Here is a 208,351-nt window from a genome sequence, read left to right as displayed (position 1 = left end):
CGCCGGGAGCTCGTCGCGTGCCTGCCCGCGCTGCAGGCCGTAGCGGGCCGGTTTGCCAAGCACCTGGCCGGGCTGATCGAAGACGAGATCGTGCCGGGTGGGGTGGTGCCGCAGCGGTGGCGGGCCCAGGCCCGGCCGTTCGTGCATCATCGAGCCGACCGGTTGCTCCTGGTGCCGGTGGGAGAGCGGGTGGTGCTTGTCGCCACCACCTTCAACATGAACTCCAGCATCGGCTGCTGGGACGCGCAGACCGGCGAACAACTCGGGCCATTGCTTGACGGCGTTGCCAGGCACGCCTATCGCGACGGGTCCGATGTGGTCATCGCCGGCATCGACGGCTGGGGCGGCCGGGCGCGGCGGTGGGCCGTGCCGTCTGGCAGGGAGCTGGCGCCGCTTCGCCCGCAACGGCGGCCCTTCGCCTTGCGCCGGCGGGTGATGGAGAAGGTGACGGCGATGACGTCCTACCGCGATGGCGAACACGAGATCGTGGCCGCCGGTGACGAATCGGGTGCCGTGCGCTGCTTCGACTCCGCCAGCGGCGAGCCGGTGGGCGGGCTCGCGCGGCTCAGCGGCCGGGTGACCGCGCTATGGAGCTACCAGCTGGCCGGCCGGGCGCACTTGGCCGCCGGTGACGAGTTCGGCCAGGTGTGGCGCTGGCTGCCCGGCCCCGACCCGCGGCCGCAACAGGTTCACGGCAAGCACCACCAATACGTCCTGCACGGCGCGGCCTACCGCGACGGCGACCGCACTATTCTCGTCACCGGCGCCACAGATCAGGCCGCCTACCGCTGGGACGCCGAAACCGGTGCGTCCCTTGGTGATCGGTGGGTGATGAAGGATGTGATCGGCGGGATCTGCTCCTTCCCCGACGGGGATCGCACCATCCTGGCCATCGGAGGCTTCTGCCAGATCCAGCGTTTCGACACCGTCACCGGCCAACGGCACGGCGACCTGATTCAGGGCCATCAGGAACCGATTTCCGACACCGGCTACGCCGAGGTGGCCGGCCGCCCGATGCTGTTCACCTGTGACCTTGCATCGGTCTGGCGCTGGGACGCCCGCACCGGGGAGCCGCTGCCGGTCATGGACTGATCGGGCCGTGGACCGCTGACACGCCAGGGGAATGGGGCAGGTTCAAAGAGGAGCAGCCCGCCGCATTGCTCATAGAATTGGCGGCAACCGGCCGACGGCACAAGAGGCGCCCGCGGGTCTGGCAACCACGCCACATGCCGGTCAAGATGCGGGGGCGCGGGTATGAAGGTCCGAGGATGGCGAGCGGTATGGGCCGGTGCGACGGTGCTGGCGGTGGGCGTGCTGCCGCCTGTGCCCGCGCAGGCTGACCATCTGTTCGTCAAGGAGCCGACCGCGGTCGGCTTTGGCGGAGCCGTCGCCACGGTTGACGCCGACGCCACGCGGATCGGGTTGGAGGTGCTGCGGCGGGGCGGGAACGCCGTCGACGCCGCGGTCGCCGCGGCCGCTGCGTTGGGCGTCACCGAGCCGTTCTCCGCCGGCATCGGCGGTGGCGGTTTCTTCGTCTTCTATGACGCCCGTCGCGGACGAGTGTCCACAATCGACGGTCGGGAGGCGGCTCCGGCCGCGACGAGCGTCGACGTGTTCGTCGACCCGGCGACCGGGCTGCCTTACGCGTTCCAGGAGGCGCGCGTGTCCGGCCTCTCGGTCGGTGTGCCCGGCACCTTGGCGACCTGGCGGGCTGCGCTGAACCGCTGGGGCAGTCTGTCGCTGGGGCAGGCGCTGCGCCCGGCGGCCCAGCTCGCCGAGACGGGTTTCACCGTCGACGCGACGTTTCAGCAGCAGGTCGCCGACAACGCCGCCGCGTTCGGGCAGTTCGACTCCACCAGCGCGCTCTACCTGCCCGGCGGGCAGCCACCCGCCGTCGGGAGCCGGTTGCGTAACCGTGACCTCGCGGCCACGTACCGTCTCATCGGCAGGCAAGGCCCAGAAGTGTTCTACCGTGGCGACATCGCCAGCGACATCGTCGAGACCGTGCAGAAGCCGCCAATCGCAGCCAACCCGGTCGGGACCTGGCCGTGGCCCATCCGGCCGGGGGAGATGACGCGGCAGGACCTCGCGCGCTACGACGTGAGGTTCCCTGAGCCGACCCACTCGCGCTACCGCGGCCTGGACGTGTACGGCATGGCGACGCCGTCTAGCGGCGGCCAGTCGGTCGGCGAAGCCCTGAACATCCTGGAGCGCTTCGACCTGTCGGGCCTCTCGCGAACCCAAGCGCTGCACCACTATCTCGAGGCCAGTGCGCTCACGTTCGCCGACCGCAACCGCTACGTCGGCGACGACACTCCGCGGGCCCTGCTGCGCGAGCTGCTCAGCGATGGCTTCGCCGCGCAGCGCGCCTGCCAGATCAACCCGGCGGCCGCGCTGACCAAACCCGTCCCACCGGGCGTGCCGCACGGATCGCAGGGTGCCTGCCCGACCGCCGCTGCCGGAGCGCCGTCTACGGCGGGCCAGTCCACCACGAACCTGGCCGTGGCCGACCGCTGGGGCAACGTCGTGGAGTACACGCTCACGATCGAGCAGTCCGGCGGCAACGCGATGGTCGTGCCCGGCCGGGGCTTCCTGCTCAACAACGAGCTGACCGACTTCAGCTTCGTCCCCACCCAGGGCTCCGCGCCCGATCCCAACCTGCCGGCACCGTTCAAACGGCCGCGCAGCTCGATAGCACCGACGGTCGTGCTCCACGACGGTCGCCCGTTCCTGGCCCTTGGCACGCCAGGCGGATCGACGATCATCACCACTGTGCTGCAGATGCTGGTCAACCGCATCGACTTCGGAATGACACTGCCCGAGGCGCTTGCCGCCGCTCGGGCGGCACAGCGCAACACCCCGGACGTGTTGGCCGAGCCCGGCTTCGACCCGCAGCGCCCCGGGCTTGAGGCGCTAGGTCACGAATTCGCGTCCACCCCAGAAATCGGGGCAGCGACAGCCATCGAGTTCCTAGCCTCCGGACAGCTGCTCGCCGCGGCCGAACCGACCCGCCGCGGCGGCGGCTCGGCCGCCACCGTCTGGCCAAGCGCTCCACCGCCTTAGCGCCACCCGTCATTGATATCCCATGGCCGGGATGACTTTGCCAAGTGCCTTTTCGATGTGTTCACGGGTTTCGCTGTCGAATTGGTCGTCGCGGTTCGTCAGCTTGTGCGACTGAAACGTTGAAGGGGTGGCGAAGTCGTTGACGTCTAGCCTTTCGAATAGGGCGCGGCGCTGTCCGGGCCAGTCGGCTGCGAGATCTTCTGCCTTAACCTCGATATATCGCCTGCCCGTCAGGTCGACTGTGTTCTTCCAAGTGAGCCATCGGTGGTAGACCGGTTTGAGGTAGGCGAGCGCCCCGTCGACGGTGGGTGGTGCCCATGGCTGGGCCAGATAGGAAGCAAGCACTGAGACCGGGTGACGTTTGATGTGCACGATGGTCGCTTCGGGGACAAGTTCCCAGAGGAACTCCATGGACAGCAGGTTGAAAGGTGTCTTCTCGCACCAGGTCGGTTTGCCCGCGTCGGCGGCTGCTCCGCCGAACATCGTGTCGACCAGGCCCCGCAAAATCGCGAGCAGTTCCTGCCGGTCGCTGAAATACCTGGGAAGTACCCGCCTTCGGCTGGGCGGCTCGAATGGCCCGGCGGGCCGGTCGGCGTTCCCGAAGCCTTCCGCGGGCGCTGGTTCGTCGTATGTGCACGCGATCAAGTGCGGCCACAGCTGTTGCACCGCGTCCCGGTAGCGCTGCTCGCCGACCAGCTCGGGAACGGTTTTGCCGCGATCGTCGCGCCGGCCGGGCACTCTTACGGTGAGGAAGTCGCTCAACCGGCGCAAGGCGTCCTCACCAACGTCGGGGTCGTACCGATAGGTGAGCGCGTCGGCCAGGTCCCGCAGGCCACCCGGGTCGATGAGAAACTTGGTCTCCATTGGAATCCGATGGATCAGCGGATGTTCACCGATGATGTTGGCGATCCGTGAAGTTCCCGAACGGCCCGTGCCGGCAACGAAGATCGGTGAGGGGGAGAGCATGGCGAGCAGTCAAACCCTCGGCTCGGCGCCTGCGCAAGCCAATTATCCCTGCCTCAGCGTGCATGGCGGTGTCTAATCAATTGCTGCCTTTAGTACCCAGGACGTGACGCGTGGGTGGCCGGGGAGGTCGCCACGCCCGGTGGACCAGAGCAGCACCTCGACGGGATCACCGGCTGGAGCGCCGGGGAAGAGCCGGGCGAGCACGGCCCGGCATAGCCAATCCGGTGGGCTCCAGCCGATCCCGAGCCCTTGGGTGATGTCGTGGGTGTGCATCAGCGTTTCGTTCACGCCGAGGGCGGCGAAGCCGCTCGGGTCGGTCGGTCCCCAGTGCCAGGCGCGTGTCGTGGGAGCCGAAGCGGCCAGCATGGTGCTGAGCAGGCGGCCGCAGCCTGCGACCGTGCGCAGGACATCGCGGGGTGAGGCACTTTCCCGGGCAACGAGGTCGCACGGTAGGTAGGCGTGGTCGGGTCGGGCAGCGAGCTGCCCAGCGTAGGCGAGAAGGTCATGGGCGACATGGGCCGCCGTCGTCCAGCAGCTCCACTCGAGGGTGCCGGCCCGGCGTCCCCAGTCCGCGGACTCGTGCGGGGTGAGGATCCGCATCATCTCGGCTACCGCTTGCTCGACATCGTCGCCGTCCATCGCTCGCATACCGAGCAGCCTTCCAGGTCTGGCGTTGCCTCGTCGCCCCGGCGACTCAGGCGTCGCTGGACTGGTAGGAGGCGAGCAGGCGGGTCTCTTCGGCGTGCGTGGGGTAGGCGAAGTAGACCAGGGCGATGCCGATCAGGTTCGCCGCCACGGCGGCCGCATACGCCCAGCGGTCGCCTTGCAGGAACGCCTCCCGTGCCGCGTGGGTGATCTGGGTGGCGTAGTCGGGATAGCGATGGCCGGTCTGCTCGGCGCCGGCGAAAGACTTCTGCAGCTCGGATTCGGTGGCCTGGCTGACCCGGGCGGCGTCCGGCGACTGGTGGATCTGCCGGGCGAAGGAGGCGGCGTAGCCGGCCGTGAGCAGGGCGCCGAGCATGGACTGGATGACGGCGCCGCCCAGATCGCGTTGCAGGTCGGCGGTGCCGGAGGCCATGCCGGCGCGGCGTACCGGGACCGAGTTGGTCAGCGCCCGCGAGGCGGGGGTGCCGGCGAAGCCGATGCCGGCGCCGACAAGGGCGTAGGCCAGACCGACCCGCCAGTATGGGATGCCTTCGTGCCACAGCAATAACATGGTGAGGAAACCCAGCAGCAGGAACCCGTACCCACATAAAGGGGTGAAGCGGGAACCGTAGCGGTCAACCAGTTTCGCAGAACGCGCGGCGACCAGAGTCATCAGCAGCGGCGAGGGCAGAATCGCGGCGCCGCTTTGCAAAGTCGTGTAGCCAAGCACGTTCTGCATGAACTGCTGCCCGATGAAAAGCGAACCCATCAGCGAGCCGAAGACGATGATCCCGGCCAGCGCCGCCACCCAGAACGTGCGCCGCGAGGCCACCTTCAGGTCGTAGAGCGGATTTGGCGCGCGCCGCTGGCGCAGCACGAACGCGACCGCGGCGGCCAGCGCGACCAGGAACAGCCCGGCGACTGCCGCGCCGGCCCCCGGGCTGGGCGCAAAGTTGACACCCAAGACCAATGCCGCGACGAGCAGCACAGAGAGCACGCCGCCCAGGTTGTCGACCGGCTCAGTGGTCTCGTTGACGTGCGCGGGCACGTTGCGCCACGCGAGGATAAGCGCCACCAGTGCCAGCGGAAGGGTGAGCAGGAAGACCGAACCCCACCAGAACCGTTGCAGCGCAGCGCCTGCCAGCAGCGGCCCGAGCGCCGAGACCGCACCGCCTATGCCCGACCACATGGCAATCGCCTTGGTACGGCGCTTGCCCGACCACAGCGCGGCGATCAGGGCGAGCGTCGTGGGGTATGCCATGCCCGCGGCGACCCCGCCCAGCACCCGGGCGAGAACCAGCATGACGTCGGAGGCGGCATTGGCGGCCAGCAGACAGGCCGGGACCGAAAGGCCGATCCCGAGTACCAGCAACAGCTTGCGGCCGTATCGGTCGCCGACCGCACCGAGGTAGAGCACCGAGGCGGCCAGGCCCAGCGAGTAGCCGACCGCGATCAGGTTGAGCATGGTTTGCGAGGAGTCGAAAGCGCGCCCGATCGAAGGCAGCGCCACGTTGGCGACCGACAGGTTGAGGTTGGCCACCGCGGCGACCAGAATCAGCGTGCCCAGCACCAGAGCCGACCGCGCCGGGGCGGTTCCGGACGCAGCGGGAGTGGCCGTCATTCCCTAACGCTAGGGCAACCAGGGCAACTACGTCTGGCGCACGGTAATGATGTCCACTTCGTTGCCTTCCGGGTCGACGAGGGTTCGGCGATTCGGAGTGATGTCGGCGACGATCCGTCCTCCGGAAGCCAACGCCGCGTCGATGCGGGCTTGGGCATGATCGTGCGGGACGAAGAGGTCGAAGTGGATGCGGTTGCGTTGGCGCCGCCGCTCCGGGTCCGATGCGTCCATCTGCTGGAAGAACAGGACCGGATTGAGGCGGCGCGGATCGTAGATGTCGGTCACGAACGTCCGCGGGTCTCGCTCGTATCCGAGCACCGACACCCAGAAGGCTCGCACCGCAGGAACGTCGACGGCGTCAATGCCGAGCTGGACGAAACGGGGGCGCGTCAGGTCGGCTGAAAGCCCCAGATCGCGGGCTGCGGTCTGGATTCGACCCGCCAGGTCCTCGAACTGGCTCGTAGCGGAGCCTTCCCCGTCGTCCCACTGGTCCTTCCCGCCGTCGATCGTGACGCCATCGGGCCGCAGGTCCACCAGCAACGGCAGCCCCGCGTCGTCTGCCAGACCGGCAACAGCCGACACAAGCGCACACGCCAGCAGCGGCGAATCGACAGGGTAGTAGGCCATCGCGGCGAACAGCACTTGCCAGTCCGCGGTCTCCGGGCCCTTCGAGAGCTGGCCACCGGGGACCAGGTCGACCTCGTTCCCGTCGGCGTCGGCGAGCGCGACCCCGTACGCGCCGAACGGTTCTTGTCCGACTGCGGACCTGACCGCCTCCACCGCTTCCGGCGCACGAACCACATCGATGTGGATCCGATTGCGCAGCGGCCGGGGCTGGCTCTGGTGGAACGACAGCACGGGATCGCGTCGCGACGGATCCCTTAGCCCATCGGCACCGACGGGCTCGTAGGCGAGCACGGTCTGCCAGAACGACATGAGCGACGGCCGGTCCGCGGTATCGATCACGAGCCGCACGGTTTGGAGCACAGCCGGGTCCGCGGCCAAGCCCAGCTCTTGGGCGGCCGCCGAGATCGAACGCGCAACCTCCACGTCGTTGCGGCTGAGGTCTCCCGCCGGGCCGATCCGCACCCGCACCCCGCCGGGGCGCAGGTCTACGTCAGGCAGACCGGTGGCTTCCGTCAGCTCGGCGATGCGGCGGACAAGTGCCGCACCCGCGGCCATCGACGGCGCCTCGAACCAGGCGCTCATGCCTTCGTCCAGGACGCGCCAGTCCCGTACGGGAGTCTCGTTCACGGTGCGGATCATAGATTCCATCCCGGACGATAACCGTCCGGAATCCCGCTGTGTTTAGATCGGCACCGTGACGAAGATCGAGAACTTGCTGCAGACCGTGGCGGCCGACCCACATGCGCCAGCTTGGAGCGACCTCTATCACGAGGTCTGCCATCAGGGCCAGTGCTACCCGGACAGCTTCCCGCTCCTGCCCGACCTTGCCGTCATCGCCGCAGGATTCACACCCGCGGACCGCGATCAGGTGTTGATCTTCGCTGGAAACATCGCCGCGGACCTCGACCAAGCTTCGCGAGCCCGGTACGCCGAAGCGCTAGCAACTCTGCATCAGCTGACCGAAACCTGGCTTCCCACACCTATCGATCCACAGGACTTCATCTACCGCCTGAAGACGGTACTGGCGCTGGAAGGCGATGAGGTGTGGGGCAAAGAACTCGACCGAGTCATCCACGACGAGATCGAAGTCGAGTGTCCGACCTGCGGAACGTATCTGTTCGTGGTGTTCGGCGAGCACGGCCATTTCGCCACCCATGAGGACTACGCGATCAAGCCTGATGTCGAACACACACCACTGCTGCCTGCCCTACCCCACGAGCTGACGGGCGCCGGTCAACGGCTGCACACGTTGAGCCTGCAAGCTCAACAGGCCGGTGTCGCCGAAGCGCTCACGTATGTGTTCGGCTGCGCCACGTGCACGCAATGCAGCACCAGCTTCCGGGTGTCCGACCAAGTCGAGGCTCCGGGGGATTGGGCCTAGCGTTTCTGCCACGGGCTTCTCCTATTATGGCTGCCGTGGACCGTACCAAGTTGATCTCATGGCGTGGGGTCGATGCTGACCGATGGGAAACGGCGCGCCTTGATCCCAGCAAGGAGATCGGTTTTCTAGCAACGGGGTTTCAGGCCGGGATGGATCCTGAGCCATACCAGTTGTCCTACAAGCTCGACGTCCGGCGCGGCTTTGTTCACAGCCATCTCGTCGCGCGAGTCACCGGCAACGGCTGGCACCGCGAACTATTCCTGCGCCGCAACGAATCCGGCGCCTGGACTTGGCGGGCCCTCAGCACTGGGGAATGCCAGCTGCCGGCGCCGGGCGCGCCGCAGGAGCTGGCGGCCGAACTTGAGGGGGCTCTCGACTGCGATCTGGGCTTGGCGCCGTTGACGAATCTGATGCCGGTTCGTCGCGCGAAACTTCACACCGATGCGGGTAGTTGCGACATCCTGGTGGTGTGGGTGGCGGTCCCGGAGTTGTCGCTTCATGCCGCGCCGCAGCGCTATGAGCACCTGGGCAGGCACGACAGTGGGTCTACCGTCCGTTTCAGCGCACTCGATAGCGGCTTCACCGCCGACCTACAGCTGGACCCAGACGGGCTTGTCGTCGCCTATCCCGGGCTCGCGCGCCGAGCACGCTCCAATCAGGAGCGCTGACACCGACCTCGTCAGACCGGGCGGACTTCGGCCAGCCGCTTGACTGAGTAGTCGTCGTCCCAGCAGACGGCGGCTTCCCACGCGGCCGATGCTTGCGCGGCGATGTCGTGCGCGCCGTCGTCGAGGCCGGCGGCGTTGCCGGGAAGCACGAGGTCGAGGTCGGGGACGTCGACGTGCGACTCGTCCCAGTCAATCAACCCGACGTGATTCGCGGTCACACGGATGTTTCTGGGGTTAGGGTCGCCGTGCACGACACAGGTCTGACGTCCGGTCAGCCGCGCCCACGCCGCCCGGCATCGAGCAACACCCTCGGCAGGCATCGCGCCGAGGTCCACCTTCGTCCCGGAATCGGCGTGCAGCAGATCGGTCGACGACCGCCAACCCGGGCGCTGCGGCCAGCCCTGCGTCAACCGATGCACCTCGCGCAGCGTGCCGGCCACGCGACGCCAGTCGGCCGGTGTCTCGGGCGGTCCGCCCTCCACATAGGTCATCACCACCAGACCATCGGCGAACAATCGGCCATCCTTAGCCGGGATCGGCACAGGCACTGTCAGGCCTTCGCGGTCGAGGTACTGAAGCAGCTCGGTCTCCCACGCCAGGTCGGCGTCGCTCCTGGCACCTAGACGACCTACCGCAAGGCGTCCGTTGACCCGCACACTCCACACGTCGTTGGCGACTCCGCCCGCAAGCCGTTCGACACGAGCGGCGTCTTCACCCCAGTGCCCCAGCGCCTCCCACCCCATCGGCCACATGTTACGGGTTTGACGGCAAGGCGGCCGTGCCGTGAGCGGCCTCGAGGTGGGTGCTGGACCGTTGCCGCTCGATGCGTGCACATAGGAAGCCCGCCAACGTGACGATCACCGCGAGGGTGACCCAGCCGACCTTGCCCGCGCCGATGCACAGTGTCATGACGATGACCGGTGCCATCGCTTCCACAAAGCCGTGGCCGAGCCCGATCACGCCCTGATACTGGCCCTGCGCTTCGGGCCGGGCCAGCGCGAAGGACAGTTCGAAGGTCCCTGCCGCCTGCCAGACTTCGGCCAATGAGTGTATGAGCACCGCGGTCAGCAGAATGGCGACCGCGGCCCACACCGACGGGCCGGACGCCATGGCCATCAGGATCCAGGCCACCAGGAAGAGCGGGCCCGAACGGGCCAGCAGCCGAGCCGCCGCCCGGGGGCCGTCGATGGACCGGGTGGCCGGAATCTGGGTGATGGCAACGGTCACCGCGGCGACGAACAGGACGAGCCCCGCCATGGGGCGCGGCGCCGCCGTCCGCAGGACGATCCACACCGGTAGCGCCTGGACAAGTACCCAGTACTGCAGGCTCGCCACCGACGACGCGGCGGTGAACGCCAGGTAGTGCCGGTCGCGAAGGGCCAGCCAGCGACGCTCGTCCGGGGCAGACTTGGCGCTGCGGGTCGGCGGGAGGTGCCGCAGCCGCGCGAGCACAGCAGCGGCGACGAGGAAGGTCGCCGCATCAGTGAGCACCATGGTTACGTAGGCCGGGCGGCTGTCGACGGCTAAAACGATTGCGGCACCGAGCATGCCCACCGCCAGACCGACGTTGGTGACCGCACGCAAGTAAGTACGCAGTGCGGCGCCCTTGCCCTGCTCGGCCAGCACACCAATCATCGCCCCGCGGGCACTTCCCGAGCCTGCCCGGCCCACCGCCGCGACCGTCGCCACCACAATCAACATCCATATGTCGTGTACCAGCAGCAGCCCGACGCTGGCCACGGCCTCCACCAGCATCGAGGCGATGACCACCTCGCGGGCGCCCCGCCGGTCAGCCAGGTCGCCGACGAACACCCCTGCGCCGAAGCCGATCAGTGAGCCGACGGTGAGACCGACGCCCGCGGCGGCCGGGCTCAGCCCCGCCGACCGGATGAGGAAGATGGTGCCCGCGGAGAGGAAAAGTCCCATGCCGACGGTGTTGATCAGAGTGGACAGCGCCATCAACCGCTGCCGCGGATCCTGTGGACCGCGCAGGTCGTCGCGCAGTTTGGTCAGCTGGGTCACCACGACGTTCACGCGGGCACCACCAGCAAGGCGACGGTAGGTTGATCGGGTACAGCTACGCTGACGGGAGCGTGCAGGTCGGTCGGCATGGCTGAACGGTAAGGTTTGACATGGGTGTCAAGGTCAAGAGTGGATGATGCTGATCAACCAGTTGGCTCAGCGCAGCGGCGTCAGCACGCGGGCGCTGCGGCACTACGACCGCCTGGGCCTGTTGTCCTCGCGGCGTCTCCACAACGGGTACCGCGACTTTGAGGAGCACTCCGTCGAGGAGGTGCGCCGGATCCGGCTTCTGCTCGACATCGGCCTCGGCCTGCAAGCCGTTGCGCAGGTGCTGGCATGCTTCGACGCAGGAGGAGCTCTGACGGCCTGTCCGGCTGCCCTGGAACGGCTTCGGGGCCAGATCCGCGATGTGGACCATTCCATCGCTGAACTACAGCGAACCCGTCGGCTGCTGACCGGTACCCTGGAAAATTTGGTGGAAAGCTAGCGACTCGCCTTACGAGCCCTCAGCATCAATATGGTTGCGCCGAACATACCCGCGACCGACACCAGAGACAGCAGGCCCGCCACGGAGCTGGTGGCTTCGACGTGGCGACGGCCGTACATGGCGAGCAGGGCCACCGTAAAGCAGAACATGGTTGCGGCGAACATCCGCGGCGGGTTCTTGCGCCAGATGCCGGGGCGGAAATCAAACGCGAGCCCCGCGACACCGGCGCAGACCGCAGCGGCAATGGCGACGAGCAGCAGCAGATCCATAATCGCGAAGTATATGGATATCTGAACCTCAGTGACATCGGCCTGAGGCTGAGATGGCTGTCGATTGGGCTAAGGCGCCGCCGCCGCCCCGCCGAGTCCCGCGACCGCCTTCGCTCAGCCGCAGTCACCTTCGACTCCCTTGGCGTCACCCCGTGGGCCGACCGCGCCCGCGCCGAGCTCGCCGCCACCGGCGAGACGATCCGCCGCCCCGATGACGGCCGCGACCGCCTCACCCCGCAGGAGCTGCAGATCGCCCAGCTCGCCGCCCAAGGCCTGTCCAACCGCCACATCGCCGAGCGCCTGTTCATCTCGCCCCGTACCGTCAGCACACACCTCTACCGCATCTACCCCAAGCTGGAGATCGGATCCCGCTCCGAGCTGATCCGCGCTCTGCCCCGCCATGAAACACCGGGCGGGTGAAGGTTCTTCAGTCAGCTACACCTGGGCGACCGCGAGGCTCGGCGACCATGCCATCAGCACCCGGCGCAGATAGAACCACCACGTGACGACGAGGAAAACGCCATAGGCGGCGAAGAATGTCCAGAGCGCCGGCGTGATGGATCCGGTGTAGGCAATGGACATGCCGAACCCGCGCGGAATGAGAAAGCCGCCGAACGCGCCGATCGCCGAGGCCAGACCGATGACCGCGGCCGCCTGGACGGGGGCTCGGACCGCCGCTTGGCCAGAGCCGGCCTGATTGGAGGCGAGAGCACGGTAGATGGCCGGGATCATGCGGTAGGTCGAGCCATTGCCCACTCCGCTTGCGATGAATAGCACCAGGAAGGCGGCAAGGAAGCTGCCAAAGTTCCCGACCGTGAGGCTCAGCAGGACTCCGCCGGTGCCTGCGGCCATCACCATGAAGGTCAGCGCGGTCACCCTGGCCCCGCCGACGCGATCGGAAAGCCACCCGCCGATCGGGCGTGACAGCGAGCCCACCAGTGGCCCGAGGAACGCCACATACTGGCCCTGTGCACCGGCGAACTGGGACTTTATCAGAAGCGGGAAAGCCGCCGAGTAGCCGATAAACGAGCCAAAGGTGCCGATATAAAGGACCGACATGACCCAGGCATGTTTGTCGCGCAGCACGGTCAGCTGTTCGCGAACGCTCGCCCGCGCGGCTGTCAGGTTGTCCATGAACAGCCAAGCGCACGCGATCGCGGCGACGATCGGGACGAGGTAGACCAGCGCGACGTGGTAAAGGATCGCGCCCGCGCCAATCACCAGTGGCACCACGATCTGCACGACCGCGACCCCGATGTTGCCGCCGGCCGCGTTGATGCCCAACGCGGAGCCCTTGTCGCGGTCGGGATAGAAGTAGGAAATGTTGGCCATGCTCGAGGCGAAATTGCCGCCGCCGACACCTGCCGCCGCTGCCGCCACCAAAAATATCCAATAGGGGGTACCAGCCGAGCTCAGGCAGTAATACAGCAACGCCACCGGTCCGAGCAACGCCGCCGTCGACACGATCGTCCAATTGCGACCGCCGAAGCGCGCCACCGCCGCCGTGTAAGGGATACGCAGTGTGGATCCCACGAGGTTGGGTAACGCGACGAGCCAGAAAAGCTGATCCGCGCTGAACGAATACCCGGCGCGCGGCAGGAACACCACGACCGCGCTCCACATGAGCCATACCGAAAAGCCGAGGTGTTCGGAGAAGATGGAGAACACCAGGTTGCGCCGTGCGATCCCGCGCCCGGCACGCCGCCAGAAGACCTCGTCCTCCGGGTTCCAATCGTCAATCCAATGCTTGGCCACGGCTGGCCTCCCTGCTGCGGTACACGATGTATGGGCGGGCAAGGTATCCGAGCGGCAGACTGAACGCGTGCACCAGCCGGGTGAACGGCCAAGCAGCGATCAGCGTCCAGGCGATCAGCGCGTGCAACTGGAAAGCCCACGGCGCCTTGGCGATGGCGTCGACCGCCGGCTGGAACGCGAAGACCGACCTGAACCACGGCGCGACGCTCGCGCGATAGTCGTGTCCGTTGCCGGACAGGGTGATAGCTAGTCCAATCAGGATGGTGGAGCCGAGCAGCACGTACATGACCAGGTCACTGGCGAGGCTTGCCCGCAGCACTGCGCGAACGGTGAGCCGGCGAAACACCAGGATCGCGAGCCCGGCGAGCGTCATCAGCCCCGCCAACCCGCCCACCCCCACCGCCATCGCCTTGTATACGCCGTCGCTCATCCCGAGCGCCCTGGTCACCCCGGCCGGGATGAGCAGCCCGGTGGCGTGGCCGAGGGCGGTCAAGAGGATCCCACCGTGAAACAGCGGGCTGCCGAGCCCGAGCAGCCGCCGCTCGTGCAGCTGGCTCGAGCGGGCCGTCCAGCCAAGCTTGTCGTACCGGTAGCGCCACACCAGCCCGCCAGCGAAGGTGGTCAGGGCCAGATAGGGCAGCACGGCCCACAGCGCGGTGTTCATATCCCCACCAGCTCCGTGGGCGGGCCGTCCTGCGCCAGAGTCACGGCCAGCGCGGCGTCGGCCGGGCCGGGCGGGGGCAGGGTCGCCCGCACCGCCGCGACCGCCTCCGCATACGGCGAGCCGAGCTCGTCGAGCGCGTGCCAGAGCAGGTCGAGGCCGGCTCGGTGGGCCAGCATCAGGTCCGTCGCCTCGCGGGAATGGCCAGCGGCCGAGAATTCGAGCACAACGGCGAGATGGTCGGGCAGCTCCTCGTCGGTGAGCGCCAGCCCGGCCCGTTGATAGGCCTGCCTGAACTTCAGCAGCGCCAGCCCGCGCCGGCGGGTGTCGCCGTGCGTGTAGTAGGTCAGGTAGAGGCAGCACCGCTTTCGCAGGTCGAACGTTTCGACATAGCGCGCCTCGAGGGCGGGCAGCGGAGTACCCTCCAAATAGGTCTCAAGGCGGGGGAACAAACCCTGAAACGGCTGCAGCCTCGTGGCCGTCGGATAGCTCAGGGCGATCGACGCCGCCATGTGCACGGCCCGGCTCACGACTGTCTCACCTTGGGGAAAGGCAGCGACACCGGAGTGGGGACAGAACAGCCATCGTTGGGCGCGCCGGCATCCTCGCGGTGGGCATGCGGGATGACGTAGCGGTCCTCGGCCTTCGCGATGGCCAAAAGCCTATACATGTCATACATCTGCGAGCCGGTCATGCCGACCGACGCGGGGATCGACTCATCGGGATCCCGGCCGAGGTTGATGTCACGCATGAACGCGCGCATCGCCACCAGCCGCCGCAACACCTCGCGGACAGGGGCCGGGTCGCCGGCCGTGAAAAGGGATGCCAGATAGCCGATCGGGATCCGCAGCGCCTCCACGGCGGCGAACAGGTTGGCGGCGTCCTCGCCGTCGAAACCGGTGTCCCGCACCGCATCCACCACCGGTGAAAGCGGCGGGATGTACCAGACCATCGGCAGCGTGCGGTATTCAGGATGCAAGGGCAGCGCCAGCTGGTAATCGAAAATGAGCGAGTAGACAGGCGAGCGTTGCGCCGCCACCACCCAGTCCTGCGGGATCCCACTGCGGAGTGCCGCTTCGATGACCGACGGATCGTGCGGATCCAACAGCACTTGCTTCTGCGCGTCAATGAGCGAATGCTCATCGCGCACCGAAGCCGCCTCCAGCACCCTGTCCGGGTCATACAAGACGACACCGATGTAACGCAGCCTCCCCACACACGTCTGCGCGCACACCGTCGGCATCCCGAGCTCGATGCGCGGGAAACAGAAGGTGCATTTCTCCGCCTTGCCGGTCTGGTGATTGAGGAACACCTTCTTGTAAGGGCACCCGGTCACGCAACTGCGCCAGCTACGGCACGTGTCGGAGTCGACAAGCACAATGCCGTCCTCGGTCCGTTTGTAAATCGCGCCCGATGGGCACGACGCCACGCACGACGGGTTCAGGCAATGCTCACAAATACGTGGCAGATAAAACATGAACGCCTGCTCGAACTCCAGCCTGATCCGCTCCGACATCGCCTTGAGGATCGGGTCGTGCTGGGCCAGCTCAGGCCCACCCGCGAGGCTGTCGTCCCAGTTGGCGCTCCAGGTGATCGGAGCGGTCGGTTTCGCGGTCGGCAGGTCGTCTCCGGCCGGGGCCGTGATGAGGTTCTGGTAGTCGTAGGTCCACGGCTCGTAGTAGTCCGACAGCGCGGGCAGGTGCGGGTTGAAGAACAGGGTCGCCAGCTTGCGTAGCCGGCTGCCCGAACGCAGCTTGAGCCGCCCACGCCGGGTCAGCGTCCAGCCGCCGCGCCACCGATCCTGATCCTCATAGGTGCGCGGATATCCCTGTCCCGGCCGGGTTTCCACATTGTTGAACCAGGCGTACTCCACCCCGCCCCGGTTCGTCCACGCCTGTTTGCATGTCACCGAACAGGTATGGCACCCGATGCACTTGTCGAGATTCATCACCATGGCCATCTGCGCGAGCACTCGCATCAGTACTCGACCTCCTGACTACGCCGCCGGATCATAGTGACCTCGTCACGCTGGTTTCCGGTCGGTCCGAGATAGTTGAAGGCAAAGGAGAGCTGGGCATAGCCGCCGACCAGGTGACTGGGTTTGATGAGCACCCGGGTGAGTGAGTTGTGCGCGCCGCCACGTTTGCCTGTCGTCTCACTCTTGGGCACGCCCACCAGCCGATCCTGGGCGTGATAGAGGTAGACGGTGCCCGATGGCATGCGGTGCGAGACCGTCGCCCGGGCGACAAGCACACCATTGCGGTTGACCGCTTCGACCCAGTCGTTGTCGCGCACACCGATTCGTTCGGCGTCGATCGGGCTTATCCAGATCGTCGGCCCGCCACGCGACAGCGTCAGCATGACGAGGTTGTCCTGATACTCGGAGTGAATCGACCATTTTGAGTGCGGCGTGAGATAGCGCACGGTCAGCCCGAGCTCGCCCTGTTCGCCGATCACCGGCTCTTTGAAAAGCTGGTTCATGTCCAGCGGTGGCCGGTAAATCGGCAGCTGCTCGCCCATCTCGGTCATCCAGTCGTGGTCGAGGAAGAAGTGCTGCCGCCCGGTTAGGGTGTGCCACGGCTTGAGCCGCTCGACGTTCATCGTGAATGGGCTGTAGCGGCGTCCGCCCGTCTCGATTCCTGACCATTCCGGCGACGTGCCGACAGGTACCGGGCCTTGCTGCGTGTCGGCAAAGGTCACTCTCCCATGACTTTTCAAGTCCATTAAGGGGGTACCGGTCCTGCGCTCCAACTCCGCAAAGCCCGCAGCGGCAACGTCTCCATTCGTGGTACCCGACAGGGCAAGGATCGCCTCGCACAGGTCGGTGTCGCGCGCGAGCGACGGCCGCCCTGCGGCGGCACCCTCCCGGGCCACACCGTTATGCCTTCCCAAATACTCCACCTCGCGGGACAGCTCGTACCGAACACCCTTCGTTGTCGCGCCGAGGCTTTCCACCAGTGGGCCGAGCGCCGCCATGCGGTCGGCGACGGCCGGGTAGTCGCGTTGCACCACGATCAGCCGCGGCATGGTGAGCCCAGGCACCGGTTCGCATTCGCCGGAGCGCCAATCCTTCACGATCCCGTGGACGGTGGCCAGCTCGTCGGGTGTGTCGTGCATCAGCGGCGCGGCGACGATGTCCCGGCGCACGCCGAGATGTGTTTTGGCCATGGCGCTGAACGACTTCGCGATGGCCGCGAACGCGGCGAAGTCTGTGCGGGTCTGCCACGGTGGCGCGATCGCGGGGTTGAACGCGTGCACATACGGGTGCAAGTCGGTGCTCGACAGGTCGTGTTTCTCATACCACGTCGCGGCGGGCAGGACGACATCGGCGAACATCGTGGTGCTCGTCATGCGAAAATCCAACGCCAGCAACAGATCCAGCTTGCCTTCCGGAGCCTGTCCCACCGGCTCCCCCCGCACCGCGGAGTCGGTGCCGAGTAGGTGGCGCAGGAAGTATTCGTGTCCTTTGCCCGACGATCCGAGCAGGTTGGCCCGCCACACAGTCAACGCGCGCGGCCAATTCTCCGGCGCATCCGGATCGTCGGCGGCAAAGCGCAGAGTCCCGTCCTTTAGCCGCGCGATCACGTGGGCCACCGGATCGTCGGCCTCATCGGCGAGGTCTAGCGGATTGCGGTTGAAGGTGGGGTAAGAGGGCATCCAGCCCAGCCTGGCTGACTGTGCGATCAGATCGGCGACCGTCCGGCCCTCGAACCGCTGCCGCCCAGTGGGTGAGGCGAAGGCGTCGGCCGTGAACGTGTCATAGCGCCACTGATTGGTGTGCATGTACCAGTACGGCGTCGCGGCCTGCTGGCGTGCGGGGCGAGCCCAGTCCAGCCCGAAGGCGAGCTGAGACCAGCCGGTCAGCGGGCGCACCTTCTCCTGCCCCACATAGTGCGCCCAGCCGCCACCGTTGATGCCCTGGCACCCGGTCAGCTTCAGCAGCGCCAGAAACGAGCGGTAAATCGTGTCGGAGTGGAACCAATGATTGCAACCCGATCCCATGATTATCATCGATCGGCCGCCCGATTCTTCGGCATTGCGCGCGAACTCACGGGCTACCCGCGCCGCCGCCTCCGCCGGAACAGACGTGATGGCCTCCTGCCACCCGGGCGTATAGGGCTGATCGGTGTCCGAATACGACAGTGGCCATTGCCCGGCCAGGCCGGGCCGCGCGACCCCATACTGCGCGAGCAGCAGGTCGAACACGGTCGTCACCAGGTGCTCGCCAATCCGGCGCGCCGGCACCCCTCGGGGCAGCACACCCGTGACGTCAAAACGCGGCATGGTGACAGCGACCATTTCGGTCGCGTCGTCGTACAGCGTCAGCAGCGGATCGATGTCGCCCAGATCGAGGTTCCACTTGCCGATGCCCGACTTCGCGAAGCGGAAACCCAACGAGCCGTTTGGCACGACTGGACCCGTTTTCCGGTCGTACATCACCGTCTTGAAGCTCGCCTCGCCGTCGGATCCGTCATCGGTGAGGAACTTGTCCGCGACATACGCCTCACCCTCTTGCCGCAGCGTCACCAGGAACGGAAGGTCGGTAAAGCGTTTGGCGTAGTCAACGAAACGGGGCACTGTCCGGTCGACGAAGAACTCACGAAGAATCACATGACCCATCGACATCGCGAGCGCGCCATCGGTACCAGGCTGAGCGGGAAGCCACTCGTCACCAAGCTTGACGGTGTCGGAGAAGTCGGGCGACACCACGACGACCTTCTGGCCACGGTAACGCGCCTCGACCATCCAATGTGCGTCGGGAGTACGGGTGACCGGCACATTCGAACCCCACACCAGCAGATACGAGGCGTCCCACCAGTCCGCCGACTCCGGCACATCGGTCTGGTCGCCGAACACTTGCGGCGACGCCACCGGCAGGTCGGCGTACCAGTCATAAAATGACAGCATCACGCCACCGATGAGCGAAAAGAAGCGGCTTCCGGCCGCGTACGACGCCATCGACATCGCGGGAATGGGCGAGAATCCCGCTATCCGGTCCGGCCCGTAGCGCTTGATGATGTGAACATGCGCGGCCGCGATCATTTCCACGGCCTCGTCCCAGCCGGCCCGCACAAATCCGCCCCTGCCACGGGCCTTCTGATAGGCACGCCGCTTCATCGGGTCGTCGGTCAAATGCTCCCAAGCCAGCACGGGATCACCGAACTCGGCCTTGGCCGCCCGATACATCTCGAGCAGAACACCCCGCACATACGGATAGCGCACACGGGTCGGCGAGTAGGTGTACCACGAGAACGCCGCGCCGCGTGGGCAACCCCGCGGCTCGTATTCCGGCCGGTCAGGCCCGGTGCTTGGATAATCGGTCTGCTGCTCCTCCCAGGTGATAATCCCGTCCTTGACATACACCTTCCACGAGCACGACCCGGTACAGTTCACGCCGTGCGTGGAACGCACCACGGCGTCGTGGCTCCACTGTGCGCGCTGAAAGGCATCTGACCCGCGGCCACCAACCTTGTATACCGACCGCAGATCGCCCGACGTCTCCACGCGGCGCAGGTAACGCCCCGCGCGTAGCAGCGCCTCGGCAATCGGGCCGTCCATGCCCAGCACATCGCCATTAGGTGATCCGAACATCGGCATCCTCTTGAACTCTCATGTGGATAGTCACGCGTGAGGTAAGGGGCGACGCTGCCCATCTGACTGCATGTCCCATCCGTTCCGCAGGGCGCCAAATGCGGATCGGGGATGACTTTCCAGTCAAGAATGGATTGATTCCAAATTCATGTCAATAGATGTTACGGGGACGGAATTCCCTTAGTGGCATCGATCAAAGGCTATGGATCAGATACTTGCCGAAGCGTCGATGTCTGTCCGAACGCGACACTGGTGCCGCCGGGGATGGACATGCGGCCCATCGCGGGTCTTGTGGCCAGGGGCTAGTGTTCGTGGAACTCCGGGCCTGCCTCCCAATGACAGGCGCACAACCGCCGGCGGACACCTGTGAGAAGGAGCCCTATCTTGTCGCACCTCGGTTTCGCCCGCTCGCTTTCGCTAGTCGCGGTGGCGGCACTCGTGCTTAGCGCTTGCGGCTCGAAGTCCGACGACCCGGTGAAGCAGGGCCCGGTCGTCGTTGACGGTGCCGTGGACATGCCGGCGCTGCAGCGCATGGTCGACACCCAGCGGGCGCGATCGAAGGAGCTGCAGGAGATCGAGCTCGCCAGGCTGGACAACGTCCTGGAGCGAGGGCTGTGGACCGAGTCGGGCCTGGAGTCGGCGCTGGGCGGCGCCGCGGCCGCTGACGCGGCCTTTGACGCCCACGGCAAGGCACTCACCAGCAAGGCACGGGCGATCGGTGACCTGCCAATGGTGATAAAGCCGGTGCTGTACGTGGCCGATCCCACCATCGGTGAAGGCATGTTCGGCGGCGCGATCGTGGCCTTCCTCGGGGCCGACCGCGCGGTGTCCGCCTCCAACGAGTTCACGGACGGCCAAGGTTCTATGGACCTGGGCAAGGAAATGAATATCTCGGGCTCCCGCGGACACGTCGACATGGTGCTGGACGCCACTCACGAATCGCACGGCGTGACTACCAGACTGATCGTGAAAATCGGGATCAGCCCATGTCCCGACGCGAACGGCCGCTTCGAGGCGAGCGCCAAAGTCGATGTCTCGGTGACGAAGTCCGGTGGCAGCACCGGCCAGAAGGGCACCCTGGACCTCGCGATCACCGGCCAGGCCGACGATGACGCCAAGCTGGCGTCGACCGATACCGAATACCGCATGCAGTTTGCCGACTTCGCGAACAGCAAGGGTGGTTTCGTGGAGGTCTCAGGTGCGATGGGCGATACGAAGGTGCGCTCCGCGACGCTCACCCGCAGCGGCGGCAAGGCGAACAGCTCGATGCAGGAATCGGCTGTCGGCTTCGGCTCGCTGTTCAGCATGATCGTGGCGAGCTCGGTCGCCTTGGCGGCCGAGAAGGGCTGGCAGTCAGGCAATTGCGTGAGCCTCAAGCCGACCGTCTCGCCGGGGCCGAAAGGCATGAAACCCGGCGCAACCTCAACGATCAACGCGGCGCCCCGCAGCCGGATCGACGGCGGGCCTGTCGGCGGGTCGGTCAAGGCGACCCTCGCCGGAGGTGGCGCCTCGGTCAAGCCGGACGGCAGCAAGGTGAACGCCGACGCGACCTTCACCTACACCGCGCCGGACGCCCCCGACAAGACCGGGACGGTGGCCCTTGAGGCCAGATCGCGCAGAGGTGTCGCCAAGGCGAGCATCGATTTCGACACCAAACGCGGCGGGTACGTCGCCAGTGGGGGCACCCAGGTGAAGGTCTCCGGCACCGTCAACGACCTCACCGCCCCATTCACCTTGCAAGGCAAGGGAACCGGCTTCGATGTCGTCTACTCCTACACCCCGGCCAGCGGCACCGGTGGCACCTACACCTACACCGGCTCGGGTAGCGGCGTGTCGATGCAGGGATCTGGCACCTACCAGATCGCGGGCAGCGACCCGGTGCTGACTCTGACGCAGACCGGCAACGGCTGCGTCACCATGGGCGGTTGCAGCACGACCACCAACGTCATCACCCTGACCAGAGCCGGAGCCTGAAAGCCACCTCTGGCCAGAAATGCAGCATTGAGGTGTCTTGCCGCCTATCGCGAGATGCGCAGGAGGAGTAGGGCGCTGGTGCCGCAAGCGATTGCGGCGGCGGCCATGAAGGTGTTGGGGGCGACGGCTGCGGCGGCGAGGGGCGCGCCGGCTTTGGCGAGAGTGATGGGCATTGTCATGATGCCGGCGATGGTGGCGTACCGGCTCGTGCCGTAGCGGGCGGCGAGGATGGCGGGTCTGGCGATGGTGGCGACGCCGAAGCCGAGTCCGAAAGCGACGATGCAGGCGCCGGCGCCGGCGATGGTGCCGCCAAGAAATGGCAGCGCTGCCGCGCCGAAAGCTTGAGCGGCGAAGACGGCGGCGGTGACGGCGGTCATGCCGAATCGTTTGGACAGACCGGTGGTGGTGAGCCGGCCGGTGACGGACAGGATGCCGAGCAGGCCGGAAAGTGTGGCGGCGGCGGTCGCGGTGTGCCCGGCGCGCAGGAGGTAAGTGACCAGAAGGACGCCGACGGCGGAGATGGCCGCGCCGTGGACGACGAAGGCGGCGGCCAGGAGCCAGAATGCCTTGTCTCGTAACGCTTCGCGAACACCTGAGCCAGCGCCCGCCGTGCGGGTCTGGTGTTGCCGGCGGCCCGGAACGGCCAGCAGATGGGCGGGAATGGTGATCGCCGCGAGCAAGACGGCGAGGATGACCAGGGTGGTACGCCAGCCGTGGCGCTCAAGCAGCAGCCCGGTCAGCGGGAAGAAGATGCTGGAGGCGAATCCGGCGACGATGGTGACCGCGAGGAGCGCGTTGTCGCGGCGTTCCGGTCGGGTGGCGGCGACGATGACAGGGAAGGCTGCTTCGTAGAGCATGGTGGCCGAGGCGAGCCCGATGAGGACGAAGACGGCGTAGAGCTGCCAGATGGTGGTGACCTGCGACCAGGCGAGGACCAGAGCGGCCGCGGTGGCTGAGCCGAAGGTGAGCAGGGCGCGGCCGCCCTGCTTGTCGAGCCACCGCCCGACCGGGATGGAGGCGGCTGCGGCGGCGACAATCGCCGCGGTGAATGCGCCGGTGACAGTGGCGGTGCTGGCGCCCAGCTCATGTGCGATGGGCGTGAGCAGGACGGGGAAGGCATAGGAGAGCACGCCGTAGCCGACAGTCTGGGTGACCGAAAGGACGGCGATGAGACGGCGTGAATGCGCGGCCGGGCCGCCACCGGGTGTGGTGGCGGCCGGGGTGAGGATCGCTGTCACGTCAGCTGCAGCAGCCGTCGCCGCTGCTGGCCGGTCCACCAATGGTGACCAGCGGCAGGGAAATCAGGCCGCCCTGAACACCGGTGGCCAGGCCGCGCTTGACGTCCGGTGTGGGGCCGCAGCAGGAGGACTCGGCGGTGTCGGCGTTGGTGGAGCAGACGCCGGTTTCGGGTAGTTCCAGCTGGACGTTGCGGGCGGCTTCCCAGTCACCGTCGATGGCGGCCACGACCGAGCGGGTCTGCTCGTAGCCGGTGGCGAGAAGGAAGGTGGGGGCGCGGCCGTAGGACTTCGCGCCGACGATGAAGAACCCGGCTTCGGGGTGGGCGAGTTCGTCGGCGCCGTGGGGTGGGACGGTGCCGCAGGAGTGCTGGTTCGGGTCGATCAGCGGGGCGAGAGCGCGAGTGGAGCCGAGAATCGGGTCCAGGTCCAGGCGTAGCTCGGTGGCCGCGGTGTGGTCCGGGCGCGCGCCGGTGGCATTGACGATGACGTCCGCCGCCACCTTCTCCCCGTCGGTGGACACGACAGCATCGCCGGTGATCTCGTGCGCGAAGAATCCGGTGTGGACGGTCACTTTTCCTTGCTCGACAAGGGCTTTGACCGCGCTTCCGATCGATCCGCGGGCGGGCAGGGCATCGGCTGCGCCGCCGCCGTAGGCCCGGGACGGGTCCGGGGCACGCACGACCCAATGCACGGTCGTGTCCGCGGCGAGCTCGGCCAGGGCCAGCACGGTCCCCGTAGCCGAGTGGCCCGCGCCGATGACGGCAACGTTCTTACCGACGAAGTGGGGACGTAAGACGCCCAATACATCGGGCATGCCGTCGAAGACACGGCCGTTGGCGCGGGCTTCGGCCTCACCGTGGGCGGCAAGGCCGTTGCCGCCGACTGGATTCGGGTGACGCCAGGTTCCCGAGGCGTCGATGACGGCGCGGGCCAGCAGCTCGGTGTCGTCGGCCAGGCGGATCAGGAACGGGGCGTGTTCACGGCCGGTGGTGCGGACCTTGTCGAAGCCCTGCCGGGCGATCGCGGAAACGGTTGCGCCGTAACGGATGTGCGGGGCGATCGCCGGGTGCGCGGCCAGCGGGGCCAGGTATTGGCTGACCAGGTCGCCGCCGGTGGGCAGCTGCTGCGGGTCGGGCGCTGTCCAGCCGGTGGTTTCCAGCAGGGCGCGGGCGGCGGGGTCGGTGTTGTACCGCCACGGGGAGAACAGGCGCACGTGCGCCCATTGCGCCACAGACGCGGCGACGGTGTCGCCGGCTTCCAGAACCACGAAGGGCATGTTGCGGGTGGCGAGCTGGGCGGCGGCGGCCATGCCGACCGGGCCCGCGCCGATGACCGCGACCGGCAACGTGCTGGCATTAGTGCTCATGGCACCCCTTAAAGTCTGTTTAGAAGTTCCTCTAACCAATATCTAGACTGCCGTCTAGTTAGACAATTGTCAAGACAAGCCCGCGATCGTGCTGCGGCGCTCGACGAGCACGACGTCGCGCCACACGCCGTCGAGGCAGCCGACCCGTTCCCGGACGCCGATCTGCCGGAATCCGGCCGCCCGGTGCAGCGCAAGGGAGGCGGTGTTCTCCGGGAAGACGCCAGACTGCAGGGTCCAGATCCCACCCGCCTCGGTGGAGGCGATGAGCTGACGCATCAAGGCAATCCCCACGCCCTGACCGCGGGCCTCCGGGTGGATGTAGACGGCGTGCTCCACCACACCCCGGTAGGCGTGCCGCCAGGAGAACGGGATGCAGGCGACCCAGCCCAGAACTTGCCCGGTGCCGCCTTCGGCGACGAAGCGGTGCTCGCGCATGCGGCGGGTGTCGAACTCCTGCCACGGCGGAGCCGCCGTCTCGAAGGTCGCGTTGCCGGTGTCGATTCCGGCCTGGTAGATGGCGAGCACAGCGTCGCCGTCGGCGTCGGTCATAGGGCGGATCGTCAGCATGATTCCCCCGGTTTGGCTGGTGCTGGTTTGCCCATGACGAGGTCGGCGGCACTGGGGAAACAGCTGATGCAGTTGGTGTTGATGCGATAGCGGCGGGCGTTGCCGTCGGGCTCGGCGAGCACGAACCGCACCTCCGCCAGGATCTTCAAGTGCTGCGACACCGTCGACTGGGCCAATCCCATGACCCCGACGATCTCGCCGACGCTCATCGGCTCACCCGTGCGCGCGAGCAGCTCGACCAGCTGCACCCGCGACGGGTCGGCCAAGGCTTTGAACCATGAGGCGTATTCGGCCGCCGCGGCCCGATCCAGTAGCTCCATCCGGTACCCCAATATCATCGTCAATCGGCGATAGACGATTAGACTTTAACATGCTCACGCAGGATCGTGACCGTGGTGGTAATCAGGGCGGCGGCGGCCAGCAAGGTTGAATCCTCGACGCGGTCGGCGGTTTCGGCGGGTGTCTGGTAGCCGGGCATGCCCATCCCGATCCCCACGGCCGCCAGCCCTGCCGCCGCGTAGCGCCGGTTGTCCGACGGCATGGCCTGGGCTCGCAGCGGCACACCGGCGAGCCGGCCCGCCTGGTCGAGCGCGGCCAGCAGCGCGTGGGCGGGGCCGCCCGCTTCCACTGCTGCGGCCTGGTGCAATTGCGCCGCCCCATCCATGTTGATCACCAATGTGCCTGCGGGCACCTGCGGGGCATGGTGAGCCGAGCCGTGCGCTCCCGCCTCCTCGGCATCCAGCAAGGCCACCGCCAGACCCATCCCGGGTGGCAGCGTGTGGTGAAGCTGTTGCGCCGCTTCAACAATCACGGCCACCCCGGAGGCGTTGTCGGCCGCGGCCGGATGGCGCAGCCCGGCATCATCGCCCACCCCATCGAAATGGGCGGCGAGCAACACTGACAGCGCGCCAGGCTCAGGCTCGCGAAAGACGCCATGAACATTGATCCCATTTACTTCAACACTTTTCACGGGTACGGACGCCGACACCCATGACCCGCTGCCTTCGGCAGACGCGGCCAGCTGCGTGTGCAGGTCGGTGCGCACCGACAGGACGGGTAGCGGTCCAGCGGCCGGCCCGGCGATCATTTTCGGCATCCAGCCCGCGTCGTCGGCGCCCCTGGGCACCAGCAGCCCAGCTGCGCCGGCGGCGAAAAGGTGGGGGAGTGACGCGGTGCCAAGTGTTTCCGCCACTACCCAGGCACCCCGCTCTTTCCCAGACCCGGCCAGAGTCAGCTGTCCTTTCCGGACAGTAGGCAGGTGTGCTGAGGCAAGGTGTTCGGCGAAGTCGCGCCGATGGACAAGGTCGGTGTCACCGAATTCCTGGTGCCAGATGAGCACCGGCGGCGCGGAGAGCTCCTTGACCGCGCCCGTGACGGTGAACTCGTCCAGGCGCACCTGTGCGCCGACGCTCCTGAGCTGCTCAGCCAGCCATCGGGCCGCTGCCCGCCCACCTGCGCTGCCTACCCGGCGTCCGGCGAACTCGTCCGCCGCAAGGCGCACGACCATCTCGCGCATCCGATGCGCGGGGCCGGTGGTTTCCGGCCCCGCGATGGGCAAGCTCATCCGCAGCAGCCCTGACCGGTCGCGACCGCTTCGGCCTTGGCAGCGGCGCCGCAACAGCTTCCCGCCGCCTGCGCGTCGGCGGCCGTGCCGCAGCACGGGCTGGCGGCGCTAGCGTCGGCGGGGGCGGCGGTCGAGGGAGCGCTGCCGCAACAGCCGCCGCCGGACGGCGGGGTGAACGCGTCGGCAAGGTCTCCGGTGAACCCACCCGTTGTTGGTGTAGTGGTCATGGCATTCTCCTCGGTTAACGGATGAACGGAACGTTTGCGGCGGCCTGCTCGCGGATCCGGCTGTAGTGCGCTTCGGCGCGGCAGGCGCTGGTGCACACCTGGGCGCACTCGTCGCAGAACTCGGTCGGCCCGGTAGCGGTGAGCCTGCGCAGCAGTTTGGTGAACACGATCCACTCCTGTCTAGATGAATATCTAATCAGCGGTACGGGGCCAGCTTGCACCCTGTTTAGAAATCTGTCAACCTAGAGGCATGTCGAAACAGCTTGTGGTGCTGGACACCTCCACCGGCGCCTGCTGCGAACCACTCGCCGAGGCCGCGCTTGATGCCGGGCAGGCCGAAACGCTCGCGCCGATGTTCAAAGCGCTCGGTGACCCGATCCGGCTGCGCCTGCTGTCGATGATCACCTCCGCTCAGGGTGGGGAGGCCTGCGTGTGCGATCTGACCCCGCAGTTCGACGTGTCCGGCCCGACCATCTCGCATCACCTGCGGGTGCTGCGGGAAGCCGGGCTGATCGAGGGTGACCGCCGTGGCACGTGGGTCTGGTACCGGCCGATGCCCGCAGCGATGCAAGCGCTGGCTGCGGTGCTGGCTGTCCCGGCCGCCGCCGGCACGTGAGCTGCGGCGCCGGGAAAGCGAACGTTGCGTGAACAGAGCAGTGCCGCTCTTGCCAACCGGGTGAACGCCGCCCATAAAATCACAGCGTGCTGATATCAGCTGAAGATGATGTGACAGTGGTGGCCGGCCTGCTGGCCGATCCTGTCCGGGCGCGGATCGTCCGGGTTCTCGCGCGGGGCCCGGCATGTGTCTGTCATCTGGTGGAGGACCTGGATCTGAAGCAGCCCAACGTATCCAACCATGTGCGGGTGCTGCGCCACGCCGGGCTGATCACCGGCGAGAACCGGGGCAAGTTCACCTTCTACCACCTCAACCACGTCATGCTCGACACCGCCGCCGCGCAGTTGAGCGAGTTGGCCGCCACCGCGCGTGAGCATGCCGAAGCGCGCCGGGATTGCGCATGACAGCCCTGTGGCGTCGCGCCGCCGCCGAGTTCGTCGGCACTGCCGCGCTGGTCACCACCGTTGTCGGCTCCGGCATCATGGCTCAGACGTTGTCCACCGACGGCGCGGTGCGGTTGCTGGCCAACTCCACGGCGACCGTCTTCGGGCTGGCCGTATTGATCGCCGTGTTCGGCCCGATCTCGGGCGCCCACTTCAACCCGGTCGTCTCCCTTGCCGACTGGTGGCTCGGCCGGCGCACCCGCACCGGACTGGCCATCCCCGACGTGGGCGGCTACGTCGCGGCGCAGACCGGCGGGGCGATCGCCGGGGCGATCATCGCCAACCTGATGTTCGACCTGCCCGCGATCGCCTGGTCACAGACCATCCGCAGCGGCGCCCACCTGTGGTTCGCCGAAATCGTTGCCACCACAGGGCTTGTCGTGGTCATCGTCGGCCTGGTCCGCACCGGCAAGGCGGCAATCATCCCCGCGGCGGTGGGCGCCTACATCGGGGCGGCCTACTGGTTCACCTCCAGCACGTCGTTCGCCAATCCGGCGGTGACCATTGGCCGTGCCTTCACCGACACCTACGCCGGGATCGCCCCCGGCAGCGTAGCCGGTTTCGTTGCCGCCCAAGCAATTGGCATGGTGGCAGCGCTAGGTTTGATCGCCGTGTGCTATCCGGTCGGCCCCGCCGAAACCGCAGTCATGACCAACGCCGCACCCGAGGAGAGGCAGGCCCAGCATGCCTGACCCGAGCGAACAACCCACGGTCCTGTTCGTGTGCGTGCACAACGCCGGCCGGTCGCAGATGGCCGCCGGATGGCTCAAACACCTGGCAGGCAACAAGGTCCGGGTGCTCTCAGCCGGGTCCGCGCCCAAGGAGTCCATCAACCCGGTGGCGGTGGCGGCGATGGCCGAGGTGGGAATCGACATCACCGGCAACATCCCGCAGAAACTCGAATACGAGACCGCGCGTGAATCCGACGTCATCGTCACCATGGGCTGTGGCGACGCCTGCCCATACTTCCCCGGAAAGCGTTACGAGGACTGGGTGCTGACCGATCCGGCGGGCCAGTCGATCGAGGTGGTGCGCGAGGTCCGTGATGAGATTCGCGAACGGGTCAAGACGTTGATCCAGGAGATCGCGCCGGCATAGCGCGCGGCGAGCCGTCGCTGGTGCGAAGATGGGCCGGTGATGCCGCAACGGTTTTCTGCGATCATGTCGGGTCGTGGACGCAATGGAGGTTTCATCGCCGTCCCGTTTGACCCTGATGCAGCGTGGGGAGTCAAACCTCGTCATCCCGTCACGGGCACGCTCAACGGCTGCGGATTTCGTGGTGTGATCGAAACCGGCGCTGATGGTGTTCACGGGTTTGCCGTAGGAGCGGCATGGCTGCGTGACAGCCGGGCGACCATCGGCGGGCACGTCGAGGTCGAACTGATTCCCGAAGGGCCGCAACGCGGTGACCTCGGAGCGGATGTCGCCGCGGCGCTGGAGGCTAGCCCGCGGGCCGGTGCCTTCTTCGACGGGCTGGCCCAGTTTTACCGCAAGGCTTACCTGCGCTGGATCGACGGCACCAAACGCCGCCCAGACGAGCGAGCGCGCCGGATCGCCGAAATGGTCACGCTCTTGGAAAATGGGCAAAAGGAACGCGGGGCATCCTGAAAGGTCTTGACGAAATCCATACGCGACCAGTTAGCCGGACGGGCGTACTGTTTGCGGCGTGGAGCTTATTGCCCTCGCGGTAGGAGCAGCCATCGGTGTGCTCCTCGTGTTCTTTCTTATGGTGGCCAAGTCGGTGCACCGGATAGGTCCGACCGAGGTCGGCCTGGTCACCAAGCGTTTTGGCCGCAAGCTGCCCGATGACAATCCAATCGCCTTCAATCGGGAGGCCGGACATCAGGCCGACCTGCTGATGCCGGGGATGCGGATGAAATGGTGGCCAATCTTCACTGTCACCAAGTTTCCTTGGGTACAGATCCAGGCCGGCGAGATCGGTGTGGTGATCTCCCAGGTCGGGCGGTCGTTGCCGATCGGTGCGAAAAGTGCGCGGTACCGCACCGAGTTTGGCACCTTCACCGATCTGCGCGGCTTCATCTCCGGCGGTGGGGAGAAGGGTGTGCAGCGGCCGGTGCTTCCACCGGGATCGCTGGTGCCGATCCATCCCGTGGGATTCCTGGTCATCACCGCCCGGCACGTGCATGGGCTGCCGGTCGCGCCGGAGTTCGCGGCGCTGGCTCGGGGAGGCAAACTTGTCGCCCAGTCTTTCAAGCTTGACCCCAAACAGCTTGAGGTGGCGGTGATCGCACCCCATGGCACGACCGACGTCATCGGGTTGGTGACCACTTTGGAGGGTGAGCCGTTGCCTTCTGGTGATCTAGCCAGCCGGATCGGCGCCTTCGACGACATTGTCGCGCTGGAAACCGATCGGGCGGTCACCGATGCTCAGGTCATTGACATTTTGATGGGTACCAAGAACGGCCTGCACAACAATTACCAGGACTTCCAAGCGTTCCTGGATGCCGGCGGCCGGATCGGGTTGCAACACGATCCGCTGCTGTACGGCGCATACCTGCTCAATCCGTTCCTGGTGCGGGTGGAATTGGTGCCGATGCTGGTGGTCAATCAAGGGCAGGTCGCCGTCATCAAGTCCTTCGTGGGGCTGCCCACATTGGACACTTCGGGCGAGGAGTTCAAGTTCGGCAGCATTGTGGCGCCGGGGCACCGCGGCATCTGGCAGGAGCCGTTGCGGACAGGCAAATACGCCATCAATCCCCGCATCTACGCCGCCGAGCTCGTACCCACCTTCATATTGACGCTCAACTGGGCCAATGCCGCCTCGCAGGCCCATGATCTGGACGCCCGCCTGGAGCCGATTGTGGGTAAGAGCCGGGAGGGTTTCATCTTCACCATCGATCTGCAGGTGCAGATCCACGTGCCGGATGCCCGCGCGCCCAAGGTGATTTCGATGGTGGGCACGATGAAGAATCTCGTCAACGAGGTTCTTCAGTCGGCCGTGGGCAACCATTTCCGCAATACGCTGCAGGCGCTGGAGGCGGTCAAGTTCATCGAGACCCGCGAGCAGGTGCAGCAAAGCGCGCACACCGCGGTCACCCGCTACCTGGCCGGCTACGAGATCGAAACGAAAGGCGTCTACATCCAGGATGTCGTCTTTCCCGACGAGCTGGTCGCCGTGCTGACCCGCCGCGAAATAGCCAACCAGGAACGCGCCACATACAAGGAACAGCAGGCCGCCCAGACCGCGCGAATCGAGATGGAGAAAGCACGCGGCACGGCCGACATGCAAGCGGAACTGGCCGCCGCGCAGGTCTCCGTAGACATCAACGGCAACCGGGCACAAGCCCGCGAAGCGCAGGCCGGCGGGGATGCCGCGTACACGCGGATCACCGGGCAGGCCGAGGCCGACCGGGTGCAGGCCATCGGACTGGCCGAGGCCAAGGCAACCGAGGCCCTCGGCGTCGCCCGCGCGGCCGGATTCGCCGCGCAGCGGGAAGCCATCGGCGAGATGCCCACCGCGTTGGTGGCGGTAGCAGGCGCTGTAGCCGAAGGCAAAATCAACGTGGTCCCCGACATCCTGGTCACCGGCAACGGATCCAGCCTGGACGGCCTGGCCGCCACCCTCATGCGAAAGCTGTCGCCTGCCCAGGATGGTCAGCCGGGCTAAGGCCGGATGAGCGGGAAATCACTGCTCCGTCAAGGCAGCGTCAAAATTCGGCGGCCGCACGTATGGATGCCGTCAAGAGCTCTCCCATCCGCGTGCCACTTCGGGTTTCCTCTGATGCGTGTCAACGAACTGTTTGAATGAAGCTCGTAGAACACGCAAAACGGACGATAACCAGCTAAGGAGGCACGCGGTGGGCGATCTCGTCTACGTGCTGCTCACTATCGGCCTGTTCGCCGTGCTCGCCCTGGCGATCAGGGGAGCCGAGCGACTGTGACCGCAACGAATGTGATCGGCCTGGTGATCGCGGCGGGGCTGGCGGTCTTCCTGGTGGTGGCGCTGCTCTTCCCGGAGAGGTTCTGATGAACACGACATCCGCGGGAGTGATTTTCGTGCTCTCGCTCATCGTCGCGCTGGCGGTCGCGTACCGCTATCTCGGCGACTACCTGTACCGGGTCGTCTCCGGCAGCAAGCACAGCGCTGTTGAGCGCGGCCTGTACCGAGCCATCGGGGTGAACCCGGCCGCAGAGCAGACCTGGGGCACCTACGCGCGCAGCGTGCTGGCGTTCTCGGCCGTCTCGCTGCTGTTCCTGTATGCATTCCTGCGCCTGCAGGATTTCTTGTTCGCCAACCCCAACTTCGAAACCGGCATCAACGAAAGGGTTTTCGACCACCTGGCGTGGAACACCGCGGTCAGTTTCGTGACGAACACCAACTGGCAGGCCTACTCGGGTGAGTCGACGATGACCCATCTGGTGCAGGCGGCCGGGCTAAGCGTGCAGAACTTCGTCTCTGCGGCGGTGGGTATAGCGGTGGCAGTGGCGCTGGTGCGCGGCTTCGCCCGTTCGCGCAACGGGCAGCTGGGCAACTTCTGGGTCGACCTGACCCGGATCACGTTGCGAGTCCTTCTGCCGATCAGTGCGGTGGCGGCGATCCTGCTCATTGCGGGCGGCGCGGTGCAGAACTTCACCGACGGCACGGTGGTGTCGACGCTGACCGGCGGCGAGCAGCACCTCACCGGCGGGCTGGTCGCGTCGCAGGAGGCCATCAAAGAGCTGGGCACCAACGGAGGCGGCTTCTACAACGTCAACTCCGCGCATCCGTTCGAGAACCCCAGCGCGTGGACGAACTGGCTGCAGATCTTCCTCATCTTCTGTATCCCGGTGGCGTTGCCGCGGGTGTTCGGCCGGATGGTCAAGGACAACCGGCAGGGCTACGCCATCATCGCCGTGATGGGCATTCTGGCCATCGCCAGCATCGCGCTGACCAACGTGTTCGAGCTTCATGGCGCGGGCACGGTGCCGATGGCCATCGGTGCGGCCATGGAGGGCAAGGACATCCGCTTCGGTGTGTCCGACTCGGCGACCTTCGCGGCGGCCACGACATTGACGTCCACGGGCGCGGTGAACTCGTTTCACGACTCGTACACGGCGCTGGGCGGGATGATGCCGATGTTCAACATGATGCTTGGTGAGGTGGCTCCCGGTGGTGTGGGCGCGGGGCTCTACGGCATGCTCGTCATCGCTGTCATCACGGTGTTCGTGGCCGGGCTGATGGTCGGGCGCACTCCGGAGTACCTGGGTAAGAAGATCGGCGCCCGGGAAATCAAATTCGCGTCGCTCTACTTCCTGATCACCCCGGCGCTGGTGCTGATCGGCACGGCCGCGGCGCTGGCCTCCGGGAACTGGCGGACGCAGGCCAACGTAGGCCCGCATGGGTTCTCGGAAGTGCTCTACGCGTTCACGTCCGCGTCGAACAACAACGGCTCGGCGTTTGGCGGTATCACTGTCAACACGCCGTGGTGGGACACCGCACTTGGACTGTGCATGCTTTTGGGACGGTTCCTTCCCATCATCATGGTGCTCGGTCTGGCCGGATCCCTTGCGGCACAGAAGCCGACTCCGGCCTCGGCGGGGACCTTGCCGACGCACCAGCCGCTTTTCGTCGCCATGGTGGCCGGTGTCGTCGTGATCCTCGTGGCGTTGACATTCCTGCCCGCGCTGGCGCTGGGCCCCCTGGCTGAAGGTCTGTGATGACAACACTGGCAACAACATCCCCCAAGAAGATCGGGGCCGGCCTGCTGGACCCGAGGATGCTCTGGAAGTCCCTTCCCGATGCTTTGCGCAAACTCAACCCGGCCAGCCTGTGGCGCAACCCGGTCATGTTCATCGTCTGGGTGGGGGCGGTGTTCAGCACGGTCCTGGCGATCACCGACCCGTCGGCTTTCGCCTGGATCATCGTGGTGTGGCTGTGGCTGACCGTCGTGTTCGCCAACCTGGCCGAGGCGGTAGCCGAGGGCCGGGGCAAGGCGCAGGCCGCCACCTTGCGCCAGGCCAAGAAGGACACCATCGCGCGCAAGCTGCCAAGGTGGCCGGCCACCGACGAGGTGGCCATCGAGGCTGTGGCGCTCAAGCAGGGCGATGTGGTGGTCTGCGAGGCAGGCGACACCATCCCCGGTGACGGCGATGTCATCGAAGGCATTGCCAGCGTTGACGAATCGGCCATCACCGGCGAGTCGGCCCCGGTGATCCGCGAGTCCGGCGGAGACCGCAGCGCGGTCACCGGCGGCACCAAGGTGCTCTCGGACAGGATCGTCATCAAGATCACGCAGCGGCCGGGGGAGTCGTTCATCGACAGGATGATCGCGCTTGTGGAGGGGGCCAACCGGCAGAAGACCCCCAACGAGATCGCCCTCAACATTCTGCTGGCGAGCTTGACCATCATTTTCCTGCTGACCGTCGTGACACTGCAGCCGATGGCCATCTACGCCAAGGCATGGCAGGGCGCGGCACCGGACACCATCGCGCTGGGCCAAGACGGTCTGTCCGGCATCGTGCTGGTGTCGTTGTTGGTGGCGTTGATTCCGACCACCATCGGCGCGTTGCTGTCGGCCATCGGCATCGCGGGCATGGACCGGCTCGTGCAACGCAACGTGCTGGCCATGTCCGGGCGTGCTGTCGAGGCTGCCGGTGATGTGAACACGTTGCTGCTGGACAAGACCGGCACCATCACCCTGGGCAACCGGCAGGCAGCCGAATTCCTGCCGGTCGCCGGGACCGACGCGCAGGAGCTGGCCAACGCCGCACAGCTGTCCAGCCTGGCCGACGAAACGCCGGAGGGCCGCTCGATTGTGGTGCTGGCCAAGCAGCAATACAACCTGCGCGAACGGGAGACGGCAGGCCTTCTTTTCGTGCCGTTCACCGCACAGACCCGAATGTCCGGAGTGGACCTGCCCGGACGGCAGGTACGCAAGGGGGCGGCGACCGCGGTCATGAAGTGGGTGCGTGACAACGGCGGTCACCCCACCGACGAGGTCGGTCACGTTGTCGACGCCATCTCGTCCTCGGGCGGCACGCCGCTGGTGGTGGCAGAGGTCGTGTCAGGGCAGCAGGCTCGCGCGCTGGGTGTCATCCACCTCAAGGACGTCGTCAAGCAGGGCATGCGGGAACGGTTCGACGAGATGCGCCGCATGGGCATCCGCACCGTGATGATCACCGGCGACAACCCGTTGACAGCTAAAGCGATCGCCGATGAAGCGGGCGTGGACGACTTCCTCGCCGAGGCGACGCCGGAGGACAAGCTGGCGCTGATCCGCAAGGAGCAGGAGGGCGGGCGGCTGGTCGCCATGACTGGCGACGGCACCAACGATGCGCCCGCACTGGCGCAGGCCGACGTCGGGGTGGCGATGAACACCGGCACCTCGGCGGCCAAAGAGGCCGGGAACATGGTGGACCTCGACTCGGATCCCACCAAGCTCATCGAGATCGTGGAGATCGGCAAGCAGCTGCTCATCACGCGCGGAGCGTTGACGACGTTCTCCATCGCCAACGACATCGCGAAATACTTCGCCATCATCCCGGCGATGTTCGCGGGCGTGTACCCGGCGCTGGAGGGCATGAACATCATGCGCCTGACCTCCCCGACGACGGCGATCATCTCCGCGATCATCTTCAACGCGCTCGTCATCATCGCGCTCATCCCGCTGGCTCTGCGCGGCGTGCGCTACACCCCCAGCAGCGCCAGCAAGCTGTTGACCCGCAACCTGTGGATCTACGGTCTAGGCGGCATCATCGCACCGTTCATCGGCATCAAACTCATCGACATGATCGTGTCGCTCATACCAGGGATATCGTGATGCTGCGCTTTTCAGAATTACGGTCAAGTTGGATGACACAGCATTGGGCCGCGGTGCGCGCGGTCCTGGTTCTCACGGTGATAACCGGGTTGGTCTATCCCTTTGCCATCCTGGCGATCGCCCAGATTCCAGGCCTGCGCGGCAATGCCAACGGCTCCATCGTCGAGGTGAACGGCAAACCGGTCGGCAGCACGCTCATCGGCCAGCTGTTCACCGACGCCGACGGCATGGCCGACCCGCGTTACTTCCAGAGCCGGCCGTCCGCGGCCGGTGATGGATACGACCTCGACGCCACCGCCGCCAGCAATCTCGGCCCGGAGTCCATCGAGGACACGCTCGGGGATCCCGCGCTGGACCCGGACTCCGAGGAAGGCGACGGCAGCAAGCAGGCGCTGCTGAGCCAAGTGTGCGCGCGTAGCAAAGCTGTCGGCGAGCTGGAGGGTGTGGACGGCAGCCGGCCGTTCTGCACTGCAGACGGTGTCGGGGCGGTGCTGCGGGTGTTCCGCGAGAACGGCCTCACCGGCAAGGTGACGCGGGCGGTCAGCGTCAACGAGCGCTGCCCGGCGACCCCGTTCCTCGCCGAGTACGAGGGGGTGAAGGTGGAATGCGCCCAGTTCGGTGAGGACTACTCCGCCGGAGTGCTCACGCCTATCCGGGGTAACGCCCCAGCCGACTCTCCGGTGCCGGCCGATGCCGTGGCGGCGAGCGCCAGCGGACTTGACCCGCACATCAGCGTGGCCTACGCGAAGCTCCAGGCGCCACGGGTGGCCAAGGCGCGCGGCATCTCGCTCGAACAGGTCAACTCGCTGATCGCCGAACACACCAACGGGCGGGTGCTCGGGTTCATGGGCGAGCCGGGAGTCAACGTGTTACAGCTCAACCTGGCACTGGACAACCTGTAGCCAGCGCCCAGGGGCGGTCTTGAGAGGATTAACCCATGTCTCGCGGAGAACTGCGAATCTATCTCGGGGCCGCCCCCGGGGTCGGCAAGACCTACGCCATGCTCGAGGAAGCCCACCGCCGCAAAGGCCGGGGCACCGATGTCGTGGTCGGTTTCGTCGAAACACACGGACGCGAGCACACCGCCGAGATGATCGGCGACCTGGAAGTGGTACCCAGAAAGGAAATGCAGTATCGAGGGACCGCTTTCACCGAGATGGACACTGCCGCCATCATCGCCCGGCATCCCCAGGTGGCTTTGGTCGACGAGCTCGCGCATACCAACGTGCCAGGTTCCCCGCATGTCAAGCGGTGGCAAGACATCGAGGAGCTGCTCGCAGCGGGGATCACCGTTCTGTCCACATTGAACATTCAACACTTGGAGTCGCTGAACGACGTCGTGCAAACCATCACCGGCGTCCCGCAACGCGAAACCGTTCCAGACGCGATCGTGCGCCAGGCCGAGCAGGTCGAGCTGGTCGACATGACGCCGGAAGCGTTGCGGCGACGGATGGTGCACGGCAACGTCTACCGCCCGGAGAAGGTTAATGCGGCGCTGGGCAATTACTTCCGGATCGGCAATCTCACCGCCCTGCGCGAGCTGGCGCTGTTGTGGCTGGCGGACAAGGTGGACGATCAGCTTGACCGGTACCGCGCCGAGCATCATATAGACAAGACCTGGGAAGCGCGGGAACGTGTCGTCGTCGCGGTGACCGGCGGTCCGGAGGGCGAGACCCTGGTGCGCCGGGCGGCGCGCATCGCGGACAGGGCGCGCGGTGCCGATCTGATGGCCGTGCACGTCACCCGAAACGACGGTCTGGCCGGGGCCGACCCGGCGCTGCTGGCGCAGCATCGGGTGTTGCTGGAGAGCATGGGCGGCACCTACCACGAGGTGGTGGGATCGGACGTTCCCAAGGCGCTGCTGGATTTCGCCCGCAGCGTCAACGCCACCCAGCTTGTGCTCGGCGCGAGCAGGCGGGGCAGGTTCGCGCAGATCTTCTCCCGGGGCGTGGGTGTCACCACCACCGCGGAGTCGGGGTCGATCGACGTTCACCTGGTCACGCACGCCGAGGTCAATCGGGGCCGGCGCCTTCCGGCCGGCACCGCCAGCGCCCTGTCGCCTCATCGGCGGCTGGCCGGCTTCGCCTTGGCCCTGCTCGGTCTGCCGCTGCTGACGCTGTTTCTGGCCACCGTCGGGGAACTCAACCTGACCAGCGATGTGCTGCTGTTCCTGCTGGCCGTGGTCATCGTCGCTCTGGTCGGCGGGCTCTGGCCGGCGGTCGTGGCCGCGGTCGGCGGATTTCTGTTGCTGAACTATTTCTTCACCCCACCGATCAAACAATGGACCATCAGCGAACAGGAGAACCTGCTGGCGCTGGTGGTGTTCGCGGGTGTCGGCATCTCGGTGGCAGCGGTGGTGGACCTCGCCGCGCGGCGCACCCGCGACGCCGCCGCGGCCCGGGCGGAGGCGCAAATCCTGGCCACCATCGCCGGAGGAGTGTTGCGCGGGGAAAGGCCTTTGCTGGCGTTGCTGCAGCAGCTGCGGGAAACCTTTCAGCTCACCTCGGTCACTCTTCTTCAGCGGGTACCAGACGCAGCCAAGACCGTGGAGATGCGCCACGATCCCGGTTGCTGGTACATCGCCGAGTCGGTGGGCCAGCCCACCGCCGAAGCGCCCGGGGCCGGTGACGCCGACGTGCCCATCGGTGAGGACCTGTCGCTCGTCCTGAACGGGCCACCGCTGGCCGCATCGGACCGGCGCATCCTGGAAGCCTTTGCCGCTCAAGCGGCCACGGCCTTGCGTCAGCAGCGCCTGGCCCGGGAAGCGGCCGCGGCCAAGCCGCTCGCCGCCGCGGACAAGATGCGCACCGCGCTGCTCGCCGCAGTCAGCCACGATCTGCGAACGCCACTGTCGTCAGCGAAGGCCGCCATCACCAGCATGCGCAGCACCGAAGTGGACTTCGACGAGCACGACCGGGCCGAACTGCTCGCCACCGCAGACGAATCGCTGGACCGGCTTTCCGGGCTGGTGGCCAACCTGCTGGACATGAGCCGGCTGCAAGCCGGTGTCCTCGGGGTGTCACTGCGGCCGATCGGCTTGGAGGAAGCCGTCCCCCACGCGCTTGACGAAATCGGCGAGGACGCCCGCGCTGTACGCATGCAGATCGCGGCGGACCTGTCGGCGGTGCGCGCCGATCCCGGCTTGCTGGAACGGGTTCTGGTCAACCTGATCACCAATGCGCTGCGGTTCAGTCCGCCCGGACAGCCGCCGCTGCTGTCGGCGAGCGAACATGGTGGACGTGTCGAGCTACGTGTCAGCGACCACGGGCCAGGAATCCCCGAGGCCGATTGGGACAAGGTTTTCCTGCCATTCCAACGGCTAGGAGATCGCGACAACACCACCGGCGTGGGCCTGGGTCTGGCGTTGGCCCGGGGCCTGGCCGAGGCGATGGGCGGCACCCTGACCCCGGAGACCACCCCGGGCGGCGGACTGACCATGGTGCTGTCCTTGGAACAGGCGGAAGGAACCGGTACATGACGAAGGTGCTGATCGTCGACGACGAGCCGCAAATCCTGCGCGCGCTTCGCATCAACCTGCGCGCCCGCGACTACGACGTGCAGACGGCCGCCGATGGTGGCTCGGCGCTGGAAAGCGCGGCCGCCTACCTACCCGACCTCATCGTCCTCGACCTCGGCCTGCCCGACATGGACGGCGTCGAGGTCATCCGGCGGGTACGCGGCTGGACCGACGCGCCCATCATCGTGCTCTCCGGGCGGGCCGGAAGCGAAGACAAAGTCAAGGCCCTCGACGCGGGTGCTGACGACTACGTCACCAAACCATTCGGCGTCGACGAACTGCTTGCCCGGATGCGGGCCGTCACCCGCCGCCATGCCGGCCAGGCCGCCACGACTGTGCTCATCGGCCGGCACTCGGTCGACGTCGCCAACCATCTCATCACCAGCACCGAGGGTGGTGAAGGGACGCGCCTGACCCCCACCGAGTGGCACCTGCTGAGTCTTCTGGTGCGCAGCCCCGGCAAGCTCATCAGCCAAAAGCAACTCCTGCACGATGTGTGGGGCCCGCAGTACGCATCGGAAACCAATTACCTGCGCCAGTACATGGCGCAACTGCGCCGGAAACTCGAGCCCGACCCGGCCCACCCCCGCCAGTTGCTGACCGAGCCGGGCATGGGCTACCGCTTCCTGGCCAACCCCTGAATCGGCTATCGGTTTTGCGAGCGACCGGCGGTTGATCATAATGGGCGGCATGATCACCCCCATCCCGGCAGTGAAGAAAGCAGCGTGGATCGAGGTCTACTTCGACCTGGTCTTCGTCCTGGCGATCGCGCAGGTGTCCCATGTGGTGGCCGACCATCCGGGATGGGCCGGGCTGGCGCAGGGTCTGGGCCTGTTCGCGGTGTTGTGGTGGACCTGGATCGGGTTCGTCGTCTTCTACAACCGTTACGGCGACGACCGTTCGGCATGGCAACGCCTTGCGCTGATCGCGGCGACCGTCCCGTGCGGGCTGGCGGCGGTGGCATTGCCCGCCCTCATGGATGGTCACCGGGTGGCGTTCACCCTGAGCCTTGCCGCCGCCCGGGCACTGCTTGCGGTCATGAACGCGGTGCAGGGGCGCGACCTGTCCAGACGCATCGCGTCCGCTTACGGGGCGTCGGCCATCGCGTTGGTGGTGTCGCTGCTGCTGCCCAGCCCGTTGTGGTGGCTGCTGTGGGCGGCCGTGATCGTCAGCGAGTCCCTCGCGGCGTTCGCCGCGGGCAAACCCCGCCGCCTCTCCGCCGAAGAGCAGGCGGACACGGGCAAAGACTGGCGCAAAAGCCTGCGGCTGCTCAAGCCGACCGATCCGGAGTACGCGCTCAACGTGCCGCATCTAGCCGAACGGCTCGGCCTGTTCATCATCATCCTGCTCGGTGAGGTCGTGGTGACGGCCGGGCAGGCGGCAGTGGCGCACGGCGACCTGTCGTGGCCGGATGCCGCCGGTGTGCTCGTTCTGGCCGGCGCTTTGTGGTGGACCTATTTCGACGCCGTGGCGCGCACCTACGAGCGACTGCTGGAAATGTCAGGCGGGGCACCGGAAATTGCGCGATCGGTCTTTGGCGCCGGGCGAATAATTCCCGCGTTCGCCATCGTCATGATCGCCGCAGGGTTGCGGGTGCTGCTGCTGCCCAACCCCGCGGTGGCCGGATACTGGTTGGTCAGCTGCGGCATCGGTACCTATCTGCTGGGGATGCGGATCGACTTCGACAAAGCGACCTGGGCGAGGCTGGCGCTTTTCATGCTCAGTTTCCCGCTTGGGCTGCTCGGCAACGTGGTTAATGTCCACGTGTTCATCTGGCTGATGGGCGCGTGGATGGCGGTGTGCGCGTATGCCGCGAGCACGGGCAGCCGTGCGCTGCAGTCACAAATCGTTGCCAGCCAGCCTTGAGCGTCTCGCGCGAGGCGCGCCCAGCCCGATGCCACCGGCGGCGGGCCGGATAATGTGCCGCTGGAGGACACCGATCATGCGGTGGCCCACCGCTCGGGCGGAGGAATGGTAATGGCCGGCAATCACCCACAGGCCGAGACGAATCACGACCGCGGGGTAAGCGATGTCGTGCGGCTGGCAGTGATCGTCGCCGCCCTGGGCGTGGTGTTCGGCGACATCGGCACCAGCCCGATCTACACCATTCAGACGGTGTTCAACCCGGCCGATCCCCATCCGGTGCCGGTATCGGTCGACAATGTCTTCGGTGTGGTCTCCACCATCTTCTGGTCCGTGATGATCATCGTGACGGTGACCTACGTACTTCTGGCCATGCGGATAGACAACCAGGGTGAAGGCGGCATCATGGCGCTGATCACCCTGCTGCGGCAGTGGGCTTCGGGCACCGGCAAGCGGGCGGCCGTGACCCTGGCCGGACTGGGCATCTTCGGCGCCGCGCTGTTCTTCGGCGACAGCATGATCACCCCGGCGATCTCGGTACTGTCCGCAGTGGAGGGCATCAAGGTCGTCAACCCGGCCTTCGCAGACGCGATCATCCCCATCACAGCGGTGATCATCGTGGCCCTGTTTCTGGTGCAGCGGCGCGGAACTGCGGCCGTGGGCAAGGTCTTCGGGCCGGTGATGATCGTCTGGTTCACCACCATCGGCGTCCTGGGTGTCGTGGGCATCGCCACCCATCCGGACATCCTCAAAGCCCTGTCACCGCTTTACGCGCTGAAGTTCCTGGCCGGCAACTTCGGGGTCGCGTTTTTCGCGCTGGCCGCGATCGTGCTGGCCATCACCGGCGCCGAGGCGCTGTACGCCGACATGGGTCACTTCGGCCGCAAGGCCATCGCACGAGGATGGCTGTTCCTCGTGCTGCCCGCCTGCGCATTGAGCTACATGGGCCAGGGCGCGCTGATCCTCGAAGACCCGGCCAACATCAGCAGCCCCTTCTTCCTGCTCGCCCCGGGCTGGGCGCGGCTGCCGCTGGTACTGCTGGCCACCGCCGCCACGGTGATCGCCTCGCAAGCGGTGATCACCGGCGCGTTCTCGGTCGCGGCGCAGGCCGCACGATTGGGTTATCTGCCCAGACTGCGGATCGCGCACACCTCCGAGTCGACGATTGGCCAGATCTACGTACCGTGGATCAACTGGCTGCTGATGACCTCCGTGCTGATCCTGGTGTTCGCCTTCCGCAGCTCGGCGGCGCTCGCCTTCGCGTTCGGCATGGCGGTCACCGGAACTATCACCATCACCACGACACTGTTCCTCTATGTCGCCCACCTGAAGTGGAAGACACCGGTGTGGCTGCTGGCTATTGGCGCGGTCATCCTGCTCGGCGTCGATCTGCTCTTCCTGGCCGCCAACCTGACCAAGATCCTGCACGGCGCCTGGCTGCCGCTGTTGATCGCCATTGTCGCCTTCACCATCATGATCACATGGCAGCGTGGGCGTGAGCTGGTCACCGCTCGCCGTCAGCAGCGCGAAGGCTCACTGAGCGAGTTCGTCGCCAAACTGCGTGACGGCAAAGCCCTGATCCGCCGCACGCCGGGCACCGCCGTGTTTCTCAACCGGGGCAAGGCAACCGCGCCACTGGCGTTGCGGGCCAACGTGGAACACAACCGGGTCCGCCACCAGCACGTCGTGATCCTGTCGGTGCAAACCGAACCGATGCCGCGAGTGCCGGCCGAGGAAAGGCTTATCGTCGACGACCTCGGCCACGCCGATGACGGCATCATCCATGTGACGGCGCGCTTCGGCTACATGGAAAACCCTGACGTGCCGGCCGCGCTGCGGATGCTGGACCCAGCCCAGACCGAGGGGCGCCTCGACCTCGACGACGCCTCCTATTTCCTTTCCACCATTGAATTGCGCAGCGGCCCCGACGCCTCGATGGTGCCGTGGCGCAAGCGGCTGTTCGTGGCCACCTCACACATCACCGCCGACGCCGCCGAACACTTCGCCCTGCCGCGCGACCGCACCATCATCATGGGCTCTCACATCGAGGTTTAACGACTTCAGCTAACTACCTTGAATAAATTAAGATCATCTAGTTGAGATGTTAAAAAATTCAAGGTAGAAATTAAACCAGTCGCACGCTGGACCCACCATACCCATCGGCCTACCTCGAATACCCTAGTACCTTGACAGTCACAGTAGTGCGAGCTACGGTGTAGCTCAGGAGGTGAGGTATGAGCACGAACAAGGTCACATCTGACCTGCTACGGGGGAACACCGACACGATGATCTTGCGGTTGCTGACGGAGGCAGACCGTTACGGCTACGAGATCGTCAAGCTGATCGGCGAACGATCAAAGGGCGAGTACGAGCTCAAGGAAGCCACGATGTACTCCAGCGTCCGGCGTCTGGAAGCCGATGGCGACATCACGTGGTACTGGGGCGACGAATCCCAGGGCGGAAGACGCAAGTACTTCCGGGTAACCGAAAAAGGCCACGCGACTTACGCGCACAACAAAACCACCTGGGCGTACGCCAAACGCGTACTGGACACGCTGCTGTAAGGGGAAACCACGATGAACAACAGGCTGAACGAATACATCGACGGCATCTTCGCCACCTACGAGGGCACCAAGAGCGTCGGTGAGCTCAAAGCTGATCTGCTCGCCGACCTGCAGGAGCGATATCGCGAGCTGCTGGCCGAAGGCAAGGACGAGGAGACCGCTTTCGAGATGACCGTCGACAGCATCGGCGACATCGAGGAGACGGTGCAGGAGGTGTCGCAACTGTCTCGGGTGCTGGAGCGAAAGGTCGTGACCCGATTCGATTCGACCGACCTGCGGGGAAGCGACTTCGCCGGTGTGGTGGCGCGGGACGGAAAGTTCAGCACCAGCGCGCTGCGTGGCTCCAATTTCGCCAACGCGGATCTGACCGGTGGCAAGTTCAAGAGCAGCGACCTGGCCGAGGCGAACTTCGACGGCGCCAACCTGACCGACGCGGTCATGACCACCTCCGAGCTGAAGGGTTCCAGCTTCCACCGAACCCGGTTGGTGCGCACCGACTTCAGCATCTCCGGTCTCGAAGGAGTCCGCTTCGCCGACGCGGTGTTGATCGATGTCGCGTTCCGCAAGACCGACCTTCGCCACACCATCTTCGAGCGCTGCACCTTCACCGGCGTGGACTTCTCCATCTCCGATCTGAGCGGCCTCAACTTCGACGGGGCGTCCTTCACCGGGGTGAAGTTCGACCGGGCAGGGCTTGAGGGCGTGTCGATGCGAGGGGCGATCCTGCGCGACTGCTCCTTCCGTGGCTGGAGCAAGAAGTACTACCGGGCCTTGGCCACTGTGAACTTCGAAGGGGCGCGCATGGACAAGCTGACCTACGCCGCGCTCAAAGGCTTCGGCGTTGCCCCCGCCAACGTGACTGTCGAATAAGGAGAGAGCGACACATGAAAACCCCACCCCTCGCCATCCAAGTCAGCGGATTGCAAAAGTCTTACGGCAAACTCGAAGTCCTCAAAGGCGTGGACTTCTCGGTGGCCAGCGGGAGCATCTTCGCGCTGCTCGGCTCCAACGGAGCCGGCAAGACCACCGTTGTCCGCATCCTGTCCACTTTGCTCAAACCAGATGGCGGAACGGCAACAGTCAACGGATTCGACGCGGTGGCCAAGCCGGAGCGGGTTCGGGAGTCGATCAGCCTGACCGGGCAGTTCGCCGCGGTCGACGAGATCCTCACCGGCCGGGAGAACCTCATCATGGTCGCCAAGCTGCGGCTGGTACCCAATCCTGGCACCGTCGCCGACGACCTGCTGGCACGGTTCGGCCTGTCCGATGCGGGAGGACGCCGAGTAGCGACCTATTCCGGTGGCATGCGCCGCCGCCTCGACATCGCCATGAGCCTCATCGGCGACCCGCCGGTCATCTTCCTGGACGAGCCGACCACCGGGCTTGACCCGGAAGCCCGCCTCGAAGTGTGGCACGAGATCCAAAGCCTGGCCGGCAAAGGAACGACGATCCTTCTCACCACCCAATACCTGGAAGAGGCCGAAAAACTGGCCGACCGCATAGCCATCCTGCACCAGGGCATCATCATCGTCTCCGGCACTCTGGCAGAGCTACGTCAGCTCCTGCCGCCCGCAAAGGCCGAACTGGTCGAACGTCAGCCCACCCTGGAAGAGATCTTCCTGGCGATCGTCGGAAACAAGGAAGGAGCGCGGCGATGAGCGCACATGTCATCAGCAACACAGGGGTAATGCTCGGCCGGTCCATCCGGCACGTCACCCGCAGCATGGACACCATCATCACCGTCACCATCATGCCGATCGCGTTCATGCTGTTGTTCCGCTACGTGTTCGGCGGTGCCATCCAGACCGGCACCGACAACTACACCAACTATCTGATGCCCGGGATTTTGCTCATCGCCATCGCCAGTGGCATCTCCTACACGGGCTTCCGGTTGTTCAACGACATGCAAAGCGGCATCTTCGAACGGTTCCACTCCATGCCGATCGCACGATCGTCTGTCCTATGGGGACACGTGCTGACCTCGGTGGTGTCCAACGCCATCTCGGTGGTCGTCATCATCGCCGTCGGGCTGGTGATGGGATTCCGTACCTCGGCGGGAATCCTCGACTGGCTCGCCGTCGCCGCGATCCTGGCGATGTTCACCCTCTCCCTGACCTGGGTTGCGATGATCGCGGGGCTGGCGGCCTCCTCCACCGACGGTGCGACCGCCTTCTCCTACCCGCTCATCTTCCTGCCCTTCATCAGCTCGGCCTTCGTCCCCACCGAAACCATGCCCGGACCGGTGAAAGCCTTCGCCGAGAACCAGCCGGTCACCTCCATCGTCAACGCCCTGCGAGCCTTGTTCGAGCAGCAGCCCGTCGGCAATGACATCTGGATCGCCCTGGGCTGGTGCGCCGGCATCCTCATCGTCGCCTACGCGTTCGCCATGAGGGTGTACCACCGCAAAGTCGCCTGAGCCACAAGGGAAGCGGGCCGCCCGAGAGCACTCGGGCGGCCGGCCGTGACAGTGACGAGAGTGTCCGAAACGGACAGTCGACATCGGTGACCCGTGAGCCGTCGCGGCCCGCGGGGACAGTCTGGTTGGAAACGGCAGTGGCGTTCGTGTGCAAGCAAACGCGGCTCGGAGCTGCGTTTCGGTCTCGGCGACCACCGTCGGGAGGTCGGGTTAGCAGGAGCAGTTGCCGCTGCCGCAGCCGGATGCGCCCGCGGCGACGGCTTTTGCGGCTTGGCGGCGGCGGTGCCACCACCACATGCCCAGGGCGGCAGCCGCCAGCAGCGCGGCGACGGCGAGCAGGGTCTTCTCCAGGATCGCGGCTCCTGCGCCGGTCACCAGTCCGGCGGCGATCAGTAGTGGGATGGCGCAGCAGGCCGCGCATGCGAGCGCGGCGAGCCCGCCGGTTATCTTGCTGCGTTTGGGTGGGCTGTTGTCTTGTCCGTGTGCCGTCTGCTGCGTGGCAGGTGTGGTCATTGTGGTGTGGGTCCTTCGGGTTGGGCCAGTCCGGCAAACGGCATCGGGCAATCGGCGCAGGTGCAGTTGGTGAGGCTGTCGCAGCGGGCGGCGATCAGCTGGGTGAGGGCTTGGCGGATGGTGTGCAGGTGGGCGATCTTTTGGTCCACTTCGGTGAGTTTGGCGGCGGCCCGGTGTTGAAGGTCGCGGGTGGGGTGACGGCGGCGGCCGGTGGCGAGCAGCTCGGCGACCTCGTCGAGGGTGAACCCGAGTTTCTGGGCGGCTTTGATGACGGCGAGCAGGGTGACCGTGTCGGCCGGGTAGGTGCGGTGTCCGCCGGGGCTGCGGGCGGGTTCGGCGATCAGGCCCCGGCGTTCGTAGTAGCGCAAGGTTTGGATGTTGACCCCGGCCTGTTCGGCGACCTCACCGGTACGCAGCCCGCCCTCATTGTTCACGGCCGGCCTCCGGCGCTGGCTTGCATCAGCTCGCCTTTCCTGATGCGGCAAGGGTTTCCGCCCGCTCGGCCAGGGCCGCCAGCACCGCGATGTGCGCTGCGGGTACCTCCACGTCCAGGGTCAGCCGGCCGTCGGCTGTGCCCGGAACCGGTGTGGTGGTGAAGGTGAAGAACGAGCAGCACTCGGTCTCCCGGGCGGTGAGATTGCGCACCGTGGCCTCCAGCCCGGCGGCCCCGGCCAGGTGCAGGCGAATCTGGACGGGGCTGATCCGGTCTAGCGACGTCAGGCCGGTGAATAGGTCATCGAACTCGGAGAGCCGCAGCGGCCGGTCTGCGGTCGGCAGGGTGCACGCGTCGGGCGCCCAGGCCGGCGGCAGGTTCGGTGTGGTCATGACCCCACGGTAAACCTGTACCTAGGTACAGGATGCAACCCCGGACGTCAGCGGGTGGTGATGCTGAAGCCGCGATCGGCCAGCCGTTGTCCCATGACCCGCCAGTCTTCACCGGCGCTTGTCATCTCGGGCACCTGGTAGAACTCGTCCAGCGCCGCCCTGGCCAAATCGTCGTCGACGACGGTGATGTCCCAGCGCACCTCTTCGTCGGCGGTGGCGATTTCGAAGTCGGCGAACGGGCAGCACGCCTTCTCCCGCGCGGAAAGGTCCCTCACCCACGCCTCCACACCTTCGGCGGCACGCAGCCGGAAGCGGATCCCTTCGGCCGTGCGCTCTTTGCCCAGCAGGTGCTGCCCGAACAGCCGGCCGTATTCGGCGGTCCGCTCGTCCGGCGTGTCTGGAGCCGTGCTCATGTCACACGCGATGACCGGCCTGTCCGGCATCGAAATGATGTTGTCCTCCACCTGTTGCCACCCTTCGGGATCTGACCGGGGGTGTTGCCCCGGTTGCCCTCCAAACGTAAACTCTGGACTTAGGTCCAGAGTCAAGACGTCGAAGAAATCAGGTCCCATGTGAAGATCGGTCAGCTCGCCGCAGACGCTGGGGTCACCATCGACACGGTGCGCTTCTATGAGCGCCGCGGAGTCCTGCCGCCGGCGCAACGGCGGCCCTCGGGATATCGCGACTACACGCCGGACGCGGTCGAGCGCATCCGCATGGCCCGCATGCTTCAACAGCTCGGCTTCACCCTCGACGAGGTCATCGACGCCTTGCGCGCCCACGACTCCGGCGAGGCAAGTCAAACCAGCCAGCTGTGGCGCATGGAAGCCGTTGTGGACCGCATCGATGCCAAAATCGCCGAGCTGCAGCGGACCCGCCTGAACATCACCAACACCATCGCCGAGTGCCGCGATGGGCGCTGCCGCTTCGCGCCGTCCGGACACTGCCAGGCGCCGTAGGCTAGTGTAGGATACCTACGTATAGGTGCCGCTGGACGGGAGTGCCCACATGGATGCAGCTACCGGGCGTGGGTCGCCGCCATGAGCGATGTGGATGTGCTGGTCGTGGGCGCCGGTCCGACCGGGCTGAGCCTGGCCGCACAGCTGGCGGCCTACGGCACCAATATGCGGATCGTCGACCGCAACCTTGACCGGGCAAGCGAATCGCGGGCGCTGGCGATCCAGCCGCGAACGCTGGAGGTGCTTGCCGGGCTCGGCGTCACCGAGGAGCTGGTCGCCCTGGGCAATCGCGCTGTCCAGCTGAGGATGCACGCGGGGCGGCGCGTGGTGCCGGTCGAGTTGTTCGATATCGGAGTGGAGGATACTGCCTACCCGTTCCTGCTGTTCCTGTCGCAAGCGGAAACGGAACGCATCCTGGGTGAGCATCTTGCTTCTCGCGATGTGGTGGTGGAACGCGGTACCCAGCTTGTCCACATGCGACAAACTGCTGATGCGGTTAAGTGCGTGCTTCGCCACGGCGACGGTAGGCAGGAACAGGTCGACGTGGGATACGTCGTCGGCTGTGATGGCGCGCATTCCACGGTGCGGCAGCAGGCCGGGATAGCTTTCGAGGGCGCCGCGTACCCGCAAACCTTTGTGCTGGCGGATCTGGAGGCTGACGGGATCGAAACCGGTGCGGCCCACGTCTTCCTTTCCCGGCACGGAATGCTGTTCTTCTTCCCGCTGGGCAAACCAGCCACCTGGCGAATGCTCGCCATGCGACCGCGCTCTGATGACACACCCGTTGCGCAGCCCGTCTTTCTGGCCGAGGTTCAGGCGTTGGCCGACGCCTACACCGGGGAAGGTGGGGTGCGGTTGCGCGATCCGGTGTGGATGACGAATTTTCGGCTGCACAACAGGGGAGCGGTGCAATATAGGGCCGGGCGGGTGTTTCTGGCCGGGGATGCCGCGCACATCCACAGCCCCGCCGGAGCGCAGGGAATGAACACCGGCATCCAGGACGCGGTCAATTTGGGCTGGAAACTCGCCCAGGTCACGGCCGGCCTTGCCCCGTTGCGATTGCTGGACACCTACCAGCCGGAACGTGTGCCGATCGGTGCTGAGGTGCTGCGGTTCACCGACCGGGCCTTCACCATCGCCACCTCTACCAACCCGCTGGTGAGCTTCGCCCGCACGCAGGTAGCGCCCCGCCTCATCCCCTTGGTGGTCTGCTCCAAACTGAGCCGCCGGTACGGGTTTCGCACCATTTCGCAGCTGGCCATCAGCTACCGGCGCAGCCCGCTGTCGATCGACGAACCGCATGCTCCTCGCCGCGGGCCGAAGGCAGGCGACCGGATGCCCGACGCACCAGTCATCCACGAAGGACTGCCAACGACTCTGCACACGTTGTTGCGCCAGCCGGGCTGGCATTTGATGCTGTGCGGGCCAGGCTGGCCCGCAGCCGGGGAACTGTTACACCCGCCGCACAGCCGATCGGTAGCGGTCCACCGCCTGTCCGCGACCGGCCGCACCGACGCGACCGGAAAAGCCTTGCAACGTCTAGGTTTCGGCCCCAGCGACGCCGGCCTCATCCTGGTCCGCCCGGACGGATACATCGGCTTGCGCGCTGGCGTCACCGGCCTGCCGAGACTGCACGGCTACCTGAACCGGTGGCTGCAGCCATAGTAAGAGAGGTCTATGGCAGACTCACGTGCCGTGACCTCCAGTCAGCCCGAGCCGGTCGCTGCCGACTCCGACGAGCAGCGCTGGCTCACCGCCGGTGTGACCGGAATCGGCACCGCGAGTTTGCTCGCTGATGTCGGTCATGAGATACCCACAGCGTTGCTGCCCTCGCTGCTGACCTCGACCCTGCAAGCACCCGCGGCCGCGCTCGGGGTGATCGAAGGTGTGGCCGACGGGTTGGCGGGGGTTGCCCGCTTTGCCGGTGGCGCGCTGGCTGACGATCCGCAACGGCGCCGGGCGGTGGCAGTAGGCGGATACACGGCCACCGCGGTGCTTTCGGCGGGCATCGCCGCCGCGCAGAGCGTGTGGCAGGTGGGGCTGCTGCGCAGCGGCGCGTGGCTGGCCCGTGGGCTGCGGGTGCCGGCCCGCAACGCTCTGCTCGCCGATGTCGTACCCGCTTCCGCTTACGGGCGCGCCTACGGTTTCGAACGGGCCATGGACAACCTCGGCGCGATTCTCGGCCCGCTGCTGGCCTTGGGTTTGGTCGCCGTGGTGGGAGTGCGGTGGGCGATCGCGCTATCGGTGATTCCCGGTCTGCTCGCGGCGGGAGCGATCGTCTACGCGATCCGGCATACCCGCCGCGCCGCCGCCCGCCCACGCACCCCGATCCGGTTCATCGTCCGTCCGGTGCTACGCGGGCGGTTGGGCAGGCTGCTGGGTGCGGTGGCCGCGTTCGAAGTGGGCAACATCGCAGCGACATTGCTCATCCTGCGCGCCACCGAGCTGCTCACCCCTCAGCACGGCAGCGCCACCGCGACCACCTATGCGATCGCGCTCTACATCGGCTACAACGTGGCCGCCACGCTGGCCAGCATCCCCGCCGGAAGGCTGGCCGACCGTCTCGGCGCGACCGGCCCGGTCGTCGTGCTGACCGGCGGGGTGGCCTGTTTCACCTTTGCCTACACCGGTTTCGCCCTCGCTCCGGCCTCGGTCGCTGTGCTGGCTTTACCGTTTGTGCTTGCCGGGATCGGCATCGGCGCGGTGGAGACAGCCGAACACGCCGCAGTCGCCGCGATGGCGCCGGGCGACATTCGCGGGTCTGCCTTCGGCATGCTCGCCGCCGTCCAGTCGCTGGGCAACCTTGCCGCCTCGGCGATCGCGGGTCTGTTGTGGACGGTCCTCTCGCCCGCTGTCGCCTTCTGGTATCTGGTCGGATGGATGCTGCTTGCCTTGGCCGGCCTGGCGTTCACCCGCCGCTAGGTTTGCTGCCCACCGTCATGAGTGTAGGATAGCTACCTATGAAGGCGGATTCGCAAGCCCTCAAAGGCCACCTTGATGTGCTGCTGCTGGCCACCCTCGCCGACGGGCCGCAGCACGGTTACGCCGTCAAAGAGGCGCTGCGCGACGGCAGCAACGGCCGTTTCGATCTGCCCACCGGCACCGTTTACCCTGCGCTGCACCGCCTCGAAGCCGCCGGCCTCATCGCCGGAAGCTGGTCGGTGGTGGACGGACGACGCCGCCGCAGCTACCAGCTCACCGCCGCCGGTGAAACCAAGCTGGCCGGCGAGCGCACCAACTGGCGTGAGTTCGCCGCCGCTGTCACCGCGATGCTGGAGGCCAAACCGTGGCCAGCCACCACCTGATCGAGACTTTTCTGGCCGGCCTCGCCCGCTGCCGTCTGCCCGCCGACGCCCTTGACGAGCTCGCCGACGGGCTGGCCGAGACTTACCACCATCACCTCGGCACGGGCCTGTCGCCGCAGGACGCTGCCGCAAGGGCGTTAGCCGAATTCGGTACCACAAAAGAAATCAATGCCGCATTTGCCCGGCACTCACCGGCACGGCGGGCTGCGCGCCTGATGCTTGTCACCGGGCCTGCCGTAGGGATGTGCTGGGGCGCCAGTCTTGTGGCTGCTCGCTTTTGGACCTGGCCCATTCCCAGGCCCGCCGTCATCGCCTTCGTGGCAAGCCTTTTGGCCACTATCGCGGTGCTGGCCGCCGCGGCAACCAGCAACACCTACTCCCGCACGCGTATCGCCGTGATGGGCGCCTGCGCCATGAGCCTGCTCGACCTGATCATGCTCTTTTCCATCGGGTACGCGGCGCCAGGCTTCGTCTGGCCCATGGCGCTGGCCGTCCCAGCCAGCATCGCCCGCGTCGGCCTGACGTTACGCCAGCTGCCCATGCTGGTCGCTCGATAGCCGCAGGTTCAGACCCGCGATAAGTTCGGCGGTCAGGGCACGGAGCTCCGCGAGGACTTGCGGGTCGGGCCATTCGTGGGTGAGCATCCACTGCCGGGCCTCGGGGATATCGCAGTCGATGGCTACGACCATGCCGTTGTGGGTGTCGCCCAATGGGCGAGGGGCGGTGGTGTCGAGCTCCGCTGCCGCGGGGTCGGCAACCAACATTGATGCGGCGGCCGCACTCGGTTGCTCTTGAGGCTCGATACCGGCGGAGGTTGCCCGCCAGCCGGGTGGCGCGGCCGCATTGAACAGGGCCGCGGCGATGCGGCTTTTGCCGGCGCCGTGTTGGCAGACAAAGGTGACCAGACTTTCCATGCGCTAGATGTAACCACGGTTGCATCAGAATTGAAAAGGTGCGATGGTGAACTCCGAGCCGGCGGTCGTCGACCGTCTAGATAGGACATCGCCCACCAAGCCCAGGGGAGGCTGCGACATGATCAGCTGGATGGTCATCGGTTATGGCGCGGCGCTGTCGGCGCTGCTGGCCGCAGCCCTGGTTGCGCTCGCTGCGCGCGGTCACCGGGTCGCCGCTGGAGTGGGAGCTGCCCTGGGCGCCGCAGTGGGGCCGATCGCCTGGAACGCGATTCTGCGGGCGACACACGCCGACAGCTTCTTCACTGACGCGCCGATCGCGGTAATGCCAGCCAGCTGGCAGGACACCGGCTCCGGGGTGTTTGCGATCGCCGCCACAGCGCTTGTGCTCGGCCTGGGCCCGTTGAGCGGCGAGCCCGCCCGCCGCGCGGTCAGCCTTTCGCTGCTGGCAGGTCTAGCGGCGTTTCTCGTCGATGTCTACCTCTACTGACGCCGGCATGAGCACATCGGATGCCGATGACTCTGCGCCTGATATCCGCGCCGTGCCGATGAAGGTGTTCCTGGGCTACTTCCTCGGCCTGGGCGCCTGGGGCTTCGGCGGTCCGATCGCCACTGTCGGCTACATGCAACGCGACCTGGTCGAACGGCGCAAATGGCTGTCACCGCAGGACTTTCTGGATGGGGTGGCGCTGGGGCAGGCGATGCCAGGACCCCTTGCCGCGCAGGTAGTAATGTGGCTCGGATTCCTTCGCGCCCGATCCTGGGGCGCGCTGGCCGCGGCCATCGCGTTCATCGCCCCGTCGTTCGTCGTGGTGCTCGCTGTGGCGGTCGCCTATGGCCGCTATCAGGGGTCGAGCCTGGTGCAGGCGCTGTTTTACGGCATCGCTCCGGCGGTGATGGCCATTATCGCCATCGCCGCTTACAAACTGGCCCGGATGACCAACCGGCGTGACTGGCGATTGTGGACGATCAGCGTCGTGCTGGCGGTGGCGACCGCGTGGACCGGAACGGAGATCGCCCTGCTCTTCCTCGGCTCCGGCTTCGTGATGATTCTCGTAGACGCGCCCCCGCGCTGGTTTCGCCGCCGCGACCGACCGGCGTTGACAATCGCCCCCGTGGCCGCGATCGCCTGGCCGGTCAAAGCACTCGCCGCCGCCACCGGAGCCGGCACATTGCTTACCCTGGCTTGGTTTTTCGCCAAGGCCGGAGCGCTGACCTTCGGATCGGGGCTGGCGATTGTGCCATTTCTGCGCGACGGGGCTGTACACCAATACCATTGGCTGACCGATGCGCAGTTTCTGGACGCGGTCGCGATGGGCCTGATCACCCCGGGGCCGGTGGTCATCACCGCCACCTTTGTCGGCTACCTGGCCGCCGGATGGCAGGGCGCAATCGTGGCCACCGTCGCCATCTTCACCCCGATCTTTCTCGGCGTAGTCCTGCCCGGGCCGTGGTTCCTGCGCCACCGCGACAACGCTCAGATCCAAGCGTTCGTCAAGGGCGCCACAGCGGCTGCGGCGGGCGCGATCGCCGGCGTCGTCGTCGTGTTGTCTCAGCAGATCGTCACAGACTGGGCCACCGCCGGAATCGCCGTAGCGACACTGGCTGTCCTGCTGCGCTGGAAGATTAAGGAACCGTATGTGGTGGCCGCGGGCGCCATCGCCGGGATCATCCTGCACTGGCCTTGGTAACCCGCCGAGAAGGGAGTCGATCGTGGGCCGCGCCGACGTCTATCTGCAACCGCATGCTCCCGATCCGGTGCTGTCCGACGAACTCATCGTGCGCCTGACTCGGCGCCATGTGTCCAATGTGGACCATGTCACCGGTGTGGACGAGTCGGGAGGGGAGGCGCGTGCGTATCTGGTCGATGACACGATCGTGGTCAAAACCCAGCGCCCGCACCGATTGCGCCCACGCACCAGCCTCGCCAAGGAGGCGTATTTGCTTGACGCGCTCGCTGAGCCGTTGAGCGGCTGGATTCCCCGGCTGCTGGGCTACGACCGCACCGACACCGACCAGGGTCCGGTGGAGTACCTGTGTATGACCCGAATCCCGGGCAACGCCTCCCTTGATGCTGCGGCACAGCCGGATCTCCTCGCCGAGCTCGGCGCGCTACTGCGCCGGCTGCACGCCACATCAGTCGACATCAGCCGGCTTCCCACCGACAACGACGCTGCCGCGCTGCGCAACCGATTTGAACACGGATTCGCCGATATTGCCGATGGTTTTTCCTTGGTACCGCTACCGCTGCCACTAAACATGGTGATCAGTCGATCGCTTGCCGCGCTGCCCGAAACCCTGATTCAGGCCCCCGCACTGTTGCACTCCAATCCCGGCCCTACCCACGCGTTCGTCGACCCGGGCACAGGCCAACTCACCGGCCTGATCGACTTCGGTGACTCCTATGCCGGCCATCCCGCGCTCGACCTGCACCGCTGGCCCGACCCCGCCGATCGGATCCTGCTACGTCATGCGTACCTCGATGGGGCCGTCCCTGCGCGTGAGTTCCATCAGATCTGGACCGTGGCGATGATCTGCACCGATCTTGCGGTTATCGCTCGCGGCGCGTCGCACACCGAAGCTGCCACAGCGGATCTGGCACTGCGCCTGGAAGACCTGTGACATCTATTCTTCCGACCGCCGGCGGACGAGGTCTTCAAGCATAGTTTGGATCTGCGCGACATCGGGATGGCTGCCCGGCCCCGCAGGCCACTAGGCGGGCTCGTGCCCCAGCTCATGGGCGCGCGGATCAGCCAGGCACAGGCGCAGCGATCAATGTGAATATGTTCACGGGTCGCCCACTTCATGTGCTTACTATGGCAGCAACCAACTCGTGTGCTTCCTTCCGCTCAGGTGTCGGGAAATAGTCGCGCCTTCCGATGCGATGCAGCCTGTCGAGCAGCCGCCGCTTGACCGCCCGGCGGGCCGAGTCGTCCAGGTCACCAGCTGATCGAGCCTCCTCGATGACCTCCGCGTATTCGTCGATGCGCGCCTGGGTCAGCTCGGCGACCAGATCCCGTCCTACCTGGATCACGCTGGGCCGGGCCAGCCAGGTGGCGGCGACCCCGCCCGCCTCTGCGATCTCGCCCGCCAGCCACTCCAGCTGTTCCCGGGTGCGTGCGTCGTCGGGCAAGGCGACCAGGCCGTCGTTGATTTGCGCCACACCGAGCCGCTTGAGCTTTCGCCAGGTCGCGATCCGCGGCGTGGACGGCTCGCGCGGCAGCCGGTACGACAAAAGCACCCACTCGGTCGGCATGGCCGAATAGTAGCGGTTTATCCACGGCCACCAGGCATCCGAGCCGGTCAGATTCCGCGGACCAACGCCGGGCCCGGCCCGGCGTTGGTCGGTCGAACATCCGCAGATCCATAAAGGTTTTGCGGCTAGAGATAGGTGAGGGCTTCGCGGACGGTCAGGCGCGCGGCGCGTGCCGCGGCGGCCTCGGTGGCCAGCATGGTGCCGAGCACCGCCAGGCCCAGCCAGATGGCCGCGGCCGGTAGGGACACCCGGTAGGGCAGTGGCGCGGCGAAGAACAGGTTGCCCAGGCCGGCGCCGAGGATTGAGGTAAGCGCGAGGGCCGGGCCGATGGCGAGCAGACAGCTGATTATGGCAAGGAAAACACCTTCGGCCACGACGATGCGGCGCACCGCTTTCGGGCGGGCGCCGATGGCGTGCATCACTCCGAACTCGCGGATGCGGTCGAGAACGTTGGCGCTCATGGTGGAGGCCAGACCGATGACGCCGACCACGCCGAGGGGCAGAGCGATGCCGAGCAGGATGAGGATGACCGGGCCGAGGTGGCCTTCGGAGATGTCCTGGCGGCGGCTGACCGACTTGGAGGAGGCGACGCCGACCCCTGCCGCGGTGAGCGCGGTGCCGACCGCGTCGGCGGCGGTGCGGCGCGCCGTCTCATCGTGGTTCGTGGTGACGATGCGGAGCTGATTGACCTGCGTCGGCTGTCCGGTGGCGACAGCCAGCCCTTCGGCGGTGGCATAGACGCCACCGGCTCCGCCCATACGTTCCTCCGCGATGCCGACCACGCGCCAGGTCGTGGCTTGACCGCCGATGATGAGCTGCACGGTGTCGCCTGCTTGTACGCCGGGTGCGGTGCTGGCGCGGGTGATCTGGTTGAGCACCAGCGCGCCGGTCTCGCCGGGGTTGAGCCAGCGGCCTTCGAGCATCCTGGGCCGCGGGAAGGTGATGGCATCGGCCGGTATGGCGGTGACAGCGATCCGGCCGTGCCCCTGGTCGGGGTAGGTGCGGGTGATCGGGATCTTTCCCGGACCGGCGAGCCCGGCCGGTACCACCTGATAGCCCTCGACGGTGTTCACTCCGGACACCTGCTGCGCGGCGGTTTCGATCTGCCGCATCGAGAACTGGCCGGACAATTGAACGTCGAGATCCCAGGTGCGCTGCCGCTCCTGTTCCTCAGAGATGGCTTGGGTACTGGTACTCAGCGACATTCCGGCGACGAACACCATTCCGGCGGTGGCGAGCAGACCTGCCGACAGCCAGAACCGGGCTGGACGGCGGATCGTGTTGCGCAGCGCCATCAGCAGGCCCCGGTCGACAGCGCCAAAGCGGCTGAGCCGGGCCAGCAAAGCCGTTGCCCTGCTTGGCCTGGAGCCGCCGCCGTGGTGGTCGATCGCGGCACGCACGGTGATCCGGCTCACCTTGAACAACGGGACCAGAGCCAAATGCGGTGGCAGAAGCAAACCTGCGGCCAGCACGACAAGAACCGTCCAGCTTGGAGGTGCGAGGCTCGCCGGGGTGATGCCCAGGAAGCCGAGGAAGGTGTCGACGGCGAGCCGGCCGAGCAGGATCGCCGGACCGAAAGCGAGCAGAGTGGCCGTAGCGGCAACCAGCAGCGTCATCGTCAGGTAGAGACCGCCGATGTGGCGGGGGCGGGCGCCGACGGCTTTCATGATGCCGATCTGCGGGATCTGCTGGGTGAACAGGTTGTTGAGCATGTTCGCGACCAGGATCGCCGACAGCAGCAAGGATGCCGCAGCCCCGGCCAGCAGCGAAGCGAGCAGCGCATCGGCCTGCCATTGATGTGGATGGGTGTACGGGCGAGGAACCTGCACCTCACGAACAGCCAAACCGTAGTCGCTCTGCAGCCACCGGCCGACCTCACCAGCGGCGGCCACCAGATAGTCGCGGTCGCGGCTGGGCGTTATCTGCCCTGGCTCAGCCAGCTGGATCTTGAGCTGGTCCAGCTGGGGCTCTTCGCCCGCAGGGGTCAGCGACGCGGCGGACATATAGGCGCGGGCGGTCTGTTCCTGGGGGGAGGGGGACAGGCTTGGGTCATAGACGGTGTCGGCGACCCGCAGGCTCACCTTTGCGCCACCGGGCACGGTGATGGTCACCGTATCGCCCAACGTGATGTCAAGCAGCGCAAGCGAATCTCGGCCCAGGAAGAGCTCGCCCGGCGCCGGCGGCCAGCTGCGTCGGGCCGGGAACATCTTGGCCATCAGCATCGGGTCGTCCGCCGGAGCGACGAAGACCTGGATGGGCAGGTCGCGTGGCTGACCGTTGACCTCCAGCGCGCTGTGCAGCTGGGTACGTCCGGCCGCCTGTATCACGCCCGGTCTGGTCAGCGCCGAGCGGGCGATCTGGGCCATCTGCCCGGCGGCAATGGGCTTGTCCAGCAGGATGGTCGCCGACGCGGGCTCGGTGCTCGCGTAAGCGGCGCCGGTCTCCCGGCCGCTGGCCGCCCAAGCGAAAAGCACCGCCGCGAAAGTGGTCAGGCTCACCGCGATGGCCGCCGCCATCAGCGCCAGCCGTGGCCACACCGCCCGGATGTCACGGCGCAGCTTGATTCTCATCAGCGCAGTCATGCTTTGGTCCCCTGCCGTGGGGATTCGCCTGCCGTGTCGCTGGTGACAATTCGGCCGTCTTGCAGCATCACTTCACGGCCCGCGACGGCTCTGACTTCGCGCTCGTGGGTGACCACGACGATGGTTCTGCCCTCCTTGTTGAGGCTGGCGAACAGCTCGAGCACCGCGGCGGCGGTTGCGGAGTCGAGGTTTCCGGTCGGTTCATCGGCAAGCAGCACCGGCGGGTCGTTGGCCAATGCGCGAGCGATTGCGGCGCGTTGCTGCTGACCACCGGACAGGGTGGCGGGAAGCTTGTCGGCCTGATCGGCCACGCCGACGCGGTCCAGCAGCTGGAGTGCCCGCTCACGACGCCGCCCGGCCGGGATGGTCTTGGCGAAGTCCATGGGCAGCATCACATTTTCGGCCACCGTCAGCGTCGGCAGCAGCTGGAAGAACTGGAACACCAGCCCGATGTTGCGGCCCCGCCAGCCGGCCAGGCCCGACTCGGACAGCGCGCCGAGATCGGCGTCCGCTACCCGGACTGTTCCTGAGGTGGGCCGGTCTATACCGGCCAGCAGATTGAGCAGCGTCGTCTTGCCGCTGCCCGAACGCCCCACCACCGCCACGAAATCACCAGCGCCCACCGTCAAGCTGAGGTGGTCGACAGCGATGAATCGGCCTTGTCCCAACGGATATGCCTTGACAACATCGTCGATTTCTATCGTGTACCGCATCAGAGTTCGCTCTCCGCGGCAATGTTGGCCGGTCCGGCGGAGAAGTGGCGGGCCGGGCCGTGGTCATCACCGAGGACGATCATCACGACGAAGGTGATCAGGACGGCCACGGCCACCACGATCACCGCAATCTTGATCCAGCGCCGAATTCCGCCGGCCGATTCTTGTTCCGTGTCCATGTCCGCCAACCTATGAAGGGATGGCGGGTGGCGAATCGCGCCGCGAGGGGAACTTCGCCGTCCCCATTTAGTCCACGCGGGTCATCCGACGGGGCGACTTGGCGCAGGTCATCGGCCGGTACCCTCAACGGGGTCATGTCTGTTTTCGCCACTGTCCAGCGGCCTGCGTCCGTGCCGCTGCGGCTCAGGCTGTTCGTGGACGCCGTGGTCGCCGCGGTAGCGCTGGCGGTGACCCTCGCCCTGCTGCGCCACGGGGGCATCGTCGCCGCCGACGCGTGGTCGGGCCAGCTCGACCTCTCGGCGGTGACGCTGGCCGCCTGCTCCACGCTGCCGCTGATTGCCTGGCGGCGGCACGCTTTGAGCGTGATGGCCGCCACCACGGCAGCGGGCATCCTGCTGGCCGGTTTGGGTTATCCGGCCGATGTGATCCTCGGTCCCACGATCGCGCTCTACCTGTTGGCGGCCTCCCGGGAGCGACCGGCGCCGTGGACCGGCCGCACCACGGTCATCGTCGCCGTGTTGTTCGTCGCCTATCTGGGCGCGGCTGGGCTTGGGCGGCAAGGCTTTCCGGGCGTGGAGCTGTTGCACACCGGGTTGGCCTGGTCGGGTGCCTGGTTCGCGGGGGAACGCACCCGCCTGCGCCGCGAGCAGATCGCCGAGCTTCAGGCCCGCGCGCTGCGCGCCGAGCGGGACTCCGAACGGGAACGCCAGCTCGCCGTCGCCCAGGAGCGCGCCCGCATCGCGCGCGATCTGCACGACTCGGCGGGCCACGCCATCAATGTCATCGCCGTGCGGGCCGGAGCGGCCCGGCTGCACCATCAGCACAGCCCCCAGCGTTCGCTGGCGGCGATCGAGGCCATCGAACAGCTTGCCCGGCAGACCGCCGAGCAGATCGACCACATTGTCGGCGGTCTGCGGGAAACACCCGCCACCGGCAGTGTCGAGATTCCGGCCGGGCTGGCCTTCCTGCCCACCTTGATTGGCCAGCACTCCGCAGCCGGTCTGGTGGTCACCCTCGATGTCTCCGGCCGGCCGCCCGATTATGGAAGCCCGGCAGATCAGACGGTGTACCGCATCCTGCAGGAAGCGCTCACCAATGCGGCCCGCCACGGTCAAGGCAGCGCCGCAATAGCGCTCAGCTTCGACGACCGCTCGGCCGATCTGACGATCACCAATCCCGTGCCGGCTCAGCAGGAGCCGCGCTCCGGCGGTGGTCATGGCCTGGTGGGGATGCGAGAACGCGTCACCCTGCTCGGGGGCACCCTGCACACGGGCACAGAGCATGGGACGTTTCGCGTCCACGCGCGCATCCCGATCGGCGGGCAACGCTCATGACCCGGGTGCTGATCGCGGACGACGACCACCTGATGCGGGCCGGTCTGGCCGAGCTGCTCTCCTACGACCGCGGTATCGAGATCCTCGGCCAGGCCGGGACCGGGCGCGAAGCTGTCGAGCTGGCGCGCGCCCTGAACCCTGAAGTGATCCTCATGGATGTGCGGATGCCGGACCTGGACGGTATAAGCGCCACACGGCTGCTGGCGCAGACCCTGCCCGAGGTCAAAGTCCTTGTGCTGACGACGTTTGAGCAAGACGACTACATCTTCGGCGCGCTGCGCGCCGGCGCCTCGGGGTTCCTGCTCAAGCGCACACGCCCGGAAGAACTCATCGCCGCCGTGCACACCATCGCCACCGGCGACTGCCTGCTTTCACCCTCGGTCACGCGCCGGGTCATCGCCCGGATGGCCCAGCAGCCGACACCCGAATACACCGCCAACGCCACGCTCGCGCAGCTGACCGCACGGGAACGCCAGGTCCTCGAGCTGATCTGCCGCGGACTGTCCAATCGCGAGATCGCCTCGGCGCTGGTGGTGGAAGAGTCGACAACCAGAACCCATGTCAAGCGGATCCTTATGAAACTCGGCTTACGAGACCGGATCCAAGCGGTCATCTTCGGGTACGAGAACGGACTCGTTCGACCGGCCACATAGGACAGTCCATCGTTACGACGCGACCAGGGCGTCCAACATCCGCCGGAGGGCTTTGCGATCGCCGGTGGTCTCCAGCCGAGCGCCGAGCTCGCTGGTGGAGCGTCCCCCGATCACCAGGGCTTGGAAGGTGGCGGTATCGGTCCGGATGGCCGCGTCCCATCGCGTCGGTTCGCCCCGCTGGATGGTGAGCTCGCCGTCCATGACGCGGACGGTGAAGAGGTCCTCACCGAGGTCGATCATGAAGGTGGCATCGAGGCCTTCCATCCGAGCGGGTTCGAGATGGCTCTTCATGGCGAGCATCAAGGAGTCAGTGCTCAGGGTCTTCGTGGCCGGCTTGGCGGGGGAGCGGCTGCCCCAGCGGCCAAGGTGCACGAGGATCGGCTCGAGCTGGTGGCCCCACTCGGTGAGTTCGTAGACCCAGGCCCGGGTCGGCGGGCCCAGCTTGCGCCGCAGGATCACCTCGCCTTCCTCCAGATCGCGCAGTCGTTGCGACAGCACGGTGGGACTGGCGTTGGGCAGCCCGGCTTGCAGGTCGCTGTATCGCTTGGGGCCGAAGAGGAGCTCCCGGACGATCATCAACGCCCAGCGTTCGCCGATCACGTCGAGGGCACGCGCGGCGGCGCACGGGTCGCCGTAGGAACGGACGGTGGTCATACCTCATCCTACATAGTCCAGATGAGTTACTTGTTTTTATGTAGTAAACGCTACTAAGGTTGCAGTCATGATTCTAGTGACCGGAGCAACGGGCCTCAGCGGATCAATGATCATCCGCGAGTTCGCCCAGCAGAACATGTCTGTCCGAGCGTTGTTCAGGAACCCCGACAAGGCCCAGCAGTTCCACGGGCTGTCTGATGTCGAGCTGGTGCAGGGCGACATGCTGCAGCCGGAATCGCTTACGGCGGCTTTCCGCGATGTGGAGCGGGTGCTCATGATTTCGTCCGCCCGGGAGCGGATGGTGCAGACACAATGCGGGTTCATCGACGCCGCGAAGGCCGCGGGCGTGCCACACATCGTGAAGTACTCGGGCAAGGAGTCCGGCGTCGATTTCGACCCCGACAAGTTCCGGGGGACCCGCGAGCACCTGGAGATCGAGCGATACCTCGAAACATCCGGGCTGGCCTGGACCCACCTGCGCCCGAGCCAGTTCATGCAGTTCTACCTGCCGGGCACCCTCGCCGGCGTGGAAGCGGGCCAGCGGGAGCTGCGCATGCCGATCGGCGACAGCCGGCTGTCGCCCGTCGACATCGAAGACGTCGCCAAGGTCGCTGTCGCGCTGATGCGTTCCGACGGCCACGAGGGCAAGGCTTACGACATGACCGGGCCAGAAGCGTTGTCGATGAAGGAGATTGTCGAGCAGATCTCCGAAGCCACCGGGATCGCGTTCCGGTACACAGAAATATCTCTGGAGGAGAAGCTGCAGGAGTTGCGGGCCAAGGGAATGCCAGAGCCCGCTATCCAGACCCTGAACGAGATATTCGCTGAGCGCAGCCGCCGCCCCGAGTCCCACGTGTGGCTACAGACCCACCGGGCATTCGGCGTGGAGCCCACAAGTTTCCTCGAGTTCGCCCGGCGCAACGCCCAAGCCTTTTTGCGGTAGTGCCGCAGTCACGCCGTCGGCGGCCGGTGTGACTGCGGGCGGCCGAAGTCTGCTACGGCTGGGCGACAAGCCGGAACGACTGAGCCCCGGTGCCATTGCACGTGTATTGCACGAGCTGCACACTGTCGGCGGTAGAGGAGGCCGGCACATCAAGGCATTTTCCACTGTGTACGGCGACGAAGTGGTAATAGCCGTTACCCTCCGACACCGGCGTCCACTGCTGATTGCCACCTCCCACGTATGCCCAAAGGTGCACCACCGCATTGTCCGCAGTGGACACTCCGCTTACATCGAGGACCTGCGCGGAGTTGTTGCGGCTGTTGATGCGCACATTGCTGCCACCGGTGGGCTGGAACTGGTACTGCTGGGCATAGGTGTTGTTGCACGTGTACTGCTGGATCGCCGTGCCGTTGGCTGTTCCCGCGGCGCGGGCGTCGACGCATTTGCCGCTGGTCTTGTTGACGACGCTGTACCAGGTGCTGGGCGAGATCGGCCCGCCGCCTCCCGGATCGGGACAGGTGCCGGCCGTTCCGACAGTGTCCACATGCGACGTTCCAATGCCCCGGTAGGCGTTGACCCGATTGCGGGCCACGTCACCCGAGATCACCTCATTGCCGGCGAAATAGAGCCAGTCCACCTGCTGGATATAGGTGCTTCGGCCGCCTGAATGGCCGGAGCTGTCAATGAACCAGAGGTTGTAGTTGATAGACATTGGTGTCTCGGGATAGAACTTGTCACCGTGATCGGCGACAAGGGTGCCATCGATGAAGTATTTGACTCGGCCGCCACTGACCTGAGCGACCAGATCGTGCCAGCCGTTGTAGCTGCGCCGCTGGACGGCATGAACGTTGTCGGCGACCCACGGGTCCGGCTGATAGGTCTCCCAAGTGGTTTCGAAGAAGGCAGAGCCTGTCTCGCCCCATCCTCCGTTCGCCAGATACTCGAAGTCGATTTCTCCGTAGCTCGGATCCATCGAGTAGGCCAACGGGGTGATCGTGAAGAAGGTCTCCACGATACGGTCGCCGTCGTTTCCGGCTATCGGTGTATCCGCGAAGCGGACGCGACTGGCATAGGTGCCTTCGAAGAACTTCCGCTGGTGGTAGACCTCGGTTTGGGCAGTCCCGGCGCCGGTGCCGTCGGTGTAGGAGGACAGCTGAAGGACCTTCTGTCCATCCACGACGGGGAACGTGACGTTGGATGCCAGCCAGGAGGCGCCGGGTATCCCCGGCCCGCCCCCACCGGTCCGGACTGTCCAATGACGAGCGGCCAGAGCGGGGTCAGCCGACGAGCTGTACTGAAAGTCGTCGAACAGGACGCTGCACGTGGCAGCGGAAGCGGGTTGGGGCTTGGAGACGCTGATCAGCCCGGCGACGATCAGCAGCACAGCCGCGCTCGCCGCGGCCGGTTTTGGGAACATGAGGACCTCCAGGGGGACGGTGAACATAATGTTCATAGAGGCGTTGAGATAGTGAAATTTATGACTGCGATGCCGCTCGAGTCAATAGTTTTACCGCAAGAGAACGCTCTCTGCCGGGTCCAAAGGGTCCCAAGAGGGGCATAAGGGAAGCGTTTCTACGCGTCTATAGTGGTGCCATGTATGAGGTGCTGACGGTGGTCGCCGTGGTGCTCGCTGTCGCGGGCGCCGCTATTGGACTGTTTGTGGCGGCACCAAAGACCGGCGGTCCAGGTGATGATCAAATTGCGGGACGCGGCGCGTCAGCCCCGGTCAAGCTTGCCTTCGCGGCGCCTTTCTTGGGTGGTGGCGCGGTGTTCGCCTTGGTGGCGATAGCGTTGTCAGTCCTGGCTCGAGGGTAGAGCGGCGCACTGTAAGCGCTTTCTTGGCGCCGATGGCGGCTAGCGTGCGTCGTGCGCTGGGCAGTCAGCGTTTGGTGACGGCCCCGGCGTTGAGGGGATGGCGAGTGGAGCGAGGCGAAGTCTGGTGGGCGATGGTCGGCGACCGTTGCCCCGTCGTGCTTCTCTGCGGCACAGAGGAGTCCGAGCTTCGCGCGATGCAGATCGTCGCGCCCGCGACCGCCCAGCAGAAGCAGGGGTTCGTGGTGCTGTCGGCAACCGAGGCGGCTGACCCCGCGGCGAGGCAGCAGGCCATCAGCTTGGCCGGTGCCGACGTCGGCGGTGTCGGCATCGAGGTCGAGATCGGCACCGGTGAGGGGCTTACGTACGACGGTGTGGTGCGGGTGGCGATTCCCCATCAAGGTCGCATCTTCTGCACCTGGCTGGTGACGTTGACACGGGAAAGCTTGGTCAAGCAAGCCGGGGCGTTGTCGACGGTGAAGCTCGAACAGCTTGCCAATGCGTTGCGGCTGGCCGAATTGGAGTAGCCGGGGAGCTAGGAGATGGGCAAGATCTTCAGCGGTGGTCCGGTGGTCGCCCCGCTGGTCGGCACGACCAGGGCGCTGCCGTCGGGCAGGAATGCCAGATCTCCGATGAGGTGATCGGCCCGCAGCCGGATCAGCTCCTGGCCGGTCTCGGTCTCGAACACGATGATGTGCTTGCGGGCCGAGTTCAGCGCCAGGGCGATCAGCGCGAGCCGCCGTCCGTCGGCAGACAGCTCGGCCGTCACCGCCTGATGGTCGGGCAGGAGGAAGGACCTGACCGGGCTCAGGCCGGGCAGCGGGACGACCGACGCTCCGAACTCGACATCCTGGCCGTGGATCTGCGGCCACTGGGACACGGCCAGCATCGTCTCAGAATCGTTGGTGCTGAGCCGGAATGCTCTAAACGGGAAGACCTGGCGCGGCAGGGTGCTGCCGGGATCGAGCTGAAGGACGCCATCGTCGGTCGCGATGAGCAGCTCGCCGCCGCGCAGATATCGCAGCCCGCCTGCCCGCTGCGCGAGCCGGATCGGGTCCATGGCTTGCAGATCGGCGTCGAGCTGGTAGAGAAGACCTTCGAACATTGAGACGGCGATCTCGGAGCCGTCGGCCATGACCGCCATCGACGCCGGTTCACCGGGTAGCTCGCCCTGATCGATGAGCCGGCCGTCGGCCGCGTCGAAGCGCATCACGACCGCACGGGCGCCGCTGTCGAGGTACTGGCACCGCAGGGCGTACACCGTGCCCGCCGAGCCCGAGCAGGCTACCTGCCGAAACGAGTCGCCCCAACCGGGAATCTCATACGCCCAGCGCTTTATCAGGCTCACGCCGTGGAGGTCATAGGCGACGAGTTGCCCGAGGAACTCTTCATGCGAGCCGGACCCCGCCTGTGGGTTGGCGATCGAGCCGGCTGTGTAAATGCGTTTGCCGTCTGCCGCTACGGCCAGCGTGTCGCAGCTGGCGTAGTCGCCCTCGGTACGGATCTGCTCGACGAAACGCTGCGCCACCAAGGGCGGGTTCAGCTCGATCGCCGACCGCTGCGCCAGTTCATCGTCCCCCTCATCGAGGATGACCAGCACCAGCTGATCGCGGACAGCACCCGTGCCGAAGAACTCCCGCCTGTCGAGCTCGCGCAGGGCGGCGATGACCGCGCTCGCGGCGCTATCGGTGTCGGGCTCGTCATCGAGCGAGCCGAGGTAGGCGCTGACCGCACCGGCGGCGGCCAGCTCGTGGAAGTCCGCGGCCAGCGGGGAATCCTCGACCGAGTAGCGCAGGTCTTCGCGGGCCTCTTCAAGCGTGTCATGGTGTCCGCCGTCGACGTAGTCCTGAGCGACCTCGGCCAGGCCCTGCTCGGTGAGGACATGCGGGACGAGATCCGCATCGCCGCAGCCCATCCCGTAGACCACCAGCGCGTAAGGGTTGTGGTCGGGGTAGGTCGCGCGGAACGTCGTCCACGCCCGGGTCAGGTCGTCGACGTACGCCTGGCGCAGCCGCGCGGCAGTCATGCCGAGTGATGATACGGGTTCGTCCACGTCGGAGCGGCCGGCGTCCTAGGGGTAGGGCGAGGTCACGCCGGAGCTGTCGGCTTCGCTGTGGCTGTGCGGGTCTGTTTGCCGCGGGCGAGGAGATATTTGACGGCTTCCATGGTGAGGAACGCGGTGACAACGGCGATCAGGATGGGGGCGGTTTGCAGCGCCCCAACCTGGGTCAGGAAGGCAGCCATCAGCACCATGGAGAATGGCGCGGGCGCGAGTGCCCCCGGGACGGCGGCGAGCAGGCAGGTGAACGCCAGACCCATTGGCACGCCGGGGATGACCTGGTGGACCAGGACTCCGGCGGTTCCGCCGATGAACAGCGAGGGAAAGATCGGCCCGCCGACGAAACCGCTCGCCTGGCTGACCGCGAAGGTGAACATCTTGGCGACCAGGACGGCGGCGATCAAACCCAAGCCAAGGGTGCCCGGGTCTTTGAGCACAGTCTTGAGCTGCTCGCTGCCGGAGAACATCGTCAGCGGCAGTGCCACGCCGACGATTCCGAAGATGAGGCCGCCCAGCGTCGATTTCGCGATCGCCGGGGCCTTGAGCCGGCCGAACAGCCTCGCCGCCGCCCTCATGAGCCCGGCCAGCAGCGTCACCACCAGGGCCGCGAACAGGCCCAGGAGAACTCCGGCGAGCAGTTGCCAGCTCTCGAACTCGTAGGCGGGCACCTGGTAGCTGTCCAGGAAGACAGCACCGGCGATGACGAAGTAGATGCCGAACGAAACGCTTGATGCCACGATCTCGGCGGCGAGGGCCTTGGTGAGCCGCTGCCCGCCCGGGCGGGCAGCCTCCAGGATCAGCAGCACCACGATCACCGTGCTGGAGAAGAGCCCGCCGTAGGCACCGGCGAAGCCGGCCAGCGTGTTGACTTGTGAGTCCTCTTTGCCAAGCGACTTTCGCTGAGCCAGCCAGCTGCCCGCCCCACCGCCCATGGAACCCAGCGCCTTTTCCGGGCCGAGGCTGGCGCCACCGATCAGCGAAACCGTTGAGACAGCAACGATCCCAGGCACGATTTTCCGGTCAACCCGCTCGGTTTGCAGATCAGCGAACAGGCCGGGGACGTCATGAGGCAGGCGGGTCAGACGGCGCAGCAACCCGACCACCGCGCCGGCGACCGCGGCTACAGCCACCCACCACCATTGCCCGCCGAACCAACCCGGATCGGAGTCGTTGTACCACTTGCCCCCGAAGTCGATTACTCCGATGAACACCAGACCGGCGATCGCGCCGAACACCCCCAGGGCGACCGCATAACCCATCAGGGCCCAGAACTCCCGCTTCTGGGTGACCGGTGGCGCCTCGGCCGGCCCGCCGGACAGGCTCACGAGGAGCACCCCGGCAGAGCTGAACTCCCGTGTCGCCGCACGATCCGGCCACCGCCTTTCCCTGCCACACGTTGGCCGGCCCGAGGCCCCGGGTGCGGTCCTCCGCTGACATTCTTCTCCAGACCAGACCTTCTCGCCGACATATGCGCAATCCTGTTCAGCCAAGGAGGTTTACCGCGTTGGCGATGACCAAGGTGAGGATCGCCATGGATATCGTTGCTTGCAGGCCCATCGCGATCTTCGCCCATGGCCGTAACGGCATCACGTCTGTCGGGCTGAACGCGGTCGCGTTGGTAAATCCCAGATACAGGTAGTCGATGAACGTCGGCCGCCATCCAGGCGGGGCCAGTTCCGGGCTCAAATGCTGGGGAAAGGCCAGGTCGGGATAGGGCTGTGGCCGACGGGCGCGATTCAGCGCGCCTCCGCCATCAAGCTCCCAGTAGACAAGGGCGAAGGCGATGTTCGTGTTGAGCCACACCACTGCCCCGGCGACAAGGAGCGCTCGCGCGGTCGGCCACGATTTGCCGCCATCGATGAGGTCAAGCACCAGATGGATCGCCGCATAGCCGGCGCCGGCCGCGAAGATCACCACCATCCCGATCGTCAGCGCGCGTAACAAGAGGTATCGACGGCCGGCCAGTCTCGGGCTGGTCGCCAGAATCACGATCGCGAAAATCCCCAGCATGGCTGGTACCACCCAACCTGGGCCGAGTATCAGCCGCTCTGGCAGCAACACCGATATCGCGAGCGCGAACAGCGCAGTCAGCACTACCGGCCACCGCTGCTGACCGGTAACGGCAGCCTTCGCGTCAGGCTGGGCGTGCTCGCCGCGGTCCATTCGCGTCTCGACCCCGTTTCTCACGGACGGATTGGCGTCACTCCCCAAGTGGCGCGCCAGGTTTCGCCCGGCTGCAGGGTGATGAGGTCGGTGCCGCTGCGGAAGGCGTTTGGCGGGCAGGTCATGGGTTCGACGGCGATGGATCGGCGGCGGCGGGGGTCTGGGACGGTGTCGCCGGTGAACAGCTGCCACCACTTGAAGACCTCGTCGCCCCACACGCGCAGGGCGTGCTCGCCTGTTCGCGACGTCATGGTGACGGCGTTGCCGCCGGATTCGAGGTCGGTGAAGGTGGTGTCGAGCTTCGCCGCGCCGATGGCTCGCGGGCTGCCGAAGTCGTAGTCTGTGCCGGCGACGGGGGCTTGGCCGATGGGCAGGAGCCGGTCGTCGACGAGCAGCCGTGTCCGCGCCCGCAGCGTGATCTGCGTTTCGTCCACAGTGGACTCAGGCAGCCGCAGATATGGGTGGATGCCAAGGCCGAACGGGCAGGGTTGCGCGCTGAGGTTGGTGGCGGCGTGCTCGGCGTGCAGGCCGTCGGGCCGCAGCGACCAGGTGGTGGCTATCCGCAGGTGCCAGGGGTAGCCGGGCTGGGCCGTCAGCAGGCAGACCACCTGGACGCTGTCGGTGGCTGTCGCCTCGGCCCGCCATGGCAGCCAGCGCACGAGTCCGTGGGCGGCGTTGTGGTGCTCGGGTTCGGTCAGCGCGAGTTCGTGCGCCTGCTGCCGATGGGTGTACCGGCCGTCTCGGATGCGGTTTGGCCAAGGAGCCAGGATCTGCCCTGCCGCGCCCGGCGCTACTTCGTCCTGGGCGTACCCGTCCAGGACGTCCCAGCCGCCCACGCTATAGGCGCGAAGCCCACCACCGACCTCTGCCACTACGGCACGCTGGTCGCCGGACGTGATGACCCACTGATCGCCTGACGCCGGCCGGATGCTGGTCACTATCGCACCGTAGCCATGACCGCGAACGATCGTGGATGAAATGCCATTTTCGTGGCAGTAATGCGTCTAAACTGGGCATCGTCAATGGCGATCTATTTGGGCGGCGAATGGTGACCACGTCCTCACTTGGCCGTCCTTCCGTGTTTTCCTGGGCGCGCAGGTTTCAGCTGCGCCAGCGGCTCATCGGCAGCCTGTGGGTCATCCCCCTGCTCGGAGCCGTGCTCGGGGCGGTGTTGGGTTCCGCCGACGCGTGGCATGACCCGGTCGCCCGCCTGCCCACAGCCTGGCAGTACTCGGCCGGCACCGCGAGTGGGGTGCTGACGACGATCATCGCGGCCATGGTGGGGTTGTTCGGCTTCGTGGTGACGATTGGTGTGCTGGTGGTGCAGATGGCCACCGGCACGTTGTCTCCAAGATTTATGCGTCTGTGGTACCGGGATCGGCTGCAAAAGCTTACCCTGGCGTCGTTTGTGGGCACGGTGACCTTCGCCTTCGCCGTGCTGCGTGGGATCACCAACAGTTCCGTGCCGAGTCTGGGCGTGTCGGTGGCGGGTCTGGCGTTCATCGTCAATCTCATTCTGCTGCTTTTGTATCTCGACCGGTTCGTTCACAACCTGCGTCCGGTATCTGTGGGCGACATGGTGGGACGGCGGGGCTTGCAGGAGGGCAGACATGCGATCCGTGGCGCGGCGGCGGCCGGCGTGACCATCGCGCGCGCTCCGAATCCTTTGGCTGCAAGCGATCCGGTGATGGTGGTCGGGCTGGGCGAGGGCGGCGCGCTGCACGCGATCAACCTGCACGGCCTGGTCGGCATGGCCGTAAAGTACGGCTGCGCCATCGAGATGAGATGCTCGGTGGGAGACTTTGTGCCGTCCGGGTTTCCAGTCGTGAACATTCACCCGGCAGAGCAGTTGCCCGACGCGCGGGTTGTGGCCGGAATGATCGCCCTGGGACAGGAACGCTCCATTGAGGACGATCCGGCCTTCGCCCTGCGCATCATGGTGGACATCGCCATCCGGGCGCTGTCGCCCGCGGTCAACGATCCTACCACGGCTGTGCAGCTCATCAACCAGATCGAGGCGCTCATTCGAGGTCTGGCACCTGATCTGGACCAGCAGCAGCATCTGGTGGCGACCGACCCGAACGGGACTGTCCGGCTGGTCGTGCCGGTCCGGACTTTCGAGGACTACCTGAGGCTGGCCGTGACCGAGATCCGGGAGTACGGAGGTGAGTCGATTCAGGTATGCCGGCGTCTCAAAGCCATGCTGGAGGGGCTCAACGATATCGTCGATCCGGCTTGCCGGCCGGCGGTGGAGGCCGAACTGGCCCGCCTGGACCGGACGGTCACCGCCCATTTCCCGGACTCCGAGGAGCGGCAGTTCGCCCGGCAACCCGACCGGCAAGGCATCGGCGGCCCCGACGAGCGCTAGCCCGACCCGCTTACCCCGGGCGCGGCGGGCGTTGGGCTGACCGGCTTACCCCGGGCGCGGCGCGCGTGGGGTAAGCGATTACCCGGGCTTGGCGGGGGCGGGCTGTGGCCGGGTGTGTGAGCCGATCGCTACGGCGACGGCCGGGAAGACCAGCACCGACAGGACGCCTGCCCCGACCAGCGCGGCGGCGTTCTCGGGCAGCATTGTTCCGTTGGCCAGGCCGATGTGGGCCAGCGCGACGAGCATCGGCAGTGTGGTCGCGGTGATGAAGACCATCTGGCGGCGCTGTGTCGTGTTGAGTGTGCGGCGGTAGACCAGCAGCGCGGGCAGGCCGCGGATTACCAGCAGCAGCAGGAAGAAGGCGAGCAGACGCAGCGGCGCGGCGGCGATGGAGTCGATGTCCAGGGCCATGCCGGAGGAGACGAAGAAGATGGGGATGAAGAACCCGTACCCGACCGCGTCGAGCTTTTCCTCGAGCGAGTGCACGTGGCCGGGCGCCCAGCGGCGCAGCACCAGACCGGCGATGAAGGCCCCGAGCACGATGTCGAGACCGAAGCGGGCCGCGAACCCAAGCAGCACAAGCAACAGCAGCACGGTCAGCCGCAGCGTGGTCTGCGAGGTGGCATGTTCTCCGGCGATCAGGATGCGGGTGATCGTGGTGCTGTGAATCAGGCGCGGTGCCAACGCGAAGACAGCGGCCAGGCCGCCGATCATCAGCAGCGATACGATCGCGGCGACACTGCTGGTGGTACCCAGAAAAATGGCCACCGCCACAATGGGCAGGAACTCGCCGGTGGCCCCGGCGGCGACGATGTATTTGCCGAACTCTCCCGAGAGCATGTCGTTGTCCCGCAGGATCGGCAGCAGCGTGCCCAATCCGGTGGTGGTCAACGCGATCGAGACCGGGACGAAGGCGTGGACGAGCCCGGCCGCTTCCAAAATGCCGACCACGGCCAGGGCTAGCACGGCCGCGATGACCCACGCCAGCACGGCATTGCGCCCGTAGCGCGCCCGGAACAGGAGCGGGTCGAGCTCGTACCCGGCGAAAAGAAAAACGAAACCGAGGCCCACATTGGCGAAAAGCTCGACGCTGGCGGTTTCGGCCAGCCCGAGGACCTGCGGCCCGATGATGATTCCGCCGATTATCAGGATGACGACCTGCGGCACCCGCTTTCCGGGCACCGCCGCGGCCAGGAAAGGCGCGAGTGTGGCGACGATCGCGATGGCGATCAGCGTGTCGATGCCGCGGGTGAGGCTGTCCATGTTCAGTCGTCGCCGCGCAGGTCGTGATGGCTGATGCGCTGGCGGAAGACGTGATAGGTCCAGGATTGGTAGATCAGGACGGCGGGAAGGAAGACCACCAGTACCACCGTCATCACCTTCAGGGCGTAGGAGCCCGACGCGGTGTTGGCCACGGTGAGGCTGTAGGCCGCGCTCGTTGAGGACACCATGACGCGGGGGTAGAGGTCGGTGAAGATGGCCAGCACGGTGCTGGCCATGGCGATGGTGGTGATGGTGAAGGCCCAGCCTTCGCGGTTTTCCTTGATGAGCCAGGCCGCGGCGAGCACGGCGAGGACCACCGCGATCTCGATGACGTTGGGGAAGAAGCCTTTGCCCGCGGTGGCGTGGGTCCAGATCGCGAAGATCAGCACGACGACGGCGGCGACCGGGGCGATGCGCCGCGCCAGACGGGCCGCACGTTCGCGTACCTCGCCGGTGGTTTTCAGGGTCAGGAAGGTGGCGCCGTGCATCGCCGCGAGGACCACGAACGTGATACCCACGAACAATGCGTAGGGCTGCAACAGGTCCAGGAAGGTGCCGGTGAACTCCTGATCGGCGCCGATGGGCAGCCCCACCAGCAGATCACCCAGGGCGACGCCGAGCAGGAACGGGGCCACCGCGCTGGCGATCGTCAGCAGGTGCGAGAAAGTGTCGCGCGAGCGCTGGCTGGAAGCTTTGCTGCGGAACTCGAACGAGGTCCCGCGCAGGATAAGCGCGACGAGCAGGAGCACCATGGCCAGGTAGAGACCGGAGAACATGGTGGCGTACCAGCCGGGGAAGGCCGCGAAGATGGCCGCGCCGGCCACGACGAGCCAGACCTCGTTGCCGTCCCAAAGCGGGCCGATCGTGGCGATGGCTGCGCGCCGCCCGGCCTCGTCCTTGCCCACCGGGCCGTGCAGCATGCCCACGCCGAAGTCGAAGCCTTCCAGGATGAAAAAGCCCATCCACAGCACGGTGATGGCGATGAACCAGAAGTCGGCGAGTGTCATTGCTTCCTCAGTAGATCGGGGCGGGATCAGGAGTCCGCGCGTCGTCGTCCGCGGTGGCCGGCGGCAGGGTCTTGCGCGCGTAGCGCATCATCAGCGTCACCGCGACGACCGCAAGCGCCGCGTAGAGCAAAAAGAAGACGATGAGACTGATCGCGACCGTGGTGGCGCTCACCGAGGGGGAGACGCCCTGCTTGGTCAGCATGAGCCCCTGCACGATCCACGGCTGCCGGCCGCTTTCGGTAAGCAACCAGCCGGCGGTGTTCATCACGAACGGCAGGACCGCCGCCCACACCGCCACCCACAGGAATCGCCGCGCCGACTCCAAACGCTTGCGCCACATCAACCACAGCCCCCACAGCGCAACCAGCAGAACGAGCACCGCGGAGTAGGCCATCACCCGCATCGACCAGTATTGGATGAACACGTTGGGCACGTAGTCACCCGGCCCATACTGCTGCTGGTATTGGGCGTTGACCTCGTTGAGGCCCAATACCTGGCCGTTCCAGTGATTGGTGGCCAGCAGGGACAGCAGGTGCGGGATCTCGATGATCTGCGTCGGCGTCTGATCGTTCTTCCCGCCGCCGATCTGGAAGATGGAAAACGAGCACGGCTGGCACGTGGTCCATTGCGCCTCCGCGGCGGCGATTTTCATCGGCTGGTATTTGCCTTCCACGACACCGAGTTCGCTGCCGACGAACATGTTGAACATCATGGCCGGTGCCAGCACGATGAGGGCGAGCTTCGCCGAGCGGGCGAACACTTCCGGGTGCGATTTGCGGCGCAAGTGCCAGGCGGACACGGCCAGCATCACCGCCGACGCGGTCACCAGCGCGGCGAGCAGCACATGCGCGTACCCCCAAAGGAAAACGGGGTTGGTCATCACCGCCCAGATGTTGTTGAGCTGCGGCCGCCCGGTGGTGGGGTTGATCTCATAGCCGACCGGGTGCTGCATCCACGAGTTCGCGGCCATGATGAACGCCGCGGACCCGGCCGCGCCCACCGCCACCGCCCAGATCGTGAGCAGATGCACGCGGCGGGAAAGCTTGTTCCACCCGAAAATCCACAACCCGAGGAAGACCGACTCGAGGAAGAACGCGCCCAGCCCTTCCATGGCAAGCGGGGCACCGAACACATCACCGACCGTGCGCGAATACGCCGACCAGTCCATCCCGAACTGGAACTCCTGCACCAGCCCGGTCACCACGCCGACGGCCACGTTGATGACCAGCAAGGTGCCGAAAAACTTGGTCAGCCTCAGGTACTCGTCGCGGCCGCTGCGATGCCAAACCGTGTGCAACACGGCGGTCAGGAAGGCGAGCCCGATCGTGACGGGCACGAACAGGAAGTGGTAGATCGACGTCATCGCGAACTGCAGGCGCGCGAGATCTAGATTGGACATGTCCGCCTCCGCCTGCTCATGCCTCTCATGGTCTGATCATGCCAATCTTGGAGATGTTTCGACGGGTTTGTAGCTTTCTAGGGTGATCAGGTGGCGGGGTTCATTTGCGGGCGGCGGCTCACCACGAAAGACAGCAGGCCCATCGCGGCGGCCACCGCCGCCGCGGCGGCGTAGACGGCCGGTAGTTTCACCCCGGCATCCAGCAGCGGGCCGACGCCGAACGCGGCGATCCCGTAGCCGAGCTGATAGCAGGCGATGACACCGCCGGCGATGGTGGCGGAGAGCGCGGTGAGTTCTTCCTGGCCGAAGCTGATCGTCAGGGGCAGCAGCGCAGAGCAGCCGAGGCCGGCGAGCCCGAAGGCGGCGATGGCCCACCCCGGCGAACCCTTGGGCAGGATGGCGATCAGCACGAATATCGCGGTGAGCGCGAACGGGAGCAAATGGAAGGTCCGCGCGGGCGGGAAGTGCTTCTGCACCAAGGCGAACAGGACCCGGCCGAGGGTGACCATCGCCCAGAACGCGGTCAGCGCGAGCGATGCCTGCGTCGTGGAGGCGTCGTGGGTGCCGGTCATGTCCAGCTGGGCCCAGTTGCCGTTGACCGTCTCGCAGATGCCGTAGAGCACGGCGAAGACCGCATAGATCCAGAACCGGGCCGGTATCGGGGTGCGCGTGCTGCGCTGGCTTGCGGTGCGGCGGGCGCCGGCGCTCAACTGCAGGCGCGCGCTGACCGCGATGAGTATCGCCAGCATCACCGCCGACGTGATGGGCAGTCCTTGCCAGAAGCCAAGGCCGACAAAGATGGCGACGAACACCGGGGCCAGCACGGTGCCGATGCCGAGCACGGCGTTGAGCACCAGCACCGAGGCGTCGACGCGGGCTGGGTGGAAGGCGGCGGTCAGCAAGTTCAAGGTGGGCACGGTCAGCCCGAATCCGGCACCCACGAACGCCGTGGCGGCAAGCAGCAGCGGGTAGGCGACTGCTTCGTCGGCCATGTAGCGCTGGCTGATAAGCAGAAGCACCATCGCCAGCAGGCCGCAGCCGAGACCGGCGAGATAGATAGGCTTCGTCCCAGCGCGGGAGCTGAGCCATGCGCCCGCCAGCGAGGTCGTGATCGCGAGGATCACCTGTGGCAGGAACAGGAAGCCGTATTTGGTGCTGGACAGCCCGTAGTAGGCGGGCCCGGTGAGGATCGTGCTGGCCGCCGGAAAGGTGACCAGCACGATTCCCTGCACAGCGGCGGCGCCGTAGACCACCGCGTTCTGTGCGCGGGTCGCCATGTCAGCGGCTGCCGTTGGCGGCAGGGCCTGCTTTCTTGGCTCCGGTCGCGGTGGCGGCCAGCCGCTGCAGCAGGTGGTCGCCGACGCGGATGGCGTTGGCCATCGCGGTCAATGCCGGGTTCACCGCGCTGATGCTGGGAAAGAAGCTGGTGTCCACGACATAGAGGTTGTCCAGCTCGTGGGCGCGGCAGTCGGTGTCGAGCACCGAGGTGGCCGGGTCGCGGCCGAAACGGCAGGTGCCCGCCTGATGGGCGACCCCGGCGATCGGGATGTCGCTCTTCATGTACGCGAAGCGGTGCACCAGATGTTCCGGGTGCATGCCCAGGCTGCCCAGCATCGACTTGAGCTGATGGTAAAGCTGCTTGGCGGCGCTGGGGTTGCTGGGCGTGTAGGCGAGGTTGACCCGTCCGTCCTTGTCGACGGTGACCCGGTTTTCGGCCCGGGGCAGGTCCTCGGTCGACAGCCAGAAGTCCACCGCGTGGGTGGCCACATCGCGCAGCGCCCAGGTCGGGGCGAGCTTGGTCTCGATGGGTTTCTCGCCGCGGAACATGGCCGCCTGCGACTTGCCGATCATCTGGATGTTGCCCATGGGATAGTCGAAGTCCGGCCCGCTGAAGTAGAAATCGTTGATGCCCAGCGTCTTCTGGAACACGGTCGGGTTCGGTTCCTTGGACAGGGCGAGCACCGCCTGGCTGTCGTGGAACATGTAGTTTCGCCCGACCTGGTCTGAGCTGTTGGCCAAACCGTTGGGGTGCTTGTCATTGGCGGATCGCAGCAGCAGCTTGGCCGAGTTGGCCGCGCCCGCCGACACCACGATGAGGTGGCCCTCGTAGCGTTCCTCATGCCCGTCGTGCTCCACCACCACCGTGGTGACGGCGGTGCCGGCCGCGTTGGTCTCCAGCTTGACGGCTTCGGCGTTGGTCAGCAGGGTCACATTGCTGTGCTCCAGCGCGGGCCGCACCCCGAGCACCTCGGCATCGGACTTCGCATGCACCAGACACGGGAAGCCGTCACACGTCGGGCAGCGCACACACGCGCTGTAGGGCATGTTCGCCTCGTTGAGCATGATCCCGCATGGCGCATGGAAGGGGTGGTACCCCGCCCTGGCCAGGTCGTCGTGCAGCTGTTGGATGCGCGGCTCGTGCGACACCGCCGGGAACGGGTAAGGCCCGCTGGCCGGCGGCTCGGTCGGGTCCTCGCCCCGGGCGCCGTGCACCTGGTACATCTGCTCGGCCGCGGTGTAATAGGGCTCCATGTCCGCGTAATCGATCGGCCACGCCGGTGAGATCCCGTCCATATGACGCAGCAGGCCGAAGTCTTCGGCGCGCATCCGGTAAAGGGCCGCGCCATACAGTTTGGTGGCGCCACCGACGAAATAGTGAACCTGCGGCTGGAACGTCTTGCCCTTGCCGTCCACCCAGGTGTCCGGCGAGATATAGCGGTTGTCGACGAAAACGTCTGCCGTGGACCAGTTCTGCGGCTCGCGCGGCAGCCAGTCACCGCGTTCCAGCAGCAGGATCCGTTTACCCGAGGACGCCAAGTGCCGGGCCAGGGTGCCGCCCCCGGCACCCGTGCCAACGATGATGACGTCGAATGCCCCGTTCATGACAGCTCCTGAATGCGTTCGGTCAGAATGATTCGTGCTGCTGCTTCGATGAGGGCAAGGTGGGAGAAGGCCTGCGGGAAGTTGCCCAGGTGCCGGCCGGTTTCGGTGTCGAACTCCTCGGCATACAGGCCCAGTGGTGAGGCGACTTTGAGTAGTTTCTCCATCAGGTCCCGGGCGCGTTGTGCTTCGCCGACGATGGCCAGCCCGGAGACGAGCCAGAACGAGCAGATGAGGAACGTGCCCTCCTTGCCGCTCATGCCGTCGTCGGTCTCCTCGGTGCGGTAGCGAAGCACGAACCCGTTCTCGGTGAGGTTGTCGGCGATCGCGTTGACCGTCTTGTGCAGCCGCTCGTCCGTTGCGGGCAGGAAGCCGAACAGTGCGGCGAGAAGTGTTGAGGCGTCAAGGGCATCGGTGTGGTAGTGCTGGCGGAACACCCCAGCCGGGGACACCCCGTGCTCGAGAATGTCGGCGCGGATCTCCTCGGCGGTGGCTTGCCAGGTGACGGCCAGATCCGGGCTGCCGCGCAGAGCGGCGAGTTTGGCCGCGCGATCCATCGCCACCCAGCTCATGAGCTTGGACGAGACATAGTGCTGGGGCTCGCCGCGTGCCTCCCAGATGCCCTGATCCGGCTCCCGCCACACCGCGGTGGCCCGTTCGGCTTGCGACTGCACGACCGGCCACAACCGGCGCGGCAGCCGCTGGCTTCGCTGCGTGTGCAACAGGATCGAGTCGAGGACGGCGCCGAAGACGTCGTTTTGTTTCTGGTCGTAGGCGCCATTTCCGACGCGTACCGGGCGGGCGCCCGCATATCCGGTAAGATCGTCTAATGTGGACTCGCTGAGATCGCGGCGGCCGTCGATGCCGTACATGATTTGCAGCGAACCGTCCTCGGACGGTTCCAGGTCGGCGATGAACTGCATGAACTCGTCGGCTTCCCAGTCCAGATTGAGCCAGTGCAACGCTTGCAGGGTGAAGGTGGAGTCGCGCATCCAGGTGTAGCGGTAGTCCCAGTTGCGTTCTCCGCCAGGCGTTTCCGGCAGCGAGGTGGTCGCGGCGGCGACGGTGGCGCCGGTGGGCATGTAGGTCAGGCCCTTGACCGTGAGCGCGGAGCGTTGCAGCATCTCGCGCCAGCGATGGTCAGGGATACGGGCAACGGCCAGCCAGGTGCGCCACCAGTGCGCGGTGGCATCGAGGCGCGCGGTGGCCTCGGTGACGTCGGCCGGGGTGCGCAGGCCCTTGGCCCAGGACAGGGCACAGAAGGCGCTCTCGCCGATGTTGAGCACGTGCCGGCCGCGCAGCCGCTCGCCCTCGATTCCCAGCGCTATGTCCGAGGCCATCCGGATGGTCACCCCACCACCGGTCGCGTCGGCCAGATGGCTGCCGCCCTCGGCAAACTCCCACTGCGCGGGCGCTCGGCCGTAGTCGAAGATAGGCTCGCAGATCACCTCGACCTCGACCCGGCCCTCGATGCACTCGATGGTGCGCACCAGCATGTGGTCGGCGTCCTCGTCGGTCGGCGGCCGGGTGTGCTTGGTTACCTCGTCGGGCTCGGTTCTCGGATAGACGGTCAGCGCGTCACGTACCACCACCCAGCCGGTCGGGGTGCGATACGTCGTGCGCATCACCAGCGTGCCGGGCTCATAGTGCCGATTGACCGGATGGTCCACGCCGTAGGGACCGAAGCGGAAGTTGCCGGCCTGACGATCCAGCAGGCTGCCAAAGACACTGGGCGAGTCGAACGAGGGAACACACAGCCAGTCGACCGAACCGTCGGTGGCCACCAAAGCGCCGGTGTGGCAGTTGGAAAGGAACGCGTAGTCCTCGATGGGCGGGAACGGCGAGGGCATCGCCGCGCTTTGCGGCATCGTGTCGGGCTGGCGGTTCAGGACGCTGGTCATCAGTTGCTCCAAGGCTTGTGCCAGCCACCGAATTCGGCGATAAGCTGATCGGCCGCGGCCGGGCCCATGCTGCCTTTGGCATAGGGCTGCACCGGCGACGGCGCGTCGAGCAGCGGCTGCATGATGCGCCAGGTTTCCTCCACACCGTCCTGGCGGGTGAACCGGGTGCTGTCGCCCACGAGTGCCGCGTGCAGCAGCACCTCGTAAGGTGCGGGCGCGCTTGCGCCCTCCTTAGCGAATTCGCGGTCCAGGGTGATGGTGTCCGGGTCGGGCGCGTCGGCAGGGCGGGCCTCCAACCGGAACCGCACCCCGGTGCTCGGATCGAGCCTGATGACAATCTGGTTCGCCTCGGGCGCACGGTGGAACGGAAGCTGGGTGCCCAGGCGTGGCGGGCGCCGGAAGACCAGCCGCAGCTCGGTCTGGGTCAGCGGCAGGCACTTGCCGGTGCGGATGAAGAACGGCACCCCGGACCAGCGCCAGTTGTCGATGTCCAAGCGAAGGGCGGCATAGGTTTCCGTCGTCGAACCGGCCGCCACTCCGGCGATCTGCTGGTAGCCGTCGTACTGCCCGCGCACGTAGTGGGCCGGGTCCGCAGTGGCGACCGCCTTCCAGAGCGCCACTTGCGCGTTCTTGACCGTGTCCGGGTCAGGGCCGGCCGGCGCCTCCATCGCCCCGATCGACAGCAGCTGCATCAGATGGTTGACCACCACATCGCGCAGCGCCCCGACCGGATCGTAGAAGTGGCCGCGATCCTCCACGCCGAAGCTCTCGGCCATGGTCAGCTGCACCGACTCGACGAAGCTGCGATTCCAGATCGGTTCCAGGATGGTGTTGGCGAACCTGAGGTACTGCAGCTCGTCTGAGCCGAGCTTGCCGAGGAAGTGGTCTATCCGGAACAGCTGCGGCTCGGGCACGCTGCGGTGCAGCTCGTCCGCGAGTTCCTTGGCCGAGGCCAGGTCGTGGCCGAACGGCTTTTCCACCACTACCCGTCCGCCGCGTACCAGCCCCGCATCGGCGAGGCCTTTGATGACGGTGCCGAATAGGAACGGCGGGATCTCCAGGTAGAACACGGGTGTGGCGACATCGCCGATGGCCGCGCCGACCCTGCGGTAGGTGTCCGCGTCCCCGAAATCGCCTGGGATATAAGACATCCGGCCGGTCAGCCGGTCGAACACCTCGTCGTCTATCTTCTCCCCGCCGCTGAGGATCGCCACCCGCGCATGCTCATGCAGGTCGTCCTGGCTCCACTTGTCCACCGCCACCCCGATGATCGGGCAGTCGAGCAGACCGCGGGCTTCGAGCCGGTACAGCGAGTGGAAGGTCATCACCTTCGCCAGGTCGCCGCTGATCCCGAAGATGACGAACACCTCCGCGGGCTTGGCCGCTACGGATGTGGAATCGGTGACGCTCATCAGCTCTCCTGGTCTTGGTTGAGGCGCGGGGTGTCGATCTGCGATGGATCCAGCAGTGCCGCCGACCTGTGGTGAGGGCGCAGATAGAAGTCCTCCGCCCACGCGACATAGGTTTTGAGCTCGGCACCGATGTTGCCCAGCAGCTCCATGTGCACGCCAAGCCAGGCGGCGAAGGCAAACCGCCCGTGGATCTCGTGCCGGTGCGCGCCGACCTCGGCCACGGCGGCCTTGCGCCCGATCATGGCCATGATCCCTTTGTCGCGGTAGTGGAACGGCTGGCGTACCCCGCTGTCGGCCGCGGAGAGGATGTTCTCCGCGGCCCACTTGCCCGCCTGTTGCGCCACACTGCCCAGCTGCGGCAGGGCCGCCTCATCGCCGAACGGAATATTGGCGACATCGCCGACCGCATAGACAGCCGGAAATCCGGGCACGGTCAGATCGGGCTGCACATCGATACGCCCGCCCCGGCCCTGCGAGAACCCGGCATGACCGGCGACGTCGGCGGCCATCTCGCCACCACCCCACACCACCAGCCCGGTCTTGATCACCGTGCCGTCGCCGAGGGTGACCTGATCCGCGGCCACCTCGCTGACCGGCACGCCCAGGCGCAGCTGCACCCCACGGCGTTGCAGCTGCTTGGCCGCGTAGGCGTGCGCGTGCGAGGAGAACGCGCCCAGCAGCTCGTGGCCGAGATCGACCAGGATGATGGTGGCGCTTGATACCGCGAGATGTTTGTGCACATGCGGCATCACGTCATGGATGAGTTCTGAGAGCGCGCCGGCCGTCTCCACGCCGGTCGGCCCCGCACCCACCACCACGAACGTCAGCGCCCCCTGCTCGATCAGTTTCGGATCGTCAGCGGCCTTCTGGAACAGCTCCATGACGCGTGACCGCACCCGGACCGCGTCTTCGAGGCTGTAGAGCGGGAACGCGTGTTCACTCGCGCCCTTGGTGTGAAAGAAGTTCGCCTGCGCTCCAGCGCCCAGCACCACCACATCGGCGGCCAGGCTGCTGCCGTCGGCCAGCGTGACCGAGGGCGCCGCCGGATCCACCGCCACCGCCTCGGCTTTGCGCACGGTGACGTTGGGGTATTTGCGGAACATGTGCTCGAGGTCGAAACGGATGTCGTCCGGCGCTAGTTCGGCGGTCGCCACTTGGTACAACAAAGGCTGAAACTGGTGATAGCCATGCTTGTCCACGAGCGTGACACTGACCCGTTGCTCCCCGGCGAGGCGCTTCGCGCAAGCCACCCCGGCGAACCCGCCGCCCACCACGACGACATGCGTATCCGGCTCGGTCATCGAGACTCCCCCTGTATCCCCACAGCCATGCCTACCGCACTTCGGAACCCAAATATGGAGAAACAGCGGATTCAGGCACAGCCCCCGGCTTCCGTCTCGAGCCGAAACTGATTCAACTGGGTGATCGTTGGCTGAACGGGCGGAGGAGGGCGGGAAGCGCTCATGCATGGACGCGGCGTCGTGGCGACATTTGTCGATCATGTGCGGGCGGATGGGGTCGTGGTGCGCTGGGAGTCGCGCCGACACCGCAAGCATCTGACCGAAGCGTCATCGGCCGGTTCAACATGGTGGGCGCCAAAGGTCCGCGGCTGGTGGATTGCGGTCTTGTTCGCCGCAGGGTCCCTGCTGTTCGCGCTTGGAGCCCTGCCCTGGTACGTGGAAGCCGCCGGGATTTATTTAGATAACGTCACGTTCTTTGCCGGCTCACTGTTCTTCACCTCCGCCGCGTTCCTCACCTATCGGGAGGCGGTCGACGCCGCTCCCGCGCGGCTGAATCCGTCGCGGCGGCGCTTCTTCGTCTGGCAGCCACGGCGCATCGATTGGTGGGCAACCGCGGTACAGCTCGTCGGAACGGTCTACTTCAACGTCAGCACCGCGAGCGCCACGATGACGAATCTGAGCGCGGACGCCGCACATCGGCATGTCTGGCGGCCAGATGCGCTGGGTTCGATCTGTTTTCTGGTGGCCAGCGGGTTGGCGTGGTTCGAAGTCTGCCACGGCTGGTTCGCGTGGCGTCCCAGATCGTGGTCGTGGTGGACGACGCTGGCCAACCTGGTCGGGTCCATCGCGTTCGGCGTCTCCGCGGTGGCCGCTTACATCGACCCGGTGACCGGCACGCTGCGCAACGCCCAGCGGGCCAACCTGGGCACCCTGGTAGGCGCGGTGTGCTTCTTCATCGGCGCTGTGCTGCTGCTACCGGAACGCACCGCCGATGCCGAACACCCCTGACGCGGCGAGTTCTATTTGCTGGGGCTGCCGGCTTTAGCTCGAAGCGGCTTCACCCGTCGCTGGGCTTCACGTAGGGCGGCAGGTTCAGGCGCTGCCGGATGGCCTGCTGCACCGTCACCTTGTCCGGCCGGGCGTCGATCGTGAAGACGAATTCCTTGCGCCGGAACAGATCCAGCACCGGATTGGTCTTCGCGTAGTAGTCGCGCAGGCGGGTCGCCAGCGCCTCCTCGGTGTCGTCCTCGCGGCTGACCAGCTGGCCGCCGCAGACGTCGCAGCGAGACTCGTTGCCGGGACGGTGCGCGATGAGGTTGTAGTCCAGCCCGCACCGCGAGCACAGGCGGCGGGCCAGGACCCGCCGGCGCACCTCGTCGTCGGGCAGGTCGAGGTGGATCACGCCGTCGATGTCGTAGCTTTCGAGGAAGAATTCGGCCTGCACCGCGTTGCGCGGGAAGCCGTCGATGATGAATCCGTAGTTCCAGTCGTGGTCGTCGAGCCGACGGCGGACCACGGATCCGACCAGCTCGTCGTCGACCAGCTCGCCCAGGCGCATGGTGCGCCGCACCTGCGCGCCGAGCTTGGTGTGGTTCTGCACATGCCAGCGGAAGATGTCGCCGACGCTGATGTGCACCAGATCAAGATCGCGGGCAAGCAGCGTCGCCTGGGTGCCCTTGCCGCTCCCTTGCACGCCCATGATCGCATACTTGCGCATTTGGGCACCTTGTCACCTCGACCCGGTGTCTGTCACGCGCGACTCGGTGTCTGTCACGCGCGACCCGGTGCGAACCGCTGCGAGATTGTCTCAGGCGCAGTCGCGGCAGGTGTCCTGGCCTTTGCGGACAGTGGCGTAGAGGCTGCGGTGCAGAACCAGGAAGCAGCTTCCGCACCGGAATTCGTCGGCGCGCATCGGGATCACCTGTGTCGTGAGCTCCTCATCGAGTATGTCGAAGCCGGGCAGCTCGTACCCGTCGGCGAATTCCGTGCTGGCCAGGTCGTCGGCCGGGGTCGCCCGGCGCTCCTGGAGCAGATCCAAGCTTTCGGTTTCAGGTTCGACGATGACGGTCCGCCGGGCGTCGTAGTCGGTGTTGGCAGCCATGGCCTGGTCCTTTCCTCGTACAACTGCGTCGTTTGTGGATGGGGCGCCAACTGTGCCCCAGATTCCTGAAGATCACCTGGGTGGCAGCGGCGCGTCCAATATCGACACAACGCGGCAGCCGCGGCCTACGTTGCGAGCAAGCGGTGCCCGGTTGCCGCAAGTGGTAGGCGACGAGTTGTTTGTCCGAATATTAGGCACACGGGTACCAGATTTGAGCGAGACGGCCGAGCGGTCCACCGACCGGCGGGATGCGCGTAGTGTTGGGCCAGGAATCAGCGCCCCCGCCAGTGGTGGCTGACGAGCATCGTCGATGTCCTATCCGCCCGGACCCTGCGGCGACGACCAGCGATCCCCGGCGCTTCAGCAGAACCGTGGACCCAGCCGCCAAACGGCTCTGACTCCGGTGTGAGGTTCAAGAAAGGACAACCCTGTCGTGGCGACCTACCTGCCGTCCCGAATCAACGGCGCCGTCCCCGAGCTTCGGGCCATGAACGAGGCGTTGCTCCAGGCCGCGCAAACAGCCGGATATGCGCCGTCGATTCGCAACACGCGGCCCTGGCGGTGGCGCCTCACCGGCAGCACCCTGGATCTCCACCTGGACCGCAGCCGGGTCGTGACCATCTCCGATCCCGACGCCCGGCTGGCGACTCTGAGTTGCGGGGCCGCGCTGCACCACGCACGGGTCGCGCTGGCGGCCAGCGGCTGGAAGGTCAAGGTACTCCAGACCTCCGACCACTCCGATCCCGACCATCTCGTCCAGCTGCGCATCGCACGTGGCACGACCGATTCGTTTGCGGTGCAACGGATGCAAGCCATCCTCGTCCGCCGGACCGATCGCCGCCCGGTCACCGGCGCCCCGGTCGCACCGGCCGACCTCGCCGCGATCACCAAGTCCGTGGAAGCGCAGGGTGCTTGGCTGTACCTGCTGCACCCCGATCAGCGACACGAGCTGTCGGCCGCCGCTGAATACGCTCGGCGCACCCAGCTGCCGGATTCGCCGTGGCGCGACGAGCTTGCCTACTGGGCCGGCGGCAGGCCCGAACGTACCGGTGTCGCGGACTCCGCGATCGCATCACCAATGCCCGGTCGCAATTTCGGCAACTACGGCTCCCCGAAGGTCAGCGCCGAAGACGACCAGACGGCGACCTTCGTCATGCTCTACGGGCCTGGCGACACCAGCGCCGACTGGCTGCGCGCGGGCGAAGGGCTCTCGGCGGGCTGGCTCACCGCGACCGAGCTGGGGATCACCGTGCTGCCGCTCAGCGCCACCATCGAGGTGCCTGCCACCCGCGAAGTCATGAAACGCCTGGTGGCCGGCGTCGGCCACCCATACCTGGTGCTGCGCTTGGGCACGATCGACTCGGCCGACAGCACGCCACCGTCCACCCCGCGGCTACCTACCGACCAGATCATCGATCGGACCTAGCCGGCCGACGCTACTGGGCGCTCAGGTCGGAGACGCTGGCCGGATCACCGATGATGGTCTGGGCGAGGTCGCCAAGGCGCAGGTTGTGACGCCGGGCATGACTGCGGATGAGAATGAACGCCTCATCGACGCTGATTCCCCGCGCCTGCGCGAGTGAGCCTTTGGCCTGCTCGATGATGACTCGGCTATTGAGCGCGCCTTGCAGTTGCTCAGTGAGCAACTCCCCACGGGTGATGGCACGTTCCTGAAGCAGCCCAATGGATGCCACGTCCGCGAGCGCCTGCACGATCTGCACGTCGGTATCGGCAAGGCGCCCCCCGACGTTGGCGCTGAACACATTCATCGCCCCTATCCGCTCGGCCCGCAGTCGCAGTGGAAACGCATGAACCGAACGGAACCCGGCCTCCACTGCCCGTGGGGCGAAGCGTGGCCAGCGGCCACCGGCTTCGGCCAGGTCTGCGTTTACCACGGCAGCTCCCGTGCGAAACGCTTCCAGGCACGGCCCTTCCTGGTTTTGGACCTGGAACAGCTCGAGCAGCTTGACGTTCTCATCCGAGGCCGCCATGAACTCCAGCCGCCCACGCTGGTCGGCTAGAAGCAGCCCGACCGGTGAGGCGTCCAAAAGATCAGCGGTGCGGGTGGCGAGCAGCTGCAAAAATTCGATCAGATCAAATTCGTCGACGAGCGTGTCGGCGACCTCGACGAACACCCGGGCGAGTCGTTCGGCGGAAATGGTGGAAGTCATGGCTGCCTTTGCCTTTCCTGGACTAGTCGGGTCGTTCATGGCCGTTCAATGGGTGCGAAGGTGAGCCGGCGGGCGACGACATCGAGGGCGACGTCACCCAGGCGGCGGTCGTGAGCGTAGGCGTAGGCGCGCATCCGGGCCATCGCCTCGGCCAGGTTGCTCCCGAGCTGGACCATGACCATGCCTTGGGCCTGGAAAAGCTCCGCCCGCGAGCCCAGTGGATCATCCAGCCAGCCGCCGGTGTCGCCGACAGGGGAGTGGTCATGGCCGTCGAGCAGGGTCGCGACGGCGACTTCGGCGAAGGTGAGCGCGAGGGTGAGCTCGTCTGCGGACAGCATGCCGGTTTCGGTGCGGAACAGGTCGAGCATGCCCAGCCGTGCGGCGCCGATCTGCAACGGGAACGCGAACACCGCCCGCACCCCGCTCGCGTACACCGCCGGAACGTAGATCGGCCAGCGTGTTGTCGCGGCGATGAGGTCGGGGATCAGCACGGGTCGCCGCGTCGCGTAAGCATCGATACAGGGCCCTTCGCCCAACGTCAGTTGCAGCTCTTCGAGGCGTTCGGTGGCCGGATCTGTCGCGGCCGTCACCGCGCGCATGCCGTCTTGGACCATCACGGTAAGCCCAGACCCGCTGGCCGATAGCGCTCGCGCGGCGGCACCGCACAACCGCCGCATGTCATCGGCGACACCGGCTGGCTCACCATCGGCCGCAGGTTCTTGACCGATCAGCATTTCCACATGCCGGACGACGTCAGCCACGAGCTCCACCGATGGCCAACGGCCACAACATGTCGCGTGGCCCAGCCGGTGCGGACGTGATCGGACATTGGCACTTCGTGGTGCACATGATTGGGTCCTTCCGCCGGGACCGCGCCACCGGGGCTGAGGTAGCCGGACCGGCAGCAGTCGCCGACCCTACGCCGCACTTTAGCATCGCCCAATCGGGCAGGTGCGGGTCTGCCCAGCGCTGCACCACGTCTCACCCGAGACCGATGGTGACCGCGGAGCCGGCGCGGTCGCAAGGCGGCTTGATAGTCCAAATGGGATGGACAGCTGCACTGCGGCCTCGCGATCTGTTTGAGCGACGGAGACGTTGCCATGGGTTCAGTCTCGCCGCTGTTGCTTGACAGGCCATTGGTCCGGCAAGCCTAGGAAATCCAGTCAGGCTTCCAACGATGTCGAGACGGCGTCGCGACTCTGGCGGATAAGCCAGGACTTGGTGGGGCTTCCTGCGTTTGTACGTCCACCGGCCAATGAACTCCGCCATGGCGGGGACCCGGCCCCGCGCATAGCACCTCGGTGATCATTGCGGCAAACGTGACGGCCACGTCCAGCTCTTCCTCGGCCAGGGCCTGGGGCCAGTACCGGTAAAACTCCAACGTGCCCAACCGGGCCGCCGCGGTGCCCAGCGGGATCACGCTGACCGATCGCACACACCCGATGAGGGCGATGGCCGCATAGTCGGGAAAGCGGGTCATAGGCTCAAGCTCGGCCAGATCGGCAATCAGGACAAGACAATCGTGGGCCGCGGCATAGTGGCCAGGGCCCTGCTCGACGCGATCAAGGCGCTGCTGCAGATCGTCGGTGGGAAGGCCGTCGCTGAAGGTGATCGCTGCCCCGGTGCGAAGACCTAACAGGCTCAACCCAGCCGCATCCGCACGTACCGCGGAAACAGCCGCCTCGCAGATGCGGGTGAAGAACCTGGCAGAACCCTCGACCCGGTCATCTACAAACGTCGGCATGTGAGTCAGTCCTTCGATGGTGCAAGGCAAAACCGGCACGAAGCAACGGTCGAACTCTCAGCCTAGCCTTCGCCACCAGCGGTGGTAATGGCCCACAACTCCAATAACCCGCGCCGACTGGTGCATCTACGCGGACGTGATCATGAGGGCGGGGTGATTGCTGGCGTTTCCCGTGGGCGCAGCCGTTGCGGATCGGACCAGCGCACGTCGGATGCCCAGCCGGCCTTTTCCAGCAGCCAAATGATGCGGGCCGTGGGATCGAGCTGGCCGGGAAGAACACCGTGCCGGGCACAGGTAGGGTCAGCGTGATGGGAGTTGTGCCAGTTCTCGCCGAAAGAGATGACGGCCAGCGGCCAGAAGTTGGTGGCGCGATCGGCGCCGTGGGTCGCGAACGGCCGCTGTCCATAGACGTGGCAGATCGAATTGATTGACCATGTGACGTGATGCAACAGGGCGATGCGCACCAGAGTGGCCCAGAAGAACGCGGTCAACGCGCCCTGCCATGACCATGTCAGCAGCCCACCGAGCAGTGGCGGGGCTAGCACCGAGTAAAGGGCCAGCGGTCCGAAAAGCCGGTCGACGATTCTGATGTCCCGATCGGCGAGCATGTCCGGCGCGAAGCGGGCACGGTTGGACGACTCCAACCGGAACAGCCAGCCGATGTGGGCGAACACCAAACCTTTGGCAATTCCTGCCGCGCTTGCCCCGTAGCGCCACGGGGAATGGGGATCGCCCTCGCGGTCGGCGTAGGCGTGATGGCGGCGATGATCGGCAACCCAGATGATGGGCGCGCCCTCGATTGCCAGCGATCCGGCCGCCGCCAGGGCTATTCGCAGCCACCGCTTGGCCTTGAACGATCCGTGGGTGAAGTGGCGGTGAAAGCCGACCGTCACCCCGAAGCCGGAGACGAAATAGAACACTGCCCCGATGAGGACATCAAGCCACGACAGGCCCCAGCCCCACGCCACCGGCACAGCCGCCAGCAAGGCCAGAAACGGCACGGTCACCCCGATGATGAGAATTGCCATGGCCCAGCGCGGTGGCGGCTGATCGAGCATCGGTTTGGCCGAGGTGGCCGATGCCTGCCTCGGTGCGTCAACGAGAACCATCTAAATAGGACCCTCCGGGTGAGCGGCGCAACGGTATGCGGACGGCCGCCAGGGTCCGGGGCGGGTGATGGTGCAGCTCCACGATAACCCGCGCGACGCGGAAAATGCATTGACCAGGCAAAATTGGCACCTTGGTTGATAAACGCCGGTTCGGGTACCCCACGGCGTGAATGGAGGTACCCGATGTCATCAACCCAATCGGCCGTGTTGGCGATCGTGCTTGTCGCCCTGGCGTTGTGCTCCCTGGGCGTCTGGTGGTGGCGGCGGAGCCGTTTGCCTCGGCCGCGGCCCGGCTCTGAATACGATCGCGTCGTTGCGCAGTCCGAGACCCGCCTGGCCGCCGACCGGGAGCTACGGGATCGGTATCGGCAGCGCGCGACCCAGGGCCTCAGCGAGCTGTCACCGTTGGCCCGGGAGAGGTATGCGGTGAAATGGCAAGAGCTTTACAGCCGTTTGACCACATCTGCGCAACAGGCTGTCAACGATGCCGACGATCTGGTGTCCCAGCTGATCGCCGAGCTCGGCTATCCCGCCAGGGAGTACTACGAGCAACTGGCCCAGACCTCGGTCAACCATGCCGCCACTCTGGATTCCTACCGCGAAGCCCACCAGATCAGCCTGTCCAATCGCCGCGGCGAGGCGACCGCCGAGCAACTGCGGCTTGCCGTCGCGCACTTCCGGATGCTCGTGCCGCAGCTGCTCGGTGAACCGATCGCACCATCATCAGACGTTCAGCCGCATCCGGCTGGGCAACACCAGTAGGCAGGATGGCGGCGAAGATGGCACGAAGCCGTGAGTCTGGAAAAGCCTATCGCGACAGGCTGATCAGGCTGCTCGCGTTGGGTCCCAGCCGGCCCTCCGAGCTGAGCTGGCGGGCCAGGTGGCGTGCCTTGGGGCGCACAGGCGGTGAACTGGTACAAGACAATCTGACCGATAGAGCCGCGGTGCTGACCTACTACGGGATGCTGGCGGTCTTTCCCGGAATGCTGGTTCTGGTGGCCGGACTGAGCCTGTTCGGCGGGTCAGCCACCAGCTCGGTGATCGAGGGCATAGAGAGCATGACGTTCGGCCCCACCCAGCAGATCATTACCGAGGGGATAGCGAGCCTTCAGGCCAGCAGGCGGCAAGCCGGAATCGTCGCCGCCATCAGCTTGGTTATCGCGTTCTATTCGGCAGCCGGATATGTCGGCGCTTTTATGCGCGCCGCCAACGCCATTTACGACGTACCCGAAGGCCGGCCGGCCTGGAAAACACTGCCGCTGCGTTTCCTCATCACCATCGTCACCGGGTTGTTCCTCGCGTTCAGTGCGCTGGTGGTGGTCTTCACGGGTCGGCTTGCCACACAGGTGGGTCAGCTGATGGGCATTGCCCCCGAACGGATCCGGGCGTTCGACATCGCCAAATGGCCGTTGCTGGCGCTCGCCTTTGGGCTCCTTGTCGCCCTGTTGTACTGGGCCGCGCCCAACGCCCGGCAGGGTGGCTTCCGCTGGATCACCCCCGGATCGCTGCTGGCAACCCTGGTGTGGGTGGCGGCTTCGGGTGGTTTCGCCTACTACGTCTCACATTTCGACTCCTACAACCAGACCTACGGCACGCTCGGCGGAGTCGTCATCTTCCTGGTCTGGATGTGGTTGACGAATGTCGCTGTCCTAATTGGAGCCGAGTTCGACGCGGAATTGGCCCGAGAACGAGCCATCGCTTCAGGCCTCCCGCCGCGTTCTGAGCCCTACCTGCCGCTGCGCGACGTGCCCGTGGACGAAGTAGTGCAGCAACACGCCGACATCTAGACCGGGACGCAATCTACCTACGAGCGGAGGACCATTGGCCGAGTCTGAAGCGGAACGTGGAAGGCTGCGCCGTGCGGCAGACGCGGCGCGGGAACGGATCCGCGCTGCGCGCAAGGCCCACCAGGATGAGGTTGACGCCGGCGTTGCCGACGACCTCGTGCAGGAGGAGCCCACCATCGACGCAGATGCCCACGTTCCATACGGCTTGCGAGTCTCCGCGGCGTGGGCTTGGCGCTTTCTTGTGCTGGCCGCTGCGGGCTACGTTGCGCTGTGGATGGTCAGCCGGCTATCTCAAGTCCTCATCCCACTGGCGATTGCCCTGCTGCTGTCCGCGCTGCTGGCACCGGCGGTGGGCTTCCTGCGGACGCGGATGCGAATGCCGGCTTCGCTTGCCGCGGCGATCGTGCTGATCGGCGGTCTCCTTGTGGTCCTCGGCACGCTGACGTTGGTGATCACCCAGTTCATAGACGGCGGCCCGGCGCTGGCGGAGAAGGCGGCTACCGGAGTCGAGGAGATTCAGCGATGGCTGCGCGACGGCCCGATGAACCTGTCGACCACCCAGCTCGATGATGCCCTCGCCGCCGCCCGCGCCTGGCTGGAGGAGAACCGGCAGTCCCTGACCAGCGGCGCCCTGGCCACAGCCACGGCAGGGGTCGAGGCGGTCGCCTCCGGTCTGCTCATCCTGTTCGTCACCTTCTTCTTCCTACGCGACGGCCGGCGCCTGTGGCGGTTCACCACCCTGATCCTGCCGCGGCCGGCTCGCCGGAGGGCCAGCGACGCAGGCCACGCCGCATGGCTCACGCTGGTGGCCTACGTGCGAGCCACCGTCCTGGTGGCCTTCATCGACGCAGTCGGCATAGGCCTGGCGCTGGTGCTGTTGCGGGTCGAGTTCGCCTTCCCGCTCGCGGCACTGGTATTTCTGGCCTCATTCATACCGATCGTGGGGGCAACCCTGTCCGGCGTGGTGGCCGTGCTGGTGGCACTGGTGGACGAGGGCACACTCACAGCGCTGCTAGTGCTGGCCGCGGTCATCGTTGTACAGCAAACCGAATCCCATGTCCTGCAGCCACTTATCATGGGACGCGCGGTGTCCGTCCATCCGCTCGCCGTCATCGTGGCGATCGCCACCGGGATAGTCGTGGCCGGGATCATCGGTGCCCTCATCGCGGTACCCATAGTCGCCGCCCTCAATACCGCTGTCCGCCATCTCGGCCAGCAGCGTCCCCAGCCACCCCCCGACTCGGTCATCATCAGAGCCGACGCCAACCCTTGACATACGACAGCGCCTATACCTCGCGATCAGGCGTACTCTGGACAGGACACGGCAGCCGCTCCGGACCCTGGCGGCACCCTTTGCCCGTGTGCCCCTTGAGGGAGAAGATCGTGGGTCCAACCAGCTCAACCCTGCAACAACGCCGCCCCCTGCCCGGTATCAGGGCGATGTCCCTGCCGTCGGTGGCAACAAGCCCACCGCTGCACTGCGGGCCCGACATGGGCAGCGCTCAGCGACGCCAGGACCTCATCGCCTCGCACATTCCCATGGCTACCCGAGTCGCGCGCAGCTTCGGCGGGCGAGGTGAAGACCTCGACGATCTGATCCAGGTCGCCCTGCTCGAACTGGTCAAAGCAGCGTCCAAATTCGACCCCGCGCGCGGTGTTGCCTTTGCCCAATACGCCTATCCGTGCATCGCCGGCGGTGTCAAAAAACACTTCCGTGACAACGGCTGGAGTCTGCGCGTCGCCAGGCGGACGCAGGAACTGCACCTGCAGACAAGCCACGCCATCCCAGCACTGACCCAGCTGCTGGGCCGGCATCCGACGGTAACCGACCTGGCCGCGCATCTTCACCTGTCGGAAGTGGACGCGCGAGAGGGCGTACAAGGCGGCCTGGCCTACAGCACCAGGTCACTGAACAGCCCTGTCGGCGATTCCGAGAACACCGAGCCGGGACTGCTCATCGGGGGCCTCGACGAGCGCATCGAGTCGGTACCCGACCGGCTCTTGCTCGGCGTGCATATGGCCGTGCTGCCGCGGCGTGAGCAAGACGTTCTGCGCCTTCGCTTCTCCGCAGACCTGAGCCAAAACGAAATCGCCAAAAGACTCGGCATCTCGCAGATGCAGGTCTCCCGGCTGCTGGCCCGATCCATCGACCAGTTGCGCATCGCCATGCTGCCGCACTGATCAGACCACGATGCCCGGCGAGCACAGCCGGCCGGGCATCGTTCGCCTCAACTCAGAGGCGCAAGCGCTGACGACAATGTCAGCGCGGCGGTGGTGGCGGGGTCGAGTCGTCGTAGGTGCGGGAAACTTCGCGCACCTGAGTCTGCCGCGCGAGGGCGGGGGCCCGGCGGCGATTCCAGAAGTAGAAGAACAGGATCAGCCCGCCGACACCGGCAGCCATGAGAACCCAGCCGACAGCCTTGAGGTCCAGCCCACCGACGGTCCAGTCGACAGCGAAAGTCAGAATCGCGCCGAACGCGATCAGGAATATGCCTACACCAATACCCATACCGATGGCGTGCCCCAGGCCACGTGTTTCAGACAGCTTGCAGCATGCCAACCTGTGACGGCGTCCCTGCCGAGGTCGCCCAACCGGCCAATTCAATGACCGCCGTGCCACTTTCACGTCCAGCCGGCCGCTAACCTTAGGGCCTGCGAGCTGCTCTGGCCCCCGGCGGTGCGCCTGGAATCCAAGTGTTTCTAGGGAGTGCACATGCGCAGAACGACCCAGACCGTGCAGAACCTCGCTACCCAGGTGGGTGCCGGCGACCATGCGGCGTTCCGGCGGCTATACGCCGCATATGCACCAGACACGCTGGCCGCCGTACAGGTTGGCCTGCCCGATCCAGTGCAGTCAATGCATGTGGTTCGTGCCACGTTCTGCGAGGTGTGGCGGATGTGCTCCTTCGACTTCCGCTGCGGTACGGCACCGCACGACGTGCCCGAGTGGATCGCGGCGATCGCCAGCCGGCTGGCCGAGGAGCGCCGCGTTGCCTTGGAGCTGATCGAAACCTCGATCCCACCGCCGGGCGGCTCCGCATTCTGGACCGAGCTGCTCGCCGCGCATGACCAATGGACGTGCCTAGAGCTGGCAACGATGCTGGACGGGCATGACAACGTCAGGCTTGTTACGTAAGGGCCGCGTTGGGTACCCAGAAGGAACAAGCACAATTATCGCCCGCTTCGGCGGGTCGGAGGCGAATTGATGATCTTCCTTGGGCTACTTCTGCTCGTTGGCGCGGCTGGACTTTCGCTCGCCATCATCCTGGCGAACGACGGCACCTTCACCGCACCGGCAGGTGCCATCGAATTGTTCGGCAATCAGATCAATGCGACCGTCGGCCAGATGTTCCTCGGCGGTGTCGCGGCAGGTGCCCTGGTCCTGATCGGCATCATGATGGTTTTCAGCGGGCTGGCCCGCAACGCACGCCGTCGGTCGGCCGGGCGTCATAAGCTCAACGACCATCGGCAGGAGATGCGGGACCTGCAGCGCAAGCACGACACGGTGACGTCAGATCTTGCCGCCCATCGGGCAGCCACTGACGAGGCGGCCGACCAGGACAAGGTCAGCGTTCAGCAATAGCGTGCGCTGCGTCCTAAATGGACTGCGTCCGCCTTCCTCCGATACTTGCGCTTTGGGGTAACAAGTGCTGCACTGTGGTTAGCACTCGCCCTATGCGAGTGCCAGCCGAATGGGATGAGACCCCCGAGGGCGCGAGCCCGTGTGCAGCGGTCATCGCAAGTCGGTCCAACCAGTGCCGGTTCCGGCACGACGAACAGAGGACGACGCAGATGGCCAAGTTGATCGTATTTGGGGAAGAGGCTCGCCGCGGCCTGGAACGCGGCATGAACATCCTCGCCGACACGGTGAAGGTGACACTCGGGCCCAAGGGACGCAACGTCGTGCTGGACACGGCCTGGGGCGTACCCACCATCACCAACGACGGTGTCAGCATCGCCAAGCAGATCGAGCTCGACGACCCGTACGAGAAGCTCGGCGCCGAACTGGTCAAAGAGGTCGCCAAAAAGACCGACGATGTGGCCGGCGACGGCACCACCACGGCGACCGTGCTCGCCCAAGCGCTTGTGCGAGAAGGGCTGCGCAACGTGGCGGCCGGCGCGAACCCGATCGAGCTCAAGCGCGGCATAGAGCAGGCCGTGGCGGCAGTGACCGAAGCGCTTGGTATTCAGGCACGGGAGGTGGAAACCAAGGAGCAGATTGCCGCCACCGCATCCATCTCCGCGGGCGATACCTCGATCGGCGAGATGATCGCGGAGGCGATGGACAAGGTCGGCAAGGAAGGCGTAATCACCGTCGAGGAAAACAACACTTTCGGCCTCGAACTTGAACTCACCGAGGGAATGCGCTTTGACAAGGGCTACATCTCGCCCTATTTCGTCACCGACGCCGAACGGATGGAAGCCGTCTTCGACGACCCATACATCCTCATCGTGGAGAACAAGGTATCGAACCTGCCCGACTTGCTCCCGCTTCTGGAGAGGGTGGCCCAGGCGAGTAAGCCGCTGGTGATCATCGCCAGCGACGTGGAGGGCCAGGCGCTGGCCACCCTGATCGTCAACAAACTGCAGGGCACCTTCGCGTCGGTGGCGGTCAAGGCGCCCGGGTTCGGAGACCGCCGCAAGGCCATGCTGGCCGATTTGGCGATTCTGACCGGGACGCAGGTCATCTCCGACGAAGTCGGTCTCAAGCTCGATGCCGTCGATATCGACCTGCTGGGCCGGGCCCGCAAGGTAGTGGTGACAAAGGACGACACCACCATCGTTGAAGGCGCGGGCGATCCCGAACAGATCGCCGGCCGGGTCGCCCAGATCCGCGCGGAGATCGATAAGTCTGACTCCGACTACGACCGGGAGAAGCTGCAGGAGCGCCGGGCGAAGCTGGCCGGGGGCGTCGCGGTAATCAGGATTGGCGCCGCGACAGAGGTAGAGCTCAAGGAGCGCAAGCACCGCGTCGAAGACGCTGTTCGCAATGCGAAGGCCGCCGTCGAAGAAGGGTTGCTTCCTGGTGGCGGTGTGGCGCTGGCCAACGCTGCGGTAAGTGCTTTCGACAAACTGGATCTGGCCGGTGACGAGGCCACGGGCGCGAACATTGTGCGGGTAGCCCTCACCGCGCCGCTGCGGCAGATCGCCATCAACGCCGGCTTGGAAGGCGGAGTGGTAGCCGAGAAGGTCAACTCTCTGCCCCCGGGTTTCGGCCTCAACGCCGCCACTGGCGAATACGTCGACATGATGAAGGCCGGGATCGTGGAACCCGCCAAAGTCACCCGCTGCGCACTGCAGAACGCCGCGTCGATAGCCGCGCTCTTCCTTACCACCGAGGTGCTTGTCGCCGACATGCGGTAAACCCGCGGGCCCGCGCGGAGGTCAGATCGTGATAATGATCTTCCCGCGGGCCTTTCCCTCACCCAGGTACTGGAAGGCAAAGCAAGTCTGATCCAGCGAGTAGATCCGGTCGATGGCCGGGGTGACCTTCCCCGCTTCGATGAGTTCCTTGAGGACCAGCAAATCCTCGTAGTTTTCCCGGCAGATGTAGGTCTTCAGATTCTGGCCAACGAAGCGCGACAGCATTCCCGCGCGCATCTGCCGGTCGTAACCCCCGAGCCAGCGCCCACCGGTCTCGCCTCCGGCGATGACGAGCGTTCCTTCGGCCTTGAGCGCGCGGCGCAGCCGTGACAACGAAGCGTTCCCGCCGATATCGAGGATGAGGTCATAGCGCTGGCTGCCGTCGGAGAAATCCGCACCCTTGTAGTCGATGACGTGGTCTGCGCCCAGGGCGCGCACCATCTCCACCTTCGATGTGCTGCACACCGCGGTGACTTCCGCGCCGAACGCCTTGGCCAATTGCACCGCAAAGGTTCCGACACCGCCTGACGCCCCGATGACCAGAACGTGCTGACCCGGTTTGATCTGGCCGTGGTCACGCAAACCCTGCAGCGCGGTCAGCCCGGAGATGGGGACCCCTGCCGCCTGTTCGAAGCTGAGGTTTGCCGGCTTGTGCGCCAGCTTGTCCTCGCTGGCAAGCGCATACTCGGCATAACTGCCCTTGCCGATGCCAAACACCTCATCGCCGGGTACGAAACGCGTCACCCCGTCGCCCACCGCCTCCACCACGCCGGCGATGTCGCTGCCGAGAACGGGATTCTTAGGCGTCCGTAGCCCATAACCCGCCAGCCGGATGGGGTAGGGCAGGCCCGTCATGATGTGCCAGACGCCTCGATCCACCCCGGCCGCATGCACCCGAACCAGGACCTGTCCCTCGGCGACCTCGGGCTTGCCAACGTCGCGGAACTGCAGAACCTCCGCAGAACCATAGCTGTCGTGAACGATAGCCTTCATGCGCTGTTCTCCTCGCCGGTAACCGGCACCACCCAGACCGATCACCCAGCCGTGGCAAAGCCAAATTCGACCACTGTCCACATGAGACAGCAGCATGGAACGTCAGGGCCACGGCGGCACGCCTCAAGATCCAGTCGGCGTTGGGCAACGGGCTCAGCCGCATCGCGCCCGGCCGGCGATCGCAAGAAACGGATTGGAAAGCACCGCCGGGGGCTGAGGCAACATCTTCACTGTACGCCTGATCGCGGCCAAAATACGGGTTGCTGCCTGGCCGATCACACCGCACGCCCTGTCTTGGGCGCCTATCCGCCGTCGGGCGCCATCCGGTAGCCCGCGCCGCGGATGGTCTGGATGCTTGCCCGGCCGAAGGGCTGGTCGACTTTCTTGCGCAGGTAACGCACATAAACCTCGACGATGTTGTCGTCGCTGTCGAAGTTCATGTCCCACACGTTGTCGATGATCGCGCGTTTGGACATGACGTCTCCGGGGTGGCGCATGAGGAACTCCAGCAAGGCGAATTCCCTTGCGGTCAAAGCGATCTCGTGCCCCGCGCGGGTCACTTTGCGCCGGGCCGGGTCCAGGGAAAGGTCCCCGGCGCTCAGGACGGTGGGACGGGCGCGGGTGCCGCGGCGGGTCAGCGCCCGGATCCGCGCCAGCAGCACCACGAACGAAAACGGTTTGGTCAGATAGTCGTCGGCGCCCAGGTCGAGCGCGTCGGCCTGGTCGTACTCGCCGTCCTTGGCCGTCAGCATCAGGATCGGCGTCCACACCTCGCGTGCCCGCAGCCGGCGGCACACCTCGTAGCCGCTGAGCCCGGGCAGCATGATGTCGAGCACGATGACGTCATAGGGATGCTCGGTCGCCGCCCACAGCCCGTCCGGGCCGCTGTGCATGATGTCGACGGCGAAACCCTGCCCCACCAAGCCTTCGCGGATGGTCTCGGCGAGGCTCACCTCATCTTCCACCATGAGGATGCGCATCTTCGCCTCCTCTGCGGTGCCCGTCGTGGCCGATGGTCGGTAGCCGAAGGTGCAATGCCGCGCCCCCGCCGGGCGAGGTCTCGACTGCGATGGTGCCGTGGTGTCCGCGTGCGATCTCGCGGGTGATGGCCAGGCCGAGGCCGGAGCCGCCGACATTACGGCTGCGGCTGGTATCCAGGCGCACGAACCGGCCGAACACGCGCTCGCGGTCGGCCGGGTCGATTCCGGGGCCGTCGTCGGCCACGATCAGGTGCGCGGTCGACTGTTCCTGCCAGACCTCCACGGTGACCAGGGTTCGGGCATGCTGCGCCGCGTTGTCGCAGAGGTTGCCCACGGCCCGCTCGAGCTGGTGGGCGTCACCGGGCACCCGCACTGCAGCAATGTGCGCTTCTACCAACAGATGTGGGTACTGGCGGTGAAGCCGTTCCCGATGGGAATACGCGATGTCGTCGAGGTCCACGTCGGCGTCGCGCGGCCGCAGCCCATGCTCGTCGGCGCGGGCGAGCAGCAGCAGATCCGCCACGAGCCGGCCGAGGCGGCCGGTTTCGATTCGCAGGCGCTGCACCCCGGGTGGCGGCTCGTCGCCCGCGGCCAGCACGTCCAGCCCGACCTGCAAGGTGGTGAGCGGGCTGCGCAGCTCGTGGCTGGCGTCGGCGACAAAGCGCCGCTGGGTGTCGGAGGCCGCCTGCAGGCGGTCGAGCATCGCGTTCATCGTCTCGGCCAGCGCCGCGACCTCGTCGCGGGCACGCGGCACCGGAACCCGGGCCCGCAGGTCCCGGGCGGTGATGGTGGCGACGCGGCCGCGGATGGCCTCCACCGCACGCAGCGAGCGGCTCACGAACACGAAGGTCGCCAGCCCGACAGCCAAGGCCAGCAACGGAATCCCGGCCAGAAAGGAGTCGGTGACGACCTCCAGGCTCTCCTCGACCGGCTGCAGCGACTGGCCCACCACGACAATGCGGCTGCCCGCGCCGGCCGGCACCGAGGTGGCCACGATCCGGAACGGATCGTCGCCGCTGGGCAGAAGTCCTTGCTGCCAAAGGGTTTGCCCGGCCGCGGGGCGCAGATCGGTGATCGGCGGAAGGCCCGTTATCGCGGGCGAGCAAGCTACCACCTGCCCGGACTGGTCGAGCACTTGCACGATGGTCTGGTCTCCGGCCGCCGGGCGCAACGTCTGCGCCAGGCGCGCCTCGTCGCCCGAGGTGATCGCCGCGGCCACCTGACCCGAGCGCTGAGACGCGGTAGCGTCGATGTTGGCGGTGAGGCTCGACCTGGCGCTGTAGACCATCAGCACGCCTGCCAGCGCGGCAGCGGCGCTCACGACCGCGGCGGCGGCCAGCGCCGACCGCAGCCGGATCCCACCCACACCCCATCGCGACAGCAGGTCGCGGGCACGGCTCATGGCCGAAGCCTAAGTCTCACCACGGGCACCTGGCCACGTTGCCAAGCCGCACCTGAGATTGTGCTGAGAGGACGTCCTTCAGCCTGCGTTCAGCTGGCGCCGTACACAGTGCAGGGCATGGAATTTCGAGGTCCAGCCGTGGAGGCTGTCGGGCTGACCAAGCGCTACGGCGGGCGAACCGCTGTCGACGAGGTGAGCTTCAGCGTGAGCCGCGGTGAGGTGCTGGGTCTGCTGGGGCCTAACGGCGCGGGCAAGACCACGGCCATCCGCCTGCTGACCACGATGCTCACGCCGAGCAGCGGGCAGTTTCGCGTCGCCGGTGTCGACTGCGGCAAGCCCAACGACATCCGTCGCCGGATAGGCGTGCTGCCCGAGAGCGCGGGCTACCCGGAGCATCACAGCGGCAGCGAGTACCTGCTCTATCACGCGCGTCTGTTCGGTCTCAACCGGACGGACGCGGCCGGTACCACTGAAAGATTGCTCGCCGAGGTGGGGCTGGCCGACCGGGCTTCATCGGCGATCGCGACCTACAGCCGAGGGATGCGCCAGCGTCTGGGCATCGCCCGCGCCCTGGTCAACGATCCTGCCGTGGTGTTCTTCGACGAGCCCACGCTGGGACTGGACCCGGCCGGGCAACGCCAGGTCCTTGGCATCATCTGCGACATCGCGCAGCGCAGGGGCGCGGCCGTCGTGCTGTCCACCCATGCCCTGACCGAGGTCGAGGACGTGTGTACCAGCGTGCTGATCCTGCGGCAGGGGACAGTGCTGGCCGCCGGAACGGTTGCCGAGGTCATCGGTACGGTCGCCGCGCAGCCCACGGCACAGCTGCGCGTTCCCTCCGACATGATCGCGCGAGCGGCCGAGTCGCTGGCGTCAGCGCCCGGCCTGCAGCTCGAGACCACCGCCGACACGCTGCGGATAACTCTCGCGCCGGGCGGCGACGGGCATGTTCCGGATACCAACGCCGTTCTGCGCGCGGTGCTCGACGCCGCCATCCCCGTCCTGTCGTTCGACCTCGAAGGCACCCGGCTAAGTGATGCCTTCCTCGCCATGACCAGTCAGGAGCCACGATGAGCTGGTATGTGGTGACCGCCCGGGAATGGCGCGACCTGTGGCTGGGCGGACGAGGGCCGATCCTGATGTTCGCGCTCAGCATCCTGCTCAGCGCGATCACCTATCTAGCCGCCACCAATCAGATCCTGAACTACCTGGAACAGCGGGAGGCCGTCAACCTCACCCTGCAGGTCGCGGTCGCGGTGGGGGCCCTGGTTACGTTGGTGGTCAGCGCCGATGCCATCAGCGGCGAACGTGAACGCGCCACCCTGGAGAGCCTGCTGCTCGCGCCGGTGTCGCGGCGCGCGATCGTGCTGGGCAAGCTGACCGCCGCCGTGTCGCTGTGGCTGGGCGCCTTCGCGGTCGCCGTGCCATACCTGTGGGCGCTGGGCCGTGGCGTCTCGGCGCTCGTCCCGGCCATGGTCACCGGCCTGGTGGTGGGAACGCTGCTGGCGGTGGGACTGAGCGCGGTCGGGCTGCTGATCAGCATCCGGTCCAAGTCCAACAAGGTCAGCGTGTCGGTCAGCCTGTTCCTGCTCCTCGCACTCTTCGCGCCCACGCAACTGCCTACGCCCCATGGCGCTTTCGGCGTTTTCCTCGATCGGCTCAACCCCGTCGCCGCCGCCCTGCACTACCTCACGACAGTCGTCGTGAACGGGCGCGGCTGGACCCACGATCTGTCCTACCTGGCTTCATCACTGGCCGTCGCGCTTGTCGGCGTTCCCACCTTGATGATCCTCGCCCCGCGCATCGTCCACCTCGTCGCAGGAGATCACCGATGAGAGCCCTGGCTTTGCTTGCCGCCCTTGGGATCGTGCTGATCGGTCCCGCCTTGCCGGGAACGGCGGCGCACGCGGCGGACACCGAGCCGATCGAGGTGAGCTTCGACCAGACCGAGGTCGTCGTCGTCATCGGCCAGCAGTTCTCACTGCAGTCGGAGGTCGTCAACACCGGCCCTATCCCGGCCGGTGCGCGACTGGCTCATCTCAACGTCGCCAGCCTCACCGGCGGCGTTTACGTCGATCCCGAGGACTGGTCGGCCAACCGCAGCCTCTCCGTGGAGCCCATGGCACCGGGTGACAGCGTGCCTCTGGACTGGGACCTGCACGCGGTCAACGCCGGCAGTTTCGATGTCTACGTCGTCCTGCTGCCCAACGCCGCCGCCACCGCCGGGACCGGCCCGCTGATCGTCAGCCCGCCGGTCCACGTCACCGTCACCGAACGCCGAACCCTCAACCCCGGTGGCTCATTGCCCACAGTGATCGCCGTCCCGGTGCTGCTCGGGCTGATCGCCGCCACCATCAGGTACCGGGGACGCCGACCGGCTCGGCGGGATGTTTTCTAAGGATTCTCTAAAGCTGGCCGAAAGCCCGGCTGAGGCCGCGATGTTTGGGTGGTCACCACGGCGTCGGGACTCCTCCGGCGCCAGTGGACGAAAGGCATCAGGATGATGAAACGAACACGGCTGGTCGTGGCCACCGCGGCGGCGATCGCCTTGGCCGCGACCGGGACAGCGTCGGCGGCGGGGCCGACCCCGGCGCCCGGTGCGGGCAAGCCAGGTTCCGTGGCGACGGGGTCAAGATCAACGTTGGCGGCGGGGTGCTCGAGGTCGCCGATTGCGGCCCAGGCATTCCCGACAGCGATCTGGCGTTCGTCTTCGACCGTTTCTACCGCTCACCCGCAGCCCGCGCCCATCCCGGCTCGGGGCTCGGTCTGGCCATCGTCCGGCAGGTCGCGCAGGCCCACGGGGGCACCGCCCAGGCCCTGCCGAACGAAGGTGGCGCACTGCTGCGCATGGTCCTGCCATCGATTGAGGTCGTCACCCACGGTCCACATGGAAGGTGAGTGAATTGACACGGCAGCCGGCGCGTGGGAACAATCGGGTCACCAAATTGAATCGATGCGATCGCGTGTGGGGGAAGTCCGGTCAAATTCCGGCGCTGGCCCGCAACGGTAGGCCACCCTTTCGAGAGTGGCGAGTCCGAGTACCTGCTGCGTTCGCTTTGTTCTCCGCCCCCGTCGTGGCTCACGGGAGGAGACCGAGCGCGGGGGCGCTTGGCTTCTGACCTGGGCCGAGAAAGGCCTGAAATGGCTCGGTCCCTGCGGCTCGCGTTGAGCCTTGTTCTTGCTGCCGTTCTTTCCGTCGGTGTCGCGGTCGCCGATCCTTCTCCCAGGGCCGCTTATGCGGCGGGTTGCGTTGGTACGTCCGGTGTGACGGTGGTCGTCGACTTCGCCTCATTGGGCGGCGGGGTGACCCGGGCGTGTGCGCTCGGCGATCCGGCCTCTGGGCTGACCGCGCTTACCGGCGCCGGGTTCACCATTACCGGTACCAAGCGATGGGGTCTGGCATTTGTCTGCCGTATCAACGGTTTGCCCACTGCGGCGACCGAGCCTTGCCTGAACACGCCGTCGGCGTCGGCCTACTGGTCCTACTGGCACGCCACACCGGGCGGCACCTGGTCCTACAGCAGCGCGGGGGCCTCGTCCTACAACCCGGCCCCGGGCACGGTGGAGGGCTGGGCCTTCGGTTCGGGTGCCGCGCCGAGTGTGGCGCCGTGATGCGCAAGCTTTTCAGCATCCTGGCGGCGGCCGGGCTGGCCGTCGCCATCGCCGCTCCGGCTCAGGCGGCGCCCGCGTGGGACAGCGACGGCTCTTGGAGCAAAGGCGTCAAGTGGCTGGAAGGCGAGCTGGTCAACGGTGCATTGCCGGCGCCCGCCTGGGACCCGGCGACGCCCGCCGACCCCGACTGGGGCATGACCATCGACATGCTGATCGCCGTGCGCGCGTCGAAGCTGGAACAGCCGCTGGCACAGGCACTTTCGCAAAACATTGCCGCGAATGTGGATTCCTACACCACCCCGTCGTGGGGAGCGGGATTGATCATCGGTGGTGCCACGGCGAAGGTGCTCTTCGCCTCGGTCATCTCCGGCGGCGATCCGCTCAGCTTTGGTGGCCACAACATGCGCCAGCGAACGCTGGACCGGATAGACGCGGGTGGCTGGATCCACGACTCCGACGGCAACGGCGGCAACATGTTCGACCAGAGCCTTGCGGTGCTTGGCTTGGCCGGTTCGGGTGGGGTGCCTGACAACGTGGTGCAGTATCTGCTGTCCCAGCAGTGCGCGGAGGGCGGCTTCCCCCTGTTCCCAACGGCCGGCCCGATCGGTAACTGCCAGGCGTCAGCGGCCGACGCCAACGACGACGTCAAGAAGCTCTGGCCGGAACCGCACGTCGACGGCACCGCCATGGCGATCCAGGCGTTATATGGGGCTGGCAAGAAGCAGCAGGCCGATAAAGCGGTGGCGTGGCTGGCGGGCATGCAGCAGCCCAACGGCAGCTTCTTCGACCGGTGGGCCAGTCCGGTCCCCAGCACCAACAGCACAGGCCTTGCCGCGCAAGCGCTTTACGCGGGTGGCAAGGTGGACCAGGCGTCCAAGGCGGCGGCGTTCATCCGCACCCTTCAGCTGACCACCGCCAACGCGGGGGCCGCCAGCGCTCATGTGGGAGCGATCGCCAAAGGCACGGCAGACTTCGCAGATGGCACGGCAGACGGAATCTGCGAGGTAAAGCCCGAGTTTGAAAACTGTTTCATCGACGAGATGGATCCCTGGCACCGTGCCACCACCCAGGCCCTGCTGGCCTTCACGTTGGTGCCCATGCATCGCATCGGCGTCGACTCGCCGCCTACGCCATCCTCGCCATCCTCGCCATCGCCTTCGGCATCGGCGCCAGGAAGCGGTGGCGGATTGCCCGTGACGGGGCCGGCGGCGTTCACCATGGCCGGGGTGGGAGCCGCTGTCGTGCTGGCGGGAATGCTGTTGCTGGCATTGGCCCGGCGACGCCGGGTTTCGGTGCGATGATCCGGCGGGTCGCGATCGCGGTGATGCTTGCCGCCGCGGCGACGGTGGCACCCGTTGCCGCGTCGGCGGCCGCGGTCGACGGCCTGCCCGGATATTGTCCCGACACCAACGGTGTCACCGTGGTGGTGGACTTCAACGAGCTCGGCGGAGGGACGGTCGTGCGCTGTGCACCGGGCGCCCAGGCCAATGGGCTGACAGCGCTGGAGAACGCCGGGTTCACGGTGCAGGGAACCCAGCGCTGGGGCAAGGCGTTCATCTGCCGGATCCAAGGCAAGCCGGGCGCGGATACCGAGGCGTGCCTGAACACCCCGCCCGCCTCTGCCTACTGGTCCTACTGGTACGCGCCCAACGACGGCACCTGGAAGTACAGCGACTTCGGTGTGCTCAGCCGGACCCCGCCGGCCGGCAGTTTCGAGGGCTGGTCTTTTGCGAAGGACAAGACCTCTTCCTCGGTACCGCCACCCGGCGTCGCGCCGCACAGACCTCAGCCGCCGCCCCAGCCACCCCCGCCGCCCGCTGCGACGACCAAGCCGCCCATTGGTGGTGGGGGGCAGCCGGCGGCCGTGCCAGCGGCACCGACCGCGACAACTCCAGCAGCGCCAAGCGATACGGCCACACCGGAAGCGACGCAGCCGGGCACGCCAGCTGGTTCCGGCATCGTCACCGCGATCGCCGAGCCAGCGATCCGCCGGACGAGCACGCCATGGGGAGCCATCGCCGCAGCGATCCTGTTGTGCGCGTTGGCGTTGACGGCGCTGGTGATCCGGCGAAGACGGCGAGCGACATCCGACACCTAGCTGTTCAGCGGATGAGTCAAGCCGGTGAGACTCCGGCGCTGGCCCGCAACGGTGACCGCCCCATCGGCGGCAGCCCGACGGCTCACCGCGGTAGTTCCCATCCTGAAGTGGCTCAAGGAATCAGGGAGCCGGAGAAGCGTGCCAGGGCGCGCCGTCACCACCTCCGGCTGTCTGGTTCGGGCCAGAAAGGACAGTCAACGACAATGGTTCGCAGTCTGCGTCATCTCAGCCTGGTCGCGACCGGAGTGCTGCTCACCGTCACGATGGGGGCAGCACCTGCCGCGGCGACCGGGCATCCGACCACTCGGCCCGACGCAGCGGCCGGCTGGCTCGCCCGGCAGATGGTGGACGGGGAGAGATTCGAGGTCGACTTCGGCGGGATGATCTTCCCCGACCAGGGCCTGACCATCGATGCGATTTTCGCTTTCGCGGCGGCCAAAACCGCGAACGACTACGGTTCACGGGCATTGACCTGGCTGGCTCGGCCGGAAATCCTTTCCGGCTACACCGGCGACGGCGTGACCGAGTCGTATTCGGGTTCGACGGCCAAGCTGGCGCTTGCGGTGCAGGTTCGGGGCGGCAACCCGGCGTCTTTCGGGGGGCAGGATCTGCTTGCGCGGCTTCGGGCACTGCTGACACCGTCGGGCCGGTTCTCGGATCGGTCGGAGTTCGGTGACTTCAGCAACATGTTCGGCCAGTCCCTGGCGATCATCGCGTTGGAGCGCACCGCCGCGGGCGCCCCGGAATCGGCGGTGTCCTTCGTGGTGGCAAGTCGTTGCGCCGACGGGGGTTTCCCGGTGTTCCTCGGCGAGGCGACCTGCACCAGCGACACCGATGCCACCGCCCTGGCAGTCCAGGCACTGATCGCCACCGGGAATCGGGCGCAGGCCGCGCCCGCTGTCCAGTGGCTGCTCAGCGTCCAGGGGCCGGACGGCAGCTTCTCGGCCCTGGGCACGCCCAACGCCAACAGCACCGGCGTGGCCGGTCAGGCGTTGCGTGAGGCCCTACGGCTGGCAGCGGCGGCGAAGGCGCGCCAATTCGTCCTGTCGCTGCAGTCGGGCTGCTCCGCACCATCGGCGCAACGTGGGGCAATCGCCTTTGACGCCACCGGTTTCGACCCGGCGACAGCGGCGCGTGCCACCGCACAGGGAATTCTCGGCCTGACCGGGCCGGGCCTGCGTCATCTCACCTCGGCCGGATCTTCCTCGGGTGCACCGAGTCTGACCTGCTGATTGGGGGGTAAGCGCGGCGGGCCGGATTCCGGCCCGCCGCGTCAATGGACCTGGGGAGGCAGCTTTGGCTGGAGCGGAACAGCCGCGCCGGGCCGAGGTCGACGGGCGGGAGTTCATTCTGCTGACGCCGCAAGAACACGCCAAGCTTGACGCCGCGCGCAGACAGGCCGGTGCCGCCAACGCACGATCGTCGCGGTTGCGGGGTGAGCTGACGGCCAGTCTGGCCGTGGTGGCGGCCATCGCGGAACAGGTCGAGGCCAGCCCCTGCACGTGCCAGGTAAGGCAGCCGTGCCTGCGGTGCCGGCTCACCGATCTGCTCGGTCGACCGCGCTCGGGGTAGCTTCCGGCAGGACGGAGCCGTCGGCGCGGCGCAGGCGCTGATCGTCGTGCCCACCCGTGAGCGGCTGGAAAACGGTGCGGGGATTGAAGTTGGCGCGCCGGGATGCTCGGCGCAACGCCCCGAGCACGGCCGGGCCGGCCAGCGCCACGAGGATGGCGGTGGTGACCGCCCGGCCGGTGTCCCAGCCAAGCGAGGTCACCGTGAAGAAGGTCAGGTATCGCTGCAGCTGCTCCAAGGGCGCCAAGCCTGGCTGGTAGGCGATCGAGCTGGCCGGGTCGAGAGCGAACGGCCAGAACGACAGGTTGAGCAGGAACCCGAACAGGTACCCGGCGAAGGCCGCATAGCCGGCGAGCATGGCCAGCTCGGCCTTGCCGGACGCCCTGGGCAGCATCCCGGCGAGCATGCCGACGAAGGCACAGCCGAACATCTGGTACGGCATCCAAGGCCCCACTCCGCCGGTCAGCAGAGCCGAGGCGAAAAGCGAGGTGCAGCCCAGCGTGAACCCGAACCCGGGCCCGAACACGCGACCGGCGAGCACCAGCAGGAAGAACACCGTTTCGATCCCGGCTGTGCCCGCTCCCAGCGGGCGCAGCGCGGCGTTGATGGCCGACAGAACACCAAGCATGGCAAGCGCTTTGGCGTCGATGCGCCCTTCGGCTATCTCCGAGAAGACCACCGCCACGATGATCAGCAGCAGCACACCGAACATCAGCGGCGCGGTCTGCGTCGAGCCGATGGCGCCCGGCGCGGCCAGAAAAGGCCACGCGAAGGCCACCAGACCGATGAACGCGGCCATCGCGATCGACGCGCCCGCGCGAGTGGGAATGCCGATCGCCTGTGGCTTACCAGCCATCATCCTTCTCCTCACGTAGCGCAGCGCTGACCTGAGCCAGGGTCAGATAGGGCAGCGGGGAAAGGATTTTCGCGATCTGCGGCGCGAAAGCCGGGGAAGCGGTGAGCACGGTGGGCGCCGGCCCGTCGGCGATCACCGACCCCTCGGCCATGACGATGACGCGGTCGGCCACGGTCGCCGCGAACTCGACATCATGGGTCGCCACCACGACCGCGCGCCCCGCCTGGGCGAGCTGGTCGAGGGTGGCGGCCAGCCCCGCCTTTGCCTGATAGTCCAGCCCCCTGGTCGGCTCGTCGAGCAGCACCACCCCCGGCGTCACCGCCAGCTGGATGGCCAGCACCAGAGCCAGCTGCTGCCCGGCCGACAGATCGCGCGGGTGATCGCCGCCGGCGATGCCGGGCACCATGCGATCCAGCACAGTCCTTGCCGTGCCAGGGGTTGCTCCATCGCGGTCGGCCTGGGCCAGTTCCGCGTCGACAGTGTCGTGATACAGAAGGTCCGAGGCGGTCTGGGGCACCAGGCCGACCAGCCGGCGGGCCACGGCGGCTTTGACCTTGCCCGGATCCAGGTGCTGACCGTCAGCGGCGACAACAGCAACAGCCCCACCGTCGCGTCTTCCCGAGCCCTGCAATGCCCACAGCAGCGACGACTTTCCGGATCCGTTGCGGCCCATAAGCGCGGTGATCTGGCCCGGCTTGAGCTGGAGGCCGACCCCCGCCACCGCCACCACGGGCCCGTGCCGCACGATGATGTCCTTGGCCGCCAAGGCTTCGCCCGCCTGGGTGCGGTCCTGGCGGTGTGCCGTGATCGCCTGTTCAGGAAGGCGGCGGCGAAGCTCGGGCGCGTGGCGGCGGGCGTCACGTACCGACAGTGGCAAAGGGTTCCATTTGGCCAGCCGTCCAAGGTGGACGATCGGCGGGACCGAGGTCGCCTCCTGCAGCAGAACGGCGGGCTGGCCGATGGTCGCGCTGCCGTCGCCGCGAAGCCAGATGAGCCTGTCGGCGTAAGGGATTACCCGTTCCAGGCGGTGTTCGGCCATCACCACGGTGACACCGAGGTCGTGCACCAGGCGGGTGATCGCCGCCAGCACGTCCTCGGCGCCGACCGGGTCCAGCGCGGAGGTGGGCTCGTCGAGCACCAGCACCCGCGGATGGGCGGTCAGTGCCGCGCCTATCGCGACGCGCTGCTGCTGCCCGCCGGACAGCTCGTGCAGCCCGCGATGCCGCAAATCGGCCAGCCCCAACAGATCCAGGGTTTCTTCCACCCGGGTACGCATCACCGCCGGCCCGAGCGCGAGCTGTTCCATGCCGTAGGCCAGTTCCTCCTCGACCGTGTCGGTGACGAACCCGGCGACCGGGTCCTGCCCGACCACCCCGACCAGGTCGGCGAATTCGCGCGGCGGGTGGGTGGCCGTGTCGCGGCCGTGCACGGTGACCCGGCCGTCGAGGGTGCCGCCGGTGAAGTGGGGCACCAGCCCGTTGATCGCGCCGAGCAGCGTCGACTTGCCCGTGCCGGTATGCCCGACGACCAGGCACAGCTCGCCCTCACCGAGGTCCAGGTCGACCTCGCGCAACACCGGTTCCGGCGCGCCTTCGTAGGTGATGCTCACCCGGTCGAAACGGATCACTTCGACGCTCCTTGAACGGTGGCGGCGGGCGGGCTGCGGCGCTGTGCGGGTGGCGTGGAGCGTGGCGGCGCGGGAGGCGGCGGCGAGGCGAACGCCGCTGTCGCCGAGACGAGAATCGCGGCGGCCGGTATCAGCGGCAGGGTGGGCCACTGCAGCGGATAGAGGCCGGGGTTGAGGGTGGCCGGGTCGTAACCTGTACCCAGATAGAAAACAAAGGCGGTCAGCAGACCGCAACCGGCGACCGTCCACTCCGGCCACCGCCACGGATCGGGCCGGTAACGGCTTCGGGACACCCGGCGGCCACCGACATACAGGCCCGCGACGGACAAGGCCGTGCCCGCGGCGAATCCGGCCAGGCCCATCGCCCGGGGCGTCCCCGGGTCGAGCAGGCCGTAGACGCCCACGCACAGACCGGCCATCCCGGCGAGCATCAGCGTCCCGGTCAGCCGCCGTGACCTTGCGCTTGCCGTGCCGGTGCGGCCGTAGCCGCGCGAGTCCATGGCGGCCGCCAGTCGCAGCGAACGGTCCAGCGCGTCATGCAGCACGGGAAGCGCGATCGCCCGCAGCGCCCGCAACCCGCGGGATTTGCCGGCTCGCAACCGGCGGGCCCGGGCCACCCGCTGCACGCTTTCCACCAGCTGCGGGGCCACCGACAGCGCCACCGTCACGGCCACCCCGAGCTCGTAGAGGGCGCCGGGCAGCACCTTCAGCGCCCGCTTTGGGTTGGCCAGGCTGTTGGCCGCGCCGATGCAGCACAGCAGGCACGCCAGCCGCATCCCGTCGATGGTGGCAGCCAGGGTCGCCTGCAATGACACCGGGCCGCCGATCTGAATCCCCGCATACCAATCCGGCATGTCCAGCCGCGGCAGGCGGAACAGGATCGTGTCCTGCGCGGTGATGCCCGTGCCGAACACCGATCGGAACACCACTCGGATAGCGATGACGATCAATGCCATGATCAGGTAATACTTGAAGGCCCGCGCCCACGGGGCGTCGGTGCGCCGCGCGGTGACGACCAGCCCGAGCACACCGAAGATCAGGGCCAGCAGCAGCGGATTGCTGGTCTGACTCGCCGCCGCGGCGAGGCAGATCGCCCACACCCACCAGGCCACCGGATGCAAAGCCCTGGGCAAAAGGGCGGAAGCGGCCACCATGAACATCTCCGGCTGGGGGTGATCGGCGCCCGGTGCAGATCCCAACCATGGCGAGGCCGGTCTCCGCGCCGCGGACCTCGACGACGCTGGACAACACTTCCAGCGCAGGTAATCCGACTCACCCTGGCGGGTCTACGGCTGCGGGCCAGTGCCGGGCTTCGACCGGCTTCCCCTCACGCTGGAACCCCGCCATCCGAACACACCGCCGCCGCCACCGTCAACGTGACGCTGCCGCCGGAGGTGGGGGTCACGCCCGGGCCTCCACCGCGGAAGCATCGGCCGACCGTGCCGCCATCAGCTGTGACACGGTCACCAACTCCAGGCCCGCGGCTCGCAGGCCCGCCACAATGCGGTCGAGGCGATCGACAACGGCGAGCCGGCTGTCGCGGCCCACATCGTGGGCGAGCAGGATGCTGCCCGGCTTGGCGTTCGCGCACACGTCGTCGACCAGCCCGTCGGGGTTCTGCTCAGGCATCACATAGGACCACATCGTCACGTCGTAGCCCATGCGGTCGGCGGCCACCAGCGCCGCACCGCCGAGATGACCCCACGGCGGGCGCATCAAGGTGGCGTCGCGGCCCAGCACCTGCTTGATCGCGTTGTGGCAGCGGTCGAGCTGGTCGAAGGCCTTCTCGGCGTCGAGCTTGCCGAGCTCGCAGTGCGACCAGGTGTGGTTGCCGACCTCGTGTCGCTGCAACCTGTCCCGGACGACGGCAGCGTGCTGCACCAACCGCTTGCCCACCACAAAGAACGTGGCCTGCGCGTCAGCGCGGTCCAACGCGTCGAGCACCCGGGGTGTCCACTTCGGACCGGGACCGTCGTCAAAGGTCAGCGCCACCCACGGCTTCGTGGTGGGCACGTGCCAAATGGTCCGGACCAGGCCGCTGCCGGAGGCGTGCCACCCATCACCGGCGGCCGCGTAGCCACCGCCAAGCGGCAGCCTTTCCGACCCGTACTGGTTGAGCTGACGCTCGATGGACAGCGCCAAACCCGCCCCGACGCCAGCGGCAAGGCCGCCACCCATCAACCCCCGTCGTGTGATCACCTTCAGATTATCTGCGGAAGTGGAAATCCGCGCTGACCCTAAGCCGCAAGCAGTCAACCTTCCGTCAGCCCGCACCCTGGCAGGCATCGTTCAGCGAAGACTCAGAAAGAACCTGGGAGGGTAACCGGATTGACCGCGTGGCCCCGGGTCCGCAGGCTGGCTGTAACAACGGCTGCGGACCCGAGCGCGCCGGACACCAGAACGAAGGTGCTCATGCTCGCCGACACTAAAGACGACACCCGGCATCGGAAGCAGTCTCATTCCCGGGCTGCCAAGCGTGATTGGCCCGAGCGGGTGCCCACGATGTTCGCCGTGCTCCTCACCGTCGTCGCCGCCCTGTGCGCGCTGGCTGCGCTGCACTTCGGGATGGGGCAGCAGCCGATCCGCCGCATCATCAACGCCGTGGTCGTCCCGGCCCCCGCCAACCTTGCCTACGCGGCGTTCGTGGCCCTGCTCGCCGCGGCGACGGCCCGCCGCAAGCGGGTCGCCTGGTGGATCATGATGGTCTACTTCGGACTTCAGCTGATGGCCGACCTGCTCGGGGTGGCATTGCTGGTCTTTCTGCGCACGCTGTGGACCGAGGATCTCGAACGTAACCAGATCTCGCCGCAGTGGTGGGAGAAGCCGGCGGTGCTCGCCAGCGCGATGGTCACCGCCACGTTTGTGACCCTCCTCCTGCTGGCGCGGCGCAAGTTCAACGCCCGGGTGCAGCGGGCGAGCCTGCCCAAAGCCGTGGCGGTATACCTGCTCGGGGTCGGTCTCTCGCTCGGGCTGGGCTATCTGCTCGTGCACACGTTCCCGAATACGTTGCAGCCGCAGGATTATCTGCCCTATGCCGCCGAGAAGGTCTTCGGCGGGTTCAACCTGCACATTCGCGTCGATCAGCGGGCGCACAGCTATCGCTGGGTGAGCCTGCTGCTGGGCCTGTTCGGCGCGGTGGCGCTGCTTGCCGCGTTCTTCACCCTGTTTCGTACCCAGCGCAAGGCTGCGGAGCTGCACGGCGACGAGGAAATCAAGATCCGGCAGCTGCTAGCCGGGTCGGGCGACCGCGACTCGCTGGGCTACTTCGCCACCCGCCGGGACAAGTCAGTGATCTTCTCGCCGACCGGGAAGGCTGCGCTCACCTACCGGCCCGTTGCCGGGGTGAGCCTCGCCAGCGGGGACCCGATCGGCGACCCCGAGGCGTGGAGTGGCGCCATCAAGGCCTGGCTGCACAACGCGCGCGAGTTCGGCTGGCGTCCCGCGGTGATGGGCGCATCGGAGGAAGGCGCGACCGCCTACGCGCAGCACGGCCTCAAGGTGATCGAGCTCGGTGACGAGGCGATCCTGCACGTACGCGATTTCCAGCTCGACGGGCGCGACATGCGCCAGGTGCGTCAAGCCGTGAACCGCATCGAGAGGGCCGGTTTCACCGCGCGGGTAAGGCGGCACAGCGCCATCTCGCCGCAGGACATGCGAGAGGCCCAGCGCTTGGCCGAGCTCTGGCGTGACACCGACGCCGAGCGCGGCTTCTCGATGGCCCTGTCCCGGCTCAACGACCCGTGGGACGGCGATTGCGTGCTCGTCGAGGCCCTTGACGTGCAGGGTAAACCGGCCGCGATCCTGTCATTTGTGCCCTGGGGCGCCAACGGCCTGTCGCTTGACCTCATGCGACGCGATCGCGACAGCGGCAACGGCCTGATGGAGTTCATGGTCGCGGCCGTGGTCAGGGAAGCGCCCCGGTTGGGCATCGAGCGCATCTCGCTCAACTTCGCCGTGTTCCGGTCCGCCTTCGAGGAAGGAGCGCGGATAGGGGCCGGCCCGGTGCTGCGCGCGTGGCGGCGGTTGCTGCTCTTCTTCTCGCGATGGTGGCAGCTGGAGTCGCTGTACCGCTCCAACGTGAAGTATCACCCCGAGTGGGTACCCAGATTCCTGTGTTTCCGGGAGCGGCGTGAGCTGGCCACGATCGGCGTCGCGGCGGCGATCGCGGAGGGCTTCCTGGTGCTGCCCTGGCAACGCGGGCACCTGACGCCCGGTCCGCCACCCACGCAGACGTTGCCCGCCCTGGCGCGCACGCCGGAGCGAAAAGAGGCCAAGCGCCCAGAGCAGGTCCAGGTACGACTGTCCAAACTGAACAGTTTGGCCGACCCTTACCCGGTCAGCTTCGCCCGAACCCACGCGATCGCGGACGTGCAAGATGACGAGCAGGTCGCGGTCGCCGGAAGGGTGATCCTGGTCCGCGACCACGGGAAGATCGCGTTCGCCACGCTGCGCGACTGGAGCGGCGACATCCAGGTCATCGCCGACTGCCTGGACGGGATCGACGTCGGCGATCTCATCGGCGTCACCGGCCGGGTCGGCCGCTCCCGCAAAGGCGAGAAGTCGATTGTCGCGCAGCAGTGGGTGCTGACGGCCAAATGCCTGCATCCGTTGCCTAACAAGCACCTGGGTCTAGCCGATCCGGAGGCGAAGGTGCGGCGCCGATATCTCGACCTCATCGTCAGCCCCCAGTCGCGCGGAACCCTCAGGACGCGCGGCGCGGTGCTGCACTCGTTGCGGACAACGTTGCACAGCAACGACTTCCTCGAGGTGGAGACGCCGATCCTGCAGCCCATCCACGGCGGGGCCAACGCGCGCCCGTTCCTGACCCACATCAACGCCTACGACATGCGGCTCTACCTGCGCATCGCACCCGAGCTTTACCTCAAGCGCCTGTGCGTCGGTGGCGTGGAGAAGCTCTACGAGCTCGGGCGCACCTTCCGCAACGAAGGCGTGTCCTTCAAGCACAATCCCGAATTCACCATGCTCGAGGCGTACCAGGCCTACGCCGACTACATGACCATGCTGGACCTGACCCGTGACCTGATCCAGAACGCGGCTCGCGAAGGTCTGGGGACCACCACTCTGGTGCACGACGGGGCCGAGTACGACATCGGCGGCGCCTGGCCGGTAGTCACGGTCAACGAAGCCATTTCGCGCCGGCTCGGCGAAGAGGTCACCCCCGGCACGCCGGTGCCACGCTTGCAGGAGCTGGCGAACGCGGCGGGCGTGTCGTTCGATCCCGCCTGGGGGCACGGCCAGATGATCCTTGAACTCTACGAGCGCCTGGTGGAGGCGCACACCAAGACACCGACGTTCTACCGGGACTTCCCGGCGGAGGTATCCCCGCTGGCCCGGCAGCACCGCGACGACCCGCGGCTGGCCGAACGCTGGGACCTGGTCGCCTTCGGCACCGAGCTGGGCACGGCCCATTCGGAGCTGGTGGACCCGGTCGAGCAGCGCCGTCGCCTGACCGCGCAATCGCTGAAGGCCACCGGCGGCGACCCGGAGGCGATGGAGCTCGACGAGGATTTCCTGGAGGCGCTGGAGTTTGCGATGCCACCCACGGGCGGGCTCGGCATCGGCGTCGACCGGCTCGTGATGCTGTTGACCGCCAAGACAATCCGGGAAACCCTGCCTTTCCCGCTCGTGCGCCCTTCCGGATCGCGGTCAAGAGCCACGGTGTTGCGGCAGGAGGACGTCGACGGATAGGCCGCCATCCGGCCGGGGGTGCAGGCTGACGGTGCCGTGGTGCACCGCCGCGATGGAGGACACGATCGCCAGCCCGAGCCCGAATCCGTCGCGCGCGGTGCGATTGTTCAGCCGGCGGAAGGGTTCCAGAAGCGCAGCCGTGGACTCCGGCGCGATGACCGGGCCCGTGTTGGCCACGGTCAGCCGCACGAAGGGGGCCGCCGATTGCACGCTGACCCAGACTTGGCCGCGGGAGTCGTTGTAGCGCACGGCATTGTCGACAAGATTGGCGATGAGCCGCTCCAGCAGGATGGCGTCGCCGTCGACGATCGCGGGTTGAAGCGACGGCAGCACGGCTCGGTCGCCGGTGTCGAGGTCGTCGAGCGCGTTCTCGGCGGCGGTGGCCAGATCGACTGGCTCGGTGCGGGACAGGCCATGCTCGTTGCGGGCCAGGGTGAGCATGGAATCGATGAGTTTCTCGGCGTCGGTGACTGCGGCGCGGACTTCGTTCCCCATCCCGCGCAGCTCGGCAACAGCCGGTTCCGGTTTGGCCAGCACGACATCGACCGCTGTGCGCATCACGGTCAGCGGGGTGCGCAGCTCGTGGCTGGCGTTGGCGATGAACTGGCGCTGGCTCTGGAAAGCAGCCTCCAGCCGGGCCAGCATGTCGTCGAAGGTGTCGGCCAGCTCACGCAGCTCGTCGCGGGGGCCGGTGGAGGCCACGCGGGCGGAAAGGTCGTGCTGCGAGGCGTTTCTGGCCGCGGCGATCAGCTGATGGACGGGCCGCAACGCCCTTCCGGCGAGGATCCAGCCGGCGATCGCGGCGAAGAGGGTGACGACGACGAAAGTGATGACCGAGTACCGGACCATCTGCTCGAGGGTGGCCTCGCGCTGGCTTGCTGCGCCGGCCATGAGGCCTTCCTCGTAGGCCCTCTGGCATTTGAACTGGGTCTCGGAGCTGAGCGTCGCCAGCGACCGGGTGCACAGGTCCAGGAAGTCGACCTGCTGCTGCGAGACTCTGCTGCCGTCGGACTGCAGGCTCGGTACCATAAGATAGGCAATTATCACTATCGCGGCGCCACACATGGCGAACAGGCCGGTGTAGATGAGGGTGAGCCTGACCCGCAGGGTGAGCTTCATAGCCGGTACCCACGGCCGACGACGGTTTCGATGAGCGGTGGCTCGCCGAGCTTGCGCCGCAGCCGCGCCATCGTCACTGGAACGATGTTGCTGAATGGGTCGGCGTTGGCGTCCCACACGTGCTCGAGCAGTTCCTCCGCGCTCACCACGCCACCGTCGGCGGCAAGCAGGATTTCCAGCACGCCGAACTCCTTGCGGGTCAAAGAAAGCGGCAGGCCACCCCGGCTCGCGCGGTGCCGGGCTCGGTCGACGATCAGATCGGCGTGCCGCACGACCGGCGGGGCCGATGGCGCCCTGCGGCCCAGGGCACGGACGCGGGCCACCAGCTCGTGGAAGGCGAACGGCTTGCCAAGATAGTCATCCGCGCCAAGTTCCAGGCCATCGACCCGGTCATCGACTTCGGCCGCGGCGGTGAGCATCAGGATGCGGGCGGCCTTGCCCGCCAGCGACCGGCACACCTGGTCGCCGTGCACGATGGGCAGATCCCTGTCCAAAACGATGACGTCATAAGCGGTGTGACCGGATTGCTCCAGCGCGGCGCAACCGTCGTTGACCACATCCACCGCCAAGCCCGCATCGCGCAGACCTTCGGCGATCCGCTCGGCAAGCGCCGCGTGATCCTCGGCTACCAGTACCCGCATGGCCGCCATTGTGCCCCGCCCGAGATGACATTGACCTAACGTCGCCGGTAGCGCTGATGTCATCGGCCGCCACGTAAACAGGAGCCATGACACGACTCCTCCTGATCGCCTTACTGGCCACCGGGATCGCCGGCTGTTCCGGCCCGGACGACAACGGCATCGCCTCGGCCAACGGCGCTCAGCCCACTGCCACGGCGTCGGCCAAGGATGATCCGGTCGCGTTTTCCCAGTGCATGCGCGAGCACGGTCAACACGTTCCCGACCCGGGTCCGGGTGGGACCTGGGAATTCAACCCGCACCCCCGGACTGTTCCCACGGGCTGGGACGAGGCCATCCGCGCCTGCCAGCACCTGATCGAGATGCCCACCGACGACGGCATGCCTCCCGAGGACATGGAAAAGCTGCGTGCCTTCGCGGTGTGCATGCGCGAGCATGATATTCCGGTCACCGATCCTCAAATCGGTGGAGACCGTCCGGGCAATATGCGCATCGGCGGCCGGTTCGAAGATGTCACCCGCGACCAGCTTGAGGCCGACCCTGTCTACAAAGCCGCGTATGCCGCGTGCAAAGACAAGCTGCCCACCGAAACCAAGAAGGGCAGCTGATGAAACGCAGACTCGTCCTGACCGGCTCGGCCGTTTTGGCCGCCGGCGCCGTGACCGCGGCGGCCTTCGGCTTCGGCGGCCCCGGAGACTCACCTTCCGAGGGGTCCGCGGCGGCGCTGACGACCGCGCCCGTCACCAAGGCGAATTTAACCAAAACCCAAACCGTTTCCGGGGTACTGGGATACGGCCCCCCGGTCACGGTGACCGCCCGCGGGCCGGGGACCGTGACGTGGCTTCCTTCCCTCGGCGCTACCGTGAGCCGCGGTCAGCCGCTTTACGAAGTGAACGACCGCCCCGTGACGCTGTTCTACGGCGGGCTCCCGCTCTACCGGCCGTTGGGCATCGGCGACTCCGGCGACGATGTGCGCCAGATCGAGACGAACCTGGCGGCGCTGGGATACGCCGGCATCACCGTTGACGGCACCTTCACCAACGCAACCGCGGCGGCTGTTCGCAAGTGGCAGAAGGATTTGGGAGTGCCGCAGACGGGCCTGGTCGATCCGGGGACGGTGGCGATCGCCCCCGGGCCGGTGCGCATCGCCCAGCACGTGACGCAGCTGGGCGCCGACTCGGGTGGGCCGGTGCTGGCCTACGCCGGGACAACCCGTGTGGTGAGCATCGCGCTCGATGTGGCGCTGCAGGACCTGGCGAAGGCGGGGCTGACCGCGCAGGTCATCCTGCCGAACGGGAAAGCGGTCGACGGCGTGATCGGCCAGGTCGGGACAGTGGCGACACCGGGCCAGGACGAGCAGCACCCGGCGACCATCCAGGTGACCGTCACCCTTGCCGACCAGTCCACCCTGGGTGCCCTTGACCAGGCGCCGGTGGTCGTCAAACTGGCCTCATCGACCGTGGAGAATGTGCTCACTGTTCCGATCACGGCGCTGGTGGCGCTCGCCGAGGGCGGTTATGGCGTCCAGGTCGTCACCGGGTCGCAAACCCGTTATGTGGCCGTGCAACCCGGCATGTTCGCCAGTGGGCGAGTACAGATCACCGGCGACGGCATCGCCGAAGGCACCCAAGTGGTGGTGCCGTCGTGATCGTGCTCGATGACGTGAGCAAGTCCTATCCCGGTGGGGTGCAAGCCTTGTCGGGCGTAACGCTGGCCGTGGAAGCCGGGGAACTGGTCGGGGTGGTCGGGCCGTCCGGCTGCGGCAAGTCGACCCTGCTGCATCTGGCCGGGGCCCTCGATACTCCGACTTCGGGCCGGGTGACCGTTGCCGGACATGACCTGTCCACGCTTTCCGACGAGCGGCTCTCGGCGTTGCGGGGACAGCTCATCGGATTCGTGTTCCAGCAGTTCCACCTGGCCAACGGGATGTCTGTAGTGGACAATATCGCCGATGGGCTGCTCTATTCCGGTGTGGCGCAGGCGGAGCGACGCCAACGGGCCCAGGCCGTGCTCGAACGGGTCGGGCTGGGCCACCGGGCGGCGCATCAGCCGCATCAGCTTTCCGGCGGCGAACGCCAGCGGGCCGCCATAGCCCGTGCGGCCGTGGGCAACCCGGCGCTGCTGCTGGCCGACGAGCCCACCGGAAACCTGGACTCCAAGGCGGGCGCCTCGGTGATCCAGCTGTTGCTGGAACTGCACTCCTCGGGGGCCACGGTGGTGGTCATCACCCACGACCGCGACATCGCCGCGCTGATGCCCCGCCGAATCCAGATGCATGACGGGATGGTGTTGCGGTGAAAAGCAGACTGCTGCCCGCTGACGTATATCGGGTTGGCGTTGCGGGCCTGCGTACCAGGCCACTGCGCGTTGTCCTGTCCGCGCTGGGGATCGCGATCGGCATCGCCGCCATGGTGTGTGTCATCGGCATCACCGGCTCCAGCCGCGCCGAACTCGACCGCAAGCTCGCCGAGCTCGGCACTAACCTGCTCAAAGTCTCGCCAGGGCAAGACATTCACGGCAGGCCGTCACATCTGCCACCCGAATCCGTGGACATGGTCAGCCGGATCGGCCCGGTGACTTCGGCGACGGCAACCGGGCTTCTGGAACAGGCCGTGTACCGCAACGACCGGATGTCGGTGGGGGAGACCGGTAACCTGACCGTGCTGGCGGCCCGGACGGACCTGCTGGAGACCGTGGGCGCCAAAGTCGGCAGCGGTGTTTGGCTCAATGACGCGACTTCCGGGTACCCGGTGGTGGTTCTGGGAAAGCAGGCGGCCGCGCGGCTGGGGGTGGTCCGGCCCAGCGTCCAGGCCCAGGTTTGGCTTGGCGGCCAATGGTTCACCGTGATCGGCATCCTCGGTGAAGCGGTGCTGACCCCGGAACTCGACTACGCCGCGCTTGTCGGCTGGACTGCCGCCAAGTCGTATCTGCGGTTCGACGGATACCCGACCACCATCTACACCCGCACCCGCGATGATGCTGTCCTCGCGGTGCAAGGCGTGCTGGGCCGCACGGCAAACCCGGAGCACCCCAACGAGGTCCGGGTCTCCCGCCCCTCCGATGCGCTGACCGCGCGCCAGGCCGCCGACAAGACCCTGACCGGCCTGCTGCTCGGCCTGGGAGTGGTCGCGCTGCTCGTTGGCGGGGTCGGCGTCGCCAACACGATGGTCATCTCGGTACTGGAACGGCGAGCCGAGATCGGGCTGCGGCGCTCGCTGGGAGCGACCCGCCGCCACATCCGAGCGCAGTTCCTGGTCGAATCCCTGCTGCTGTCGCTGTTCGGCGGCATAGGTGGGGTGCTGCTCGGCATCGTGCTCACGACGGCCTACGCGTCCTACCAACGCTGGCCGGTCGTGGTGCCGGCGTGGGCGAGCCTGGGCAGTGTCCTGGCGACGGTCGTCATTGGCGTCTTCGCGGGCTTCTACCCCGCCTGGCGCGCCTCCCGGCTCTCACCCACGGAGGCACTGGCCAGCCCGGGCTAGTCGGTGGCGGGAAGGGAAGGCGGCTCGAGGTGTCCTTCTGCCCGCTCGGTGAGCATCTGGCCGAACAATCCGTTGGGGCGTCCACAGCTCAGACAGAGGAAGTTGTCGTCGAGCCGGCCGTCGGCGCAGTAGTCACAACTGCCGAAGTCCCGCGGATCGTGATAGCTGCGCAAGGCCTCCGCCAGCGCCGCCTTCACCGGCGCGGTGACCGGCACCTGAGTCTGCCGGCCTTGGTAGCTCAGCGTCAGCTCGCCGAGCACCGCCGCCTTCGGATCGAGGGCATGAATGCGTGCGGCAAAGGCTTCCACTGCAGCTAGGACATCGTCGGCGGGCACGCTGCCGACCATAGCGCATGAGGCAACGGATATGCTTTGCGGTGTTTTCCAACCGCATGACCGGAGGAGTCGATGCCCACACAGGACGACGTGCTCGGGTACTTCAACACGTTGTCGAACTGGGGGAGGTGGGGCAACGACGATGAGCTCGGCACGCTGAACCACATCACCGACGATGTCCGGCTGGCGGCGGCGAGGGCCGTGCGCCACGGCAGGAGCGTGTCGTGCGCGTGGGAGGTTGCCGTGCCGCAGGACATGGAGCGGTCGACGACGACTTGCCCGTGCGCCGCCGACATGCCGGGTGCGGAGAACATGCCGGCCGCCTTCCACAACGACCGGCGCTGGGGCTTTTCCTCCGAGCGGCTCGGCATCTCGTTCCACGGCAACACCCTCACCCATCTCGACTCGCCGTGCCACATCTTCTGGGACGGCACGATGTACAACGGGCGGTCGCACTCGGTGGTCGACGCCGCAACGGGTTCGGCGTGGGCGGCGGTGACGGCGGCGGCGAATGGGATTATCACGCGTGGTGTCCTGCTGGACATCGCGAGCGTCCGCGAGGTGCCGTGGCTGGAGCCGGGGCAGGGGGTGTTTCCCGAGGATCTCGAGGAGGCCGAGCGCCGTCAGGGTGTGCGGGTGCGATCCGGCGATGCGGTGCTGCTGCGCACGGGCTACGGCCGTTTCCGGCACGAGGCCGGTGCGGCGTTCAGCTTCACGCAGGCCGGCTGGCACGCGTCCTGCCTGCCGTGGCTGCATGAGCGGGAGGTCGCCCTGATCGGCGCTGATACCCCCCAGGACGTTCAGCCGTCGGGGTACCAAGACGTGTTGATGCCCGTTCACGCCGTGAGCCTCGTTGCGATGGGTCTGTGGATGCTCGACAACTGCGACCTGGAGGCGTGCGCGACGACGGCTGCCGAGCTCGGTCAGTGGGACTTCCACCTCGCGGTCGCGCCGGTCCGCTTCGCCGGCACCTCCGGCAGCCCGGTCAACCCGATCGCCACCTTCTGAACCGCGCTCTGACCGCGCGGCGGTCAGGGCGTGAGAGCGGGCAGCTTTGCTTCGAGCATCGGCGCGAGCAGTCTGGAGAAGGGCGGCGTGATGTGGTGGTTGTCGCGGTAGGTCAGGATATTGCCGACCACGAGCGGGCATTTGTTGTTCAGGCACATCCATGGGATGGGATCGATGACGGTCACGCCGAGGTCCACCGCCACCTTGGCCACGTTCGCTCTGCGCGTGGGCTGCATCAACCCACCCGAGGTTGACGCCTGGTTGCACGCGCTGAGCGAATCGGGATGCACGGCAGCGCACTCCGGCCCGGCGGTGAAGCGGTAGAGGTTGTCCACCATAAAGACGACGTGGGCTGCCGAGGCTTTGAGCTTGATGAACGATCGCTTCCAGCCCTCGGCCCACACCGCCTCGGGGTTTGACGAAGCGGGAACGGGTTGCCGGCTGTCGAAGTAGGTGGCCGTCACCACGAGCGCGGGATGCAGAGAGGCAATCTTCGCCATGGCGTTGGCTCGCCATTGCTCACACTCGGTGTAGGTCCGGTTGAACGACCTTTCGATGACCTGCACCTCGCCGACGGGGCAGTTGGCCTTGGTCAGCGGGATCAGCCGCCAGTGCTTCGCCTTCGCCAGCTTCTCGAGCGCGGAAAACCATTGCGCGGCATGGGAATCACCGAGCAGCACGACGGTGGTGGGGGAGGAGGTGTCGCCAAAGACGCAACTGTCGGGCGGCAGGGAGACTCCCGCAAAACCTCGGTGACAGCCGTTGTAGGTGGAGGGGTAGGCCTTGGACGCGCTGGCCAGTGGCGGGTCGAGGTTGCGCGGCAGGGACTTCATGTTGAGGCCCTGCGCGAGAAGGGCATCCATGCTGGGAGCAGGCGCAGCCGAAGCCGAAGCGCTGGGGAGCACCTCCGGTGCACCGCTGGGCAGATCGTCGATCACGTCGAGCTGTATGGCGGGCGGTATGAACAGGGCCCTGTCGGGCGACACCAACCCGGGCGCGCCGGGCGGCATGAGGACCACCATGCTCAGCGCCACGGCCGTCGTGGTGGACGAAAGAGTCAGACCCAGCCCGATGCCTCGCAAGGGTCGGTGCCGCAGGGCGGAGAGATGGCGGATCGGATTCTCCACCGCGACCAGGGACAGCTGCGCCAGCAGCAGGGCCGCACCGGCAAGCGCGAGTCTGTCGGCCAGGCTCGGGGACATGTCAAAGGCGACCGGGACGATGAGCAGCATCGGCCAATGCCACAGATACCAGCCGTAGGAAAGCTTGCCTAGGACCCGCATCGGCCCCAGGCCGAGCAGGCGGCCCGCGGAGGAGGAACGGAAGCCGGCCGCGATCACCAATGCCGCGCCGGCAACGGGCAGAAGCGCAGCAATACCAGGAAAAGGCGTGAATTCATCGAAGACCACCGCGGCCGTGATGATTGCCCCAAGCCCTATCCACGCGGCCAATTCGGCCGCCACGCGCGGCAGGCGCGCAAACCTGGTCGCGCCCAGCGCCACCAACGCGCCGATCCCCAGCTCCCACGCCCTGGTGTGGCCGCCGAAGTAGGCCCACGGGGCGCTTTGGTGGGTCACGAGCCAGCTGAGCGCAAGGGAACCAGCCGTCAACGTCGCCAGCACCACGGTGAGCGGGCCGAGCCGGGTCTGTCCCCGCCGCCGTGACCACAGCGTTGCCAACAGGATGAGCACCGGCCAGAACATGTAGAACTGCTCTTCCACCGCGAGTGACCAGAAATGCTGCACGGGTGATGGCGGATCGCTGGCAGCCCAGTAGTCGGTGCCGATGCCGGCAAGCCGGAAATTGATGACATAGAATGCGCTGGCAACTATGTCTTTTACGGTTTCCGTGAATCTGAGCGGTGACAACCACGACCACGCCGCGATCAGCGTGACCAGCAAGACCAGTGTCGATGCGGGCAGCAGGCGCAGCGCCCGGCGCGTATAGAACTGCCGGATGGAAATCGTGCCAGTGGCCGTCAGTTCCTGGGTCAGCAGAGACGTGATGAGGAATCCGGAGATCACGAAAAATACGTCGACGCCGACAAAGCCGCCCGAGAACAAGCCCACCGATGCATGGCCAATGACCACCAAAAGCACCGCAATCGCCCGCATACCCTCGATATCCCCGCGAAACTCCATGCGGCTCGTTGGGTGCATGCGAACTTTCTCCCTTGCCCGTCGACGCCGATCGTGGTCGTCAAGCGGGCAATATACCGGTTGCGGCTGATCAGCGTTGTCCGCCGGGCGATTAAGCCGCAGGAGGCAGATCGTGCCATGGCCCGCCCGGCACGCATATGGGCGACCAGGGATCCAGCGCTCGACCCGACAACGCGCCAGCCTCCACATTGGACACTAGTGCGCTCCGGCGATGCCTCGCTTTGGGCTGCTCGCGCCAGCTCGCGGACGGCGCGCCTGAAAGCTGGGCCCGCACCGAGACCTTATGGGCCGACCCGAAGAAGAGCACCGATGGTGCCGTGTTGTCGCCATTCACCCGGCCGATACAGGACGGTGTCGTCCCGAGATCCATGCCAAACCCCGTCATTTTTCCTCCGTGCCATAGGTTGCGGCCCAACACCTTTGCTTCCGGCGCACGGTTTGCTGGGTGAGGCGCAGCCGAGGGTTGTCCGGCTCGGGGCCGGACAACCCTCCCCCGCTTATCGGGACTGGCACAGTGTTTCGAAGGCCGGTTACACAGCGCTTACATCTGTAGCGCCAGGGGAGTCAGAGGTCGTGAAGTTTGGCGCGTACCTTGTCCGCGTCGGGGTGGCGAAGTTCCCCCAGGATGCTCAGCGCCTGGCGCCAGACCGTGCGGGCAGCGTCGAGATCGTTCGCGGCAAGGTAGGTGTCGCCCAGGTAATCCAGCGCCTGCGCCTCGGGGTAGCGGTAGCCCTGCTCCTGAAAACGGGTGAGGGCCTGCCGGTGGTGGGCGATGGCGCTGTCATAGTCGCCCAGCTGATGGTGAAGGTAGCCGAGGGCGCCCCACGTGTAGGGCTCGGCGCGGTCGCCGACCTCGGCCAGCAGGGGAAGGGCCTGCTGGCAGTGGGTGAGGGCGATTTCGTGCTCGCCGAGCCGAGCGTGGTACCAGCCGATCGAGTGCAGGCATCGGCCCTGCCCCGACCGGTCGCCGACCGCCCGGAAAAGGTCGAGGGCGAGCTTGTTATGGTCGATGGCCTCGCGAAGGCGATCCTGCCTTTCCAGTACCAGACTCAAGCTGTTGTGGGTGAGCGCCTCACCAAGCTGATCTCCGTGTTCCCGGTAGAGGTCGAGCGCGTATCCAAAATGGACGTTGGCTTCGTCGTAGAGGCCCAGCTGTTTGTACGCGCTGGCAAGACCCCGATGAGCACGGGCCTGCTCGGATCGGTCGCCCATCCGGGCGGTGGCGTCAACGGCGATGCGCTGGACGTCCAGCCAGTCGTGCCAGTGCCCGCGACGGTCCAAGAACGGTACGAGAGTCCAGGCCAGCCGATGGGCGTGGGCGTCGAACCCATTGCCTGCGGCATGCTCGATCGCCGCCAGCAACGCGGCGTGTGTGGCGGTGAACCAGCCCATCGCCTGCGGAACATCGTCGAACGTCTCGGGGGTGACCTCGGGCTGCACCGGGGTCTCGGGCATGGGGTCGCGGTTGGGGTCCAGGCACAGGACTGCGGCGCGGGCGCTGTGCATGTAATGCTCCAGCAGCTGGTGCAGGGCCGTGCGCCGGGCGGTCTCGGTGTCGTGGCGGTGAGCCAGCTCGCCGGCATAGGACCGCAACAGGTCATGGCAGCTGTAGCGGCCCGGGACGCGTTCGTTGACCAGATGCGCGCGGGTCAGCTCGGCAAGCATGGCCTGTGCCCGCTGCGGTTCAACACCGGCCAGGCTGGCCGCGGCGGGCATGGACAGGTCTGGGCCCGGGTGCACCCCCAGCAACCGGAACAGCCGTGCCGCTTCTGGGCTGAGTGCTTCGTAGGACCAGGAGAAGACGGCCCTCGCATCGGTCGCCGCGTCCCCGGCGTCGAACGCGTCCAGGCCGCTGGCTGTACGCAGCTGATCGGCCAACCCGCTGAGGGAAAGGTCGGCGTAGCTGGCGGCATGGCTTGCCGCGATCGCCAGGGCCAGCGGCAGCCGCGCACACCGCTGGATGATCTCGTCGGCCGCGTCCGGCTCGGCCGCCAACCGGTCGGGCCCGAGCCGTCTCGCCAGCAGCGCCTGTGCCTCGTTCTCCGGCAGCACGTCCAGCATCAGCGGATAAGCGCCCGTTGCCGCGACCACGCCGGGCATCCGCTCGCGGCTGGTCACCAGGACCAGGCATCCCGGCGACCCCGGCAGCAGCGGGCGGACCTGGTCGCCGTCGCGGGCGTTGTCGAGAACCACCAGAACGCGCTTGTCGGCCAGCAGGCTGCGATACAGCCCGGCCTGGGCGGCCACCTCGACCGGTATTCGCTGCGGCGGATACTCGAACGCGGCCAGGAAGCCTCGCACCGCCTCCGCCGGATCCATCGGAGACCTGCTCGGGTCGAAACCCCGCAAGTCCACATATAGCTGCCCGTCGGGGAACTGGTCAGCAACCTGGTGGCCCCAGTGCACGGCCAGTGTGGTCTTGCCAACGCCGGCAGTCCCGGCGATCACCGAGATCCTGAGACCGTCGGGTTGTGAGCTGTCCGGCAGCAGCTGGTCGAGGGCCTTCATCTGCTGGTTACGCCCAGAGAAACCAACAACACCACCAGGCAGCTGACGTGGTACCGGGTTGGGAGTGCTCTCGACGTCACCCGCCGCCGGCCGCGGGGCCGACATCTCGCCGCGCAGTATCGCCTGGTGCACCTTCTGGAGGTCCTCACCCGGCTCCACGCCCAGCTCGTCGACGAGCACGGCCCGGGTGCTCCGGAAAACCTCCAGCGCTTCGGATCGACGGCCCGCGCGGTGCAGTGCTCGCATGAGCATGGCCGAGAGCCGTTCGTGGTACGGGTTCGCCGCCGCAAGCCGGGCCAGCTCGCCGACCATTTCGGCGTCGTTGCCCAGGTCCAGCTCCACGGCGAACAGCGCCTCCTGGACCAGCAGATGCTGCTCGTCGAGCCGCCGGACCTCGTCGGCGATCAGCGTCCCGTAGGCGACGGAGTCGTAAGGCCGCCCCCGCCACAGGCCGAGCGCCTGGCGGAACAGGCTGCGCGCCGCATCCAGATCCTGGCGGGCATGCGCCGCCCGGCCGCGCGCGACGAGGCTCGCGAAACGCAGCGCGTCCACCTGATGCGCGCCGACCGCCAGCGAGTAGTAGCCCTGATCGCCGATGACCAGGTCACCATCACCGAGCAGCAGGCGCAGCCGGTGCACGTACACGTGAATTGCCTTGCGCGGGTTGGCCGACGGGTCACCGTCCCAGATGGCATCCGCGAGCTCCGCGACCGTCACCGCTCGGTTCGCCCGGCACACCAGCACCGCGAGCAGGCGTCCCAGACTCCGCGTGCCCACCACGACCGGCGACCCATCGCGCCGAATGGACAGTGGGCCCAACACGCCAAACTCGATCATGACCTACCCGCAGGTTTGACGCCAGAGAAGCGATCATTGCCGATCTTATCTCTAGTTCATCCACTGGGCTCAGTATCCATGTCCGCGCGGTGGAACGCGCAGGCCTGCGGATGCTTATAGGCTGCCGCTCTATCGGTGTCGGCGGGAGGCTCGAAGGCGCATGCGTACCTGGATTGTGCCTTTTGGTCTGCTCCTGCTCGCCATCGCCGTGGGCATTTTCAGCAACTGGCTCAAGCCGCCCGCGAAGATGACCGGGCGGATGATCGCGGTCGTCTTCGTGGTGTTGGTGCTGGCCTATTCCGGGCTCACGATCTATGGCCAGATCGACTCCACGGCAAAGGGCACCGATCCCACCCGCCTGCCTTCGAGCGCGCCGACACCGGACGGTTCGGCGTCTGCCTCGCCGCCGCTGACCTTGCCGACGTCGGCCACGCCGGCGCCGGTCAGCACCGGCGGCGGCGCCCCGCCGGGCAATCAAGGTGGTGGCGGCCCTCCAGTGAGGTCCCAGACGACCGGCCCGCCTCCGCCCACCGGGCCCGCCTACGTTCAGGCGTCGAGGTTCCGGCGATTCGGCGACTCCTACGGGAGTTTCCGCTTCGAGACGTCAGGCACCCGTCTCACCATCGGTTCTCAGCCGGAATGGTACGAGATGGGCGCTGTCCTTTCCGGACACTATGCGTGCAGCGTGACGATTTCCTTTGATGTCAGGATCGATCCTCCCGAGGTGGTCACCGCCGCCAGCTACGGTTTCGGCTTCATGCCACGGGCGGGCACCACCAACGATCAGTCGTCCGGGGGCCTGCTGATGGTGCATCCGTCCTCGGACACGAACGACATCGCGGCCTGGAGCACCGAGCCCCTTCCCGGCCATGGCGGGTTCGGCTTCGACTGGCACGAGATTAAATCGATGTGGCTCAATCAGCATTACAGTGTCGCGGCTGGCGGAACCCTCCAGTCGGCCCGGATCGGACAGGAACAGCTCGACGATACGCTGCAGCAGTCCGAATGCGGCGAGCCGCTGTTTTTCGTATGGGGCGGAGCGACCGCCTACCTCGATCACATACTGATCAGTTAGAAGGAAGTCGATGACCCACATCATCCGGTACCTCGAATCTGGCAACGAGGTGGGAGCCCGGCCCGGGATCGGTGTGGCCTGTGACGATGGCACCGTGCGGCAGTTGCCGGTGTCGAGTCTGGCCGAGTTGCTCGCTGGGTCGCTGGAAGAAATCCGCGCTGTCTTGGACTCGGCGACAAGCGCCGCCGCGTTGCCGGAAAGCCGGGTGCGGAGGCTGGCGCCGGTGGACGGCTTGACCGAGGTGTGGGCCAGCGGCGTGACCTACCGGCGGTCCCGGCAGGCGCGCATCGCCGAAAGCGGCGACGGTGATGTCTACGCCAGGGTCTATGACGCCGTCAGGCCGGAGCTGTTCTTCAAATCGGTGGCGTGGCGGGCCGTCAGCGACGGCGACCCGATCGGGGTGCGAGCCGACTCCGCCGCCAACACCCCGGAGCCGGAGCTGGCGCTCGTGTTCAACGCGGCCGGACAGATCGTGGGGGTGACCGTCTGCAACGATGTGTCCTCGCGCAGCATCGAGGGTGAAAACCCGCTATACCTGCCGCAGGCCAAGATTTACACCGCCTCCTGCGCCCTGGGTCCGGGCATCCGGCCTGTCTGGGAGGTTGCGGACCTGGGCGACCTGGCCATCTCGTGCACCATCAGCCGTGGCGACGCGGTGGTGTGGTCGGCCAGCACCAGCACGGCGCTGCTGCATCGCCGGTTCGACGATCTGGCGGAGCACCTGTTCCGCGCCATGGATTTCCCGCACGGTGTGATCCTGTCCACCGGGACAGGCATCGTGCCCGAGCTCGACCTGTCGCTGACCGCGGGAGACATCGTGCGCATCGAAATCGAGCACGTAGGTGTGTTGACCAACCCGGTAATTCAGGTACCCGTCTGAAAAATCTTTGTCAGGGGTGGGGGACCACGAAGCTGGGGTGCTGTGCGAGCCATGCGCCGATGGTGTCGTTCTTAAGCGCCGCGAGCATTTCCAGCGTCTGCGGGGTGAGCGCCTCGTCGGAGGAGCCGCGCAACGTGAAGATCCGTCCCGCGTTGGTGCGCACGCTCGTGACATTCCCACTGGCCAGATTGGTGAACATCGCCAGATAGTCTTCGGCGCGGATGCTGCCGAGGTCGAGCGTGAACGACTCGCCTGCCGATTGCAGGACCTGCACGAGTCTGGTCGGGTCTTTGAGCATTTTCGTGCTGCTGATTTCGTCGAGGATCGCTTTGATCATCTGATGTTGGTGGCGCTGCCGGTCGTAGTCGCCTGCCGGGCAACAGCTGCCCTTGCGCAGCCGCGCGTATTCCAGAGCAACCGCTGGATCCATGTGATAGCAGCCAGGTTGGTAGATGAGCTTGCGCCCACCGGGTGGGATGCCCCTTATCTTCTTCGCGCTGTCGTCGTACCAGACTTCGACGACCTTGCCGTCCTTGTCCAGGGCGAGGTGGATCGCCTCGGCCTGGGCCTCCACACACATCGTCACGCCGCCGAGCTGCCCGAGTACCGTTTCGAAGCCGGTGAAGTCGATGATCGCGGCGCCGTCGAACGCGATTCCCCACGTTTGCTTGATCGTGAGCGCCAGCAGCTCCATGCCGCGGGCACGTTTCTCGGTCTCGGTGCCGGCTGCCTGGTACCCACTCTGGAAAGCAGAATTGATCTTCGCGGTGCGGCCCTTGAAGCCGGACTTCGGATAGGCGGGGATCTTCACCCTGGTGTCCCGCGGAATCGAGACCAGCACGGCCCCGTCGTGGGATTGGGGAATGTGCAGCAAGATGATCGAATCAGTGCGGACCGAGTCGTCGGTCTGATCCGGCCGCCGGTCGACGCCGGCCAGCAGAATGTTGACCGGCCCGTTGACGTTGGTGGGGCTGAGGCGCGCCGCGCCAAGCAGGTCCGGCGACGCGATTACCACCGGCGGCGGGGCAGTCACGCTCGGCGAGGCCGACGCGGTGGGTGAGGCGGGCCAGGACCTCATGGCCGTGCCGCCCGCGGGCACCGGACCGCTGCTCAGCACAGCGATCACGACCGAGATCACGATCGAGATCACTATGAGAACTACGGTAACGCCGATGACGAGCTCACGCCGGGATCGCATTCGCACCATCTTGCAGCCTTGAGGCGATCCGCGCGAGACCCTCCGTCTCGCCGGGACCAGATCCAACTCCAACGCCGGTGCCTCCGCGCTGGCCAACGCCGTCGTTGTGCCATGCGTCAACGGGGTCTACCTCGCCGTCGACGAGGGCCTGGTCATCTTCCCGGCGGCTTCGTGCCGCCAGGCGGATACATTCGCGCGGTGAGCAACCCAGCCCCTATCGCCGACTGTCCATAGTGGATTCGGGAGGGCCGATCTCGAAGGCGTCGCGCAGAGTATCGCGGTTAGCCCGTAGGTAACAGATGTCTTCCTGATACAGATCAATGTGGCCTTGTGCGATGTGCTGTTGGAAGGCCTCGTTGCCTTGGCGGGCCTGGTCGTGAATGAAGTCGATGAGTGCTTGCAGGCGCTCGGGGACGACGTCAATGACCTCGACGCCCACCTGCGGCCCATACGCCCGGCAGAAGTCGGCGGCCCGGCGCCCCTGCTGCTGCGGTGTGCCGAAGCTTTCCGGGTTGTCCGGCCCCTGCAACGGCGCCCACCGGTAGACGGCATAGGCGACGTCCCAGACGCGTGGCCCGGGGTGAGCCGTGTCGAAGTCGATGAGACCCACCACCAGGCCGTCCTTGACCACGCAGTTGTAGTGGGCGGGGTCGCCGTGGCACATGACCTCAGCCGGCTGCCGGACCGGAAAGAGCCAGGCATCGTCGAGGCGCGGCTGGAACGCGACGCTCGAGTCGTGAAGGCCCCGCAGCAGATTTGCCGCGCTGGCGAGAAGCTCGGGCCCGCGCAGGTCTGGCGTGAGCGTGTCGGGCACCTGGCCGTCGAGGAAGGTGAGTATCTCGTTGCCGTCGCTTTCGAAGCCGAGTGGCCGCGGCGCACCGCGGAACCCGCGGTCATGCAAATGCCGCAGGAGCCGGTGGATCGCGGGCGCCGCGGGCGATGCCGGCCGGTAGACGACATCACCTCGGCGGCGCACCACGTTAACGCCGCCACGGAATTCCTGCTGTTCGGTCATACCCCGCTCAATCCAGCCGCCGCATCCACATTGGACCTGCAATGGCCGCACGCTCAGATCCGCGTTCTCGCCTGCTCGATGTGGGCCACGATGGCGTGAGCACCATGTGCTTGTGCGATGGCGTGCGCCTCGTCGAGCGTGGCCAGCGCGTCTGAGCGGCGGTCCTGGGCGGCGGCGATGTAGGCCAGCCCGATCATGTTGGAGGCCACGCCCGGCAGGGCCCCGATCTCCTGGCGCAGCCGCGTCGACTCCTCCAGGCGCTCGCGCGCCTCGTCCAGGCGGCCGGCCGCGTGCGCCGCGATGCCCAAGTGCCGCAGCGCCTCCGACCGGGTCGGATGGTCGCCGGTCTGTGCCGCCAGCTGGCTGGACCGCTGCAGGTACCCAACCGCGGTCTCGTTGTCGCGCCGGATGAACTGGTGCAGACATCCGATCCAGAACAAGGCCTCGCCCTCGCCGCGTGTGTCTCCAAGCGCCTGGTACAACACGAGCGCCCGTTCAAACAACGGCAGCTCAGCAGGATCCTCGACGGGCAACGAACCGTCGTCGGGCGCGCTCTGAAACCGCGCGTGCAGAATCAGTCCACGCGCCAGCGCCGCATCGGCCTCGACCGCATCCAGACCTCGCTCGGCCTCGGCCAGCCCGCTGGTGTCGCCGCCGAACACAGCCTGCGAATAGACCTTCCTGGCCCATTCGATCCGATCGTCAACGCTCATCTGCGCCCCCCATGGCATCGCCACCACCTACCAGATTCGACAGTCTAGCCGGGGCTCACTTTTCGCACAGGTGCGCCGACCTCGTACAGGTGGCGCAGCGCCAGACGATAGGAGTCGATCAGACCTGTTTCCTGGTACGGCACGCCGATCTCGGCACAGAACTGGCGGACGATCGGTTTGGCCCGCCGCAGGTTGGGTGATGGCATGCTGGGAAACAAGTGGTGCTCGATTTGGTGGTTGAGCCCGCCGAGCGCCGCGTCCATCAATCGGCTGCCGGTGACGTCGCGGGAGGTGAGCACCTGCTTTCGCAAAAAGTCCATGCCTTCGTGGGCCATGGGCATGCCTTTATGGTTGGGGGCGAAGGTGCAGCCCAGGTACAGTCCGAACAGGCCCTGATGAATCGCGATGAACAGCAGCGCTTTGCCAACGGGCAACACGGCAAAGACCACACCCAGGTAGCCGATCACATGCGCGGCGAAGAGCAGAATCTCCACGGTTCGGCCGCGCATCCCCTGCCGGCCAAGCAACGCCCGGCCGCTGGCCACGTGAAGGTTGAGCCCCTCCAACAGCAGCAGGGGAAAGAACAGGTAGGCCTGCCAGCGCCCGATGAACCGGGGAAGGCCTTTGGCCGCACGTGCCTGATCTGCCGACCACACCAGCAGATCCGGCGCCACATCGGGATCGCGCTCCTCGTGGTTGGGGTTGGCATGGTGGCGCGTGTGCTTGTCCATCCACCAGCCGTAGCTCATCCCGATGCCGAGGTTCCCGGCGATCATGCCGGCGATCTGACTGCGGCGGCGCGATTGGAACACCTGCCGATGGGCCAGATCGTGCGCCACCAGCGCAACCTGAACGAAGACGATTGACATGGCCGCGGCGACCACCATCTGCGCCCACGAGTCCCCGGTCAGCACGAAGACCGTCACGCTCACAATGTAGGCCGCTGCTACGGCTGCGATGCGTAAGGCGTAGTAGGCAGGTCTTCGCTGCATCAGCCCGGCGCGGGCGATCCGTTCGGAAAGCAGAGCGAAGTCACTGCCAGTGCCCGCGGTCGGCGGTTCCGGCATCATCGTGAGAGTCATTGATCAAGTGTGCCGAGCCGGCCAAGGCCGCGAAATCCAGTCGCCCCCCGAATCTTGCTGGGGCCAGCACTACCACCCGGCGCACTGTGCCGGAGGCGGGAGGCCGAGGTGGCGCTAATCTGGCCGGGCGGATCGCCTTCTGTTTGAGCGGGCACTCACCGGCGACGCGCAGCTGCGGCCCCTGCCCGAGCACATCTGCGCGCTGCTGCGTGAGGTGTCCGCGCCCCGCGACTGGCAGCGCATCGGAGGTGGGTGGCGGGCCAACCACAGCGCTCCCGCGCTGCTGCACCGCGTGGACCCGCGCCGTGGCCTTTCCGATGCCGATTTCGATGCCATCGCCCAATGGCTGAGCAACTGATCCGAAACTTAGGCGGTCATAATTTGGGCTCCGCGGTGAATTCAGGCTCCATGACCATGACTGCACCGGAGGGAGTGTCGTTGTCGGAGGCCAGCGATGTGCACACCACACGCACCATGATGTTGCGTCCCCGCCGGTTGATCGCCGGCAGGTACATCTCCTGCTGCTCGGCCCCGCCGAGCACCTGCTTGATCACAGATCGGAGCTGTTCGGTGGGCAGCCCGATGTCGAGGTTGAGGAAATGCTGACCGACGGCTTCCTCGCGGCGCAAGCCCCAGAGGTCTTCGGCCCGCCTGTTCCAGATCTGCACGTGCATGTCGCGGTTGAGCACGGCCACCCCGGCGCGCAAGCTGGTGAGGATAGCTTCCAGGAACGCGTTCGCGCTGTCGAGCTTCTGGGTGTTGTGCTGTAGCTGATCGTTGATGTGCCGCAACTCGTCATTGGTCGATTGAAGTTCTTCGTTTATTGTTTCCAGCTCCTCATTGGTGGACTGGAGCTCCTCGTTGGTGGTCTCCAGCTCCTCCACAGTGGACTGAAGCTCTTCATTGGTGGTTTCGAGCGCCTCGTTGGTGGACTGGAGTTCCTCGTACGCGGTTTCCAGTTGCCCGTTGGTGTGCTCCAGCTCTTCGTGCAGGCGGCGCGCGGTGGTGACGTCGTGGAAGATCAGCGCCACACCGAGCAGGCTGGAATCCCTGGCCGGCAACGGGTTCACCTGGATCTCCAGGCAAAGGGTGTCGCTGCCGGGGCGGGCCAGCTCGACGTCGGCAAGGCGAACCATCCGGCGTTCCATCTGTACCTGCTCGATGTAGCGGCGCAGCTCCACCGGACGGTACGACACGTCGAGGTCGCGGAAAGGACGGCCGATGTCCTTCGTGGAGACGCCGAAAAGCGTCTCTGCCCGGCGGTTGGTCAGCGCCACCAGCCCGTCGGAGGTCACCACGATTTGTGCTACCGGGCTGGCGAGGAAGGCCTCATTGCGCAAATGGTCGAGGACGCCCTGGTTTCCGCGCTGTCCATGGGTGGTGGGCTCGGTGTAGTAGGTGCCGGCGCCCTGCGAGGCCAGCCTGGTGACCCGGCGAAAAACCCGCCGTTTCAAATCGACCGGCAGGAACAGGTTGGTGTGACTCAGCAACATCTCGGCCCTGCCCAGGAACAGGACCCCACCTTCAGCCACCGCGAAATGAAAACGGGTCAGAATCCGGCTCTGTGTCTCGGAATTGAAGTACATCAGGGTGTTACGGCAGACCAGAAGGTCGACCCGGGAGATGGGCGCATCCTGCACGAGGTCGTTCCGGCCGAAAATCACGGAGCGGCGCATGTCTTTGTGAAAGACATAGTGATTGGCCTGAACCTCGAAGTACTTGTCGAGTATCTCCTGCGGTAGCGACCGCACCGCCCGCTCGCTGTAGGCGCCCTGGCGGGCCTGGGCGAGCGCTTCATCGTCAACATCGGTGGCATAGATTTTGACTCGGCGCCGGAACTCATCGAGGCCAAGCATCTCGGCGAGCACAATCGCCAGTGTGTAAGCTTCCTCGCCCGACGCGCATCCCGCGCTCCACACCCGGATGGGGGCTGTGGTGGGTTTCTGCTCGATCAGCGGGGTGAGGATCTCCTTTTGCAGGTAGTCCCACGCCTCGGCATCTCTGAAGAAGCCCGTCACATTGATAAGTATCGTATTGAAAAGTGCCGTGAACTCGTCCGGCTGGACCTCGAGATATTCAACATATTGGGGGTACCCGGTGACGCCCACCGTGGCCATGCGCTGACTGACGCGGCGCATGAGGCTGGTGCGCTTGTAGCCGGTGAAGTCGAAACCGCGAGCTTCCTTCAGGTACTCGAGCAAAGCCTCGAAATGCGGATCGATAGGCGTCACGGGGCAAGTCTAGGCCCGCTCCCGCGTTTCCGGCGCACCGAGCCGGTCGATCAGATGGCGAATGATATCTGCGGCGCCGATGGCCTCCTGGGCGGCGCGGTTGTGCCGCTCCTGAACCAGACCGTGGCCCCGTCCGGCACTCGTCGATGCCAACTGAGCGCTCAATGCCGCTTTCTCCTCTAATGCGCGTAACGCCGTCCAAAGCGCGCTTTCCATGCCGGCGGACTGCTCGTCCAGCAACGCCTGTGGCGACCAGGCGTGACCGACGCGGCAGCCATACCGTGGCGCCGGGCCCGAGTTGAGCTCGAACAGCGCACCGCCACACGCGGGGCAGCCGTAGCCGGCCGGATCAGCAAGCCCATCGAATTCGTCGGCTACGTCGACCTCCGCAGCGATTTCCAGATCATTGTCTCGGCGGCTGTCGGCGGTCAGCGGAGACGTAGCCAGCTCGGCGATGATCGTGCCAAGCTGGCTGGCTGGCAGGACGTAGTCGGCTTTGGTGGCCCGCTGCGCGGCCAACGGCATCGACGCATACAGCGCCTCGGCCGGGTCCTGGATCAAGGCCAGCCCGCCGCGGGCGGCAATGGCGGCCAAGCCGGCCGCGCCGTCGTCGCGCGACCCGGACAGCACGACACCCACCGTCCGCGATCCGAACGACTTGGCGGCCGACCGGAACAGCGGATCAATCGCAGGGCGGTGTCCATTTTCCGAGGGGCCGTGCGACAAGCGGATCCTGTCGTGCCGCAGGAGCAGATGATGATTGGGCGGAGCAACGTAAACCCGCCCCTGACGCATTTCCTCCCCGTCGATGGCAGCCTGGACGGGCAACTGGCTCACCCGGCTGAGAATGGCAGGCAGCGCGCTGGGCGCTGACGGAGGTATGTGCAACACCACGAAAACCGATGCCGGCAGATCAGGGGCGAGCGCAGCGACGAAGGACCGTAGCGCCTCAACGCCGCCGGCCGACGCTCCGACCACCACCACATCGCGATACACCGCGTCACCCCTCATGTCGTAGTGCCCGTTTGGGGGGTTCGGCCTCCCACTCCATCAGCTCTGCCTCTATCTCTCGCTGGTCAGCCGCCTGCTCACGGAGGGCCACAGCTTCCTCTCGCCACTGGGCGCTTCTGTCCCGCTGGTCAGCCACGCTGGCCCGTTCGTCGGCGCGACGATCGCGTTGTTCTGCACGACGGTCGCGGTCGTCAGCGTGGCGATCCCGGGATGCCTGATGCTCGTCGCGTTTGTCGGAGGCGACATCCCGCCTCTCGGCGGCGGCCTCTCGAACGGCGAGCCTGTCCGCGCGGGCGAGATGCTGGCGATCGCGCATCGCGGCGTGCTGATCGCGCATCTCCGCCTGGGAGTTCCGAGCCTCGAGCCTGATCTCTCGCTCGTCACTCTCGGCATCGCGTTGGTCGGCGTAGCCGCCGGGGCTCACCCGCCTGCTTTGCCCCTCAGCCACGTCGTCCATGCCATGCCGACGGAATCCATCCGTCTCCATGAGGCCAGCCTACGGCTCCGGAAGCGGACCGGCCATCGGGCGAGCGACCAGCCCATCAGGCGACGTACATGTCTCGTAGCGCCAGCGCAACGCCGCCCGCAACATTCACCACGTCAAAGACGGGCTCGAACGGCCCACCGGCTGTCTCCGGGGAGGTGACCCGAGCGGGCGCCGGCTCCAACGGCGGCGCGGGTTGGTAACCGGGCGAGCCAAGCAAAGTCGTCTGCCGCCAACAGGTTCGCCCATCGACTTGCCGCGGCGATCAGGCCGAATCGCTGGCACCCGCGCCGAGAATCTCCACGCCCGCAGCGCATCGAGTTGACCGTGCCCTGGGCGAGGGCGCCGGTGCACATGTTGCCGATAATCCGTTGCGCTCATGGCCGGCGGGCCGTACCTTGGTGATCAGACGTTTTCATATCAGGGAGAATCGCGATGTTTAGGCAGACGAGCATAGAACCGCAGCAGCCGATGCTGTGCGGTTGCTCGGTGCTGCAATTCGCGGCCCGACCCAATATGTCCAGCAATGGGATCGACTGCCCGGCCTGGCGGCGTGCTTAGACGCATCTGATGCGACAACGCCGCCCCCCGGGAGATCCCGGACCGGGCGGCATTTTCTTTTCCCCTCAACGGTTTCCTCCTTGCCATACCCCGGCATGCCGGCGGTGCCGCACCTTGAGAACTCCACAGTGGACAGCATGAAAACCCGGGCTGGGCAACGCTTTGTGTTGCCGCACTCGGGAATTCCGGGGCGAGGGAGACGGCTAACCCGCCTGCTTTGGGAGCAGGACATACCGAGTTCGACTCTCGGGCCCCGGACTATGCCTTCCAAGCTCAGAAGGTAGAGCGCTCGGTTGAAGCCCGAGAGGTTGCCCGTTCGATCCGGGCGGAAGGCACGTAAGGCGGGTTCGAAACCCTGCTTCCCCAGCGATGCTTCGGTAGCCCAAATGGCAGGAGGCAGCGCGTTCAAAGCGCGCACAGTGTGCGTTCGAATCGCACCCGAAGCACGTTTACCTTTGGAGGGTGGCGCCGTGGTGGCGAAACGGTCTTGAAAACCGCGCCCGGGTCACACCGGAGGGTTCGATTCCTTCACCCTCCTCCAACCGCCGCTAGCTGAGTGGTCTAGCACCGGACTCTTAATCCGGGGAGGAAGGTTCGATACCTTCGCGGCGGACAACAAATGCGTCACGCGCCGGAAGCGCGCGCGGGTCTTCTAAACCCTTGCTGCCGGGTTCGACTCCCGGGTGACGCACATCAGTTCCGCGCGTTCGGCTATTGGCCAGGCCGCTTGGCTTTCACCCAGGAAAGAGGGGTTCGATTCCCCTACGCGCGACCATTCCGATGTAGCTCAACAGGTTGAGCAGGCCCCTGTTAAGGGCAAGGTTCCTGGTTCGAGTCCAGGCATCGGAGCTCATGCCCGCGTAGGCCAACAGGTGAGGCCACCGTCCTTATAAGACGGCGATTGCGGGTTCAAATCCCGCCGCGGGTACCGATAGCGGCAACGCCCGTATAGCTCAGCGGAACGAGCGCCGGTCTTACAAACCGGATGTCCCAGGTTCGATCCCTGGTGCGGGCACGACGCCTTTGTAGCTCAGTGGAATAGAGCACCAGGTTCCGAACCTGGAGGTCGCTGGTTCGAGTCCAGCCGAGGGCACGCCATGCCTCTGTGTCCGAGTGGTCAAGGAGCTGGTCTGCAAAACCAGTGTTCGCCGGTTCGATTCCGGCCGGAGGCTCAACTGCTGTCCACTGTGGACTCCACCGCAGGCGAGCGTTGGCGCTCAGCTGCTCCTCATAAGGGCGGCCTGCCCGGATCGTCACCGGGGCCTGCGACCAGAAAGTGACATCTATCAGCTGTTCAGGATGTGCCGGGTGGTGGCCAGCCCGAGGTGATGGCCTGTGCGCTGGTGCACCGCGAGCGCCTGTTGGGCAAGGCTGGCGGCGTCGGCCTGGTCACCGGCGGCGAGATGGGCTTGCGCCAGCGCGGTCAGGGCGAGGCCTTCGAGCAGGGCGTGGCCGGTTTGACGGCAGATGGCCAGGGCCTGACGGGCGTGCGTGGCGGCCTCGTGGGGGCTGCCCGAGGCGGCCTGTGCGCAGGCGAGGGCGATGAGCGACTCGGCCTCCAACTCCTGGTTGCCCACCTGCAGCGCCAGTGTGCGGGCGCGCAGATGGTTGTCGATCGCGAGGTCATGATTGGACATTCGCAGGTGGATGCTTCCGGCCGAATTCAGCGCGCAGGCGAGGTGTTCATCGTGGGCGGCGAGCTCTGGCAGGGCGAGCGCTTGTTCGGCGTGGTCAAGGGCTTCGCGAAGCGAACCGCTGTCGCGGTGCAGGTCGGCAAGGCTGCAGAGCACCATGCCGACGCCGGGGAAGTCCTCCAGCGCACGGAAGATTGACTGTGCCTCCTGGAGTGCCTGCCGAGCCTCGTCGAGCCGGCCCAGCTCCCGCAGCACGATGCCTAAATTGTTGAGCTGCAAGGCTTTTCCGCCTACAGAGCCCAGATCGCTGTGTAATGTCATGCCCTGCGTCATCGCCTGGGCCGCCTCCGCCAACCGGCCGAGGCGATGGTTGACGCCGCCGAGGTTACCGAGGATGGTGGCGCACCGCGCGGTCGCGCCCATTTCGGCGGCGATGGCCAGGGCGTGCTCGTGGTATTGCACGGCTTCGGGCAATTGGCACAGGCGGGCGTGCACCGTGCCGAGATTGCCCAGCGCGGCGCCCTCGGCCTCGCGCCAGCCTGCCTCGCGGCTCTGCTCCAGCGCCCGCTGATACTGTTCGATGGCTTGCTTGTACTTGCCGGTGTTGATGCGCAGGTGGGCCAGACTGAGGTGGGAGGCGATCAAGCCGGGCAGGTCGTTCTCCTTTTGCGCGGCGGCAAGGCCTTGGGTGGCGATCGTCAGCCACGCCACCGTGCTGGCTCGGCTGCTCAGATAAGGGCGCAGGCCATCGGCCAATCGCCAGGCCCACTGCGGCGGTCCGTATGCCTCGGCGTGGCCGGCGGCGGCCAGGAGGTTGGACTCCTCGTCTCTGAGCCAGCTCATGGCGGCCCCGGCATCTTCGAAGCGATGCTCGGTTGCCGGGCCGGGCAGGCGCAGCGCTTCGGGATAGAGGACGTCTGCGGCGGCGGTTACCTTTTCTTGGTACCAAGTGAAAAGCCTTGAAATAGCGGATTGACGCTCATTGTCGGTGAGGGTCGCGTCGGCCCTTTCGCGGGCATAGAGACGCAGCAGATCGTGGAAGGTGTAGCGGCCGCCGACATGCTCGTCGAGCATGTGGGTCCGGGTCAGCTCGGCAAGCATCGGTGTGACGGTTTGGATTTCGGCTCCAGCGAGAGCGGCCACCGCCGCGACGGTGACATCGTGGCCCGGCGCCAGGCCGAGGAGAGCGAAAAGGCCTGCCGTCGTGGGAGGCAGCGTGGAAAACGACGAGTCGAAAGCGGCCCTGACCGCCCACGAGTCCTCTCCGGAAATCACCAGCTTGCTCAGCGCCTCACCGGCACGCAGGTCTGCGACGTAGGCCGCGGTCGTGTGACGGCGGCTGGCCAGGCTCGCCGCCGCGATTCGCAGGGCGAGCGGAAGGTGGGCGCAAAGCTGGGCCAGCTCGGCGGCCAAGGCGTCCGCCCCCAGCAGGGCATTCAGCAGCTCGCCCGACTCGGCGGCTTCGAGCACGCCGAGTGTCAGGCTGCGCGCGCCATCGCTGACAGCGAGCCCACCCAGCTGAGACCGGCTCGTGACCAGGACGAAGCTTTCGCCGCGGCCCGGAAGAAGCGGCCGGACCTGATCGGCGTCGCGCGCATTGTCCAATAACACCAACAAGCGGCGATCTGCCACCATCGTGCGGTAGAGGCCAACGGCATCGTCGAGCTCGAGCGGAATCTGGGCCGGTGGCGTCCCGAGCGCGAAAAGCAAGCGGGCCAACGCTTCCACAGACTCCACCACCGGGCCGGGAGAATGCCCGCGCAGGTTCACATAGAGCTGCCCGTCAGGGAAAGCCACGTGGGTGTTGTGCGCCCAATGCACAGCAAGCTCGGTCTTTCCGACACCGGCCATCCCATCGATGGCCACTACGCCACCGGCGGCCGCCCATTCATCCAATGTGGATAAAAATGTGGCACGCCCGCAGAAGACGCGCCCGCCCGCGGGAAGCATGGCGGGAACGCCGGCCTTCCGCGATGCCTTGCGCGCCACGGGAGCCTGGCGGGTGCGAAGGATTTCTACCGCGAGGTCGGCAATCTCGCGGCCCGGGTCCAGACCGTCCTGTTCGGAAAGCTCGCGGCGATAGGAGTGATAGAGCTCCAGCGCCTGTGCCTGCCGGCCGCTTCCGTGCAATGCCAGCATCAACCGGCCACGCAGGCGCTCCCGCCGCGGGTAGGCCTGCACCATCGCTAGCAGCTCGGTGGCCACCTGGGCATGCTTGCCCAGCCGCAACTCGGCGTCGGCTAGGTCCTCTACTGCCGCCATCCGCCTCTCATCAAGACCGGTACGGACCACGTCGACATAGGCGCCGGTAGCGTCGGCCAGCGGCTCACCCTGGAACAGGCCGAGCGCTTCACGCCAAAGCTGGGCCGCGCGGCCGTCGTCGGCCTCGTGTTTGGCTTGCGCCGTAAGCAGATCGAAGCGCCCGGCATCAACACTGTCGGCAGGCAGGGCCAACCGGTAGCCGAACCTGTCGCTGAGCAGCGCAGACTCGACTCCAGCCCCCGCCAGCTGAGCGCGGATCGCCGACATAGCGCTGTGCACCTGCGCTCTGGCCCGGTCGGGCGGCGCGCCGCCCCACATCGCCTCGGTGATGGCCTGGTGCGACATGGGGCGGCCGGAGTTGAGCGCGAGCAGCGCGAACATGCCACGAGCTTGCGCGCGGGGAATGGCATATGTATGTCCACCTGCGACGATGCGTACAGGTCCCAGCACCGTCACCCGCACCGGACCCACCCTCCCGACATAGCGGCACAGCATAGGCGCGGTGCGCGATATCAGGATGGTCTCATGCCCTGGGCAGGGCAATCGGGTATCGGGACGAAGGGGGCTATCAGTAAGTGAACCTTCCAGTGGCTTGCGCCAGCGAGACCATGCAGAAGCTGCGCCAGTTGTCGAACGACGTGGTGAGCCCGCCGGACTTTCCGATCCGGGCCAGGACGGCGCGGGAATTGGTGTCGCTCTGGCCACCCCACACCCCATCCATGGAGGTCGGGTAGCCCCAGATGTAGGACAGGGCCGCCTGGACCATCAACACCTGCGAGGTGGACCGGTTGAAGGTGTTGGGCTCGCTGTTGTCGGCGTGGATGTGGTTGTGGTGTTCGGTGTTGTAGAGATAGTGCAGGACGACCCCGCAGTGGGCGTTGAGGCTGGCGACCGTGCCCCAGTACCAGCGGCGCGTGTTGTAGAGACTGTCGCCGCTCCAGTTGCGCCAGATGTCGTACCGGCTGTAGAAGGCGGTGATCGTGGTGCCTAGCCCGGAGACCTGGGCGAGCAGGCGCGAGATGTCCATGGCCCGGCCATACATGTGCATCCCGGGCTTGTCGCCATGCACGCCGTTGGACCAGATCTGGATCGGCGAAACCCAGAGGGTTGGGGTGTAGCCGTACCAATCCTGCATCCAGGCATCGAGTTGGCTGTGGAAAGCGGTGTTGTACTCGAAGTTCGTTCTGACGGCGGTGCCCGTGTTGAGGTTCTCGTAGTAGGTGGGCTGGTTCCAGATGGTGTTGTACTGCACCACGTTGTGCGCCGAAGCCGGGCTCGCGCTGCCGATGGCGAGGCCGGCTCCGGTGGCGGCGCTGAGCGCGAGCAGCTTGCGCCGCGAGAAGCTGTGACGAGTTTCCATGGAAGCCACGATCGAGGCGAACGCTGCACGTGCGCTGCACACAGCCTAAACACGGGCACTGGAATAGGTCAGGCCGCGCCAAAAGGGGCACGGCCACTCGGTGTCAGCTTTGCTGGTAGCACACGGCGGCGACACCGCAGGGTGCGTGCAGCTGAACGTAGTAGGCCCCTTCGCCGAACCCGAGGTCGGCGCCGCCGATGAGGGCCACGAAGTCCATGGGCTGGCCGCATGAGGTGCAGTCGGCGTGTTCGGCGTCCTGTATCCATTGGGGATGCCCGCCGAGGGTGGAGCCGCCCTCGTGCCAAGCATCGGCCTGGTAAGGCGTTGCCCGGCGGGACCCGACTCGCGGCAGCAGCGAGGGCGGCTCTTCGGTGGACCGCCGAAGATAGCTGGGTGCGGTGTTGTGCGGCGACCAGACCGAACCGCCGTCGGAAGTAATCTGGCTGTAGAGCGTCGTGTAGCAGGAGCACAGAAAACAGGTCTGCACCCGCAGCCGTCCGGTGAAACCGGTGTGGACAAGGGCTTCCCGGACCTGGTCGAGGTCGGAGTCCAGATCCAGGACTGTCCACAATGGAGAGCTGCACCAGGGACACGCCGGGCTTTGACTCGCCGGTGCCGGTGACATGGTCAGCTCGAAGGCTGTGGTAGAGCACAGATCGCGGCTGGCGCCGTCGCGGCTGAGGGCCCATCCGCCCTGCAAGGCGTAGGCCAGCGCGGTGATGTGCAGCTGGTCCGATCCGGCCGGCGGGCTTGTCTCCCACCGCCTCAATGCTTGCGCAGCAAGCTGACTGCGGGTGTGGCCGAGGATGAGCAGCAAATGGTTCAGCTGATCGGATGCATCGCCGCTGTCGATGCGGTCGATGACTTGGCTGACGACGTCGTCGCCGGCCGCGCGATACAGGACCGGCGGCCACAGCACCCCCAGGTCGAGCATCATCGGCAGATGCCCGGCCAGACTGCCAGGATCTGCGGCAGCGATCTTTTCCAGTTCGTGTACGGCATCCCAGTCATCATTCGCGGCCGCCCGCACCAGATCCTCAAGCATGCGGCCGATCGTAGACGCGGACAAAACCCATCTGAAAATCTGTTAGCGTGCGCGGGTGGAAGATCTGGGACTCGTGGCTTGGCCGCCCGCGCCGATCAGGACCGAGCGGCTCGTGCTGCGTGAGTCTGAGGCGCGCGACCGTGCGGCGTTCATCGAGCTGCTCACCTCGGCAGAGGTGAACACCTACCTCGGCGGCCCGCGACCGCGTGATGAGGTCGAGCGCGAAATGCCCGAGGTGCCCGCGCGGTGGCCCGGGAGCTTCGTCGTCGATCTCGATGGGGCCATGATCGGCCAGATCCTGCTCAGGAGGGCAACCGGCCACAGCCGCCCGGCCGCGGTGGGGAAGGCCGATCTCGGCTACCTTTTCCTGCCCCAGGCATGGGGATTCGGGTACGCCGCCGAGGCGTGCGCGGCGGCGCTGCGCTGGCTCGCCGGTGTGCTTCCCGGCGAGCCCGTGGTGCTCACCACCCAGAGCGCCAACGTCGGCTCGATGCGCCTCGCGGCGAAGCTGGGCTTCCTTGAGGTGGAGCGGTTCGAGGCCTGGGACGCCGAGCAGTGGCTCGGCATGAGGTCCCCGGCCGCTGCCTAAGCCGCCGGGGTCACGACTATCCATTCGGGCCTGACCCACCTGATCATTTCATTATTGATCATGTGCCTCAGTGCGCCGATTTTGTCATCGATTCCGGGCAAAGCGGCGAACAGCTTTGCGGTGTTTTTGCTGGCGGGCCAGACCGGCACCACAGCCGTGCCGTCGTCGAGGATCAGGACCGCAACGGGACTTTCCCGCTGGTCCTTGCGGGTGGATACGGCCAGCTTCTTCTCTCGGATCCGTCCGAACAACACATAGTCGATCGCCTCGGGCACCTGCATGGCGATCATCGGATACGGGCCGAATTGGGACAGGTCCTCCGGGCCGAGCACCTTCTCGGCGTCGAAACCGGAGGCCGCGCTGAACTCCAGTGTCTGGAACCGAACCTTGCGTTCGTCGGCGAAACGAGCCGCGCCGATCTTGGGGAAGGGTGTGGACAGCTGCTGAAGCGACGGCTCCTTCAGCGGCTCGTACCAGCGAAACTCATGGGTTTCATCTACCCGGGGCTCGAGGCGTGGAGTCTCGGCCCAGCGCTGTCTGGCTTCGTGCTCGGTGTGGCCGCGGCTGGTCTCAAGACGCACGAAGCGGCCGGACACGGAAAGCCCCGACTCCGGGTCCTGGCGGGCGCCGTGGAACACGAAGACGAGCAGCATGCCAAGCTCCGGCTGTTCGGCCCGCTGGCGGTTGATAATCGGCTCGCGTCTCTTGACCTCCTCATTCATCCGCTGTGCGCTGGTGTAATCGATGATGACGTTCAGGATGAAGTTCGCACCGGCGATGGCCACGGCGACGCCGGCCGACTTGACCTCTGCCTTCCGCGATGCGTCTCCCCGGCCCAGCTTGTCGGGGTCGAGGGGCAGGCTGCGAAGCTTCTTTCCGCCGGTCTTACCTGCGCGCTCGGTAGGCGCCGCGCTCTTCGGAGGCGGGATTGCCTTGGCGGGTGGACGTTTCGGCGTTGGCGGCGCTTTGAGGCCGAGGATGTTGCGGCTGATGCGAATCAACTCTGGATGTTCGGAATAGACGGTCGCATAGAGCCAGGCCACCTCGCTGCGCGTGATTGATGCGCGAAGATGCGTTTTGGTTTTACGCCCAGCGAAAACGCGGAACTGAATATCGCCAACCTGTTTGGTCCACAGGTCGTGCCGCGGCCCTTCCACCGCGACACACGGCGCCCTGTCTCCGTGGATCCGGGATCCGACGTCGAGAAGATGTTCGCGTCCGACGATGTGGGCGGCCACCAAACCCAGGCCTTTTGCTTTGTTGAAGGCTTTGAGCTCATTCCACGGCCCGACCCAGACCGGTCCATGGCCGCGAACGTTGATGTCCCAGATCTGGCCCTGCACGTGTTTTGGCTCCGGGATGCCGTTGAGCCAGAACGGCACCGGTGGCGTAGACATGGGCGGTTTCCGCGGCGGCGATGCACCTGTCCCGCCCGGCGGGCGTCCCCGGGGCGGCCGGTCAACGCCCGCGCCGGCTCGCACGCCGACGGGATCGACTAACGTGCCGCCCACGCCGCGGCCGGCGGTGCCGCGCTCGTCCTCAGGTTTGCCCATCGTCGTGTCTTAGGTGTCGACGACGATGGGGGAGGCGTCCCTGATGATGACCTTCTCCGTGTCGGGATCGTCCAGCACGCCCTCGATCAATCGGGCTGCCAGGCGCAGCTGTTCAAGTCGTTTCGTGACCAGGTCCGCGGCCGCCTGCTGCACGTCGAGCGCGCGATGTCTGAGCTTGAAGTCCTCAAGCAGCGGGCGCGCACCCGGCAGGCATTCGATGTAAAGGCTGTCGGTCGGGATCACGATGCGCTGGCTGTCGGGCTTCGGGTCGGCTGTGCGTGCCTGCCAGGCCGCGTCGATGGCCGGTTTCAGTTTGCTGAATTCACGTGCGGGGAGGTGGTCCTTGAGGCAGCAGACAAGGCGCTCGAATTCGGCGAGCGTGACGTTGTCGCGGTCACCCGGATCGCTCACTCCGGTGACCGCGTTGGAGAACGGCGCGAGAAGGAACGTCACGAGTGGATTCCACGCCTGAACCGGAAACACCATAGCATTGCCGACGTAGCCCAGCGGCATCGCCAGGTCAGCCACCTCGTTGAGCCGCTGGCTGCCGTCCAGCCGCAGGTTGCAGGTGGCGGTGACGTTCAGCGGCGATAGCCAGGTGGGAGCGCGCGGCGGCTGGCCCGACGCGCTCGCCGCATAGGTGACCGTGCCCTGCACTCGCGGCACGGTCACGTCCCGCAGGCGCAGGAAGCGCTGATCGGGGTTCTCGTGGTTCAGCAGCGCCTGCTGGTAGTAGATGATGTTGTCCTTGATGTGCAGCAGCAGGCGTTCCACCTGTATCGCTTCGGTGGCGTAGGTGGCATAGGCCCGGTTGTACGCTTCTGTGGCGCGCTCCAGTTGGGCCACTTCGGTTTTCAGCTCTGACTCGATCTGCTCGGCCGTCTGCCGGCGCTCGGCCATCCGCTGCGCGACGTCGTCGCCGAAGACCTCTCGCACGCGCTGCTCGTCGTTGCGCCAGCCTGGGTGTTTCTCGTCGTAGATGCGGACTCGCAGCTGTTCGAACACGTTTCTGGGATCGGGCAGCGGAAACGGTGAGCGCAGAATCTTCAGCTGGCGGCCCAGCTCGGCGACGATGCCGTCCTGCCGGTTCAGGTGCGCCTCCAGTTCGATGGCGATGCCTCGGTCGGCGAGCAACCTGCCGGAGGTCGCATAGTCCATCGCAGCTACGAAATCGGGGTCGAGAAGGACCCGGCGCACGATCCAGCCATGGCGCACCAGCCAGGTTTCGTCGATCTCGCTCGGGTCAGGCAGGTCATGCGCCACAAGGACTATCGGCGTCACCTTCACCAGCCGCTCGGAAACCTCGAAGCGCCGCTGCAGCTCGTAGAAGAGGTAGGTCACGACGAGCTCGTCGTTCGGGTTCACCACCTCGCTGGTCTCCGAGAACTCCTCCTCGGTCGTGGCGGTCACGGTGATCTCGGTGGAGATCGTGCGCTTGAGCGCTTCGCTCTGCTTGCGGGTCGCTTCGCGAAACGCCTCCTTCGTCGCCTCCGACGAGCGCATGGCGCCGACTGTCCACACGCTTGTGGTGGAGGTCGACGCGGCGCCGGGAACCCCGCCGCCGGACTCGTTGGTGAGGCTGAAGTTGGTCTCCAGCTTGGTGTTGCGGACTATCTTCGCAATATCGCGCTGCACGTCCTGCGACTCGCTGCTGTAGGTCGACTCGCTGGCTTCAGCTCTCTTGTCCTGATAGGTCCGTCCGGTCTTGCGCCGCATCGAGTATTTGATCGACGACTTCGGGGCGAGCGGGATCGACTTGACCAGCTCGCCGACCTGGTGGCCCTGTGGCCGCCACTCCTGCCGATAGGTGAGCAGCAGACCGTAGGTGACCGCCGGCCCTGATCCGTCGGCGCCGAAGGCGGTGAAACCGTAGTCGGCTTGGCGCAGCTGCCGCAGCTTTCTGAGGAACCAATGCACATCGGCAAACCGGTCGCCGGTGCGCTGGCGTTTGTTCCCGGTTTCCGCAATATATTGACCGCTATCGCCGTGACCATCGGAGTGACCACTGCCGAAAACGCCCGCCAGAGAGCCGGCCGCGCCTTTGGCCAGATCGGTCACCGTGTCCAGAGGGTTCGGTAACGACAGCGCCAGCACACCCGGTACCACGGAAGGTGATTCGAGGGGATTGGCGGCGGCCAGCAATGCGGCTTCGTCGGTCACCGCATCAATGACGTCCTTGCCTGCGGCACGATGGGGCGTCAGGTCGCCGCCCATGTCCTCCATGGCCATCACGAGGTCGGTGATCGAGTCCACCAGCCACCTGTCCGGCTTGTGCCGCACGACGAGGTCGGAGGCGAGAAACAGCCGCTCGAAGTCGAACTCGGCCACCGTGTCGGACGGGCCGTCGCGCAGGAACAGCCCCGTAAGGTCCTTGCCCACCGAGTCCGCCGTGGCCCGGCCGATGCTCGCGTCGAGCGGCAGGCCGACCATATCGGGCGAGTTGAGCAGGGCAGCGACGGATCTGTTGATGTCAGCGAGAGTCGCCTCCGCGGGTGTCGCGGCGGGTGTGCCGCCACCTCCGTTGCCGTCGCCCTCCTCGCCCTCGCCGCAGCGTTCGTAAGGTGGCTCCCGGTCACGGCATCCCACCGAGACCACGTCGCGCCGGAACCGGGTCGCCGGCCCCTCGGTGTGCCGCGGCCCGAACAGCAGCGCCTCGATGTCCGCCGAGGACACGGCCGGCAACGGGTTACCAGAGGCATCGAGAAGATTCGCCGCGTCGCGATCGGTCACATCGACCAGTGTGTTGATGGTGACCTGGGTGGCCCTGTTCCTCAGCGCCGCGTCGAGCAGGCCGCGCATCCGTTCGGCGACCGATTTGCCGGGCGGGACGACGGCGTCCGGGAGCTTGTTGTTGGGCAATCGCAGCGGGCCGACCGCGCGCTCGAACAGCGCGTCAGTCACCTCTTTGCTGATCGTCGCCCGGCGCGTCCTGGACTTCGTCGCCGCCTTGCGGCGCACCACCGCCACCGCATCGCGGACCTCGGCCTGAGTCCGCGCCCGCTCGGCCGCCAGCCCGCGCACCGACCGCCCTGCGCCGGCGTCGGTGCCGCCAGGCTGAATGGTGGGCACGCCGCGCAGCGCCTCGGCCGGCACCGTGATGAGCATCCGGTGCGTGCCCGGCCCGGCGATGCGCACCCGGCGGACAAGGTGCAGCAGCTCGCTTCCACCGCGCGACGACACCCGGTCGGGCGCGAGCAGCGCCACCGCCAGTCGCATCGGCGAGCCTGTCCCGTCGGCGGGGAGCACTATTTTGAATTCGCCTGCGGAGCCGGTGATGTCCGAGCCCAGGCTCACCTGGCTCGTCACCTCATCGGCATCGCCCTCCGCGAGCGTCGCCGCCCCAACCGCACCACTACGCGACAGGTCGAAGACCTCCACGACCACTCCAGCGGCCGCAGAGCCCGACCCCTCGACGACAACCCGCCCGGTGAGCTCAATCATCAATACTGACTTTAAGGCCAGAACGCCTGGGAGACTTCGCTTTTTAAAGATAGGCGGGTACCTCGGTCGGGTGACTTGCCCGCCGGGGTGTTAGCGTCCGAAATGGATGCCCCCACCTGTCGCGAAAGGATGCCATGGGTTGGTACGGGCTGGGCGCGGATCAGATCTACTACGAGGACCACGGCCGGGGCGACGCTGTGGTGCTGCTGCCCGGCTGGGGCGGCAGCATCATCGACCTCGATCGTTTGCGCCGCGAGCTTGTCCACGGGTTTCGCGTCATCGCTGTCGACCTGCCGGGATCGGGACGCTCGCAGCCCCAGCCACGGCGTTACCCGCCGACCTACTACCGCGACGACGCCCACACTCTGCTTGGCCTGCTCGACGAGCTGCGGGTTGAGGTGGCCCATCTGGTGGGCTTCAGCGACGGCGGCGAGGAGGCGCTTCTCATGGCGGCGCTGCAACCGGCCCGGCCGCTGTCGGTGGTCACCTGGGGTGCGGCGGGTCAGGTTGTGGCGTCGCCGCGGATGCTGCGTGGGCTCGCGCACCTGCTCGACGATCCCCTCGACGAGCTCAAGCCTTTGGCCGCATACCTAGCCGAGAAGTACGGTGTGGACGAAGCCCGGATCATGGCTGATAGCTGGGCGCAGGCCCTGACCGCAGTCATCGACGCGGGCGGTGACGTCAGCCGCTCCATGGTGGGCCGCATCAGCTGTCCCGCATTGCTGATCACCGGTACCCACGACCCGTTCTGCCCTCCGAAATTGGTTCGCGAGATGGCTGAAGCCATGCCCCGCGGGACTTTCCTGGAGGCGACCGGGGGAACCCATGATGTCCACCTGTCACACGGCAGCTGGCTGGTATCCACTATCTCTTCCTGGCTGACCAATCACTAACGCCGCAATGGTTTGCTCACGTTCGGTGAAGGTTCAATGTGGAGGTTTCCCTTTGACTTGGATCATGCTAGCTTTCCCTGACCGATCGTCTGATCCGCTGCGCTGAACGGGTCTATTTGGTTGGCGCAATGGCCAGCGGTCGCCCAGTAATTCGTATACGTCCACAACCGAAGGGGAGTCTGCGTATGGGGAAACACCGTCGATCCAGAACCGCCTTGCGAAGACAGGCAAGCGTCATCAGATCGCACCGAGAGCCCGGCACCGTGGGGCGGCGCACCGTACTGATGTCCACCGCGCTCGGCGCTGTGGGTGTGCTAGTCGGCGCAAGCACGTTGTCGGCGCCCGGAATTGCCTCGGCGACCGAGACGACAGCGGAGCCCACGTTCGGTGCCGGCCTGTTCGACGTCGATCCGGACCAGGGCTCGATCAGCCAGGATCCGAACACGGTGGTAGCCGGGAACATTTCCGCTTTTCCTGAGGACTGGGAGTTCTAAATGGGGACAGCGGCAGGAATGATTGCGCAGGCTCGCAAGCTACTGGGCACCCGTGAGTCTCCGCCCGGCTCGAATCACAACTTCATCACCTCCTGGTACGGCTTTGACGGCCCGTGGTGCGAGATGACCATCAGCTACGTGGCGGCCCACTCGGACAACCTCTCCGCGGTGCTCGGCAAGTACGCGTGGACAGTGGGGCGCGCCCAGGCCTTCAAGGACGCCGGGCGCTGGCACTACGGGCTCGGCGGGGTCAGGCCTGGCGACATCGTCTACTTCGACTGGAGCGGCGGGGGACGCATCAGCGGAATCGACCACGTCGGCCTCGTGGAGGCGGTCCACTCCAACGGCACCATCACCACGCTGGAGGGCAACACCTCCAACATGATGATGCGGCGGGTACGCCGCGCGTCGATCGTTGGCTATGGCCGTCCGCGATACAACGGCTCGGCGCCCATGCCCAGCACCGACGGCATCCTGAGGGTCAACTCCACCGGCAATGCGGTCAAGACGCTGCAGGGCAACCTCAACAAGGTCATGGGCTCGAAGCTGGTCGTCGACGGATTCTTCGGTTCCGACACCGAGATGGCGTTGAAGGCTTTCCAGTCTAAATATCGCCTGGAGGTCGACGGCGTTTACGGCCCGCAGAGCGCGGCGATGATGAAGGCTGCGCTTGCCGGCAAGACGGCGCCCATCCCGCCCAAGCCCAACCCGCCTGCGCCGGCCCGGCTCGTGGTCGATGGAAAGTTCGGCCCGACTACCTGTGCGGCGATGCAGCGCGCGCTCAACTCGCACGGCGCCAAGCTGATCGTCGATGGCGCGATGGGTCCCCTGACCAACAAGGCGCTGCAAAAGCACGTCGGATCGGCCCAGGACGGCATCATGGGCCCGAACACGATAAAGGCCCTGCAGCGAAAGATAGGCGCGACCCAGGACGGCATCTGGGGTCCGAACACCACGACGAAACTGCAGCAGAAGCTGAACGCCGGAACGTTCTAAGCCAAGCCCGGACCGATCGAGCAGTGAGTTGCTCGATCGGTCTTGGCGTGCAGGGGGCGATCATCCTATGTGGTCCTCATGCATCGTGTGATAGTGCTGCCAAAGGCTGAGGTAGGGGAGCTGTTCGTTGGCCCAGTAGGCGCGTCTCCATTCGCCGGCCCAATGCACCAGCAGCACGCGCTGCACCTGAGACGCGATCAGCCGGCCCGACTCGACCTCGCCTATGTCCGCGCCGGCCCATTGTTCCTGCGGAATGGTCGGGTCGCCGGTCTCCCGCGCAATGCGTGACAGGCTGGAGTAGGGCCGCCCGGAGGTCACTACCAGGTAGTTCAGCAACGGCTGCTCGCGGCATTTCAGCTCCATGTGCGCAGCCATTCCGGCGAGGCTTGTCACGTTGTCGTGCACCAGGCGCGTGTCGATGAGACCCGGCCGGGAGGCGAAGAACCCGGTGTTGGCGGCGTAGTCGATCTGCTCCGAGGTCAGCGCCGATGCGGCGTAGATCGAGTCCTTCCACACCCAGCGCCTTATGCTCGCCATGTTGGAGTGGGAAGTCACGAAGTCGTATTTGCCGAGGTGTTCGAAGACGAAGTCCACCGGCTCCAGGACCACGGTGTCTGAGTCGATGTAGAGAAATTCGTCGAACTGGCCTTTCCATAGCGCCAGCTTGCGGTAGTGGCCCCAGGTCTCACCATTGTGGAAGGCGCGGCTGATCGCGTCGCAGCGCCGCAACTCTTCGTCGTCGCGCCACCGGGTAAAGCCGTATCGGCCGGCCAGCCGGGCCACCTGCGCGTGATCATCGTCGAACGGCACCAAGCACAGAGCGATGTCCGGATTGTTGGCACGAAAGCTGTTCAGAAAGGTGACCGCGAAATCAAGAATGGCGTCGTTGGCCAGAAAGTACACGCCGCGCTTCATGTCGCCCCCTTTTGTTTACTCGTCAAACATATAGGACGCTCCTTTAAATAGGGAATTTTGTCGATGTGGCGGCTGAGGAACCCGGCGTAGTCATGATTCATGAAGCTACTTAAATTCGTCACGCCGTTCGCGATAGCGGCAGCTTTGGTGATAGGCCCGGTGCCCGCGACGGCGGCGTTGCCCGACCTGTGGGGCTTTGCCTACCTTGACAACGCGACGCCACCGCCGAACTGGGTCATGGATACGGCTCGACAGGCGGGCACGTTCCAGACCGTCTGCCCCGGTCGCCGGGCCACCGCCACCCGCAACGCGGCCGGGTCGTATTGGGTGAGGTTCCCGTGCACAGGGACACTGCGCGGCGTTGCCCATGTGACGGCCGTCGACGCCACCGGCGGCTTTTGCGAGGCAAGCGAGTGGGGCCTAGACAACGGCGACGAGGTGGTCGAGGTGTTCTGCTTCGACGCCGCTGGCGCGCCGGCCGACCGGCGGTTCACCGTGATGTTCAGTACGAGCTCGCAACCGGCGCCGGGGCGCGCCTACGGCTACCTGCTGGCCGAGGCGACGGGCGGGTTGCTCACGTCCTACAACTCGCTGGCCGGGGTCAACTCCTCGGTCAAGCTCAGCACCGGCTTCTACCGGGTCACGCTGCCGCGGCTGGCGCCGGGCTCTCTGGCGGGCAGCCTGCAGGTGACAGCGGTCGACATCGGCGCCGCGCCGCGCCGGTGCAAGGTCAGCGACTGGACCTACCGCGTCAGCGATTACACCGTCTACGTCTCGTGCTACGACGCGGCAGGCAACAAGGTGGACAGCAGATTCACCCTCTCTTTCCATCACAAGAGCACGGTTTACGGCGGGCAGAGCCCTCCGGCCCGGTACGCCTACCTCCTCGCGCCGAACATCGCCTACGCCGGTACCGATGCCAACTCCGCGGGCGGCGTGAACTCGGTGACAGCGCTGGGTACGGGGGCCTGGGAGGTCACCTTCCCGGCGGTCGGCGCGTCGCTGACACACCTGCAAGTGACCGCCTTCGGCGGCTCGGCCGTCTATTGCCAGCTGACCTCGGTGTGGCTGGTGTCCGCGGCCAACGATCTCACCGCGCCCGTCGGATGCTTCCGGCCCGGCGGTGCCCCCGCGGGCAGCCACTTCTTCTCCACCACGGCCTCCATCTGAGCAACCCCAGCCGTCTCTAGGCGGGACCACCGTCCCGTCTGGAGACGGATGGCATAGATGATCGTCTCCCCTTTCGGCAAGCGATCAAGGCGTGGCCGGTTGTAGCGTCAGCAGATCCGATCCCGGTGACGAACGGAAGGAAGGCAGATATGTACAGCATCTCAAGAGGACGGTGGGCGGTTGCGGCGGTGTTCTCGCTTGCTGTCTCGATCCCCGGGCAGGCCGCCGCGGTCGGGCCGGATGTCCAGCGGGCGCCGGACACCGCGATCGTCCTTCCCGGCGCGATCTCGGCCGAGGGCATTGTCAGAGGACCTGGCAACACCTTCTACGCCAGCGATTTGTTCGGGGGCAACATCTACAAAGGCAACATCAAGGCAAAGACCGCCGAGCTGTTCATCGATGTGCCCGACGGCCGGGCGTCGCTGGGGATGGCCTTGGACAAACAGCACCATTTGCTTTTTGTGGCCGGAGGCTTCACCGGCCAGGCCTATGTCTACGACACGAAGGACAGGTCGACGCTGGCCACCTTCCAATTCGGCACTGCGGGAGAGGCGCTCATCAATGATGTGGTACTGACACCCACCGGTGCGTGGTTCACCGACTCGCTACGGCCAGTTCTCTTCTTCGTGCCGCTCAACCCCTGCGATGGTGTCATCGGTCAGTTCACCGCGCTTGAGCTGAGCGGTCCGGCCGCCGACGCGCAGGGCAGTTTCAATCTCAACGGCATCGAGGCCACGCCGAACGGTCGGACGCTGATCGTCGCCCATACCACGAACGGCCAGCTCTACACCGTTGATCCGGGCACCGGCAGCAGCGCCCTCATCGCGGGGATCGACGTCCCGACGGTCGACGGGCTGGTGCTCAAGGGACGCGACCTTTGGGCCGTGCAAAACGCCGCGAACCAGATCAGCCGGATCAGGCTCGCCCAGGATCTGAGCAGTGGCCAAGTCGTAGGTGTCACCACCAGCTTGCTGTTCGGGGAGCCGTCGACGGCCGACCTGTTCGGCAACACGCTGGCGGTCGTGAACACCCACTTCAGCACCGGTGTGCCGCCGACCGCGCGACAGTACGAGGTCGTGGTGCTGGACGCCTACTGACTTCAGCTGCGGGGCATACTCCGGCGCCTAACTGAGTGGGATTCACGTCTGCCAACGGTTTGGCGTTGGAGACATTGACCGCTACCCTGATGCCCGGCCGTGTGACAGTCAGGCCGCCAAACATCCCAACGGTGCCGGTGGAAACCCTACTGCCAGCACCGTTTTCGCGGCTACGAATCGTGATGGGATGGTTATTGGTGTCTATTGGTCCATAAAGGACACAGCGGAGACTCATGAAACTCGTACGTATAGCTATGGTGGTGGCCGTCGCCGTCGCGACGGCGATCGGTGGCTCGGGCGTGGCGATCGCCGCCGAACCGGGCCAGGTGCAAGGGCTCACGGTCACCGCTTCCGACGGATTCGCCACCCTGGCGTGGCAACCGGTCAGCGGCGCTTCCGACTATCAGATCGAGCGGACGCCGGTGGACGCGAACGGAAACGCGACCGGGTCATCGGTGATCACCGGTCTGTGGCGGCCCAACCGCCAGGTTCACCGCGAACTGCCCACCTTCGCCGACGCGGGGTTCAGCCCCGGCAGCCGGTTGCGGTGGCGGGTGCGGGCCCGGATCGGCAGCACGGCGCAGCCGTACTCGACACCGGTCTCCGCCCTCACTCCAGCACCGTGGGGCGATCCCGCGGTGCCGGGCGAAAACCTGCGTACGCAATGGGAAAGCACCCAAGCGGCCCAGTTCACCAGCGAGGCCAACGAGTCCTCGTACACGGCGGAAATCGACAGCCGGAGCGCCAGAGTCCGTGTTGTCCAAATAGGGCAGACAGTTCAGGGTCGTCCCATCAACATGTTCGTCATCGGTCATCCGGCACCGCCGGCTACCCCCGCGGCTGTGGCGGCGACCTCCCCATTGGCGATCAACTGCAATGTGCACGGAAACGAGCCCGGGGACAGGGAAAGCTGCCTGATCCTGGTGCGAAAGCTGGCTTTCAGCAACGACGCCAGGACGATCGATCTGCTGTCGCACACCACAGTGCTCATCGTCCCGTCGATCAACGGCGACGGACGCGCCGCCAACACCCGGGGCAACGCCACCGGCCAGGACCTCAACCGCGACTACTCGCTCATCCGTGCACCCGAGACCTTCGCTTTCGTGAAGATGCTGCGCGACTACCGTCCGGTGGCCGCTTTCGACGGGCACGAATTCGGCAACAGCAGCGCCGGCGACCTGCCGATGCTGCCGCCCCGGCACCAAAATGTCGCACAGTCCATTTTCGACCAATCGCAAGACATGATTGTGCGGCACATGTACGACCGGGGTGCACTTGCCGGCTGGTGGCCATGCCCCTACGGCTGCGCCAGCGGCGGCAGCGTGGGCCTCAGCGAGGAAACCATCCTGCGAAACACGCTGGGGCTCAAGAACGTCGCCAACTCGTTGCTGGAGTTGCGTTCCTCGGGCGGCACGACCCGTCCCGACGAGAGCAGCGCCGCAAACAACAAGCGGCGCAAGACATACTCGGCGATGTGGACGTTCAACGAGTTCCTGGACTACCACCGGGCGAATCTGGCCTCGATCCTGGCGTCCCGCAAGGCGGCGGTCGCCTTCCAGGTGAGCAACACCGGCCGGATAGTGTTCCGGGGCTCACGGCCCATCCCGGCCTTCGCGGCCCCGCACCCGGGAGAGAGCCCACCGCCCGCCGACGCGCCGGTGGCCAGTGCCATTCTCAACCAGCCGCCCTGCGCCTACAAACTGACCGAACAGCAGTATCACGGTGCGCGCAGTGACGGTTTGACGGCGGCGGAGCGCATCGACGCCCATGGCTGGAAAGTGATCACGGTGGCCGACGGGTACCTCATCCCGCTGGCCCAGCCCGAGCGAGGACTGATACCGCTCCTCCTCGACGCTCAGGCGACCGAGGAACTCCTTGGCGCGCAACGCGTGCTGCCAACCTTGACCGGGACGTTGACCGGGCCTCTCGACGTGGCGGCGGGAACAGTTGCCTGCCTCGCCGGGGCGACGGTTCAAGGACCGGTGACGGTTCGGGCGGGAGCTGTCCTGATCGCCACCGGAACCACGTTCTCGAGCTCGGTCACAGCCACCGGTGCCGCGGGCGTGTTCCTGGGCGGCGACATGCTTAGCAGCACATTGAGCATCACGGGCACCACGGGGGCGGTTGTGGTCGCAGCCACCGAGATCGTCCTGGACGTCGTCGTGTCGAACAACACAACCAGCGGCGGGGCGACCCTCATCACCGGCAACGTGATGCGTGCTGCGTTGCGCTGCGACACCAACTCGCCGGCGCCGGTCAACATCGAGATACAGAACACTGTCACCGGTTCTCGAACCGGGCAGTGCGCTGCGCTGTAACACCTTTCGAAGCCGCGGTCACCGGTTCGCTGAGCCGGTGGCCGCGGTTCTTTCTGCGCGTCTCGCCGGGTGGGCTGTCGTAGCCCTGTGGTAAGCACTGCGCATGGTGCGATCGAGTGAATGGATTCGCGAGCTGATCCTGAGCACGGGTGAGGTCGCTGAGGCGCCGTCGCGGTACAAGGACGATCTCGGCTATTGGCTGGACGGCAGGGAAATCGCTCATTTCGAAAACCACGACGTGCTCGACCTGCGGCTCACGCGATCGGTCATCCGCGAAAATCGCGACACGCTCAAGGCCGATCCGAGGGTGCAGCTGCGAGGCAGCTCAGACTGGGTCACCGTGCAGGCGAGGCAAGAGGATGAACAGTTCGTCGCCCAGCTCATCAGGCAAGCAATCGACGCCAACCGCAACCGCTCAGCGGCAACATAGCTCAGGAGATCGATGGCGGCCAACGGTATCCGCACCACGCGTCCCATGTAGCGAATCCGTCAGGAACAGCGTCGGTTGCCTCATCATTGCCGACCTCCGATCATGGCCGCGAGTCGCGTCGAGTGAAGCCCGCGTGTGATCCCGCCCTGAACCGGCGTTGAGATGACTGTGACCCGCGTCAATACGGTCGTTTCACACATCCGCAATCGAAGGGATACAACGATGAGGCGCAAACTCGCGGCCGTCTTGGCCATCGCCATCACCTCCGTCGGTGTCACCGTGCTCGCCGCGGCTCCGGCGTCGGCCGCAGCTTCCATCCGCTGCGGCACCGCCAGCTACTCTGTGCCCGAAATCGACATCGAGGCCGGTGGCCAGATCATCATCGTCGGCTATCACCAGGCGAGCTACGTGGGGGAGTATGTCGCCTCGCCGGGCACCTACCGCTTCTGGCATTACACCTACCAATCCAACTCCAGCGGTCTGATCAGCTACCGGGGTGCGGCGGCTGTCCGGTGTAACAGCGCCAGCGAGGAGATGAGCGACGTGGACCTCAACCGGGAAGTGCTGGCCCCCAACAGCAGCTCCCTGTGCGGGACGACGGACTTCAACTCCGGCTCCAACCATTACACCTACCTCAGCACCCGCAGCACCGAGGGCGACCAGTTCCGCTACTGGGGCGGGTACGTCAAGGGCCGCGACGGCGTCTTCAGGAGGACCCCGGCCGCGGCGCGCTGTGACTGAGCTAATGGCCAGATGGCCTGTCGACGAGACGAGCTAGTTTCTTCGGCGCTTGTACGCAGTAGCTGTCGACGAGCAGCTCTGCCACCTCGCTCCAATCGGTCTGCGCATTGAGGACCATCCCGACGACGTTGACGCCCCAGCCCGGCCAGTAGAACGGGAATCCGGAGCCGATCAGGCCGCCGACCTCGTCGGCCGGCGCCCTGAACGTCACCACGCACACCGGGCCGTCGGTGGCGAAGACCCGGGCGTGTGAGGTCGGATTGTCTGAGCCGACCGTGCAGGCGTGGGCGAAGGTGCGGCCGCGCACCCGCCAGCGGACACCGACCCAGGCGGGCTCTTCATAGACGCCGGGCAGCCCCAGGCACACCTTCCGCAACCAATCCTCGATCGGCGGCGGAACATCTTCCGATCCAGCCATGGTCACGAGGCTACCGGGTCACAGGTGGGTGAGGACCAGCTTGAAGCTGTAGGCAGTCTTGCAATCGATGGCACCTGACGCCGGAACGGAAGCTGTCAGCGGGCCTTCGAAAGCGCTGGTGAGCATCCAGCTCATGCCCGGGAACGAGCCGTTGAGGGCGGCGTTGACCTGACCGGTGACATCGACGGTGAACACCGCGCCGCCGGTGCCGCTGGCAAGGGTGGTGGTCGGGTCGGCGGCACCGGCGACCGGTCCTGAGGCCCACGGCCGGGGGAAGGTGAAGACGGTGTTGCCGGTGGGGAACGACTCCTGGGGCGTGAGCTTGTTCAGCGTCCCGGATCCGCTCACCGCCGGCAGCGTCGCCGAGGGGCCGAAGCGCTCCAGCGATCCGGCCCCGCCGGTCATCGCCACACAGGCGGGATTGGACCCGCCCACTCCGGACGGCAGGGCGAAGGTCAGCACGTGCAGCTCGGCCTTGGTGACCAGCCCTTTGAGGCTGCTCACCGACGCCATGTTGAACGTGACCAGCGCCCGGTAGGCGTCCAGCCGCGAGGTCAGGCAGCCGTCGGTGGTGTTGCGCCACAGCTCGAAGCCGACGAACGGATTGCGTTTGCGTTCCGGCGACAGCCCGTCCCAGAACGCCTGGATGTCGGGTGCCGCAGGCACGGCCGGGTTGCAGGTGTTGCCGCTGGTGTCGACGATCCCTGACGTCTTGACCAACGTGGCCACCGACAGCCCCACGGTTGTCTCGATCGGCTTGGGCGGATCGTCACAGGCGACAAGGAGACTGGCCGCCATCACGGCACAGCAGAGGCCAAGCACGTTGCGAAAACTAGTCATGGCCCCATGGTGCGAGGCCGGCGGCGCGGTGCCGTCCGCTGAGAAAATGACTTTCCGGCTCCGACTGCGGGTGTACCCGACGCCGCTGCTACGACCGGAGGATGACCCTCACCTTGTGCCGGCGTGCTTTTCGTAGTGCCGCGCCGCCCTCGCGCGATTGCTGCATGAGGGCTTGCAGAATTCTTGGCGCCCGTGCTCGCGCACGAAGAAGCGCACACATCGTGGAGCGGGGCAGGCCCGCAGCTCCCGTGATAGCGGGCCGCCGAGGAAGTCGATCGCCGCCTGCGCCAGCGCGGCTGGCAAATCCTCTTGTGGGACAACAGCTTTCACCGTCGGCTCAGTGCCGGGCGCCCATTGCAGGATCCTTTTGGGGGGTACCCGGGAAGCAGTGTCATTGATGAGGATAAGTGCCGGATCGCGGGGGTCGTTGGGCCTTCCGGCGGCGTGGTAGAACAGCGTGCGCACGGCCTGGCGCAGGGCGATGATCTCCCGCCACACCCTGTCCTTGGCGACGAAGCCTGCCGCCCACGGCCCCAGATCCGTTTCGTGCGAGCGCACCCAGGCCGTCAGCTCGGCCGGGCCGGGCAGGTCGTCTGCGACACCGCCGTTGCCGTCGTGGCGGATCGTGCTCACCAGACTGAGCGCCAGAGGGTTGTCCACGGGACCGAGGATACGCTAACGTCTCTAACGTTAAAAGATGCGTTTAGCGTTAGGACCGACGAAGTGACGATCCTTGCTCACGTGAGCGACTTGCATCTCGACGGCACCGATCGGGCACACAGACGTGCCGAGCGGGTCTTCGCCTACCTTCGCGATCTGCCAGCGCCGCCCGAAGCGGTGCTGGTAACGGGGGACATCGCGGATCACGGCACAGCGAGCGAATACGAGGCGGCACGTAAGCTTTTCGACCTGCCGTTCCCGGTCCTGGCCGGGCCGGGCAACCACGACGCGCGGGAGGTTTTCCGCACGGTGCTCCTCGGCGAGGCCGCGTCGCCGGGGCCTATCAACTCCGCGCACCGCGTCGGCGACCTCGCCGTGCTAATGGCCGACTCCACTATCCCGGGGGAAGACGACGGGAACCTGGCCTCAGAAACCTTGGAATGGCTGGAGTCTCAACTGTCCGCTGTGGACGGAAGGCCGACGGTGATCGCGTTTCACCATCCGCCCGTCCTGACCCACCATCCACTCGCCGATCGCTGGCCGCTGCTCAACCCGGGCGAGCTGGCATCGCTACTGCAAGCACACCCTCACGTCGTGGCCGTCCTGACCGGACATGCCCACACCGCCGCCGCGGCCAGCTTCGCCGGCCGCCCGCTTATCATCGCCCCCGCCACCACCTGGACCCTCCAGTTCCCCTTCGAGTCTGCGGAGCCGGGCAACCCGGATCTGCCACCGGGTCTGGCCCTGCACCTGTACACCGGCGGCCATCTCATCACCCACTTCCGCCACCTCCCCTGACCCGTGGGGTTATCGGCCCGCAAGCCGCCGCGCGAGCAGCTCAAAGATCGCGCGGCGGCGGCGTCGCAGATCGGACGGACCACGGATTTCGCGTGAGCCTGCCAGAATGTCGCCGTGGTGACCACCCTCATCGATCTCGACAACTTCGGGCCGCAAGCCGAAGCGCCGGCTTCCGCGCCGCAGCGGCTGACCCCTTTCACCAAGCGGCTCGCGGCGGCCGGAGTGGCGCTGTTGTGCCTGCTCATGCTGGGTGCCGGCGGAGGCGATCCCCAGCCGGCGATCACGCGGGTGGCACAGGTCCCGATCACCGTCACGACCGAGTTGAGGCCCGCAGGCGACCTGCTGATGATCGTCGACACGGGTTCGGTGATCGCTTTCGATCAGGAGACCGCACGGCCGAGGTGGAGCCTGAGCGCCGGGTTGGTGCGCCCCGCGATCCAGATTCAGGGTGGCCTGCTCACCGTCGTCGGATACGCCGAAAGTCAGCGCGGGTCATTGAGCACAGTGGTGCTCGACCCGGCCACCGGCGCGGAAAAGTGGCGTGCCCCGACTTCGCTGATGGTCCTCGGCGATCTGGCGATCGGTCAGAGCAGGTTCGGCTTCGATGGGGGGTCGACAGGCGAGACGACCGTCTACGATCTTGACGGACATGTAATCTGGAGCCGGCTGGGCCTGGCCCCACAACAGTTCTTCGCCCGTGAGCGGCGTTCGGTGATCACGCTCGACCCGGCCCAGGGCAAGGTCACCGAATACGACCTGTCCACCGGCGCCATCAAGCGCGAGCTGACCGATCCGCTCCTTGTCGGTGCCGAGGGAGTTTTCGCCTCGCGAGAAGTTGGCTTCTTCCGGCGCGATGAGCCGGTTCTGGAATGGCGTGGCAGCGCCATAGTCGAGGTCGACAACCAGTTCGCCATCGCCGAAGCCAGAGAGCGCTATGACTGTGTCGTCGTGTGGTGCGACGGCCTTTTCGGGCGTACCGATCTGGTGGACAAGCAGACCGGCACCTCGCTGTTCACCGCCGGGCCGTGGTCGGCCGCGGTGGGCACGGATTTCGGGGTGCTCGGCATCGCCATGAACACCGATACCGGCGGGGGCGGCGCACTCGAGTTCTATGACACCACCCGCCGGCGATTGGTCCGGCTGCCCACGATCTGGCAGGCGATCGGTCTGCAGCCGACCGGTGAGCCGATGGTGAAGCGCGGCCCGCTGATCCTGCTGGCACCCGGCCCTTCGTCGACCTATGTCGCGGTGATCGACAAAGGCGGCTTCCGGGTGGTGGGCTCGGTGCCAGACCAGCATATGGCGCAATGTTCCAGCGAGGGTTACGCGTTCAGTTGCCGCACCCAGCCCCAAACCCTGTCCGTATGGCGGGTCAACTGAGCCCAGGCCGCCCAGGTCCTATTCGCCCGTGGTGCCGTCGAGGCGTTCGCGGAGGAGATCCGCGTGGCCGTTGTGGCGCGCGTACTCCTCGATCATGTGCAGGTAGATCCACCGTAGCGTGTAGTTCTCTCCGGGACAGGCGTCGTCGAGGCTATGTCCGGCCACGGCCGCCCGCGAACGGGCGACACTGGCCTGATAGCTGGCGAGGTCGTCCGCGGCGCGCGTGATGTCGATGTCGTCGAATCCGTCTGTCGAGCCCTGCCCGTAGTTCGAGAAGAACTCGTGATCAGGTTGGCCGTCGTAGGAATGGAACCAGGCCTCTACCCCAGACATGTGCCGAACAAGGCCAAGCAGCGACAGCTTCGACGGCGGCACCGACCGCAGCGCCAGTTGCTCCGGCGTCAGCCCGCCACATTTGCGCAGCAATGTGGTGCGCTGGAACTCGAGACGGTCTTCGAGCGCAGCCCGCTCGTCGATCGGGTTGTGCGGCGGCTCGTGGCGCTCGGGCATGATCCATGTCGACATTCCGGCGAGCTTACGTACCCGTAGACACGTTGGCGAGCCGGTATCGCTGTCCATTTTGGAAGGTCGGATCGATCTGGCTAGGGCTTGATGGAGAGAAAGATGAAGGCGCCGAAGAGTATGAGGTGCACGGTGGCCTGGAGGCGGGTCGCCCGGCCCGGCACCACTGTCAACACGCTGACCACGATGGTCAGGGCCAGCAGCACCGTCTGCGTCGCGCCCAGACCCAGCAGCAGGGGTCCGTCGAGCCAGATTGACGCGATGGCGATGGCTGGGATGGTCAGGCCGATGCTGGCCATCGCTGAGCCGAGCGCCAGGTTGATGCTGATCTGGATCCGGTTGCGCCCGGCCGCCCGCGCGGCGGCCAGGGATTCGGGCAAGAGTACGAGCATCGCGATGACCACGCCGACGAACGACAGCGGATAGCCGGCCGCTCTTACGCCCGCCTCGATCGCGGGCGACTCCACCTTGGCCAGCCCGACGACGGCGACCAGCGCCACCAGCAGCAGGCCAACGCTGGTCCAGGTGGCTTTGGGGGTCGGCGGTTCGGCATGGTCCTGCTCGGCCAGCTCGCCGGAGGCGGTCACGGGCAGGAAGAAGTCACGATGGCGGACCGTTTGGGTCAGCACGAAGGAGCCGTAAAGGAAAAGCGAAGCGCAAGCGGCGAAGACCAGCTGCGGCCCGGAGAACTGGGGCCCGGGATGGCTTGTGGTGAAGGTGGGCACGACCAGGCTGAGCGTGGCCAGGGCAGTCACGGTGGCCAGCGCGCCGCCCGTACCCTCAGCGTTGAAATTGACAAGATGGTAGCGACGTGCGCCGATGAGCAGGCTGAGTCCCAGGATGCCGTTCATAGTGATCATCGCCGCGGCGAAGACGGTGTCGCGCGCCAATGACGATGAGTTCTCCCCACCGGAGATCATCAGCGTGACGATGAGCGCGACCTCGATGATGGTGACCGCGACCGCAAGCACGAGAGAGCCGAACGGCTCGCCGACCCGATGCGCCACCACCTCCGCGTGGTGCACCGCCGATAGCACCGCTCCGGCCAGCACCAGCGCGACCACTGCCACCAGCCACGTGGGCAGCGTGCGGCCCCAGGTCAAAACGAGGGCCACCGCGGCCAGCAGCGGCCACCCCCGTGCCAGCACGTCCAGGAGCGACGGTCGTTGTTTCACCATCACGTCAGCTTTTCATATCGACGATCGCCCACCGTCCGTTCGCGATCATATTTATATCTGCAAATTGATAAGTATTATGGTGCCGTCTGTTTGGTTCATCCCCTCCAGACCCGTGCTGGGAGGGATGGCATCGAGAGGAGTCGGGATGAGATTCCCGCATACGCACCGATTGGCGGCTTTCGGCATCGCCGCCGTGGCAGCCCTGGCCACGGTAGTGATCGGCAGCCCGGCGGCTGCCGCCGGTACCGGCCAAATTCTGCGCACCGCCAATGCCATACCCGGCAGCTACATCGTGGTGCTCAAAGACAAAGCGGTGGGAACCACGGCGCTCGGCAGCGTCGCGGCGACGGCAAGCACCCTCGCCGGCAGGTATGGCGCGACGGTGCGCCACACCTACGGCGACGCGCTAAACGGCTTCTCGGCTCAGCTGACGGAAAAGGCGGCCAAGCGGCTCGCCGCCGATCCTGCCGTGGCCTATGTCGAGGAGGATGGCGTCTTCACCCTGCAGACCACACAGACCAACCCGCCATGGGGTCTGGACCGCATCGACCAGCATCCGCTCCCGTTGAATGCGGCGTATACCTATGTCAGTACCGGCACCGGCGTCACCGCCTACATCATCGACACCGGAATCCGGATCACCCACAACGAGTTCGGCGGCCGCGCCTCCTACGGCTTCGACGCCGTCGACGGCTCGCTCCCGGCCGATGACTGCAACGGCCACGGCACCCACGTATCGGGCACCACCGGCGGGCGGACCTACGGCGTAGCCAAGAACGTCCGGCTCGTCGCCGTGCGCGTGCTCGACTGCAACGGCAGCGGCAGCTTCTCCGGCGTCATCGCCGGGATCAACTGGGTGACCTCCAACCACCAGGCCGGTCAGCCGGCCGTGGCGAACATGAGCCTGGGCGGCGGCTTCAGCTCCGCTGTCAACAACGCCGTCACCAACTCCATCGCCGACGGTGTCACCTATGCGGTGGCCGCAGGCAACTCCAACGCCAACGCGTGCAACTTCTCCCCGGCCTCCACGCCCAACGCGATCACGGTCGGCGCTACCGCGAGCAACGACGCCCGCGCGTCGTTCTCCAACTTCGGCTCCTGCGTGGACATCTGGGCGCCCGGCGTCGGCATCCTTTCGTCCTACAACACCAGCAACACCGCAACCGCCACGCTGAGCGGCACGTCAATGGCGTCGCCGCACGTTGCCGGAGCGGCCGCACGAGTCCTTCAGAACAACCCGGCCTGGACCCCGCTGCAGGTTCGCAACTTCCTTGTCAGCACGGCAACGCCGGTCGCGGTCGGGCCGCTGCTGTTCGTCTCACCCACCAGCTGAACCAGTGGAATGAGGGTCCGGCTCGCTGCGGACCCTCACTTCTCCATTTTGGACAGAGCCGGGCCGGCTAGGGGATGCGGCGTATGCCGATCCGCCGGTACCCATAGCCGGCCAGCGGCTCGTAGTGGGCCAGCACGCCGCGCGGCATCGGCCCATCGATGTGGGCGCAGGTGCCACTGCCGACCATGGAGTAATCCCTGTTAATAGGGTAAATCGGTGTATACGGCGCATACGCGCGACGTTGAGGTTTCATGGGCTTGACCGGGTGGGTACAGCGATGGAGTTAGCGCAACTCCCTTCTCCCCGTGGAGCCAGAAGTGTTGATATTGGGTGTAATCCTCCTGCTGATCGGATGGCTGACGGGCATCGGCATTCTGTCGACGGTAGGCATAATCCTGCTCGTGGTGGGTGCTGTTCTTATGCTGCTTGGCTCTGTCAACCGGCCGGTGCTTGGGCGCCGATACTGGTATTAGCTGCCGACCCTTCTCTGAGATCCGGACTGGCGATCGGTGCACTGGTGCACCAATCGCCAGTCCGGATCCGTGCGTGCGGCGCTCGCCGGGCTTTCGCCGTAGAGCTGCCGTCGAGTAACATCGGCGCTGCGCGATATGTGGGAGCCGGGGCGGTAGGGCAATCCTGTCCTTCTCCTTTGAGGAGCTTCACATGTTTCGCAGATCGACTTTGGGCGGCCTGTTGGCCGTGCTGGTGGTGTTGGCCGTCGGTATGGTGGTCCGCCCAGCGCTCTCCGCCGCCGTACCAGTGCGGATCATGCCGTTGGGTGACTCCATCACGGCAGGGCCGGGCTGCTGGCGAGCCAAACTCTGGAATCGCTTGCAGACCAACGGCTACACGAACATCGACTTTGTCGGAGGGGTGTCCGACGGCGGCGGCTGCAACCCTGGCTTCGCCTACGACTTCGACCACGAGGGCCACGGCGGGTTCTCCGCGACCGGCATCGCCGACAACAATCAGCTTCCGCCATGGCTGGCTGCTGCCAGACCGGACATCATCCTGGTACACCTGGGCACCAACGACATGTGGGGCGGCTTCATCCCGCTGGCGACCAAACTGGCCGCCTTCACGAAGCTGGTCGGCCAGATGCGGGCCAACAACCCCAACGTGAAAATCGTTATGGCGCAGATTATCCCGATGAGCGCCGCCGCCTGCGCCACCTGCCCGGCCGACGTGGTGGCGTTCAACAATGCCATTCCGGGCTGGGCCGCCGGCCTGACCACCACCCAGTCACCGATCTTCGTGGCCGACCTGTGGACCGGGTTCAACGCGACCACAGACACCGGCGACGGGGTGCACCCCAACGACGGCGGCTTTCAGAAGATGGCCAATAGCTGGTACCCGGTCCTGGCTCAGGTCCTCAACGGAGTGATCCCCACTTCCAGCCCCACCCGCTCACCCACCCCCAGCCCGTCGCCTTCGCCTTCACGGCCACCGTCGCCGTCGCCTTCACCGTCACCTTCGCCATCCGGCGGGGGAGCGTGCATCGCGAGCTATCAGCAGATGTCGCAGTGGGGTGGAGCGTTCCAGGGCGAGGTGGCTGTCCGCAACGCTTCCACTGCCGCCTCCACGGCGTGGACGGCGACGCTCACCTTCGCCAACGGGCAGCAGATCAGCCAGTCCTGGAACGCTGCCGTCACCCAGTCCGGCGCGACCGTGACGGCCCGCAATGCCAACTACAACGGCGCTCTGGCACCGGGCGCGTCGGCCAGCTTCGGTTTCCTTGCCAGCTGGAACAACGTCACCAACGCGGCGCCCGCGGTCAGCTGCGTGCTTCGCTAAGCCACCCTGCGGTCATGGCAGGATCGCCCCGGCGATCCTGCCATCGAAGTCAGGGCGGTGGAATACCCCGTGGCAAACAGGGCGGCGCGGGGATATGGTGACCCGGCCGGCCGCGGGACTTCGGTGCGACTTCCGGAACCCGCCTATGAAGCGATGCTTCGCAGTTCGTGCCCCCATTCCCCGGCCGGCGCCGGATTTCATTGCAGGAGGGGAGGATCGGGCCGATGCCGACCGCGCAGCAGGTGGCGTGCGAGGACGTCGTCATGTTCGTCAACGCGGCGATCGCCTCGACCGCCCAGCGGGAGTTCCGCGACGAGGCGGGTGCGCAGCGGATGTCGCTCGGCTTCCTGCACGAGTACGTGCTGGGTAACTACCGTGAGCTTTACGCGGCGACGCTGGCGCTGGACATCAACCACCTCAACGCTGCGATGATCGTGACGAATCTGCTTCGGCACGCCTCGGCCGCCGGCGACACCCAGCGGGCCAAGGAAGGCAAGCTCATCGCCGCTGCGCTGCGCGGGATGCCGCCGCAGCGGGTGTACGGCGTCTTCGGCGAGCTGCGCCGGCTAGGTGTGAACAACCGCCGGTGCCGGGCCATTGTGCGCGACTGGGTGGCGGGGCGGCCGGATCCGGCCTTCGACGCCGTCAAGTACCGCCGGTCGCTGTCGGTGGCGGCCCGCCACGCCCACCTGTCGCTGCCGGGCGAGGTCGGCACGGCGCTGTTCGACTGGCGACGCCCGAAGCGTTATGACACCCCGATCCTGGAGTCGTGGCGTCGTGCGCATTACGAGCAGAAGGCGTTGTACGAGCTGCCGTACACGGTGGCGGAAGGTTTGGCGGCGCGGCACGGCATCGACCGGGCCCGGTTCCTCAACGGCATCGCGCCCAGGCTCACCGATCTCGAGCGGATCAGGTTGCAGTCGTCGGCCGCGCGCCACCAAGCCGGTGCGGTGGCGATTGATCTGGCGACCGCGCCGCTGACCCGGCTTGCCGTATACGTGCTGTCGCTGCCGCGGCCGCAGCGGGCGGCCCGGCGCGATGAGCTGACCGCCGCGCTGCGCTCGGCGGCGGCCCGGGCGGCACGCCGCCGGGCAGGGACCTGGGGCCGGGTGGTGGCGGTGCTGGACGACAGCTATTCGTCAGCGGGTTCGGCGGTCAAGCGCCGGCGTCCGCTTGCCGTGGCCCTGGCGGCGCACTATCTGCTGGAGGCGCTTTCGGCCGAGTACACCGGCATGTGGCTGACCCATCGCGGCGACCCGCTGCTGGTTCATCCGGTCGGCACGACCGGGCTGGGTGCGCGGATCGTCGACGCCTTGGAGCACCGGCCGGACAGGCTGGTCATCGTCTCCGACGGCTGGGACAACGCGCCGGTGGGGCAGGCCGCCGAGGTGTTGCGGGTGTGGAACACGCGCCTGGACCCGGCCGGGCGCACCAGCATCGTTCACCTCAATCCGGTCTACGACAGCGATTCCTTCGCCGTGCGGCGGCTGGGGCCGCAGGTGGCGACGGTGGGGGTGCGTGACGCCGAGGACGTGGCGGCGCTGGTGGAGCTGGCCCGTTTCCCGACCGGCCGGGCCGGCTTCGACGCGCTTCGCACGCATCTGGCCGACCGGGTCGAGCGCTTCCTGGCCGAGGACACGCAGGCAGGTACCCAGTGATGAAAAGGATTGACCTGGCGGGGCTGACGGCGGCCCCGGCGCAGACGTGGGGTGCGGTGCGCCTGGTGCCGCTGCTGCGTGACGAGCCGGTGACCGGCTTGCGCCTGCACGCCGATGTCCACGACGACGGCGAGCTGTCGATCGTCCAGAGTGGACGCCGCCGCGCCTACATCAGCTATATCCCGCACGCGTTTGTGGCGACGCGATCGGCCGAAGGCGCGCCCGCGGCCGCCTATGGCACGCAGCTGCATGATCCGGCCGTGCCGGCCGAGTCCGATTGCATCCGGTTGCGTTTCCGGGGCCGCCTGACCCGCCGCGAGAACCGTGGCCGGTTGCGGTTCCTGCCTTTGCATCTGGCGATGGAGGGCTATCTGGCGCTGCAGTTCGCCGGGCCGTCGGTGGCGTGGCAGGAGTGGACGCACCAGGCGGTCGCCCATGGCCTGTCGCCGCGTGTCGAGGCAAGCTATTGCGGGGCAGCCGTTCCGGGTCTGCAGGACGCGCTGCGGGTCTTCGAAATCCACCCGGGCCAGTGCGGGATGGTGCTTTACGTCGCCGACGCTTTGGCCGCCGCCTTCGTGGTGCCACACCCGGACGACTACCGTGCCCTGCATCCGAGTCTGCTACAGGATTTCTACGGCGAGCTGGTGTACCAGTACGCGCATCTGTATCCGGCGGTGAACGACTTCTCCGTGCGCCTCGACGAGACCCGGGTCGGCAGCCTCGCCGATCTGCGGGCGTCCATTGTGGAATCGCAGGCACAGTGGGAGGAGTTCCACAGAGTCATGGCCGGCGGGCTGCTGGACGCCGAGGATCTGAGCTTCACCAAGGTGAACCGGGTGGGCCGCTTCACCTTGTCGCGGTTCCGGCCGGCGTTCAACCCGGACGTGGACAACCACATCGGCGAGACGATCACCGATGAGGCGGGGCGGCTGGTTTACCTCAAGACGTTCCGGCTGTCGGCGGCGCAGACCAGACGCGGGCATCTGCTCTCCCAGCTGGCCGCCCACGACTGGAACCTCGACGAGACCGCACGTGCCCTGGGCGCCGATCGTCAGGCGCTGACGCTGCGGCTGGACAGGGCGGGCTTCGGGCATCTGCTGCGCCCCGAGGTGATCGACCACAGCCGGGCCAAGGCCCGCGCGGCCAGCCGTCGATAGTGATCAAACATATCGACATGTAACGTTTTCGCTATGTCTTCGTTTCTTCTTGCGCTCCTACTGATCGTCCCGTCCCCGCTCGCCCCGGCCGGGGCTGCGGCCATCGAACCGGCGTCCTTGCGCGCCGAGCTCGCCGCGGCAGCCCCGGGCGGGAGCACCCTGCGCATCGAACAGGCCACCGGCAAGATCCTCGCCACGCTGGGTGGGCAGCCCTCTAGCGCGTTTCTTTCCGTCGTCGCGGCGCATCCCGGCAGGGTGAGCTGGCAACGCGGCGCCGCCGTCCGACCGATGATCATGATTCGCGGCGGGATGGGCATCACCAACGTGACCGCTCCGGCCTGCTCGGCGGGCCTGGCCATGCAGGCGGCCAACGGCTCCCGCTACATCGTCACGGCCGGGCACTGCGTGGCCCCCGGGGTCGGAAACCTCTGGTACCTAAGCGGAAATCTCATCGGACCGGGCATCTATCACAGCTTCCCGGGCAACGACTACGGTGCCCTGCTGGTCGCCTACAACTCACCGGTCACCACCTTTCCCACCCTCATCGCTTACGGCAGCAGCGGCACCCGGGTGCTGCAAACGAACAATCCGGTGATTGGCCAGTACCTGTGCAAGTCGGGCAATGTCACCGGGGTCACCTGCGGCACGGTCGTAGCGCTGGATGTCACGGTCACCTTCCACACCGGCGAGGTGGTCAACGGCCTCATCGAGACCACGGCCTGCGCCAGCGGGGGCGACTCGGGCGGCCCGCTGTTCCGCGATCCGGGCGATCGGCGGCTGATCGCCATGGGAGTCCTTTCCGGGGGCAACGCACTGCCCTGCGGCAACCCGAGCGTACGTTCCTACTACAACCCGCTGACCGAGATCATGGCCGCCTACGGGCTCTCATTGATCAAATAACATGCGCCAGACAGCGGTGGGGCGCTCGCCCCGCCGCTTTGGTGGCGTCATGACAGCTCGTTGTCGCGCTCGGCGAGAGCATGTTGCCAGCGCTGAAGCTCTGCGGTGTCTTGCCGGGTGCTGGCGTGACCTTCACCCTGGACCCGGATCCGGTCTGCGACAAGGGCTTCGTAAAGGCCTACCGCATGAGTGAATTGGTTGGTATCGGCAGTCCATCGTGCCAGCTGGCTGCGGCAGTCCAATGTGGTCTCGTGATCGGATCCCAGTGTGCGCGTGGCGTGGCCGATGAGAGTCACCAGCTCGCGCATAGCGTCATCGATGTCGCCGGCCTTTTCGACACACACCGCGTAGGACAGCTCGCCGCGCAGCGTCATCGGATGATCGGCGCCGAGACCGGCTCGGCATTGCTCGACGATTTGCCGAGCCGCCTTCAGCGCGGTATCGGGATCTTTGGATTGGGTGAGTCTGCCGATCCATGCCAGTTGCGCCCAGACGGTGTGGGGATGCAAATCGCCCAGGACCCGGCAATAGTCGGCAACGGCCCGCTCGAACGCGTCGAGGCCGGCATCGATGTCACCGGCTTCGCACAGCCAGAACGCGGCGTTGAGGCGAACGTCGAGAATCGCCTCATCCTGCTGTCCGCACAGCCGCGTGTTGTCGAGGTCCAATGCTTGCCACAGTTGCGCTGCCGCCTTGGCATCGCCGCTGGCGCCTGTCCAGACCGCAACCTCGAAGCGGCTGCCCAGCGTGTCGGGATGGTCCGGCCCCAGCTTCTGCTGGCTGATTAAGAAAACCTCCTGGGCGATGCACAGGGCGGCAGCTGGATCGCCGGCAACCCCTTCCCACCGTGCCTGCATCCGGCGGCAGCTCAGCGTGTCGGCGTGGTCGGGTCCGAGGAGGCCGGCGCTTTCCTCAGCCACGGACCGGATAATGCCGAGGGCCTCGACAACGTTGCCGCCCAGGCCTGTCCACCACGCCAGCCGGTGACGCATCTTGAGAATTTGGGTGGCCTCCACCGCGCCGAATCCGCCTGCGGTGACGGAAGCGATTGTGGTGCGAAGGACTTCGGCCGCATCACCATGTCGGTGCTCCTGACCAAGGCAATAGGCCAAGCCTGCGGCCGCCGGCAGATGGCCCGCGTCGAGGGCGCGCCGGTAGGCGGTGGCGGCATGTTCCCATTCTTTACGCGACACCGCGGCCCAGCCGATGTCGTTGGCCGACTTCTCATCGGCAAGCTTGATAAGGGTCTGCCAGGTTGTTGTGGGTACCGGCTCCGAGCTCACGTCTTGGTCGAGAGCGTCAGGCAGGTAGTCGAATGCCAGATACCGCCGATGGTCATCGGGCATGAGCAAACTTCCGGTGGCATGCAACGGTTCCGATGCCCACTGCAGCGCCTGCTCCCAAGGCTCGGGCCGCAGCAGGGCGCCGCCGCGCGCGGTCAGGTAGTGCTGGTGCAGGTCACGCAGCACGTTGACCGGCAGGGCCCGGTGATATCCGGCTCGGCGTGCGTCGACCGCCGCCGCCACGATGGCGGCACCGCGCGGGTTCGCCGCCGGTGTCCAGGCATCGTGCCAATGTCCCAGCAGTTGTGGCGCCAACGCGAGGTATTCGCATACTCCAAAGCGGTCGGCATGAGTGAGTGCCTCGGCTATGCGGCTGTCGTGGGTAAAGTGCTTGGCGCGCTCCAGTTCCCGCGAGGACCATCGTCTGTCGATGCGGATCTCGGTCGCCAGATCCAGAACCTGCCTGGCGGCCAGGGCCACTTCGTCGACCGCACAGCCACTTCGGGCCGTCGCGGTTGAGGTGCGGTAGCGGGCCCGCTCATGAGCGCGAATGGTGCCCAGCAAGACGGTGTGATGCCCCTTCGCCTTGATGACTGCGGTGACGAGATCGGCGGTCAGGCCGTCGACGCCGAGGTACTGTTCCAGGTCGTCGAGCCAGATGACGCACCGCCTTACCTCGGCGATGTTAGCGAGCGCGGCCGAGATCGCGGTCGGGACTCGCGGCCGGATGAAGGTGTGGTTGGGCAAGCAGGCCCGGATCGCCTCGAAGGCGACTCGAGACTTTCCCGCCGTGGACTCGCCAACCAGCAACACAAATCCCGAGCGCCCGAGGGCCGCCTCCACTTCGCTGCTGCGATCGCGGCGGACGAACGGCGGCGGTTCGTCGGCGACCGCGTTGTCGTTGCTGCGCGGCATGGCACGGTGCACGCCAACGCAGACCGGGTCGGTGATATCGCGTACCAAGGGAAGCCGCTGCCCGTGGGCGAAGGTGAACAGGTCATCGAGTGCCCGATGGCGCTGCGCTCGCCGGTCGAACAACGATTGACTTCCTCGCTCCGAGGCAACGGCCCCCAATACACCGACCGCGGCCACCACAGCGGCCGCCAGCACAGCCGGCAGCAGTTGCGAAACCATAGACGCGACAGCCATCACAGCCGCCGCCGCGAAAATCAGCCACCACCCCGACACGGAGTGCTTCTGGCGCCACACGAACTTCATGACAGCACCAGCTCAGCAATCGCACCAGCCGAGCCCGGCAAGGCTGAGGCAAATTCCACCTATGGCGTGGCGATGCCGTTGTGCATTTGACTTCACGCGCCGACCATGCAACACGACGGGCGATCTATGCCTGCCATGAAGCGGCCCAGGTTTTCGGGCCGACAACGCCGTCGACTTCGAGCCCCTTTGCCTGCTGGAAGTCACGCGCGACTCCCGCGGACTGTGGACCGTAGACACCGTCGACCGCGATCTGGCGGCCGAGGCCGGCCATGCGCTGTTGCCAGGTCCGGACATCGTCGCCGCGCATCAGATGGCCCGGGGTGTGCCGCAGATGCCGGCCCGGCCAAGCCGGGAAGCCTTGCCCGGTCAACGTCAACTCGGCCTGGACGGCTGCGGCGCTCAGCTCGCGGGCGGCCTTCCAGGACAACTCGACATGCAAATGGTCCCGGTGCGGATTGCTGCCGGAGTAGTCACGCCAGCCGTCAAACGGATGGCGTGCCGACCAAACCTTGCGGTCGTGGATGATGAGCTGGATGCCGAGCTCGCCCGAGTGGGCCAGCAGAGCGTCGGCCAGGGTCTTGGCCCAGCCCTGCCCGACCGGCACTCCCAGATCGCAGGCGCGCCCCTCGCTGTGCAGGGAAAGCGATTGCGAGCCGGCGATGTTGCGGCAGTTGTAGATGCCTAGATTCTTCCCGCCCATCGCGCCGTAGGCCCCCAGATACCAAGCCATGAGCGCCTTCGCGCCCTGCTGGCTCTGGCCGGTGCATCCGGCGGCGGGTTCGTAGCCGGTGTGGATGGTCATGGGGCTTTCTCTCCGATCGGGGTTGCTTGGGGATACGACTCGACGTAGTCGTCGTGTTTGGCGTCGGCGATCTCGGTGGGGGTCGGGTCATCGGCCATCGGATCGATCAAGTCCGCGGTGTCGAGCTCGTGATCTGTGGACACCTGTCTCTCCTTCGGGTGTCTTGGCGGTAGGTCCTTCGCCAGAAAGACACGCGGGAGACGGTTCTGATACACGGCCATGTATCAAGACGCCGGGTGCCTGCTCTAGATGAGCAGTCAACTCAATGGAGGACCCAATGTTCGCGTTGTACGCCCTGGCAACCGTGGTGGGGGCGGTGGCCGTGCTGGTGGTGGCCATCCGGTCGCGCCGGCGCTCTGCCCCACCACCACTTCCCGATGCGGGCCCGGTTCCCACGTTCAAGGTCGTCGCCCTCGGCTCGCGGGGCTCGGGCAAGACGCTGTTGCTGGCGAGCATGTACCACCAGATGCAGACCCCTTCTGGGCGCAGCTATTTCCTGACCGCCCCGTATGAACAGGTGGTCCTGCTCAACCAATGGTTCACCGAGGTGGCCGACACCAGCAGGGCATGGCCCGCGGGCACGTCGGTGGGGGAGACCCGTGAGTTCGTCTTTACCGTGCGCACCCGAGCGCCCTCCGGCGCGCTGCACACCGTGATGAACATCGGCTATCTTGAGTACGCTGGCGGCCTGCTCACCGACGCGCAGGCGCCCGGCTCGACCGGCCAAGCCGAACTGTTGCAGCGCATCGACTCCGCCCACGCGCTGGTCGGCATCATCGACGGCTACCGGGTCCGCCAATGCCTCGATGGCCAGTACGAAGGGCAGATGCGGTTGCAGCAGAGCCTCACCGCGATGATCAATCTCATGATGCTGGTGTCCTGCCCGATCACTTTCGTCATCACGAAGTGGGACATTCTGCGCGACATCGATGTCGACGAGGAAGCCCGGCTGCGCAGCGTGCGCAAGTATCTGATGTCCAACAACGGTTTCCGTGACCTCGTGCAGGCCCACAGCCCGCACCGCGTGGTGCGTCTGATCCCGGTCAGCGCGGTCGGCCCGGACTTCACCGAGCTGGACGCCGAAGGCCGCATCGCCAAGCTGCCCGACGGCGAGATGCATCCCACCAATGTGGACGCTCCGCTGTCGGCTGTGGTCCCGGACGTCTTCGAGCAGGTCGAGCGATCGCTGGACAAGGCGGCCCTGCATGCCGCACTGGATCAGGTACGCCGCCAGACCCGGCTAGGCCCGGTGGGCGCCCTGGCCGAGCTGGGCACGTTCGTGCTCAACGCCGCCGGCAAGGTGCTCGGGCCGCTAGGCGGCCAGGCCGCCGGGTTCGTCGGCGACGCCGCCCTCGAGCTGCTCAAAGCCGGGCGCGATCGCTCCGCCGACCCGCTGGCCCACCTGGATCGCCGCCTCGGCGAGGTCGACCGGACGATCGAGGAGTTCCGCCTGGCCCGCCGCAAGGTCCTGCGCGACTTCCAGAGCCGCATCGACGTGCTCGAAGGCCGCCTGCCCAGCTCCCGGCTGTCTGGAGAGGACTGAGATGGCACCGTCACCGACCGGATGGCCGTTCCTCATCGCGGCCGGCCGTCACCGCGACTACAGCATCCTGCTCGCGCCGGAATTTCTGGTGCAGGACTTGGATTACGGCTTCCTCGACGAGGTGGTCAAGCCGGGCACCGGCCAGCCACAGGTGGTTGACGTGCACACGCGGGCCGGGCGGCGCCTGACGGTGGTGTCCGCGACCCATCCGCTCACCCCCGCCGACGCGGCCGAGACGCACGACGAGCACGGGCGGCCCATGCGCCTGCTCTACGGTTTCGTGTGCGTCCACCGCATCGTCGAGCCCGACCGGGCCGATCTTGAGGCGGCTTTCGCCGTCGCGCTGGACGCGTACCGGCGGTTCCTGCGGGACGAAGACTCGCCCGTGGTGACGGCGGGACAGCCGTTCACCCTGCGCTCGGCGGTGATCCGGCACCCGGAGCCGGTCGGTGCCCGCGCGGCGGATCAGGCCTTCGGCGCAAGGCCGCAATGGCCCGCCCGGGTGGGGGTTCCGGCCATCGCCGCAGCGGATGGGGCCTTCGGCGCAAGGCCGCAATGGCCTGCCCGGGTGGGGGTTCTGGCCATCGTCGCGGCGGTGGCGCTGACCGTCACGCTGGTGCTGTGGCTTCGGCCTCAGCCGGGGGTGCCCCAGCCGTGCCCGACCGTCACGGTCGGCGCGGTGCCGTGTACCCCCACTGCGACATTCGCGTGTCCGGGAGGTGGCGTTCGGCGGATAGGGTGCTGACCGTGGCTCGATGCCGTCGGCGATCACCAAGCTGGCGGCACCGAGCAGAAGGGATTGTGATGCGCCGCATCGGTCTGCTGCTGCTCTTTATCCTCGCGGGTCTTGGGCTGGCCTGGCTCCTCCACATTGATGTCGGCGAGCTGGCACATTCCGGAGGCTACAAGACCGCCGCGTTTCTGTTGCTGGCCATCGGCTTGTACGGCGCGACCAGCAGCATCGACCTGCGGCGGGCCGCCGCCGACAAGAAGATCATCGTTTCGGCGGTCACCCTCGGCGTCATCGTCAAAGCCCTGATCATCGGCGGCGTCCTGGCGCTGGCCTGGCACAACCCGTTGTTCCTGATCCTCGGAGTGGTGGTCGCCCAAATCGATCCCCTGTCGGTGGCCGCGCTCATGGGCGACGAGCGCATGAGCCCACGGGCCCGTACAGTCCTGGCCGCTTGGTCGTCGTTTGACGACCCGTTCACCGTCGTCCTGGCGATCTACGCCGCCGCTGTCGCCGTGAACACCTTCGGTCTCGGCAACGCTGCTGCGTCGGGCGAGAGCCCCATCCTCCTGTACGCCACGGACCTTGGCGGCAACCTCCTGCTCGCCGGTGCGGCCTGGCTGGTGTGGCGGGCCGTCAGGTCCCGAACGTGGCTGCAATACGCCGCCCTGCTGATCTTCGCCACGGCCGCTGTCTACCTGGGCTGGATGCTGGCCATCGCCATCATCGGCCTGTTCGCGCGCCCCGAGGCCCTCACCAAACTGATCCCCAGGATCACCACCTGGGCGTTCTACACCGCAGCCGTCATCCTCGGCATCCTCTTGATCGGCGGCATCGACCCGTGGCGGGGCATCACCCTGGGCGTCACCGCGTTCATCGCCCAGGCCATCGTGTCGGTCCCGCTCACCCGCCACATGCCGACCGCCGATCGGTGGCATCTGGCGGGTGCCCAGCAGCATGGCATTACCGCCATCATCCTGGCCCTCACCCTGGAGATCCAGTTCGATGGCGTCGTCGCGATCGTCGCTCCTGCCATCATCGCCGCCAACATCTTCCACGTGCTGGCCAACAGAGTCATCGACCGTTATTTATTGCGCAGCGCGGTGGCTTTCAACGAAACCTAGCTCGGCCAAGGCCGGGGGCGGGGAAGGCTCGGCGAGACACCGGATGCCGATGGACTGCAGTCCGCACCGACCGCGCCCGGCCACAGCCGCGGCGATCGATGTCCTCATGCCGGTGAACCTAGCCGACTACCCGCCCGCCGTCGAGCCGTAGCAAGCGCTCCTCCAGAAGTCTGTACCCGGATTGGCGGCACTGGGCCAAGGCGCGCTCGGCGTACTTCTTGGCGATCTCCAGCTCCTGCAGCTCGCAATGAACCTCGGCCAGGCCGATCTGGGTTGCGGTGAGCATGTATTGGTAGGGAACGGTTTCGGCTATCTCCAGCGCGTCCTGGCGGTGGCGCAGCGCCGGCTCGGCGTGCCCCTGCGCCAGCTCGACCGCGGCGAGCGTGTTGAGGATGTCGATTTTGAGCCAGGCGTTGCGGAAACTCTCCGACAGCTCGAGGCTGCGTTCGGCGGCCTGGCGGGCCAGCTGAGCATCGCCAGCGCCAAGGTGTGCCTCGCAGAGCCGCAGGAGGGTGTGCGCCTCGTAGTAGTGGTGGTCGAGGGTGCGGAAGAGCTTGAGCGCGGCGGTGGCGCGATCGATCGCCAGGTCGAAGTCTCCCAGCAGCACATGCATCTCGGCCTGTGCCGCCAGGACCCGCCCGCGGGCCTTGGCCTTCGGCTGGTCTTCCAGCCAGTTCGCCGCTTCGATCGCGAGGTCGAGCCCTTCCTGTGCCCTGCCCAGGGTTCCGTAGATTTCGACGGCGATGTTCATCGTCCATTGCCGGCCATCGCCCCATCCGGACCGCTCGTGCTGAGCCAGCGCCGCATTCGCCTGTGCCAAGGCCTCCACCGCGCGGCCGTTGAGCTGAAGCATCAGGGCCAGATTGGTCCTCATCGCGGCTTCGCCCCGGCCCCACCCGGCCTCGCTGGCGCTGGATATCGCCTTGTTGATGTACGTGATCCATCGGCTGGGGCGGTTCGGGCCGACGGTGGCGTGTGCCAGCACCTGGTAGGCGGCGGCTTGGGCTTGGGCGTCGCCGTAGCGGCGTGCCGCGGCCACCGCGGCGCGGGCCGAATTCATCCGGTCGCTGGCGATGTGGCGCTGATCGAGGTAGGGCAGCATGCAGTCGGCGAGCAGCCACGCGGCGTCGTGCGGGCCGTTTCGTGCGGCGTGCAGGATCAAGGTGGTCAGGTTGGCTCTTTCGGCATCGAACCAGCCCAATGCGTTCTGCGGTGCGGTGACCGAATCGGGGCGATAGGGGAGCCTGACAAAGTCGGGATAGAGTTCGCCAACCGCGCCTGGAACGGTTGCCAGGTAAGCGTCGAAGAGCCGCTTGAGGCCTTCGGCCGGATCGCCCGAGCGGGACTTGGCATATTGCCAGAGCAGATCGTGCATGGTGAAGCGGCCGGGCCTGTGCTGGGTCAGCAAATGGGCTGCGGCAAGGCTTTCCAAAGCCGACGCCGCTTCGGCTTTGGAAATTGCGGCAAGGCTCGACGCCGAGTCTGCGGTGTAATCGGGCAGGTTGATCAGACCGAGCTGGCGGAAGACAAGTTTCGCGGTTTCCGGCAAGGCTTGGTATGACAGGTCGAAAGCCGCGCTGACACCCGGCTCACCGGTGAGGGTCAAACCGGCGATGGAGGTTTTGGCCCGCATCTCGGCGACCTCGTCGCCCAGTGTCTGATGTGGATTGTCGGCCAGTCTTGCCGCCGCTATCCGCAAGGCAAGCGGAAGCCTCCCACACAGGCCCGCCAGGTCTTTGGCCGCTTGCGGCTCGCGTGTCACGCGAACGCTGCCGAGCATGTCGGCAAGCAGCTGCAGCGACTCGGGTTCGGTGAGCACCTCCAGGGTGAGGCGGCGCACGCCCTCCCGCGCGACCAGGCCACTGAGCCGATCCCGGCTGGTCACCACCACAAAACAGGTCTGGCTTCCCGGCAGCAGCGGGCGGATTTGCTCCGCCGAGCGGGCATCGTCGAGCAGGAGGAGCATGCGCCGGCCCGACACAAGCGACCGGAAGAGCGCGGCGGCCGCGTTGATGTCGGTGGGCACGCCGACGGCCTGCACACCTAGCTTGCCGAGAAGCGTCGTCAAGGCGTGCAAGGGCTTCATTGGCGCGGTTTCGGAATACCCGCGCAGGTCGAGATAGAGCTGGCCGTCGGGGAAGCTTTCCGCCACCCGGTGGGCCCAATGCACGGCCAGCGCGGTCTTGCCCACGCCCGCGAGGCCGGCGATAATCGCGGCGTTGCCGCCTTGGAGTAAGGAATCCAGCTCCTTGAGCATTGCCTGCCGGCCGTTGAATCCAGGCACCGCGGCGGGCAGCTCACGCGGCAGAGGCGCGGCCGACTTGGCCCCCACATCGTCTTTCAAAATGTTGGTGTGCAAAGCCTGCAGCCCGGGTGAAGGATCGAGGCCCAGCTCATCGGCCAGGCGCTGGCGCAGCTGCCGGAACGCCTCCAGCGCGTCGGCCTTGCGCCCGTCGTGGTAGAGCGCGGTCATGAGCACCTCGGCGGCACCCTCATGGGCCGGATGCGCGCTCAGCACACCGCGTGCATCGCGCGTCGCGTCCTCATATCGGCCCAGCTCCAGGTTGGTCTTGGCGCGCAGCTCGAGCGCGCGATCGTGCCGTGCTTGCAGCCCATTGTCGAGGCGGCGTCGCAGATCCTCGTCGGCGATGTCGGCCATCAGCGGCCCTCGCCACAGCGGCAGTATCCGGTCGAGAATGGACAGTCGCTCGGCGGCGGCGGTCTCGGCCGCGGCGACGGCCAGCCCCGCCGTGAAGCGATGCACATCAATGTTTGCGGGATCGGTCTCGATGAGGTAGCCGTCGCCCTTGCGCAGCAGGCTCACGCCGAGCGGGCCGATGGCTTGGCGTAGGCGGGCGATGTAGGTGTGCAGCGTGGCCCGGCCCGATTGAGGCGGATTGCCCTGCCACAGCAGGTCTAGCAGGCGAAAATCAGGTACCAAATGATTGTTTTCCAGCAAAAGTATACAAAGCAGGCACCGCTCCTGGCGGCGGCGCAGCTCTACCTCTTGTCCGTTGTGGACGATGCGCACCGGGCCAAGAAGCTCAAACTCCACGACAGAATGCTAACCGCATCGACGAAGTCGCGGTGGTAAGGCCGTGGTAAGGGCGTTCTGCCACTATCCCGGCCCATGAAGCTTCGCGGGGTTGGGTTCGTTGTGGCCGTCGTTTTGGGGTTGACCGTGGCTGTTCCGCTCGGCCAGCCGATGCCTGAGCCGGGCAGGTTCCCGCTGGCGGGTCTGTGGGAGGCGCTCACCACCCGACCGGCCTGGTCAATGGACCGCACCACACCGGCGACACCGAAACAGGAGCGGGGTGGGCCGACCGACGTGGCCAGCCTGATCTCCGGCGACAAGACCACCGCTGCCGGGGGCAGCGGACGCCCGCGCGGCAAGGGCACCGGCGAGCTGGCCGACTTTGCGCAGCTGCAGGCGGCACCACCGAAACAGTCGGTGACCGGCTCGGAGATTCGCGGCTTCGAGCCGGCGACAAGCCAGCGTTCCCTCACGGAAGCGACGAGGAACTCCGACCTGTTCCGCAACACCGATGGCACGACGACGCGGCGGATCTCGGCGAAGCCGGTCAACTTCAAGGCGTCCGACGGAAGCTGGCGGTCCTTCGATGCCACGCTTGTCCCCGACGGGGACAGGTGGCGTACCAAATCATCCGAGGTGCAGGTCTCGCTCGCCGGGAGCCACACCAGCAGCGCCGAGCTGGCGATTCTCACCCTGCCCGGCGGGCAGGAGCTGGCCTATGACCTGCGGGGCGCGGCCCGGGTCGACCCGGTGGTGAGCGGATCGACGGCCAAATATCTGGGCGTCATGCCCGGCCTCGACATCGAGCTCAGCGCCAACAGCGCGACCAACAAGGAGACGCTGATCCTGCACTCCAAAGAGGTCGCCAACTCTTGGGTCTTCCCGTTGCGGCTCAAGGGATTGCGGGCATCGATCGAGAAGAACGGCTCGGTCGTGCTGCGCGACGACAAGGATGCCGTCGTGGCGCGGATCCCGCGTGGCTGGATGCAGGACTCGAAGTTCCTCACCCATGAGGGCGACTTCGTCAAGTCCGATGCGGTTACCTACGAGCTCATCGACGGTGGTACGGCATTGAAGGTCACCGCCGACCGTAAGTGGCTCGATGACCCGGCGCGCGTCTATCCGGTCCGCGTCGATCCCACGACGACGTTCTACACCGACGGTGACGTCTTCGTTGACCCCGATCCCAGCACCGGCGCTTCGGCCCAGAACGGCAGCTCGCTGGCCATCGGCTGGGACGGCGACTACGTCGGCAGCCCGTCGCAGCGAGATGTCAAATATTCCTACATCCACTTCGATGATTTCCCGCAGGTGGTTAACGGAATGCGGGTGCAGTCGGCCACCCTGAAACTCTTCCACACCTGGTCGCCCGCAGGCATGTGCGATCAGCACCGCCCCTTCACCGTGCACATGGTCACCCAGCCGTGGTCGGCGCCCGAGCTGGAAGACTCCTCCACCCTTCCCGGGCAGACCAGCCCAATCAGCACCGGCACCATCACCGATCACTACCCGGCCTGCACCAACAGCGGCGGCAATCGCAGCGTCGGCAAGTGGGCCTACGTGTCAATCGATGATCTTCGCCCGCTCAATGCCTGGGCGCATGGGGCGTCGTTCTACGGGATCGCGCTTCAGGCCGACGGCACGGACCATGCCGCGTTCAAGCGCTTCACCTCCGAGAACTATGCCGGAAGCTGCGCCGGGGAGGACTGCCAGCCGCAGCTCATCGTGACCTACGCCGCGGACACCCGCGCGCACGTCGATGACGTCTTCCCGGCCAGCGGCTACTCCTCACCGACCCTGACACCCGACCTGACCGCAAGTGCCAGCGACGCCGAAGGCGACCCGGTCCAGTATCAGTTCAGGATCTACGACTCCGGGAACGTGGAGCGGGGCAACTCGGGCCTCGTCTCGTCGAGCAGCTGGACAGTGCCGCCCGGTGTGCTCGAATGGGGGAAAAGCTATCTGTGGACAGTGGTCGCGGGCTCGGCGGGCATCTTCAGCGATGCCAGCGCTCAGGTCATCACGGCCGTCCCACCCCAGCCGATCATCACGTCCAAGCTCTCGCAGAACGGCAGGCGCGGGATCGAGCCCAGCATCGGCAACTACACGACAATCGCGACAGACGCCGAGGTGACCACGGTTGGGCCGGCCCTGAAGGTGGAGCGGTTCTACAACAGCCGCGACCCGCGAGCGGGTGCCTTCGGATCAGGCTGGTCCTCGCTGCTGGACGCGAAAATCGCCTACGGTCCAGTCGATGCGGGTGGGACAAACCTGCAATGGGTGACGGTCACCTACCCCGACGGCCAGGACGTAGTCTTCGGGCGAAGGGCCGATGGAACCTACGCACCACCACCGGGACGCTATGCGACCTTGCGAGACAAGGGATCCGGCGTCTTCGAGCTCGTCGACAAGCAGGGCCTCAAACTCACCTTCATGACAAGCCCACAGGGTTTGTTCACCTCGGCCAATCCACTGCTTTCCGCGATCGAAGACCCGCAGGGCCGGGCTCTGCTGCTCAGCTATGGGTCGGTGGCGACCGGCGTGTACAAGACAGTGACCCTGCAGTCCAAGTTCTACCAATATGACGCGGCTGGGACCCGGATCAACGAATGGCTGGGCCGCAAGCTCAACCTGACCTGGCTCAACGGCAAGGTCTCCAGTGTGGCCACCGATCGAGCCGACGTGAACGACGCGACGTCGGTGAGCACCTGGACCTATACCTACACCGGATCGAGGCTGACCAGTGTGTGCCGGCCGGCCGCACAGGCGGAGTGCACGCAATACAAATACGGCACCGATGGCCTCTTCCCGGCCGCCCTGCTGGCCACGACTCCGCACACCTACCTCAAGCTGAACGAAACCACGGGCACGACGGCCGCCAGCTCGGTGACCGGCAATCCGGACACCGCGACCGGAACCTACAACGCGGTGACGCTGGGGCGGGCCGGGCGTCCTGGCGCTCTGGCCCCGGCCGCGAACTTCAACGGTGCATCGTCCTGGGTATATCTGGGCAACAAAACTGCCTTCAGATCGGCCAATCAAACAGTGTCAATGTGGTTCAGGGCTAGTCCGTGGGACAACGGTGTCCTTTTTGGAGCGTCGACCGTCACGATGCCCAACGCCGCCAGCTCGGGCTGGAACCCGATTCTGTACATCGGGGTCGACGGAAAGCTGCGCGGGCAGGTCTACACCGGCGCCATCAACCCCATCACCACCTCCGGTGTGGTCACCGACAACGCATGGCACCACGTGGCTTTGACCGTCGCCGGCACAACGCAAACGATGTATCTCGACGGCGCCAAGGTGGGCACCCTGACCGGAACCGTCTCCTCGCTGGGCAGCACAGTTCATTACCACATTGGCGCGGGCCAATGGGATTATTGGACTGCCGGGTCGGGCACCTTCGGCTACTTCAAAGGCTCGATCGCCGACTTCGGATTCCACACAACCGCTCTTGCCGAGGCAACAGTCAAGACTATTCGCGAAGCGGGCGCGACAGCGTCGAATTGGCTTTACCCCACCGCCGCGCACGACGCCAGCCCACATACCTATTTGCGGCTGGGCGAGTCGGGCGGCAACGCGGCTGTGAGCGAGCCGACGGACGACTCCGATGCGGCCTCCGGGGTCTACCACGACGTGGCGCTCGGGCAGCCCGGTCCGGCCGGCTCGGTGGCCACCGCGGCCGGATTCAACGGCACCTCGTCGTGGGTGGAGTTGCCTGACAAGGCGGCGTTCACGTCCAGCTATCAGAGCGTTGCCATGTGGTTCAAGGCTGCTGTGGGTACCAGAGGAGTGCTTTTCTCCTCAAGCAAAGCAGCCTTGCCAAACCTGGCCGGGGCCGGCTGGAACCCGATTCTTTACATCGGTGACGACGGCAAGCTCTACGCCGAGCTGTGGCACGGCTCGGTGAGCCCGATCAAGAGCACCAGCACGGTCAATGACAACGCTTGGCATCACGTCGTGCTGACCGTGGCCGGCGGTTCACAGAAGCTCTACATCGATGGCGGTGAGCAGGCCAGCCGCACCGGCAGCGCACCCCAGTCGCTGGGGGCGGGCACCAATCACTACTACCTGGGTGCCGGCCAATGGAACCTTTGGCACGGCAGCGGCGGCACCTACGCCGGCTACCTCAACGGATCGATCAGCGACTTCTCCTTCTACACCAAGCCTTTGACGGCCGGCCAGGTGGCCGCCCTGCGCGGCACCGGCACGGCCTCCTCCGCCCCGCTCACCCGTATCGTCGCGCCGTCGGGACGCACCGACACCGAGGTGTACTACGACGCCTCGGGCGTGGTCTACGAGCTGCGCGACGAGAACAGCGGCACGTGGAAGATCAGCCCGCCGGAGGTCAGCGGATCGGACACCGTTTACGCCGCAGCGGTTCTTGGCGGCGGCCCGGCGGACTACTGGCGGCTGGGGGACACCGGCGCACCATCGATTGCCAAGAACGAGCTCAACGGTGGGACAGCCACGTTCAACCAGGTGACGCTGGGCGATCCGGGTCCGTTCCGGCTCTCCAACAACCGGACGGCGGCCAAGTTCGACGGCACCTCCTCATACCTGCGGCTGCCGGACAACGACGTGCCGCAAGCGGGCCCGGAGTCGATTTCGCTGTGGTTCAAAGCAGATCCGGGCAACTACGGGGTTCTCTTCTCCTATCAGGATCAGCTGCTGACCGAGCCGAGCCCAGCGGGCTGGGTCCCGGCGCTCTACGTCGGGACAGACGGCAAGCTTTGGGGCTTCCTGTGGGCACCCGGCGGCAGCAACATCGCCAGCGGTGTGCGGGTGGACGACGGCAACTGGCACCATGCGGTGCTGTCGGCGTCGACCGGGTCGCAGAGCCTCTACCTTGACGGGGCCAGAGTTGGTGGCACCGTCGCCCAGCGACAGGCTGTCGCCCCCGCCCGCTATGCCTTCGTCGGCGCGGGCAAGTGGGCCGGCTGGCCAAGCTCCACCGGCACCGTCGGGTATTTCAAGGGCTCGATCGCCGAGGTGGCCTACTATCGCAGCGAACTGACCGCAGGCGATGTGTCGGTGCAGTTTTCCGCCAACCAGAAGAGCTTCGGCTCGCCCGCGCGAACGGTGGCTGTGATCGACCCCGCGCAGAGCGCGCAGATGGACCCCAAACCCACCATCTACCGGTATGACGCCGCCAACGGCCGCCGTCTCATTGAGCAGACCGATCCGCTTGGCGCAAAAACAAGCTACGGCTACGACGGTGGCGGATTCATGCGCTCGACCACCGACCCGCTCGGGAACATGACAGTCACCGGGCACGATGTCAGAGGCAACACCGTTTCGCAGAGCACCTGTCAAAACCGCGCTCAAAACCTCTGCACCACCGAATATTTCACCTACTATCCCGACTCCACCTCGGCGGTGCTGAACCCCGATCCGCGCAACGACCTGGTGCTGACCGTGCGCGGCGCTGGATCGCAGTCGGCAGCCGACGACACCTACAAAACCACCTTCACCTATGACGCCCGGGGCAACCGCACCGAGATCATCGACCCGCTCGGGCGGCGGATTACCACCCGCTTCACCGACGGCAGCGGCGGGATCCCGGCCGGGCTGATCAGCCAGACCATCGCGGCCAACGGGGGCGAGAGCTTTGTGTCGCACAGCGCTTTCGGCGATGTGACCTCCATGACCGAGCCGTCCGGCCTGCGCACCGACTACCTCTTCGACAACCTGGGCCGGCTCACCACGCGTAAGACGATCGGCAGTGACACCCAAACCAGCACGTACAAGTACGACAAGCAGGGCCGGGTCATCGAGCAAACCGACCCGGCGACCGTCAACGCGCTCGTCAGCGAGACGCACACCTTGCGATCGTTCACCAAGTACGACTCGGACGGGCGAGTCTACGAGCTCATCGATGACGACATCACCGGCACGGATCCCGACCGCAAGACGACCTTCAGTTACGGCTCGCAACGCCAGGTGGAGACGGTCACCGATCCCGCGGGCAAGGTGCAGCGCTTCGAATACGACCGCAACGGCCGCGTCGCCAAACACACCGCGACCGACGGCGTCGTCACCGGCTACGGGTACGACGACGCCGGACGGCAAACCAGCACGAAAATTCTCAACTACACCGGCGATCCCAACTCACCCATGCCGCCGGCCGAGCTTGCCATCGAGACCCGTGTCTACGATCTGGCCGGGCGGCTGGCCGCGGCCGTTGACGCGGAGGGCTTCCGGACCGAGTTCACCTACACCGGAAACGGGCTGCTTGTCAGCCAAGTGCGCAAAGACCCGCCGCCGGGCGCGGAAGCGAGCTTCACCGTCGAGTCCAATGTGTACAACGCTGCGGGACAGCTCACCCGCAAGACCACCAACAACGGCACCACCACGACCGACTACACCCCCGACCGGGCCGGGCGGCTCACCGACAAGACGCTGGACCCGACCGGGCTCAACCGCAAGACCACCTACGACTACAACCTCGACGACTCGGTGCGGACGAAGACGATTTCGGACGCGGCCACCGGTTCCCAAACCATCGACAGCATCTATGACATCGCAGGCCGCAAGATCAGGGAGTCGGTCAGCGGATCCGGTGGTGCGCCCACCGGCCCGGCCGCCTGGTGGAAGATGGACAACTTCACCGGCTCGACGACGCTGGATTCCACACTCAACCGGCGCAACCTATCGGCCTGTTGCGGAAACGTGCAATGGCCCGGCGACGGCTCGGTCAACCTGCAAGGCGGTCTCCTCACCGCAGGCGGGCCGGTGCTGGACACGACCCAGTCGTTCACCGTCTCGGCCTGGGCCAAACCGCCCGCGGGCAGCGGTGGCATGTCGCTGATCAGCCAGGACATGAACTTCCGCTCCAGCTTCGACCTCTACTACGCCGGCGGCACCACGTGGGGCTTCACCAAACCCTACGGTGACGGCAACTGGGGGGCCGCCTGGGTCGGTGGCAGCACGCCCTATACCCAGGGCGATTGGGTGCACGTCGTCGGCGTCTACGACGCGGGCGCGGGGGCGGCACGCCTTTACCTCAACGGCGTGCTGGTCGATACGCAGATGGCGATCGCGGGCGAATCGTTCCCGAATCAGCTTGTGGTGGGCCGCAGCCAGTACGGCGGTGCTGCGGTCAACTGGTTCCAAGGCGGTATAGACAACATTCAGCTCTACCCGCGCGCCGTGTCCGCAGCCGAGGTCAGCACGCTGCTCAGCAAGGGCCGTGACGGGGGCTCGCTGGCCAGTGACCTGACCAAATCCTGGACCTACAACCAGCGAGGGCAAGCCACGTCGGCGATGGATCCCAGCGGCAACATCACCCGATTCACCTACGACGCGGCCGGCCGGATGGTTCAGACGGAAAGCCCGGCGGTCACCGCCGAAGAATTCGGGGTCGCGCCGGTGAGCGCCGTGCCGATCAGCCGGTCGGGCTTCAACACCTTCGGCGAGCTGGTCGACGCTCAGGACCCGAAGAACCGCGTCGTGCACTACAACCGTGACCTCAAGGGCCAGGTCTACGAAACCAAGCTGCCCACCGAGGGCGGTCTAACACCGATCTATTACACCGAGTACGACGACGCGGGCCGGGTGCGCAAGGAGCGCAACCCGCTGCTGAAGGAGACGAATTACGTCTACGACCAGATGGGCAGGCTCGCCAAGATCACCCTGCCCAGCTCCGGCGTATCCAGCTACACCTACGACAAGCTGGGCAACGTCTTGTCCGTGACCGATCCGATGGGCGGGCGAGCTGAGGCGACCTACGACTACCTGGGCCGCCCGGAAACCTCCACCCGTTTGGTGAGGCAGCCCTCCCCGGCGGCCTACGTCGAACGGTACGCCTACCACCCGTCGGGATGGCTCAAGACGGTCACCTCGCCCGGAAACGTGGTGACCGAGCGCAGCTACAACGCGGCGGGGGAGGTGTCGTGGCAGAAGAGCCCGGCCGGTCAGTATACGGACTACCGCTACGACTATGCGGGCCGTCCAACCTGGACATTCCCGCCGATAGGCTCCCCGGAGAAGCTGGACTACGACCCGCTGGGCCGCCCCACGACGCACACGCTCTACGCGCCGGGCGCCGGGCGGGCTCAGTCGGGCGCGCTTATCGACACGGAGTCGATGGGTTACGACCGCAGCGGCAATATCACCTCGGTGACGGACTTCCGCGACAAGACGACCACCTTCACCTATGACGCTGCCGGCAGTCGCCTCTCGCAGACCGAGCCGGTCTCGGACCTGGCGGCCGACTCCATCACCACCACCTTCGGCTATGACCTATCGGGGGCGCCGACCCGGTTGACCGATGGGCGGGGAAGCCAGTTCTGGACCGAATACAACAGGTGGGGTCTGCCCATCTCCCAGATCGACCCGGCCACGGCCGCGTATCCCAACCTGGCCGACCGCAAGTACACCAGCACCTATGACGTGGCGCTGCGTGTGTCGCGATTGGATATGCCCGGCGGCGTTTCGCAAACCTACACCTACGACGACATGGACCAGGTCAAGAAGATCGTCGGAGCTGGCGCGGAATCCGCGACTGTGGACCGGGTCTTCGACTACGACCTCGCCGGGAGGATGAAGGAGTTCAAGTCCGGTACCGGTGGGACACCCAACACGCTGACCTATGACGATCGCGGTCTGCTGCTCTCGGCGAACGGGCCGTCGGGCAACTCCTCCTTTGGCTACAACGGTGATGGCCAGCTGACTTCACGCACCGACGCCGCGGGGACCACCAGCTATGGCTACACAAATGGGCTGCTCTCGTCGATCGCCAACTCTGGCGCGAGCATCCAGCTGGCGCTCACCTATAACGCGCTGGGCCAGACAGACACCATCGTTCACGGTGGTACCGGAAATGTGCGCCGCTTCGGCTACGACGACCGTCATCGGGCCATTACCGATGAGCTGAAGACCTCTGGTGGTACCCAGATAGGCAAAATCACGTATGGCTGGGACGACAACGGAAACGAGATCTCCAAGACCACTGTCGGGTTTGGAGCCTCCACCGCCAACGCCTACACCTATGACTATGCGAACAGGCTGAGCTCCTGGACAACGGGCTCAACGACGACGGCCTACAAGTACGACAAGTCAGGTAACCGGACTCAGGCCGGCTCAAAGACCTTCAGCTACAACGAGCGCAACCAGCTTTTGGCTTCCGCGCCGGCCGGGACCACATATCAATACTCGGCACGCGGCTCACTCAAGAGCTCGACCACCGGAACGGTAACCCTCAACACACAAGCCGACGCGTTTGATCAGGTCATCCGGCAATACAGCTCGGCCACAGTCTATTCGCAGTATTCGTACGATGCGCTTGGCCGAGCCACGGCAACCGGATTCGCTTACTCGGGCCTGGAAAACGACCTCGCCAAGGACGCTGTCGCCACCTACTCACGGGACCCGTCAGGCAACCTGGTCGGCGTCAAGCAGAGCACGTCCGCGCTTTACGCCTGGACGGATCTGCACGGTGACGTCGTGGGGCAGTACACCGCTACCGGTACCGCGCTAGCCGGCTCCACCGTCTACGACCCGCTCGGCCGGGTGCTCACGACGGCAACCATGAAAGGCAACCTGGGCTATCAATCGGAGTGGACCGATCTGCCTACCGGCCGCGTCAACATGCATGCGCGTTGGTACAACACAGACACGGGGCAATTCGACTCCCGCGACACCGCAACGAATCCCGCCTCGCCAAGTTCTGCTGGCGCCAACCGCTACGCCTACGCTGGCGAGAATCCACTTACCCGCACCGACCCGAGCGGACACCACTATGTCTACGGCGAGGGTCAGCGTGGCATTGAGGCGGGCTCAATCGAGTGGTGGTGCAGCATGTGGAGCTGCGACCCTCCGGAGGATCCGGCGGTAGCCTGCAAGAAAGACGGACCGGCGTGGTGCTTCGCCTCGGGCTTGATCAGCAATGCGCCCATCCCGGACGTGACGGCCATCGACGAATTCCTCGACCAGCTCACCAGCTGGGACGCGGCGTGGGGGGTGGCAAAGGAATTCTTCGAGCAGATGAAGGCCGAGGCGGACGCGTGGGGAGGCAAGCTCGTAGAGCACTTCGGCTGGATGGGCAAGCTTTCTGCGCCGCTATTGAAGGTCGCGGGATGGATCTGTGTTCTCAGCGATGCGTGCGACACACTCGTCGACTGCTTCGGCAGTGGTGACGGCTCCTGCTGGTACCGGGCGGGGGAAAAGGTCGGCCAGGCCATCGGCTCCTTCCTGACCGGCGGCGGCAAACACATCGCGGGCCGGATCCAAGACATGCTGCGCCACATCTATGACAAGAAGCACCGTGGCTCGGACGAAGACGGCGGCAATACGAAGAAACCAGACCCAGAGGTTGATCCTGAGCAACGGCCGCATGTGGCGACCGACCGCAACCGGCCGCCGGAAGAGCGAGGCTGGGACGACAACCCGACCCCGGACGGAGAGGGTGGCGGTGGCGGTGGCGGCACCGACGGAGGTGACGGCGGCGGAAAGGGCGACGGTGACAACAACCCCGACCCGGAAGAGTCGTTCAAACCGGAGGCCTGCGATCTGGGCGACAACTATTGGCACAGCTTCGATCCCGCGACGCCCGTGCTCATGGCGGACGGATCGGCCAAGGCGATCGGTGACATCGAGATCGGCGAGAAGGTGGTCGCCACCGACCCGGTGACCGGCGAAACCTCGGCCCAACCGGTGACATCTCTGCACGTCAACCTCGAGGAAGACCTGACCAACGTCACCGTCGGCGAGGGTGAAGGCGACCGCAGCACCCGCGGCCCGACGACCCTGGAAACAACCGACCACCATCCGTTCTGGGATGCCTCGACCCAAGCCTGGGTGGACGCCGCAGAGCTGATTCCAGGCCGCTCCAAGGTAGTGGGCACCGACGGCGAAACACTCTCAGTGGTCGCGGTCGAAAGCCTCGACGGCGCCGAGCTGATGCGCGACCTCACCGTCGCCAACGTCCACACCTACTATGTTGTCGCCGGGGATTCCCTTGTCCTCGTCCATAACTGCACGAACCCGCCAAAGGTCCATGGAAATAGCAATGACAGCCCGGCTGTTAACTACCTGTATGCCCTTGTGGCACCTGAATCAAGAGCGGTAGTTAAGTGGGGTATCTCGGACTCGCCGTTGACACGCTATTCCAAGAAGGAACTTGGCAACTTGCAGATGGTTATCCTGGAACAGGGAGGCCGCCGTGAGATGAAGAGCTTCGAGACCTGGCTGGTCAGTCGGTTCCCAGGGCAAGCGAACAAGGAATCATATTCTGGCTCCCTTTGGCCGTCGATCAAAAACGGTCCTGATTCTTCTATCGAAAATGACTGGGATTTCATTCATTGGTTCACCAACAAGCATGACCTCTCGATTCCCGACCTCCAGTGATCATGAGGGCGATACACATGTCTCCTGACGTTGATAGTGGATCCCGCCTTGTGCTTGACATCGGTGGTGTAGAGGGCGGCGGCCGGATCGCAAACGTTCATATAAGACGATTCGCGAATGCGGCGAAGAATGCGGCCTTTGTAGCGCACGACGAACTTGACGAGCTCGATGTGAGCGACAAGCAGATCGCGCTGTTCCTGGTCTTTCTGTACCCCGGAACGGCTTGGACACCGCCCCGCACGGGTCTGTTCATCGATCGATGGCTTAAGGCTCGCAGAGAGTTGGTGATCCATGTAGGTGTCGACGACTCGAACGTTTTGGAGCCAGCGGAGGCCAGAACGTTTGTGGCCCAACAGTTGGTCGCTGCCGGTGAGTTACTTAGTGAGGAAGTCATGAGGCGCAAGATTCAGGGCAAAACGTATAGCTGCCATCAGATCATCGGCGCAGTACTGCGATCTGAGAAGCTCGCCGATGACAATTAAAGGCTGGTAGGTCATGAACAGGGTCAGTAGAAGCATAAACTCGGCGGAATCAGAGCGGCATGATCACGTCGTGGTCGGCCGGCTGACCCTCGTTCCTGTCTGCATTCTTGAATACAAGAGGCTACATTCGGCTTTGCCATGCCGGCCAGCATTCACCTGACCGTCACCGCGTCCGTCGCCCCGCAGGTCGCCGCTTTCGGCCCCGCCCTTGCCGACGCCGCTGTCGCGGCTCGCGGGCGGGGCCCCGACCGTGCTGCCGCCCGATGGGCCCCAGGAAGAGCTGATGCATGATAAGCGGCCGAACCTCTTTGAACTGCCGTCGCCGTTGAAACGTATGGCCGGTGACAATCAGGGTGCCTGTGGACCTACTCGACATGATTGCGCGGGCCAGACGGACACACTAGGAATCGAGCATAACTAATGGCTGTAAGTGACCTCGGTCAGATCTCGAAACCCTTAGAGGGTCAACTATCACAACTGTCATTGCGGGGGAAAGCCGCACTTTTCGGTGCCTGTGGATACGCCTTGCTGCCGATCCTGCAAGAGGTGGAAGAGCATTTCATGCGCAGGTGGACCTTCCCCGACGCAGAAAGGGCTCTTCTGATGTCGAGGGAATTTGCGGTTGGGGCAGCCCCTGCTCGGGATAATCGTGAGCTGCGGGATCGAATGCTCGCGTCGGTACCGAGTGGTCACGACCTGGACTCGCCATGGAGCACGTACGTAATTGACGTATCGTTATGCATTGACGCCGCCCTCGTGGCTGCTTCAGCTGATCTACATGCTTTGTTCAAGCCATCATGGATCTATTACGTACTTGAGCCATTGGCCGAGGCCCTGAGTCCAAACGGCTATGAGCTTGAGCCGGAGTTACTTGGTAATGGAGGTAGGCTTTCTTTGGCAGTTGACTTCCTAAGCAACGCCATCTCTGACCTGAGCAGAAGAGCGGAAGTATCGGACGAAATGTATGAAGGATTACTGCGTGGGGCCGCAGTAATAAATCCGCATTCAGAGGTGTGATGGTTCAGCCGCGCTAGGACGCGACAGGGGTAGACAACGATGGAATTCGAAGAGCTTGAACCGCAGGTTGAGTCCTTTCGCGCTGAAAGGGCAGGTAAACGGTACCCTCCTGAGCTTCAGCTCTTCGACTCCTGGGTGACCGCCGCAAAGGGACTGTGCATAGGTCGTTGACACCTTGTTACGGCCACCGAGCAAGTCCTAGCATGTCAGGTCGGCCGGGGGCAGGGTGCCCGTGTCGAAGTAGGAGTTGACGGCGGTGTCGACGCAGCTCGATCCCCGGAACAAGTAGACGCCGTGGTCGCGAACCTCGGCCAAGGTGATCATTCGAGAGCCGCTCAGGTTTTGGTGCATGGCCTGACCAAATTCGAGGATCGCGCCGATGTCGCCGGCGGCCTGGACGACCAAAGCCGGTACGCCGTTGCGGATCAGGATCGGGCGTTGCACAGGGTTCGGCCAGAACGCGCACGGGGTGATGTTGGCGCCCAGCGGGCCGAACAGGGGTGCCTGCGCCCGCCTCGCCTCGACGGTGCGCCAATAGGTTTCGACGTTGCGCGACACCGGAGCGTCGCCGCATTGGAAGGCGGTCGATGCGCTGCGCAGCGCGGAGTCCCGGCCGGTCAGCTGCCCGGCCAGGGTGGTGGCGAGGGCCGGTGTCGGTTCGGCGCTACCGGTGTCGGCCGCCTGGACCAGCACCTGCACGGTGGCCGCAAGCTCGAGGGCGGCTTCCTCGCTGTCGTCGGTCAGCAGGCCGACGATGATGCCGGGGATGAGCGTGTCGTCCACCGGGTAGGGGCCTACGCGCAGCGGCGCGGTGGCGGCGGCCAGATAGACCCGAGAAACGGTGCTGAGCACCTGCTCGACCGTCGTCCCGAGGTGGAACAGGTCGTCGTGTTGCGCGACCAGGGTAGCCCACTGCCGCAGTGCAGCCTCGCGCCGCACGGCCACGGTCGGGTCGGCCAGGATCGTCACGCCGGGTTGGTCGGGGTCGATGGCGCTGTCCAGGACGATCCGCCCGGCCCGCTCCGGGAACCGCTGCACATATTGCGCGCCAAGGTAACTGCCCTGTGAGTAGCCGAGGAACGACAGCCTCGGCGCGGCGAGCGCGGCTCGGATGACGTCCATGTCACGGGCGGCGTTGGCTGTGGAAGCGTGAGGCAGCAGGTCGGCGTTGGTGTGAGCGCATCGCTGGGCGAGATCCTTCGACAGCGCCACCATCCGGTCGAAACTCTCGCGGTCGGTGCCGGCGGAGCGAGGCAGCCAACTGGCCGGCCAGCCGCAGTCGATCGGCGTGCTGCGACCGGAGAAGCGGAGGTCCATGCCGACGATGTCGAACCTGGCGCCGGTCGCGCCCATCGCCTGCCTGGCCAGGGGAACGGCGAAGAGCACCGGGTTGGCCGGGCCGCCCAGGTTGATCATCAACGGGCCGAGGTAGTGGGCGGTGTCGGTGGCCTTGCTGCGGGCGATCGCCACGGTGATGCTTCGCCCACGCGGCCTGCTGTAGTCGAGCGGGACGCGGATGTCGGCGCATTGCACCCCGGCCTCGTCCAGCGCCTGGCCTTCCACGTCGTCCGGACTGCGCTGACACGACTTCCAGCCGATGCGCTGATGGTGAAACTGCGTGAGGCCGTCGTCGGGAGAGGTGCTTGCTGCCGTGGCCTGCCCGGCAGTGGCGGCCAGCAATGCGGCGACCGCCGCGATCCAAGGTGTTCGTCTCATAGCTCTCTCCTATAGGGGTACCGCGTCGACGTTGCCACCGCACGGCACGGCTGTAAGTGGGGTGGCCAGCCGGACCGCCTTGAGGTTTTCCACACCCCATCGCAGGGTTTCCTCGATGGCCTGCCGGTGCCGCGATACCTAATGTGAAGACATGACCCCAGTGCGTGCGCTGGCTTCGCCATGGGCCTGGCAGGCGACCTTCCACGTGGTGGCCGGGATGTTCCTGAGCGTCACGACGGGCGCGGTGATCTGCTCGGCGGCGGTGCTGTGGTGGGCTGCCGTGTTGAGCCTCGCCGAGGGCCCTACCGGCTCCTGGATGCTTCGGGTGCTTTACGTGGTGGTCGCCGTCGTGGTTCCGCTGGCGGTGCCGTCGTGCGTGCGATTCTTCAGCGCGCTGCAACGGGAGAGGTTCCGGGCACTGCTCGGCGTCGACATCGCCGCGCCGAAGTACGGCCCCGGCACCGGTTGGCGGCGGAGCGTTCGGCTGTGGACTGCCAGCGGCATGTGGCGGCAGCTCGTCTACCACCTACTCGCTCCACTGCTGGGCGGTCTCGGCGGCGTTGCTGTCGTGCTCTGCTGGGCGGCGCCGTTGCTGGCGGCTCTGTGGAGCGAAAGCATGTCTGGGCCTCGGGGCCTGCTGGCGTTCGGCGGTGCCACGGTGTTGCTGTTCGCCGCGCCTTGGCTGGCGCGCGGGGTCGCCGCAGCCGACACCGCCGCGGCCCGGCGGCTGCTCGGCCGCGACCACGCCGAGGAGCTTGCCGAGCGGGTCGAGTCGCTGGCGCGCAGCCGAGCCGACCTGGTCGCCGCGGAAGACACGCAACGACGCCGGATCGAACGTGACCTGCACGACGGTGTGCAGCAGCGCCTCGTGTCGCTGGCGCTGAACCTGGGTATGGCCCGCGCCGCGTCCACCGACCGGTCGCCACAGGACGCAGCGGTCATCGCCGCGGCGCACGAGGACGCCACGGCTGCGCTGGCCGAGCTGCGCGACTTCGTGCGAGGCCTGCACCCGGCCGTGCTCAACGATCGCGGCCTGGACGCGGCGCTTTCCGGAGTCGCAGCGCGGGCGTCGCTGCCGGTGCAGCTGAATGTCCACATCGGACAGCGATGTTCGCCCAGCATCGAGGCGATCGCCTATTTCGCTGTTTCGGAAGCGCTGACGAACATTGCCAAGCATGCGGAGGCGAGCCGGGCCGAGATCGCAGCGCAACGCGTAGGCGACCGTCTGATCATCGCGGTCACCGATGATGGTCGCGGCGGCGCATCGGTCGACAGCACCGGCACCGGGCTGCAGGGGCTGGCGCAGCGGGCGGCCGCCGTCGACGGCAGACTGACAGTGGTGAGTCCGCCTGGAGGCCCGACCACCATTACCGTGGATCTCCCATGCGAGTAGTGCTAGCCGAGGATTCCGTTCTGCTGCGGGCCGGTCTGACCAAGCTGCTGCGCGACGGCGGCTTCGATGTCGTCGCCGCGGTGGCCGACGCCGACCAGCTCCTGACCGCCGTCGACACCCACCGGCCCGACGTGGTCGTGGTCGATGTGCGGATGCCGCCGACGCATACCGACGAGGGCATCCGGGCGGCGCTGGTCATCCGGCGTCAGTACCCGAAGATCGCCGTTTGTGTGCTCTCGCAGTATGTCGAGGAGAGTTATGCCACCGACCTGCTCTCGGTCGACACCAGCGGCGTCGGATACCTGCTGAAGGACAGGGTCGCCCGGGTCTCGGACTTCCTTGATGCGCTGCGCCGCGTGGCCGCCGGAGGCACGGCGTTGGATCCCGAAGTCGTCGCTCAGTTGTTGGTACGCCGCCGTGACGACCCGATGCGGCGCCTCACCCCGCGCGAGCAGGAGGTGCTGAAGCTGATGGCGGAGGGCCGCTCCAACAACGGCATCACGGAGGCGCTGAAGGTCAGCCACAGCGCGGTCGAGAAGTACGTGAGCAACATCTTCGCCAAGCTCGACCTGCCGCCGACCGACACCGACCACCGCCGGGTCCTGGCCGTGCTCAAATATCTTGGCGCGTAACGGAAAGAACTCCGCCTCAGCCGAAACGAGGCGGTTGTCCTCGGGCCTGGCCGAAACCTTCGGATGCGGTGCAGCAATTCCTCACAGCTCGGCGTGTCCTCGACGCGCACAGCTGGAACGAGGAAGGCATTATTATGGCGCCACAGATCCGGTTCAACGTCCTGGGTTCCGTCGAGATCATGGCCGGTGACCGGCCAGTAACGCTGGATAGACCCCGCCGCCGGGCAGTGCTGGCTTACCTTGTGCTCAATCGGGGTCGCTCAATCTCCTCGGCCGAGCTGATGGACGCGCTTTGGGGCGATGAGCTGCCCTCGACCGTCCAAGCACAGGTCTACGCCCTGGTGTTCGCGGTCCGTAAGGCTCTGCGGCAGGCCGGAGCGGACCATCTCGTCTCGGTTCCCGGCGGCTATCGCCTGGAAGCCGCCGACGACCAGATCGACCTCAACCTCTTTGAGGCCAAGACAAAGCAGGCACAAGATCACGCCAATCCTCGCCAGGCCGGTCAGATGCTGCGCGAAGCCCTGACCCTCTGGCGAGGAGAGCCTTTGTCCGGCATCAGCGCTGTCTTTGCCGAACCTGCCCGAGTCCAGCTCCGCGAGCTGCGGTTGAGCGCCTGCGAGCAGCTTGCCGACCTCGACTTGGCGGTCGGGCTGCACCGGGAGGCAGTCCTGGACCTCACCGCATTGGTGGCGGCCAACCCCTTGCGCGAGCGGCTGGTCGGCCAGCTCATGGCGGCGCTCTATCGCAGCGACCGGCCCGCCGATGCGCTCGCGGTCTACCGCCAATGCCGCGATCTGCTTGCCACAGAACACGGCTTGGATCCCGGCCCCCACCTACGCGAGCTGGAAAGCGCCATCCTGCGCCGTGAGAGTGCCTGGCCCGACATCGATCGTCAGGCCAGGCAGTTCCTCAGGTGATGTAAAGCCATCCGCTCGAATGCCCGTCGCGGGCCACGCATTCGAAGGCGACGACGTGGTTTCCCGTTCCCTGCCAGTTCTTGTACCCGTCGTTGCCCCCGGCACCGTCGGGATCGTTGACGTCCACTATGGTGCCGCTTCGCAGCTTGTACCGGCCGTATACTCCGATGCCGTCCTGCCTCCAGTCGGCAACTTTCGCGACGTCATAGTCGCCGTAAAGAATGCACTTGCCCAAGATGGTCGAACCAGACTTGACGTAGAGCTCGTCATAGCTGGCATGGGCCGGTGACGCGATGGCCATCATCGACGCGCATGCCAGACCCACTCCGGTCATGCCGATGATCCCCCGTCGCAGGATTCCTTTCATCCTGCCTCCTTTCGGTAGGCAGGAAGCATGGCATCGCGCTTTGATGCGTTTCCTATGCGCGAGGATCGTCGCTGGTCAGGCGATGAGCCCGAGGAAGCGGGCGATGCCGCGCGCGTGGCCGCGAGCGGTGCGCTGCCGGAAGTCGTCGCGCCTGAGCAGGTTGGCGTCGTGGGTGGTGTCGATGAAGAGGTTCTCGGTCAGCACAGCCGACATCGTGGTTTCCCGCAGCACGTGGAAGTTTTCCTGCTTCTGGCCACGGTTGGTGACGGAACCGATTTCGCGCATGTTGGCCAGGACGGCAGCATGCACTTCGTCCTGCAAGCGCAGCGTCCTGGCGCCCGCGCCGGGAAAGACGTAGCTTTCAAAACCGGTGCCGCCGCCGGAGTTGATGTGGATGCTGACGAAAAGGCTTGCGCCCCAGCTGTTGGCGTCGTCGGTACGGAAGGTCAGGCTGCGGGTGACATCGGTCGTGCGCGACATCCGCACCGAGACATTCCAGTTGTCCAGCAGGATCGCGCGCGTTCGAAGGGCAATGTCGAGGGTGATGTTCTTTTCGGTCATCCCGTTGGCCGCGGCGCCGGGGTCGCTGCCGCCGTGTCCGGGATCGATGTAGATTTTGGGAGGGGCCGCGAAGGCGGCGCTGCCCAGCAAAGGCGCTGCGGCAACACCGGCGGCGATGCCGAGAAGAGCACGCCGTCGAAGGCCAGAGGCGGTGCGCATATGGTCCTCCAGGGGATCGGTCAAATTGGAGACCAACTCACAGTGGTCGATGCGCGAAGTATTTAGCAGCTGGCTCCAAGTGACCTACAAGACGCCTACACGTTCGCCTGGCCCGCCCGGCGCGGTGCCGGGCGGGCCAGATTCCGGCCTCAGCTTGGCAGGTAACCGGCTGGCACCGGAATGTCGCTGGCCAGGCCGAAGGTGAGTATGTCCACGGCACCGGCGCTGTCGCGCACGTACCAGGTCGCCGCGCCGCCGCTGGCGCGGGCGATCGCGGGGCCGGTGGCGCGGGTGGCGAAGTAGGTGCCCGGCACGAGGCGGTCGCCTGTCTGCCCGAACTGGATGCCGTAGAAGCTGCCACCCGAGCTCGGTTTGATGTACCAGGTCCCGTTCGAAGGCCGCCACACCGCCAGGTCGGCTTTACGGTCACCGTCATAGTCGGCCGGGACCAGACGGTCGCCGGGGCTGCCGAAGGGTTGGCGCACCGTGGCGTTGTCTGTCGAACGCAAGATGTACCAGGCGTTTTCCGTGGGCCGGTAGACCGCGGGATCGGCGCGGCCATCACCGTCATAGTCGGCGGCGACCGGCACGTCACCGCTGAGGCCGAACGCCACCGCCCACACCGCGCCGTCGAAGGCGCGCCTGATCCACCACATGCCGTCCGCGGGCCGCCAGATCGCGATGTCTGTACGCCGATCACCGTCGAAGTCCTCTGCGGCGGTGACATCGGAGGCCACACCGAACTGCACCACCTCGGCCGAACCGTTGGAGCTGCGCCTGATCCACCAGGTGCCGGTCGACGGGCGGAAGATCGCCGCGTCGGTCTTGGCGTCGCCGTCGTAGTCACCGGGCACGATCCGGTCACCGGCGGCTCCCCAGGTGATGCTGGAGGAGGGGCCGCCGCTCGGCGGGACATACCAAGTGTTGTTGCTGGGCCTAAACACGGCGCGGTCGGTGCGGGCATCGCCGTCGAAGTCGCTGCGCACCATCGCCTGCGGCAACGGAAACAGCGTGTGCAGTAGGACGACGGGGGAGTTGAGCGGCGTGCCCTGCCCCACGATGGCGTCGCGAACCTGTTGCGGTGTCGCATATGGATGGTACTGAAGGTAGAGCGCCGCCGCGCCCGCCACATGCGGGGCGGCCATCGAGGTGCCGTGCCTGACCTCGCTGGCGTTGTCACCGGTGAAAGATGCGGAGGTGATTTCCTCGCCGGGAGCGTAGATGTCCAGGCACGGCCCCCAGTTGGTGTAATAGGTCCGATCCTGGCGGTCGGTGGCGCCCACGGTGATGGCCTGGGTCACCAGCGCCGGGGTGGCGTCGCACGCATTGACACTGTTGTTGCCCGCCGCGATGGAATAGGTGATCCCGCTGGCGATCGAGGCGCGTACCGCGTCTTCGAGCGGCTGGAAAGTGCAGTTGCAGCTGAGGCTCATGTTGGCTACGGCCGGGCGCACAGCGTTGGCGGTGACCCAGTCGACCCCGGCGAGCACAATCGAGATGGCACCTGCGCCCTCGCAGTTGAGCACCCGCACCGCGTGCAGGGTCACGTGCTTGGCCACGCCGTAGCTGGCCCCGCCGAGGGTGCCGGCCACATGGGTACCGTGACCGTGGCAGTCCTGCGGGTCTGCGTCTTTCTCCATGAAGTCCCAGCCGTTACCCACCCGCCCGGCGAACTGCTGGTGGGTCTTGCGGATGCCGCTGTCGAGGAGGTAGGCGTGGACCCCAGATCCGGTGGCCGTGTAGTTGTACTGGCCGTTGAGCGGCAGCCCACGCTGGTCGACACGGTCCAGACCCCAACTGGCCGCCGACTCGGCAAGCGAGGCTATCGCGTCCTGCTGAACATAGGCGACACTGGGCTCGCTGCGCACCGCGGCCAGCGCTGTGGCGTTCAGATTCGCGGCGAAACCTTTGAGGGCCACCGAATAGCGCAGGTGGATCTGGCCGCCGTTGGTGAGCGCGGCCTGCTCCGCTGCCTGGCCGCTGAACCCGTCGCGCAGGACGACGACATACCGGTCGGGAAAGCCCGGCCCCGGATCTCTCAACGGGGCGAGCGAGGGCGCCGCGTGTGCCGGTGCGGCCGCACCGGCCGTGGTGAGCAGCGCCAACACGGCGACTGCGGTTCTGATGACCATCACATTCCTTCGGGTCGACCGCCACTGTGTGTCTTCAATGGACGGGCGAAGATATCAGACCCCAAGGGTGTGGCAACTCAGCGGTGTTGATGGCTCTGGCGAGATATGCGGCGGTCGCGTCAGCCGCCGGTGTTGGATATGTCGAGCAGGCGGGACCTGGTGGCCTGGAGGCGTTCCACGAGGACGGCGACGAACCGCTGCATCAGGTCAAAGCCAGCCGCCGGGTCTTCACGGCACAGCCGTAGCACCTCGGAGCCGTGAAACTGGATGGCGCGGGTATGCCGCTCCGCGGTCGCGTCGAAGTGCCACCGGTACGGCGGAAACATCCACGACCAGCCCAGCACGGACCCGGGTGACAGCCGCTCGATCAGCACGCTGCCGCGGCCGGGCACATCGATGTCCAAGGCGACTACGCCCTCGCCGATGAGCCAGAAGTGCTCCGCCCGTTGGCCTTCCACGAAGATCCGGTGGCCGGCGGCGTAGGTGACGGGATGGCCGATGTCGGCCAGCTTACTCAGCCAGCTTTCCGGCAGCTCGTCAAGGAACGGGTACTCGTGAAGCTAGTCTGGCATGCGGCTCACCAACCTTCATGGCGATTCGAGAATTCCTTCGTGGTAGCCCGCGGAGGAACCGGTTCGATTCTGCCAGTTCCCGCAGCGGCATTGGCTCAGCTGGTCAAATCGGCATCTCATCGCCCATGGGAACTTGCGAGGACTCGGCATGTGGTAGGAACAGCTTTTCCGGCGATTGAAATGCGGTCATCTATGTCGAGTCACGGGGAGATCCACGACGATGTGGTGTTGGCGGCTGCTGAGGTATCTCTGCGGCTTGGCGCCACACAGGCACTCGACCAGGTGTCCGTCGCAGTGCGCAAGGGCGAGTGCGTGGCTGTCGTGGGGCCTTCGGGGTGCGGCAAGTCGACGTTGTTGCACGTGCTGGCCGGGCTGCTCAGACCCGATTCGGGCAGTGTGGCGATGAAGGGCAGGCGCATCGACAACAGCAGCGATGCCGAGCGGAGCAGGCTTCGGTTGCGCCACTTCGGATTCGTGTTCCAGTTTGGAGATCTTGTTCCGGAGCTGTCCCTGTGGGAGAACGTGGCGCTTCCGCTCCGCTTGGCGGGCACGGGCTACCAGGAGGCTCGCAATGCCGCCTACCTGGCGCTGGAGGGCCTTGACATCGCCGATCTGGGCGAGCGTCGCCCCGGGCAGGTCTCGGGTGGTCAGCTGCAGCGCGCCGCCATTGCTCGGGCTACCGCGCACCGGCCGGTTGTCGTGTTCGCCGACGAGCCGACCGGAGCTCTCGACAGCAAGGCCGGCGCGCTGGTGCTGGAGAGGCTGCTCGACGCGGCGGCGAGCTATCACGCCGCGGTGGTGCTGGTGACGCACGATCCCGCGATCGCCGCAGCAGCGACCCGGGTTGTCCAAATGCGCGATGGTGGGCTGGTCGCCGATGGCAACGCGGTGGTCGCGTGAGCAAGCGTGAGGCGCGCCGGCCGCAGTTCGCCGAGGCGATCACCGCGCTCTGGCTCGGTGCGCGGCTGACCCGCGGAGTGGGGCTGGCCGGCCTTTTCCGGGTGGCGATGCTGGCGGTGGCGACCACCATCGGCTGTTTCCTGGTGATGGCTGCCCTGGCCGTGCCGGTGGTGGTCGACGCTCAGTATCAGAGGTCGGTCGGCCGCGCCGTCATGCACGACGACGACGGACAAACGCCCATCATCGTCAACGACCGCAGCACACTGAGACTGCAGGAGGTCCGCGACTCCGCAGGCGAGCGCCCGCTGACGCGGATCGCGGTCAGCGGCGCGGGCGAATCGGGCGCACTACCACCTGGACTACCGCGCTTTCCCGCCGCGGGCGAGATTGTGGCATCCCCTGAGCTGCTGCGCATGTTGGCCGCGGACGAGTCCATGGCGAAGAGATTTCCCCAGCGGGTCGTGGGCACCATCGGCCCGGCCGGGTTGGTCGCGCCCGACGAGCTATTTGCCTATATCGGGGTGAGGGACGGTCTCATCGAGGCCAATCAGGTCGCGGGATTCGGCGACGCGATGGCCATCCACTCCGACGCGTGGGCGGGCGCCAGCGTGATAGAGCGCGTTCTCAAACCGGAACGGGTGCTGGGCTATCTGTTTGGGCTGTTTCTGCTGGCGCCGTTGGCGGTTCTGATAGGTGTCTGTGCGCGGCTGTCCGCGCGGGTGCGGGAACAGAAGCTGGCGGCTGTCCGGCTCCTGGGAGTGACCCAAAGCCAGGTTCAGATCGCCAACGCGGTCGAGGTCGGAACCGTCACGATGCTGGGAGCGCTGGCGGGCTACCTCGCCTTCGCGGTTATCGGGCCGCAAAGCACCGGCTGGTCGGTGGGAAGATTTCGTTGGTACGCCGAGGACTTGGACGTTTCGCCAGCGCGCGCCGCCGTGGTGGTCGTGTGTTTCACGGTGTTCGCGATGCTTGTCGCCGCGTCCGGGACGATACCGGCGATGCAGAAACCGTTGGATGTCAGGCGGTTCGGGCTGCGGAAAACGCCGTCGATGTGGCGCGCGCTTCCGTTGCTTGTCGCCGTCGCCGCCCTGGCCTATGCGGCCACTATGGGTGGTGTTTCGTCGACCACGATTCTGGCGGTGGGCGGTGGTGTCCTCGCGATGGCAGTGGGTGTTCCGGTGGCCCTGCCCATCGTCACCCACCTTCTCGCGGCGCTGTTGGAGCTCTGGCAGCGTGGGCCGATCTGGATTCAGCTGGTGGCCAAGCGATGGCGGCACAATCCCGGTGCGGCGCCGCGGTTGGTGGCCGGTGTGGTCACCACCATTTTCATCGCCGGCATCGGCCTGCTCGCGGCCGGGTTCGCCGTCCAGCTTCAGCAGCCCGATCTGTCGCCTGACGGGCAGCCGGTCACGCTGGTGGTTTCCGGGCACGGCTTGAGCCCGGCCGAAATCGAGATGCTCAACGGCCCGGGTGTTACCGTCACCCCGCTCGGCATGTCGATGGTCACCTCCGGCTCCGCCTCAGGCCTGGTGGTTTCGGCCCGGTGCGAGGATCTGCCCGCGCTGCTCGGCGAGGTAACGGGGGCATGTGTCAATGGACGGTTCTACCGTGTGGTCAACACCCATCCCGAGTGGGGGGACGTCACTCCGCGCGTCCAGCAGTGGACCCTGCAAGACGGCACGCACCTTGCCGACCCGGTCGACGAATTGCACATCCGAAGCGACCGCTCGTTGGCCAACGTCCTGTTGATAGACACGGCAAGCGGCGGTGAGGCGCGTGACCAGCTGCAGGTCACGTTCGAGCGGAAGGCCTATCGCGACCTTGCCGTCCGGGCGACCCTGGCGGCACCGGCACACCAGATCGTCTATCCGCTCGGCACCACGGGCGGGTTCGACAGCGCGGCTCTGCTCACGGTCATCGCTTGTGGTGCGGCGATCGCGCTTGCCATCGGGCTTTTGGCCTTCTCCATCGCGGCCGTCGACCATCAGCTGGCCGCCCGCCGCCGCAACGCAGGCTTGACCGTCCTCGGTGTTCCCCGCTGGCTTCTGCAGCTCGTGGAGACCGCCGGGCTGATTGCCACACTCGTTGTGGGAACGGCGATTTCCGCGCTGGGCCTGGTGTTGACGACCTGGGCGCTGCGCCGGGTTTCCTCGCTGCCGGTGGCCGTCTGGGACTACGCGGGCGTGGACGTGACCGCCATCGTCGCGGGCGGGCTGGCGATTCTGATAGCGGTCACGGTCATCGCTTCCCGAGCCTCGACCCGATTGAAGTCCGACCTCATCCGGCATGAGTAGAACTGTGTCGATGTCATTGCATTGACCGACGGTAGTCCTCCCGGCGTTATCTGGCCTAAACTGCGTGGCATGCCGAGCATCCCCTCGCCCGTGTGCCCTACCCGACCATGGGTCCCGCGATGCGGCTGCTGATCAATGGGCGGCATCACGAGATCGAGCACCCCGACGAGCCGCTGCTGTGGGTGCTGCGCGACGAGCTGGGCCTGACCGGCACCCACTACGGCTGCGGCATCGGCGCGTGCGGCTGCTGCACCGTGCTGGTGTCGGGCGAGCCGGTGCGAAGCTGCCAGGTCATCGCCGCAGCGGTGGGGGAGCAGCCGGTGGTGACTCTGGAGGGTCTGGCCACACGCGACGCCGCCGGTGAGGTCGTTGCCCTGCACCCGGTGCAGCAGGCGTTTGTGGACACCCCGCTGCAATGTGGATGGTGCCTGCCCGGCCACGTCATGTGCGCGGTGGCGCTGCTGGCCCGCGATCCCGACCCGGACGAGGCGGCCATCGCGCAGGCGGCCGCGCCGAACCTGTGCCGGTGCGGCGGTTACAACACGATCAAGGCGGCGGTCGCCCGCGCCGCCGAGCTGGCGCGCGAGTCATGACCGACACCACCGACACCACCGGTGCCGCCCGCACCGCCGACACCACGCAACCGGCTGAGACTCCCCGGCGCTGGCGGGTGACCCGCCGCCGGCTGCTGATCGGGGCGGGTGCGACGATCGGGTCGCTGGTGGTGGCGGCGCCCGCCGTCATCGAATACGGCAGGCCGTTTCTCGCGGAGTGGATGCTGGGGCGCGGCCCCGGGTCGGCGGAGATCCCGGAGTCGGCGCTGATCTGGTTCGAGCTGACCGGTCAGGGCATCACCCTGCACGTACCCAAGATAGAAATGGGTCAAGGCGTGCACACGGCGCTGGCCCAGGCCGCTGCCGAGGAGCTGCGGGTGACACCGGGCCAGCTGGCCGTGGTGCAGGCCGACACCCAGCGCGGGTTCGCGGCGTCGGCCATGTTCACCTTCGGATCCTCCTCTGTGGCCAACCTTTACCTGCCCATCCGCGAGGCGGCCGCGACAGTGCGGGAGATGCTCGCAGCGCAGGCCGCGCTAACGCTGGGCGTCGCGGCGCAGGCCCTGACCGCCGCCGACGGCGTGTTCGCAGTCACCGGCACCGGCCGGCGTCTCGCCTACACCGAGGTGATCGCCAATCATCGCGGGCCTTGGCAGGAACCCGACGAGAAACCCGTGCTGCGGCAGGCACACGAGTTCACCAGCATCGGCCACTCCGCGGCCCGGGTCGACTTTCGGGCCAAGGTGCTCGGCGAGGCGACCTACGGCTACGACGCCCGCCTGCCCGGCATGGCCTACGGCGCGTTCGCCGTGCCGCCCCGCTTCGGCGCCACGCTGCTGACCGCCGAGCCGGGCGACGCGCGGGGCATGCCGGGGGTGCAGCAGGTCGTCATCGACGTCGCGGCCGGCTTCGCGGGCGTGGTCGCCGACACCCGGACGAGGGCGTGGGCGGCGGTGCGGGCGCTGAAGCTGAGCTGGAGCGAGGGCAGCCACGTCGACAACGCCGCCATCGAGGCTCAGATCACCGCGGGCGACGGGGTGGTGTTGCGCCGGAAGGGGTGGATCGGCAGCGCCCTGGGCGAGGGCCGCGTCGTCGAGGCCGAATACCGCACCCCCTTGGCGGCGCATGCCCACCTCGAGCCGCTGGCTGCGCTGGCCCATCTGCCGGCCGGAGCGGAGGGGAAGGTGGAGGTCTGGGTACCCACCCAGAGCCCCGAGTCGGTGGTCGAAGACCTGCGTGCAGCGTTCGGCGAGAAACGCGAGGTTGTCGTGCATGTCACCCAGCTCGGCGGCTCGTTCGGGCGCAAGGGCGGCCAGCATGTCGCCGTGGAGGCGGCGCGGCTGTCCGCCGCCACGGGCAAACCCGTCCACATCGGATGGACCCGGGAAACCGATATGCGCCAAGCCTTTTACCGCCCACCGACACACACCAAGCTGCGTGGCGCGGTCGGGACGGACGGCCGGATCCGCGGCGTGGAACAGCACAGCGCGGCGGGCGACATCATCTGGGCGGTGGCCGGGTTGCCGGAAGGGGTGCGGCGGGTGCTCGGGTTCGACCCTGGCGGCCTGCTGGGCCTGTTCCTTCCCTACGACCTGCCCGCGTACAGGTTGGTCAACCGCCGCGAGCGGCTGCCCGTGCCGACAGGGCCTTGGCGGGGGCTGGGTCTGCTGCCCAACACGTTCGCGCTGGAGAGCTTCATCGACGAACTGGCCGAGGCGGCCGGGGCCGACCCGCTGCAGCTGCGGCTGGCGCACCTCAACGACGAGCCTGAAGCGCGGCGGCTGGCGGCCGTGCTCAGCGCCGCCGCGCAGATGGCCCGCTGGGACGAGCCGCTGCCCGCCGGACGGGGTCGCGGCATCGCCTGCAGCGGCGACGTCGGCACCATCGTGGCCATGGTGGCGCAGGTCGACCTGTCCGGCGGCCGGTTGCGTGTCACCGGAGTGGATGTGGCGGTCGACTGCGGGCTCGTGGTCAACCCGGCCGGGGCCACCCTGCAGGCGCAGGGGTCGGTGGTGATGGGCCTGGGCTCCGCGCTGCGCGAGGAGCTGCAGATCCGCGACGGCCAGGTCGTCTCCGACAACTTCGACACCTACCCGCTGCTGGGCATGGCCGACACGCCGCCGGTGCGGGTGAGCTTCGTCGGCGGTGGCGAGGTGCCTCACGGGATGGGCGAGCCGGTGGTCGGCCCGGTGCCCGCCGCGGTCGCCAACGCGATCCGGGCCGCCGGCGGCCCCCGGTTGCGCACACTGCCGCTTCGTCTCTAACCCGGCGCTGCCGCGCGTTGCTTTAGCGCGCGCCAGAATCGCAGCGCCGGCTTTCGGCGGCGCTGCCGC

The 208,351-nt window shown here is 66.5% G+C and carries 181 protein-coding genes, 10 tRNA genes, 1 pseudogene and 2 riboswitches; of the genes and pseudogenes, 104 read left to right on the top strand and 88 right to left on the bottom strand.

Annotation, left to right across the window (positions count from 1 at the left end):
• Together Rhe02_RS08710 and ggt are read left to right on the top strand one after the other, a co-directional pair.
• The coding region (locus Rhe02_RS08710) for a WD40 repeat domain-containing protein (RefSeq protein WP_203907577.1) at positions 1 to 1,092 on the top strand (1,092 nt) is incomplete at its 5' end.
• Between the two features lie 162 nt (positions 1,093 to 1,254).
• Positions 1,255 to 3,063: a gamma-glutamyltransferase gene (ggt, locus tag Rhe02_RS08705; RefSeq protein WP_203907576.1), complete on the top strand. Its 1,809-nt coding sequence runs from the start codon at positions 1,255 to 1,257 to the stop codon at positions 3,061 to 3,063.
• A gap of 9 nt (positions 3,064 to 3,072) precedes the next feature.
• Here ggt and Rhe02_RS08700 read toward each other — a convergent pair whose 3' ends face one another.
• From Rhe02_RS08700 to Rhe02_RS08685, 4 genes are all read right to left on the bottom strand, one after another.
• Entirely contained in the window at positions 3,073 to 4,029 is a 957-nt protein-coding gene (locus tag Rhe02_RS08700; RefSeq protein WP_203907575.1) for a sulfotransferase family protein, read from the bottom strand.
• 72 nt (positions 4,030 to 4,101) lie between these two features.
• Positions 4,102 to 4,668, bottom strand: a complete 567-nt coding sequence (locus tag Rhe02_RS08695) for a maleylpyruvate isomerase N-terminal domain-containing protein (RefSeq protein ID WP_203907595.1) — start codon at positions 4,666 to 4,668, stop codon at positions 4,102 to 4,104.
• Positions 4,669 to 4,723: 55 nt separating this feature from the next.
• Complete coding sequence (locus tag Rhe02_RS08690) at positions 4,724 to 6,295, bottom strand: MFS transporter (protein ID WP_203907574.1); 1,572 nt, start codon at positions 6,293 to 6,295, stop codon at positions 4,724 to 4,726.
• A gap of 27 nt (positions 6,296 to 6,322) precedes the next feature.
• A complete protein-coding gene (locus tag Rhe02_RS08685; RefSeq protein ID WP_239123560.1) occupies positions 6,323 to 7,549 on the bottom strand; it encodes a 4a-hydroxytetrahydrobiopterin dehydratase in 1,227 nt (408 codons plus the stop codon).
• A 67-nt stretch (positions 7,550 to 7,616) separates the two neighbouring features.
• Here Rhe02_RS08685 and Rhe02_RS08680 point away from each other — a divergent pair, with 67 nt between their 5' ends.
• Both Rhe02_RS08680 and Rhe02_RS08675 read left to right on the top strand, forming a co-directional pair.
• The gene (locus Rhe02_RS08680) at positions 7,617 to 8,303 is read left to right on the top strand and encodes a hypothetical protein (RefSeq protein WP_203907572.1); all 687 of its coding nucleotides are present in this window, start codon (positions 7,617 to 7,619) and stop codon (positions 8,301 to 8,303) included.
• 26 nt (positions 8,304 to 8,329) lie between these two features.
• Positions 8,330 to 8,971, top strand: coding sequence for a putative glycolipid-binding domain-containing protein (locus tag Rhe02_RS08675; RefSeq protein ID WP_203907571.1), 642 nt, complete (start codon positions 8,330 to 8,332; stop codon positions 8,969 to 8,971).
• Positions 8,972 to 8,982: 11 nt separating this feature from the next.
• On the opposite strand, the gene Rhe02_RS08670 is transcribed toward Rhe02_RS08675, so the two are convergent.
• Both Rhe02_RS08670 and Rhe02_RS08665 read right to left on the bottom strand, forming a co-directional pair.
• Positions 8,983 to 9,714, bottom strand: coding sequence for a phosphotransferase enzyme family protein (locus Rhe02_RS08670; RefSeq protein WP_203907570.1), 732 nt, complete (start codon positions 9,712 to 9,714; stop codon positions 8,983 to 8,985).
• Between the two features lie 10 nt (positions 9,715 to 9,724).
• Positions 9,725 to 11,005 carry an MFS transporter gene (locus Rhe02_RS08665; RefSeq protein ID WP_203907569.1) on the bottom strand — a complete coding sequence of 427 codons (1,281 nt, stop codon included), beginning with the start codon at positions 11,003 to 11,005 and terminating at the stop codon, positions 9,725 to 9,727.
• A gap of 121 nt (positions 11,006 to 11,126) precedes the next feature.
• Here Rhe02_RS08665 and Rhe02_RS08660 point away from each other — a divergent pair, with 121 nt between their 5' ends.
• Together Rhe02_RS08660 and Rhe02_RS08655 are read left to right on the top strand one after the other, a co-directional pair.
• On the top strand, positions 11,127 to 11,480 hold the full coding sequence (locus Rhe02_RS08660) for a MerR family transcriptional regulator (protein ID WP_203907568.1): 354 nt from the start codon (positions 11,127 to 11,129) through the stop codon (positions 11,478 to 11,480).
• A 101-nt stretch (positions 11,481 to 11,581) separates the two neighbouring features.
• Complete coding sequence (locus Rhe02_RS08655) at positions 11,582 to 12,169, top strand: helix-turn-helix transcriptional regulator (RefSeq protein ID WP_203907567.1); 588 nt, start codon at positions 11,582 to 11,584, stop codon at positions 12,167 to 12,169.
• Positions 12,170 to 12,184: 15 nt separating this feature from the next.
• Here the strand turns inward: Rhe02_RS08655 and Rhe02_RS08650 are convergent, their stop codons facing one another.
• From Rhe02_RS08650 to Rhe02_RS08630, 5 genes and pseudogenes are all read right to left on the bottom strand, one after another.
• Positions 12,185 to 13,504 carry an MFS transporter gene (locus tag Rhe02_RS08650; protein ID WP_239123558.1) on the bottom strand — a complete coding sequence of 440 codons (1,320 nt, stop codon included), beginning with the start codon at positions 13,502 to 13,504 and terminating at the stop codon, positions 12,185 to 12,187.
• On the bottom strand, positions 13,485 to 14,168 hold the full coding sequence (gene narI, locus Rhe02_RS08645) for a respiratory nitrate reductase subunit gamma (protein ID WP_203907565.1): 684 nt from the start codon (positions 14,166 to 14,168) through the stop codon (positions 13,485 to 13,487). Before narI ends, Rhe02_RS08650 begins: the two co-directional genes overlap by 20 nt.
• On the bottom strand, positions 14,165 to 14,695 hold the full coding sequence (narJ, locus tag Rhe02_RS08640; protein ID WP_203907564.1) for a nitrate reductase molybdenum cofactor assembly chaperone: 531 nt from the start codon (positions 14,693 to 14,695) through the stop codon (positions 14,165 to 14,167). Before narJ ends, narI begins: the two co-directional genes overlap by 4 nt.
• A gap of 68 nt (positions 14,696 to 14,763) precedes the next feature.
• Positions 14,764 to 16,143, bottom strand: a pseudogene (gene narH, locus Rhe02_RS08635) (nitrate reductase subunit beta); the annotation flags it as partial.
• Complete coding sequence (locus tag Rhe02_RS08630; protein ID WP_239123557.1) at positions 16,143 to 19,757, bottom strand: nitrate reductase subunit alpha; 3,615 nt, start codon at positions 19,755 to 19,757, stop codon at positions 16,143 to 16,145. The pseudogene narH and the gene Rhe02_RS08630, both read right to left, overlap by 1 nt.
• Positions 19,758 to 20,141: 384 nt before the next feature.
• Here Rhe02_RS08630 and Rhe02_RS08625 point away from each other — a divergent pair, with 384 nt between their 5' ends.
• The gene (locus Rhe02_RS08625) at positions 20,142 to 21,731 is read left to right on the top strand and encodes a hypothetical protein (protein WP_203907562.1); all 1,590 of its coding nucleotides are present in this window, start codon (positions 20,142 to 20,144) and stop codon (positions 21,729 to 21,731) included.
• Between the two features lie 44 nt (positions 21,732 to 21,775).
• Here the strand turns inward: Rhe02_RS08625 and Rhe02_RS08620 are convergent, their stop codons facing one another.
• The 7 genes from Rhe02_RS08620 to Rhe02_RS08590 form a co-directional block, all read right to left on the bottom strand.
• The gene (locus Rhe02_RS08620) at positions 21,776 to 22,969 is read right to left on the bottom strand and encodes an MFS transporter (protein WP_203907561.1); all 1,194 of its coding nucleotides are present in this window, start codon (positions 22,967 to 22,969) and stop codon (positions 21,776 to 21,778) included.
• A 1-nt stretch (position 22,970) separates the two neighbouring features.
• Entirely contained in the window at positions 22,971 to 24,335 is a 1,365-nt protein-coding gene (locus Rhe02_RS08615; protein ID WP_203907560.1) for an FAD-dependent oxidoreductase, read from the bottom strand.
• 69 nt (positions 24,336 to 24,404) lie between these two features.
• Positions 24,405 to 24,884 carry a GNAT family N-acetyltransferase gene (locus Rhe02_RS08610; protein ID WP_239123555.1) on the bottom strand — a complete coding sequence of 160 codons (480 nt, stop codon included), beginning with the start codon at positions 24,882 to 24,884 and terminating at the stop codon, positions 24,405 to 24,407.
• Positions 24,885 to 24,895: 11 nt separating this feature from the next.
• The gene (locus Rhe02_RS08605) at positions 24,896 to 25,222 is read right to left on the bottom strand and encodes an ArsR/SmtB family transcription factor (protein WP_373320611.1); all 327 of its coding nucleotides are present in this window, start codon (positions 25,220 to 25,222) and stop codon (positions 24,896 to 24,898) included.
• 38 nt (positions 25,223 to 25,260) lie between these two features.
• The gene (locus Rhe02_RS08600) at positions 25,261 to 26,466 is read right to left on the bottom strand and encodes a M28 family peptidase (protein WP_203907558.1); all 1,206 of its coding nucleotides are present in this window, start codon (positions 26,464 to 26,466) and stop codon (positions 25,261 to 25,263) included.
• Positions 26,463 to 26,693: a hypothetical protein gene (locus Rhe02_RS08595; RefSeq protein WP_203907557.1), complete on the bottom strand. Its 231-nt coding sequence runs from the start codon at positions 26,691 to 26,693 to the stop codon at positions 26,463 to 26,465. The genes Rhe02_RS08600 and Rhe02_RS08595 overlap by 4 nt, the downstream gene beginning before the upstream one ends.
• A gap of 14 nt (positions 26,694 to 26,707) precedes the next feature.
• The gene (locus Rhe02_RS08590; RefSeq protein WP_203907556.1) at positions 26,708 to 26,860 is read right to left on the bottom strand and encodes a hypothetical protein; all 153 of its coding nucleotides are present in this window, start codon (positions 26,858 to 26,860) and stop codon (positions 26,708 to 26,710) included.
• 83 nt (positions 26,861 to 26,943) lie between these two features.
• Here Rhe02_RS08590 and Rhe02_RS08585 point away from each other — a divergent pair, with 83 nt between their 5' ends.
• The 18 genes from Rhe02_RS08585 (at position 26,944) to Rhe02_RS08500 (ending at position 45,872) form a co-directional block, all read left to right on the top strand.
• Complete coding sequence (locus Rhe02_RS08585) at positions 26,944 to 27,309, top strand: ArsR/SmtB family transcription factor (RefSeq protein ID WP_203907555.1); 366 nt, start codon at positions 26,944 to 26,946, stop codon at positions 27,307 to 27,309.
• Positions 27,310 to 27,395: 86 nt separating this feature from the next.
• Positions 27,396 to 27,713 (top strand): ArsR/SmtB family transcription factor, encoded by a 318-nt coding sequence (locus Rhe02_RS08580; protein ID WP_203907554.1) that lies wholly within the window; start codon positions 27,396 to 27,398, stop codon positions 27,711 to 27,713.
• On the top strand, positions 27,704 to 28,444 hold the full coding sequence (locus tag Rhe02_RS08575; protein ID WP_203907553.1) for an aquaporin: 741 nt from the start codon (positions 27,704 to 27,706) through the stop codon (positions 28,442 to 28,444). Before Rhe02_RS08580 ends, Rhe02_RS08575 begins: the two co-directional genes overlap by 10 nt.
• The gene (locus tag Rhe02_RS08570; RefSeq protein ID WP_203907552.1) at positions 28,437 to 28,850 is read left to right on the top strand and encodes an arsenate reductase ArsC; all 414 of its coding nucleotides are present in this window, start codon (positions 28,437 to 28,439) and stop codon (positions 28,848 to 28,850) included. The genes Rhe02_RS08575 and Rhe02_RS08570 overlap by 8 nt, the downstream gene beginning before the upstream one ends.
• Positions 28,851 to 28,889: 39 nt before the next feature.
• Positions 28,890 to 29,360 carry a YdeI/OmpD-associated family protein gene (locus Rhe02_RS08565; RefSeq protein WP_239123568.1) on the top strand — a complete coding sequence of 157 codons (471 nt, stop codon included), beginning with the start codon at positions 28,890 to 28,892 and terminating at the stop codon, positions 29,358 to 29,360.
• A gap of 58 nt (positions 29,361 to 29,418) precedes the next feature.
• On the top strand, positions 29,419 to 31,380 hold the full coding sequence (locus Rhe02_RS08560) for an SPFH domain-containing protein (protein WP_203907551.1): 1,962 nt from the start codon (positions 29,419 to 29,421) through the stop codon (positions 31,378 to 31,380).
• Positions 31,381 to 31,650: 270 nt separating this feature from the next.
• Positions 31,651 to 31,740, top strand: coding sequence for a K(+)-transporting ATPase subunit F (gene kdpF / locus Rhe02_RS08555; protein ID WP_203907550.1), 90 nt, complete (start codon positions 31,651 to 31,653; stop codon positions 31,738 to 31,740).
• Entirely contained in the window at positions 31,740 to 33,410 is a 1,671-nt protein-coding gene (kdpA, locus tag Rhe02_RS08550; RefSeq protein ID WP_203907549.1) for a potassium-transporting ATPase subunit KdpA, read from the top strand. The genes kdpF and kdpA overlap by 1 nt, the downstream gene beginning before the upstream one ends.
• Positions 33,410 to 35,512, top strand: coding sequence for a potassium-transporting ATPase subunit KdpB (kdpB, locus tag Rhe02_RS08545; RefSeq protein WP_203907548.1), 2,103 nt, complete (start codon positions 33,410 to 33,412; stop codon positions 35,510 to 35,512). The genes kdpA and kdpB overlap by 1 nt, the downstream gene beginning before the upstream one ends.
• Complete coding sequence (locus tag Rhe02_RS08540) at positions 35,512 to 36,414, top strand: potassium-transporting ATPase subunit C (RefSeq protein ID WP_203907547.1); 903 nt, start codon at positions 35,512 to 35,514, stop codon at positions 36,412 to 36,414. The genes kdpB and Rhe02_RS08540 overlap by 1 nt, the downstream gene beginning before the upstream one ends.
• A gap of 35 nt (positions 36,415 to 36,449) precedes the next feature.
• On the top strand, positions 36,450 to 38,990 hold the full coding sequence (locus Rhe02_RS08535; RefSeq protein WP_203907546.1) for a DUF4118 domain-containing protein: 2,541 nt from the start codon (positions 36,450 to 36,452) through the stop codon (positions 38,988 to 38,990).
• On the top strand, positions 38,987 to 39,670 hold the full coding sequence (locus Rhe02_RS08530; RefSeq protein WP_203907545.1) for a response regulator: 684 nt from the start codon (positions 38,987 to 38,989) through the stop codon (positions 39,668 to 39,670). Before Rhe02_RS08535 ends, Rhe02_RS08530 begins: the two co-directional genes overlap by 4 nt.
• A gap of 49 nt (positions 39,671 to 39,719) precedes the next feature.
• On the top strand, positions 39,720 to 40,895 hold the full coding sequence (locus tag Rhe02_RS08525; RefSeq protein ID WP_203907544.1) for a low temperature requirement protein A: 1,176 nt from the start codon (positions 39,720 to 39,722) through the stop codon (positions 40,893 to 40,895).
• Positions 40,896 to 41,006: 111 nt separating this feature from the next.
• Positions 41,007 to 42,947 carry a potassium transporter Kup gene (locus Rhe02_RS08520; RefSeq protein WP_203907543.1) on the top strand — a complete coding sequence of 647 codons (1,941 nt, stop codon included), beginning with the start codon at positions 41,007 to 41,009 and terminating at the stop codon, positions 42,945 to 42,947.
• A 179-nt stretch (positions 42,948 to 43,126) separates the two neighbouring features.
• Positions 43,127 to 43,456, top strand: coding sequence for a PadR family transcriptional regulator (locus Rhe02_RS08515; protein ID WP_203907542.1), 330 nt, complete (start codon positions 43,127 to 43,129; stop codon positions 43,454 to 43,456).
• A gap of 12 nt (positions 43,457 to 43,468) precedes the next feature.
• Positions 43,469 to 44,326, top strand: coding sequence for a pentapeptide repeat-containing protein (locus tag Rhe02_RS08510; protein WP_203907541.1), 858 nt, complete (start codon positions 43,469 to 43,471; stop codon positions 44,324 to 44,326).
• Positions 44,327 to 44,340: 14 nt separating this feature from the next.
• Positions 44,341 to 45,114, top strand: coding sequence for an ABC transporter ATP-binding protein (locus tag Rhe02_RS08505; protein ID WP_203907540.1), 774 nt, complete (start codon positions 44,341 to 44,343; stop codon positions 45,112 to 45,114).
• A complete protein-coding gene (locus Rhe02_RS08500) occupies positions 45,111 to 45,872 on the top strand; it encodes an ABC transporter permease (protein WP_203907539.1) in 762 nt (253 codons plus the stop codon). Before Rhe02_RS08505 ends, Rhe02_RS08500 begins: the two co-directional genes overlap by 4 nt.
• Before the next feature lie 210 nt (positions 45,873 to 46,082).
• Here the strand turns inward: Rhe02_RS08500 and merT are convergent, their stop codons facing one another.
• The 4 genes from merT to Rhe02_RS08480 are packed head-to-tail and all read right to left on the bottom strand — an operon-like array spanning position 46,083 to position 47,674.
• A complete protein-coding gene (gene merT, locus Rhe02_RS08495) occupies positions 46,083 to 46,385 on the bottom strand; it encodes a mercuric ion transporter MerT (RefSeq protein WP_203907538.1) in 303 nt (100 codons plus the stop codon).
• Positions 46,382 to 46,819, bottom strand: a complete 438-nt coding sequence (locus Rhe02_RS08490; protein ID WP_203907537.1) for a MerR family transcriptional regulator — start codon at positions 46,817 to 46,819, stop codon at positions 46,382 to 46,384. The genes merT and Rhe02_RS08490 overlap by 4 nt, the downstream gene beginning before the upstream one ends.
• Before the next feature lie 25 nt (positions 46,820 to 46,844).
• Complete coding sequence (locus Rhe02_RS08485) at positions 46,845 to 47,210, bottom strand: hypothetical protein (protein ID WP_203907536.1); 366 nt, start codon at positions 47,208 to 47,210, stop codon at positions 46,845 to 46,847.
• 47 nt (positions 47,211 to 47,257) lie between these two features.
• The gene (locus Rhe02_RS08480; protein ID WP_203907535.1) at positions 47,258 to 47,674 is read right to left on the bottom strand and encodes a hypothetical protein; all 417 of its coding nucleotides are present in this window, start codon (positions 47,672 to 47,674) and stop codon (positions 47,258 to 47,260) included.
• 108 nt (positions 47,675 to 47,782) lie between these two features.
• Here Rhe02_RS08480 and Rhe02_RS08475 point away from each other — a divergent pair, with 108 nt between their 5' ends.
• The 5 genes from Rhe02_RS08475 (at position 47,783) to Rhe02_RS08455 (ending at position 52,031) form a co-directional block, all read left to right on the top strand.
• A complete protein-coding gene (locus tag Rhe02_RS08475) occupies positions 47,783 to 48,169 on the top strand; it encodes a MerR family transcriptional regulator (RefSeq protein ID WP_203907534.1) in 387 nt (128 codons plus the stop codon).
• An 81-nt stretch (positions 48,170 to 48,250) separates the two neighbouring features.
• Positions 48,251 to 49,834 (top strand): FAD-dependent monooxygenase, encoded by a 1,584-nt coding sequence (locus tag Rhe02_RS08470; protein ID WP_203907533.1) that lies wholly within the window; start codon positions 48,251 to 48,253, stop codon positions 49,832 to 49,834.
• 12 nt (positions 49,835 to 49,846) lie between these two features.
• Positions 49,847 to 51,091, top strand: a complete 1,245-nt coding sequence (locus Rhe02_RS08465) for an MFS transporter (RefSeq protein ID WP_203907532.1) — start codon at positions 49,847 to 49,849, stop codon at positions 51,089 to 51,091.
• A 38-nt stretch (positions 51,092 to 51,129) separates the two neighbouring features.
• Positions 51,130 to 51,474, top strand: coding sequence for a PadR family transcriptional regulator (locus Rhe02_RS08460; protein WP_203907531.1), 345 nt, complete (start codon positions 51,130 to 51,132; stop codon positions 51,472 to 51,474).
• Positions 51,456 to 52,031: a hypothetical protein gene (locus Rhe02_RS08455; protein ID WP_203907530.1), complete on the top strand. Its 576-nt coding sequence runs from the start codon at positions 51,456 to 51,458 to the stop codon at positions 52,029 to 52,031. The genes Rhe02_RS08460 and Rhe02_RS08455 overlap by 19 nt, the downstream gene beginning before the upstream one ends.
• On the opposite strand, the gene Rhe02_RS08450 is transcribed toward Rhe02_RS08455, so the two are convergent.
• Positions 51,999 to 52,388 carry a hypothetical protein gene (locus Rhe02_RS08450; protein WP_203907529.1) on the bottom strand — a complete coding sequence of 130 codons (390 nt, stop codon included), beginning with the start codon at positions 52,386 to 52,388 and terminating at the stop codon, positions 51,999 to 52,001. The two genes, Rhe02_RS08455 and Rhe02_RS08450, sit on opposite strands and share 33 nt — an antisense overlap.
• 118 nt (positions 52,389 to 52,506) lie before the next feature.
• Here Rhe02_RS08450 and Rhe02_RS08445 point away from each other — a divergent pair, with 118 nt between their 5' ends.
• The 3 genes from Rhe02_RS08445 to Rhe02_RS08435 are packed head-to-tail and all read left to right on the top strand — an operon-like array spanning position 52,507 to position 55,007.
• Entirely contained in the window at positions 52,507 to 52,875 is a 369-nt protein-coding gene (locus tag Rhe02_RS08445; protein ID WP_203907528.1) for a hypothetical protein, read from the top strand.
• A gap of 7 nt (positions 52,876 to 52,882) precedes the next feature.
• Positions 52,883 to 54,076 carry a chromate efflux transporter gene (gene chrA, locus Rhe02_RS08440; protein ID WP_203907527.1) on the top strand — a complete coding sequence of 398 codons (1,194 nt, stop codon included), beginning with the start codon at positions 52,883 to 52,885 and terminating at the stop codon, positions 54,074 to 54,076.
• A 22-nt stretch (positions 54,077 to 54,098) separates the two neighbouring features.
• The gene (locus tag Rhe02_RS08435; RefSeq protein WP_203907526.1) at positions 54,099 to 55,007 is read left to right on the top strand and encodes a phosphotransferase family protein; all 909 of its coding nucleotides are present in this window, start codon (positions 54,099 to 54,101) and stop codon (positions 55,005 to 55,007) included.
• Here the strand turns inward: Rhe02_RS08435 and Rhe02_RS50865 are convergent.
• From Rhe02_RS50865 to Rhe02_RS08410, 5 genes are all read right to left on the bottom strand, one after another.
• Positions 54,896 to 55,192, bottom strand: a complete 297-nt coding sequence (locus Rhe02_RS50865; protein WP_203907525.1) for a chromate resistance protein ChrB domain-containing protein — start codon at positions 55,190 to 55,192, stop codon at positions 54,896 to 54,898. The two genes, Rhe02_RS08435 and Rhe02_RS50865, sit on opposite strands and share 112 nt — an antisense overlap.
• Positions 55,189 to 55,641: a Chromate resistance protein ChrB gene (locus tag Rhe02_RS08425; RefSeq protein ID WP_203907524.1), complete on the bottom strand. Its 453-nt coding sequence runs from the start codon at positions 55,639 to 55,641 to the stop codon at positions 55,189 to 55,191. The genes Rhe02_RS50865 and Rhe02_RS08425 overlap by 4 nt, the downstream gene beginning before the upstream one ends.
• Positions 55,642 to 55,766: 125 nt before the next feature.
• Positions 55,767 to 58,211 carry an ABC transporter permease gene (locus tag Rhe02_RS08420; RefSeq protein WP_203907523.1) on the bottom strand — a complete coding sequence of 815 codons (2,445 nt, stop codon included), beginning with the start codon at positions 58,209 to 58,211 and terminating at the stop codon, positions 55,767 to 55,769.
• Between the two features lie 8 nt (positions 58,212 to 58,219).
• Positions 58,220 to 58,936, bottom strand: coding sequence for an ABC transporter ATP-binding protein (locus tag Rhe02_RS08415; RefSeq protein WP_203907522.1), 717 nt, complete (start codon positions 58,934 to 58,936; stop codon positions 58,220 to 58,222).
• Complete coding sequence (locus tag Rhe02_RS08410; RefSeq protein WP_203907521.1) at positions 58,936 to 59,115, bottom strand: hypothetical protein; 180 nt, start codon at positions 59,113 to 59,115, stop codon at positions 58,936 to 58,938. Before Rhe02_RS08410 ends, Rhe02_RS08415 begins: the two co-directional genes overlap by 1 nt.
• A gap of 135 nt (positions 59,116 to 59,250) precedes the next feature.
• On the opposite strand from Rhe02_RS08410, the gene Rhe02_RS08405 reads away from it, so the two are divergent.
• Positions 59,251 to 60,450, top strand: coding sequence for a sensor histidine kinase (locus tag Rhe02_RS08405; RefSeq protein WP_203907520.1), 1,200 nt, complete (start codon positions 59,251 to 59,253; stop codon positions 60,448 to 60,450).
• Positions 60,447 to 61,103 (top strand): response regulator, encoded by a 657-nt coding sequence (locus tag Rhe02_RS08400; protein WP_203907519.1) that lies wholly within the window; start codon positions 60,447 to 60,449, stop codon positions 61,101 to 61,103. Before Rhe02_RS08405 ends, Rhe02_RS08400 begins: the two co-directional genes overlap by 4 nt.
• Before the next feature lie 12 nt (positions 61,104 to 61,115).
• Here the strand turns inward: Rhe02_RS08400 and Rhe02_RS08395 are convergent, their stop codons facing one another.
• Positions 61,116 to 61,757, bottom strand: coding sequence for a winged helix-turn-helix transcriptional regulator (locus Rhe02_RS08395; protein WP_203907518.1), 642 nt, complete (start codon positions 61,755 to 61,757; stop codon positions 61,116 to 61,118).
• Between the two features lie 67 nt (positions 61,758 to 61,824).
• On the opposite strand from Rhe02_RS08395, the gene Rhe02_RS08390 reads away from it, so the two are divergent.
• Positions 61,825 to 62,700: an SDR family oxidoreductase gene (locus Rhe02_RS08390; protein WP_203907517.1), complete on the top strand. Its 876-nt coding sequence runs from the start codon at positions 61,825 to 61,827 to the stop codon at positions 62,698 to 62,700.
• Between the two features lie 52 nt (positions 62,701 to 62,752).
• On the opposite strand, the gene Rhe02_RS08385 is transcribed toward Rhe02_RS08390, so the two are convergent.
• A complete protein-coding gene (locus Rhe02_RS08385) occupies positions 62,753 to 64,117 on the bottom strand; it encodes an RICIN domain-containing protein (protein WP_239123552.1) in 1,365 nt (454 codons plus the stop codon).
• A gap of 176 nt (positions 64,118 to 64,293) precedes the next feature.
• Between Rhe02_RS08385 and Rhe02_RS08380 the strand changes: the two genes are divergently transcribed.
• On the top strand, positions 64,294 to 64,515 hold the full coding sequence (locus tag Rhe02_RS08380; protein WP_203907516.1) for a hypothetical protein: 222 nt from the start codon (positions 64,294 to 64,296) through the stop codon (positions 64,513 to 64,515).
• Positions 64,516 to 64,619: 104 nt separating this feature from the next.
• Positions 64,620 to 65,039 carry a putative type II toxin-antitoxin system PemK/MazF family toxin gene (locus Rhe02_RS08375; protein WP_203907515.1) on the top strand — a complete coding sequence of 140 codons (420 nt, stop codon included), beginning with the start codon at positions 64,620 to 64,622 and terminating at the stop codon, positions 65,037 to 65,039.
• Between the two features lie 8 nt (positions 65,040 to 65,047).
• Here the strand turns inward: Rhe02_RS08375 and Rhe02_RS08370 are convergent, their stop codons facing one another.
• The 4 genes from Rhe02_RS08370 to Rhe02_RS08355 form a co-directional block, all read right to left on the bottom strand.
• On the bottom strand, positions 65,048 to 66,538 hold the full coding sequence (locus Rhe02_RS08370; RefSeq protein WP_203907514.1) for a DUF4303 domain-containing protein: 1,491 nt from the start codon (positions 66,536 to 66,538) through the stop codon (positions 65,048 to 65,050).
• 62 nt (positions 66,539 to 66,600) lie between these two features.
• Positions 66,601 to 67,896 carry a chloride channel protein gene (locus Rhe02_RS08365; protein WP_203907513.1) on the bottom strand — a complete coding sequence of 432 codons (1,296 nt, stop codon included), beginning with the start codon at positions 67,894 to 67,896 and terminating at the stop codon, positions 66,601 to 66,603.
• A 157-nt stretch (positions 67,897 to 68,053) separates the two neighbouring features.
• Positions 68,054 to 68,758: a DUF1345 domain-containing protein gene (locus Rhe02_RS08360; protein WP_203907512.1), complete on the bottom strand. Its 705-nt coding sequence runs from the start codon at positions 68,756 to 68,758 to the stop codon at positions 68,054 to 68,056.
• Entirely contained in the window at positions 68,755 to 69,672 is a 918-nt protein-coding gene (locus Rhe02_RS08355) for an aldose 1-epimerase family protein (RefSeq protein WP_239123551.1), read from the bottom strand. The genes Rhe02_RS08360 and Rhe02_RS08355 overlap by 4 nt, the downstream gene beginning before the upstream one ends.
• Before the next feature lie 140 nt (positions 69,673 to 69,812).
• On the opposite strand from Rhe02_RS08355, the gene Rhe02_RS08350 reads away from it, so the two are divergent.
• A complete protein-coding gene (locus tag Rhe02_RS08350; protein ID WP_203907511.1) occupies positions 69,813 to 71,102 on the top strand; it encodes a DUF2254 domain-containing protein in 1,290 nt (429 codons plus the stop codon).
• 78 nt (positions 71,103 to 71,180) lie between these two features.
• Here the strand turns inward: Rhe02_RS08350 and Rhe02_RS08345 are convergent, their stop codons facing one another.
• The 8 genes from Rhe02_RS08345 to Rhe02_RS08310 all read right to left on the bottom strand — a co-directional run bounded on the left by Rhe02_RS08345 (position 71,181) and on the right by Rhe02_RS08310 (position 82,265).
• Complete coding sequence (locus tag Rhe02_RS08345; RefSeq protein WP_203907510.1) at positions 71,181 to 72,365, bottom strand: cation:proton antiporter; 1,185 nt, start codon at positions 72,363 to 72,365, stop codon at positions 71,181 to 71,183.
• A gap of 2 nt (positions 72,366 to 72,367) precedes the next feature.
• Positions 72,368 to 73,372, bottom strand: a complete 1,005-nt coding sequence (cydB, locus tag Rhe02_RS08340; protein ID WP_203907509.1) for a cytochrome d ubiquinol oxidase subunit II — start codon at positions 73,370 to 73,372, stop codon at positions 72,368 to 72,370.
• 7 nt (positions 73,373 to 73,379) lie between these two features.
• Positions 73,380 to 74,771, bottom strand: a complete 1,392-nt coding sequence (locus Rhe02_RS08335; RefSeq protein WP_203907508.1) for a cytochrome ubiquinol oxidase subunit I — start codon at positions 74,769 to 74,771, stop codon at positions 73,380 to 73,382.
• An 86-nt stretch (positions 74,772 to 74,857) separates the two neighbouring features.
• Positions 74,858 to 76,048, bottom strand: coding sequence for an MFS transporter (locus Rhe02_RS08330; RefSeq protein WP_203907507.1), 1,191 nt, complete (start codon positions 76,046 to 76,048; stop codon positions 74,858 to 74,860).
• Between the two features lies 1 nt (position 76,049).
• Positions 76,050 to 77,654, bottom strand: coding sequence for a GMC oxidoreductase (locus tag Rhe02_RS08325; RefSeq protein ID WP_203907506.1), 1,605 nt, complete (start codon positions 77,652 to 77,654; stop codon positions 76,050 to 76,052).
• Positions 77,651 to 79,552, bottom strand: a complete 1,902-nt coding sequence (locus Rhe02_RS08320; protein WP_239123550.1) for a glycoside hydrolase family 15 protein — start codon at positions 79,550 to 79,552, stop codon at positions 77,651 to 77,653. The genes Rhe02_RS08325 and Rhe02_RS08320 overlap by 4 nt, the downstream gene beginning before the upstream one ends.
• Complete coding sequence (zwf, locus tag Rhe02_RS08315) at positions 79,552 to 80,964, bottom strand: glucose-6-phosphate dehydrogenase (RefSeq protein ID WP_203907505.1); 1,413 nt, start codon at positions 80,962 to 80,964, stop codon at positions 79,552 to 79,554. Before zwf ends, Rhe02_RS08320 begins: the two co-directional genes overlap by 1 nt.
• Positions 80,964 to 82,265, bottom strand: coding sequence for an NAD(P)/FAD-dependent oxidoreductase (locus Rhe02_RS08310; protein ID WP_203907504.1), 1,302 nt, complete (start codon positions 82,263 to 82,265; stop codon positions 80,964 to 80,966). The genes zwf and Rhe02_RS08310 overlap by 1 nt, the downstream gene beginning before the upstream one ends.
• A 180-nt stretch (positions 82,266 to 82,445) precedes the next feature.
• Between Rhe02_RS08310 and Rhe02_RS08305 the strand changes: the two genes are divergently transcribed.
• Positions 82,446 to 83,213 (top strand): hypothetical protein, encoded by a 768-nt coding sequence (locus Rhe02_RS08305; RefSeq protein ID WP_203907503.1) that lies wholly within the window; start codon positions 82,446 to 82,448, stop codon positions 83,211 to 83,213.
• A gap of 49 nt (positions 83,214 to 83,262) precedes the next feature.
• Here the strand turns inward: Rhe02_RS08305 and Rhe02_RS08300 are convergent, their stop codons facing one another.
• Both Rhe02_RS08300 and Rhe02_RS08295 read right to left on the bottom strand, forming a co-directional pair.
• A complete protein-coding gene (locus tag Rhe02_RS08300) occupies positions 83,263 to 83,922 on the bottom strand; it encodes an adenylate kinase family protein (protein ID WP_203907502.1) in 660 nt (219 codons plus the stop codon).
• Positions 83,923 to 84,012: 90 nt separating this feature from the next.
• Positions 84,013 to 84,306 carry a DUF4193 family protein gene (locus tag Rhe02_RS08295; protein WP_203907501.1) on the bottom strand — a complete coding sequence of 98 codons (294 nt, stop codon included), beginning with the start codon at positions 84,304 to 84,306 and terminating at the stop codon, positions 84,013 to 84,015.
• A gap of 433 nt (positions 84,307 to 84,739) precedes the next feature.
• Between Rhe02_RS08295 and Rhe02_RS08290 the strand changes: the two genes are divergently transcribed.
• On the top strand, positions 84,740 to 85,732 hold the full coding sequence (locus Rhe02_RS08290) for an Acg family FMN-binding oxidoreductase (RefSeq protein ID WP_239123549.1): 993 nt from the start codon (positions 84,740 to 84,742) through the stop codon (positions 85,730 to 85,732).
• A 10-nt stretch (positions 85,733 to 85,742) separates the two neighbouring features.
• Here Rhe02_RS08290 and Rhe02_RS08285 read toward each other — a convergent pair whose 3' ends face one another.
• The 4 genes from Rhe02_RS08285 to Rhe02_RS08270 form a co-directional block, all read right to left on the bottom strand.
• Positions 85,743 to 86,477: a GAF and ANTAR domain-containing protein gene (locus tag Rhe02_RS08285; RefSeq protein ID WP_203907500.1), complete on the bottom strand. Its 735-nt coding sequence runs from the start codon at positions 86,475 to 86,477 to the stop codon at positions 85,743 to 85,745.
• A gap of 35 nt (positions 86,478 to 86,512) precedes the next feature.
• Positions 86,513 to 87,238, bottom strand: a complete 726-nt coding sequence (locus Rhe02_RS08280) for a GAF and ANTAR domain-containing protein (RefSeq protein WP_239123548.1) — start codon at positions 87,236 to 87,238, stop codon at positions 86,513 to 86,515.
• 389 nt (positions 87,239 to 87,627) lie between these two features.
• On the bottom strand, positions 87,628 to 88,221 hold the full coding sequence (locus Rhe02_RS08275; protein WP_203907499.1) for a hypothetical protein: 594 nt from the start codon (positions 88,219 to 88,221) through the stop codon (positions 87,628 to 87,630).
• A 140-nt stretch (positions 88,222 to 88,361) separates the two neighbouring features.
• Entirely contained in the window at positions 88,362 to 89,330 is a 969-nt protein-coding gene (locus Rhe02_RS08270) for an acyl-CoA desaturase (protein ID WP_203907498.1), read from the bottom strand.
• 183 nt (positions 89,331 to 89,513) lie between these two features.
• On the opposite strand from Rhe02_RS08270, the gene Rhe02_RS08265 reads away from it, so the two are divergent.
• From Rhe02_RS08265 to Rhe02_RS08250, 4 genes are all read left to right on the top strand, one after another.
• Positions 89,514 to 90,092: a 3-hydroxyacyl-CoA dehydrogenase gene (locus Rhe02_RS08265; RefSeq protein ID WP_203907497.1), complete on the top strand. Its 579-nt coding sequence runs from the start codon at positions 89,514 to 89,516 to the stop codon at positions 90,090 to 90,092.
• Between the two features lie 17 nt (positions 90,093 to 90,109).
• The gene (locus tag Rhe02_RS08260) at positions 90,110 to 91,117 is read left to right on the top strand and encodes a YihY/virulence factor BrkB family protein (protein ID WP_203907496.1); all 1,008 of its coding nucleotides are present in this window, start codon (positions 90,110 to 90,112) and stop codon (positions 91,115 to 91,117) included.
• Positions 91,118 to 91,151: 34 nt separating this feature from the next.
• Positions 91,152 to 92,390: an AI-2E family transporter gene (locus Rhe02_RS08255; protein ID WP_203907495.1), complete on the top strand. Its 1,239-nt coding sequence runs from the start codon at positions 91,152 to 91,154 to the stop codon at positions 92,388 to 92,390.
• 110 nt (positions 92,391 to 92,500) lie between these two features.
• Positions 92,501 to 93,298, top strand: a complete 798-nt coding sequence (locus tag Rhe02_RS08250; RefSeq protein ID WP_239123547.1) for a sigma-70 family RNA polymerase sigma factor — start codon at positions 92,501 to 92,503, stop codon at positions 93,296 to 93,298.
• 79 nt (positions 93,299 to 93,377) lie between these two features.
• Here Rhe02_RS08250 and Rhe02_RS08245 read toward each other — a convergent pair whose 3' ends face one another.
• On the bottom strand, positions 93,378 to 93,626 hold the full coding sequence (locus Rhe02_RS08245) for a DUF6458 family protein (protein WP_203907494.1): 249 nt from the start codon (positions 93,624 to 93,626) through the stop codon (positions 93,378 to 93,380).
• Between the two features lie 204 nt (positions 93,627 to 93,830).
• Between Rhe02_RS08245 and Rhe02_RS08240 the strand changes: the two genes are divergently transcribed.
• The 3 genes from Rhe02_RS08240 to groL all read left to right on the top strand — a co-directional run bounded on the left by Rhe02_RS08240 (position 93,831) and on the right by groL (position 96,481).
• Entirely contained in the window at positions 93,831 to 94,253 is a 423-nt protein-coding gene (locus Rhe02_RS08240) for a sigma-70 family RNA polymerase sigma factor (protein WP_203907493.1), read from the top strand.
• Between the two features lie 69 nt (positions 94,254 to 94,322).
• Positions 94,323 to 94,700, top strand: coding sequence for a hypothetical protein (locus tag Rhe02_RS08235; protein WP_203907492.1), 378 nt, complete (start codon positions 94,323 to 94,325; stop codon positions 94,698 to 94,700).
• 209 nt (positions 94,701 to 94,909) lie between these two features.
• On the top strand, positions 94,910 to 96,481 hold the full coding sequence (gene groL, locus Rhe02_RS08230) for a chaperonin GroEL (protein ID WP_203907491.1): 1,572 nt from the start codon (positions 94,910 to 94,912) through the stop codon (positions 96,479 to 96,481).
• Between the two features lie 21 nt (positions 96,482 to 96,502).
• On the opposite strand, the gene Rhe02_RS08225 is transcribed toward groL, so the two are convergent.
• The 3 genes from Rhe02_RS08225 to Rhe02_RS08215 form a co-directional block, all read right to left on the bottom strand.
• A complete protein-coding gene (locus Rhe02_RS08225; protein WP_203907585.1) occupies positions 96,503 to 97,474 on the bottom strand; it encodes an NAD(P)-dependent alcohol dehydrogenase in 972 nt (323 codons plus the stop codon).
• Positions 97,475 to 97,776: 302 nt separating this feature from the next.
• A complete protein-coding gene (locus Rhe02_RS08220; protein ID WP_203907490.1) occupies positions 97,777 to 98,454 on the bottom strand; it encodes a response regulator transcription factor in 678 nt (225 codons plus the stop codon).
• Positions 98,429 to 99,856: a sensor histidine kinase gene (locus tag Rhe02_RS08215; RefSeq protein WP_203907489.1), complete on the bottom strand. Its 1,428-nt coding sequence runs from the start codon at positions 99,854 to 99,856 to the stop codon at positions 98,429 to 98,431. Before Rhe02_RS08215 ends, Rhe02_RS08220 begins: the two co-directional genes overlap by 26 nt.
• 117 nt (positions 99,857 to 99,973) lie before the next feature.
• Here Rhe02_RS08215 and Rhe02_RS08210 point away from each other — a divergent pair, with 117 nt between their 5' ends.
• The 9 genes from Rhe02_RS08210 (at position 99,974) to Rhe02_RS08170 (ending at position 107,138) form a co-directional block, all read left to right on the top strand.
• A complete protein-coding gene (locus Rhe02_RS08210; RefSeq protein WP_203907488.1) occupies positions 99,974 to 100,930 on the top strand; it encodes an ABC transporter ATP-binding protein in 957 nt (318 codons plus the stop codon).
• On the top strand, positions 100,927 to 101,691 hold the full coding sequence (locus Rhe02_RS08205) for an ABC transporter permease (RefSeq protein ID WP_203907487.1): 765 nt from the start codon (positions 100,927 to 100,929) through the stop codon (positions 101,689 to 101,691). Before Rhe02_RS08210 ends, Rhe02_RS08205 begins: the two co-directional genes overlap by 4 nt.
• Positions 101,688 to 102,254 carry a hypothetical protein gene (locus Rhe02_RS08200; protein ID WP_203907486.1) on the top strand — a complete coding sequence of 189 codons (567 nt, stop codon included), beginning with the start codon at positions 101,688 to 101,690 and terminating at the stop codon, positions 102,252 to 102,254. Before Rhe02_RS08205 ends, Rhe02_RS08200 begins: the two co-directional genes overlap by 4 nt.
• 83 nt (positions 102,255 to 102,337) lie before the next feature.
• Positions 102,338 to 102,754, top strand: coding sequence for a sensor histidine kinase (locus Rhe02_RS50490; protein ID WP_275412604.1), 417 nt, complete (start codon positions 102,338 to 102,340; stop codon positions 102,752 to 102,754).
• Between the two features lie 47 nt (positions 102,755 to 102,801).
• Positions 102,802 to 102,920: riboswitch (cobalamin riboswitch) on the top strand.
• Between the two features lie 77 nt (positions 102,921 to 102,997).
• Entirely contained in the window at positions 102,998 to 103,468 is a 471-nt protein-coding gene (locus tag Rhe02_RS08190; protein WP_203907485.1) for an SCO2322-related protein, read from the top strand.
• On the top strand, positions 103,465 to 104,769 hold the full coding sequence (locus tag Rhe02_RS08185) for a prenyltransferase/squalene oxidase repeat-containing protein (protein ID WP_203907484.1): 1,305 nt from the start codon (positions 103,465 to 103,467) through the stop codon (positions 104,767 to 104,769). The genes Rhe02_RS08190 and Rhe02_RS08185 overlap by 4 nt, the downstream gene beginning before the upstream one ends.
• Positions 104,766 to 105,566, top strand: a complete 801-nt coding sequence (locus Rhe02_RS08180; protein ID WP_203907483.1) for a hypothetical protein — start codon at positions 104,766 to 104,768, stop codon at positions 105,564 to 105,566. Before Rhe02_RS08185 ends, Rhe02_RS08180 begins: the two co-directional genes overlap by 4 nt.
• Positions 105,567 to 105,769: 203 nt before the next feature.
• Positions 105,770 to 106,798: a prenyltransferase/squalene oxidase repeat-containing protein gene (locus tag Rhe02_RS08175; protein ID WP_203907482.1), complete on the top strand. Its 1,029-nt coding sequence runs from the start codon at positions 105,770 to 105,772 to the stop codon at positions 106,796 to 106,798.
• A 64-nt stretch (positions 106,799 to 106,862) separates the two neighbouring features.
• Positions 106,863 to 107,138 (top strand): hypothetical protein, encoded by a 276-nt coding sequence (locus Rhe02_RS08170; RefSeq protein ID WP_203907481.1) that lies wholly within the window; start codon positions 106,863 to 106,865, stop codon positions 107,136 to 107,138.
• On the opposite strand, the gene Rhe02_RS08165 is transcribed toward Rhe02_RS08170, so the two are convergent.
• The 4 genes from Rhe02_RS08165 to Rhe02_RS08150 all read right to left on the bottom strand — a co-directional run bounded on the left by Rhe02_RS08165 (position 107,104) and on the right by Rhe02_RS08150 (position 111,817).
• On the bottom strand, positions 107,104 to 107,994 hold the full coding sequence (locus Rhe02_RS08165) for an ECF transporter S component family protein (RefSeq protein ID WP_239123546.1): 891 nt from the start codon (positions 107,992 to 107,994) through the stop codon (positions 107,104 to 107,106). The genes Rhe02_RS08170 and Rhe02_RS08165 overlap by 35 nt on opposite strands.
• Complete coding sequence (locus tag Rhe02_RS08160) at positions 107,981 to 109,618, bottom strand: ABC transporter ATP-binding protein (protein ID WP_203907480.1); 1,638 nt, start codon at positions 109,616 to 109,618, stop codon at positions 107,981 to 107,983. Before Rhe02_RS08160 ends, Rhe02_RS08165 begins: the two co-directional genes overlap by 14 nt.
• The gene (locus Rhe02_RS08155) at positions 109,615 to 110,772 is read right to left on the bottom strand and encodes an energy-coupling factor transporter transmembrane component T (RefSeq protein ID WP_239123543.1); all 1,158 of its coding nucleotides are present in this window, start codon (positions 110,770 to 110,772) and stop codon (positions 109,615 to 109,617) included. The genes Rhe02_RS08160 and Rhe02_RS08155 overlap by 4 nt, the downstream gene beginning before the upstream one ends.
• 86 nt (positions 110,773 to 110,858) lie before the next feature.
• Positions 110,859 to 110,968, bottom strand: a riboswitch (cobalamin riboswitch).
• A gap of 51 nt (positions 110,969 to 111,019) precedes the next feature.
• Positions 111,020 to 111,817 carry a polysaccharide deacetylase family protein gene (locus Rhe02_RS08150; RefSeq protein ID WP_239123542.1) on the bottom strand — a complete coding sequence of 266 codons (798 nt, stop codon included), beginning with the start codon at positions 111,815 to 111,817 and terminating at the stop codon, positions 111,020 to 111,022.
• Positions 111,818 to 112,030: 213 nt separating this feature from the next.
• Here Rhe02_RS08150 and lysX point away from each other — a divergent pair, with 213 nt between their 5' ends.
• Positions 112,031 to 115,327 (top strand): bifunctional lysylphosphatidylglycerol synthetase/lysine--tRNA ligase LysX, encoded by a 3,297-nt coding sequence (gene lysX / locus Rhe02_RS08145; protein ID WP_203907479.1) that lies wholly within the window; start codon positions 112,031 to 112,033, stop codon positions 115,325 to 115,327.
• Here the strand turns inward: lysX and Rhe02_RS08140 are convergent.
• Both Rhe02_RS08140 and Rhe02_RS08135 read right to left on the bottom strand, forming a co-directional pair.
• Positions 115,286 to 116,446: a sensor histidine kinase gene (locus Rhe02_RS08140; RefSeq protein ID WP_203907478.1), complete on the bottom strand. Its 1,161-nt coding sequence runs from the start codon at positions 116,444 to 116,446 to the stop codon at positions 115,286 to 115,288. The genes lysX and Rhe02_RS08140 overlap by 42 nt on opposite strands.
• Positions 116,443 to 117,087 carry a response regulator transcription factor gene (locus Rhe02_RS08135; protein ID WP_203907477.1) on the bottom strand — a complete coding sequence of 215 codons (645 nt, stop codon included), beginning with the start codon at positions 117,085 to 117,087 and terminating at the stop codon, positions 116,443 to 116,445. Before Rhe02_RS08135 ends, Rhe02_RS08140 begins: the two co-directional genes overlap by 4 nt.
• Before the next feature lie 86 nt (positions 117,088 to 117,173).
• Between Rhe02_RS08135 and Rhe02_RS08130 the strand changes: the two genes are divergently transcribed.
• The 4 genes from Rhe02_RS08130 to Rhe02_RS08115 are packed head-to-tail and all read left to right on the top strand — an operon-like array spanning position 117,174 to position 120,566.
• Complete coding sequence (locus Rhe02_RS08130) at positions 117,174 to 117,692, top strand: hypothetical protein (protein WP_203907476.1); 519 nt, start codon at positions 117,174 to 117,176, stop codon at positions 117,690 to 117,692.
• Positions 117,692 to 118,732 (top strand): peptidoglycan-binding domain-containing protein, encoded by a 1,041-nt coding sequence (locus Rhe02_RS08125; RefSeq protein WP_203907475.1) that lies wholly within the window; start codon positions 117,692 to 117,694, stop codon positions 118,730 to 118,732. Before Rhe02_RS08130 ends, Rhe02_RS08125 begins: the two co-directional genes overlap by 1 nt.
• Positions 118,729 to 119,382 carry an ABC transporter ATP-binding protein gene (locus Rhe02_RS08120; RefSeq protein WP_203907474.1) on the top strand — a complete coding sequence of 218 codons (654 nt, stop codon included), beginning with the start codon at positions 118,729 to 118,731 and terminating at the stop codon, positions 119,380 to 119,382. The genes Rhe02_RS08125 and Rhe02_RS08120 overlap by 4 nt, the downstream gene beginning before the upstream one ends.
• Entirely contained in the window at positions 119,379 to 120,566 is a 1,188-nt protein-coding gene (locus Rhe02_RS08115; protein ID WP_239123541.1) for an ABC transporter permease, read from the top strand. The genes Rhe02_RS08120 and Rhe02_RS08115 overlap by 4 nt, the downstream gene beginning before the upstream one ends.
• Here Rhe02_RS08115 and Rhe02_RS08110 read toward each other — a convergent pair.
• A complete protein-coding gene (locus Rhe02_RS08110; RefSeq protein ID WP_239123539.1) occupies positions 120,563 to 120,901 on the bottom strand; it encodes a hypothetical protein in 339 nt (112 codons plus the stop codon). The genes Rhe02_RS08115 and Rhe02_RS08110 overlap by 4 nt on opposite strands.
• Before the next feature lie 72 nt (positions 120,902 to 120,973).
• Here Rhe02_RS08110 and Rhe02_RS08105 point away from each other — a divergent pair, with 72 nt between their 5' ends.
• Positions 120,974 to 121,909 (top strand): cyclase family protein, encoded by a 936-nt coding sequence (locus Rhe02_RS08105; protein WP_203907472.1) that lies wholly within the window; start codon positions 120,974 to 120,976, stop codon positions 121,907 to 121,909.
• Positions 121,910 to 121,932: 23 nt separating this feature from the next.
• On the opposite strand, the gene Rhe02_RS08100 is transcribed toward Rhe02_RS08105, so the two are convergent.
• Together Rhe02_RS08100 and Rhe02_RS08095 are read right to left on the bottom strand one after the other, a co-directional pair.
• Positions 121,933 to 124,050 carry an acyltransferase family protein gene (locus tag Rhe02_RS08100; protein ID WP_239123537.1) on the bottom strand — a complete coding sequence of 706 codons (2,118 nt, stop codon included), beginning with the start codon at positions 124,048 to 124,050 and terminating at the stop codon, positions 121,933 to 121,935.
• A 582-nt stretch (positions 124,051 to 124,632) separates the two neighbouring features.
• Positions 124,633 to 127,413: an AfsR/SARP family transcriptional regulator gene (locus tag Rhe02_RS08095; protein ID WP_203907470.1), complete on the bottom strand. Its 2,781-nt coding sequence runs from the start codon at positions 127,411 to 127,413 to the stop codon at positions 124,633 to 124,635.
• A gap of 160 nt (positions 127,414 to 127,573) precedes the next feature.
• On the opposite strand from Rhe02_RS08095, the gene Rhe02_RS08090 reads away from it, so the two are divergent.
• Both Rhe02_RS08090 and Rhe02_RS08085 read left to right on the top strand, forming a co-directional pair.
• On the top strand, positions 127,574 to 128,488 hold the full coding sequence (locus Rhe02_RS08090) for a hypothetical protein (RefSeq protein ID WP_203907469.1): 915 nt from the start codon (positions 127,574 to 127,576) through the stop codon (positions 128,486 to 128,488).
• Positions 128,489 to 128,498: 10 nt separating this feature from the next.
• Positions 128,499 to 129,368 carry a fumarylacetoacetate hydrolase family protein gene (locus tag Rhe02_RS08085; protein WP_203907468.1) on the top strand — a complete coding sequence of 290 codons (870 nt, stop codon included), beginning with the start codon at positions 128,499 to 128,501 and terminating at the stop codon, positions 129,366 to 129,368.
• A 10-nt stretch (positions 129,369 to 129,378) separates the two neighbouring features.
• On the opposite strand, the gene Rhe02_RS08080 is transcribed toward Rhe02_RS08085, so the two are convergent.
• From Rhe02_RS08080 to Rhe02_RS08065, 4 genes are all read right to left on the bottom strand, one after another.
• On the bottom strand, positions 129,379 to 130,566 hold the full coding sequence (locus Rhe02_RS08080; protein WP_203907467.1) for an LCP family protein: 1,188 nt from the start codon (positions 130,564 to 130,566) through the stop codon (positions 129,379 to 129,381).
• A gap of 214 nt (positions 130,567 to 130,780) precedes the next feature.
• Positions 130,781 to 131,581 (bottom strand): phosphotransferase enzyme family protein, encoded by an 801-nt coding sequence (locus Rhe02_RS08075; protein WP_203907466.1) that lies wholly within the window; start codon positions 131,579 to 131,581, stop codon positions 130,781 to 130,783.
• A 53-nt stretch (positions 131,582 to 131,634) separates the two neighbouring features.
• Entirely contained in the window at positions 131,635 to 132,294 is a 660-nt protein-coding gene (locus Rhe02_RS08070) for a tetratricopeptide repeat protein (RefSeq protein WP_203907465.1), read from the bottom strand.
• A 44-nt stretch (positions 132,295 to 132,338) separates the two neighbouring features.
• Positions 132,339 to 133,376: a fatty acid desaturase family protein gene (locus tag Rhe02_RS08065; RefSeq protein WP_203907464.1), complete on the bottom strand. Its 1,038-nt coding sequence runs from the start codon at positions 133,374 to 133,376 to the stop codon at positions 132,339 to 132,341.
• Between the two features lie 214 nt (positions 133,377 to 133,590).
• Between Rhe02_RS08065 and Rhe02_RS08060 the strand changes: the two genes are divergently transcribed.
• On the top strand, positions 133,591 to 133,734 hold the full coding sequence (locus Rhe02_RS08060; protein WP_203907596.1) for a hypothetical protein: 144 nt from the start codon (positions 133,591 to 133,593) through the stop codon (positions 133,732 to 133,734).
• 16 nt (positions 133,735 to 133,750) lie between these two features.
• Here the strand turns inward: Rhe02_RS08060 and Rhe02_RS08055 are convergent, their stop codons facing one another.
• From Rhe02_RS08055 to Rhe02_RS08045, 3 genes are read right to left on the bottom strand one after another with little or no spacing between them, the layout of a single operon-like run.
• Positions 133,751 to 135,607, bottom strand: a complete 1,857-nt coding sequence (locus Rhe02_RS08055) for a CheR family methyltransferase (RefSeq protein WP_203907463.1) — start codon at positions 135,605 to 135,607, stop codon at positions 133,751 to 133,753.
• A 9-nt stretch (positions 135,608 to 135,616) separates the two neighbouring features.
• Positions 135,617 to 136,603, bottom strand: coding sequence for a chemotaxis protein CheB (locus tag Rhe02_RS08050; protein WP_239123536.1), 987 nt, complete (start codon positions 136,601 to 136,603; stop codon positions 135,617 to 135,619).
• A gap of 4 nt (positions 136,604 to 136,607) precedes the next feature.
• Positions 136,608 to 137,105, bottom strand: a complete 498-nt coding sequence (locus Rhe02_RS08045; protein WP_203907461.1) for a hypothetical protein — start codon at positions 137,103 to 137,105, stop codon at positions 136,608 to 136,610.
• Positions 137,106 to 137,925: 820 nt separating this feature from the next.
• On the opposite strand from Rhe02_RS08045, the gene Rhe02_RS08040 reads away from it, so the two are divergent.
• The 10 genes from Rhe02_RS08040 to Rhe02_RS07995 all read left to right on the top strand — a co-directional run bounded on the left by Rhe02_RS08040 (position 137,926) and on the right by Rhe02_RS07995 (position 138,835).
• Positions 137,926 to 137,998, top strand: a tRNA-Phe gene (locus tag Rhe02_RS08040).
• A gap of 36 nt (positions 137,999 to 138,034) precedes the next feature.
• Positions 138,035 to 138,109, top strand: a tRNA-Leu gene (locus Rhe02_RS08035).
• 11 nt (positions 138,110 to 138,120) lie between these two features.
• A tRNA-Ser gene (locus tag Rhe02_RS08030) sits at positions 138,121 to 138,204 on the top strand.
• Position 138,205: 1 nt separating this feature from the next.
• Positions 138,206 to 138,276, top strand: a tRNA-Lys gene (locus Rhe02_RS08025).
• 87 nt (positions 138,277 to 138,363) lie between these two features.
• Positions 138,364 to 138,438, top strand: a tRNA-Glu gene (locus Rhe02_RS08020).
• Position 138,439: 1 nt separating this feature from the next.
• A tRNA-Asn gene (locus Rhe02_RS08015) sits at positions 138,440 to 138,512 on the top strand.
• A gap of 5 nt (positions 138,513 to 138,517) precedes the next feature.
• Positions 138,518 to 138,591: transfer RNA gene (locus Rhe02_RS08010), tRNA-Ile, on the top strand.
• Between the two features lie 14 nt (positions 138,592 to 138,605).
• A tRNA-Val gene (locus tag Rhe02_RS08005) sits at positions 138,606 to 138,678 on the top strand.
• A 4-nt stretch (positions 138,679 to 138,682) separates the two neighbouring features.
• Positions 138,683 to 138,756: transfer RNA gene (locus tag Rhe02_RS08000), tRNA-Arg, on the top strand.
• Between the two features lie 6 nt (positions 138,757 to 138,762).
• Positions 138,763 to 138,835 (top strand) — tRNA-Cys (locus tag Rhe02_RS07995).
• 114 nt (positions 138,836 to 138,949) lie between these two features.
• On the opposite strand, the gene Rhe02_RS07990 is transcribed toward Rhe02_RS07995, so the two are convergent.
• The 3 genes from Rhe02_RS07990 to Rhe02_RS07980 form a co-directional block, all read right to left on the bottom strand.
• Complete coding sequence (locus Rhe02_RS07990; RefSeq protein WP_203907460.1) at positions 138,950 to 141,940, bottom strand: AfsR/SARP family transcriptional regulator; 2,991 nt, start codon at positions 141,938 to 141,940, stop codon at positions 138,950 to 138,952.
• A gap of 187 nt (positions 141,941 to 142,127) precedes the next feature.
• The gene (locus Rhe02_RS07985) at positions 142,128 to 142,919 is read right to left on the bottom strand and encodes a hypothetical protein (RefSeq protein WP_203907459.1); all 792 of its coding nucleotides are present in this window, start codon (positions 142,917 to 142,919) and stop codon (positions 142,128 to 142,130) included.
• 103 nt (positions 142,920 to 143,022) lie between these two features.
• On the bottom strand, positions 143,023 to 143,964 hold the full coding sequence (locus Rhe02_RS07980) for a hypothetical protein (protein WP_203907458.1): 942 nt from the start codon (positions 143,962 to 143,964) through the stop codon (positions 143,023 to 143,025).
• 55 nt (positions 143,965 to 144,019) lie between these two features.
• Between Rhe02_RS07980 and Rhe02_RS07975 the strand changes: the two genes are divergently transcribed.
• Positions 144,020 to 144,553 carry a GNAT family N-acetyltransferase gene (locus tag Rhe02_RS07975; RefSeq protein WP_203907457.1) on the top strand — a complete coding sequence of 178 codons (534 nt, stop codon included), beginning with the start codon at positions 144,020 to 144,022 and terminating at the stop codon, positions 144,551 to 144,553.
• On the opposite strand, the gene Rhe02_RS07970 is transcribed toward Rhe02_RS07975, so the two are convergent.
• Together Rhe02_RS07970 and Rhe02_RS07965 are read right to left on the bottom strand one after the other, a co-directional pair.
• A complete protein-coding gene (locus tag Rhe02_RS07970) occupies positions 144,550 to 145,950 on the bottom strand; it encodes a hypothetical protein (RefSeq protein WP_203907456.1) in 1,401 nt (466 codons plus the stop codon). The two genes, Rhe02_RS07975 and Rhe02_RS07970, sit on opposite strands and share 4 nt — an antisense overlap.
• A gap of 165 nt (positions 145,951 to 146,115) precedes the next feature.
• Positions 146,116 to 149,547 (bottom strand): hypothetical protein, encoded by a 3,432-nt coding sequence (locus tag Rhe02_RS07965; RefSeq protein ID WP_203907455.1) that lies wholly within the window; start codon positions 149,545 to 149,547, stop codon positions 146,116 to 146,118.
• Positions 149,548 to 149,681: 134 nt separating this feature from the next.
• On the opposite strand from Rhe02_RS07965, the gene Rhe02_RS07960 reads away from it, so the two are divergent.
• The 3 genes from Rhe02_RS07960 to Rhe02_RS07950 all read left to right on the top strand — a co-directional run bounded on the left by Rhe02_RS07960 (position 149,682) and on the right by Rhe02_RS07950 (position 151,930).
• The gene (locus Rhe02_RS07960; protein WP_203907454.1) at positions 149,682 to 150,440 is read left to right on the top strand and encodes an alpha/beta fold hydrolase; all 759 of its coding nucleotides are present in this window, start codon (positions 149,682 to 149,684) and stop codon (positions 150,438 to 150,440) included.
• Between the two features lie 263 nt (positions 150,441 to 150,703).
• Positions 150,704 to 150,934, top strand: coding sequence for a hypothetical protein (locus Rhe02_RS07955; RefSeq protein WP_203907453.1), 231 nt, complete (start codon positions 150,704 to 150,706; stop codon positions 150,932 to 150,934).
• On the top strand, positions 150,935 to 151,930 hold the full coding sequence (locus tag Rhe02_RS07950) for a peptidoglycan-binding protein (protein WP_203907452.1): 996 nt from the start codon (positions 150,935 to 150,937) through the stop codon (positions 151,928 to 151,930). It begins immediately after the preceding gene.
• Positions 151,931 to 151,990: 60 nt separating this feature from the next.
• On the opposite strand, the gene Rhe02_RS07945 is transcribed toward Rhe02_RS07950, so the two are convergent.
• Positions 151,991 to 152,845 (bottom strand): glycosyltransferase family protein, encoded by an 855-nt coding sequence (locus tag Rhe02_RS07945; RefSeq protein ID WP_203907451.1) that lies wholly within the window; start codon positions 152,843 to 152,845, stop codon positions 151,991 to 151,993.
• 99 nt (positions 152,846 to 152,944) lie between these two features.
• Between Rhe02_RS07945 and Rhe02_RS07940 the strand changes: the two genes are divergently transcribed.
• The 5 genes from Rhe02_RS07940 to Rhe02_RS07920 all read left to right on the top strand — a co-directional run bounded on the left by Rhe02_RS07940 (position 152,945) and on the right by Rhe02_RS07920 (position 158,601).
• A complete protein-coding gene (locus tag Rhe02_RS07940) occupies positions 152,945 to 154,015 on the top strand; it encodes a hypothetical protein (RefSeq protein WP_203907450.1) in 1,071 nt (356 codons plus the stop codon).
• Positions 154,016 to 154,164: 149 nt separating this feature from the next.
• Entirely contained in the window at positions 154,165 to 155,112 is a 948-nt protein-coding gene (locus tag Rhe02_RS07935; protein WP_203907449.1) for an SMP-30/gluconolactonase/LRE family protein, read from the top strand.
• A 233-nt stretch (positions 155,113 to 155,345) separates the two neighbouring features.
• Entirely contained in the window at positions 155,346 to 157,430 is a 2,085-nt protein-coding gene (locus tag Rhe02_RS07930) for a M14 family zinc carboxypeptidase (protein WP_239123533.1), read from the top strand.
• Between the two features lie 103 nt (positions 157,431 to 157,533).
• A complete protein-coding gene (locus tag Rhe02_RS07925; protein WP_203907448.1) occupies positions 157,534 to 157,860 on the top strand; it encodes a luciferase domain-containing protein in 327 nt (108 codons plus the stop codon).
• A 222-nt stretch (positions 157,861 to 158,082) separates the two neighbouring features.
• Entirely contained in the window at positions 158,083 to 158,601 is a 519-nt protein-coding gene (locus Rhe02_RS07920; protein ID WP_203907447.1) for a hypothetical protein, read from the top strand.
• A gap of 1 nt (position 158,602) precedes the next feature.
• Here the strand turns inward: Rhe02_RS07920 and Rhe02_RS07915 are convergent, their stop codons facing one another.
• From Rhe02_RS07915 to Rhe02_RS07905, 3 genes are all read right to left on the bottom strand, one after another.
• Positions 158,603 to 159,019 carry an MmcQ/YjbR family DNA-binding protein gene (locus Rhe02_RS07915; RefSeq protein ID WP_203907446.1) on the bottom strand — a complete coding sequence of 139 codons (417 nt, stop codon included), beginning with the start codon at positions 159,017 to 159,019 and terminating at the stop codon, positions 158,603 to 158,605.
• Positions 159,020 to 159,037: 18 nt separating this feature from the next.
• Positions 159,038 to 159,859: a hypothetical protein gene (locus Rhe02_RS07910; RefSeq protein WP_203907445.1), complete on the bottom strand. Its 822-nt coding sequence runs from the start codon at positions 159,857 to 159,859 to the stop codon at positions 159,038 to 159,040.
• A 108-nt stretch (positions 159,860 to 159,967) separates the two neighbouring features.
• On the bottom strand, positions 159,968 to 160,519 hold the full coding sequence (locus tag Rhe02_RS07905) for a CGNR zinc finger domain-containing protein (RefSeq protein ID WP_203907444.1): 552 nt from the start codon (positions 160,517 to 160,519) through the stop codon (positions 159,968 to 159,970).
• Positions 160,520 to 160,600: 81 nt separating this feature from the next.
• Between Rhe02_RS07905 and Rhe02_RS07900 the strand changes: the two genes are divergently transcribed.
• Both Rhe02_RS07900 and Rhe02_RS07895 read left to right on the top strand, forming a co-directional pair.
• Positions 160,601 to 161,317, top strand: a complete 717-nt coding sequence (locus Rhe02_RS07900) for a metallophosphoesterase (protein ID WP_239123532.1) — start codon at positions 160,601 to 160,603, stop codon at positions 161,315 to 161,317.
• 114 nt (positions 161,318 to 161,431) lie between these two features.
• Positions 161,432 to 162,697, top strand: coding sequence for an outer membrane protein assembly factor BamB family protein (locus Rhe02_RS07895; RefSeq protein WP_203907442.1), 1,266 nt, complete (start codon positions 161,432 to 161,434; stop codon positions 162,695 to 162,697).
• 18 nt (positions 162,698 to 162,715) lie between these two features.
• Here the strand turns inward: Rhe02_RS07895 and Rhe02_RS07890 are convergent, their stop codons facing one another.
• Complete coding sequence (locus tag Rhe02_RS07890) at positions 162,716 to 163,222, bottom strand: DinB family protein (protein WP_203907441.1); 507 nt, start codon at positions 163,220 to 163,222, stop codon at positions 162,716 to 162,718.
• Positions 163,223 to 163,299: 77 nt separating this feature from the next.
• On the bottom strand, positions 163,300 to 164,397 hold the full coding sequence (locus Rhe02_RS07885) for a calcium:cation antiporter (RefSeq protein WP_203907440.1): 1,098 nt from the start codon (positions 164,395 to 164,397) through the stop codon (positions 163,300 to 163,302).
• A gap of 145 nt (positions 164,398 to 164,542) precedes the next feature.
• Between Rhe02_RS07885 and Rhe02_RS07880 the strand changes: the two genes are divergently transcribed.
• The 5 genes from Rhe02_RS07880 to Rhe02_RS07860 all read left to right on the top strand — a co-directional run bounded on the left by Rhe02_RS07880 (position 164,543) and on the right by Rhe02_RS07860 (position 171,239).
• A complete protein-coding gene (locus Rhe02_RS07880) occupies positions 164,543 to 165,730 on the top strand; it encodes a S8 family peptidase (RefSeq protein ID WP_203907439.1) in 1,188 nt (395 codons plus the stop codon).
• A gap of 663 nt (positions 165,731 to 166,393) precedes the next feature.
• Positions 166,394 to 167,524: a cellulose binding domain-containing protein gene (locus Rhe02_RS07875; protein WP_203907438.1), complete on the top strand. Its 1,131-nt coding sequence runs from the start codon at positions 166,394 to 166,396 to the stop codon at positions 167,522 to 167,524.
• 224 nt (positions 167,525 to 167,748) lie between these two features.
• The gene (locus Rhe02_RS07870) at positions 167,749 to 169,182 is read left to right on the top strand and encodes a hypothetical protein (protein ID WP_203907437.1); all 1,434 of its coding nucleotides are present in this window, start codon (positions 167,749 to 167,751) and stop codon (positions 169,180 to 169,182) included.
• Positions 169,182 to 170,339: an ARPP-2 domain-containing protein gene (locus Rhe02_RS07865; protein WP_203907436.1), complete on the top strand. Its 1,158-nt coding sequence runs from the start codon at positions 169,182 to 169,184 to the stop codon at positions 170,337 to 170,339. Before Rhe02_RS07870 ends, Rhe02_RS07865 begins: the two co-directional genes overlap by 1 nt.
• Positions 170,340 to 170,372: 33 nt before the next feature.
• Positions 170,373 to 171,239 carry a S1 family peptidase gene (locus Rhe02_RS07860; RefSeq protein ID WP_203907435.1) on the top strand — a complete coding sequence of 289 codons (867 nt, stop codon included), beginning with the start codon at positions 170,373 to 170,375 and terminating at the stop codon, positions 171,237 to 171,239.
• 47 nt (positions 171,240 to 171,286) lie between these two features.
• Here Rhe02_RS07860 and Rhe02_RS07855 read toward each other — a convergent pair whose 3' ends face one another.
• The 3 genes from Rhe02_RS07855 to Rhe02_RS07845 all read right to left on the bottom strand — a co-directional run bounded on the left by Rhe02_RS07855 (position 171,287) and on the right by Rhe02_RS07845 (position 174,685).
• Complete coding sequence (locus Rhe02_RS07855) at positions 171,287 to 173,740, bottom strand: tetratricopeptide repeat protein (protein WP_203907434.1); 2,454 nt, start codon at positions 173,738 to 173,740, stop codon at positions 171,287 to 171,289.
• Between the two features lie 124 nt (positions 173,741 to 173,864).
• The gene (locus Rhe02_RS07850; RefSeq protein WP_203907433.1) at positions 173,865 to 174,542 is read right to left on the bottom strand and encodes a peptidoglycan-binding domain-containing protein; all 678 of its coding nucleotides are present in this window, start codon (positions 174,540 to 174,542) and stop codon (positions 173,865 to 173,867) included.
• Entirely contained in the window at positions 174,539 to 174,685 is a 147-nt protein-coding gene (locus Rhe02_RS07845) for a hypothetical protein (protein WP_203907432.1), read from the bottom strand. The genes Rhe02_RS07850 and Rhe02_RS07845 overlap by 4 nt, the downstream gene beginning before the upstream one ends.
• A 134-nt stretch (positions 174,686 to 174,819) precedes the next feature.
• Here Rhe02_RS07845 and Rhe02_RS07840 point away from each other — a divergent pair, with 134 nt between their 5' ends.
• Genes Rhe02_RS07840 through Rhe02_RS07830 form a run of 3 tightly spaced genes read left to right on the top strand, consistent with a single transcriptional unit; the run spans position 174,820 to position 177,939 of the window.
• A complete protein-coding gene (locus Rhe02_RS07840; protein ID WP_203907431.1) occupies positions 174,820 to 176,085 on the top strand; it encodes a hypothetical protein in 1,266 nt (421 codons plus the stop codon).
• A gap of 1 nt (position 176,086) precedes the next feature.
• Positions 176,087 to 176,830: a hypothetical protein gene (locus Rhe02_RS07835; RefSeq protein WP_203907430.1), complete on the top strand. Its 744-nt coding sequence runs from the start codon at positions 176,087 to 176,089 to the stop codon at positions 176,828 to 176,830.
• Between the two features lie 59 nt (positions 176,831 to 176,889).
• Positions 176,890 to 177,939, top strand: a complete 1,050-nt coding sequence (locus tag Rhe02_RS07830) for a cation:proton antiporter domain-containing protein (protein WP_203907429.1) — start codon at positions 176,890 to 176,892, stop codon at positions 177,937 to 177,939.
• A 118-nt stretch (positions 177,940 to 178,057) separates the two neighbouring features.
• Here the strand turns inward: Rhe02_RS07830 and Rhe02_RS07825 are convergent, their stop codons facing one another.
• Entirely contained in the window at positions 178,058 to 180,994 is a 2,937-nt protein-coding gene (locus Rhe02_RS07825) for an AfsR/SARP family transcriptional regulator (RefSeq protein ID WP_203907428.1), read from the bottom strand.
• A 75-nt stretch (positions 180,995 to 181,069) separates the two neighbouring features.
• On the opposite strand from Rhe02_RS07825, the gene Rhe02_RS07820 reads away from it, so the two are divergent.
• Positions 181,070 to 192,322, top strand: a complete 11,253-nt coding sequence (locus tag Rhe02_RS07820; protein ID WP_203907427.1) for a LamG-like jellyroll fold domain-containing protein — start codon at positions 181,070 to 181,072, stop codon at positions 192,320 to 192,322.
• 17 nt (positions 192,323 to 192,339) lie between these two features.
• Positions 192,340 to 192,804: a hypothetical protein gene (locus tag Rhe02_RS07815; RefSeq protein WP_203907426.1), complete on the top strand. Its 465-nt coding sequence runs from the start codon at positions 192,340 to 192,342 to the stop codon at positions 192,802 to 192,804.
• A 1,215-nt stretch (positions 192,805 to 194,019) separates the two neighbouring features.
• On the opposite strand, the gene Rhe02_RS07810 is transcribed toward Rhe02_RS07815, so the two are convergent.
• Positions 194,020 to 195,537: an alpha/beta hydrolase gene (locus tag Rhe02_RS07810; protein WP_203907425.1), complete on the bottom strand. Its 1,518-nt coding sequence runs from the start codon at positions 195,535 to 195,537 to the stop codon at positions 194,020 to 194,022.
• 151 nt (positions 195,538 to 195,688) lie between these two features.
• Here Rhe02_RS07810 and Rhe02_RS07805 point away from each other — a divergent pair, with 151 nt between their 5' ends.
• The 3 genes from Rhe02_RS07805 (at position 195,689) to Rhe02_RS07795 (ending at position 198,479) form a co-directional block, all read left to right on the top strand.
• The gene (locus tag Rhe02_RS07805) at positions 195,689 to 196,930 is read left to right on the top strand and encodes a sensor histidine kinase (RefSeq protein WP_203907424.1); all 1,242 of its coding nucleotides are present in this window, start codon (positions 195,689 to 195,691) and stop codon (positions 196,928 to 196,930) included.
• Positions 196,921 to 197,562 carry a response regulator transcription factor gene (locus Rhe02_RS07800; RefSeq protein WP_203907423.1) on the top strand — a complete coding sequence of 214 codons (642 nt, stop codon included), beginning with the start codon at positions 196,921 to 196,923 and terminating at the stop codon, positions 197,560 to 197,562. Before Rhe02_RS07805 ends, Rhe02_RS07800 begins: the two co-directional genes overlap by 10 nt.
• A gap of 134 nt (positions 197,563 to 197,696) precedes the next feature.
• The gene (locus Rhe02_RS07795) at positions 197,697 to 198,479 is read left to right on the top strand and encodes an AfsR/SARP family transcriptional regulator (RefSeq protein WP_203907422.1); all 783 of its coding nucleotides are present in this window, start codon (positions 197,697 to 197,699) and stop codon (positions 198,477 to 198,479) included.
• Here Rhe02_RS07795 and Rhe02_RS07790 read toward each other — a convergent pair.
• The 4 genes from Rhe02_RS07790 to Rhe02_RS07775 all read right to left on the bottom strand — a co-directional run bounded on the left by Rhe02_RS07790 (position 198,472) and on the right by Rhe02_RS07775 (position 202,198).
• Positions 198,472 to 198,846, bottom strand: a complete 375-nt coding sequence (locus Rhe02_RS07790) for a hypothetical protein (protein ID WP_203907421.1) — start codon at positions 198,844 to 198,846, stop codon at positions 198,472 to 198,474. The genes Rhe02_RS07795 and Rhe02_RS07790 overlap by 8 nt on opposite strands.
• A 75-nt stretch (positions 198,847 to 198,921) precedes the next feature.
• Positions 198,922 to 199,566, bottom strand: coding sequence for an N-acetylmuramoyl-L-alanine amidase (locus Rhe02_RS07785; RefSeq protein ID WP_203907420.1), 645 nt, complete (start codon positions 199,564 to 199,566; stop codon positions 198,922 to 198,924).
• A gap of 149 nt (positions 199,567 to 199,715) precedes the next feature.
• On the bottom strand, positions 199,716 to 201,698 hold the full coding sequence (locus Rhe02_RS07780; RefSeq protein WP_203907419.1) for a S8 family serine peptidase: 1,983 nt from the start codon (positions 201,696 to 201,698) through the stop codon (positions 199,716 to 199,718).
• A 119-nt stretch (positions 201,699 to 201,817) separates the two neighbouring features.
• A complete protein-coding gene (locus tag Rhe02_RS07775; protein WP_373320612.1) occupies positions 201,818 to 202,198 on the bottom strand; it encodes a Crp/Fnr family transcriptional regulator in 381 nt (126 codons plus the stop codon).
• 264 nt (positions 202,199 to 202,462) lie between these two features.
• On the opposite strand from Rhe02_RS07775, the gene Rhe02_RS07770 reads away from it, so the two are divergent.
• From Rhe02_RS07770 to Rhe02_RS07755, 4 genes are all read left to right on the top strand, one after another.
• Positions 202,463 to 203,170 (top strand): ABC transporter ATP-binding protein, encoded by a 708-nt coding sequence (locus tag Rhe02_RS07770; RefSeq protein ID WP_239123526.1) that lies wholly within the window; start codon positions 202,463 to 202,465, stop codon positions 203,168 to 203,170.
• A complete protein-coding gene (locus Rhe02_RS07765) occupies positions 203,167 to 205,464 on the top strand; it encodes a hypothetical protein (RefSeq protein WP_203907417.1) in 2,298 nt (765 codons plus the stop codon). Before Rhe02_RS07770 ends, Rhe02_RS07765 begins: the two co-directional genes overlap by 4 nt.
• Before the next feature lie 92 nt (positions 205,465 to 205,556).
• Positions 205,557 to 206,057, top strand: coding sequence for a (2Fe-2S)-binding protein (locus Rhe02_RS07760; protein ID WP_239123525.1), 501 nt, complete (start codon positions 205,557 to 205,559; stop codon positions 206,055 to 206,057).
• A complete protein-coding gene (locus Rhe02_RS07755) occupies positions 206,054 to 208,282 on the top strand; it encodes a xanthine dehydrogenase family protein molybdopterin-binding subunit (protein WP_203907416.1) in 2,229 nt (742 codons plus the stop codon). Before Rhe02_RS07760 ends, Rhe02_RS07755 begins: the two co-directional genes overlap by 4 nt.
• Positions 208,283 to 208,351 lie beyond the last annotated feature (69 nt).

The sequence above is a fragment of the Rhizocola hellebori genome (assembly GCF_016862955.1).
GTDB classification, from domain to species: domain Bacteria; phylum Actinomycetota; class Actinomycetes; order Mycobacteriales; family Micromonosporaceae; genus Rhizocola; species Rhizocola hellebori.
This window is presented reverse-complemented; position numbering and strand designations above follow the sequence as displayed.

Bases quoted from the DNA above. Each gene is read 5' to 3' on its own strand.
- ggt (WP_203907576.1), top strand. From the start codon at position 1,255: ATGAAGGTCCGAGGATGGCGAGCGGTATGGGCCGGTGCGACGGTGCTG.
- Rhe02_RS08700 (WP_203907575.1), bottom strand. From the start codon at position 4,029: ATGCTCTCCCCCTCACCGATCTTCGTTGCCGGCACGGGCCGTTCGGGA.
- Rhe02_RS08695 (WP_203907595.1), bottom strand. From the start codon at position 4,668: ATGGACGGCGACGATGTCGAGCAAGCGGTAGCCGAGATGATGCGGATC.
- Rhe02_RS08690 (WP_203907574.1), bottom strand. From the start codon at position 6,295: ATGACGGCCACTCCCGCTGCGTCCGGAACCGCCCCGGCGCGGTCGGCT.
- Rhe02_RS08675 (WP_203907571.1), top strand. From the start codon at position 8,330: ATGGCTGCCGTGGACCGTACCAAGTTGATCTCATGGCGTGGGGTCGAT.
- Rhe02_RS08670 (WP_203907570.1), bottom strand. From the start codon at position 9,714: ATGGGGTGGGAGGCGCTGGGGCACTGGGGTGAAGACGCCGCTCGTGTC.
- Rhe02_RS08660 (WP_203907568.1), top strand. From the start codon at position 11,127: ATGATGCTGATCAACCAGTTGGCTCAGCGCAGCGGCGTCAGCACGCGG.
- narI (WP_203907565.1), bottom strand. From the start codon at position 14,168: ATGAACACCGCGCTGTGGGCCGTGCTGCCCTATCTGGCCCTGACCACC.
- Rhe02_RS08630 (WP_239123557.1), bottom strand. From the start codon at position 19,757: ATGTTCGGATCACCTAATGGCGATGTGCTGGGCATGGACGGCCCGATT.
- Rhe02_RS08615 (WP_203907560.1), bottom strand. From the start codon at position 24,335: ATGAGCACTAATGCCAGCACGTTGCCGGTCGCGGTCATCGGCGCGGGC.
- Rhe02_RS08610 (WP_239123555.1), bottom strand. From the start codon at position 24,884: ATGACCGACGCCGACGGCGACGCTGTGCTCGCCATCTACCAGGCCGGA.
- Rhe02_RS08605 (WP_373320611.1), bottom strand. From the start codon at position 25,222: ATGGAGCTACTGGATCGGGCCGCGGCGGCCGAATACGCCTCATGGTTC.
- Rhe02_RS08600 (WP_203907558.1), bottom strand. From the start codon at position 26,466: ATGAGCTTGCCCATCGCGGGGCCGGAAACCACCGGCCCCGCGCATCGG.
- Rhe02_RS08595 (WP_203907557.1), bottom strand. From the start codon at position 26,693: ATGACCACTACACCAACAACGGGTGGGTTCACCGGAGACCTTGCCGAC.
- Rhe02_RS08585 (WP_203907555.1), top strand. From the start codon at position 26,944: ATGTCGAAACAGCTTGTGGTGCTGGACACCTCCACCGGCGCCTGCTGC.
- Rhe02_RS08570 (WP_203907552.1), top strand. From the start codon at position 28,437: ATGCCTGACCCGAGCGAACAACCCACGGTCCTGTTCGTGTGCGTGCAC.
- Rhe02_RS08565 (WP_239123568.1), top strand. From the start codon at position 28,890: ATGCCGCAACGGTTTTCTGCGATCATGTCGGGTCGTGGACGCAATGGA.
- kdpA (WP_203907549.1), top strand. From the start codon at position 31,740: ATGAACACGACATCCGCGGGAGTGATTTTCGTGCTCTCGCTCATCGTC.
- kdpB (WP_203907548.1), top strand. From the start codon at position 33,410: ATGACAACACTGGCAACAACATCCCCCAAGAAGATCGGGGCCGGCCTG.
- Rhe02_RS08540 (WP_203907547.1), top strand. From the start codon at position 35,512: ATGCTGCGCTTTTCAGAATTACGGTCAAGTTGGATGACACAGCATTGG.
- Rhe02_RS08535 (WP_203907546.1), top strand. From the start codon at position 36,450: ATGTCTCGCGGAGAACTGCGAATCTATCTCGGGGCCGCCCCCGGGGTC.
- Rhe02_RS08530 (WP_203907545.1), top strand. From the start codon at position 38,987: ATGACGAAGGTGCTGATCGTCGACGACGAGCCGCAAATCCTGCGCGCG.
- Rhe02_RS08525 (WP_203907544.1), top strand. From the start codon at position 39,720: ATGATCACCCCCATCCCGGCAGTGAAGAAAGCAGCGTGGATCGAGGTC.
- Rhe02_RS08520 (WP_203907543.1), top strand. From the start codon at position 41,007: ATGGCCGGCAATCACCCACAGGCCGAGACGAATCACGACCGCGGGGTA.
- Rhe02_RS08515 (WP_203907542.1), top strand. From the start codon at position 43,127: ATGAGCACGAACAAGGTCACATCTGACCTGCTACGGGGGAACACCGAC.
- Rhe02_RS08510 (WP_203907541.1), top strand. From the start codon at position 43,469: ATGAACAACAGGCTGAACGAATACATCGACGGCATCTTCGCCACCTAC.
- Rhe02_RS08505 (WP_203907540.1), top strand. From the start codon at position 44,341: ATGAAAACCCCACCCCTCGCCATCCAAGTCAGCGGATTGCAAAAGTCT.
- Rhe02_RS08500 (WP_203907539.1), top strand. From the start codon at position 45,111: ATGAGCGCACATGTCATCAGCAACACAGGGGTAATGCTCGGCCGGTCC.
- merT (WP_203907538.1), bottom strand. From the start codon at position 46,385: ATGACCACACCTGCCACGCAGCAGACGGCACACGGACAAGACAACAGC.
- Rhe02_RS08485 (WP_203907536.1), bottom strand. From the start codon at position 47,210: ATGACCACACCGAACCTGCCGCCGGCCTGGGCGCCCGACGCGTGCACC.
- Rhe02_RS08470 (WP_203907533.1), top strand. From the start codon at position 48,251: ATGAGCGATGTGGATGTGCTGGTCGTGGGCGCCGGTCCGACCGGGCTG.
- Rhe02_RS08465 (WP_203907532.1), top strand. From the start codon at position 49,847: ATGGCAGACTCACGTGCCGTGACCTCCAGTCAGCCCGAGCCGGTCGCT.
- Rhe02_RS08460 (WP_203907531.1), top strand. From the start codon at position 51,130: ATGAAGGCGGATTCGCAAGCCCTCAAAGGCCACCTTGATGTGCTGCTG.
- Rhe02_RS08450 (WP_203907529.1), bottom strand. From the start codon at position 52,388: ATGGAAAGTCTGGTCACCTTTGTCTGCCAACACGGCGCCGGCAAAAGC.
- Rhe02_RS08445 (WP_203907528.1), top strand. From the start codon at position 52,507: ATGATCAGCTGGATGGTCATCGGTTATGGCGCGGCGCTGTCGGCGCTG.
- chrA (WP_203907527.1), top strand. From the start codon at position 52,883: ATGAGCACATCGGATGCCGATGACTCTGCGCCTGATATCCGCGCCGTG.
- Rhe02_RS50865 (WP_203907525.1), bottom strand. From the start codon at position 55,192: ATGAAGTGGGCGACCCGTGAACATATTCACATTGATCGCTGCGCCTGT.
- Rhe02_RS08425 (WP_203907524.1), bottom strand. From the start codon at position 55,641: ATGCCGACCGAGTGGGTGCTTTTGTCGTACCGGCTGCCGCGCGAGCCG.
- Rhe02_RS08420 (WP_203907523.1), bottom strand. From the start codon at position 58,211: ATGAGAATCAAGCTGCGCCGTGACATCCGGGCGGTGTGGCCACGGCTG.
- Rhe02_RS08415 (WP_203907522.1), bottom strand. From the start codon at position 58,936: ATGCGGTACACGATAGAAATCGACGATGTTGTCAAGGCATATCCGTTG.
- Rhe02_RS08410 (WP_203907521.1), bottom strand. From the start codon at position 59,115: ATGGACACGGAACAAGAATCGGCCGGCGGAATTCGGCGCTGGATCAAG.
- Rhe02_RS08405 (WP_203907520.1), top strand. From the start codon at position 59,251: ATGTCTGTTTTCGCCACTGTCCAGCGGCCTGCGTCCGTGCCGCTGCGG.
- Rhe02_RS08400 (WP_203907519.1), top strand. From the start codon at position 60,447: ATGACCCGGGTGCTGATCGCGGACGACGACCACCTGATGCGGGCCGGT.
- Rhe02_RS08395 (WP_203907518.1), bottom strand. From the start codon at position 61,757: ATGACCACCGTCCGTTCCTACGGCGACCCGTGCGCCGCCGCGCGTGCC.
- Rhe02_RS08390 (WP_203907517.1), top strand. From the start codon at position 61,825: ATGATTCTAGTGACCGGAGCAACGGGCCTCAGCGGATCAATGATCATC.
- Rhe02_RS08385 (WP_239123552.1), bottom strand. From the start codon at position 64,117: ATGTTCCCAAAACCGGCCGCGGCGAGCGCGGCTGTGCTGCTGATCGTC.
- Rhe02_RS08380 (WP_203907516.1), top strand. From the start codon at position 64,294: ATGTATGAGGTGCTGACGGTGGTCGCCGTGGTGCTCGCTGTCGCGGGC.
- Rhe02_RS08370 (WP_203907514.1), bottom strand. From the start codon at position 66,538: ATGACTGCCGCGCGGCTGCGCCAGGCGTACGTCGACGACCTGACCCGG.
- Rhe02_RS08345 (WP_203907510.1), bottom strand. From the start codon at position 72,365: ATGGACAGCCTCACCCGCGGCATCGACACGCTGATCGCCATCGCGATC.
- cydB (WP_203907509.1), bottom strand. From the start codon at position 73,372: ATGACACTCGCCGACTTCTGGTTCATCGCCATCACCGTGCTGTGGATG.
- Rhe02_RS08335 (WP_203907508.1), bottom strand. From the start codon at position 74,771: ATGTCCAATCTAGATCTCGCGCGCCTGCAGTTCGCGATGACGTCGATC.
- Rhe02_RS08330 (WP_203907507.1), bottom strand. From the start codon at position 76,048: ATGGCGACCCGCGCACAGAACGCGGTGGTCTACGGCGCCGCCGCTGTG.
- Rhe02_RS08325 (WP_203907506.1), bottom strand. From the start codon at position 77,654: ATGAACGGGGCATTCGACGTCATCATCGTTGGCACGGGTGCCGGGGGC.
- Rhe02_RS08320 (WP_239123550.1), bottom strand. From the start codon at position 79,552: ATGACCAGCGTCCTGAACCGCCAGCCCGACACGATGCCGCAAAGCGCG.
- zwf (WP_203907505.1), bottom strand. From the start codon at position 80,964: ATGAGCGTCACCGATTCCACATCCGTAGCGGCCAAGCCCGCGGAGGTG.
- Rhe02_RS08310 (WP_203907504.1), bottom strand. From the start codon at position 82,265: ATGACCGAGCCGGATACGCATGTCGTCGTGGTGGGCGGCGGGTTCGCC.
- Rhe02_RS08300 (WP_203907502.1), bottom strand. From the start codon at position 83,922: ATGCGCAAGTATGCGATCATGGGCGTGCAAGGGAGCGGCAAGGGCACC.
- Rhe02_RS08295 (WP_203907501.1), bottom strand. From the start codon at position 84,306: ATGGCTGCCAACACCGACTACGACGCCCGGCGGACCGTCATCGTCGAA.
- Rhe02_RS08285 (WP_203907500.1), bottom strand. From the start codon at position 86,477: ATGACTTCCACCATTTCCGCCGAACGACTCGCCCGGGTGTTCGTCGAG.
- Rhe02_RS08275 (WP_203907499.1), bottom strand. From the start codon at position 88,221: ATGCCGACGTTTGTAGATGACCGGGTCGAGGGTTCTGCCAGGTTCTTC.
- Rhe02_RS08270 (WP_203907498.1), bottom strand. From the start codon at position 89,330: ATGGTTCTCGTTGACGCACCGAGGCAGGCATCGGCCACCTCGGCCAAA.
- Rhe02_RS08265 (WP_203907497.1), top strand. From the start codon at position 89,514: ATGTCATCAACCCAATCGGCCGTGTTGGCGATCGTGCTTGTCGCCCTG.
- Rhe02_RS08260 (WP_203907496.1), top strand. From the start codon at position 90,110: ATGGCACGAAGCCGTGAGTCTGGAAAAGCCTATCGCGACAGGCTGATC.
- Rhe02_RS08245 (WP_203907494.1), bottom strand. From the start codon at position 93,626: ATGGGTATTGGTGTAGGCATATTCCTGATCGCGTTCGGCGCGATTCTG.
- Rhe02_RS08240 (WP_203907493.1), top strand. From the start codon at position 93,831: ATGCGCAGAACGACCCAGACCGTGCAGAACCTCGCTACCCAGGTGGGT.
- Rhe02_RS08235 (WP_203907492.1), top strand. From the start codon at position 94,323: ATGATCTTCCTTGGGCTACTTCTGCTCGTTGGCGCGGCTGGACTTTCG.
- groL (WP_203907491.1), top strand. From the start codon at position 94,910: ATGGCCAAGTTGATCGTATTTGGGGAAGAGGCTCGCCGCGGCCTGGAA.
- Rhe02_RS08225 (WP_203907585.1), bottom strand. From the start codon at position 97,474: ATGAAGGCTATCGTTCACGACAGCTATGGTTCTGCGGAGGTTCTGCAG.
- Rhe02_RS08220 (WP_203907490.1), bottom strand. From the start codon at position 98,454: ATGCGCATCCTCATGGTGGAAGATGAGGTGAGCCTCGCCGAGACCATC.
- Rhe02_RS08215 (WP_203907489.1), bottom strand. From the start codon at position 99,856: ATGAGCCGTGCCCGCGACCTGCTGTCGCGATGGGGTGTGGGTGGGATC.
- Rhe02_RS08210 (WP_203907488.1), top strand. From the start codon at position 99,974: ATGGAATTTCGAGGTCCAGCCGTGGAGGCTGTCGGGCTGACCAAGCGC.
- Rhe02_RS08205 (WP_203907487.1), top strand. From the start codon at position 100,927: ATGAGCTGGTATGTGGTGACCGCCCGGGAATGGCGCGACCTGTGGCTG.
- Rhe02_RS08200 (WP_203907486.1), top strand. From the start codon at position 101,688: ATGAGAGCCCTGGCTTTGCTTGCCGCCCTTGGGATCGTGCTGATCGGT.
- Rhe02_RS08190 (WP_203907485.1), top strand. From the start codon at position 102,998: ATGGCTCGGTCCCTGCGGCTCGCGTTGAGCCTTGTTCTTGCTGCCGTT.
- Rhe02_RS08180 (WP_203907483.1), top strand. From the start codon at position 104,766: ATGATCCGGCGGGTCGCGATCGCGGTGATGCTTGCCGCCGCGGCGACG.
- Rhe02_RS08175 (WP_203907482.1), top strand. From the start codon at position 105,770: ATGGTTCGCAGTCTGCGTCATCTCAGCCTGGTCGCGACCGGAGTGCTG.
- Rhe02_RS08165 (WP_239123546.1), bottom strand. From the start codon at position 107,994: ATGATGGCTGGTAAGCCACAGGCGATCGGCATTCCCACTCGCGCGGGC.
- Rhe02_RS08155 (WP_239123543.1), bottom strand. From the start codon at position 110,772: ATGGTGGCCGCTTCCGCCCTTTTGCCCAGGGCTTTGCATCCGGTGGCC.
- lysX (WP_203907479.1), top strand. From the start codon at position 112,031: ATGCTCGCCGACACTAAAGACGACACCCGGCATCGGAAGCAGTCTCAT.
- Rhe02_RS08140 (WP_203907478.1), bottom strand. From the start codon at position 116,446: ATGAAGCTCACCCTGCGGGTCAGGCTCACCCTCATCTACACCGGCCTG.
- Rhe02_RS08135 (WP_203907477.1), bottom strand. From the start codon at position 117,087: ATGCGGGTACTGGTAGCCGAGGATCACGCGGCGCTTGCCGAGCGGATC.
- Rhe02_RS08130 (WP_203907476.1), top strand. From the start codon at position 117,174: ATGACACGACTCCTCCTGATCGCCTTACTGGCCACCGGGATCGCCGGC.
- Rhe02_RS08125 (WP_203907475.1), top strand. From the start codon at position 117,692: ATGAAACGCAGACTCGTCCTGACCGGCTCGGCCGTTTTGGCCGCCGGC.
- Rhe02_RS08105 (WP_203907472.1), top strand. From the start codon at position 120,974: ATGCCCACACAGGACGACGTGCTCGGGTACTTCAACACGTTGTCGAAC.
- Rhe02_RS08100 (WP_239123537.1), bottom strand. From the start codon at position 124,050: ATGGAGTTTCGCGGGGATATCGAGGGTATGCGGGCGATTGCGGTGCTT.
- Rhe02_RS08095 (WP_203907470.1), bottom strand. From the start codon at position 127,413: ATGATCGAGTTTGGCGTGTTGGGCCCACTGTCCATTCGGCGCGATGGG.
- Rhe02_RS08090 (WP_203907469.1), top strand. From the start codon at position 127,574: ATGCGTACCTGGATTGTGCCTTTTGGTCTGCTCCTGCTCGCCATCGCC.
- Rhe02_RS08085 (WP_203907468.1), top strand. From the start codon at position 128,499: ATGACCCACATCATCCGGTACCTCGAATCTGGCAACGAGGTGGGAGCC.
- Rhe02_RS08080 (WP_203907467.1), bottom strand. From the start codon at position 130,566: ATGCGATCCCGGCGTGAGCTCGTCATCGGCGTTACCGTAGTTCTCATA.
- Rhe02_RS08075 (WP_203907466.1), bottom strand. From the start codon at position 131,581: ATGACCGAACAGCAGGAATTCCGTGGCGGCGTTAACGTGGTGCGCCGC.
- Rhe02_RS08070 (WP_203907465.1), bottom strand. From the start codon at position 132,294: ATGAGCGTTGACGATCGGATCGAATGGGCCAGGAAGGTCTATTCGCAG.
- Rhe02_RS08065 (WP_203907464.1), bottom strand. From the start codon at position 133,376: ATGACTCTCACGATGATGCCGGAACCGCCGACCGCGGGCACTGGCAGT.
- Rhe02_RS08045 (WP_203907461.1), bottom strand. From the start codon at position 137,105: ATGGAGACGGATGGATTCCGTCGGCATGGCATGGACGACGTGGCTGAG.
- Rhe02_RS07990 (WP_203907460.1), bottom strand. From the start codon at position 141,940: ATGTTCGCGCTGCTCGCGCTCAACTCCGGCCGCCCCATGTCGCACCAG.
- Rhe02_RS07985 (WP_203907459.1), bottom strand. From the start codon at position 142,919: ATGGAAACTCGTCACAGCTTCTCGCGGCGCAAGCTGCTCGCGCTCAGC.
- Rhe02_RS07980 (WP_203907458.1), bottom strand. From the start codon at position 143,964: ATGCTTGAGGATCTGGTGCGGGCGGCCGCGAATGATGACTGGGATGCC.
- Rhe02_RS07970 (WP_203907456.1), bottom strand. From the start codon at position 145,950: ATGTCTACGCCACCGGTGCCGTTCTGGCTCAACGGCATCCCGGAGCCA.
- Rhe02_RS07965 (WP_203907455.1), bottom strand. From the start codon at position 149,547: ATGATTGAGCTCACCGGGCGGGTTGTCGTCGAGGGGTCGGGCTCTGCG.
- Rhe02_RS07960 (WP_203907454.1), top strand. From the start codon at position 149,682: ATGGGTTGGTACGGGCTGGGCGCGGATCAGATCTACTACGAGGACCAC.
- Rhe02_RS07950 (WP_203907452.1), top strand. From the start codon at position 150,935: ATGGGGACAGCGGCAGGAATGATTGCGCAGGCTCGCAAGCTACTGGGC.
- Rhe02_RS07945 (WP_203907451.1), bottom strand. From the start codon at position 152,845: ATGAAGCGCGGCGTGTACTTTCTGGCCAACGACGCCATTCTTGATTTC.
- Rhe02_RS07940 (WP_203907450.1), top strand. From the start codon at position 152,945: ATGAAGCTACTTAAATTCGTCACGCCGTTCGCGATAGCGGCAGCTTTG.
- Rhe02_RS07935 (WP_203907449.1), top strand. From the start codon at position 154,165: ATGTACAGCATCTCAAGAGGACGGTGGGCGGTTGCGGCGGTGTTCTCG.
- Rhe02_RS07930 (WP_239123533.1), top strand. From the start codon at position 155,346: ATGAAACTCGTACGTATAGCTATGGTGGTGGCCGTCGCCGTCGCGACG.
- Rhe02_RS07925 (WP_203907448.1), top strand. From the start codon at position 157,534: ATGGTGCGATCGAGTGAATGGATTCGCGAGCTGATCCTGAGCACGGGT.
- Rhe02_RS07920 (WP_203907447.1), top strand. From the start codon at position 158,083: ATGAGGCGCAAACTCGCGGCCGTCTTGGCCATCGCCATCACCTCCGTC.
- Rhe02_RS07915 (WP_203907446.1), bottom strand. From the start codon at position 159,019: ATGGCTGGATCGGAAGATGTTCCGCCGCCGATCGAGGATTGGTTGCGG.
- Rhe02_RS07910 (WP_203907445.1), bottom strand. From the start codon at position 159,859: ATGACTAGTTTTCGCAACGTGCTTGGCCTCTGCTGTGCCGTGATGGCG.
- Rhe02_RS07890 (WP_203907441.1), bottom strand. From the start codon at position 163,222: ATGTCGACATGGATCATGCCCGAGCGCCACGAGCCGCCGCACAACCCG.
- Rhe02_RS07885 (WP_203907440.1), bottom strand. From the start codon at position 164,397: ATGGTGAAACAACGACCGTCGCTCCTGGACGTGCTGGCACGGGGGTGG.
- Rhe02_RS07880 (WP_203907439.1), top strand. From the start codon at position 164,543: ATGAGATTCCCGCATACGCACCGATTGGCGGCTTTCGGCATCGCCGCC.
- Rhe02_RS07875 (WP_203907438.1), top strand. From the start codon at position 166,394: ATGTTTCGCAGATCGACTTTGGGCGGCCTGTTGGCCGTGCTGGTGGTG.
- Rhe02_RS07870 (WP_203907437.1), top strand. From the start codon at position 167,749: ATGCCGACCGCGCAGCAGGTGGCGTGCGAGGACGTCGTCATGTTCGTC.
- Rhe02_RS07865 (WP_203907436.1), top strand. From the start codon at position 169,182: ATGAAAAGGATTGACCTGGCGGGGCTGACGGCGGCCCCGGCGCAGACG.
- Rhe02_RS07860 (WP_203907435.1), top strand. From the start codon at position 170,373: ATGTCTTCGTTTCTTCTTGCGCTCCTACTGATCGTCCCGTCCCCGCTC.
- Rhe02_RS07855 (WP_203907434.1), bottom strand. From the start codon at position 173,740: ATGAAGTTCGTGTGGCGCCAGAAGCACTCCGTGTCGGGGTGGTGGCTG.
- Rhe02_RS07850 (WP_203907433.1), bottom strand. From the start codon at position 174,542: ATGACCATCCACACCGGCTACGAACCCGCCGCCGGATGCACCGGCCAG.
- Rhe02_RS07840 (WP_203907431.1), top strand. From the start codon at position 174,820: ATGTTCGCGTTGTACGCCCTGGCAACCGTGGTGGGGGCGGTGGCCGTG.
- Rhe02_RS07835 (WP_203907430.1), top strand. From the start codon at position 176,087: ATGGCACCGTCACCGACCGGATGGCCGTTCCTCATCGCGGCCGGCCGT.
- Rhe02_RS07830 (WP_203907429.1), top strand. From the start codon at position 176,890: ATGCGCCGCATCGGTCTGCTGCTGCTCTTTATCCTCGCGGGTCTTGGG.
- Rhe02_RS07820 (WP_203907427.1), top strand. From the start codon at position 181,070: ATGAAGCTTCGCGGGGTTGGGTTCGTTGTGGCCGTCGTTTTGGGGTTG.
- Rhe02_RS07815 (WP_203907426.1), top strand. From the start codon at position 192,340: ATGTCTCCTGACGTTGATAGTGGATCCCGCCTTGTGCTTGACATCGGT.
- Rhe02_RS07810 (WP_203907425.1), bottom strand. From the start codon at position 195,537: ATGAGACGAACACCTTGGATCGCGGCGGTCGCCGCATTGCTGGCCGCC.
- Rhe02_RS07805 (WP_203907424.1), top strand. From the start codon at position 195,689: ATGACCCCAGTGCGTGCGCTGGCTTCGCCATGGGCCTGGCAGGCGACC.
- Rhe02_RS07800 (WP_203907423.1), top strand. From the start codon at position 196,921: ATGCGAGTAGTGCTAGCCGAGGATTCCGTTCTGCTGCGGGCCGGTCTG.
- Rhe02_RS07795 (WP_203907422.1), top strand. From the start codon at position 197,697: ATGGCGCCACAGATCCGGTTCAACGTCCTGGGTTCCGTCGAGATCATG.
- Rhe02_RS07790 (WP_203907421.1), bottom strand. From the start codon at position 198,846: ATGAAAGGAATCCTGCGACGGGGGATCATCGGCATGACCGGAGTGGGT.
- Rhe02_RS07785 (WP_203907420.1), bottom strand. From the start codon at position 199,566: ATGCGCACCGCCTCTGGCCTTCGACGGCGTGCTCTTCTCGGCATCGCC.
- Rhe02_RS07780 (WP_203907419.1), bottom strand. From the start codon at position 201,698: ATGGTCATCAGAACCGCAGTCGCCGTGTTGGCGCTGCTCACCACGGCC.
- Rhe02_RS07770 (WP_239123526.1), top strand. From the start codon at position 202,463: ATGTCGAGTCACGGGGAGATCCACGACGATGTGGTGTTGGCGGCTGCT.
- Rhe02_RS07755 (WP_203907416.1), top strand. From the start codon at position 206,054: ATGACCGACACCACCGACACCACCGGTGCCGCCCGCACCGCCGACACC.